Genomic DNA, 188081 nt, shown 5'->3' with positions numbered 1-188081 from the left:
GAGCGGCTGCAGCTGCAGGCCGGCCGGGACCTTGAACTGGGCGCCAGCCAGGCAGCGTCGACACAGGACACCCGGCTGCAGGCCGGCCGTGACCTGACGCTCAGCGCCGGGTACAGCCGGCACACGCTTGACCACTACCGGCAGCAACTGACCAGCGGGGTGTTCCGGGGCGGCAGCATCGGCTTCACTGCCGGGGAGCAGGAACAGCGGCACCGGCAGCGGGAGGAGGGGGAACGTGCCGTGGCCAGCCTGGTCGGTGCCACCGACGGCGGGGTGACCCTGTCCGCCGGCCGTGACTACCGGCAGACCGGCAGCCAGGTGCTGGCGCCTCGCGGCGACATCGGACTCGATGCGCAGCGGATCACGCTGGGCGAAGCCCGCGAGCGCAGCGAACAGCGCGACGACACCACCTTCCGCCAGTCGGGTCTGTCACTGCGGGTCAGCAGCCCGGTGATCACCGCTTACGAAACCGCCCGCCAGCTGCAGCAGGCCTCGGCCGACAGCGACGACCCGCGCCTGAAACTGCTGGCCGGCGCCGGCGGCGCCCTGGCCGGCAAAAACCTGTACGACGCGCTGAAGGCCAATCCGAAGGGAGGAGGCGTCACCGTCAGCCTGACCGTGGGCAACAGCCGCAACGAGCAGCGACAGCAACGGCACGGCGAACAGGCCCGGGGCGCCCAACTGGTGGCCGGCGGCGACGCCAGCCTCCGTGCCCATGGCGCGGGCGAGGACAGCGGAATCCGGCTGCGCGGCAGCGAGATCCGCGCCGGTGGCGACCTGAGCCTGAGCGCGGACGGCGCCCTCACCGTCGAAGCCGCCCGGCAATGGCAGCAACAGCGCCGCCGGCAGCACGGCAGCCAGGGCGGATTCGGCCTCGCCGCCAGCTACGGCGGGGGCCAGGGCAAGGGAGCGGCGGTCGGCTTCCATCTCCGCGGCGGTCTCTCGCAGGGTCGAAGCGAGGGCGACGACGTGGAACAGCTGCCCGGCCGGCTGGCGGCCGGCGGGACGCTGACGCTGAACGCCGGTGGCGACATCACGCTGCGCGGCGCCGAAGGGCGCGGTCGGCGGATCGAACTCCGGACCGGGGGCGGCCTGAGCCTGGAAAGCCTGCAGGACCGGCATGACTTCAGCCAGCGAGACATGTCGCTGAACGCCAGCGGGACCTACGGCTATGGCTACTCGGTCAGCGCTGACGCCAGCCTGCAGCAGATCAACAGCGACTACCTCAGCGTGCGCGAACAGACGGCACTGCGCGCCGGTGACGGCGGCTTCGACCTTGACGTGGCCGGGACGACCACGCTGAAGGGCGCGGTGATCGACAGCACGGCGGCCGCGACGCAGAACCAGCTGCGGACCGGCTCGCTGAACCACAGCGCCCTGATCAACCGTGCGGCCTACCGTGCCAGCAGCTTCAGTGCCGGCGGCGGCTACAGCGGAGGCGGGGGAGGGACGGGGACCCCGCAACAGGACACCCCGCAGGGCGACGCCCCTGCCAGCGACAAGCAGACCGGCGACCCCCAAACCCGCAGCCCGCTGCAGGGCGGCGGAGTCAGTATCGCCCCGCCGGGCGCGATGGCGGCCAGCGACAGCGCGAGCAGCGTGACGCGCAGCGCGATGGCGCCCGGCACGCTGGAAGTGGCCGACAGCAGCCCGGCCCAGACTGCTGCCCTGGCCAGCCTGAGCCGGGATACCCGCGCCACCGGCAACGCCCTGAAACCGATCTTCGACCAGAAGCAGATCGAAGCCGGCTTCGCCATCGTTGGCGCACTGCAGCGGGAGGCCGGGACCTTCCTGGGCAACCGGGCGCAGGAAGCGGATGCACTGAAAGCGCAACTGGACGACGAGACCGACCCGGCGCGCCGCCTGACCCTGGCACAGCAGTACCGGGAAGCGGCCAGGTGGGGGCCGGGCGGCGACTACCGGCGGGTGGTCACGGCACTGACGGCCGCTGCCGGGGGCAACGTCAGTGGGGGGGCCGCGCAGATGCTGCAGGGGGCGACGGTCAACTACCTGCAGGGACTGGCGGCGGAGAAGGTCAGGGATCTGGCCGACAAGCTGGACAGCGAAACGGCCCGGACGGCCCTGCAGGCGATCGTCGGCTGCGCGGGAGCGGTGGCGCAGGGCGCGGACTGCGGCAGCGCGGCGCTGGGTGCGGGCGCCAGCGTGGTGATCAGCAACCTGCTGTATGGCGCGAACAGCGGGACGGCACTGAGCGGAGAAGAAAAGGAAAAGCGCGAACGGTTGATCAGCAGCCTGGTTGCGGGGGCGAGCGTAGCGGCGGGAGGGCAGGCTGCGGTAGCGATGTCGGCGGCGCAGATCGAGGCGGAAAACAATTACCTGAGTGCGACGGAAGCCATGGCACTGGATCAGGCATTACAGGGATGCCAGAAAAAGGGCAACTGCACTGCGGTCTGGGAAAAATTCAAGGAAATAAATGAAAAGAACCGGGCAGAACTGGATGCGACATGCCAGAAAACGCCCTTGGTTTGCGCCGACCTTGTAAAACAGATTGTTGCCGGAGGTATTGAAGCAACACAACGGCCGGCCTGGCTGTTCAACTCGATGGACACAGAAGAAGCCAGGGCCTTTGTACTGCGTGAGAATGAAAAAGACCTCGCAAGGATAGATGCCACAACCCCGGGCTGGATGAGTTTCGTCGCCTTTGTTGGGGACCCGGAAAACCAGTTGGCGCTGGCGTCGCTGGGCAATGCGGGGAAAGAGCTTGTAAAGCTGGCAAGAAGCGCTTTGGAGGGCGTGGCGAGGAAAGGGACAAGTGCCCCGCTGGGGCATGCGTTGGCCAGGTCGCCGCCGGGGATACACAGCGGAGGGGGGCTGGGGAATGACGTGGGCAGGACTGTCGTTCCCAAGAGCGCAGGGGTTGTAAATGAAATTCCACAGATTACCCTGAATCGCCAAAGCGGTATCGAGTTCGAGCGTCAGGTCATTGAAGCATTGGGCCATGTAGGGGCCAGGAAAAATACAACTTTATTGACTACGCGGCTTCCTAATGGCGCGCAGGCCACAACGATTCCTGACTTGTGGGGAAAAAACGTCGGCGGTATGCTGGAAGTTAAAAATGTACAGAGGCTTTCCATGTCTAATCAGTTGCGAACTCAGATTCAAATTGCACGTGATACTGGGCAACCTTTAAATATTGTTGTAAGTCCAAGGACTATTAATGTTTCTGGAGAAATCATAGAGGGAGTGAGAAAAACTGGTGGGGGTGTTTACAGATATAATCCAAAAAGCGGTAATTTAACGAAATTCTGAAAAATCATGAAGCCATATGTGAGATTTACAATAAATACCAGGGCTGAAACCATTGGATGGAGTGTTGGCGAGCGGCTTATTGACTCATTGGCTATAAATGATGGAGCGCTCATGCCAGAGTATGTGTCACATAACGCCGATAAGGTTACTGATCCGTTTGTAAATAAATCTAAGGCCGAAAATCTTTGGGCTGAGAAAGCAACCATACGTTTCAATGGGGCGCTTTCCGAGTTCTATCAGGATTTTGCGTGGCGGAGGAGAAAAAACACCAAGTACACAGGGAGGGTTTGCCATACATTTCGCGATTTTTATGGGAAAACTGTTCCTGGCTCTATTTGTTTGACTTCGGCTTGTAATGAAAACATTGACTGGTATCTTCTTTTTAAAACATGGTGCGAAATTTTTCCGCCGCAACTTGGAATGCTTCACCTGTTTAGCAAGCCAGAGCTTGGTTCGGATAAAAAATACGATAGCTTCCAACTTGGGATATTTAATGAGGCACTCAATCCGGATGTGCCGAATATTGGCTGGGCCATGTTTTATGGTGATGAATTTGCTGAGGCGGTAGATTCTGAACGAATATCGGCAGCAGGGTTTCCTGTTGAAAAAATGGGCAATGGCTATTTGGTCAGGGTGACTGAAAATATTCAAGACATCGTGAGCGATTTTTCGGTTTTTTCAAAGCGTCGCGCTGAACTAAAAAGCCTGTTCCCGGCAGGATTTTTCCTCATTGAGGATGAGCCGCTTGGTTAAACAGGCCTGCGCGGAAGCAGGTCAAGCCCCGGCAGGCTGGTCGCGACGTGTGCCTGTCGGTGGATGGGAAAATCTGGATTGACCAGGAGCCGGCCCGATTGCCATCTGCCTGGCACTACCAGCAGGCCAGTAACCTGAGTCAGTCGCTACCGATGGTGGTGATCGCAGCAGGTCCGGAAGTACTGGCCGGGCTGACGGTCAGGAAAATGACCATCAGCGCGATGCTGGGAGGCGGATTTGATACTGCCGGGCAGCTGTTCAGGGGGCAGCCTTACCGCGGTGGGCAGGCGGCGGTGGCGGCCTTGACCGGTGCTGTGGCCTATCCATTCAGTGGGGTGTCGCTGTGGCGTGATGCCGCGATAGGGGCGGATCAATATTTTATCGATGTGAAGTTTTTGATGTGACTGAAATATTGGTCAATATGCAAAAAGCGGACCTTTATCTGGTGCCAGGCCGCAGATCGTTGTACGGCTCAGTTCAGAACAGTGACATCCACAGTACTCCCAACGTCTTGCAACCGATCTTCAACCCGCTGCAGATCGAAGCTGGCTTCGCCATCGCTTATCTCGATTTCTGCATTGATAGCCATTTTTTCGCATTTCCGCCCCGCCGGGCCCCCGGTTATCGTGGCTGCGCATCCCGAAGCGTGAGTCGGGTCCGTTCATCAAGAAAAGCGAAGGGCTTCCATGTCTGTTTCCCTGACCAGGCCCGCCCGGGCGCTGGGGCGTCATGCATTGCCGTGGCTGGTACCGGCGCTGCTGATCGCGATCTGGCAACTGGCGTCCGGGCTGGGCTGGATCAATCACCGGGTACTGCCGGCGCCGCTGGACGTACTCAAGGCCGGCATCGAGCTGACGCTCAGCGGCGATATCTGGGCACACCTGAAAATCAGCTTCTGGCGGGTCAGCGTCGGTTTTGCCATTGGCGGCAGCCTCGGGCTGGTGCTGGGGCTGGTATCCGGCCTGTCGCGGCTGGGCGAGGGGCTGTTCGATACCTCGCTGCAGATGCTGCGCAATATTCCGCCGCTGGCGCTGATTCCGCTGGTCATCCTGTGGTTCGGTATCGATGAATCGGCCAAGGTGTTTCTGGTGACTTTCGGTGTGCTGTTCCCGATCTATCTGAATACCTTCCACGGTATCCGCACCATCGATCCGGCGCTGCTGGAAATGGCGCGCAGCTATGGGCTGAAGGGCTTTGCGCTGTTCCGCCATGTGCTGCTGCCGGGGGCCTTGCCGTCCATTCTGGTCGGCGTGCGCTACGCGCTGGGCATTGCCTGGATCATCCTGATCGTGGCGGAAACCATCTCGGCAAGCAGCGGCATCGGCTATCTGGCGATGAATGCCCGCGAATTCCTGCAGACCGATGTCGTGGTGCTGGCGATCCTGCTGTATGCCCTGCTGGGCAAGGCAGTGGACATGCTGGCGCGTGCGATCGAACGCTACAGCCTGCGCTGGCATCCGTCCTACCAGACCGCGCAGTAAGGAATCTGAAATGAGTGTACGAGAAAACCTGAATGGCGCCGCGCTGGACATGCGCGCGGTCGGCAAGCGCTTTGGTCCGCGCACGGTGCTGGACGGGCTGAACCTGCATGTGCCGGTCGGCCAGTTCATTGCGGTCGTCGGTCGTTCCGGCTGCGGCAAGAGCACGCTGCTGCGGCTGGTGGCCGGGCTGGACAAGCTCGATGACGGTGAACTGAATCGCCATGATGCCGGCCAGGTGCGGGTGATGTTCCAGGATGCGCGGCTGCTGCCGTGGAAGACCGTACTCGACAATGTCGGTCTCGGGCTGGACGGTGACGACAGGCAGGACCGCGCGCGCCAGGCACTCGACGAGGTGGGGCTGGCCGATCGCGGCCATGAGTGGCCGGTACGGCTGTCCGGCGGTCAGCGTCAGCGCGTGGCACTGGCGCGGGCGCTGGTGCACCGGCCGCGCCTGCTGTTGCTGGATGAACCGCTGGGCGCGCTCGATGCCCTGACCCGCATCGACATGCAGCAACTGATCGAGCGCCTGTGGCGGCAATATCGCTGCACGACCCTGCTGGTCACCCATGATGTCGGCGAGGCGGTCGCCCTGGCCGATCGTGTGGTGCTGATCGAAAACGGTCGGGTCGGACTGGATCTGCCGGTCGATCTGCCGCGCCCGCGCGACCGTGCGGACCCGCGCTTCGTGGCGCTGGAAAGCCGGGTGCTGGCCCGGGTGCTGGGGCAGGATACCGGGGCATCGTGATGCCGGTTCCGCGCGTGGCCGGGGCTGCCCCGGCCACACGGGACTATTCCGGTGCTCGCGACAGCTGCAGCGCCTGGCGCACGGTCTGCTCGTCGAGGCTGGACGAGCACAGCTCGATAAAGCGATAGGCGTAGCTGCGCAGATAATGGCCGCGGCGGATGGCCAGCCGGGTGGTCTGGCTGCCGAACAGCGGGGGGCCCTTCAGCTCGGTGATGCCGTGGTCACGGGACGGGTCCACGGCCATCGACGCGACAATGCCCAGCCCCAGCCCCAGTTCGACATAGGTCTTGATGACATCGGCGTCCAGCGCCGTCATGACGATGTCCGGCGTCAGGCCGGCCTCGGCAAAGCCACGGTCGATCTGGGCCCGGCCGGTGAAGCCATGGTGATAGGTGACGATCGGGTATTCGCTGATCGCTTCCTTGCTCAGGGTCTGCGCCTGCTGCAGCGGGTGATCGACCGGGGCGATCACCGAGTGATGCCAGCTGTAGAACGGGAACGACGCCAGTTCCGGCACGTCGGCGATGGCTTCGGTGGCGATGCCGATATCGGCCTGACCATCCAGCAGCAGACGGACCAGCTCGTCAGGACTGGCCTGATGCAGCACCAGATGGACCCTGGGAAAAGCCGCCTTGAACGCGGTAATGACCCGCGGCAGCGCGTAGCGCGCCTGGGTGTGGGTGGTGGCGACGGTCAGCTGGCCCTGGTCACGCTGGCTGAACTGCTCGGCCAGACGCTTGATATTGCCGGCGTCGAGCAGCATGCGCTCGACAATGACCAGCAGCTCCTTGCCCGGGTCGGTCAGACCGAGAAAGCGCTTGCCCTTGCGGACAAACAGCTCCACGTTCAACTCGTCTTCCAGATCCTTGATGTGCTTGCTGACGCCGGACTGCGACGTGAACAGGGCATTGGCGACCTCGGTCAGATTGAAATGCTGCCGGACCGTCTCCCTGATGATGCGTAATTGCTGGAAATTCATGCCAAACCTGCCATATCGGTTGGAGGCCACGCACCGGTCTGGCCGGCCCGGCCTGATTGCTAATAACCGGATGCATGATATTGGCGTGTTTTATATTTCAAAAATAACTATTGATTTGCTGCTTAGCACCGCGGATGCGGTAGAAACGGCAACGGCCCGGTTTCTGACCGGGCCGTCGGGGCAGGGCGGGCTCGCGCCTATTTCGGTGCCTGCCAGACGATGTCCCTGACCACCAGCTTCTTCGGGATCAGCTTCAACTGGTAGAAGGTGTCGGCAATGCGCTGCTGGCCGGCGATGATCTTGCCGTCCAGCGGCTTGACGCCATACGACGCGCGATTGGCCGCCAGCTGCACGATCGACTTGTCGAGGCCGATCTGTGCCGACAGCACATCGGCGACCTCGTCGAGGTGGGTCTTGCTCCAGGCATCGAGTCTGGCCAGTTCCTCGATCACGGCCTTGATCACGGCCGGGTTCTTCTTCGCATAGCTGCCGGACGACAGATAGAACTGGTTGTTGTCGACCACGCCGCCGCGGCCGTCGGCGATCCGTCTGGCGCCGGTCTGCTTCTCGGCAGCGGCATAGAACGGGTCCCAGATCGCCCAGGCATCGACACTGCCGCGCTCGAACGCGGCACGGGCATCGGCCGGCGGCAGATAGACCGGGGTGATGTCGCTGTATTTCAGGCCGGCTTTCTCCAGTGCCCTGACCAGCAGGTAATGCACGTTCGAGCCCTTGTTCAGCGCCACCTTCTTGCCCTTCAGTTCCTTCACGCTGTGAATGGCCGAATCCCTCGGCACGACAATGCCCTCACCGGCCGGGGCCGGCGGTTCGGTGGCGATATACAGCAGGTCGGCGCCGGCCGCCTGGGCGAAGATCGGCGGGGTTTCGCCGGTGGTACCGAAGTCGACGCTGCCGACATTCAGCCCTTCCAGCAGTTGCGGACCAGCCGGGAACTCGGCCCACTTGACCTCGATGCCCAGCGGCGCCAGGCGCTTTTCCAGTGTGCCACGGGCTTTCAGCAGCACCAGCGTGCCGTATTTCTGGTAACCGATGCGCAGCGGATCGGGTTTGTCGGCGGCGGAGGCCAGGCCCGGCAGGGCGATGGACAGGCCGATGGCGGCCAGCAGTCCGATCAGGGTGCGGCGGCGGGGAGTAAACGGTGTCATCAGGAGCCTTTGTCTGAATCAGGGCCGCGACAGGCGGCCGGGGAGAGGGGAAGAAAGCGTCAGTGCCGCAGCCCGAGCAGGCGTTCGGCATTGCCGTGCAGCACCTTGTCCAGCACCGATTCCCTGAAGCCGAGCGCGATGAAATCGTCGATCGACTGCGAGATCGGGCGGAACGGATACGATGACCCGAACAGGAACTGGTCGGCCATGAAGCCGTTGGCCGCGTCGACATAGCGCTGGCTGCCGGGCACGAACAGGTACATGTCCGGGATGACGTGGATGTTCTCGTGGCGGAAGGCGAGGCCGACGACCTGATCCACGTTCGGCCAGAAGCCGTGGTAGCAGACGATGGGCAGCTGCGGAAAATCGCGCGCAACCCGTGCCACCGGCGCCGGGTCGTTGAACGCCGGGTCGGGGGTGGTCGGCCCGGTCATCAGGCACACCGGCACGCCGAGTCGGGCGCAGGTCTCGTAGACCGGGTAGAACACCCGGTCGTCGGCCCGTCGTGCCGGCTCGCCAAAGCCGGGCTCGATATCGATGGCGGCCAGCCCCAGCTGTCCGATGGCCCGTTCGGCCTCGTCGACGGTAGCCAGTCCGTCGCTGGCCGGGTCGACGCCGGCGATGCCGATCAGCACCTCGTGCTGGTGGACGATGTCGTGGATCAGGTCGTTGGACAGCCGCTGCGACGGAATCTGCCGGCCGACCACCACCGCGCGGGACAGGCCGGCCTGGCGCACCACGTCGAGAAAGCCGTCGCGGGTCAGCGAGGCGGTGAAATGGCTGTCGTCATGCGAACCGACACGGCGGTTCAGCCAGCGTGCCGTCTCGAAGGCGGCCGTGCCCGGCGTGGCGCCGAAGAAATCATGCAGAAAGGCCGGCCGGCAACGCATGTCGATCACGGGCGTCGTCATGCGGCCACTTTCGCGCGGACGGTGCTGGCGTCGAACGGCCCGCCGGTGATGACCTGGGCGCCGGACACGGTGTGTTCCTTGCCCGGCAGCAGCGGAAACACCAGCTCGGCGAAGCGGAAGGCTTCTTCCAGATGCGGATAGCCGGACAGCACGAAGGTGTCGACGCCGAGGTCGGCATATTCCTTCAGCCGGGCGGCAACGGTCTGCGGATCACCGACCAGCGCGGTGCCGGCGCCGCCGCGCACCAGACCGACGCCGGCCCACAGGTTCGGGCTGACTTCGAGCCGGTCGCGCCGGCCGCCGTGCAGTGCGGCCATGCGCCGCTGTCCTTCCGAATCCATGCTGGCGTAGCGCTGCTGGACTTTGGCAATCGTCTCGTCGTCGAGGTGGCTGATCAGCCGTTCGGCGGCGGCCCAGGCCTCGTCACTGGTCTCGCGGACGATGACGTGCAGACGCACACCAAAGCGGACGCTGCGGCCATGACGGGCCGCGCGTTCGCGGACGTCGGCGATTTTCTCCGCCACGGCCGCCGGCGGTTCGCCCCAGCTCAGGTAGGCATCGACCTGTTCCGCCGCCAGCTCGTGCGCCGCCGGCGACGAGCCGCCGAAGTACACGCCGGGATACGGTTTCTGCACCGGCGGGAAGTAGTTCTTCCCGTCGCGAATCTGGTGGTACTTGCCGTCGAAGTTGACCGTCTCGCCGGCCAGCAGCTGGCGCCAGATGGTCAGAAACTCGCCGGCTTCCGCATAACGGGCATCGTGGTCGAGGAAGATGCCGTCCGCCGCCAGTTCGGCCGCATCGCCGCCGGCGACGACATTGATCAGCAGGCGGCCGTGCAGCGCCTGGTCCAGCGTGGCGGCCATCCGCGCTGCGGCGGCCGGACGGGTCAGCGCAGTCCGCACCGCGACCAGCAGCTTCAGCTTCCGCGTCACCGGTGCAATCGACGCGGCGGTCACCCACGGGTCGACGCAACCACTGCCGGTCGGAATCAGGATGCCGTCGTAGCCGAGGGTATCGGCCGCCACCGCCACCTGACGCAGATACTCGTTGGTCACGCTGCGGCCGGAGGCCGATTCCCCGAGATAGCGCGTATCGCCGGAAGTGGGCAGGAACCAGAAAATGTCGAGACTCATCGTTCATTCCTTGTGGCCGGTTCCGGAACGGAAGCGGCGGATAACAACAAAAGGGATGAACGATTGTAGAAAGTGCCCCGGAGCCGGAGAACTGATTAAAACTGCATAGTTAATCTGCCAGATGCATAACCGGCACGAGGTTCCCGTGCCGGGATTGATTCCGGCTTCCGTCATGGCTAGGGTGAAGGCCGGCAGCGGCCATTCCCGTGTCAGACAAGGAGTCAGAAATGCATATCGAACTTTCCGGCAGGACCGCCATCGTCACTGGCTCTACCGCCGGCATCGGCCTGGCGACCGCGCGCGGGCTGGCGGCGGCCGGCGCCACGGTCGTGGTCAACGGCCGGACCCGCGAGGCAGTCGACCGCGCACTGCAGGAGATCATGGCCGCGGTGCCGGCGGCAAAGGTGTACGGGGTGGCGGCCGATCTCGGCCAGGCCGAGGGCTGCGAGACGCTGCTGGCGGCGCAGCCGGCGTGCGACATTCTGGTCAACAATGTCGGCATCTTCGGCCCGCAGGATTTTTTCGATATTCCCGACAGCGAATGGACCCGCTTCTTCGATGTCAACGTGATGTCCGGGGTGCGGCTGTCACGCGCCTATCTGCCAGGCATGGCCCGGCAGCAGTGGGGGCGGGTGGTGTTCCTGTCCTCGGAATCGGCGCTGAACATCCCGGCCGACATGATCCATTACGGCATGACCAAGACCGCGCTGCTGTCGGTGTCGCGCGGGCTGGCCAAGCGCATGAGCGGCACCGGCGTCACCGTCAATGCGGTGCTGCCCGGTCCGACCCTGTCCGAAGGTGTCGCCGCAATGCTGAAGGCAGATGCCGAGGCGGCCGGCCAGACCATTGCCCAGGCCGGTACGGCCTTCGTCAAGGCCCACCGCCCATCGTCGATCCTGCAGCGGCTGGCTACGGTCGACGAAGTCGCCAATCTGATCGTCTATGCGTGCTCGCCACAGGCCTCGGCCACGACCGGCGCGGCGCTGCGGGTCGATGGCGGAGTGGTCGACACCATCGCCTGATCGCGCTCAGTCGGCGGCCGGGCTGCTCCACGGTGCATCCCGGAACGCATCGACCAGAAAATCGACCAGCCGGCGCACCTTTGGCGGCAGATGCTTGCGGCTCGGATAGACGGCATGGACGCCGAGCGTGGCCGCGCGGTAGTCGGGCATCAGCTCGACCAGGTCGCCGCGGCGCAGGTCGTCGTCGACCAGGAAGCTCGGCTGCAGCATGATGCCGCCGCCGCGCAGCGCGATGGCGCGGCAGGTATCGCCATTGTTCGAGTCGACGCAGGAGTGCGGGTGGATCGAGACCCGGCCGTCCGGTCCGTCGAAGTGCCATTCGTCGCGGTCGGCCCAGTTGGTGTAGGCGAGCACGCGATGATCGGCCAGCTGCTGCGGGTGCGTCGGTGTGCCGTGCGCAGCCAGGTAGGCCGGTGACGCGCACAACTGCATGCGGGTGGTCGCCAGCTGGCGGCTGATCAGGGTCGAATTCGGCAGCGAACTGATGCGCACCGCCAGGTCGTAGCCCTCGTCGACCATGTCGACCAGCCGGTCGTTCAGCGTCACGTCCAGCGACACCCGCGGGTAGCGTTCCAGGAAGGCTGCCCAGCATGGCGCCAGGTGCAGGATGCCGAACGTGACCGGCACATTGATGCGGATGGTTCCACCGGGCTCGGCGGCACGCGAGCTGACCTCCGATTCCGCCTCGTCCAGCGCCGCCAGCAGCTCGCGGGCGCGCAGGTAGAACAGTCGCCCTTCCTCGGTCAGCGACAGCCGCCGGGTAGTGCGCTGCAACAGGCGCACGCCCAGGCGCTTCTCCAGCGCGTCGACATGGCGCGACACCGCAGCTTTCGACATGCGCAGCGGCTCGACCGCACCGACAAAACTGCCGGCATCGACCACGGCAGTAAATACGGTCATTTCCAGAGCGCGATCCATATTGTTCCATTTTTCGGGATGGTAAGTCTTTATTCTACGTGTTTATCAGCAAGGTCCGGGTCAATAAACTGGGGGCTCCTGATCAAGCAACGCATAGAGGCAACAGCATGAACATCACCGTTATCGGTACCGGCAACATGGGTTCGGCCTTCGTCAAGCAACTCACCCGGGTCGGCCATGTCGTCCGCGTCACCGGCCGCGATCTGGCCAGGGCGCAGGCACTGGCCGCCACCTATCCGGGCGCCACCGCCGCGCCGGCTGCAGAAGCGCTTGGCGACAGCGAGGTGATCGTGCTGGCGACCGGCTTTGACGATGCGGTGCCGGCGCTGCGTGCGCTCGGCCAGCTGGACGGCAAGGTGGTCATCGACATCACCAATCCGCTGACCGCCGACTACATGGGCCTGACCCTTGGCCATGACACCTCGGCGGCCGAGGAAATCGCCCGCGCCGTGCCCGGCATCGAACTGGTCAAGGCGTTCAACACCCTGTTCGCGCCGGTGCTGGCTGATGGCCCGCAATTTGCCGACGGACAGGTCGCGCCGGTGTTCTTTGCCAGCGACAGCGAGCGTGCCAGACAGACGGTGAAGGCGCTGATCGACAGCCTCGGCTTCAGGGCCGTCGATGCCGGTCCGCTGAAAAACGCCCGCTACCTGGAGCCGCTGGCCGGTCTGAACATTTACTTCGGTTATGGCGCCGGCCTCGGCACCGCCATCGCCCCGACCTGGATCGCCAAGGCCGCCTGATCCGGCCCTCGACACTGGAGACACCGCCATGCCGCTCCCCGTTCTGTTCGTTTCCCACGGTGCACCGACCTTTGCACTCGAACCCGGCCGGGCCGGGGCGCTGCTGGCGGACATCGGTCGCCGGTTGCCGCCGGTCAGCGCCGTGCTGGTGCTGTCGCCGCACTGGATGAGCGCCGGCGGCGTGCGGGTCGGCCATGCGGCCGAGCCGGAAACCCTTCACGACTTTGGCGGCTTTCCTCATGCGCTGTATGCGCTGCGCTATCCGGCCCCCGGGCACCCGGCGCTGGCCGCGCGGACGCTGACACTGCTGCGCCAGGCGGGCATTCCCGCCGAAGCCGACCCGGTGCGCGGCCTCGATCACGGTGCCTGGGTGCCGCTGATGCATCTGCTGCCGCAGGCCACCGTGCCGGTGTTCCAGGTGTCGCTGCCGCATCCGCTCGATCCGGCCGGCGCACTGCGGCTGGGGCAAGTGCTGGCGCCGCTGCGGGACGAGGGCGTGTTGATCGTCGCCTCCGGCGGCATGACCCACAACCTGTTCGAGTTTCGCCGTCACGGTGACGATGCCGGCTATGTCGGGGACTTCACCCGCTGGGTCCGCACCGCGGTGCTGGCCGGGGATGTACCGGGCCTGCTCGACTATCGCCGGCTGGCACCGCAGGCCGCGCGCGCCCATCCGAGCGAAGAACATTTTCTGCCACTGCTGGTGGCGCTGGGGGCCGGCGGCAGCGACGCCCCGGTCACGGTGATCGACGGCGGCATTACCGATGGCGTGCTGTCGATGGAATCGTACCTGATCGGCCATGGTGCCGAACCCGCCATTCCCCAGCTGTAAAGGAGACCCACATGAATACCCGTCCTGACAGCGGCTTCGGTCCGCTGCAACAAGACCCCGGATCGGGGCTGCATTACCGGCTGCGCGAGCAGGGCAGGCCGGGCCCGGTGTCGGCGCGGCTGTTGCTGCTGCACGGCGTCGGCGGCAATGAAACCAATCTGGCCATGCTGGCCGCCGCCATCGATCCGCGCGTGCAGGTCGTGCTGGTGCGGGCGCCGCTGGCGCTCGGTCCGGAGCAGTTCGCCTGGTTCCAGGTCCGCTTCGGCGCTGGTGGCCCGGTCATCGATCCAGTGCAGGCCGAGCGCAGCCGCCAGCAATTGCTGACGCTGGTGCGCGGGCTGCAAACGCAGGACGGCGGGACGCCGGCCCGTACCGTGGTTGCCGGTTTCAGCCAGGGCGGCATTCTCAGCGCCAGCGTCGGTCTGAGCGCGCCGCTCGACGTCGCCGGCTTTGCCGTGCTCAGCGGACGCATCCTGCCCGAGCTCGAACCGTACCTTGCGCCGCGCACCGAACTGGCCGGCAGCAACGGCTTTATTGCCCATGGGCGCTTCGACGACAAATTGCCGGTCGCCTGGGCCGAACGGGCCGACAAGTGGCTCGACGCGCTCGGCGTGCCGCATCGCACGCAGCTGTACCCGATTGGCCACGAACTGAGCCTGACCGTGGTCGACGACTTCAAACACTGGCTCGCCGAGCCGCTTTCCCTGATCTGACCCCTTACCCCGGAGATACCGTCATGACCGATTCCCGCACCACCCCGTATGCCGCCCTGCTGCTTCGCCTGGCACTGGGCATCATGTTTCTCGCCCACGGCCTGACCAAGCTGCTGGTGTTCACCCCGGCCGGCACCGCCGGTTTCTTCGCCTCGGTCGGCTTCCCCGGCTGGCTGGCCTATCCGGTGATCGCCTTCGAGATCGGCGCCGGCGTGCTGCTGGTCCTCGGCGTATTCACACGCTGGGTCGCCCTGCTGGCCGTGGTGCAGCTGTTTGCCGCCTCGACCGTCCACTTCGGCAACGGCTGGAGCTTTGCCAACCCGAACGGTGGCTGGGAATACCCGATCTTCCTGACTGTGGCCGCCGCAGCGCTGGCACTGATCGGCGATGGCGCGCATGCGCTGAAGCCGTCGAAAGCCCGGTCGGCCTGAGCCACCGCCGGTCACCGGTCTTGGACTTGGTGACGCGAGCCCTTAAACTGGCGCCTTTCCGGGGTTCTGCCCCCGGGATGGCGCCAGTTTTCGTGCGCTTTCCCGTCATTTCAAGGCTTCTTCATGTCATTTTCTGCCCTGGGACTGTGTCCCGCCCTGCTGAGCGCCGTCGACGAACAGGGTTATGCCACCCCGACCGCGATCCAGGTCGAGGCCATCCCGGCCATCCTGCGCGGCAATGACGTGCTGGCCTCGGCGCCGACCGGTTCCGGCAAGACGGCGGCGTTCGCGCTGCCGCTGCTGCAATACTGGCTGGAAGGGCGCCGCGACCAGCGTCCGCGTCCGGTCAGCGCCCTGATTCTGGTGCCGACGCGCGAACTGGCGACGCAGGTCGGCGACACGCTGCAGGCGCTGGCGCAGACTCTGCCGGCGGCGGTAAAAGTCGCCGCACTGTTCGGCGGCGTGTCGATCAATCCGCAGATGCAGGCACTGCGCGGCGGCGCCGATTTCGTGGTGGCCACGCCAGGGCGGCTGCTGGACCTGATCGACCACAATGCCATCGATATCGGCGGGACGACAACGCTGGTGCTGGACGAGGCCGACCGCCTGCTCGACATGGGATTTGCCGATGAAATCGGCCGCCTTCTCGACTTGCTGCCGGTCCGGCGGCAGAACCTGTTCTTCTCGGCGACCTTCCCGCATGCGGTCCGGACGCTGGCCGGGCAGTTGCTGTACGACCCGCTGCGCATCGACGTGCCGGCCACGGCCACCGACGAGCCGGCCATCCGCCAGCGGGCGATCGAGGTCGATGCCGGCCGTCGTACCCTGCTGCTGCGTCATCTGCTGCGCGAAAACGGCTGGGAGCGGGTGCTGGTGTTCGTCGCCAGCAAGCTGGCCGCCGACCGGGTCGCCACCAAGCTGTACCGGGCCGGCATCGACGCCGCGCCGTTCCACGGCGAATGCAGCCAGGGCATGCGCAGCCAGGTGCTGGCCGACTTCAAGGCCTCGCGCCTGCAGGTGCTGGTCGCCACCGATGTGGCGGCACGCGGCATCGACATTTCACAACTGCCGGTGGTGCTGAATTACGACCTGCCGCGCTCGCCGGTCGACTACACCCACCGTATCGGCCGCACCGGCCGCGCCGGCGAAACCGGTCTGGCCATCAGCTTTGTCAGCGCGGATACCGACGCGCATTTCCGCCTGATCGAGAAACGCCAGCACTGCCGCGTGCCGCGCGAACGCATTCCCGGTTTCGAGCCGGTAGAGACCGCGACCGCGCCGGCCGATGCGCCGTCCAATGGCGGCATCAAGGGCAAGCGGCCGAGCAAGAAGGACAAGCTGCGCCAGCTGGCGGCGCGCGGGGAGTAAGCAGGGGGGGGCTGCCATCTGTAAAACAGATGAAATACTACTATTTCATATATTGGACGAATGAAAATCGCCGGTCGATACTCGCGGCATGAGTACCGACACTGCAGTCCTCCTTTCTCCCGCCTGTTCCGATCCGGCATTGTCACCGGCCGCCGCGCCGGCGAGCTGGGCCGAAGCGGGCACCAGCGCCTATCGGCGCATCAGTCTGGCGCTGTTTCTGGCCGGCTTTGCCACCTTCTCGCTGCTGTACTGCGTGCAGCCGTTGCTGCCGCTGTTCGCGGCCGATTTTCATATTGGTGCCGCCACCAGTGCGATGGCGCTGTCGCTGTCCACCGGCTGTCTGGCATTTGCCATTCTGGTGGCCGGGGCCCTGTCCGAGAATCTTGGCCGGCGCTCGCTGATGTTCGCATCGATGGCGCTGGCCGCCGGGCTGAACCTGGCGGCATCGATGACGCCGGACTGGCACGGGCTGCTGGTCGCCCGCGCGCTGGAAGGGCTGGTGCTGGGCGGGGTGCCGGCGGTGGCGATGGCCTATCTGGCCGAGGAAATCCACCCGGCCGGCCTCGGACGGGCCATGGGGCTGTATGTCGGCGGTACGGCTTTTGGCGGCATGATCGGTCGTGTCGGCATGAGCATGCTGACCGACCTGTATTCATGGCGCACCGCGCTGGCCGTGGTCAGCGTGGTGGACCTGCTGGCCGCGATTGGCTTCCTGCTGCTGTTGCCGCCGTCACGGCACTTCGTGCGTCGCCGCCAGTTCCGGCTGGCCGGGCATTTCCGCACCTGGGGCCAGCAGCTCCGCCATCGCGGGCTGCCGTGGCTGTTCGCCATCGGCTTTCTGGTGATGGGGATGTTCGTCACCGTCTACAACTATGCCGGCTTCCGGCTGATGCAGGCGCCGTTCAACCTGAGCCAGACCGCGATCGGGCTGATTTTCAGCGCCTATCTGTTCGGTATCGTCGCCTCGTCCACCGCCGGCATCCATGCCGACCGTCATGGCCGGGCGCCGGTACTGCTGACCGGCATTGCGCTGGCGGCGCTCGGTGTGCTGCTGACGCTGTCGGCATCGGTGGTGCTGGTCATTGGCGGCGTGGTGCTGCTGACCATCGGCTTCTTCGTTGCCCACTCGGTGGCCAGCAGCTGGGTCGGCCGGCTTGGCGGGCAGTCCAAGGGGCATGCGGCATCACTGTATCTGCTGGCCTATTATCTTGGCTCCAGCGTGCTCGGCGCCTCGGGCGGCTGGTTCTGGGAGCATGCCGGCTGGCCGGCGGTGGCGGCCTTCGCCCTGCTGTTGCTGGCGCTGGCACTGGTGGCGGCGCTGGTCCTGCGGCGCCGCGGCGAATAAGTACCGGCACTTTTTTCATCAGGGATGCGCAATCATGCAGATCAACCGGCTTGACCATCTGGTCCTGACCGTGGCCGATATCGAGCGCAGCTGCCAGTTCTACCGGCAGGTGCTGGGCTTCGAGGTCGTGACCTTCCGCGGCGACCGCAAGGCGCTGGTGTTCGGCCGGCAGAAAATCAATCTGCACCAGACCGGGCGCGAGTTCGAACCGAAGGCGCTGTTGCCGACCGCCGGTTCGGCCGATCTGTGCTTTATTGCCGACACGCCGCTGGAACAGGTAATCGACGAACTGCACGGGCAGGGCATCACGATCGAGGAAGGCCCGGTCGAGCGGACCGGGGCCAACGGGCCGATCCGTTCGGTCTACCTGCGCGATCCGGACCAGAATCTGATCGAGATCTCGAACTATTCCGGCTGAGCCGTGCGCTCAGCCGACCGCGTGGCGGATGAAGTTACGCACCACGCCCGAGCTGTCCGAACGACGGCAGGCCAGCGACAGCCTGGCAACGGGTCCGTCGCCGTCGATTTCGCGGTAGACCACGCCAGCCAGCTGCAACTGGCGCATCGAGGCCGGCACGACGGAGACGCCGAGTCCGGCGGCCACCAGACTGACCACCGAGCTGATCTGCGGCGCGACCTGACCGAGTGTCGGCTCGAAGCCGGCATCGCGGCAGGCGGCGATCACGGTATCGAACAGGGTCGGCCCGACCGGGCGCGGGGTGAGGATAAACGCCTCGTCGCGCAGCGCCTCCAGTCGCAACCGCGACGAGGCGGCGGCCGGATGATGCTCGGGCAGCACGGCGATCATCGGCGCGGCCGACACCTGGCGCAGTTGCAGCGCTTCGCTCTCGGCCGAGGTCGCGCGCAGGAACACCGCATCGAGCTCGCCGGCACTGAGACCGGCGACCAGCCGGGTCGTGTTCGCTTCTTCCAGTGTCAGTTCCACCTCGGGATAGTCACCGCGAAACGAACGGATCGCGGCCTGCACCACCGGATCGAAGGCGGCCGTGCCGGTAAAACCGACGCGCAGCACGCCGGTTTCGCCACGGGCGGCCCGCCGTGCGGCATGGATGGCGCGCGCCGCCTGGGCCGGGAAGCCCTGCACGATATCGTGGAATGCGCGGCCGGCATCGGTCAGCTCGGCACCATGCGGCACGCGATGGAACAGGGCGGTGCCCACTTCCGCCTCCAGATCGCGGATCTGCTGGCTGAGCGGCGGCTGGCCGATGCCGATCCGGGTGGCGGCGCGGGTGAAGTTCCGTTCGTCGGCCACGGCCAGGAAATAACGGATATGCCGCAGTTCCATCTGGTATCTCCAAAATGTATTGAAGTTAACGTTATCATATATTGGACATATTTCGAGTCGGGAACTAAAGTCGGGCCACTTCCAGTCCGAATGCCTGCATGTCCACCGATCCGCACCCCGCTTCCCGTCCGCAACTGATCCTGATCCCCGGCCTGCTGAACGATGCCGGACTGTGGCGCGATCAACTGGCCGGCCTCGCGGCACTGGCCGACTGCCGGGTGGCCGACATTACGCGCGGCGAGTCGATGCAGGCGCTGGCCGACAGCGTGCTTGCCGATGCCGCTCCGACCTTTGCCCTGGCCGGCTTTTCGCTCGGCGGCTATGTGGCACAGGAAATCGCCCGGCGCGCACCGCAGCGCATCGAACGACTGGCCCTGCTCGATACCGCCATCCGGCCCGATACGCCGGCACGCGCCGCACTGCGCCGCTCGCACGAGCAGCTGGTGCGCCTGCAGGGTACCTTCAATGCCTTTGGCGACCGCATGCTCGACACCTATCTGGCGCCGGCGCATCGGCATGACGAAGCGCTGATCGGCCGCATCCGCGCCATGACTTCGCGGCTTGGCAGCGAGGTGTTCCTGCGCCAGAGCGGGCTGGTCCGCGAGGATGGTGCCGCCGTGCTGCAGTCGCTGGACTGCCCGCTGCTGATCGCCTGCGGCGAACAGGATCTGCTGACGCCGCTGGCGGCACACCGGGAGATGGCGGCACTGAATCCGCGTGCGCGACTGGTGGTCATTCCCGACAGCGGTCATCTGGCGCCGATGGAGAATCCGTCTGCGGTGACGCAGGCGCTGGCTGACTGGCTGCATGAACCGGGCGAGCCATGCCGGCCAGGCGTGTCGCACGCCCGGCAGACACCAGCCTGACCTGGCGCCGGCCAAGCCAGCCAGGCAGCATGAGGACGCCGACCGACAGCGCCAGCAACAGCAGCATGGCAGCCTGATAGCCGGCCAGAAAGCTGTGCCCGATCAGCGCTTCGGCCCTGGCCGGCGAAAGGAACGGACCGGCCAGCCGGACGGCGCCCATGGCCGGGTCCGCGACCAGCGCCTGTGCCGAGGCCGGGCAGCAGGAGTGCCTGCCCTGAGTGCCGCTCAGGCGGCGCGCGGCGTCCAGTCGTACTGCATCTGTCTTGCCGTGGCGCTGGCCAGCTCGGTGCCGAGCACGCGGCCGACCAGATGCAGGCTCATGCCGATGCCGGCCGAAATGCCGGCCGACGTGACGATCTGCCCTTCATCGACGAACGGCACGTCCTCCACCACCCGCACATCCGGGAAGGCGGCGCGCAGATCGGGAATGTCCTCCCAGTGGGTCGTGGCCTCCAGACCGTCCAGCAGACCGAGCCGGGCCAGTACGAAGGCACCGGTGCAGACCGAGGCGGTCAGCGTTGCCGCACGGGCGGCCGCGGCAACCCAGTCCAGCGTCGCCGGATCTGCCAGCGGCTGGGTCATCACCCCGCCGGGCACGATCAGCAGGTCGAAGGCCGGCGCATCGGCAAAATCATGATCCGGCTCGACCCGCAGCCCATGCCGTGCGACGACCGTTTCCCGCTGTGCCGCCACGGTGGACACCCGGAACGGCACCGTGGCCAGCGCGCCATTGCGGCGGGCGACGCGGGATGCGACCGAGAACACTTCGAACGGACCGGCAAAATCGAGAATCTCCACATCGGGAAACAACAGGATGCCGACTTCGATCGGACGTCCGCTGGCGACGATGGCGGTCAGCGCTTCAGGCCGTACATGCATTGAATGGATCTCCGCAAACTGGGGTTATGACGCCATGATTTGCCGGTTTGGATGGCGCTGGCAAGAGAAAGCATCAACACCGCTCGCTCCGGAGCGCGGCATCAGGCTCCCGTGGCGGGCGCCGGCAGGGTGACGCCCCTTTGCACCGCCGGCCTGGCGGCGATGCGCTGATTCCAGGCACTCAGGTGAGGGAGGGCGCTGAAATCGAACCGGATAATCTGCGCAATATGGGTCCAGCCGAAATGGGCGATGTCGGCGATCGAGTAGTCATCGCCGGCAAAATACGGCCGGCTTGCCAGATGCGAATCCAGCACCGAGAAGGCATCGTCGGTCAGGCGGCGGTAGCGTTCGATTGCCGCAGGATGGCGCTCTGCCGCTAACAGCTCGAAGTGAACGCGCTGGCCGACAAGCGGTCCCACGCTGGCTGCATGTACGGTCAGCCATTTGATGGCCTCCCAGCGCGCCTTTTCCTCCGTCGGCAGCAGACGGCCGGTTTTCTCGGCCAGATAGAGCAGAATGGCTGCCGACTCGAACAGGGCAATGCCGCTGCCGTCATCGACCAGCACCGGAATGCGGCCGAAGGGATTGAGGCGCAGAAATTCAGGGCGCCGGTTCTCGCCCTTATCGATATCGACGTGATGCAGCACATAGGGCAGGCCCAGTTCCTCCAGTGCAATGGTGATCTTGAAACCATTGGGGGAACTGTCGGTGTACAGCTGGATCATGGCACGCTCCGGTTGCTTTGGTTTTTGTGACTCATGACAATGAGTCATTGCACGCGCATGGTGGCCTTCCGGCTGTCAAAGCGGAAACGATGCTTTTGCCATCAAGGTTTAGAAAAACTGAATGCCATGACCAAACCCCTGCCACTGCTTGCGTTGCGCGCTTTCGTCGAGGTGGGCCAGCGCGGCAGCATCAAGGCCGCTGCCCTGGCGCTGCATGTCACCTCCGGTGCCGTCAGCCAGCAGATCCGGCTGCTGGAAGAGCGGACCGGCACGACACTGTTCATCCGCGAGCGCCATGGCCTGCGTCTGACCGAGGCCGGCGCCAGTGTCCATCCGGACCTGCTCGAAGCTTTCGGGCAGATGGAACGCGCGGTTGACCGGCTGGTCGAAACCGGCGCCCGGCAGACGCTGACCGTCAGTACCGTCGCCAGCTTTGCCGCATCGTGGCTGGTGCCGCGACTGGGCCGCTTCACCCGGCGTCACCCCGGTATCGAGGTCCGGGTCGAGACCACCTCCGCGCTGGTGGACCTGTGGCGCGACCGGGTCGATGTGGCGCTGCGCCACGGGCTGGGCCATTACCCCGGGCTGCACACCACCCGGCTGATGGCCCCGGTGCTGGTGCCGGTGGCCAGTCCCGAACGGGTTCCGCGCTTGTCCGGTCCGAAGGACTGCCTGGACTATCCGCTGCTGCACGGCAGCGATCGCGCTGACTGGCCGTTGTGGCTGGCCGCGCATGGCGTGGCGGACGATCCGCGTGCCGAGCGCGGATCGAGCTTCGACGACGACTACCTGCTGATCCGCGCGGCCGCCTCCGGGCAGGGGCTGGCGCTGGTTCCCCGGATTCATGCGCAGGAAGAGATTGCCGCCGGGCATCTGGTACAGGTGCTCGACAAACCGTGGCCGGCCCGGTTTGCCTATTACTTCGTGACCCGGCCCGATGCGGCCGAGCTGCCGGCGGTCCGGGCGTTCAGGGAGTGGGTGATGGAGGAAGCGGGGGAGTGACCAAGGGATGGCCCGGCGCACCCCGCCCGGATGAGACGAACGGGCCATCAGTGATCTCCAGCATCAGGAGGGTTTTACGGGGGTGTCAGATGACAACTTTCGAGTGTCGTTTCTGACTGCCGTGTTCCTCACCACGGCTCCAGTCGCCATCCCTGTCCGGTCGCCACCAGGCGATGCGTCAAACCCAGCCTGTCCATGAAGGCATCGTCGTGCGAGACCACGACCAGCGCGCCCTGATAGCTGCGCAGCATGGTCTCCAGCGCCTGCAGCGAAGGCAGATCCAGATGGTTGCCGGGTTCATCCAGCAACAGCAACTGCGCTGGCGGGTCGGCATAGAGCACGCATGCCAGCGCCGCTTTCAGGCGCTCGCCACCGCTGAGTGAATCGCTGGGCACGACGATTTTCCGGGCATCCAGCCCGAGCTGGGCCAGGCGCATGCGCAGCGCGCTTTCCGTGGCCGTGCGATTGGCGTCACGCATCTGTTCCAGCACGGAGCGCTGCGGTGCCAGGCTGGCCAGCCGCTGATCCAGATGGATGCCCTTAACCGGCGTTCTGCATGTCCCGGCCAGAGGCTGGAGCTGGCCGGCGAGGACTTTGAGCAAGGTCGACTTGCCGCAGCCGTTGGGCCCGACCAGCCCCACACGCTGCTGTCCGCCCAACGTCAGGCTGACATGGCGCGTGGCTGCCAGCACCACCGCTTCGAGCTCGGCGACACGTCGCTGTGAAGACGGGGCGACCGGCAGCGCGTGCAGCACGATGGCCATGTCGTCCTCGACCTGCCGGGCGGCCTCGTGCACGCGCCGGGCCAGTTGTTCGCGGACCGCCGCATGCTGCTGGTGCAGCTTGCCCGCCGAAGTTTCGCTGCGCGCTTTCTGACGGTCGAGCAGAATTCTGGCCTGATTGGCTTCGTGCCCGTGCCGGTTGCCGCGGGCCTGCCGCTGCTGCTGGCGCTCGTGCTGCTCGCGCAGGGACTGTTCTTCGCGCTGGCGTTCGTGCTTGCACTGCTCAAGCTGCCGGACGGCGTTCTGCCGCTCCTGCACCTTGCACTGGGCGTAAAAGGAGTAATTGCCGCCGTAGCTGCGCAGTCCCAGCGAAGACAGCTCCACGATGCGCGCCATCGTCTCCAGCAACTGGCGGTCGTGGCTGACGACCAGCAGTCCGCGCGACCAGCACTGCAGCTGCGCAATCAGCGCCTGGCGGCCCGGCCGGTCGAGGTGGTTGCTGGGCTCGTCCAGAATCAGGAAATCGGCATCCGACAACCAGGCACCGATCAGCGACACGCGCATGGCTTCGCCGCCGCTGAGCGTGCAGGCTGGCGTCGCCGCATCGAGATAGCCCAGACCATGGCGCTCCAGCTCGTGCTGCAATCGCTGGTGCATATCCCAGCGGTCGCCCACGGCATCGAAATCTTCGGGCGCCGTACTGCCCGCCTCGATGCGTTCCAGCGCATCGAGCGTGGCCTGCACACCGGCCAGACCGGCAACGGTCGGGATTGCCGGAAGCGATACCTGCTGTGCCAGGTAATACACGCTGCCAGAGCGCATGCAACGCCCGGTCGTCGGCGGAACCTGTCCGGCCAGCATGCGTGCCAGCACGGTCTTGCCGATGCCATTGCGCCCGACCAGACCGGTGCGGCGCAGATCAAACTGTTCGTTGAGGCCGGTGAAAAGCGTTCTGCCGTCCGGCAGAACATGGGATACGCCTTCCAGCGTGAGACCGGGACACGTCATGCGTCACTCCAGGGATGCCAGGAACTCCCCCTGCTTGTGGGGGTAGGTGGAGACTGGCCGTCATGAAGACGGCGGCATCAATGGCGCATGACGATAACCCCGGTGATGTGTGGTTCTTCTGCAATCTTAAGGGTATCGGCGGTCAAGGGCAAAGCCGTGCCGCTCACCCGTTCGGGGCGCCCCGTCGCGCAGGCAGTCAGCCATCCTTCAACCGTGCGGGCTGGTGCGCTGCCGTTTCAGGGCACCGGCAGCCGCAGCCTTGAGCAGGCGCTGAAAGGTCGGACACGCGGCATGACTGGCGGCGGGACATGCGGCCGCATGCCGCAATCCGCGGCTCATGGCCTGAAGCTGCTTGATCGTCGCATCGATCTCATCAGCCCTGGCCACCAGCATCGCCCTGTCGACGCGCGCCTCTCCACTCGGGGAAAGCATGGTGCGTATTTCATCCAGCGAAAGACCACCGGCCTGACCCAGCGCGATCAGGGCCAGCTGATCGAGCACGGACGGTGCAAACTGGCGGCGCACTCCACGCGGGCCGACCGACGAGATCAGCCCCTTTTTCTCATAAAAACGCAGCGTGTGAGCAGGAACCCCCGTTCGCCTGGCGACTTCCGCGATATCCATGCATCGACCCATTGACTTGAAGTTGACTTCAACTTCTATCATCCATCCGTCAATCCGGGCAGTCAATAAAGGGGAGGCGGGCATGGCATTACTGGAAGCGGCAACACGGGTTGTCCTGATGGGCATTGGCGCCACGGTCATCATGGATCTCTGGCTGATGCTCATGAGGGCGCTTGGCGTTCCCACGCTCAACTTCGCCCTGGTCGGGCGCTGGGTGGGACACCTGTGCCATGGCCGGTTTTCACACACCCGCATCGGCCAGGCCCGTCCGGTGCACAGGGAAGCAGCGCTGGGCTGGATCGTGCACTACGCCACCGGCATTGCCTTCGCCGTTCTCCTGGCCTGCATTCAGGGCCTGGCCTGGCTGCAGGCGCCGACCCCGGCGCCCGCCATCATCGTGGGTGCCGCGACCGTGGTTGCGCCGCTGTTCCTGATACAGCCAGCCATGGGGGCGGAATTCGCGTCTTCCAGAACCCCGGCGCCCGGCAGGAACTGCCTGCGCAGCGTGATGACGCACACTGCCTTCGGACTGGGCCTTTACTTGTCGGCAGTCCTGATCGCTTTCGTGTCTTGACCGGCGTGACCGGGAAAGCCGGTACGATCGCGGATCATGGTAAAATTAAATCCAGTATATTGTGGCTAAAGTACTATTATTTAATACAAGACACAAAATACAGGAATTATGATGCTTGATCGGCGCTTTGGCTGATTCTGCAATTTCGGATGCCAACAAGCAGGACTCGACAGGAATGCACGCCATGCTGGATTTAAGCTTCAGCAAGCCGGATGAGGTCGTCAAACGGCTTTGCGAGCGTCTGCGCACGGAGCGTCTGGCGCTGCAGATGACGCAAGCCGACGTGGCCGGTCGCGCCGGCATCGGCGCCAATACCGTGTCCAACCTCGAGGCCGGGCGCAATGTCGGGTTCGAGAACGTGGTCCGCGTGGCAATGGTCCTTGGCCGGGCCCGGGAGCTCGAAGACCTGTTCCTGCCAAAACTGGACAGCCTCGAAGACATTCGGCGCTACGAAAACAGCGCCAGTCGTCACCGTGCCAGGAGGAAGTCCGGCAATGCTTGAGCAAGTAAACGTGTACTACGAGGGCTGGGGTGAGCGATGGCTATGGGGCACGCTGATCTCCACCACCGCCCTGACCGGTCGCCCCCAGATCGTGTTTGAGTACAGCAATGAGGCCAGGCAAAAAGGCCTGGAGCTGTCGTCCTACACCCTGCCGCTGGCGGGGCCCCCGCTGCGCCGGGGTTTCCCGTCCCACCAGTTGGGATTGCCAGGACCCGTCTATGACGCGTTGCCTGACGGCTGGGGCATGCTGTTGATGGACCGTTTGTTCCGGCGCCGTGGTCTTGCCACTGCGCGTATCGGCCCCCTGGAGCGACTGGCATACATTGGCAGCAATGCGATGGGCGCCATATCGTTCGAGCCAGTGGTGCCCGAGGGCCAGGGATCCCGAGTGCATCTCTCGCTCGATCGGCTTGCCGCCGAAGTGCAGGAAGTGCTCCGTGGTGACGGTGGAGAATTCCTGCAGAGACTGCTGCTGGTAGGGGGCTCGCCCCAAGGTGCCAGACCAAAGGCGCTGGTTTATCGCGATCCTCAAACCGGTGCATTTACCACTGCCGTGACGCCGGGCTTCGAAGCCTGGCTGGTCAAGTTCCCGGCCAAAGACGAGCATGCAGAAGTGTGCACTATCGAAATGGTCTATGCCGCGTGTTTGCGCATGTGCGGTATCCAGACCCCGGACACGCAGTATTTCAGTCTGCCCGATGGACTGGCGGCGTTCGCCAGCAAACGCTTTGATCGTCAGGACGGTCAGCGCATTCCCATGCAAAGCCTCGCCGCTTTTACCGGGGGCGACTACAAGAGCCCCGGGGTCCTGGACTACGTCAACTTCTTGCGCGCGACCCAGATGTGCACCAACGACGTGCGAGAGAAGGCATTCGCCTTCGAGCGTGCCGTCTTCAATGTGGCGTTCAACAACCGGGACGACCACCCCAAGAACTTCGCCTACCTTATGTCGCCAACTGGCGAGTGGAAGCTGGCGCCGGCTTACGACGTGACCTTCTGCGAGGGGCCCGGCGGGTATCACCAGATGGACGTGATGGGGGAGGCACTGGAGATTGATCGCACCGCGATGCTCCGACTGGCCGAGGAGGCCGAGGTTTCCGAGGAGACAGCCGGCCGCATCGTTGACCGCATCTGCGACGTGGCCAGCCAGTTTGCCGTCATCGCCGACAAGCAGTATCCGCAGCTCATCACCCACGACACCCTGCACATGATCCAGAGCCGCATCGACCAGAATGTTGATCTGCTGCGTCAGGTGGCTCGGGCGGGGGGCTGAGGTGATTATCGTCTTCGGCACGGTGCCTGCCGGGTGGTAGCAAAGGATTTGCAGGTGCAATCGGCTTGCGGAGGTGGCTGTGGCGGCATGAGCCGACCTCCATCAATAGCGGTCGACCGTAGAAACAAAGAAACCCCTGAAAATTCAGGGGTTTCATCGTTGTTCACGATAGTGGCCAAAGGCTGAAAACTATCGCCGGATCATTCCCACTCAATCGTCGCCGGCGGCTTGCCGCTCACGTCATACACCACCCGGTTGATGCCGCGCACCTCATTGATGATGCGGTTCGACACCCGGCCGAGCAGGCTGTACGGCAGTTCGGCCCAGTGGGCGGTCATGAAGTCGCTGGTGACCACGGCGCGCAGGGCGACCACGTAGTCGTAGGTGCGGCCGTCGCCCATCACGCCGACCGACTTGACCGGCAGGAACACGGCAAAGGCCTGGCTGGTCAGGTCATACCAGGTCTTGCCGCTGGCCGGGTCGATGGTGTTGCGCAGTTCTTCGATAAAGATCGCGTCAGCGCGGCGCAGCAGGTCGGCGAATTCCATTTTGACTTCGCCGAGGATGCGCACGCCAAGGCCCGGGCCCGGGAACGGGTGGCGGTAGACCATGTCGTGCGGCAGGCCGAGCTCGATGCCGAGCTGGCGGACTTCATCCTTGAACAGTTCGCGCAGCGGTTCCAGCAGCTTGAGGTTCAGCGTTTCCGGCAGGCCACCGACGTTGTGGTGGCTCTTGATGGTGTGCGCCTTCTTGGTCTTGGCGCCGGCCGATTCGATCACGTCCGGGTAGATGGTGCCCTGGGCGAGCCAGCGGGCGTTGGTCAGCTTCTTCGACTCGTCCTGGAACACTTCGACGAATTCGGCGCCGATGATCTTGCGTTTCTTCTCCGGGTCGGTTTCGCCTGCGAGCTTGCCCATGAAGGCGGTGCTGGCGTCGACCTGGATCACCTTCACGCCGAGGTTCTTCGCGAACATGTCCATCACCATCTGGCCTTCGTTCAGGCGCAGCAGGCCGTGGTCGACGAACACGCAGGTCAGCTGGTCGCCGATGGCGCGGTGGATCAGCGCGGCGGCCACCGAGCTGTCGACGCCGCCGGACAGGCCGAGGATGACTTCCTCGCTGCCGACCTGGGCGCGGATCTTCTTCACCGCTTCGTCGATGTAGTTCGGCATGGTCCACGACGGTTGCGCGCCGGCAATGTGCAGCACGAAGCGGTGGATCATCTCGGTGCCGCGCCGGGTGTGGGTGACTTCCGGGTGGAACTGCACGCCGTAGAAGTGGCGGGCCTCGTCGGCCATGCCGGCGATCGGGCAGGACGGGGTTTCGGCGATGACCTTGAAGCCGTCCGGCAGTGCGACGACCTTGTCGCCATGGCTCATCCACACGTCGAGCAGGCCGTGGCCGGCGTCGTTGGCGCGGTCCTGCAGGCCTTCCAGCAGTTTGGAGTGGCCGCGGGCGCGGATTTCGGCGTAGCCGAATTCACGCATGTGGCCGGCGTCGACCTTGCCGCCCAGCGACTGGGCCATCCACTGCATGCCGTAGCAGATGCCGAGCACCGGCACGCCGAGATCGAACAGCGCCGGATCGGCGAGGTATTCGGATTCGTACACCGAGTTCGGGCCGCCGGACAGGATGATGGCCTTCGGCGCGAACGCGCGGATGTCGGCGATCGGCATGTCGTACGGGTGCAGTTCGCAGTAGACGTGGGCTTCGCGCACGCGGCGGGCGATCAGTTGGGCGACTTGCGAGCCGAAGTCGAGGATGAGGATCTTGTCCATGGCGTTCCCTGGCTGTCTTAATGGCAAAGGCCGCGCACGGCGCGGCCGGAATATTCGGATTGTGGGCAGTGGCGCGGCACGGGGCGCGTCACTTGCGGTTTTCTTTCATATAGCGCTGCTTCTCGCGTTCCGCTTCCCGTTCCTTGGTGCTCTCGCGCTTGTCGTGCTGCTTCTTGCCCTTGGCCAGGCCGATTTCCAGCTTGATCCAGCCCTGCTTGTAGTGCAGGTTCAGCGGCGCAATGGTGTAGCCGGCGCGTTCGACCTTGCCGATCAGCTTGTCGGTCTCGCGGCGGGACAGCAGCAGCTTGCGGCGGCGTACCGGGTCGGGAGTGATGTGGGTACTGGCGGTAGGCAGGGCGGAGATGTGCGCGCCGATCAGCCAGAATGCGCCGTTGATCAGTACGACATAGCCTTCCTTGATCTGCGCGCGACCGGCGCGGATCGACTTGACTTCCCATCCCTCAAGCACGAGGCCGGCCTCGAAGCGTTCTTCGATGAAGTAGTCGTGCAACGCCTTTCTGTTTTCGATGATGCTCATAGCGGGCTCCGTGAAGCCGGCTATTGTAGCAAAATCCGGCCCCGGGCCGAAATCCGCCTTGATTCAACAGCTTGATCCTGGTCCGCGCGGGGCGTGCCGGCCGGTTTATAATGCGCGACTGTCCACACCGGCCCCTTCTTCCTCTTACATGCCCGTCATCGAAAAAACCGTCCTGGTGGCGCACTCGCCGGCCCAAATGTTCAATCTGGTCAACGACGTGCCACGCTATCCGAAATTCCTGCCCTGGTGCTCGCATGCCGAGGTCGTCGAGTCCGGCAATGGCGAGATGGTGGCCAGCCTGCATATCGACTATCTGCGCATCCGGCAGCATTTCACCACCCGCAACCGGCTGGTCGACAACGAGCGCATCGACATGGATCTGGTCGATGGCCCGTTCAAGCACCTGTCGGGGGGCTGGCGCTTCCAGCCGCTGGGCGATATCGGCTGCAAGATCGTGTTCGAGCTCAGCTATGATTTTTCCAGCAAGCTGCTGGAGAAGGTGATCGGGCCGGTGTTCAGCCGCATCATGACGTCGCTGGTCGACGCCTTTATCCGGGAAGCGGACAAGCTGTATGGCGACGACTGAATCCTTCGACGTCGAGGTCGCCTATGCGCGGCCGGAGCGGCAGATGATCATCCGGCTGAAGGTCGCCGCCGGCACCACGGCCGGGCAGGCGGTGCGCCAGTCCGGCATCCTCGGGCAGTTCGACGATATCGACCCGGCGCAGATGGCGCTTGGCATCTTCTCCAGAGCGATCAGCGAAGAGACCGTGCTGCGCGAACATGACCGGGTCGAGATCTATCGCCCGCTGATTGCCGACCCGAAGGCGGTGCGTCGCGCACGCGCCGAGGCCGGCAAGAGCATGAAAAAGGGCGGGAGCGGCGAGTAGTCCCGCCGCCCGCCGGTCACACCCGGTACTGGGCGACGATGGCCAGCAGTGCAGTGCCATCCTGGTTCAGGCTGGTGCTGACATTGGCCGTTTCCATGGCGCCGGCGTGGCTTTCCTCCGCCAGACTGGCGATTCTTTCGACTTCGATGGCGATGCCGTTGCTGGCAATGTGCTGTTCGCGCATCGCTTCGGAAATCTCGCTGATCCGGTCGACCACCGTGCTGGCGCCAGCCAGGATCTTTCCGATCGCTTCATCGGCCGACCGGGCGTGAGCCACTCCGGCGATGACTTCTTCCTCCGTGCGCTGAATGGCCGCCACCGTCTCGACCGCCTCGCCCTGGACATGGGTGATGGTGGCCGAAATCTGCTGGGTCGATTCTGCTGTCCGTTCGGCCAGTTTCCTGATCTCGTCCGCCACGACGGCAAACCCCCGTCCCCGCTCGCCGGCACGGGCGGCTTCAATCGCCGCATTCAGCGCCAGCAGATTGGTCTGGTCGGCGATGTCCTTGATGATGGTGACGATGGCGCTGACATCGGACAGCTGCGCGGACAGGGTCGCCACCTGGGTCGAGCTGCGGGCCGCCTGGTCGGCAATGCAGTGGACTTTGTTTATGGTGTCGGCAATTGCCGTGCTGCCACTCTCTGCCAGCTCCCTTGATGTCTGCGCCGCGCGCAGCGCGTCGCCGGACTGCTCGGCGACATGGGCAATGCTCACCGTCATCTGCTCGATCGCTGCCGCCATCTCCACCGTGGAGCGGGTCACCCGGTCCGATGTTGCCGACAGCGCACAGGCGCGGCTGTCGAGTGTCTCCGAGCCATGGCCGACGCGGTTGCCGATCGTGACCAGCCGGCCCAGACTGTGCTGGAGACTGGCAAGCAGATCATTCAGTGCCAGTGCCGTCTTGCCGGTTTCATCCCGCCGTTCGCTCTCGAAGCGATGGGTGAAATCGTAGTGGTCACTGACATGGACGCTGTCACGCTGCAGCCGGAGCAGGGGGCGGACAATGCTGCGTGACAGCAGAACGCAGGCCAGGGTCAGCAACAGACCACTGCCGAGGCTGATGACCAGGGTGCCGGTTGTCATCAGCGACAGGGTGTTCTCCGTCAGGGCATTCTGGCGTCGCGCTTCCCCGTTGTTGAATTCAGTCAGGGCATCGATGGCCTGATACACATTGCTGGCTGCCTGCGACGGGCGACTGGCGCCGGCAAGGTAGGCATGAAGCCGGGTTTCATCGCTGCTGTCCAGCAGTTTTCCGGTCGAATCGAGCCAGAGACCCAGTCTGGTTTTCAGCTCCTGAAACAGGCGCTGGTCTTCTTCCAGAATTTCAGCCGGATCCAGTTTGAGGGCTTCTTCATAACCGGCAAGCGCGGTGTCGATTTCACTGCGCTTGTTGATGAATTGCTGGCGCAGATCCGCTCGTGCGGCCGGATCGGAGGCGGCATATAAAACCAGACTGCGGCGCGCCTCGGAAAATTCCATCTGGATTGCCGGTACCCGGGACAGGGTCGGGATCACATTACCGGTAATGTTTTCCACGCTGATTCTCGCCCGGGACATCAAATACAGGGAGACCGATATCTGAATGGCGAAAACGGCAATAATGGATAGACTCAGAATAACGAGCTTGTGCGCTATTTTCACGATTTGCTCCAGGCTCTCACGGGGATGCCAGTTAACGGCGCATGGTATCTGGACCCAAGTGCTAGTATCCGGAGCAAAAGATGTTGTCGGCGGTGCGGCGACGAACGAAAAAACGGCAGCGTTTCCGCTGCCGTTTTTTCTGATCCTGGTGGAGGTAAGCGGGATCGAACCGCTGACCTCTTGCATGCCATGCAAGCGCTCTCCCAGCTGAGCTATACCCCCGTTTCTTCGGCGACAATCGGCGGACTGCGCTGAAGAGGACGCAACTTTGCCATAGTGATTCGTACTGCGCAAGCCCCCTGTCACAAGAAATCTGGCTGCCATGGCCGGCAAAGCGGATAAGGGAATGAAACAGAAAGGGTTTTTCCTTTGGCCCTGATGCAACTATTCGGCGGGTTTTCCCCGCAGACGCTTCACCTCTGCGCGCTTGCCTTTCGATTCCAGCCGTCGTTTCACCGAACCATGGGTCGGTCGGGTCGCCTTGCGCGCCTTGACCGGCACGCACACGCTGGCGATCAGCTGGCGCAGGCGCTCCAGTGTATCGGCGCGATTCTTGTCCTGGCTGCGATAGCGCTGCCCCTTGATGACGATCACGCCATCCTTGGCGATGCGCTGGTCGTGCAGGGCCAGCAGTGCTTCCTTGACCGCATCCGGCAGTGAAGACGCGCGGATATCGAAGCGCAGGTGGACCGCGCTCGACACCTTGTTCACATTCTGGCCGCCGGCGCCCTGCGCACGGATGGCGCTGAATTCGACTTCGAGTTCGTTCAGCGTGACCGGCATGGTGCGGACTTTCCCGGTTGCTGGCGCAGGAATTCGCCGACCCGGGCCTTTGGCACGCGCTGCAGCGCGCACAGCAGCGAATGGGTCGGTGCCGCGACGCGATGGCGGGTCTGCAACTGGTCAAGCAGATAGGTGGTCAGATTGGCTGCCATTTCCGCATCGGCCAGTGCCCGGTGCGCCTGTCCGGTGACGGGCAGTTGCGCCCAGGCGGTCAGGTTGCCGAGCTTGTGGTTCGGCGCGTCCGGTAGCAGCCGGCGCGACAGCAGCATCGAACAGGCGAATGCCTGCCGGCGGGCCAGGCCGATGCGTGCCAGTTCGGCATCCCAGAATTTCTGGTCGAAGGCGGCATTGTGGGCAACCAGCGGCGTGTCGCCGACAAAGGCGGCGACCTCGCGCATCACCTGCGCCGCCGGCGGTGCTTCGCGCAGCATGCGGGTGGAGATGCCGGTCAGCGCCTCGATAAACGGCGGCACGCTGACGCCGGCGTTCATCAGGCTCTGGTAGCGGGCAACGATGTGGCCATCTTCGACCAGCACGGCGGCGATTTCGGTCGCGCGTCCCTGCTGGCCGGGAGAGATACCGGTGGTTTCGAAGTCGATGACGGCAATGGGTTCCAACGGAAAGACCTGCTGATAGGGTGGAATCGGGAAAGACACGCAGTGTAAGGCCTGGCGCCGCAGGCTGCAGGACACGGGCGGAAAAAAGCCGCCCGGCAAGGGGCGGCCCGGACTGTCCGTCAACGCCACCCACGAAGAATGGACGAGCGCAGCGGGGGGCGGAAGAGGCAGGCTTCAGTCCGGCGGACTGCCGTGCCCCCGACTGACAGCAGTCTGCCGTCAGATTTTGAAAATGCTGACGCTGTCGTCCAGTGTCTTCGACAGCGTGGCAATGGCCGCACTGTGTTCGGTCATGCTTTCCATGGCCGCCGTGGTCTGTTCGGTCATGGCCACCATCTGTTCCATGTGGCGCTCGATCTCGCCGCTGGCGACTTTCTGCTCCTGTGCCTGATTGGCGATATGGTCGATATCGGCATTGGCATGTTCGGCACTGCTGGCACTGGCGCGGAACAGGGTGGCGACGTGTTCCATCTTTTCCACGCTGGCCTGCAGGGCATCCAGCCCCTGACGCACGACCTCGCTGAGGGCGGCGGACTTGTCGCCGAGTTGCCGGTTGACCGCATCGATCTCCGAGGCCGACGTGGCGGACTTCTCCGCCAGCAGCCGGACCTCGTCGGCGACCACGGCAAAACCGCGCCCGGCCTCGCCGGCGCGCGCCGCCTCGATGGCGGCATTCAGCGCCAGCAGATTGGTCTGGTCGGCAATGTCGCGCACATCGCCGGTCATCTGGGTGATGGAAGCCGAGCTGTTGACGAAGTCGTCGACCGCCGTGGCCAGATTGCGGATCAGCGACTGCATCGACACCATCGCCTGCTCAAGCTGGCCCATCTGCATGACGCCCTGGCGGCTGTCGTCGAGATTGGCGGTGGCATTCTGGCGCAGGGCGGCCACGGCATCGCTGACCAGACTGATGCTGACCGACAGCTGTTCCACCGCGGCGGCGGAGGCGCTGGCCGAGCCCGACTGCGACTTGCAGGCCTCGTGGACCTGCTGTGCCGCCGTGGCCAGTTCCTCGCTCATGGTGCTGGCATCATCGACGCCCTGACGGACGCTGCCGACGGTCTGGCGCAACTGGATGATCATGCGCTGCATCGCAGCCTGCAGGCGGCCGAGCTCGCCGCCATGGGTGATGTCGACCTGATGGTCGAGCCGGCCGGCGGCCACGGCGTCGGCAGCATCGACGGCCTGGCCCAGCGGCAGGGTGATGGAACGGGTCAGTACCCAGGCCAGCAGGATGCCGAGGCTGAGCGTGATCAGGGTCACGACCAGCAGAATCATGTGATTGGTCTGCATCAGCGCCAGAATCTGTTCGCTGTCTTCGGTATTGGAATCGAACTCGATATTCAGCAGCGCATTGACGGCCGCTTGCAGACGTTCATGACTGGCGCTCATCGGCCCGTCCTGTTGCTGCTGGGTGGCGGCGGCATCCCTGGCTGCAATCAGGCGCAGGGTCTTGTCGGCTTCGGTATTGAAGTCGTTGTACGCGGAAAGCATCTTGCTTAATGCTTCGCGTTCGCTCGGCATGCTGTTGGCACTGTCGATATTGGCTCGCAGACGGGACAGATTCTGCTGGATCTGCTGACGCTGTTCTGCCACGGTATTGCCGATGACACTGGCGTCCATTCTCTGCTCGGCCTGATTGATGGCGCGCAGAATATCGTTGCCGTGTTGCTGCAGGGAATTCAATTCATGAATGTTCAGGCCGGAGATTTCCACGATGGATGTGACTTCGGCCTGCATCGCGCGCTGTTGTTGCCAGATACTGAAAGAGAGCAAGAGCTGAAACAGTAAAACCAGTGCAAAGCCCAATATCAGGCGGGTCCGAATACTCGTCATCCGGAAAAATTGCAACATGAGGAAGCTCCTGCATTATAGGTATATAGAAAAGTGAGGACGTAGGGCTCGCTCTATTTGTTCTTGTTTTGTCAGCGTGAAAGCTGCTGCCGGGATGATAGGTTATATGAGCATTCGGCCATATCGAAATGGGGTCCGATTTTTATATGACCGGATCGACATGCCTGCGAGTGTTAATCCAGTCTTATCCGACGGGAAAATAAATGATGAATCAGAGACCTGATTTTATGGATTGCAGACGCCGGGTCGTGCCGGGGCAGGGGGGGGCGAAAACGACAGGCAAAGAAAAAGCGGCTGCTTGATGGCAAGCAGCCGCTTTTTCCTGATGCTGGCGTCCCCACGGGGAGTCGAACCCCGGTCGTCGCCGTGAAAGGGCGGTGTCCTAGGCCTCTAGACGATGGGGACATCTTCCGGATCGTCGCAACACTGAACCGTTGCGATACCGCGAAACCGTTGGTGGAGGTAAGCGGGATCGAACCGCTGACCTCTTGCATGCCATGCAAGCGCTCTCCCAGCTGAGCTATACCCCCACGAATCCGACACAATCTGCAGCGCGGTTGGGCCGGCGCTGCGTCGAAGTGGGGCGCATATTATTGATCGGCTTTCAGCCTGTCAACACTTTTCCGTCGTTCCCGTCTTGGGCCGGGCTGGCTGGGCTATACTTTGCGGCTTTGAGACCAGACGGGACGGGACAGTGGGCGTCGGACATTACGAGAATTTTCCGGTAGGTTCCATTCTGTTGCCGCGCCGGATCCGCCGTGCCGTGCACGCCATTTACCGCTTTGCGCGCAGTGCCGACGACATTGCCGACGAAGGGGATGCCAGTGCCGGCGAGCGGCTGGTCGCGCTGGCGGTCTGCCGGGCCCGGCTGCACGAGATCGAGGCCGGCCAGACGCCCGGCGACGCGCTGTATGCCGAACTGGCGCGGGAAATCCGCCGGCACGCGCTGCCGATGCAACCGTTCCATGACCTGCTGGACGCATTCGAACAGGACGTGACGGTCACCCGCTACGAGACGTTTGGCGATCTGGTGTCGTACTGCCGCAAGTCGGCCAATCCGGTCGGCCGGCTGATACTGCAGCTGATGGGCGAGCACGATGCGCGCCGGGTGGCGATGAGCGACGGCATCTGTACTGCGCTGCAACTGATCAACTTCCTGCAGGACGTGGCGCTGGACTGGAAAAAGGGCCGGGTCTACCTGCCGCAGGACGCCCTGCGGCGCTACCGCATCGACGAGGCACAGATCGGCCGCGCCGACACCGGCGGCCTGTGGGGTGCCATGATGCGCGATCAGATCCAGCGCGCGCGCGGCATGCTGGCAGCCGGGGCGCCGCTGGCGCAGCAGATGAGAGGCCGCTTCGGCTTCGAACTGCGGATGATCGTCATGGGTGGCGAACGCATCCTGTACAAGATTCATCAGGTTGACGGCGATGTCTTCCGTCAGCGGCCGGTGCTGGATAGTCGCGACTGGGCCTATATGGTCTGGCGGGCACTGAGAAAAAAATAAGACAGCCGCAGTCGGCAATGAACACATTCAGGGGGAGGGCGGCGTGACGCCGGACCAGTATTGCGAAGACAAGGCCGCGAAAAGCGGTTCCAGTTTCTACTACAGCTTCCGCTTCCTGTCCGATGACAGGCGGCGGGCGATTACCGCCCTGTACGCGTTTTGTCGCGAGGTCGACGATGTGGTCGACGAAACCCGCGAAGAACAGGTGGCGCGGATGACGCTGAACTGGTGGCGCGGCGAACTGGCCGCGCTGTACGCCGGGGCGCCGACGCATCCGGTGACCCGGGCGCTGCAGCCACACGTGCAGGCCATGGATCTGCCGCAGGGGCTGTTCGGCGAGATTATCGACGGCATGGAAATGGATCTGGACCAGGCGCGCTACGCAACCTTTGCCGATCTGCAGCGCTACTGCCACCGCGTGGCCGGCGTGGTCGGGCAGTTGTCGGCGCGGATTTTCGGCCATACCGATCCGCGCACGCTCGACTATGCACATGATCTCGGCATCGCTTTCCAGCTGACCAATATCGTCCGCGACGTGGGCGAGGATGCCCGGCGCGGCCGCATCTACCTGCCGGTCGACGAACTGCAGCGCTTCGGGGTGCCGGCGGCCGATGTGCTCGCCTATCGCGAAAGCGAGGCATTCGGCCGGCTGATGACCTTTCAGATCGAGCGGGCCGAGCAGTGGTACGTACAGGCGCTGGCACAGCTGCCGGCTGCCGACCGCAAGTCGCAGCGGGTCGGGCTGGCGATGGCGGCCATCTACCGGGCGACACTGGACGAAATCCGTCGTGACGGCCCGGCCAGGGTCCTGAACCAGCACCTGTCGCTGACCCCGCTGCGCAAGCTGTGGCTGGCCTGGAAAACATGGACCTTCGGCTGAAGCCGGCGCAGGTCGCCGTGATCGGCGCCGGCTATGCCGGCATTGCCGCTGCTGTCGAACTGGCGCGACGGGATCACCGGGTCACGCTGTTCGAGGCCGGCCGGGTGGCCGGTGGCCGTGCGCGGCGGCTGGGGCAGGCACCGCGCGGGCTGGACAATGGCCAGCACCTGCTGCTCGGCGCCTACCGCGAGACACTGGCGCTGATGCGGTCGGTCGGCGCCGATCCGGACCGGCTGCTGCTGCGGCATCCGCTGGCGCTGGACGTGGCCGGCGGTGTCGGCCTGCGCCTGCCGGCGTGGCCGGCGCCGCTGCACGTGCTGGCCGGGCTGGCGACCGCGACCGGGCTCGACCGGTCGGCGCGCGCGCGTCTGCTGGCTGCCATGCTGCGGCTGCAGCTGGCGCGCTTTCGCGTGCCGGCCGGCATGACCGTCGCCGCCTGGCTGGCGGCGACCGGGCAGGGGCCGGCGCTGGTCGACGGCTTCTGGACCCCGCTGGTGCTGGCCGCCATGAACACGCCGCCGGCAAAGGCCGACATGCAGATTCTGGCCAACGTGCTGCGCGACAGCCTTGCCGCCGGCCGCGCCGCCAGCGACCTGCTGATTCCGCGTACCGACCTGTCCGCGCTGCTGCCGGAACCGGCCATCGCCTGGCTGGGCGCACGCGGGCATGCATACCAGCCCGGCTGCCGGGTGCAGCGCATCGTGCCGGTCGACGCGGGAGTCGATGTCGACGGCCAGCATTTCGATGGTTGCGTGCTGGCCACGGCGCCACAGCATCTGTCTGCGCTGCTGCCGGCCGACCGGTCATTCGACGATCTGCGATCCAGGGTCAATTCCATCGCTTTTCAGCCGATATACACCGTGTACTTGCGTGCACGGACCGGTGCCCGTTTGCCGCTCCCGATGATGGGGCTGGCTGGCGGCATTGCCCAGTGGGTGTTTGATCGCGGACAATTCAGCGATCAGGAAGACCTGTTTGCGGTCGTCATCAGTGGCCCCGGCGCTCACGAAGCGTGGGATCATGCTGAAATCGGCCAGCGGGTCGCCGCAGAACTGGCGCAGCAATGGCCGCAGCTTGACGGGGTGGAAGTGTTGAAAGTGATTGCCGAGAGGCGGGCGACTTTCAGTTGCGAGGCCGGCATGCAGCGGCTTCGGACCGACACGCCGCACGCGCGCCTGCGGCTTGCCGGCGACGGTGTACAAAATGAATATCCGGCCACGATCGAGGGTGCGGTTCGCAGCGGATTGACCGCCGCGCGCGCGCTGGACGCGGGCCTCAAACAAGAAAACCGGACATGAACGACTACCTTCCCCAAGCCGACGAACTCAAAGACCGCGTCATTCTGGTCACCGGGGCGACCCAGGGCATAGGCCGGGCCGTGGCGATGGACTTCGCCAGCCGTGGCGCGACCATCGTGCTGCTGGCGCGCGGCGCGCGTCGACTCGAGGCGGTCTATGACGAAATCGTCGCCGCCGGCTACCCGGAACCGGCTGCCATCCCGCTCGACCTGCTGACGACCACCGATGAGCAGTTCGAGCAACTGGCGCTGCAGATCTACAAGACCGTCGGCCGGCTCGACGGCATCGTCCATTGCGCGGCGCACATGTATGCGCTGTCGCCGCTGAAGGACCAGCGCATCGAGGAATGGGTGAACCAGTTCCGCATCAATACCGTGGCGCCGTTTGCCCTGACGCGCGCCTGCCTGCCCCTGCTGACCCGTTCGCCGGATGCGGCGGTGGTCTTTGTCGGCGAAACCCACGGCCTGAAAGCATCGCCGTACTGGGGCGCGTTCTCGGTGTCCAAGAGCGGGCTGTCGCATCTGACCCGCATTGCCGCCGACGAGTGGGACATGCATCCGAACCTGCGCGTGAACCTGCTGGTGCCGGGCCCGGTCAACTCGCCGCAGCGCGTGCGGACCCATCCGGGGCAGGCAAAGAGCGAACTGCCGAATATTGAAACGCTGCTGCCGGCGTTCTGCTACTGGAGCGGTCCGGCCAGTCAGGGACGCAGCGGCGAAGTCGTCGAACTCAATTCTTGAACGGACCCCAACTCATGCGCGCTCTCATTGTGCTTGCCCTGACCCTGGCAACGACCGGCTGCAACTGGATTGGCAATGTCAGTGGTCTGAACCGTGATGCCAACAAGGCGATCGGTGCCGGCTGCCGGCAGACTGGCCGCTCGCTGGAAGAATGCTATCAGCGCAATACGGACGCGGACCGTGCGCAGGTGTACGCGGGCTGGAAGGAAATGAACGAGTACATGGCCAAGAACCAGCTGCCGACCCTGACGCCGCCGCCCCCGCCGGTACCGGCGGCCGACAAGGCCGGAGCCGGCAAGAAGCCGGAAACGCTGAAGCCGGCCCGGAGCGAGCCGCTGGACCCGGAAGTGGAAAAGCTGATGAAGGTGATCGAGGCGACCAATGCGTCCGATCACATGCCGACCCGGCGCCAGAATGTGGCTGACGCGTCCGAGCGACTGATTCCGACCCTGCGCAAGACGGCCGACGAAGAAGCCCGCCGCTCGTCGCCGGTACCGCCGGCCGCCCACTGAGCATGGCCCGCGCAAAAGCGGCCTATGTCTGCGGTGACTGCGGTGCGACTTCGCCGAAATGGCAGGGACAGTGCCCGGGCTGCGGCGCCTGGAACTCGCTGACCGAAACCGTGATCGAGCCGGCGAAGCCGGGCGGTCGCTACGAAGCGCTGTCGGTCACGTCCTCGGTGCAGACCCTGGCCGACGTGCAGGCGGAGGAAGCGCCGCGCACGCCAACCGGCATCGAGGAACTCGACCGGGTGCTCGGCGGCGGGCTGGTACATGGTGCGGTGGTGCTGATCGGCGGCGATCCGGGCATCGGCAAGTCTACCCTGCTGCTGCAGGCGCTGGCCACGATCGGACTCAGTCGCAAGGTCCTGTACGTGACCGGCGAGGAATCCGCCGCCCAGGTGGCGCTGCGCGCGTCGCGGCTGGCGGTCGATGCATCGGCGGTGCGCCTGCTGGCGGAAATCCGCCTCGACCAGATCATTGCCACGCTGAAGCATGAAGCACCGGATGTGGCGGTCATCGACTCGATCCAGACCGTCTACGCCGATGCGCTGAATTCGGCGCCGGGCTCGGTCGCCCAGGTGCGCGAGTGTGCGGCCCAGCTGACCCGCGTAGCCAAGCAGACCGGCATCACCATCGTCATGGTAGGACACGTGACCAAGGAAGGCGCGCTGGCCGGGCCCCGCGTGCTGGAGCATATCGTCGACTCGGTGCTGTATTTCGAGGGCGACACCCATTCCAGCTTCCGCATGATCCGCGCGATCAAGAACCGCTTTGGCGCCGTCAACGAGCTGGGCGTGTTCGCAATGACCGATCGCGGCCTGCGCGGAGTCAGCAATCCGTCGGCGATTTTCCTGTCCAGCCGCCGTGATGACGTGCCGGGCTCCTGCGTGCTGGTGACCCAGGAAGGGACCCGACCGCTGCTGGTCGAGATACAGGCACTGGTCGACGACACCCACGCACCGCAGCCGCGCCGGCTGACGGTGGGGCTGGAGCAGAACCGGCTGGCGATGCTGCTGGCGGTACTGCACCGGCATGCCGGCATTGCCTGCTTTGACCAGGATGTGTTCGTCAATGCGGTGGGCGGTGTCAAGATTGCCGAGCCGGCGGCCGACCTGGCCGTGCTGCTCGCCATCGTGTCGTCTTTGCGCAACAAGCCGTTGCCGGACAAGCTGGTGGTGTTCGGCGAGGTGGGGCTGGGGGGCGAGGTCCGGCCGGTGCAGCGCGGGCAGGAGCGGCTCAGGGAAGCGGCGAAACTGGGCTTCGAGCGGGCGATCGTGCCACTGGCCAACCGGCCGAAGCAGCCGGTGGAAGGCATGGAGATCATCGCCGTGGAACGCCTGGAGCAGGCGGTGGACGCCTGCCGCTGACCGCGTTGCTCAAACGCGCTTCAGCGGGCGGACGCTGCCGCAGGGGGTGTCGCAGCCGCTGCAGGTCTGCAGGCCCACGGCCGACAGCGCCTGCTTCAGCGCGCAGGTTGAGCGGCGACAAGCCACGAAGCGGACGTCGCGGCTGGCGGCCAGCGAGCGGAAGTGCTTCATCACGTTGTGCCCCAGAAAATCGGTGAACAGGATCAGCAGGTCGGTGTCTGCCGGCAGCGTGTTGGACTTGCGCTGGTGGGCGCTGTTGCGGCCACTGACATGACGGTGAATGGAAATGCCGAATTCGTTCAGGACGTTCGGAATGTTGCCCAGGGTATCGGCACCAACCAGCATCGCGTTCATGGTCTGTCTCCTGTTCAGGGGATAGCGTGGGTTAATCTGGATAATTGAGAATTATTATCAGCTATACCGGACCGGGTCTGTCAAGCTGTAAATGAGAACTGTTTTCAACATTGACACGGGCACGTGCCAAGAATCCGTTAAGAATCGACAAGTAAGGTGAGTTTCATTCTCACTTCCCCGATCGACTGAAGGATTCATGATGAAAAAATTCGCCCTGGCCGCGGTGGCTCTGTCCACCCTGACTGCGCTGGCGCACGCCGAGGCCGTGACCGTGTACACCGCCCGCAACGAGCAGCTCATCAAGCCCCTGTTCGATGCCTACACCAGGGAGACCGGGGTCGAGGTCAGGTTCGTCACCGACAAGGAAGGTCCGCTGATGGAGCGGCTGAAGGCCGAGGGCAAAAACACGCCGGCCGACATGCTGATGACGGTCGATGCCGGCAACCTGTGGCAGGCCGCGCATGAAGGCCTGCTGAAGCCGGTCGCATCGAAGACGCTGGACGCCAATGTGCCGGCCCACCTGCGTGATCCGAAGGGGCAGTGGTACGGGCTGTCGGTGCGCGCCCGCACCATGTTCTACAACACGCAGAAGGTGAAGCCGGCCGACCTGTCGACCTACGAGAACCTGGCCGATCCGAAGTGGAAGGGCCGGCTGTGCCTGCGCACGTCGAAGAAGGTCTACAACCAGTCGCTGGTGGCGACGATGATCGCCGAACACGGTGCGGCCAGGACCGAGAAGATCGTCAGGGGCTGGGTGGCCAACCTGGCCACGGCGCCGTTCCCGGACGACACCAGGATGCTGGAGGCGATTGCGGCCGGCCAGTGTGATGTCGGCATTGCCAACACCTACTACTACGGCCGTCTGATGGAGAAGCAGCCCAGGCTGCCGCTGGGCCTCTTCTGGGCCAACCAGAAGACCTCCGGCACCCACGTGAACGTGTCCGGCGCCGGCGTGACTGCACATGCGAAAAACGAGAAGGGTGCGCTGAAGCTGCTCGAATGGCTGTCCGGCCCGCAGGCGCAGAACCTGTACGCCGACAAGAACATGGAATACCCGGTCAACCCGAAGGTGAAGCCGGACCCGGCCGTGGCCGCCTGGGGCGATTTCAAGCACAACTACGTGAATGTGTCCAAGGCCGGTGAGCTGCAGGCCGAGGCGGTCAAGCTGATGGATCGTGCCGGGTATCGCTGATTCATTTTCTGCCTGATTCCCGAAACCGCCCCCGGGCGGTTTTTCCCGTTCCCGCTTGTCTGAATCGATCCGATGCCGTTCTCCTTTTCCGTCCGGCGCTGGCAGTGGCTGGCCGGGCTGCTGTCGCTGGTCACGCTGCTGCCCCTCGCCGTGATCCTGTCGTCGTTTACCACCATCGACCGGGACATCTGGTCGCACCTCGGTGAGTTCGTGCTGCCGCGCCTGCTGGGCAATACCGCGATCCTGCTCGGCGGCGTCGGTGCCGGGGTGCTGCTGCTTGGCGTGCCGCTGGCATGGCTGGTGGCGGTGCACGATTTCCCCGGCCGGCGCTTCTTTGCCTGGGCGCTGATGCTGCCGATGGCGATGCCGGCCTATGTGCTGGCCTTCGCGATGGTCGGCCTGCTGGACTTTACCGGCCCGCTGCAGACGCAGCTGCGCGAGCTGGCCGGCGGTCCGGTCCGGTTTCCGCCGATCCGTTCCATCGGCGGCGTGGTGCTGGTCATGAGCCTGGCGCTGTACCCGTATGTGTACCTGCTGGCCCGCAATGCGTTCGCGACCCAGGGCCGGCGCGCGCTCGAGGCCGCCGCTTCGCTGGGACTGGACCGCCGGCGCGGTTTCCGGCGCGTGGCGCTGCCGATGGCGCGGCCGTGGATCATTGGCGGGCTGTCGCTGGCGCTGATGGAAACGCTGGCCGATTTCGGCACCGTGGCAGTGTTCAACGTCGATACCTTTACCACCGCCATCTACAAGGCGTGGTTTTCGCTGTTCTCGCTGTCGTCCGCCGCGCAACTGGCATCACTGCTGATTCTGGCGGTGTTTCTGCTGGTCTGGCTCGAACAGCATGCACGCGGCCGGCGCGCCTATGCCGCGCGCGCGGCGACACCGCTGCGCCGCCTCCGGCTGGGCGGTGCACGCGGCTGGGGGGCGGCGCTGTGGGCCGGCACGGTACTGGGCGTCGCCTTTGTCGTGCCGTTCGTGCAATTGCTGCTGTGGGCGTACGAGGTCGCCGCCGCTGACCTCGATGCCCGTTACTGGCAGTTCACGCTGAATTCAGTCGTGCTGGCCGGGCTCGGCGCGACCATGGTGCTGCTGCTGGCCCTGCTGCTCGGTTATGCGCAGCGTCGCGACCGCAGCTGGCCGACCCGGTTGCTGGTGCGGCTGGCCACGCTCGGTTATGCGGTGCCGGGCACGGTGCTCGCGGTCGGCGTGTTCGTGCCGGTTGCCTGGCTGGACAATGTGCTGATCGATCACGTCCCGGCGCTGGCCGGGCAGACGGCCGTGTTCAAGGGCACGCTGGTGGTGATGCTGCTGGCACTGGCGGCACGCTTTTGCGCGGTCGGCTTCTCGCCGGTGGAAAGCGCGTTCCAGCGCGTGCCGCCCAGCCAGGAAGAGTCTGCCCGCCTGCTTGGCGTGCGCGGGATGGCGCTGTTCCGGCGGCTGTATCTGCCGCAATTGTCCGGCGGCGTACTGGTTGCGCTGCTGATGGTGTTCGTCGACATCATGAAGGAAATGCCGATCACGCTGATGACGAGGCCATTTGGCTGGGACACGCTGGCGGTGCGGGTATTCGAGATGACCAGTGAAGGGGAATGGGAGCGGGCCGCATTGCCGTCCGTTGCCATTGTGCTGGTGGGGCTGGCGCCGGTGTTGTTGCTGGCCAGGGAACGGCGGCTGCAGGGCAGCCGTCCGGACAAGGGGAATGAATCACATGAATGAGACAGACGCATTGCCGCTGCTCGACGTCGATCGACTCAGCGTGCGCTATGGTGACGCCCCGGTGGTTGACCGGCTGTCGTTTTCGCTGGCTGCCGGCGAGATCGGCTGCCTGCTCGGGGCGTCCGGCTGCGGCAAGACCACGGTGCTGCGCGCCATTGCCGGCTTTGAACCACTGTCGGCCGGCGAGATCCGGGTCGACGGGACGGTTTTTTCCCGGGCCGGCTACCAGATGGCCGCGCACCGGCGCGGCATCGGCATGGTGTTCCAGGACTATGCGCTGTTTCCGCACCTGACCGTGGCCGGCAATGTCGGCTTCGGCCTGGAGGCGCTGGCCGACGGCGCGCGCCGGGAGCGGGTGGCCGGCCTGCTGGAGCTGGTCGGCCTGGCCGGGCGCGACGCGGTCTATCCGCACGAACTGTCCGGTGGACAGCAGCAGCGGGTGGCCCTGGCGCGTGCGCTGGCGCCGCGGCCCCGCCTGCTGCTGCTGGACGAACCGTTTTCCAATCTGGACGTGATGCTGCGCGAAACCCTGGGTCAGGAGGTGCGGCAGATCCTCAAGCGCGAGAACGTGGCTGCGGTGCTGGTCACGCATGACCAGCGCGAGGCTTTTGCCATTGCCGATCGGGTCGGGGTGATGCGCGGCGGCAGGATTGAACAATGGGCCACGCCGTATGCGCTGTACCACGAGCCGGCCACGCGCTTTGTCGCCGATTTCGTCGGCGAGGGCGCACTGCTGGCCGGGGTGATGGCGGCGGATGGCCGGGTTGATGTTGGCGATGGCATCGACTGCCACGGCAGCGAGGCGCTGCCGGCCGGTGCCGCGGTCGATGTGCTGTTGCGTCCGGATGACGTGGTGATTGATCCGGCGGCCGCGCTGCGGGCGGAAGTGGTGTCGCGGGTATTCCGCGGGGCCGAGTTCCTGTACGCGCTGCGCCTGCCTTCCGGACGGGAACTGCTGTCGCTGATGCCGAGCCACGCCCGCCACGAGCCGGGCGAGCAGGTCGGCTTCCGGCTCGATGTCCAGGGTGTGGCCCTGTTTCCGCGCACCGGGGAATGATGTCTCAGTGCTGACACAGCCGCCGTTTCAGCCCGGAACCGATGCCCCCTTGTCGGCGTCGATATCGGCCTCGTCGTCGGGATCGTCGCCGGTGCCGAGCTGGTGCTTGTCCAGCAGCCGGTACAGTGTGGCGCGGGAAATGCCCAGGTTCTGCGCCGCGAGCGAATAGTTGTAACGGCACAGCGTCAGCGTCCGCTGCAGCGCGCCGCGTTCGGCCAGACCCCGGACCTCGTCCAGGGTCTGCCAGGCAATTTCCGGCACGATCTTGTCGTCGATGCCCATGTCCAGCGGCGTGACCTGGCGGCCGGCCGACATGACCGCCCCCTGATAGACCCGGTTCTGCAGCTCGCGCACATTGCCGGGCCAGGTGTAGCGCTGCATCGCCGTCAGTGCTTCGCTGGCAAAGCGCTTGGGCGGCAGTTTCTGCCGGGCAACACAGCTGGTCAGAAAGCGTTCGGCCAGCGGGATGATGTCTTCCTGCCGTTCGCGCAGCGGCGGAATGCGCAGATTGCAGACGTTCAGCCGATAGAACAGGTCGTCGCGGAAGTTGCCGGCGGCAATGGCCAGCGGCAGGTTGACGTGGGTGGCGGAGATGACGCGCACATCGACTTCCTTGCTGACGGCGGAACCGACCCGCTCGATCGTGCCTTCCTGCAGAAAGCGCAACAGGTTGGCCTGCAGGTCGCGCGCCAGGTCACCAATCTCGTCGAGAAACAGCGTGCCGGTATCGGCGGCCTCGATGCGGCCGATCTTGCGCTGGTTGGCGCCGGTAAAGGCGCCGCGCTCATAACCGAACAGCTCGGACTGGATCAGCGTGCCGGGAATGGCTGCGCAGTTGACTGCGACGAACGGGCCGCCCTTGCGCGGTGACATCTCGTGCAGCAGCCGGGCCACCATCTCCTTGCCGGTCCCCGACTCGCCGGTGATCATCGCGCTGATGCCGGTCGAGGCGACTTTGCGGATATCGTCCTTCAGCTTGCGCATATTGGCGCACTGACCGATGAAATCGGCGTATTCGAGCGTCTGCGGCTCGACCTGCTCCCCCCCGTTCTGGTTCAGCAGCGCCCGGCCATAGGCCCGGCCCAGGGTGACCAGCAGGCGTTCGGGATCATAGGGCAGGGTGTGGTAATCGTAGAACCACTCGTACAGCAGCGTCTGCCAGGCCGGCAGGTCGATCAGCCGGCGCGGTACTGCCGCAATCCAGTCGATCTGCGTTTCCGCCAGCGCCGCGCGCAGCGGTGGCGCCAGGTGGTGACCGGTCAGCGTGTCATCCAGGCGGAACAGGCCGACTGCCGGTTTGAACTGCCTGCACACCTGGGCCAGCCGGTCCGGGTGGTTCTCCGTCTGGACTTCCCAGCCGTGCTTTTTCAGCAGGGTGGCGATACGGGTTGTTTCCGCACAAGCATTGGCTATGAGGATGCGTTTTTTCTGCACTTTCTTTTACCCCTGTGTACCGCATGGTGACCTTCTTTCGCGGCCCCCCTCACGGATATAAGGGATAGAAGGCATTCCCGCCTGCAATTTGTCTCGTCATTGAGACAGACGGTCAGGAATGACGAGCGGCAATGGCGCTTTCCGCCTGTCGGTCCGGCACGGCAAACGCGCTGGACATTTGGCGTTTTCTGTACATCCAGAATATGCGAGGGGCAATAAAACCGGGCATGTCGTCAGGTGAGCGGCCGATTGTGCCAACGGCAGGTGAAGGCGGGTGGCGGCCCGCGCGGCGAACTGACTCAGAATCGAGACACTGCCAGTGACGGGCGGTACCGGTTTTTTTTCATGTTTTTCATTTTTAAATTAAAACCGTTAAAAAACAACGCATTAACAGATTTTTACATGTAGGCATGACTCTTGCCATCCTGGTGACGTTCCCGCTTGGGGACGCAATGCAATTCGACTCACCAGGAGAAGGTAATGAAGAAACTCGCTCTCGCCGCCGCCATCGCCATGGCATTTGCCGCCCCGGCCGCCCTGGCCGCCGTTACCGTGGACGGCAATGCGCTGGCCGGTGGCTCTGCCGCAACCGGCGGCAGTACGGCCAATACGGATTCCGGGAATACGATCAATCACAGCAGCGCGTCCAGCAGTTCCGACAGCTCGACCACCACCAGGGTCGGCGCGTCCAAGGGCGGGGTGGCCGCAAACGGCGGCAATGCGACCGCCGATTCGGGCAACACCAGCAACTCCGGCAACACCTCGACCAAGACCAGTACCTATACCGACAGCTCGACCACCACCAGGGTCGGTGCGTCCAAGGGCGGGGTGGCGGCCAACGGTGGCAATGCGACGGCCGATTCGGGCAATACCAGCGATTCGGGCAATACGTCGACCAGGACCAACTCGTCGGTCAACACCTCTGCCTCCAAGGGCGGTGCTGCTGCCAACGGCGGCAATGCGACGGCCGATTCGGGCAATACCAGCGATTCGGGCAATACCTCGACCAGGACCAGCGTCAGCGCGTCCAAGGGCGGGGTGGCGTCCAATGGCGGCAATGCGACGGCGGACTCGAACAACACGTCGACCAGGACCACGGTCAGCGCCAGCAAGGGTGGCAATGCGGCCAATGACGGCAGCAACGCCTATTCCGACTCCAACAACACCAGCAACCTGGCACTGTCGACGACCCGCAATACGACCAAGGACTCGTACAACACGACGACGACGACCGACAGCCACAACAAGACCTACACCAACACCTGGATTGCCACCGACCTGAGCGCGGCGACGTCCAATGTGTCGGTGTCGGGCACCGGCTTCCACAGCACGGGCGTACCTTCCATGTTGACCGGCAACAACAGCATCGACCAGGGCGCGTTCGGCAGCACGGCCGGCATCGCCCAGGTGTCGCTGAACTCCGGCCTCAGTGCCGTGGTGCAGCAGTCGGTGAATGTGCTGGCGCCGGTGACGGCGAAGTGATTGCGCTTGTTCCATGAAGTGAAAAAGGTATCGGGCACCCGTTGCCCGATACCTGCATGCAGAAAGGAACAGGCAATGAACCGAATATTCAAGACGCTTCCGGTTGCGCTCGCCTTGCTCGGGGCGGCGGCCCGGGCCGAACCGCCTGCACCACCACCGGCCGATGCACAGCAGGTGGTGCTGCATGGTGCAACCATGCTTGCGGACCTGGACGGTCAGGCCGGGCAGGCGGCCAACCGGGCAGACATGATCAGCTTTGTCGGCCAGCGTGCCGATCTGGAGGCCAGTGTCGGCAACGGCACCTTCAACGGCGTGAGCACCGGGGTGAACCTGATGGCCGGGGGCGCGCTGTCCGGCCTGAACGGCATCGGCACCGTAGTGCAGAACTCCGGCAACCAGGTGGTGATACAGAACTCCACCATTCTCAACGTCTCCCTGTTCTGAAGGAGCGGTGTGTGAACCTGCATCCGCTTCTGCTGTGCGCCGCCCTGGCGGCGCCTTTTTTCCCGTTGCCGGCGCAGGCCGACGACATGGGGGCGCCGCTGGGCAGCCTTGGCGTGTTCCACGTCAGGGTGGAAAGCCTGAAGGAGCGGGCATTCCGCTCGACCGTGCGGCAGCGCTATGACTTCAGTTGCGGGTCGGCGGCGCTGGCGACGCTGCTGAACTTTCACTACGGCACGCCGACGCGGGAAGAAGACACGTTCGCCGCCATGTACCGCACCGGCGACCAGGCGAAGATCCAGCGCGTCGGCTTTTCCATGGCGGACATGAAACGCTATCTGGATGCGCGCGGTTTTCAGGCCAACGGTTTCAAGGTCGGGCTGGATGACTTTGCCCAGGCCGGCATCCCTGCCATCGTGCTGATCAACAACGGTGGCTACCGGCATTTCGTCGTGGTCAAGGGGATCAGCGCCAGCCGGGTGCTGATCGGTGATCCGGCGCTGGGCACGCGCACCCTGACCCGGCCCGAGTTCGAGGCGAACTGGGGCGGAGTGGTGTTCGTGATCCTGAACCGGAAGGAACAGGGGCAGCGCAGCTTCAACCGCGACCCCGAATGGCGGGTCCGGGAACCGGCGCCGCTGTCGGCCGCGCGCTACGACCCCGCGTTCGCCAATGTGACCTGGCTGCGACCGCCCGCCACGGATTTCTGAATGGAGACGACATGAAACGGATTTTGTGGATGGCGCTGTGCTGTCTGCCGCTGTCCCCGGCACTGGCGGCAGCACCGGCGCCGGCTGACGACACGGTGGTGCTCGCCCGTGGCGAGGCGGTACCGATGCCGGAGCTGGACACCCTGCGCGGCGGCTATGCCGTGCCGGGCGGGACGGTCATGTCGTTCGGCATCAGCCAGGCGGTGTATATCGATGGCCAGCTGGCGAGCCTGCAGAGCCTGAATATTGCCGATGTCGGCAAGGCCGTGTCGCAGGCCGGTGCGGTCAGTGCCGGGCTGACGTCGCTGGCGCTGTCCGGCGGTTCGCTGTCGACCGGCATGACCAATGTGGTGCAGAGCATGCTGCCGACCGTGGTGACGGTGCAGAACAGCGTCGACGGCCGGCTGATCCAGACCCTGACCACACTGAACCTGTCTGCTCCGAGCCTCAGCGCATTCAATGCATTGCAACTGGGGCGGAATCTCCAGCAGGCCACGCTGGGATCGGTGCTGCGCTGAGGCATTGCCGTCATCAGGCTGTCGTCATGTTTGTCTTTTCTTGCCAGGCAGATTGCCGTTTATCGGCAACATCGCATGCCTCGCACCCGGTTAACGCATCCGGCATTGGCTATCGCGCTGTCCTCACCTTTAATGGAATCACCCGCAAACGGTCCCGCTGGCGGCCCAGCCTTCCTGGCCTGCGGTGATTCCGGTCATGAACCGGCGAAAGGGAACTCGTGCCAGCAAAACGGAAAACCCTCTGCCTGGCGATCGCGGGGCTGCTGGTCTCGGCGTCGGCGCAGTCGGCCACCCCCCCGAAAAAGACCGCGAACAGCAGCCTGGAAGCGCGGCTCAACGCCATGCAGAAACAACTCGACGACTGGCAGTCCTATCGTCGCAATACGGAACAGCAACTGGCCGATCAGCGCCAGCGCATTCAGGAGCTGGAGTCCCGGCTCAATGTGCAGCCGTCCGGGGCGGTCGCTGCTGCCGTGCCGGCACCGAATGTCAGCGCCAGTCCGGGCGGTCCGGTGGTTACGCCGGCACCGGATGCGATCGGCGCCACGGTAGCCAGCGCTTCGCCGCCGGCGCCCGATGTGACGGCCAGCCCCGGCGGCGCCGAAGTGACGCCGGCCCGTCCGGCGATCACGTCCACGCCCTCGTCGACCAACCCGGCGACCGAGGCGCGCACCCAGGCCGTTGCCCAGAATCTCGATGTGCCCGGCGTGCTGACGCCGCGCGGCAGCTTCGTGTTCGAGCCGTCGCTGCAGTACACCTACACCAGTTCCGACCGTGTGGCCCTGATCGGCTACACCATCATCCCGGCCATCACCATCGGCCTGATCGATATCCGCCAGGTCAACCGTTCAGCCTTCGTGCTCGGCCTGACCGGCCGTTACGGCATCACCAACCGGCTGGAAATCGAAGGTCGCATACCGTACGTGTACCAGACTGAGGATTCGATCCAGCGCCCGCTGGCGACCGGCAGTTCGCACGACAGCGTGTTCAACACGACCGGCAATGGCATCGGCGACATGGAACTGGCGCTGCGCTACCAGTTGAACCAGCCGGTCGACGGCAGTCCGTATTACATCGGCAGTCTGCGGGTCAAGTCGACGACCGGCAAGGGGCCGTTCGATGTCAGCTATGTGACCGATACCACCAAGGGCATCGACTATCAGACCGAACTGGCAACCGGTTCCGGCTTCTGGAGCTACCAGCTGGGGCTGTCGGCCATCCTGCCGTCCGATCCGGCCGTGTTCTTCGGCTCGGTGAATTACACCTGGAACCAGAAGACCAGCGTCAACCAGAACCGCTGCGTGCGCTACCGCAGCGACGCGAACGACACCTCGGTGTGCAGCGCCACCTATATCAAGGACTTCGACCCGGGCGACGTGATCGGCTTCAATATCGGCATGGGGATCGCCATCAACGACCGCTCGTCGTTCAGCCTTGCCTACGACCACAACGTGGTACTGAAGAGCAAGGTCAACGGCCAGACGCCCGAGGATGCGTACACCGCCCAGATCGGCATGCTGCAGCTCGGCTACGCCTACCGGCTGACCAAGTCGACAGCGGTCAACCTGACGCTTGGCGTGGGGGTGACCCGGGACTCGCCGGATGTCCAGCTGACGCTGCGCGCGCCGATTTCGTTCTAGCGCGGTGCCTGCAGGGCTTCGCGCTGCAGGGTGACGATCTCGCGGATGCCCTGTTCGGCCAGCGCCATCAGCCGGTCCATCTCGGTCCGCGAGAACGGGGCGCCTTCGGCCGTGCCCTGGATTTCGACAAAGCCACCGGCACCGGTCATGACGACATTCATGTCGGTGTCGCAGGCCGAGTCCTCTTCGTAATCGAGGTCGAGCACCGGCGTGCCGTCGACGATGCCGACCGACACGGCGGCGACGGCGTCACGCAGCGGGGAGGCTGTCAGTGCCCCTCTGGTGATCAGGCCGGCAATGGCATCCGCCAGCGCGACATAGGCACCGGAGATGCTGGCGGTACGGGTGCCGCCATCGGCCTGGAGCACATCGCAGTCAATCAGGATCTGCCGTTCGCCGAGCGCGGCGAGATCGACCACGGCGCGCAGGCTGCGACCGATCAGGCGCTGGATTTCCTGGGTGCGGCCCGACTGCTTGCCGGCGGCCGCTTCGCGGCGCATGCGGGAATGGGTCGAACGGGGCAGCATGCCGTACTCGGCCGTGACCCAGCCGCGTCCCTTGCCCTTCAGGAAGCCCGGTACCGATTCCTCGACCGAGGCAGTGCACAGGACCCTGGTATCACCGAACTCGACCAGCACCGAGCCTTCGGCATGGCGGGTGTAGTGGCGGGTAAAGCGGATCGGGCGCAATGCCTCGGCCGTTCGTTGGGAGGGGCGCATGGGGGACATCCTTGGTTCTTTCGACAAGGCGGCATTGTAGCCCGGCGGGCGCATGTCATGCCGTCGTCACGCTCGGCTTATACAGTGCCGGCATTATCAAGAGGCGAGCGGATGGTGACGATGTCAAAGGCTTCCCTGGTGTATTCTCCTGCGGACCGGTTGCCGGACTGGCTGGCGGGGGATGCGCTGTCGGCGGAATTGGGGGCCATTCTGCAGCACCGGCGCCTGACGGCCGTGTATCAACCGATCGTCGAGCTGGCTGACGGGCGGATCTTTGCGCATGAAGGACTGATCCGGGGGCCGGCGACCAGCGTGCTGGCCCAGCCGACCGACCTGTTCGCCGCGGCGGAAACCGGCGGGCGCCTGCTTGAACTCGACCGGCTCTGCCTTGATGTCATGCTGGCCGGCGTGGCGGCCTGCGGCCGGACCGGAAAATGGTTCGTCAATGTCTGTCCGGACAGCATCCTCGCAGGACGCGGCAGGCCGGAAGCCTGCCTGCGCGCGCTGGCGGCCCGCGGCATGCGGCCGGAAGATATTGTCATAGAGTTGACCGAATCGCGCCCGTCCGGTCACTATGATCATTTGCGCAGCCAGTTGCGTCGCTATCGCGACATGGGCTTCGGGCTTGCCCTCGATGACCTCGGCGAGGGCTTTTCCAGCCTGCGCCTGTGGGCTGAATTGCAGCCCGATTTCGTCAAACTGGACAAATTCTTTGTCCGCGGCATTCATCAGGACCCGGTCCGGCAGCGCTTTGCCGCCGCGGTGGCCGACATTGCCGCAGCAACCGGCGCGCGCGTCATTGCCGAGGGCATCGAAACCTTCGACGAGCTGGAACCGCTGTACCGCTACGGTATCGGGCTGGGCCAGGGCTATCTGTTTGGCCGGCCCGAAGCCGTTCCGCTCGGCGCCATCGAACGGGAGACCAGAGACCGTATGACCACCTATGCTCCGATGACCGCTTCGCCCGCGCGGGCCACGGCCGGGGAACTGCTGATCGAAGTCCCGACCCTGCCACCCGCCGCACTGAACGAGCAGGCCTATCAGCTGTTCAACGCCGACAGCGACTGCTTTGCCATTCCGGTGGTCGATGGCGGCCAGCCGGTTGGCCTGCTGCGTCGCCACCATGTGCTGGAGACCTTTGCCAGGCCATTCAGCCGCGAGCTGTACAGCAAGAAATCCTGCATGCAGATGATGGACGCCGACCCGCTGGTGGTCGATCGTCGCATGAGCCTCGAGGCCCTGTCGGCGCGCGTGGTCGCCGCCGACCGGCGCTATCTGGTCGACGGTTTCATCATCACCGACGAAGGCCGCTATCTGGGCATGGGCACCGGCTTCGACCTGATGCGGCGCATGACCGAAATGCAGATCTCGGCCGCACGCTATGCGAACCCGCTGACCGGCCTGCCCGGCAATGTGCCGATCAACGAAACCATCGACCAGTTGCTGGCCGACAATGCCCGCTTCGTCATTGCCTATTGCGATCTCGACCACTTCAAGCCGTTCAACGACCTGTACGGCTATCACAAGGGTGACGAACTGATCCAGCTGGCCGGCAGCACGCTGGTGGAGGCCGCTGATGGCCGCTGCGATTTTGTCGGCCATATCGGCGGCGACGATTTCATCATGCTGATGCGCAGTGTCGACTGGCAGCCCCGGCTGGAACGGGTGCTGGTCGCGTTCGACGACGGTGCCCGGGCCTTTTTCAGGCCGGGCCATCGCGAGGCCGGGGGCTATGTGCTGCCGGGCCGGACCGGCGATGCGGCGTTCTTCCCGCTGACCTGCATGTCGATCGGTGCGGTCAAGGTCGAACCGGGCCAGTATGCGAGCCACCACGAGCTGTCGGCCGCCGCCGCCGATGCCAAGCATATCGCCAAGAAGACCCCCGGACGCAGCCTGTTCGTCGAGCGCCGCGTGCCGGCCTGAATGCACGATGCCGGCTTGCGCCGGCATCGTGGGGGGCGGTGCGCCTGCTGGCGCGAACTATCGCCGGGTGGTCTCGTGGCCGATCACGCCGCCGATGGCGGCACCGCCCAGCGTGCCGACCGTGCTGCCGCCAGTCAGCACCGCGCCGGCCACGCCACCGATCGCTGCCCCTGCCGCCGTATTGCGCTGACGCTTGTTCATGTCGGCGCAGCCGGTACTCAGAATGGCAGCAAGCAGCAAGGTAATCGGAATCAGGGTGCGTTTCATGACAGGGTTCTCCTTGGTATTTCCTAATGGCAATGGCGTTATATTTACCAGCAATCACGACGATTCCCAATGCTGGCCGGCGACAAACCTGTAAACAAGTGTTTTGAACTGTAAATACCCTGCCCGCACGGCATGATTAATGACGTAATCATGACCGTTCGCCGGGAAAATGAAAAAACGGAATCATCTGGCGTTAAAGCATCTGGAATAAAATGTGTCATCTATCGTTTTAATCGAACCGAGGAGAGCTTATGTCGGTCCTGGTCAGAATCTGGGATGTGCCAACCCGTCTGTTCCACTGGTCGCTGGTCGTGCTGTTCTGTGCCATGTGGTTTACCGGTACACAGGGCGGCGAATGGCTGCAGTACCACATCTGGGCCGGCTACGGCATCGCCACCCTGGTGCTGTTCCGGCTGATCTGGGGCCTGCTGGGCAGCCAGACCTCGCGCTTCACATTCTTCATCCGCGGTCCGCGCGCCATCATCGGCTATCTGCGCGGCACGCTGCCCGAAGAGCAGGTGCCGGGCCACAACCCGCTGGGCGCGCTGATGGTGCTGCTGATGCTGGCGCTGCTGGCGACCCAGATCACCCTGGGTTTCTTTGCCGCCGACGTCGACAGCTATTCGTATGACGGCCCGCTGGCCCATCTGATCGACAGCGATCTGGCCGAGAGCATCACCGGCTGGCACAAGCTGCTGTTCAACGTGCTGCTGGGCGCCGTCGGGCTGCACCTGAGCGCAATCGCGTTCTATGCGCTGGCCAGGAAGCGCAACCTGGTCCGGCCGATGCTGACCGGTGACCAGCGCTTCGAGCGTGAAGTCGGCAAGCTGGAATTCATCCCGACCGTGATCGCCATGGTGACGCTGGTGGTGTCGGCCGGTGCGATCTATACGCTGGTGACGCGCTTGTAAGCACTGCCGGAGCGAAGCGGACGACACGGACCACTTATCCCGGTAAGCGGTCCGTTTTTCATGGATAAAACGTGCAAGCCGCCTGATGCAGGCCGGTGCCCGGACCGGCCGGCTGTCGTGTTTTGGCAACAGCAGGCCGGGGCGACCGCAGGGCCGGGAACGGCAAAAAGGCCGGCGCTGTCCAGGTTTTCCACGCGTTTTCAGCGCTTTTTCAGCGGCGGGCGCTTTCCGTCCGCCGGCGTTCATTCTGACCGTCCGTCTGCCGCCTGCCGGGGGCCGGAAAAAAAAACCGGGCACACAAAGCCTTGCGGGGCGGGGCTTTCGCTGCTGCCAATGTCCGACCCCAGAATCTACATCTAGTGTCAAGACTTGAATGCATAGCGACATCTAGTAGAATTCAACGCAAATGACCGAACACGTTGCACCGCCGTCCCCGTCCGGGGAGCACGGCGGTTTTTCATGGCGGGCCGGGCTTGCAGCCCGGGCCCCGCGCGCTACAGATGGGAACCCGATCGTGATCCACGAGAAACTCGCACTCCTGCCCGAGCAAGACATCTCCCGCGAAGTCCTGCTGGAAAAATATGCCAAGGGCGACGAACAGAACGTCGCTGATGTACGCCGCCGCGTGGCCGGCGCGCTGGCCGGCATCGAGAAGAACCCGGCCGAGCATGCCGACCGCTTCTTCTGGGCACTGGAGCAGGGTTTCATCCCCGGCGGGCGCATCAACTCTGCTGCCGGGACCGACCTGGCCGCCACGCTGATCAACTGCTTCGTGCAGCCGGTCGGCGACTCGGTCAGCGAGTTGCGCGACGGCAAGGTCGGCATCTACGAAGCCCTGCTGCAGGCGGCGGAAACCATGCGCCGTGGCGGCGGCGTCGGCTACAACTTCAGCCGCATCCGGCCGAAGGGCGCCCGGGTCAAGGGCACCAACAGCCGCGCGTCCGGCCCGGTGTCGTACATGCGCGTGTTCGACCGCAGCTGCGAGACGGTCGAGTCGGCCGGTGCCCGTCGAGGCGCGCAGATGGGCGTGCTCGACTGCGACCACCCGGATATCGAGGCGTTCATCCACGCCAAGGACCAGGGCGACCTGCGCAATTTCAATATCTCGGTCGGCGTGTCCGATGCGTTCATGGAAGCGGTGGAAGCCGACGGCCAGTGGGAGCTGGTGCACAAGGAAGAGCCCGACCGCCGCGAGTTCGCCGATGCCTATCTGCGCGAGGATGGCCGCTGGGTCTATCGTGCGGTCCGGGCCCGCGACCTGTGGCAGCAGATCATGATGTCGACCTATGACCACGCCGAGCCGGGCGTGCTGTTCATGTCCAAGATCAACCGCGACAACAACCTCAGCTACTGCGAAGTCATCGAGTCGACCAACCCGTGCGGTGAGCAGCCGCTGCCGGACTATGGTTGCTGCGACCTCGGCTCGATCAACCTGACCCGCTTCGTGCGCGAGCCGTTCTCGGGCAAGGCCACCTTTGATTTCGGTCTGTTCGAGCAGGTGGTCGCACAGTCGGTGCGCATGCTCGACAACGTGCTCGACCTGACGGTCTGGCCGCTGCCGGAACAGAAGCGCGAAGCGCAGAACAAGCGCCGCATTGGCCTGGGCTACACCGGCATGGGCGATGCGCTGATCATGCTGACCATGAAGTACAGTTCGGATGCCGGCCGCGCCTTTGCCGCCCGGGTCTCGGAATGCATGCGCAACGCCGCCTACGCCGCATCGGTCGACCTCGCCATCGAGAAGGGTGCCTTCCCGCTGTTCGAGGCCGACAAGTACCTGGCCGAACCGCATTGCGCCAGCCGCCTGCCGAAGGAGCTCAAGGCCCGGATCAAGAAGCACGGCATCCGCAACTCGCACCTGTTGTCGATCGCACCGACCGGTACCATCTCGCTCGCCTTTGCCGACAACGCCAGCAATGGCATCGAGCCGCCGTTCAGCTGGTTCTATACCCGCAAGAAGCGCATGGCCGACGGTTCGCAGCAGGAATACCGGGTCGAGGATCACGCCTATCGCGTCTATCGCGAACTCGGCGGCGATATCGACAACCTGCCGGAGTACTTCGAGTCGGCGCTGTCGATGAGCGCACTCGATCACATGCGCATGGTGGCGTCGATCGCGCCGTATATCGATACCGCGATCTCCAAGACCGTCAACGTGCCGGCCGACTATCCGTTCGCCGACTTTGAAAGCCTGTACCTGGAAGCCTGGCGTGCCGGCCTGAAGGGCATCACCACCTACCGGCCGAACAGCGTGCTGGGTTCGGTGCTGTCGATCGAGCCGACCAATGCGTCGCCGGCCGACATCGTCCAGTCGCCGGATGATCCCGATCGCCGCATCGCGCTGAACGCGGCGCCGCAACCGGCGCTGGCCTCGCTGAAGTGGCCGAACCGGCCGAAGCTCAAGGGCGGCAATCCGGGCTGGACCTATATGGTCGAGCACCCGAGCGGCGACTTTGCCGTGTTTGTCGGCCATATCGAAAACGGCCACACCCAGCCGTTCGAGGTGTGGGTCAATGGCGCGGAACAGCCGCGCGGCCTTGGCGCGGTTGCCAAGACCCTGTCGATGGACATGCGCTCGCTCGATCGCGCCTGGCTGACCACCAAGCTCGACGCGCTGGCCAAGACCTTTGACGACAAGCATTACGCGCTGGAACTCGGCAGCGACACCATTCACGCAACCAGCGCCAGCTCGGTGCTGGCGCAGGTGGTGCGCCATCGCGTCGTCGAGCTGGGCGCGCTGACGGCCGTTGCCGGCGAAGCCACGCCGGTGATGGACGCGCTGTTCGCCAAGAAGGAACCGAAGTCCGGCGTTGACGGCACCATGAGCTGGTCGGTCGATGTGGTCAACCCGGCCACTGATGACGACTTCGTGCTGTTCCTGAAGGAACTGGTGCTGCCGAACGGTCAGCGCCGCCCGTTCTCGGTCTGGCTGGCCGGCAGTTACCCGCGCGAGCTCGACGGCCTGTGCAAGCTGCTGAGCCTGGACATGCGCGTGATCGATCCGGCCTGGATCGGCATGAAGCTGCGCAAGCTGCTGACCTATGCCGAACCGCAGGGCGACTTCTTCGCCCGCCTGCCGGGCAGCGAGAAGTCGCAGAGCTGGCCGTCGACCGTCGCCTATATTGCGCGGCTGATGATCCACCGCTTTGCCATGCTCGGCGTGCTGAACGAGGACGGCTATCCGCTGGAGGAAATGGGCGTGATGGTGCCGGAGCAGGGCGAGCTGTTCGAGTCGCTGTCCACCCACACCACGCCGACCGCCGGGCGCAAGTGCCCGGAATGCGGCAACCACGCCGTGATCAAGAAGGACGGCTGCGAGTTCTGCACCGCCTGCGGCCATATCGGCAGCTGCGGCTGAGAGGAACGGAGACCGCCGCCGCCGTGTTGCATGTGAACGGCACAGGCGGCCACGTGTCTGTGCTGCATTGCTGCTGATAGTCTGACCTGATGCCCCGCGATCCCTGATCGCGGGGCATTTTCATGCCTGCTGCCGGGTGCGGGAGTCCCGCACGACGGGGGGTGAAGCAATTCCTTGTTGCTATTTTCAAGATCATTTCTATGCTTTCTTCATATTTGCAGTGAATACGATGATCCTGACATAACAAGGAGTGACACACCCATGACCGAAAAAATCTCTGCCATCCAGCAGTACATGAACGGGCTTGCCACCGGTGTAAGCCTGCCAAGGATCCAGGGTGAAGAACGCCTGACCGCGGCGGGCAGCCTGACCGACTACACCTTCGAGTACCTCAAGGCCGATCTCAGCTACGGTCCGGCCGAGTACCCGACCAGCGGTGTCTATGGCGGTGTGCTGCCGCCGTGGTTCAACCGCCTCGATACCATCCCTGCCGACTGGCAGTGGACCAGTGCCGATCTGGCTGCCAGCCAGAAGCGGGGCGGGCAGGTGGTCGCCGAGCAGGCCAGTATCGAGGCCAGGGTGCCCGGGCAGAGCTATACCGGGACGGCCGCCGAACAGATCCGGCAGCGCTACACCAAGGGGATCTGGGATGAGGCTACCTTCAGCCAGGGGTATGTGGACCGCCTGACCCAGAACTGGATCGCCGATGACGCCGAGTTCGCCCGCCAGCGTCTGGGCGGTGCCAACCCCAATGTCATTGCCCGTTATGTGGGTACCGCTGCGGCCATCGCCCAGTGGGTGCAGGGCGCCAAGGGCAGCAAGGACGCGCAGGCGCTGACCCGGCAACTCCAGGCGGCGGTCAATGCGAATACGCTGTTTGTCTGTGACTACCAGATTGCTCTGGGCAACGCGGTACGCCAGCAACTGGTACGTTCGGGTCAGTGGCTGACCTCGCCGCTGGTCTATTTTGTGGTCGACGGCGGCAAACTGCTGCCCGTGGCCATCCAGCTGACGCCGGGCGCCTATATCTTTACCCCCGGTGACGATGCCAACAGCTGGCTGCTGGCCAAGCTGTGGGTGGGCAATGCCGATGCCCAGTGGTGGTTCAGTGGCACCCACCTCTACAACACCCACACCGTGGTGATGCAGTTCGGTACCGCGGCCCTCAATCTGCTGGAGCAGGGCCAGCTTCCGGCAACACATCCGATCCTGAAGCTGCTTCAGCCACATCTGAAAAAAGTCTTCAACATCAATAATCTGGTCTACAGCGCCGATGGCTCCGGCCTCTATCAGTCGGGCCAGTTCTGTGACCAGTTCCTGCCCACCGGCCGCATCGGGCTCTACGACATCATCAGCAGCCTGTTCAGCTCCTACAGCCTCGATGATGCCTCGTTCCCCAACCAGCTCAAGCTGCGTGGCATCGATCAGGCGACCCTGCCGGTTTCCTTCCCTTACCGCGACGATGGCCAGGTCTGGTGGGATGCCATCGAGAACTTCGTGAGCGAGGTGGTGGATGCCAGCTATGCCAGCGACGCGGCCGTGGCCCAGGATCAGCCGCTCAATGCCTGGATGAGCAAGGTCTCCGCGGCTTTCAATCAGCCTGGCGGCACGGCCCGGTTTACCTGGCAGCCCACCAGGGCATATCTGAAACAGCTCGCGACGAACCTGTTCTTTATCGGGTCGATACAGCACACGGCAATCAATAACAGCATGCTGCCGGGCCTGGGTTTCCTGCCCAACGCTGCTCTTGCCATGACTGCTCCGCCGCCCGTCGCGCCGGGCGTCAGTGACGAGCAACTGCTGGCTGCGCTGCCCGACCCGAAGGCGGTCACGGACGGCCATGTGGCCTGGCCGATCCAGAACCAGATTGCCTTCGTCATGAACGGCACCTCGGAGGTGGACGATCTGGTGGCGGGCGATGGCAGCGAAGCCTCGCTCCAGGCGACGTACGGCTATCCGGCAGGATCGGCCCAGGCCCAGGCGGTGCACAACTTCCATGCGGCGGTCTGGGGTTCCGGCCCGGCCTCGGTGCAGTCGAACATCCAGTCCCGGCAGAAGGCGCGCGTCAACGCCTACAAGGAGGCCAATCCACAGGCCGCCACCGTGCCGAACAGCGTGGGCTACTTCTATCTCACCGTGTCGGCGCCGTCTGCCCAGTCCGCCGAACTGAATTCGGCGGCCATGAGCTGCATCCAGATCTGAATCGGCCTGGCTGCTGACCCCGTTCCGGGAGGCCGCCGTCAGGCGGCATCCCGTCCCATTTCATAAAAGACTGAACCATGCTCAAAAGCTTTCTGATGTCCGGCGCCAGCCAGAAGCGGGAATTCGACCCCGTGTCCCAGGCTGGCCAACCGCTGCGCTCCCTCCTGGCTGCCGCCACCGGCAGCACGGAAACCATCGCCAGCTATCTCAACAAGCGGCTGGTGGAAATCGGCTGCAAATATGTGCAGGCCATTCCCGGCGACTATATCGCCCCCTGGGTGGAGACCCTCGATGACCCCGGCATCAATGAGGGTCTGGTGCGGGTGCACCCGAACAACGAAATGCTCGCCACCTATGCCGCCGATGGCTATGGCCGCGCACTGAGCGGACAGACGGTGGGCTGTGTGGCCTTCACCTACGGCGTGGGCTCGCTGAACGCCGTGCAGGCCATGGCCGGTGCCTATGTCGAGAACGTGCCGCTGGTAATGATCAACGGCACCCCGTCCCAGGCCCAGTTCAATTCGCAGCGCGACCAGGGGGTGCTGTGGCACCACATGTTCGATGGTGCGCACACCGATCTGCGCGTCCTGCGGGAAGTGACGGCCATGGCGGTGAGCCTCGACAACCCGGCCACGGCGCCCGATCTGATCGATGCCGCGCTCACCACCTGCATTACCGAAAGTCGTCCGGTCTATATCGAGATGGCGGTGGGGCTCCAGGCCTATCCCTGCGTGGCCGTGGACGGCCGCCCGCCGTTGCGTCCCTCGCCGCTGCCGCAAAACGCCGTCTCGCTGCTCAGTGCGGTGAACATGGTGCTGGCCTCGCTCCAGAATGCGAAGAAGCTGGTGGTGATCGGCGGCGTGGAAATCGCGCGCGGCGGGCTGCAGGCGCAGTTTGTCGAGCTGCTGAAAGCCCTGAAAGCCCCCTATCTGTCGGACCTGCTGGGCAAGAGCATCCTCAGCGAATACCGTGAAGACGTGCAGTTCTCGGGCGTCTACAACGGCCGCAACTCACAGCAGAACGTGCAGGACCTGGTGCGCTCGGCGGACATGATTTTCATGCTTGGCGTGCGCGAGACCGACTTCAACTTCTCGGGGGTGGCCTCGGCCGATTACAGTCCCAATTCGGCGGCCGGTCTGCCGCTGCCGCTGATTGGCCAGATCGAGGCCCGTCTGGGCGCCGTGATGATCAACAGTTTCGCCAGCCCGGAGACCGAAGGCGAGCTCTACTGGGGCGATATCCAGCTCGGCCCGTTCATGGAGGCACTGACGGCGGCGGTAAAGGGGCTGCAGCCGGACGGGCAGCTCAATGGCGTGGCCACCTTCCCCCGCCTGCAGGGCAGCCCGTGGGAGATTCCCGCCCCCAATACCTATCCGGCTGGTGACCAGATTACCTGGGACAGCTTCAAGTCCCTGCTTCACCACCAGTTCCTGACGGCGCTGCCGGAAGACCAGGCGCCCATTCTGCTGGCCGATACCGGGCTGACTTTCTATTCGCTGAACAACGTGAAAGTTCCGGAAAGCGGCTATATCGCCCAGCTCGCCTGGGGGGCCATCGGCTATGCGCCGGGGGCCGTGAGCGGCGTCAAGCTGGCGCTGGAGACCAGGGGCATCAAGCGCCGGGTGATTGCCGTGTGCGGTGACGGGGCATTTGCCGAAAGCGCCAACGCCCTCGGCCAGCTGGCCGAGCTGGGGCAGGATTGCGTGGTGTTCGTGATGGCCAACGGGGTGTTCGCCATCGAGCAGTTCCTGGTCAATGTTCAGGCCTACGCCACCCCGCCCACGGTGAAGTTTGTCGACCTTGCCCAGGTGCAGCAAACCTCGCTGTGGGACTGGCCGAGCCTGGCCAGGGGATTTGGCGGCGTGGGTTACGAAGTGGTGAGCAACCAGCAGCTTCAGGACGTACTGGCCACGCTGCGCACCAGCACGCCGCCGCCGGCACTGCCGCACGGACCGTGCACCGGCGGTACTCCGGGCGATGGGTGCCCGCAATTCGAGCACGGCGGGGCCCGGCCACCATCCCCCTCCACCTTCACGCTGGTGGCGGTCCGCAATGTGGGCCGCGACCTGCCTTCCAACACGCGCTGGAAGCTGAAGTAGCAATCCTGCCGCCGGGCCATCTCCGCATTTCTCCGTGGCCTGGCGGTTTCTTTTGCGTGCTCCAAGCAACAGGACGACTTTCCGATGACTGAAAATAGCGTGAAATACACCGTCAGCCTGAACCCCGGCCGGCACGAGATGGCAGTGGAGCTCTCCCTGAGCGGGCCGTGCGCCCGGGGCGATATCCCGCTCAATATCCCCACCTGGGTGCCCGGCGATTACAGCTTTGACACCTACGCCCGCGATCTCTTCGACCTGCGTGCCGTCAATCCGCAAACCGGCGCGGCCCTTGCCGTCGAACGCAATGGCTGGCAGGGCTTCGTGGTGCGGGGCGCCGACGGTGCCGCCACCATCACTTACACGGCCAGCGCCTATTGCACTGATTTTGGCGAGCCCTGCGGCATCCTCGACGACGAGTACGCCATCCTGCTGGGCACCCGCTATCTGTTCACCCCCCTGCATTCGGGGCCTTGCCAGGTCCGCTATCTGCTGCCGGATGGCTGGACCCGCATCCACCATCCGTCCGGGGCCAGGGCGCTGGCGGACAACACCTGGGAATATCCCGACTACGAAATCCTGCTCGATACCCCGGTCGCCCTCGGCAAGTTCGACCTGATCGAGAAGACGGTGCACGGCACACCCATCTACAGCCTGTTTGTCGATCGCGGCATCGGTTTTCCGCAGAAGGCGGAAGCCTTCGCCAGCCAGCTGGCCGAGGTGGCCCGGCAGTGTTTCGCCATTTTCGGCTCTTTCCCCTTCAGCGATTACACCTTCATCATGAGCCTCAACCCCGACGCGGAATGGGGGCTGGAGCATCTGACCAGTACCATGTGCGGACTGGGACCCAGTGTCTTCATTCTGCCGGACCAGACGGCGCATGGCGTGCGGGTCTGCGCCCACGAGATGTTCCATGCCTGGAACGTGCGCCGCCTGCGTCCCGCGCCGCTCAAGGATCTGCAGCACCAGCTTTCCTGCGGCTGCTTCACCGAGGGGCTGTGGGTGGCCGAGGGCTTTACCCGCTATTACGAGTATCTGCTCAGCACCCGCGCCGGCGCCTATACGCCCGGGCAGTTCTTCAGCGCCGTGATGGGCTATTACAACCATCTCACCGTGCAGCCGGCCTATCAGCGGGTCAGCGGGGTGGATTCCTCGCTGGCCACCTATCTGAACCACAGCAAGTATGCGGGTCGGGTCAACAATTCCATCGATTACTACGATAAGGGCATGCTGATTGCCTTCGAGGCCGATGTCGCGCTGCGCCTGCGGGCCGGCAGCTCCCTCGACGAGGCGTTTTCCGCCTTCTATCGGGAGTATGTCGACGGTGGCCCCGGCTATCCGGGCTACACCACCGGGGACGTGATTGCCTTCTTCGAGAGCCGGTTGCCCGGTCTGGGGGCGCAGATGGAGGCGGGGGCGGCCCACCCGGGCGGGCTTGCGGTGCCGCGTTTCCTGGAAAATCTGGGCTTCAGGCTGGAGGCCACGCCCGGCAACTATCTGGGGCTGGTGTTCCTCAATGACCTCGGGCCCACAATCTACAACGTGGCCGATACCAGCCCGGCCGGGCAGAGCGGCATTGCCGCCGGCGATGAAATCACTGCCATTGATGGCTATGCCTTCAGCGGCGACGCCCTGAAATGGGTGGCGGCGCAAACCGCGCCGGTGACGCTGACCGTGCGGCGCGGGCATCGCCTGCTGTCCTTTACCCTTGCCCCGGTCCCGCTGGAGCCCGTCCTGTTTACCTCGATGCGCTGGCAGGGCAGTGCCGGGCAGGCTGCACAGATCGCCAGCTGGCTGGGGCAGGCGTTCGACCCCGGTCAGGGCGAGCTGTTCAGCTTCGACTTCTACGAAAACTTCCACGGCATCGAAACCATGATCTGAGTCCGGGCGCCGGGTTCGTCCCGGCGTGCTCCGGCCTCACCAGGGAGGCACCATGACTGTACAGACAGACTTCATCAAATTCAGCGTTTGCGATCTTCTGAAAAAGGGCATCGGCTCGTCCAGCTCCCACACCCTGGCGCCCTGGCGCTCCGCCATGGCCTGTTACGACGCCCTGGCAACGGGCGGCTGGCTGGCGGATCTGGAGGTGGTTTCCGTCACCCTTTACGGCTCGCTGGCCTTTGTCGGGCGCGGGCACTACACCACCATCGCCATTCCGCTCGGACTGCTGGGCAAGGATGTGATGACCTTCGACGTCAGCTCCCAGCTGAAGGCGACGCTGGGCATTTCCTCCATCACCGATATCGCCCAGCTCTCCAGCCTTGCCTATCCGGGCGGCCCGACCGTGGCCTATCAGCTGATCTTCGATACCCGGGAAGATACGGACAAGGAAAAGATGGTCTTCCGCTTTACCTACCGGGATGGCGCGCCGGCGAGCGGCCGGCCCGATGAACTGACCTACTATTCCTACGGCGGCGGCTCTTATGGCACTGCACCGGTGATGCAGCCGCTCTATCAGGCACTGACCAGCCTGCCGGTGGAATACGTTGATGCCGCCACCCTGGTGGCTGCCGCGCCCGGCGACCTGTGCGAAGCCATCATGCAGAACGAGGAGGCCTTCGCCCAATACCGCAAGGCGCATCCCGACCCGGCCCAGCCCGGCCTGCCGACCGACCGGGCCGGCGTGGTTGCCTATCTGCAGGATATTGGCTTGCAGATGGGCACGCGCTGATCTACGATGGCGTTACCTACGCCGACGACGATGACTGCTACAAGGTGATGTTCGCCACCCCGCGGGCGAAGACGCTCTACCGGAATCTCATTGGCGATCGGGCCGATACCAGTACGCAGGAAGCTTTTTTCCGCAGCCTGCGCCGGCTGTCCAGGGATTTCAGCTTCGAGCAGCAGCTCGATCTGGTGAGCCTGTTCGCACTGGCGGTGTCCGAGCAGAACGGGGCACTCAAGCACGTGGTGACGGCCCCCACCAACGGCTCCTGTGGCACGGTGCCCGCCGTTCTCTACCATTACATCGTCACCCAGGCGGACGAGGACGAGATCGACTGGCTGTTCGGCCGGACTCCGGGCACGGCACTGAACGGCATCCTGCGTTTCCTCATTATCGCCAGTACCGTGGGCGGCATCGTCAAGAGCAATGCCAATATCTCGGGCGGGGTGGGCGGCTGTCAGGCCGAAGTGGGGACGTCGGGCGCCATGGCTGCCGGTGGCCTCGCCCATCTGCTGGGCGGGAACAACAACATCATCACCTTCAATGCGGCCGAGGCTTCGCTCGAGGACCAGCTGGGGTCGACCTGTGACCCCGTGGGCGGGCTGGTGGAACTGCCGTGCATCGACCGCAACCTGAGTGCGGCCATCGTCGCCGTGACCGTGGCCCAGGCGATGGCGAAGCTGGGAACGGCCTTCGTGTCCGACATCCCCTTCGACAAGGCGGTGACGGCCATGCAGCAGATCTCGGAGAACATGAACGACCAGTACAAGGAAACCTCGACCGGCGGCCTTGCCCTGGTGATGCAGGACGAGGTCAAGGCCAGGCGCCCCGATCTGTTCCCGCCGACCCGGGAACTGTGCACGGCCCGTTCACACATGCGGATCTCCCTGTCCCGTACCACCTGCTGAGGGGATTGCCATGTCCTTGACACACAACCTGTCCCTGCGCCACCTGACCGATGTGGAAGAGCGCGTTGCGCACTACCGCAGCGTTGCTGCCCCCTATGCGGTAAACCTGTCGACTGCCGAGAATGTCCTGCTGTTCGATTTCTACCGGGCGCATCTCTTTGACGCAGCCAGACCCTTTACCGCGGGAGATCTGCGCTATCCGCCAAAGTTCTATGGCAGCGATGCCTTTCGCTCCAGCTGGGCCGGTTTTCTCAACCAGGCCTGGGGCCATGGCGATCTGCTGACTGCCCAGGACGTGTTTGCGGTGGGGGGCACGTCGGCGGCGCTGGAATGCCTGGCCTTCATTCTGGGCACGCCGGGCGATGTCGCCATTTCGCCCGCACCGCTCTGGTACGGTTTTCCCTGGAGTTTTGCCCAGCGGCCGCGCGTCAGCTTCGTGCCGTTCGATCTGCTGGAGAAGGGCATCGACAAGTTCGAGCTCACGCTGGAGGACGTGAAGCGGGCCTGTCTCTCGGTGCAGCCGCAGCCGAAGTTCCTGGTGCTGACCAACCCCAGAAACCCGCTGGGTGGCAACTATTCCCCGGAAACGCTGAACGCCATCTACAAGTGGGTCCTGGAAGAAACCCGGATGCACATCATCTCCGACGAGATTTACTTTTTCTCGCAGGTGGGAGGCGGCGAACCTTTCGTGCCGGCCCTTGCCCTCGACGCCGTGCGCGAGGCCGGCGAGGACGGGCGGGAGCGGGTGCACGCCGTCTGGGGGCTGGCCAAGGATTTCGGCATGTCGGGCTTCAAGGTGGGCTTCGTGATCTCGCGCAATCAGAAGGTGCATGCCCTGATGTCGGGCGATGCCTCCTTGCGCACCATGGCCTGGTTCACTCCTTTCGATTCGCTCAAATACCGCACCCTGGCCCCGCTGTTCCTCGACGGGGACGGTCTGCCCGATCCCGCGCTGGCGCAGCAAGCCATGCAGCTCTACGCCGGACCGAAAGCCTCGTCGCTGCTCAGGACCCAGTATGCCGCCACCCGCGAAGCCCTGGCTTCGGCACGGCTGAAATTCCTTGACCACAACAGCAGTGCCATCTTCTTCTGGCTCGATCTGCGGGAATTTCTCGACCGTGTACCGCCACCCGACGGCAGCGAGCACCAGGCGCTGCACAAAGCGCTGCACCCCGACATCGACCCGCGAGAGGAACGCCTGTCGGAATACATCACGGCCAGTTCCGGCGTCTCCCTGATCCCCGGGCAGGAATGCTTCAGCCGCGAGCCCGGCTTCTTCCGCATGTGCTACACCGCGGAACCGAAGGACCGGGTAGTGAAGGGAATCGAGCGCATGGGCCGCTCGCTGCATGCCCTGCTCAAGCCGCTGGCGGTGAATGCCTGAGCAAGGGGCAGGGTCCGTCTGGCCGCCGCGCGAGGTTTCACGCGGCGGTTTTTTTGTCTCTGGTGATGGCGGTCGCCCCGGCTGCGGCTTGATTTGCCGCCATGGCCGGTGCCATGCTTTTCCTGTCCCCTTTTCGCGAGACTGTCCATGGCGCGGGAAATCCGCATCGATACACCGCAAGGCCGTCTTTTTGCCTGCAGCTGGGGCGAGCGCGGCATGCTGCCGCCGATTGTGCTGTTCCACGACTCGCTCGGCTGCGTGGCACTGTGGCGGGACTTTCCGGACCGGCTGTCGCAGGCGAGCGGGCGTCAGGTGATTGCCTATGACCGGCTGGGATTCGGCCGCTCCGATCCGCATCCGGGCCTGCTGGACCGTCATTTCGTGCGGGAGGAGGCCGGGCAGGTGTTTCCGGCCCTGTGCGGGCAGCTGGGCATTGAGCATTTCATCGCATTCGGCCACAGTGTCGGCGGTGCGATGGCGGTCAGCTGTGCGGCGCGCTTTCCGGCACAGTGTCAGGGTGTGGTGACTGAATCGGCCCAGGCTTTCGTCGAAGAACGGACGCTGGCCGGCATCCGCCATGCCCGGCAGACTTTCGCGGACGAGGCGCAGTTCGACCGGCTCCGGAAATACCACGGCGACAAGGCGCAGTGGGTGCTCGACGCCTGGGTCGACACCTGGCTGGCTCCGGATTTTCTGCACTGGAATCTGGATGAGGAACTGTCGCGGGTGCATTGTTCGCTGCTGGCAATTCATGGCGAGCACGATGAATACGGCTCGCTGCGACATCCCGAGCGCATCCGTACGTTGAGCAGCGGCCCTGCCGTGGCCGAAATCGTGCCGGCCTGCGGTCATGTGCCGCATCGCGAGCAGGAAAACGTCGTGATTGATGCAGTCGGGCGCTTCCTCGGTCCGCTGGCCGGTCAGGATGGTAAAGTGGCGGCTATCTGAGCAGGAAGAGCGAAGCGGCAATGGTACGACAGCGCATGAACGGGATCGCCGATGGGGCGGAGTGCCGCCATGGATAGGCTGGTGACGTATGTTGGCGTGATCCACGGCCTGCCGGGCCCGGTCTCGATCGTGGAACAGTCCGTCGCGCGGGAGCGCTGGCTGGATCAGGGCTTCGAGGTGCAGCGGGAGTGCACCGACTACCGTTTCGACAACGGTGTGCACCTCCGCCGCGTGGTGGAACAGGACCAGTTCCCGAGCGAACTGGCCTGTGCCGAATGCTGGATCAGTTACGAAGTGATCGGGCACGCGCCGTGCTGCCAGGTGAGCCCGGCCGGCAAAAGCTTCGACAATGCCTGCCGGGAAGCGTTCTGGCTCAAGTATCACCTGGCCTGAGCCGGCACCGGTCCGTCTAGTCCACTTTTATGTTGACCGCTCTGGGTTTGGCCTGTTCGGACTTGGGCAGCGTGATGTTCAGCATGCCGTCCTTGAATTCGGCCTTTGCCGCCGTGTCGTCGACACCCTGCGGCAGGCGGAAGCTGCGCACGAAGCTGCCGTAGGACCGCTCGATGCGGTGGAACTTCTTGCCGGTTTCTTCCTTTTCCGCCTTGCGCTCGCCCTGGATGGTCAGCACCCCGTCCTCGACCGTGACGCTGACATCTTCCCTGTTCACGCCGGGGATTTCTGCCTTGATCAGATAGGCAGTTTCCGTTTCGCTGATATCGGCGGACGGCGTCCAGTCGACGATCTTCAGCATCTCGCTGCCGGTGGACGCCGGCAGACCGGGGCGCCCGATCAGGCGATTCAGGCGATGCGACATTTCCTCAAGTTCGGTGAATGGATCCCATTTGATCAAACTCATGGTGACGCTCCTTTGGGTACGGTTTGAAAACATGCTGCATGAAAAAAACCATTGGGCCGGTATTTGTCATTGCCAGTGTTCCTGACCCGGGTTGGCGAGAATCCGGAAAGCACGCCCGGTCCTGATTCCCTTGCTGCGCCTGGGCCGGAACGGGTCGGCCATACATCCGGCCGGCCCCGGACCGGGCAATCCCGATGCCGTCTTCAGCATAGCTTCTATAGTGATGAAATGAAGTCGGGGAAGGAATCCGGAACTCGCGCAATTTCAAATATGGGGCAGGGGCATGCAATTCAAGGATTACTACCAGGTATTGGGTGTGGATCGCACCGCGACGGCGGATGAGATCAAGAAAGCCTTCCGGCGCATGGCGCGCAAATACCATCCGGACCTTTCCCGGGAGCCGGAAGCCGAAGAGCGGATGAAGGAAGTCAACGAGGCCTATGCGGTGCTGGCGGATGCCGAAAAACGCGTCGCCTACGACCAGTTGGCACAGGGCTATCAGCCGGGCCAGGATTTCCGTCCCCCGCCGGACTGGGACAGCGGTTTCGAATTTTCCACACATGGCTTCTCGCCGGGCGAGGCGGCGGAGTTCTCCGACTTCTTTGCCGGCCTGTTCGGTCAGACGGGAGGCCGTCCTCACCGGGGCCGCGGTGCCACCGGCCCCGTGCATGGCGACGACCACCGGGCCAAGGTGCTGCTGGATCTGGAGGATGCCTTTACCGGCGCGACGCGGCAGATTTCACTGCGCATTCCGCAACTCGACAGCCAGGGACATGTCGGGGTGGGAACGCGCACGCTGAGCGTGAAAATCCCGAAAGGGGTGTGCGAGGGGCAGATGATCCGGCTGGCCGGCCAGGGGGCCCCGGGGTCGGGCGGGGCGCCGGCTGGCGACCTGCTGCTGGAAGTCCACTTCAAGCCGCACCCGCGTTTTCGTACCGACGGCCGCAACCTGCATCTGGATTTGCCGGTCACGCCGTGGGAAGCGGCGCTGGGTGCCGTCGTGACCGTGGACCTGCCGCCGGGCAGCCTTCGGGTCCGCGTGCCGGAGGGCGCGCAGGGAGGGCGCCGGTTGCGGGTACGCGGACGCGGCATTCCCGGCGAGCCGCCGGGCGATCTGCTGCTGGATATCCGGATAGTGGTGCCGCCTGCCGATACGCCGCGGGCAAGGGAACTGTACGAGACCATGGCGCGGGATCTGGCTTTCGATCCGCGGCAGCAGGGGAGGGAGTGAGCGATGCACGATGAAGACATCCTGATAGGCAGTCTGGTGGAAGACACCTGGCTTACGCTGGAGCAGGTCGCCGGTGCCTGCGCAGTGGAGCCGCAATGGCTGCTGCGCCATATCGAGGAAGGCCTGTTTCCACATGCCGAAAGCGTGGCCGGCGTATGGCGTTTCTCGACCGTTTCCATCCTGCGTGCCCGCCGCATGCGGCAACTGGAACGCGATTTCGACGCGGTGCCGGAGCTGGCGGCGCTGATGGCCGACCTGCTGGAAGAAATGGATGCGCTGCGCATCCGGGCACGGGCCGCCGGGCTGTGCTGAAATCCGGGCCGGTCGGGACTCACCACGGGGTCCGGACCCGCACCGGCTCGCCAGAGTGGAGGTTCCTGAGCGGCTGGCCGCCGGCGACCTGTTCAAGCACCACGCCGATGCGCATGGCCGGAAAAGCCTGCCCGGTCGCCTGTGCCCTGGCAATGCTTTTCACCAGAAAGCAGGCGTCCCTGGGAAACAGCACCACGGACGGGTTTCCCGGTCGGGCATCAACGCCGGGCCATAACGGGACGCCGCTGGTTGCCGACCCGATCCTGCAAAAGACGAGGGCATAGGGCTGCGCCGAGCACGCGTATTCGCCAACGGCCCATTTTGCATAACTGTCATCGGGGGTGGTGCTCATGAAGCACGGGTGGTTCGTTACCAGATCACCGACCTGAATGGCCGTACCCCATGGAATGGCGGCCAGGTCCCGGTACTCGACGACCCGCAGGTACTCGCCGGGTACCGGCGGCAGCCTGCCCAGCGCGGATGACAGGTCCCGCATCATGGACCATTCGCCCGGATCGAGCCGGATACCGTCGGCGAGATGGCTGTTGAGCGTCGCATACAGGCCCGCCTCCACCTGCATGCCCTTGTGGACAGGCTGGAGAACATCAGCGGGCTGTCCGACCATTGCCCACTGTATGGCCTGGCGTTCTTCCTGCCGCAGGCCCTGGAGCCGCTGCCGGAAATGGGCGGGATCGGAGGCGGCCTGGTCCAGGGGGATGCCGCTCTCCGGAAACAGCAGGCCGTGGCTCTGTGGCGTGCCGTCGGTACTGACACTGAAGGTCACTCCGTGATGTGTTGCCTGGAAAGACAGGCCCGATGCCAGGCCCTGCCGGGAGGAGGGAGCTGGCTGGGGGGAAGGAGCGACAAACATGGAGGGCGATTCCGGAAATCTGACCGGAACACGGTAGTCCGTCCCGGCGGGACGGACCATCAGGCCGATACCTGACCCGCGGCGTCAGCGCCGCAGCGCGGCCGATTCGCTGTCGAGTGCGTCCAGATAGCGGTCAAGCATGGCTGGCCCGATATCGCCCATGTGCGGAATGCGGATCAGCAGCCGGCGCGACTGCGCTCCGAGGATGTCGTTCAGCTTCTTGTGGCCGGTGTCGATCAGGTAGCCGCGCTCGCGCATGGTGGCTTTCAGGGCGGCCGGGTCCAGCGCCGGGTCGATGCTGACCGTGGTCAGACTGGGCGAGGCGTCGGCGTCGGCAACGAACAGCTCGAACCGGTCGGGGCGGGCGGTGGCCCAGGCGCGCACGGTGGCCCGCATCGCCCGGTGGCGGGCAAAGCGCTGCAGTACGCCTTCCGCATGGACGATGGTGTCGAGCTGGACCTGCATCTGGTTCAGCAGCGTGGTATCCGGCGTGGTCATGATCTGCCGGTCGCGGCCGAATTCGACGTGCTTCAGCAGGTCGCTGGTATAGCCGCGGTTGCTGACCTGTGCCGCCTTGTCCAGGGCGTCGCAGTGGACGAACAGGATGGCCTGGCCGGCCGGCAGCGCCAGACACTTCTGGGTGGTGGTCGCATAGACCGCCGGCAGGGCGTCGGCGATGCGGCTGTGGTCGCCTCCGAACAGGCTGACGCCGTCGACGATCGGCAGCGCACCATGGGCGCGGATCAGCCGGCAGGCGCCGACGATATCGGACACCACGCCGGTCGAGCTCTCGTTGTGGGTCAGCGTGACCACATTGAAGCGGCCGTTGCGCAGTGTGTGTTCAAGGACGTCCAGATCGATGCTGCAGCCGGGCTCGAAATCGAGCCGTTCGACCTGCTTGCCGTTGCCGATCGCCATCGAATGGAACAGTGCGCCGAAAACGCCGACGGTGACGCACAGCAGGCGGTCGTCGTCGGCGACCAGCGAGCGCAGCGCGCACTCCATGCCGGTGCTGCCACTGCCGTTGACCAGCGCGATATCGTAGTCGTCAGGCAATTCGGCGATGGCGCGCAGATTGTCGAAAATGGAGGACACCACCTCCCGTGCCTGGCTGTCGCGATGGCCGAATTCCGGCAGCAGGGCAGCCTGCCGGGTTTCGGGACGCAGCCAGGTCGGGCCGGGGATGAAAAGTTCGAGTGCTTGTCGGGGCATGATGGACAACCGGGGGCGGGTAGGCAGGAAGCCGACGACGATACACCCGGGCAAAATCGCGCGGCAAGCGCGCGGCGGGAACGGGGACCGTTCCCGCCCCTTTCAGATCCTGAACTTCTCGATGGTGCCGTGCATTTCCTGGGCGACCTGTTTCAGTTCCTCGGCCGAGGCCGTGGTATTGGTCGCGCTGGCGTGGTTCTCTTCCATCATCTGCGCGATGCGTTCGACCTGCTGCGAGATATTGGTGCTGGCCAGCGACTGTTCGCGCATCGAGCCGGAGATCTCCGACACCTGCGAGACCGCGCTGCCGGTGCCGTCGATGATGCGCTGGATCGCCTCGGTGGCCTGCGAGGCCTGCTCCATTCCGTGTTCGACCCGGTTCACGACCTGACGCATGGCCTCGACGGTCTGGCTCGCCTCTTCCTGAATGCTGTGCACGGTGCCGGTGATTTCCTGGGTCGACTGCGCGGTGCGTTCGGCCAGCAGGCGCACTTCATCGGCAACCACGGCAAAGCCGCGGCCGAGCTCGCCGGCGCGCGCGGCTTCGATCGCGGCGTTCAGCGCCAGCAGATTGGTCTGGTCGGCGATATCCTTGATCACGTTGACCACGGTGCCGATATTGGTGGTGTGGGTCTTGAGCCGGGTGATCTGCTCCGCCGTCGCCTGTACGGCGACCATGGTCTGCTGGAAGGTGCCGATGGTGTCGTGGATGACTTCGCCGCCGGTATTCGCTTCGGTGCCGGATTCACGGCAGCGCTGATCGGCTTCCTGGGCGCGGTCGGCGACATGGGTGATGCTGACCGTCATCTGCTCGACCGCGGCCGACATGCTGGACGACGATTCGCTGACATGCTGCGACGCCGAAGTCATCTGCGTCGAGGCCGATGCCACGGCATGCGCCGTCTGATTGACGTTCTGGCTCAGCGAGCGCAACTGGGTGAAGCTGGCCTGCAGCACGCCGAGCAGGGCGTTCAGCGCCTGGAATGCCTCGTTGATTTCGTCCTTTTCCTTGCGTTCGAAGCGGCGGGTAAAGTCGTAATCGCCGGACAGCTGGATCAGCCCGTCGCGCAGGCCGGTCAGCGGCAGCAGAATCTTCTTCAGCGTCCACAGGCTGGCGGCAAGCAGGATCAGCCCGACGACGGCAAACGTGCTGATCAGCATGGTATTGCCATGGGCAATGGCGTCGCCCAGGGCCTGATTGGCTTCAGCAAGCAGTTCCCGGTTGTGTTCCACCGCCTGTTCGAGGATGACCCCGGTCTTCTCGGAGACCGGCGTGACTTTCTGCGCCGACATGGCGCGCGCCTCTTCCTGGCGACCCTGATCGGACAGGGCGAAGACGGCCGGCACTTCCGCATAATAGGTATCGAACTCGCGCTGGACCGCCGTCATGTTCTGGCGGTCCTTGTCATCGGCCACCAGATGGGTATTGTAGTATTCGATGTGTTCGAGGATGTTTTTTCGCGCCTGCTGGAACAGCGCCAGGTATTTGGCCTTGCCTTCCGGTCCCGCCAGTATGTGCTGCAGCACGGCACGCCGGCTGGCGGCGAATTCCGCCTCGATCTGATTGATGCGCTGGACCGAGGGCAGAATCTGAGTCTGCATAATGGCGTTTTCATCGCGGATCGAGGAAAAATCCCGATAAGCAGTGAGGGTCATGATCAGCAGCCCCAGAATGCCAAAGGCGGCAAGACTGTAAAGACGAGTGGAGATTCTCATGGGAAAGGTGCTTTCAAGGATGCGAGTTCCGGTTATGAAAAGTATTGTTAAATACTAATGTTCAAGGCAAAAAAATTCAGGCAAGACCCAGCCCGTTCTGCAGTTGCTGCAGGGGAATGGGACGACCAATGCAATACCCTTGCGCATAGTCGAATCCCAGCTCGGTAATGCAATCAAGAATGGCTTCGTTTTCAACGAACTCAGCGAGGACTTCGCGGCCGAGTGCCCGGCTGATTTCGCAGATATGCTGGACCAGATAGCGGCTGACCGGATCGTTGGCGATATTCTTGATGAAGCTGCCGTCAACCTTGATCAGATCGACCGGCAGGTCGCGCATGCGCGACAGAGTGGCCATGCCACTGCCATAATCGTCGAGTGCAAAGCGATAGCCATGCTGACGCAGGGCCAGAATGGTTTCAATCGCCTGCGGCAGGTCGGTAATCGCGGAGGTCTCGGTAATTTCAAAGAAAATTTCCCGGCTGTCTATCCCGTACAAGCGTTGCTGTTCAAGGACGTAATCCGCCAGGGCAGGCCGGGACAGAATATGGCCGGACAGATTGATCGAGGTCGACAGGCGGCTGACTCCCAGATGCTGCCGATGCCGGCTCAGCCATTCATAGGTGCTCCTGATAACCCAGCGATCGATATCCGGCGTCAGTGACAGTCGCTCCGCCGTTGGCAGAAAATAGCCGGGCGACCAGATCTGGCCCTGGGCATCCATCATCCGCAACAGGATTTCATGCCGGTATTCATCCTGGCGGCGCGGATGCAGGGGCAGGATGCGCTGCGAGAACAGCACGAAGCGGTCGTCGGCGACCGACTGGTGGATGCGCGCAATCCAGTGATGCGGCGAGATGCGCTGGTCATGTTCGTGTGCGCTGACCGCCCGGGCAAAGTGGATGCCGTCAGTGGGCCTGGCCAGCAGGCCATAGGCCAGTGCCTGGTCGATCAGCCGGTCGGCGCAGGCTTCCCGCTCATCGACCGACAAGAGTCCCATCCGGGTCGGGATCGGGAATTCCTCACCATTGAGCGCATAACGCAAACCGGCAATTTGCTCCCGCAGGCATTCGCATGCGCCCTGAAAGGCCGTGCGATCCGGCCCCTGTACCAGGAAAACGAAAATATCGTCGGCAATGCGAAAAAACGGCCACGTTGCTTCAACCTGCTGTTGCAGGGTTTCCGTGATCTGGGCAATCTGCTTTTCTGCTGTTTTGCGGCCGCAACTGGTCAGGGCGGAGCGATAACTTTCCAGCATCAATATGCCAAGACCGAAGGGTTTCCATTCCGGGTCTTTTAATAGCGTTGAAACCGCCACCTCGAGTGTGGCACCGTCAAAAATGCCCGCCAGCGCGCGCCCTTCCGTTCGGTATAAAGGTTCCATATTGGCTATCGCATATCTGGAAGGTTGAGGAAATTCAGGTTGCACCATTATGCATGATGCTCCCGGGATGACACTGAACTCATATGTCTGCCAGTCAGAACAATGGCGTTCATTCTTTTGTGTCGGGACGCGGTAATCTAACAGCCTTTTTTGTGTGGGCTGGCCTGGTGCCCACCAGGAAGGCCAGTGTGATGCACCGTTGGGTAAATGACCGGCCACACTGAATTATTGAAGTTTCCTGCTGCTTATTATAGATGCCGGATGTAACGAATTGCTGTGATGTTTCTCTCGGTCAGCGTTTCTGTCCTTTGTTCATATGCAAATTCCACGCGAATAATTCAATTTGCCTTACTGGGGATGGTATATAGATAGCCCGTTTTTTACTGGTGCCAGGATGGAAAACTATAAAATAGCGCACCCTGAGTGCGTGCTGACATTTGTCGCGCTGGGGGAGAAAGGCTCATTCATCGGCGCGGCCGCTGCCCTGCGCGTGAGCCGTTCGGTTGTCAGTGACCGGATCAAGCGGCTGGAGGCCTATGTCGGTACGCAACTGGTGGTCAGGACAACGCGGCGCATGGTGCTGACACCCGCCGGTGATCAATACTTTCATGAATGCAAAAGGTTGTTTCTCAACTACCGGCAAGTGCTGGAACAGGTCCGGAACGACTACGACACCCCCAGGGGATTGCTGCGCATCTCGGCGCCGGATTATCTGGTATCCAATTTCCTGATCGAGAATGTGGTCAGTTTCACCGACCGCTATCCGGAAGTCTCGATTAACCTGGTCACCACCGATGGCCCGCTGGATCTGGTCACCGAGCGTGTCGATATCGACCTTCGTGTCGGCCAGCCGAAGGATTCCAGCCTGCATGCGATCAAGCTGACCGATTTCAAGCCGTACCTGGTGGCGTCGACGGCCTATCTGGCGCGTGCCGGGCTGCCGAAATCGCCGCAGGACCTGGCCATGCACCGGCTGATTGTCCACGATGACAACCAGGCGACACGCTTCTGGGAGCTGAGCACGGCAGAGCAGCAGACCGAACGGGTCCCGGTGCATGGACAGATCCAGGTCAACTCGCTGCGCATCGTGCGCAAGCTGGTGCTGGCCCATGGCGGCATTGCCATCCTGCCAAGCTTTCTGGTCAATACCGATCTGCGCGCCGGGCGATTGCAGCAGGTATTGACCGGATGGGCTCCGCCGGTCAGCGGCATCTATGCCATTTATCTCAGTCGAAAATATCTTCCGGCGCGGGTGCGATTCTTTATCGACATGCTGCGCAAACAGTTCGCATGACCTTTCCCATGACGATGTTCTTGCCGTGCAATGACCGCGGCGGCCATAACACTCCTGTCGCCCCCGACCGTCGGCAAAGCGACTACGGCATCCCGCGAATCGTGCCAGAATAGTCCGGTCTCTTTACCTATATCGGGCCGCCGACACCGCGGCCCCGCCATCGTGTCCCGTACTGTCATCATTCCTCTGATCGTGGCCTGCGCGCTGTTCATGGAGAACATCGACGCCACGGTCATCGCGACCTCGCTGCCGGCGCTGGCACGCGATCTGGGGCAGGACCCGATCACCCTCAAGCTGGCACTGACTGCCTACGTGGTCGGACTCGGCGTGTTCATCCCGGTCTGCGGCTGGGTGGCCGACCGCTTCGGCTCGCGCACGGTCTTTCGTTCTGCCATCTGCATCTTCATGCTGGGGTCGATCTGCTGCGCCTTCTCCGACTCGCTGCCGGCCTTCGTTGCCGCCCGCTTTCTGCAGGGCGTCGGCGGGGCGATGATGGTGCCGGTTGGCCGCATCGTCATCTTCCGTTCGGTGCCGCGCACCGAACTGGTCAAGGCCATCGGCTACCTGACCATGCCGGCCCTGCTCGGGCCGGTGATCGGACCGCCGCTCGGTGGTTTCATCACGACCTATTTTCACTGGCGCTGGATCTTCTTCATCAATGTGCCGGTCAGCCTGCTCGGCATCTGGCTGGCCGGGCGCTTTATCGACAACCTGCGCGAGGCTGATCCGGGGCCGCTCGACATCCGCGGCTTTCTGCTGTCTGCCGCCGGCGGGGCCTCACTGATGCTGGGGCTGGCCCTGCTCGACAGCGAGCTGGTGCCGGTCTGGGTGTCGCTGCTGATGTGCGCCACAGGTGGCCTGTTGCTGGCGGGCTACTGGAAGCATGCCGGACGCACCGCTTCGCCATTGCTCGATCTGCGCCTGCTGCGGCTGCCGACCTTCCGCGCCAGCGTGGTCGGCGGATCGCTGTTCCGTATTGGCCTGGGCGCCGTGCCGTTCCTGCTGCCGCTGGCACTGCAGGAGGGGCTGGGCATGACGCCATTCCAGTCCGGCGCCATCACCTGCGCGTCGGCCTTTGGTGCGCTGTTCATGAAGACCATCGCGCCGGCGCTGCTGCAGCGTCACGGCTTTCGCAAGGTGCTGCTGGTCAATGCGGTACTGGCCGGGCTGGCGATTGCGTCATACGGCCTGTTTACCCCATCGATGCCGCATCTGCTGATGCTGGCGCTGGTCGCTTTCGGCGGCTTCTTCCCGTCGCTGCAGTTCACCTGTCTGAATTCGATCGTCTATGCCGAGATTGCCAGCGCCGACGCCGGCCGCGCAACCAGCCTGGCCAGCGTGGTGCAGCAGTTGTCGCTCGGGCTCGGGGTCATCGTTGCCGGCATGACGCTGCAGATCTCGCAGCGGGTGCAGGGCCATGCGCAACTGGGCGCGGCCGATTTCTGGCCGGCCTTCGTGGTGGTCGGTCTGTTCTCGATACTGTCGGTGGTCGAGACGCGGCGGTTGCCACCCGGTGCCGGTGCGGCACTGACGCACAGCGAGGCGCCCCGTTAGACGCGGCTGCATTCTGCAGCGGGTGTCCGGGAGGGCTCTCTGCGCTGGCGGGAAAGGGGCAGGTCAGTCGTGGCCGATCTTGCGGTCGCGGCCGGCAGCAAGCCCGGCGATCAGCGCGCCGAGCACGATCAGCGCCAGCAGCGGACCGGTGGCCTGCCAGCTGCCGCTCCACTCGCGGACCATGCCGATGGTCAGCGGACCCAGCGCCGCCAGCGTGTAGCCGAGCCCCTGGGCCATGCCGGACAGCTGCGCGGCGGTGGTGGCATTGCGGGTGCGCAGTACCAGCAGCGACAGCGCCAGGCTGAAATTGCCGCCCTGACCGAGGCCGAGCACCACGGCCCACAGCGGCAGCTGTGTGGCCGGCGCATACAGGCAGCCGAACAGGCCGGCAGCGGTCAGGGTCAGCATCAGTACGATCGGGCCGCGCTGGTCGCGGGCGCGGCGCGCCAGCCATGGCCCGCCGAGCGAGGTGATCAGCTGCATCATGACCGAGACCGACATCCAGCCCCCGGCTGCCAGCGGCGTCAGTCCGCGTGCCTGCAGAATGGACGGCAGCCAGCCGAAGACGATATAGGCCGTCGATGACTGCAGGCCCATGAACAGCGTGACCTGCCAGGCCAGCGGCTCGCGCCACAGCCGGGCCGGGACCTGTGCCTGGCTGTTCAGCGTATGGGCATGGCGCACCTGCGGCAGCCACAGCAGCGCGGCGAGCACGGCCAGCAGCGCCCAGCTGGCGATGGCCGGCCTCCAGCTGCCGAAATACTGCGCCAGTGGCACGGTAAAGCCTGCTGCCAGTGCCGCGCCGGCGCACAGCGCCATGGTGTAGACCCCGGTCATCAGATCGGCCTGGGCCGGAAAGTTGCGCTTGACGATGCCGGGCAGCAACACCCCGGCGATGCCGATGCCGGCCCCGGCGATCACGGTGCCGGCAAACAGGCCGGGGATGCCGAAGCGGGTGCGCAGCAGCATGCCGCCGGCCAGCACGGCCAGCGCGACCAGGATGCCGCGCTCGGGGCCGATGCGGCGGGCCAGCAGCGGAGCCAGCGGCGCGAACAGGCCGAGGCAGAACACCGGGAGCGTGGTCAGCCAGCCAGCCGTGACGGCAGACAGCCCGAGCGTGAGCCGGATGTCTTCCAGTACCGGCGAGATGCTGGACAGGGCCGGTCGCAGGTTCAGACCGACCAGAATAATGCCGGCAAGCAGCAGGGCGTGGCCGTGACGGGCGGGCAAAATATCGGGAACGGCGGACACGGCGGCGCTCGCAGCAAACGGGGGCTGGCACTATTTCATCCGCACCGGCGGGCGTCAACCTGACTGGCGCAAGGGGCTTGCCGTCGCACACGCATAAGGAAAGCGCCAAACGATACAGCGGCGTGCGGACGATGGCGCTAAGATGCCGCATTCAACATTACCGCCTGTCGCTCCGATGTCCCGTCCCGTTTTCAAAACCCTGGAAGATTTCATCGGCAATACGCCGCTGGTCCGGCTCAAGCGTCTGCCCGGGCAGACGACCAATACCCTGTTGCTGAAGCTGGAAGGCAACAACCCGGCCGGTTCGGTCAAGGACAGGCCGGCGATCAACATGATCCGCGCCGCGCAGGCACGGGGCGACATTCATCCCGGCGATACGCTGATCGAGGCCACCAGCGGCAATACCGGTATCGGACTGGCGATGGCCGCCGCGGTGATGGGCTACCGGATGATCCTGGTCATGCCGGACAGCTCCAGCGCCGAACGCGTGGCGACGATGAAAGCCTATGGTGCCGAGGTGGTGCTGACGCCGTCGGCGCTGTCGATGCCGGGCTCGATCGACGAGGCTAACCGGCTGCGTGATGCCGGCACCGGCATCATCCTCGACCAGTTCGCCAACCCGGACAACCCGGCCGCGCACGTGGCGTCGACCGGCCCGGAAATCTGGCGCGATACCGCCGGTACCGTCACCCACTTCGTGTCCAGCATGGGCACCACCGGCACGGTGATGGGGACCGGGCGCTACCTGAAACAGCAGAACCCGGCCATCCGCATCATTGGCGTACAGCCGGAATCCGGCAGCCAGATTCCCGGCATCCGCAAATGGGAAGACCCGTACGTGCCGGCGATCTGCGATTTCGACCAGCTCGACCAGCTCGAGCACGTCAGTCAGGCCGAAGCCGAGGACACCACCCGCCGGCTGGCGCGCGAGGAGGGGATCTTTGCCGGTCCGTCCGGCGGCGGAGCGCTGGCCGTGGCGCTGCGGCTGTCGGCACAGCTCGACAATGCGGTCATCGTGTCGATCCTGCCGGATCGCGGCGACCGCTACATCTCGACCGGGCTGTTCCCGGCGTAAGGGCCGGGCGGAAACGGCGGGCTGATGCCGGCCGTCCCGCCCCCCGGCATCAGCCCGGGAAGAACAGCAGGTTCGGTCCGGCGCGCTCGAAGCCCTTTTCATCCATGGCCAGATCCAGCGTCAGCGTGGCGATGTCATCGGCCAGCACGTCGCCGTTCTGCGCCTTGCCCGGATCGAGCATCTTCAGATATGCATGGCAATCGCCACACCCTTCCGCCCGCATCGGCGGTTGCTGGCGTTCGGTCGGGCGTCCGTCGTCTTCGGTCTCCAGCGACCAGTAGCCAATGTCATGGGTGCCGCCGCACTGGGTGCAGCTCGACCGCACCTTGTGCCATTCGGTTTCGCACAGACTGCAGTGCAGATAGCGCAGGCCGTCGGCGCCGGGGCGGATACGGCTGGCGGTCGGCGCGGCGCCACAGGCCGGACAGCCATGGGCATGCACATACGGGTTGCCGACCTGCAGCGGTGACAGCTGTGCGGCCAGACGATTGAAATACACCTGCAGCGCGGCGGCGACAAAGGGCGCCTCGGCGCGGTCGAGCCCGCTCCAGTCGCCGGACAGCAGCTGTGTCGCGCGCCGTTCGAGCCCGTCTGCGTCACTGGCGGCCAGCCGCTCGAGCACGGTCCGGGTTTCGGCCGGCAGCGCCGGATCGGCAGCCAGCGTGGCGAGCAGATGCGCCAGCAGCGTCCGCCAGACCGGATCGCGCGGCCAGCCTTCGGTGCCGAGCGGCGGCAGGTCGTGCAGCGCGCACTGGTCCCAGTAGCGCTGTTCGCGCACCGGCGCGGCCACGTCGACCTCGCTGGCGGCGGCAGCCTGCGCGTGGCTGATCGCGGCGCACAGGCGCAGATAGGCTTCCAGCGCGTGTCCCGGCGCCAGTTCGTTGAAACGGTTCGCCCGCGCCGCATACGGCGGGGTCGACTCGGGCAGGAAGAACGGCACGATGGTGGTCGACGATTGCGCCAGTTGGTCCTGCGGGAGAATTCTGAGAGACATGGAGGCTCCGGTTGAACGGTCGTACGGCCGGTCGCCATGGGCGGGCCGAATTGACCGTGATTATCCCACATCCGTGCGCGGGCTCCGCCGCCGGCGCCGGAATGAAAAACAGCAGGCCGATGGCCTGCTGTCGGGGACTGACAAAGGGGCTTATTTCCGCGGCTTCGCCTGCATCTCGCGCAGCCACTTCGGATGGTGGACCCGTGCCCAGCTGGTGGTGACCACGCCTTCGACCATGGCCCGGATCGTGCCCTTGACCCAGATTGCCGCATAGACGTGGATGATGATGCCGGCGATCAGGATCAGCGCCGACCAGGCATGGAACAGCAGGGCCAGGCGGATCAGCGGGATCGGGAACATCGGCGCGAAGTACGGTCGCCACATGATGAAGCCGGTGACCAGCATCACCAGCAGGCAGCCGGCCATCAGCCAGAACATGCCCTTCTGGCCGCCGTTGTACTTGCCGGTGTCACCGACCTCGCCGCCCTTCAGCACCGTGCCGACCGCCATCATCCACTTGATGTCCTCGCGGTTGACCAGGTTGTGCTTCCAGTAGCGCAGGAACATGACCGAGAAGCCGGTGAACATCACCACGCCGACGAACGGATGGATGATGCGCGCCAGCTGCGGCGTGCCGAACACGCCGGTCAGCCAGAAGAACGCCGGATAGAACAGCGCCAGACCGGACAGCGCCAGCAGCACGAAGCAGAAGGCGACGATCCAGTGGTTGATCCGCTCGATGGCGCGGTAACGGACAATGAGGTTCTCACGACTCATTTCGGTTGCTCCTCGTCGTTGTCGTCATCGGTGCGGTTCGGGCCCACGGTGATGTAATGGAAGAAGCCGAACAGGCCGGCGGCGGCGATGCCGACGGTGGCCAGCGGCTTCAGCAGGCCCTTCCACAGGCTGACCACCGGGCTGATGGCCGGGTCCTTCGGCAGGCCGTGATACAGCTCCGGCCGGTCGGCGTGGTGCAGCACGTACATGACGTGGGTGCCGCCGACGCCTTGCGGATCGTACAGCCCGGCGTTGTCATAGCCGCGCGATTTCAGGTCCTCGACCCGTTCGCCGGCGAAGGTCTTCATGTCCTCCTTGCTGCCGAAGCGGATCGCGCCGGTCGGACAGGTCTTGACGCAGGCCGGTTCCTGGCCGACCGACACCCGGTCGGAACACAGCGTGCACTTGTACGCCTTGTTGTCGACCGGGTTCAGACGCGGAATGTTGAACGGACAGCCGGATATGCAGTAGCCGCAGCCGATGCAGTTCTCTTCCTGGAAGTCGACGATGCCGTTGCTGTACTGGATGATCGCGCCGGGCGACGGGCAGGCTTTCAGGCAGCCCGGTTCGCTGCAGTGCATGCAGCCGTCCTTGCGGATCAGCCATTCCAGCTTGCCGTTTTCCTCGACCTCGGCATAACGCATCACCGTCCACGACTGGGCGGTGAGGTCGGCCGGGTTGTCGTAGACGCCGACGTTGTCGCCGATCTCGTCGCGCAGGTCGTTCCACTCCGAGCAGGCGACCTGACAGGCCTTGCAGCCGATACAGGCCGACACGTCGATCAGCTTGGCGACTTCCAGCGTGTGCCGGGCCTGTGGCGGGGCGGTCGGGCTCGCGGAGCGGCGGGTGATGTCAAGCGATTGCAGTGCCATGGTCCGCCCTCCTTAGGCTTTTTCCAGATTGACGAGGAATGACTTGAACTCCGGCGTCTGCGTGTTCGCGTCACCGACGAACGGCGTCAGCGTATTGGCGATAAAGCCCTTCTTCGCCACGCCCTCGTAGCCCCAGTGGATCGGGACGCCGATGTGGTGCACGGTCTTGCCGTTGACCGTCAGCGCCTTGATCCGCTTGGTCACCACCGCGCGAGCCTTGATATAGCCGCGCATCGAGCTGACCTTGACCATGTCGCCATGGCTGATGCCTTTTTCCTTTGCCAGCGCCTCGCCGATTTCGACAAACTGCTCCGGCTGCATGATGGCGTTCAGCCGCACGTTCTTGGTCCAGTAGTGGAAGTGCTCGGTCAACCGGTAAGTGGTGCCGACATACGGGAACTTGTCGTGCTCGCCGAGCTGCGCGCGGTCGTCCTTGAACATGCGCACGGCCGGATTGCTGATCACCTTCGGGTGCAGCGGGTTGGTGCCGATCGGCGATTCCATTGGCTCGTAGTGCTCGGGGAACGGACCTTCGGCCATCTTGTCGATGGCGAAGAAGCGCGCGACTCCTTCCGGCTGCATGATGAACGGGTTCATCGGGCTGCCCGGCGGCTCGTCGATCTTGAAGTCGGGCACATCGGCGCCGACCCACTTCTCGCCATTCCACTTGAACAGCGAGCGGGCCGGATCCCATGGCACCCCGTTGCGGTCCATCGATGCACGGTTGTACAGGATGCGGCGGTTGGCCGGCCACGCCCATGCCCAGCCGAGCGTATTGCCGAGGCCGGACGGATCGGCATTGTCGCGCCGCGCCATCTGGTTGCCGGCCTGGGTCCAGGAACCGGCGAAGATCCAGCACCCGCTGGCGGTGCTGCCGTCAGCCTGCAGTACGGCAAAGCCGGGCACCTGCTCGCCCTTTTTCGCCAGGAACTGGCCGGGGTTCTTCGGGTCCGGAATGTCGGCCAGTGCCGTACCGTTGAGTTCCTTTGCCAGTTCTTCCGGCATCGGCGCATGCGGTATGCGGTACTTCCACGACAGGTTCATGATCGGATCGGACGGTGCGCCGCCTTCGGCGCGATACAGCTCGCGCAGCTTCAGGAACAGCCCGGCCATGATCTCGACGTCGGGAATGGCTTCGCCCGGTGCATCGGCACCCTTCCAGTGCCACTGCAGCCAGCGGCCGGAGTTGACGATGGCGCCGTCTTCTTCGGCAAAGCAGGTCGTCGGCAGACGGAACACTTCGGTCTTGATGCTGGCGGTGTCGACGTCGTTCTGCTCGCCGTGGTTCTGCCAGAAAGTCGAAGTGTCGGTCGCCAGCGGATCCATGATGACCAGATACTTCAGCTTCGACAGGGCGGCGATGGTCTTGTTCTTGTTCGGGAACGCGGCCACCGGGTTGAAGCCCTGGCAGAAGTAGCCGTTCATCTTGCCCTGCTTCATCAGCTCGAACACCTGCAGCACGTCGTAGGACTTGTCCCACTTCGGCAGCCAGTCGAAGCCCCAGTTGTTGTCCGCCGTGGCGTTGTCGCCGAACCAGCACTTCATCAGGCTGACGAAGAACTTCGGCGTATTGCCCCAGTAGTTCATCTGGTCCGGACGCGTGGCCTTCGGCGTGGCCTGGGTGATGTAGGTCGCGTAGTCGGTCTGCTTCTCGCTCGGCAGGTTCAGATAGCCGGGCAGGTTGGTCGACAGCAGGCCAAGGTCGGTCAGACCCTGGATGTTCGAGTGGCCGCGCAGGGCGTTGATGCCGCCGCCGGCCATGCCCATATTGCCGAGCATGGTCTGCACCATGGCCATGGTGCGGATGTTCTGCGCGCCGATCGAGTGCTGGGTCCAGCCGAGTGCGTACAGGAAGGTCGCGACCTTGTCGCGCTTCGCGCATTCGCCAAGCATCTCGCACACCTTCAGGAACTGGTCCTTCGGCGTACCGGTGATGCTGCTGACCATGTCGGGGGTATAGCGGCTGTAGTGGTCCTTCATCAGGTTCCACACGCAGCGCGGATCGGTCAGGGTGTCGTCCACGCGGGCCATGCCGTTCTCGTCCAGCTGGTAGTTCCAGCTCGACTTGTCGGCATACTTGCCGTTGCTCGCGTCCCAGCCCGAGAACAGGCCGTCGTCGAACGCGTAATCGTCGCGCACGATGAAGCCTGCGTTGGTGTACGACTTTACGTACTCCCAATTGATCTTGTCGTTGGCAATCAGCCAGTTGATGACACCGCCAAGGAAGGCGATGTCGGTGCCGCTGCGGATCGGCGCGTAGTAATCGGCGACCGAGGCGGAACGGGTGAAGCGCGGGTCGACCACCACGAGCTTGGCGCCGCGGGTCTGTTTGGCTTCGATAACCCAGCGGAAACCGACCGGGTGGGCTTCAGCGGCATTGCCGCCCATGATGATGACCAGATCGGCATTCTTGATGTCGACCCAGTGGTTGGTCATGGCGCCACGACCGAATGTTGGGGCAAGACTTGCCACCGTCGGACCGTGTCAAACGCGCGCCTGGTTGTCGAACGAAAGCATGCCGAGGCTGCGCACGACCTTGTGCGTCAGATGGCCGGCTTCGTTGCTGGAGGCGGATGCGGCGAGGAAGCCGGTAGTCAGCCAGCGATTGACGGTCACGCCGGCGGCGTTCTTCTCGATGAAGTTCGCATCGCGGTCGGCCTTCATCAGTTTGGCGATGCGGGCGAACGCGTCATCCCAGCTGATGCGCTGCCACTTGTCGCTGCCGGGGGCGCGATATTCGGGGTGCTTCAGACGATTGTCGCTGTGCACGAAGTCGAGCAGGCCGGCGCCCTTCGGACAGAGTGCGCCGCGGCTGACCGGGTGATCCGGGTCGCCTTCGATGTGGAAAATCTCCGCCTTGGCATTCTTGGCGCCGTCGCCGAGGCTGTACATCAGCAGGCCACAGCCTACTGAACAGTATGTACAGGTGTTGCGGGTTTCCGTCGCTCGCTGCAGCTTGTAGGCGCGCACGTCGGCAAAAGCCGTCGATGGCAGCACCCCCAGGGCGGCGAGACTCGAACCAGCGACACCGCCTGCGCAGATCTTGAAGAACTGCCGTCGGTTTACCTGCATGGATTGGCCTCCGATGGGTCAGGGTTGTTCTTTTTCATGACATGTCCGCTTTCGGTATAGCAGGGTGGTGGCCCGGCAGGACATGGCGATACCGCCACCATGATAACGGCTGGGTGCGGACAGTGACCAGCACTGTCCGGGGCACGGGCGGGTGACCCGCCATGCCGGCAGCCTGTAAAATCGGCGTTTTACCCAGGTTGCGATATGTCCGACGTCCAGTTCGATACCCCGATTCTTCCGACCCGCCCCTGCCGGGTGCGCCGGGTATCCGCCGATGGCGCCCGCGACCATGAGGATCTGCTGGCGACCGAAGTGCCGGTGGCGCTGGTGTTCAACGGACTGTCGCATGTGGTGATGATGTGTTCGCCGCTCGATCTCGACGATTTTGCCCTCGGCTTCAGCCTGTCCGAGGGCATTGTCGGGCGGCGCGAGGAGATCTTTTCCATCGAGACCGTCGAGCGCGCGGCCGGCATCGAACTGCATCTGGAGCTGGCGTCGGCGCGCTTCAGCGCGCTGAAGGAACGACGGCGGCAACTGACCGGGCGTACCGGCTGCGGACTGTGCGGGGTGGAAAGCCTGCAACAGGCGATCCGGCCGGTCGGCCATGTCGGACAGACGCTGCAGCTGGCCCCCGGCGCGCTTGGCCGCGCGCTGGCGGAACTGGAAACCGGGCAGACGCTGGCCATGGAGACCGGCTGCACCCACGCCGCGGCCTGGTGTGCGCCGGACGGGAGCGTGGTGGCGGTGCGTGAGGACGTGGGCCGGCATGTGGCTTTCGACAAGCTGATCGGCGCCCGTGCCCAGGCCGACTGGGGCGCGGGCTTTGCGCTGCTGAGCAGTCGCGCCAGCTACGAGCTGGTGCACAAGGCGGCGGCGGTCGGCATCGAGCTGCTGGCGGCCATGTCCGCCCCGACCGCGCTGGCGGTCGAACTGGCGCAGGCATCCGGGCTGACGCTGGCCGCCTTTGTCCGCAAACAGCGCTACGGGCTCTACAGTCATCCGGCGCGGGTGCCGGACAGCGCGCCTCAGCACTGAGTTTCGTTCGTTTTTCCGGGCAGGATTGCCACAGGATCGAAAATGCCCTGAAACGGTCGTGATGCGCCGTTTTATTCCACTACACTGGCATTTTCTGCCACGCTTCGCGGCCGGGCTTTTATCTGCCGCATCGCATCGCATTCGTAACCGCGTGCGCGGGGTCCCCGCGCCATGCCGCGCGGCTATCCTTTTCAGGCCCGGTATGGTAAGAATCCTGTCACAAATTTCTTATCACCCACGCAGTTAGCAACATGGCACTCATTGTTCAGAAATACGGCGGCACGTCGGTGGGCTCGGCAGAGCGCATCAAGAACGTGGCCCGCCGCGTCGCCAAGTGGAAGGCGCAAGGGCATGGACTGGTCGTGGTCGTTTCGGCCATGAGCGGGGAAACCAACCGCCTGATCGCACTGGCGAAGGAAATCCAGCCGGATCCCGATCCGCGCGAGCTCGACGTCATCGCCGCCACCGGCGAGCAGGTCACCATCGGCCTGCTGTCGATGGCGCTGAAGGAAATCGGCATCGACGCCGTCAGCTACACCGGCTGGCAAATGCCGATGATCACCGACAGCGCACATACCAAGGCCCGCATCCAGTCGATCTCCGACGAGAAAATGCGCGCAGACCTCGACGCCGGTCGCGTCGTGGTCGTCGCCGGTTTCCAGGGCATCGACGAGACCGGCAGCATCACCACGCTCGGCCGTGGCGGCTCGGATACGTCGGCGGTGGCGATTGCCGCCGCGCTGAAAGCGGACGAGTGCCAGATCTACACCGATGTCGACGGCGTCTACACCACCGATCCGCGCGTGGTGCAGGAAGCCCGTCGCCTGAAGACCATCACCTTCGAAGAAATGATCGAGATGGCATCGCTCGGTTCGAAGGTGCTGCAGATCCGTTCGGTGGAATTCGCCGGCAAGTACAAAGTGCGGCTCCGCGTGCTGTCTTCGTTCGAAGACGAAGGCGAGGGTACGCTGATCACGTTTGAGGAAGATGAGACTATGGAAAAGGCCGTCGTCGCCGGTATCGCGTTCGACCGTAACGAAGCCCGCATCAATGTGAAGGGCGTGCCGGACAAGCCGGGCATCGCCTATCAGATCCTCGGGCCGGTGTCGGATGCGAATATCGAAGTGGACATGATCATCCAGAACGTCGGCGACAACGGCACCACGGACTTCTCGTTCACCGTGCCGCGCGGCGAATACCAGAAGGCGCTGGCCATCCTGCGCGACGTGCAGAGCCACCTCGGCGCGGCCGACGTCAATGGCGATGACAAGATCGCCAAGGTGTCGATCGTCGGCGTCGGCATGCGTTCGCACTGTGGCATTGCCAGCACCATGTTCCGTACCCTGGCCGAAGAGGGCATCAACATCCAGCTGATCTCGACCTCCGAGATCAAGGTGTCGGTGCTGATCGACGAGAAGTACCTGGAACTGGCCGTGCGCGTGCTGCACAAGGCATTCGGCCTCGATCAGGCCTGAAACTTCAGTTTCGACGACTGCTGATAAAGGCGGGCACCGACGGTTGCAGTAGCGTCGGTGCATGCCCGACTGACAGAAGCTGTCGTGAGCATGGCAGTCTGCCTGATTGAATCCTGCCCCTTCCGTCCCCGTCGTCGCGGGGAAACCTCGCTGCGCTCGTCCTGCGCTGCGGGGTTTATGGATAGTCCGAGACCGCCAGCATGGCGGTCTTTTCATTTCCGTTCAGTGACTTGCGTTCGCCAGTCGAATCCAGCCTCGCATAGCTGTTGACGACAGCGCGCCCAGCACGTATATTTCGCATCCTCTTGACGGAGAAATGGCCGAGAGGTCGAAGGCACTCCCCTGCTAAGGGAGCATACGGGCCAAAACCCGTATCGAGGGTTCGAATCCCTCTTTCTCCGCCATACCCAAACACGAAAGCCCTGACTTGTCAGGGCTTTTTTGTTTTTCCGGCCATGTGGTATGCCATTGAGTGTGCCATTCTCGTTGGCTGTGACTGGATGCTGTTGGACATGTGTCCAAGGACGACTCTGGTAGGTACTGAGGGGGGGCATGCTGCTGCGGGCATCAGAATGCTCAAGCTCTGTGCAAAGCAGACATCATTGCGCTTGGCGCAGGGGGTATCCGCCACGATCTGCAACCTGATCTTAGTGGCCTCGTGTTTGACTGCAAGTCGGCCTATGCCGACGATCGGCTGTTCGGAGGGGGGGGGCGAAGTCCGCCAGACAACAGTCATTCAAGGGCGAGCTGAGGTTAACGGCAACTTCACTAATTGGCGAACTGGTGCCCTCGATCCCAAGCCGTTCTTGGAGCTTTGGGGCTACAGGCTTTCAACGTTGAGCGGCCTGCTTAGTTGCGTGGATAGACTGCTGGTTCATATGTCTGCTGGCATAATGCATACAACATACTTACAATGAACGTTGATAGCGCAAAGGGCTACTATGATTGCCTCCTCGAACTTCATAAACTCTTTAAATGATTCAAAGCACCAGGAGGAAGAGTGCCAGCCCAGAAGAGTGCGTGAGGCGTCTCCGAAAATCACCTTGAGTCTGTCCACGCCGACCGAGATCTACTCAGCTATCCTTGGGGAAGTGGAAAATTTGTTCAGCCAGATCACGGGGGGGTATCACGAATCCGAGCAGATCAGCGAAGCCCAGAAGCAATGCCACGAGCTTCTGAGTGCGATCCAGAGCAAGGTCAGCAAGAAGGTTACTGAACTTGAAAGCAATGCGGAGTGGGATGCATTCACGATCGCGTTCTACGGTGAAACCAACGCAGGCAAATCTACCATCATCGAGACCCTACGGATCCATCTGGCCGAGGTGAGCAAGAGGGCTGAGCGGGATGCGTTCATCACAGTGATGGCGAAAGCGGGACTCTCGAAAGCAACCTTCGAAAGCGCACAGCACTCCGTGGAAAGTGCTAACCAACAGCTCATGGCCTTCGAATCCGATTTTGCTGCGCGCACTAGCGGCAATAAAAGTGAACTGGATGTACTGGAACACGCATTAGCCGCCCAGCAGCAACTTGTGATGAGTATTAAGGCCGCAGCCCCCTCTTGGAAAAAACTGTTCTTCCTGATATGGGCACCGAAAGAAGCGCGCGACGCTAAGCAGATGGCCGCTCAGTTGCAATCGAAAAAAGAGGAAACTGTACGTAACTTCGAGTCACTCAAGCAGCAGCATCACTCGCTCAAGGCTGCAAAAGCGGCCGCAGAGCAAGTGCTTGCGGGAATCACGTACAAACTGGATACCTTGGCCCAATTTGCCGACGGCCGCATCATCGGCGACGGCCAGTCCGACTTTACCAGAGAAACACGCGCCTACCGCTTCGAAACCGAACATGGCAAGTTTGTGCTGTTAGATGTCCCCGGCATTGAGGGCAAGGAGCAGGTCGTTATCGACGAGATCCTGGAAGCAGTTCAGAAAGCTCATGCGGTGTTCTACGTCACCAGCAAGGCTGCCCCACCGCAGAAAGGGGAAAAAAGACAAGCCGGTACACTTGAGAAGATCAAGGCTCATCTCAATGACCAGACCGAGGTCTGGACCATCTTCAATAAGCGCATTACCAATCCGATGCAGCTCAACGGCGAGATGGTTTCGGAAGATGAGCAAGCCAGTCTGAATATGCTCGACGCCGAAATGCGCAAGCAACTCGGAAAGAACTATGCAGGAACCATTACTGTCGCGGCTCGACCGGCATTCTTGGCGGTCGCCCAGTGTTTGGTGCCCTTCGGGCAGGATGAGAAGAACAAGGAAAAGTTTGTCACGAGATTCAGTACTGAGAAGCTGATCGAACGCTCCGGTCTCGCTGCGCTCTCGCAGAAGATCGGCGGGGAGATCCTTGCAGGCTTTCCCGCAAAAATCAGGAAAGCCAACTTCACCAAGGCTACAACAGTGCTGAACGAAGCAATCCTTGCGATCAAGGAGGTTCGTGAGAAAGGCATTGATCCGCTGATCGAGAGCCTCCGGAAAACGGAAGCTGCGGCGTCAACCCAGCTCACGGGGGCACTTGAGGAGCTGAATGCGGATTTCATCGCCGAAACTGACAACCAGATCGAAAAATTCAAGAGCTCAGCACGCCAAAAAATTTATCGAAAGATTGATCGCGACATTTCGAACGACGACTTCAAGGATGCGCTTGAGTCAATTCTGGAAACAGAGCTTTCGGACCTTAACACCCGTATTGTCCAAGCAGCAGAGGTGGTTTTCGATAAGTTCAAGAAGTCGGCAAAACGTGCACTTGAAGACTATAAGCGCCAGACTGCTGAACTCCAGAGTATTCACGGCGGATTCGATGGCGGCCGACTGCACTCCAGTTTTAATCTGAACATCAAGATCGACAATGGCATCAATGCAGCGGGGCTCGTCAGTGCGCTGATCGGTGGGGCTTTGCTGTGGTGGAACCCGGGAGGCTGGATCATCGTCGCGGCCGGTGTTGTAACAACCCTGGTGGGGGTTTACAAGGCTGTTCGCTCGCTTTTTAGCTCCGACTACAAGAAGCAGCAGCAGCGCGAGGCTGCTGACAAGAACATCAGCAACGTCGGTTGGGAGGTAGGGTCTTCTGCCTCCTTAACCGCACGCGGAGCTATCGACAAAATCAGGGAGCAGTTGAAGGAAACCCAAGATTCCCTGAAGGAACCGATCCAAACCATGGCAATGGTCAGCGATGCACTGGGAGGCTCAGTCAAGTCGCTAACTGCGCTTTCGAATGCCGTTCAGACTCAAACCGTCGCGTAATGGAAAGACTAGATGAACAACACGCTTAACGCCTTTGAGCTAACCAAACGCGCCTCAATCGAGGTGCTGAAGCAGCTTATCGACTTCCTTTCCGAAGGTGAGATACTTGGTGTCAACATCGACGCAGGTCTGCGAGACAAAATTGAGAAAGCCCTAAAAGAACTCCCCAGCGACAAGTTGAAGGTCGCGCTCATAGGAGGGTTCTCGGAAGGGAAAACCGCGATTGCTGCTGCCTGGCTTGAGAAGCTCGACAAGTCGAGCATGAGCATCAGCCATGCAGAGTCGTCAGATGAGGTGAAGATTTACGACATTGACTCGAAGCTCCAGATCATCGACACCCCGGGGCTCTTCGGCTTCAAGGAAAAGCAAGGCGAAAGCGGCTCGCTCGAGAAGTACAAGGACATCACCAAGAAGTATGTCAGCTCGGCTCACTTAGTGCTGTATGTCATGAACTCGACCAACCCGATCAAGGACAGCCATAAGGACGATCTTGAATGGCTCTACCGGACTCTGAACCTTCTCCCCAGAACGATCTTCGTCCTGAGCAGGTTTGATGAGGTGGCCGACGTTGAGGACGATCAGGACTACCAGAGCAGCTTTCAAGTCAAGAAGGCGAACGTATCTGGGCGTCTTGACGAAATGCTCAAACTCTCGGGCTCCGAGCGAAGCGGGTTGTCGATCGTTGCCGTAGCGGCAAACCCTTTCGATATGGGTACCGAGTACTGGCTAGCAAACCCTGAGAAATTCCGGGCGCTCTCCAGAATCAGTACCCTTCAGAATGCAACGACCGAACGCGTTCAAAAGTGTGGTGGCGCTCAGGCCATTCTTGTGGAGATGCAGAAGAGCATCGTGGCAGATGTGATCTCGAAGGAAATGCTGGTTGCTACCAAAAATTTCACAAGAATTGAAGAAGAGGAACGCCGCCTCAGAGAACTGAACGAGCGTAACTATGAAAAGCTTGGAGACATGAAGCAGCGCATCATATCTTCGCGCTCGTCCCTTTCTGAATTCGTCGCCAACCACTTCGCAGACATCATTCTGCAGGCTAGATCATGTGGACTTGACACGTTCGACAGTTTCTTCCAGAGGGAGATCGGCGCGGATGGTATCGTTTTACAGACTAAGCTACAAGCGGCGTTCGAGAAGCGACTCGGACCAATCGAGCTAGAGGCTAATCGCTCGATCACCAGCATTGACGCCGATGTCGGCGTGTTTAACACGGCAATCGGTGCACTTGGAAAACAAGGTCTGAACTTCGTTATCAGAAATAATGTCATCAATAACGGAACAATTCTGGCAACGCGAGACAGTGTTTTGGCTGCAACCAAAATAGTCGGCCTGGACCTTGCGAAATACCTGAAATTCAAACCCTATGGAGCTATTAATTTGGCAAAGGGCTTGAATGGTGCTCTGGCTTTAGTAGGAGTGGCACTCGAAATTTGGGACAGCTACGAAAAAGCTAAGCGCGAAGAAGAATTCAGGAACGGGATTGACCAGCTCGTCAGAAATTTTGAAGAGCAACGCCAGGAGCTCATCAATTCGTTAAACAACGGTGAATTCGTGGAGAGTTGCTGTTCCAACTTCAAAGTGTTTAAGCAAACGGTAGTGGATATCGACGCTAAGCTTGTTGCCTGTGCTGCGCTGCTCCAGAGATTCCGGACATGGAAGGAGTCAGGAGCCAAGATTGAAGCGCAGCTTGCCGCTCTGTACTGAGAGGAATGCCCAGCATCGATGGTGCAGCACTACTCAGAACCGCAATTGATATGATTCCACGCGACTGGAGCATGTTGTAAGGGCGACAGGATCCGGCACGAGCGCAAGCTGCTCGTGCACTTCGGGGTTTCGAAGTGCACACATGTTGGGTGTTCTCTTTGAGAAAATGGCCGATTGGCCGGCTTTTTCTGATTAACAGATTGTCTGAATCGACTGGGTGGGTGATCCATTAGGCCTGCGGATTCAACCGGTGGATGGTAATCCACCCGACAAGTAAGCGTCGAATGAAAGCTGGTCGATGGACTTTATGCACGACCAATTAGCCGATGGCCGTAGCATCCGGCTCTTCAACGTTATCGACGACTTCAACCGCGAAGGGCTGTGCATCGATGTGGACTTCTCCCTGCCGTCACTACGGGTGATTCGGGCGCTGGAGCAGATCATCGAGTGGCGAGGTCGACCACAGGCGATTCGGTGCGACAACGGCCCTGAATACGTCAGCGGAGCGTTGAAAGACTGGGCCGAAAAGCGCGGGATCAGGCTGCAGTTCATCCAGCCAGGCAGGCCCCAGCAGAACGCCTGTATCGAGCGGTACAACCGAACCGTACGGTATGACTGGCTGCGCATTACCTGTTCGAAACCGTCGCTGAGGTCCAGGACTACGCCACAAATGGCTATGGTCGTACAATCACGAACGCCCGAACATGGCCCTCGGCGGCATTACACCATAACAGCGATTGGCCATCATGGCCTAGCCTCTACTTCTGGCGACCGCTAAAAATGGGGGGAGTACCCTCTGCCGCAGCCAACCGGGCAGGATCAGCGGTGGTCGATGGACTTTGTTGCCGACACGCTGTGGAACGGCCGACGGATCCGGACGCTGACGGTCATTGACACCTGGAGCCGTGAATCACTCTGGATAGAGGTGGACCACTCCCCGTCTGAAGCGCGGTGTCGTCTATGGCGTTCATGACATGTTCCTGCCTGACGACTATCCCGCCGACTGGGAATCGCGGATTTACAACGAACAGTACCTGATGAGCGCCTACCTGCTGGGCGGCCATGGCGGGGACGAAATTTTCCTGCCCAACTGGTACATCCATACCTCTGACAACCAGAATCTGAAAGAGCTGCGTGAACAGATCTTCTCCGATCCCCATTACCAGGGATTGAACAAGGTTGGAACCTGCTTCTGGCTGAAACGGGCCTGAGCTGCCGGTCAGACGATAAAAGCCCCGATATATCCTGTCGGGGCTTTTTTTCGTCCGCCGCTTCGTGATCTGGCAACTGAACGGGCAATACGCATGCCGATCATGCACGGCATCAGCTGATGTCCATCTCCCCATCTTCTTTCCAGACCGCCTGACGGGCGGCACTGGCAAGCCGGTACTCGCCCGGGGTGACGCCATACGCCTGCTTGAACTGCCGGTTCAGATGGCTCTGGTCGGAGAAACCCAGGTGATGCGCGACCCGGAACGGCAGCCAGCCTTTCTTCAGCAATGACCGGGCTTCGGTCAGCCGGTGCTGCATCAGCCAGGCGTGCGGCGGCAGGCCGGTGGCCTGACGAAACACGCGGGCGAAATGGAATGGCGACAGCCCGGCTACCGCCGCCAGTTCTTCCAGCGACGGGGGGCAGGCGATCCGGCTGTCCAGCAGCTCCCTGGCCCTGACCACGGCGCCGGGGGCGGCGCCGGGCTGGCGGGGTTCGGCGACCCGGGCATGGCGCTGGACCAGCAGCAGCACGGCCTCGCGCCAGGCGGTCTGCTGCTCCAGTGCACTGGCGCCGCGTTCTGCCAGTCCGTGCAGCCAGCGAAAGGCCCGAGCCAGTTGCGGGTCGTGCAGCACACTGGACTTGAACAGCGGCAGGCCACTGCGCGGCAATGACAGCTCGTCCAGCACTTCGGTGATGCGTTCCCGCTCCGGGTAGAAGCCCCGGTAGCGCCAGCCCTGTTCGTGGGCCGTGGTGCCGGTATGCCGTTCTTCCGGGTTGATCAGCACCATACTGCCGACCGGCGCCAGATGCTCGCTGCCGCGATGCCAGAAAGTCTGGGCCCCGAACTCGATGATGGTGATCACATAGCTGTCGTGCACATGCGGGGCGAAGCGCTGATGCACGTAGTGGGCGTGCAGCAGTTCAATATTGCCCAGCGCGCTGGCCTGCCAGAAGCGGGTCCGTTCCTGTGGTGCGGTTTTCATGCGCTGCCAGGCCAGTTGCCAAGAACAAAGAAGAAGGTCATGCCTGCCAGCATGCTGAGCAAGGTGTTGCGGGTCAACAGCACCAGCACGATCGTCGCCAGCGCACTCAGCAGGTAAGGGTTGTCCGGGCGCAGGTCCAGTTGTCCGTCGTGCAGGAACACGATCGGCCCGCAGATGGCGGTCAGCATGCCGGGCACGGCGAAGCCGAGGAAGGCCCGGGCCTGCCGGCCCAGACGCAGTGGCAGGCGCGGTTCGAGAAACACATAGCGGTTGGCGAATACCACCAGACCCATGCCGATGATCAGGGCCGTCATCATCATGATTTTCCTTTGAGTTGCTGACAGACATAGCCGGCACTCATGCCGGCCAGCCCGGAAAGCACCAGGGCCGATTCCCAGTGCCAGTCGCTGAACAGCACCGAGCAGCACAGTGAGCACGCGACGCAGACCACCGTCGGCATGTTGCGCACCAGCGGCACGATCAGGGCAATGAAGGTGGCGACAATGGAGAAATCCAGCCCCAGGCGGTTCAGTTGCGGAATGCTGCTGCCCAGCACGATGCCGGCCAGGGTAAACAGGTTCCAGGCCAGATACAGCGTCAGGCCGACGCCCAGCGCGTACCAGCGGTTGAACTGCTGCAGGCCGGCACTGTTGACGGCGAAGAATTCGTCCGTCAGCAGAAAACCCAGCCCCAGGCGCCAGCGTGCCGGCAGACCGGACAGCGCCGGGCGCATCGTCAGGCCGTACAGCAGGTGCTGCGAGGTCAGCAGCAGGGTGGTCAGCAGGATCGAGAACAGCCCCGCGCCACTCTTGAGCATGCCGATGGCCACCAGCTGGGCTGCGCCGGCAAAAACGATGACCGACAGGCCCTGGCCTTCCCAGGGCGTGAGCTTCGCATCGATCGCCAGGGAGCCGGCCAGCATGGCCCATGGCGCAATGGCCAGCGACAGGGGCAGGATGGCGATCGCGCCGTGGACGAAGGCGCGGCGGGCGGGGAGGGGTGTGGACATGGTGGCAATGACGGGAAGGCTCGGAGCGGAAAGCATGCCTGAGCGCCCCCGGTGCTGCCTTGAACGATCTTGCGCTTGCTATGCTTTCGCCGGCACGGTGGCGGGCAGTTCCCGGCACAGCAGATGGTGGCCGTACAGTGCCATGCCCAGCACCACGAGCCCCGCCGCCAGGGCGACACTGAAGCCGGCGCGCGCGCCAAAGGCGTCCACGACCCAGCCCGACACGGCCGCACCGAGGGCAACGCCGATGCCGAGCCCGGTAATCAGCCAGGTCAGGCCTTCGGTCAGCCGGGCGCCCGGCACGATGGTTTCGACCAGGGTCATCGCGACAATCATGGTCGGGGAGAAAAATACGCCGGCGACCAGGACCACCAGCGACAGGCCGAGGATATCGCTGGCAAGCAGCAGCGGCAGGGTGGTGACGGCAGTGGCCAGCCCGGCGAACAGGAACAGGCGCGGCAGGGGAATGGACAGCCTCAGCGTGCCGAAGACCAGTCCGGCCAGACACGAGCTGACGGCGTAGACCGACAGCACGATGCTGGCGGCGGCGGGCTGGCCCTGCTGGGCGGCGAAGGCCACGCTGACCACGTCCACCGTGGCGGCAATGGCGCCCATCGCCATCAGCAGGACCACCAGCGCACGGATGCTGGCGGAACGCATGACCGATTCGCCATCGGTGGCGTGCCGGGCATGGACCGGGGGCTCGGTCGTGCGCTGTGCCACGAAGGCTGTCACGCCGATAGCCAGCAGCAGCAGGGCGACCAGCGGACCGGCCTCCGGAAATACCGCCACGCTCAGCCCGACCGACAATGGCGGGCCGACAATAAAGCACACCTCGTCCAGCACCGATTCCAGCGCATAGGCGGTCCGCAGCTGCGGCTTGCCGCGATAGACCTGGGTCCAGCGCGCGCGGGCCATGGCCGACATGCTGGGCATGCAGCCGGCCAGCGCGGCAAAGACGAACAGCGTCCAGGCGGGCGCCTGCAGCCGGGTACACAGCAGCAGGCCCAGCATCGCCGCTGCGCTGATGGCGGCGGCCACCGGCAGCACGCGCCCCTGGCCGTAACGGTCGACCCGGCGCGACACCTGCGGTGCGAACACGGCCGTGGCCAGGGCGAAGGTCGCGGCCACGGCGCCGGCCAGCCCGTAGCCGCCGCGCAGTTGCGACAGCATGGTGATAAGACCGATGCCGGTCATCGACACCGGCATGCGGGCCAGCAGCCCGGCCAGGGCGAAGCCTGTGGTGCCGGGGGCGTTGAACAGTTCGCGGTAGGAATTTGACATGACAACCAGCCTCTTGTGACCGCGCATGGAGAAAAAGATACGCGGCGTATGCGAATGCAGCGTATTGACGTACACTGCGTATGTCAATGAAAGCCTGATCCGGAAATGCCGATACCCCGCCGCGCCCGCGCCGACATGATTGATGAAACCCGTGCCAAACTGCTTGCCACTGCGCGGCGGGCATTCGGCTCACAGGGCTATGCCAATACGTCGATGGATGATTTCACCGCCGACGCCGGGCTGACCCGGGGCGCGCTCTATCATCACTTCGGTGACAAGAAAGGACTGCTGGCGGCGGTGGTCAGGGAGATGGACGCGGAGATGGATGCCCGGCTGCAGGCGGTGTCGGATGGTGCGGCCGATGCCTGGAGCGGTTTTCGCGATCGCTGCCGCGCCTACCTGCAAATGGCACAGGAACCGGAAATCCAGCGCATCGTGCTGCAGGATGCCTACGCGGTGCTCGGTGCCGCCATGCCGGCGGCGCAGCAGTACTGCATTCAGTCGCTGAACCAGTTGCTGGACGGGCTGATGCAGGCGGGCACGATCGAGCGCACCGATCCGGAGGCGCTGGCACGGCTGATCAATGGCAGCCTGGTGGATGCGGCGCTGTGGATCGCCGGCGGCGAGGCGGACAACGATCGCCTGCCGCGAGCGCTGGACGGGCTGGAATTGCTGCTGCGCGGATTGCGTACTCGCTGACGGTGTTCAGGCGGTCAGTCGTCCACGCCAGAAGCGCTTCAGCGCTTCCAGCACGATGACCAGCCCGACCACCGGAACAACCGCGATGGCGAGGTCGTCGACATGCAGCGGGCCGAAGCGGAACAGGGTGCGTGCCGGCGCCCATGCCAGTGCCAGACCAAGCAGCAGCAGCGCCACCGACCCGACCCACCACAGTGCGCGATTGCCGCCGCGCAATGCCCCGCGCACCGAGCTGTCGAACGAGCGATTGACCAGCACCAGCCCCAGGTTGGCCAGGACCAGCGAGACGAAGGTCAGCGCGCGCACATCGGCCTCCGGCATGCCGCGCCACAGCGCAAGCAGATAGAGGGTGGCAATCACGGCCAAGACCAGCGCGCCCTGCAGCAGGCTCCAGTACACCAGTCCCGACGAGAACAGGTGACTGTCCTCCGCCCGTGGCGGCCGGCGCATGATGTCTTTTTCTTCCCGTTCGGCCTCGAACACGACCGAGCAGACCGGATCGATGATCATCTCGAGGAAGGCGATGTGGATCGGCGAAAAAATGAGGGGCAGGCCGGTCAGCAGCGGCAGCAGCGCGAGGCCGGCGATCGGTACGTGGATGGCGAGGATGTAGCCCATGGCCTTGCGCAGATTGTCATAGATGCGCCGGCCGAGGCGGACCGTCCTGACAATGGAGCCGAAGTCGTCATCCAGCAGCACCAGCGAGGCAGCCTCCCGTGCCACGTCGGTACCGCGCCCGCCCATGGCGATGCCGATGTCGGCGGCCTTCAGCGACGGCGCATCATTGACGCCATCGCCGGTCATGGCCACGATGGCGCCGCCGGCCTTGAGTGCGCGAACGATGCGCAGTTTCTGGTCCGGCATGACCCGGGCGAACACCGGAATCGACGCAACATGGCGGCCGAGGTCGGCATCGCTCATGGCCGCCAGTTCGTCGCCGCTGACGCAGCGGTCGGTGGCAAGGCCGGCCCGGCCGGCGATGGCCAGTGCCGTCGCCGGATAGTCGCCGGTGATCATGACCACCCGGAGCCCGGCCGAACGGCATTCGCGCACGGCCTCCGGCACCGATGCCCGCAGCGGATCGGCGAGTCCGACCAGGCCGAGCAGGGTGAAGACAAAGGCGGTCGGTGATGCCGGCCAGTCATTGCCGTGATGCGTCGCCCCCGCTACGGCCAGCACCCGCATGCCGTCAGCGGCCATCCGGTCGACATCGCGGGCCAGCGCGGCGCGCGCCGCGGCATCCAGCCGGCACAGGGTGGCGATGGCCTCCGGTGCGCCCTTGCTGGCGATGACCACCTCGCTGTCGCCGGGGCCTTGCCACAACTGGGTCACTGCCAGCAGATCCGGCCGCAGCCCGTAGCTGTGGACCCGGGTTGACGACGCTGGCGGCAGCGCGTGGCCGTGCTGTGCCGCCAGTGCATGGAACGCTTTCTCCATCGGATCGAACGGGTCGGGGGCACAGGCCAGCCGTCCGTGATCAATCAGGTGGCGGAACCGGTCCGGCAGTGCCGGCGGCAGGCCGGCGTCGAGGCGCAGGATGTCGCCGTCGATGGCCAGGGCGACCACCGTCATGCGGTTCTCGGTCAGGGTGCCGGTCTTGTCGGTACAGAGCACCGTGGCCGCGCCCAGCGTCTCGATGGCCGAGGCGCGACGGGTCAGCACCCGGATGCGTGAAATCTGCCAGGCGCCCATGACGGTAAACACGGTCAGCACCAGCGGGAACTCTTCGGGCAGCATCGACATGCCGAGTGCGATGCCGGCCAGCAGCGCGTCGAGCCAGGACCCGCGCCACAGGCCATAAAGAATGACGGTCAGGCTGCAGGCGACGAGGCCGAACAGGGCAAAACGCCGGACCAGTTTGCGGGTTTCCAGCGTCAGGCGCGGCGGTGCGCTGTCGATGGCTTCCAGTGCCTGGCCGATCCGGCCGATTTCGCTGCGTGGGCCGGTGGCGGCCACGCGTGCCGTCCCCTGACCACGCACGATCAGCGTGCCGGAAAACACGAAGGGCAGGCCGTCGCCGCCGGGGCGCGGGCCGGGGGACGCGTCGCCGGACGCGACCTTGCCGACCGGGGCCGACTCCCCTGTCAGCAGCGATTCGTCAACCTGCATGTCGATGGCGGTGAGCAACTGCGCGTCTGCCGGTACCCGGTCGCCCTCGCCGAGCACGATCAGGTCGCCGCGCACCACCTCGCGACCCGGAATCCGCTGCCGCTCGCCATCACGAATGACCAGTGCGCGCGGGCTGGTCAGGTCGCGCAGGGCTTCGAGCACACGCTCGCTGCGGCTTTCCTGCACGATGGCGATCATGACCGAAATCGAGGCGAAGGCGAGCAGCAGCAGGGCTTCGGTATGGTCGCCAAGCAGCAGATAGATGAGGCCGGCGCCGATCAGCAGCCCGAACATCGGTTCGCGCACGACTTCAAGCGCAATGCGGGGCAGCGAGCGATGCCCGGTACGTGGCAGTTCGTTGAAGCCTTCCTCGCGGAGCCGGGATTGCGCTTCGCTGCAGGTCAGCCCTTCCGGTGCGTCGGACACGACATCCCTTTCCCGATAGGCCGGCATGGCCGTCCCTACCATAGCACCGAACCGGTGCCGGCGGCACGATGACAGCGGCGCCATGATCTCGGCTAAGATATGTCAATCAGGCTGGCGTTTCATGGCCGGACTGGTGCGACAACAACGAAAACGGGGGGACGGTATGAACTCGCTTGAAATCATGCTGGCGCTGATCTTTGCCGGTTTTGTCCTGCTGCTGACCGGCTATTCGCGACGCGACGACAAATCCGGGATCTTCATGCTTGCCATGGGCATTCTGGTGATGTTCGGGACCGTGGCCTACAAGCTGTATCTCGAACTGGGCTGAGCTGGCGCGGGCAGGGGACAGTCCATACCCGCTGCCAGGTGTTACACCCGGAACCGGGCGATGGTGGTCAGCATGTTCTGTGCCTGTTCGTTCAGGCTGGCCGCGGTGGCCGAGTTGTTCTGCGAGCTGGAATGGCTTTCTTCGGCCATCTGCGCCACGCGTTCGATCTGCTGGGCGATATTGGTGCTGGCCATGGACTGTTCGCGCATCGAGTGCGAGATCTCGGCAATCTGACCGACCGTGCCGCCAGTGCGGTCGAGAATGCGCTGGATGGCCTCGGTCGCCCGGTTGGCCGCTTCCATGCCGGTTTCGACCTGGGTCACCACTGCCTGCATCGACACCACGGTCTGGTTGGCATCGCTCTGCATCGACGACACGGTGCCGGTGATTTCCTGGGTCGACTGTGCGGTGCGTTCGGCCAGCTTGCGCACTTCGTCGGCGACCACGGCAAAACCGCGACCGAGTTCACCGGCGCGGGCCGCTTCGATAGCCGCATTCAGCGCCAGCAGATTGGTCTGTTCGGCGATGTCCTTGATCACGCCGACCACGGTGCCGATCGACGTGGTTTTCTCTTCCAGCTTGCCGATCTGGCTGGCGGCGAGTTTGACGCTGTCCGAAGTGCTGCGAATCATGCCGATGGTGTCGTTGATGATCGAGGCACCCAGCGAGGCCTCTTCCCCGGCTTCGCGGGCGCTCTGGTCGGCCTGGGCCGAGCGGTCGGCCACATGGTTGACGCTGACCGTCATCTGCTCGACGGCAGCCGACATGCTGGAGGTCGATTCGCTGACCTGTTCGACCGCCTGCGACATCTGCACCGACGAACTGGCGACTTCCGATGCGTGTCCGCCGACGGCCTGACCGATATGGGTCAGCTCGGCAAAACTGGCCTGCAGCATCTGCAGCAACTGGTTCAGGCGACCGGCAATCTGCGAAATTTCATCCTTGCCGCTGTCGTCGACGCGCAGGGTCAGGTTGCGTTCACTGGTGATGGCAGCGATCTTCTCGTCCAGATGACCCAGCGTGCGCTTGACGCTCAGCGCGACCCACAGGCTGGCGGCCGTGATGATGGCCAGCAGTGCCAGTCCCAGCGCCATCAGCGACCATTTCGCGCTGCGGCCGGCCTGCACGGCGTCCTTGCCGGACTGGGTGCCCTGAGCCTTGTTGAACTCGACAATCTTGTTGATGGCGCCATAAGTGTTGTCCGCCGTCGGCGCCAGGGTGGTTTTCAGGTATTGCAGGGCCGCGGTGTTGTCCCCGCCCGCATGTTGCTCCGACAGGGTGATCAGGCCGGGAATCAGCGCATGCCATTTGCTTACGGCTGCAATGGCGGCATCGGTATTGGCCCGGTCTTCCTCATTGCTGACCAGGGTGTTCCGGTAATTGTCCAGATCCTTGATCAGGTTTTTGACATTGTCTTCCAGCGCGGCCTGGGCTTCTTTCTTGCTGGCGAGATCCTGATAGGCGATATGAAGGATGGTCTGTCGGCGGGCTTCCAGATACTGGACCCGGGCGTCGCCGGCGACAATGACCGACGGCAGCGAATTTTCCGTGGCATCCACAACCCGCTCTTCCACCACGCCCATTTGCACATAGAGCGTCCACAGCATGGTGGCCAGGCCGATGAGACTGATAACGGCCATACCGTACAGTTTTGTTGAAATCTTCATGTTTTTACCTTTTGTACCGGTATGTTACGAGACGTTGATGAGCACGAGTCCCGGCAGGCTTTGCCGCGACAAGTCTGTTTTGCATCAAGTCATGAGCTGAATTTCATTGCCAGCCGCCAGGTGGAGACGACAGGCAGCGCCGGGATTCCTTTCCTGTACGCGATCTGCTGGAATCCGGGCGGCAAATATAATGAATTACGCATGGCAGGAGAAGAGTGCTGCCTTGAAATAACGGGTTTATCAGAAAAATGAACAGGCAGGCGCTGCGATCGGTTGCTGTTTCAAAAAATGGTTTGAATTGAATAAAAATAAAGCTGTCGTCATATTGGGAAAATCTGCCAGCAGCGGATTTTCGCGGAAAACCGGCAGGATCAATTCAAGCGCAAGGAGCGGAGTGTTGCGGGAACGATCACATGCCACACTGGCCTCAATCAACCCGGGAGATCTGGACCATGAACCCGCCTGCCTTTCCCTCACCCAGGCTGCACTTTCGTCATCAGCCGATAAGCGGCACGCTGCGCCATGCCATGGGCCGCTGCGCGCTGGGGACCGTACTGGTGGCCCGCAGTGATCGCGGACTGTGCGCCATCCTGCTGGATGACCTGCCGGACGCGCTGCCGGTACAGCTGGCCGGGATCTTTCCCGGCACCTGCCTCGAACCGGCGCCGCTGCACGGTGAGCTGGAGCGGGTGACGGCGTTGATCGACACCGGGGTCTGCGACCCGGCGCTCGATCTCGATGTCGGTGGCACGCCGTTCCAGCAGCGGGTCTGGCAGATGCTGTGCACGATTCCGGTCGGGCAGACCGTCACCTATACCGACGTCGCACAGCAGATCGGTGCGCCGGCGGCCGTGCGCGCCGTGGCAAGCGCCTGTGCCGCCAACGTGTTTGCCATCGCCATTCCCTGCCATCGGGTCCTGCGCCGCGATGGCCTGCTGACCGGCTACCGCTGGGGCATCGAGCGCAAGCGCGCCCAGCTGCAGCGGGAACGGGGGGGGCGACTGATTTACTGCGCGCAGCCGGGGGCCGGTGCCGCTCGGGCCGGCGCGGCCGGGCGGCGGGACTGGATGGCATAGCCGAGGGCCGCCAGCGCGACCGTGGCCAGCATGGTCGCGGTCGTCGCCAGCAGCGGACGGGCGACAAAGGACGACACCAGCAGGCTGGTCACGAAACACAGTCCGAACTGCAGGGCATTCTGCAGTGCGGCGGCCTTGCCGGTATTGTCCGGGAACGGCATCAGCGCATTGGCGACGATGATCGGATAGCTGGCGCCATTGGCCAGTGCCATGCAGCAGAACGGCAGCAGCAGCGTCAGCAGCGTCGGTGTGGTCAGGGTCGCCACCAGGAACAGTGCGATCAGACTGAGGCCGTACAGCAGCAGCAACCAGGGCAGCAGGCGATTGCCATCAAGGCGGCGCAGTGCCGTGCGGCAGCCGTATCCGCCGGCCAGAAAGGCCAGGGTCGGAACGGCATAGCTGAGGCCGATCACGTCCGGGCTGTAGCCCATTTCACCCAGAATGAACGGCGAACCGGTCAGCCAGGCGAAAAAACCGGCAGTGCAGGCGGAAAACATCAGCACATTGCCGCTGAACCGTGGTGACTTCAGCAGGTAAAAATAGCTGACCCGTTCGCGCCGCGCCCTGGCGGATGCCTGGCGCCGGGTTTCCTGCAGCAGCAGGGTCGGCACCAGCAGCAGCACGGTGATGACCAGCAGCACGGCGAAGATTGACCGCCAGCCCAGGTGATTCAGCAGCCATGCACCCAGCAGCGGGGCCAGTGCCGGCGACAGGGCCACCAGCGGCATGATGGTTGCGAAGACACGCCGGGCCTGGTCGGCCGGGTAGCGGTCGATCACCAGTGCCTGCCAGACAAGGGCTGCGGCACAGACGCCAACGGCCTGCAGGAAGCGCACCGCCAGCAATGGCACTGCGCCCTGCACCCAGAACATGCCGAGGCAGCCGACGGCAAACAGGCCCATGCCCAGCAACAGCACCGGCTTGCGCCCGAGCCGGTCCGACAACGGTCCCCACAGCAACTGGGCGCAGGCGAAGCCGGCCAGGAACAGGCTCAGGCTGGCGCCGATCACATTGGCGGACAGGCCCAGCTCGTGCTGCATGGCGCCGAAGGCGGGCAGGTACATGTCGGTGGCCAGGTAGCCGAGCATGCTCAGCCCGGAGAGATAACAGGTAAATCCGAACGACAACTTCATGACACTTTTTTCATCCATGGCTTTCAGGGAATTTGCTTCTCAGGAATGACCGCCTCATCCGGTTTTTCAGGCAGCGGTCAGGTCTTTTTTTAATTTATTCGGGTGGATGCCATGACGTGAAGCGCTAATATTTGCCGTGCTGGATGAAAAAAATTGAAGGCAAGGGCATGTGGTCGGAATATTCACTTGATGTGGTCGACGCCGTGGCGCGCACCGGCAGTTTCAGTGCGGCCGCGCAGGAGCTGAACCGGGTGCCGTCAGCCGTCAGCTATACCGTGCGCCAGCTGGAGCAATGGCTGGCGGTGCCGCTGTTCGAGCGGCGGCACCGGGATGTGACACTGACCGAGGCCGGAGCGCTGTTCGTGCGCGAGGCGCGAGCGGTCAGCCGGACGATGCTCGCCACCCGGCGCCAGTGCCAGCAGGTCGCCAACGGCTGGCGCGGGCAACTGAATATCGCGGTGGACAATATCGTCAAACCGCAGCGCAGCCGGCAGATGGTCGTCGATTTCTATCGCCAGTTCCCGGATGTCGAACTTCACGTCCGGCATGAGGTGTTCAATGGCGTCTGGGATGCGCTGGCCGACGGGCGCGCCGACATCGCCATCGGCGCCACGCGTGCCGTGCCGGTGGCCGGCAGCTTTGCCTTTCGCGATATGGGCTTCATGAACTGGCTGTGCGTGGTCAGCCCGCGGCATCCGCTGGCCGCGCTGACCGGGCCGCTGGATGACGACCTGCTGCGCCCCTGTCCGGCACTGTGTCTGGAGGACACCTCGCGCAGCCTGCCGAAGCGGGAGGCCTGGATGCTGGACAACCAGCGCCGGCTGGTGGTGCCGGACTGGGCCTCCGCGCTGGACTGCCTGTGCGACGGCCTGTGCGTCGGCATGGTGCCGGCGCACCGGGCCGTGCCGCTGGTCGCGGCGGGGAAGCTGGTTGCGCTGTCGCTGCAGCGTCCGTACCCCCCCAGCCCCTGCTGCCTGACCTGGGCGCAGAATACCCCGTCGCCGGCGATGGCGTGGCTGCTCGACTATCTGGGCGACAGCACGACGCTGAACCTGGAGTGGTTCAGCGAGACCTGAGCCGGTGACTCAGAAGACATAGCGGGCGGTCAGCATGGCATTGCGCGGATCGCCATAGCTGTCGGTCGGTCCCCAGGTCACATCGGAGCCCACGGCTTTGTAGTAGGTCTTGTCGAACACATTGTTGATGTTCAGCTGCAGGTCCAGATGGCGGTTGACCCGGTAGCCGAGCATCAGGTCTGCCACGGCATAGGCTTTCTGCTCATTGCGGAAGTCCACGCCCTCGTAACTGCCCTCGTTGAAGATGTCGCTCTGCCAGTACAGGGTGCCGCCGACCCGCCACTGGTTCAGGTCGCCGGGCAGGGTGTAGACGGTGGACAGCTTGAACAGGTTCTGTGGCATGTCGGGGTTGAAGCGCTTGCCCTCGTTGGCCGGATCGCTGTCGCGGATATAGTTGGCCCGGGTGTAGGTGTAGCCGGCGCTGAGTTGCCAGCCGGGGGTCAGCGCGCCCTGGATTTCCACATCGATGCCGCGACTGCGCACCAGGCCCGAAGCCTGGTAGCAGGACGTGGCGGGGAAGGTCGGGCACAGGCTCTGGTCGCTGTTCAGCCGCGCCCGGTTCTTCTGCTCGATCTGGAACAGCGCCACGGCGGCATTCAGCGCGCCGCCGAAATACTCGCCCTTGATGCCGATTTCGTAGTTCTCGCCGACGATCGGATCGAGAATCCTGCCGCTGGTGTCCTTCGAGGTCTGCGGCGTGAAAATGTCGGTATAGCTGGCATAGACCGAATGCCGGCGGTCGAGGTCGTAGATCAGGCCGGCATAGCGGGTCAGGTTGCGGGTGACCTTGTAGTCGCTGGCCTCGGACCTGCCCTCATAGTCGTACCAGTCGAGGCGGGCGCCGAGGATCAGCTTCAGCGGGTCGGTCAGGCTCAGGCGCGTGCCCAGATAGATGCCTTCCTGGGTCGTGACCTCGTGCGAGGTGTCGGTATAGACGAAATGGGGCTTCGGCACGCTGTGCGGGTCCCAGCTGAACGGGTCGACATGCTGGCTGATCATGCCGTTGCCACTGTAGTTGTCCGTGGCCAGCCGGGTCTGGCGCCGGCTGATGCCGCCCATCAGCTCATGCGAGCGTCCCAGCAGCGCAAACGGGCCGCTGGCATACAGATCGTAGCTGGACTGGTCCTCGTCGTGGCCGGACTGATAGGCGTTGTGGCCGAGGTCGGTGGGGCTGGAACGGACCAGATAGGTGCCGGAGAACACGGCGTCCTGCCAGGCCTGCATCGCGGCCAGCCGCACGCTCCAGTCATTGTCGAACTGGTGCCTGAACTCGCCGAAGACGGTCGTGATCTTCTGCTCCTTGCGTTCCCAGGCATTGCCGGGGAAGGTCGAACGCGGCAGGTTCATGTGGCCGCCACTCACCGTCAGCGGCAGGCCGCCCCAGAAATTGTTGGTGGAATCCTTCTGGTACGAGGCACCGACCGTCAGCAGGGTCCGTTCGCCGAGATCGGTCTCGCCGACGGCGTAGAACAGACCGTGGTCGTAGGCTTCCACATCGCGGAAGGTATGGGCGTCCTGCCAGGAACCGACCACCCGCGCGCGAACGGTGCCGTTTTCATTCAGGCTGCCGGACGCGTCGATTTCGCCCCGGTAGTTGTCCCAGCTGCCGACGCTGCCGGTCAGGCTGAGCTTCGGTGCCGCCGTCGGGCGCTTGCGTACCAGATTGATGGCGGCCGACGGCGTGCCGCTGCCACTGACCAGACCGGTGGCACCACGCACGATTTCCACCCGGTCGAACATCGCCATATTGGCCTGGGCGCCGACGATCCAGCCCTGGTAGCTGGACGGCAGTCCGTCGTACATCACATTGTCGACACTGAAGCCGCGGGCGCTGAAATCGGGCCGGCCCGGCCCGTTGCTGGTGCTGAGAAACAGGCCCGGGGCATTGCGGACCACATCGGTGATGCTGGTCATCGCCTGATCGTTCAGTTGCTGCCGGGTCATGACCGTGACCGCCTGCGGCGTTTCCCGGATCGACAGCGGCAAGCGGGTGGCGGTGCTCATCGAGCCGGTGGTGTAGGAGCCCTTGCCTTCGGTGACGGCACTGCGGCCGGTACTGGCGGAGACCGTGACTTCCGGCAGGGCGACCTCACCGGCGCGGTCGCCGCTGTGGACCGAAATGCCGGTGCCGGCCGGTGTGGCCAGCAGTCCGCTGCCGGCCAGTGCCTGGCGCAGTGCCTCGCCCAGCGTCATCGTGCCCTGCAGGGCCGGGGCGCGCCGGCCGGCGATCAGTGCGGCGTCGACCGAGATGGCGGTACCGGACTGCCTGGCCAGCGCATTCAGGGTCTGGCCGAGCGGCTGCGCAGGCAACGACAGGGTCTGTCGGCCGGAAAGGGCCGGGGAGGCATCGGCCGCGGCTGCAAACGGTGCAGCCAGGACCGCCAGCGTGACGGCGGCCAGGGAAAATCCACGGGGCATGTCGGAACGTCCTTGTGATGGGGTTGCCGTGAGGACGAACGGGAGCGCCATGACCGGACAATTATTTTGTCACCGGCCCTCAGCGTCGGGCCTGGATCCGGACCGGGCCGTCCGGGCTGCGGACGACCCGCACCGGCAGGATGCGCGGCAGGGCATCCAGAAAGGCCGCCGGGCGGGCGAGCGGGAAACTGCCGGTCAGGCGCAGGCCGGCCAGTGCCGCATCCCGTTCCAGCACCAGCGGCGTGGCCAGATAGTCGTTCCAGCGTTCGACCGCGACCGACAGCGGCTGCGCATCGAATACCAGCCAGCCCTGGCGCCAGGCGCCGACGTCGTCCGGTGAGACATGGCCGCTGCGCAGGCCGGCATGGTCGATATCGGCACTGTCACCTGCCGTCAGCGCGATGTCGGGCGACAGGGCGACGGTGCCTTCCCGGGTGGCGCTGCGTCGCCATACGCCGACCCGCCCGCTGGCGACGGCGACCCGCATGCCGGTCTGGCGAACGGCGACCGAGAACACGGTGCCGAACACCTGCACCCGGCCCCAGTCGGTTACGACAATGAAGGGCCGTTCGGGGTCGGAGCGGACATCGAAACGGATCTCGCCGTGCGCCAGCAGGACTTCGCGCCGGTCCCGGTAGTACAGGACCCGCGCTTCGGTGCGGGCGGACAGCGCCAGCTGGCTGCCATCGGCCAGCAGGCTGCTGCCGATCTGGCCCTGACCGGTTCGCAGGCTCAGTTGCTGCAGCGGCTGGGCCCGGTACCAGTGACCGAGACCCCCGGTTGCCAGGCCCAGTCCAGCCAGACCGAGCACGCTCATCAGCCGGCGGCGGGTCAGGGACTGCGCGCCGGTGCGGACCGGTGGCAGGGCAAGGGCACCGCGCAGGGAACCGGCTTCGGTTGCCTGCCACGCCTGCTGCGCGGCGCGGAACGCGGCCTCGTGGCAGGGGTCGGCCTGCCGCCATTGCTGCTGGGCCTGGCGACAGGCCTCGGCCTGGGCCGGGTCGCCGCCGTGCTGACGGGCGATCAGCAGCAGCGCGTGCTCGAACAGGCGCTGCGCGGTCTGGCGTTCACGGCGGCAATCGGTTTCAGGACGGGGCATGGCGTGGTTCAGGCTGTGCGCAGCGTGGCGAGATCGAACAGATCGCAAACGGCCCGCACGATGTGTTTCTCGATGGCGGCCACGGTGGTGGCAAGGTGGAGGGCGGATTCGGCATGGCTGAAGCCGTAGATGCGAACCAGGATGAACGCTTCCCGCCGCTTGCGCGGCATGACCGCCAGCCGGGCGGCAAGGCGGCGGCATTGCTGGCGGGCATCGGCCTCGCGCTCCGGCGACGGGGCGCTGTCGGCACTGATCAGCCCCAGCGTGTCGAGCATGCGCTGCTCGGCCTGCCGGGCGCGGGCGTCATCGATCACGATGTTCTTGCCGATGCGGTACAGCAGCGCGCGCAGGTCGAGCACTGCCTCCGGCTGGCGCATGGCCAGCACCCGGGAATAGCTTTCCTGAACCACATCCGCCGCCGCATCGCGGTCACGCAGGGAACGGGAGAAGAAATTGACGAGTTCCAGGTAGTGGCGCGCAGTCATGAAGGGGCAGGAGGTCCGTGGCAAAACGTCACAAATGCAAACAAGAATCGTTATTCTTTCAGTTGCATGAATATTTGTCGACCGCCATCGTGCGTGACACCCCGCCCAGTCAGACCACCACTGCAGGCGTTTCGTCGCCGCCGGTCTGTGCCGGGGCGGGAATATGACCAGCAGCTGTGTGTTGATTCTTCAAGTTATTTTCATTTTCTCCCTGCGGGAAAATGAATGTGGGCCGTGATGAAAGGGAATGAAATGCACAGTGTTTCATTAGTGTTTCTTTACTCCCGATTCTCCCGGACTTACCCTGTTCCCGTAGATTGACCGGCTACGCATTGCCGATCCGGAATATCGGGTTTCCCTGGAATCCGGAATGTACACTTGGCGAATGTGTTGTTACCAAGTCATGCGCAGCCCATGGCTTCTCTACGTGATAATGACGCCATGATAAAGATTACCCTCCGCCAGCTGATATTGCTGCTTGCCCTGAGCATGGCGTTATTGACGCTGGGTTATACGCTGTATGCCAGTTACCAGACCCAGCGTGATCTGCTGATGCAGCTGGAGCTGGAAAACAATTATGCGTATGCGACCAAGCTGGCCAGCAGCACGGATAATTTTCTGGCTGCGGCCCAGCAGCAGCTGGCATTCAGCGCCAATCTGCTGCCACCGCTGATGGCGCATCCGGCATCGCTGGTGGCGGAAACCGAGCGCCTGAAGCGGCAGACCAACAGTTTCAATTCGGTCGTGGTCATCCGGCCGGACGGGCGCATCCTGGCGTCTTCACCGGCGGCGCTGCACCTGACCGGCACCCGGCTGGACAGTGCCGGCTTTCGCGAAGCCCTGGCCAAGCGCAAACCACTGATTTCTCCGCCGTATATTGCCAGCACCGGCCGGCTGGTCATTTTCATCTCCCATCCGCTCTTTGCCCGTAACGGACGCTACCTCGGCTATCTGGGAGGGACGATTTATCTGCACGAACAGAATATCCTGCAGTCCCTGCTGGGCGAAAACCATTATCGCGATGGTTCCTATCTGTATGTCGTTGATAATAAAAGGCGGCTGATCTATCACCGCGATACCGCGCGGATCGGAACGGTGGTGAACGGAAATCCGGCCATCGAGGCGGTGATTGCCGGCAGGGCAGGCAGTCAGCGGCTGATCAACTCCCGCCATGTCGACATGCTTGCCGGCTATGCGCCAATGCATCTTACCCAGTGGGGCATTGTTGCCCAGCGCCCCACGGCGGATACCCTGGACGGGCTGAATGCGCTGATGCTGAGCATCATCCGCCATGCGGCGCCGTTCTTCCTGCTGTCGGTGCTCGGGGTGTGGTGGATCTCGCGGGTCATTGCCCAGCCGCTGTCCAGGCTGGCCGCCACTGCCAGGGACTGGGATTCGCCAGCGGCGACCGAGGAAATCAATCAGGTCCGGGCCTGGTATGACGAAGCCGACAAGCTCAAGCGGGCGGTGCTGGCCGGGCTGGGCCGGATCAACCAGAAACTGGGCCGGCTCAATGTGGAGAACGTTACCGATGAACTGACCGGGCTGATCAATCGTCGCGGCATGCAGGCGACGCTGGCGCAATGGCAGGCCGAACTACGGCCGTTTGCGGTGATCGCCATGGATATCGACCACTTCAAGTGGGTCAATGACCGGCATGGGCATGATGTGGGCGATCTGGTGCTGCAGTACCTGGCCCGGCAGATGTGCGAGGGCTCGCGCAGTGATGACCAGGTCTGCCGCAGCGGGGGCGAAGAGTTCTGCATGCTGCTGCCCGGTTGCAGCCTGGACATGGCGATCCAGATCGCCGAGCGCCTGCGCGAACGCATTGCTGCTACCAACTGTCCGACCGGGGAACCGGTCACCCTGTCGCTGGGCGTGGCCCACTGGCCGGGCAGTGCCGGAACCGTGACGGCCGTGTTGAAGGCGGCGGACGAGGCGCTGTATCTGGCCAAGCACAACGGGCGCAACCGGGTGGAAATGGCTGCGACGGAAAAGTGAGCCGGTGAACCGAAGCCAGGGCCGGTCGCTGTTCTTTCGTGGTGGCCGGCATTGTGCGCAAACTCGTCCATCGTGCCGCATCGTCGGGGAATGAATGGCATGCGCCGGCTGGAGAAACCTGGAAACGGATCAATGATTTGGCGGTTTTGCCGTGGTGGCGGTCCTGGCGTCTCCGGCGGCAGCCAATGACGAACGGGTGAATCCTGCCTGTGACGACGGTGGAAAAGTTGCGATCAGGGTGTTGACGCGTTACCGGTTTATGTACATAATTCGCCTCCTTGATCGCCGACGAAGGCAACGGAGACGGACCGGTCAGGAAATTGACAAGCGGCGGGGGCAACCCTGTCATTGCCAAAACAGCGCACCCGTAGCTCAGTTGGATAGAGTATCTGGCTACGAACCAGAGGGTCGGGCGTTCGAATCGCTCCGGGTGCGCCAGATGTCCCCATCGTCTAGAGGCCTAGGACACCGCCCTTTCACGGCGACGACCGGGGTTCGACTCCCCGTGGGGACGCCATAGTATCAAAGTGTGACACACGCACCCGTAGCTCAGTTGGATAGAGTATCTGGCTACGAACCAGAGGGTCGGGCGTTCGAATCGCTCCGGGTGCGCCATGTCCCCATCGTCTAGAGGCCTAGGACACCGCCCTTTCACGGCGACGACCGGGGTTCGACTCCCCGTGGGGACGCCAATTCAGGCGGCCGCTTCTTCTTTCGAGGAAGCGGCCGTTTTCACGTTCCGGCTTGCCCCGCTGCCCGGGCACGATCTGCCGGGAATAAGATAAAGCTGCATTCAATCAAGCTGTTGCTGATGCAGATCACAGCATTTTTACCGGAAAACCCCTGCAGTTTCCGAATTTCACGCTTGCAGAGGGTTAGCCACTATGGCATAGTTTCACCACTCCACGACGAGACGCGGCCATGCCGGTTTCGGGTCCGGCCTGCCGGACTGATCGCTGGAGTCGTCGCTGAAAAAGTGTGACATGCGCACCCGTAGCTCAGTTGGATAGAGTATCTGGCTACGAACCAGAGGGTCGGGCGTTCGAATCGCTCCGGGTGCGCCATCCGTCTCCATCAGTTCCGGATTTGAAAAGGCCGCTTCGTCAGAAGCGGCCTTTTCGCGTCCGCTCACTGGTCCGGGCGGCATGTCTGCGCTACGCTGTGCGCGTATTCCTTTTCTCCGAACGATCACTGTCATGACGACTGTTTCCCTTGCCGGCCGCGAGCACGCGGTGGCCAATATTTTCTGCATCGGTCGCAATTATGCGGCGCACGCGTCCGAGCTCGGCAATGCCGTCGAAACCGACGAGCCGCTGGTGTTTCTGAAGCCGACCTCATCGCTGCTGCGTGAACCCGATCCGGTCCGGTTGCCGGTCTGGTCGGACGATATCCACCACGAATGCGAACTGGTACTGCTGGTCGGCCGCGACGCGCGTGACCTGGCGCCGGCGGAGGCGATGTCGGCGATCGCCGGCTATGGCATCGGGCTCGACCTGACGGCCCGCGACGTGCAGGCGGCGATGAAAGCCAAAGGCCAGCCGTGGACCAAGTCCAAGGGCTTTCCGGGGGCCTCCTGCGTGTCTGCCTTCGTTCCGGCCGGGCAGGTGGCGGCGGAGCGCTTCACCTTCTCGCTGCAGGTCAATGGCGAGACGCGCCAGCATGGCGACACGGCGCTGATGCTGTTTCCGCTACCGGTGATTGTCAGCTATCTGTCGACCCAATACGGGCTGACCGCCGGCGACCTGATCTATACCGGCACGCCGGAAGGCGTGGCACGCATTGCGGCCGGTGATCGCCTCGTGCTGACGCTGGACGGTGTGGTGTCGGCCGGCTTCGGGGTGATCTGATGGCGGATGCGCAAACCGGCCGGATCCGGCTGGACAAATGGCTGTGGGCGAGCCGCTTCTACAAGACGCGGGGGCTGGCGCAGGCGGCCATTGATGCCGGTCACGTCAGCCTGAACGGCGATCGTGCCAAACCGGCCCATGCAGTCAAGGTGGGCGACCGGGTCGGCCTGCGGCTGAATCAGCTCGAATATGCGCTGACCATTCGCGCCGTGTCCGACAAGCGCGGTTCGGCGACCATTGCGCGCGAGCTGTATGAGGAATCGGCGGAAAGCATTGCCCGGCGCGAGGAGCGCCTGCTGCAGTTGAAGGCCGAGCACGCGACTTTCCCGTACAGCGAGGGGCGACCGACCAAGAAGGCGCGTCGCGAGATCGATCGCTACCGGCGCGTCGACTGAGCCACGATACTGCCCGCGGTCTGGCCGTGCAGCCACGCACCGTGACGGGCCGCCTGGCCGGCGCTCAGCCCCTGCGCCAGCAGGGCGGCGATCATGCCGGTCAGCGTATCGCCCTGGCCGGCCTGCGCCAGGCCCGGGTGTCCGGTCGGGTTGACGGTAAAGAAGCCGTCCGGCCCGGCCACCAGCGTGCCGCAGCCCTTCAGCAGCGCGACCGCGTTCAGACGGCTGGCCAGCTGGCGGACGGCGGCGATCCGGTCGGACTGTACCGCTTCGGTGCTGGTGCCCAGCAGTCGCGCCGCTTCGGCCGGGTGCGGGGTGATCACGGTTGCGGCGCCCCGGGTCCGGCACAGGTCGGCCAGGCCGGCATCGGCGGCGATCAGGTTCAGGGCGTCGGCGTCGAGCACCAGCGGTCCGCCGCGCTGCAGCGTGTCCCGCAGCAATTGCGCGGCCGCCGGTGACTGACCGAGCCCGGGGCCGATCGCCACGACCGTGACATCGGTGTGGGCGATGGCGCGGGGGGCGTCGTCGAGCATCAGTTCCGGGTATAGCGGGTCGACCGCCAGTGCCGGCTCCAGCAGCCCGATCCTGACCTTGCCGGCGCCGGTGCGCAGTGCTGCGCGCGCAGCCAGCAGGGCGGCGCCGGTCATGCCGGTCGCGCCGCCAAGCACGGCGACACAGCCGAAGCTGCCCTTGTGGGCATTCTGTTTTCGTGCCAGCCGGTGCGTAATGTCGTCGTCGGGCTGGTAGCAGGCGCCGTCGGCTGCCGGCCACCAGGCGGGCGGGATGTCCAGTGTGGCCAGATGCACGTCGCCGGCCTGGTCCGGGCCGTCATGGGTCAGCAGGCCGGGCTTGTCGGCAAGAAAGGTCAGGGTTTCGGTGGCGGCCACGGCGCAGCCGGTCACCCGGCCGCTCCAGGCGTCGAGTCCGGACGGCACATCGAGGGCCAGCCGGTGGCCGGAGATGCCGTTCAGCCAGTCGATGGCCGCACAGGCGGCCGCGTCGGGCGCGCGGCGCAGACCGATGCCGAACAGGCCGTCCAGTGCCAGCGCCGGTGCGGTGCGTGGCGCGATAACCAGGGTGACGCCGGCGGCCAGAGCCTGGGCATGGGCACGCCGCGCGTCGTCGGTTGCCGGCTCGCCCAGCGGCAGCCAGGCATCGACACGATGGCCGCGTGCGGCCAGCCGGGCGGCGGCCAGCAGGGCATCGCCGCCATTGTTGCCGCGTCCGGCCAGCGCCAGGATCGGCTCACCGCGCACGATCCGCTGCTCGACCCGGTCGGCGATGGCGCCGGCCGCACGATCCATCAGCGGCATGCCGGCCTGCCCGGCGAGGGTTTCGATATGGCGCAGCGTGGCAAGCGTGTGGATCGGGCGGTTCATGTCAGTCTCCGGGGGCAGGCGGTGTTGCGGCAGGATCGGCCTCGCCCCAGCGCGCATGCAGCTGGTGCGGCACGCGCAACTGGTCGAGGATGCGGGCGACCACGAAGTCGACCAGGTCGTCGACCGTCTGCGGATGGGTGTAAAAGCCCGGCGATGGCGGCAGGATGATCGCGCCGGCGCGGGCCAGGCTCAGCATGTTTTCCAGATGGATGACCGAGAACGGCGTTTCGCGCGGCACCAGGATCAGCGGGCGGCGCTCTTTCAGGCTGACATCGGCGGCGCGTTCGATCAGGTTGTCGGACAGCCCGTGGGCGATGGCTGCCAGCGTGCCCATCGAGCACGGGCAGACCACCATCGCATCGGACGGATTCGAGCCGCTGGCGACCGGGGCGAACCATTCGTCGCGACCATAGACCGCCAGCTGGCCGTCTGCGGCGTGAAAGCGGGCGGCAAGGTCGCGCTGGACCCCGGCCGGGCGGGACGGCAGGGTCCAGCCCATTTCCTGCCGGGCGACGATCTGTGCCGCCTGTGAATACAGCAGCCGGACGTGGACGCCAGCCTGCAGCAGGGTGTCGAGCAGGCGCAGCCCGTACGGCAGGCCGGAGGCACCGGTCAGGGCCAGAGTAACAGTGGCGGGAGGGGTCATTGGGGGCGTGAAGCGAGCAGTCGGGTGGTCATGATACCGTTCAGCGTGCCGGTGACGAAGGCGGCGGCGGCAAACAGCGGGACGAAATAGCCGAGGCCGTTGCTCGGAATCAGCCAGAGTCTGGCCAGCAGCAGCTGGCCGCCGATATGGCAGAACGCGGCAATCAGCGACAGGGTGACCGGGCCGAACAGGCGGCGGGGCAGGCGATGGGCGAGCGCCAGCCCGAGCAGGCTGGCCGCCCCCCCGGCCGCGCTGAGGAAGAAGCCCGGGGTGAACAGGCTGCCGAGCAGCAGCGCGGCAGCGAAAATGCGCAGGACGCTGACAGCGATGGCGGCGCGCAGGCCGAGCCGTTCCAGTGCCAGCAGGGTGACAATATTGGCAAAACCGGGCTTGATGCCGGGCAGCGGCGTCGGGATGCCGGCGTCGAACAGCGCCAGCACGATGGCCAGCGCGGCCAGCCGCGCCAGACGACGATCGGCCGGCAGGGCGTGCAGCTCGATGACGCGCTCAGTAGCCAAGGCTGTCGTACTCCTGTTGCCGGCGCAGGACTTCAATGCTGGTCCGGTTCGGCAGGCAGATCGCCATTTCGCCAGGGCGGGACAGCCAGCCGTGGCGCACGCAGTACTGGCGCGGGCTGGGATCGGTGGCGATGCGGGCACGCCCGTTGCGGACTTCGACCACGGTGGTGCCAAGCGGGCCGGGCACTGACAGGGTGCGGTTCAGCCGCAACGGCAGGTCTTCGACCACCCGGCCGTCGGCGCGCACGCGCAGGGTCTCGCCGATGCCGTCACGCCAGAAGTGCAGGGCGCTGGCGACGACCAGCGCCGCGCCGAGCAGCAGCGCAAGCGCGTCGCCGGCGCGGAGTGGAATCATGCTTCGTCGAGTTCGCGATGGCGGACCAGTACCGTCTGCTCGCCCTGGCGCAGGCGGGCGGCGAGGCGTTCGCCGAGATAGACCGAGCGGTGCTGGCCGCCGGTGCAGCCGATGGCGACGGTCAGGTAATTGCGGTTGTCGAGACGGAAGGCCGGCAGCCAGCGTTCGATCAGCCCGGCGATGTCGTCCTCCATCTGGCCGACTTGCGGCTCGGCGGCAAGAAAGGCAGCTACCGGGGCATCGCGGCCGGTCATCGGCCGCAGCTCCGGGTCGTAGTACGGGTTTGGCAGACAGCGGGTATCGAACACGAAATCGGCGTCGAGCGGCACGCCATGCTTGAAGCCGAACGACTGGATGATCAGCACCAGCGAGCCGATGTCGAGCGACACGAAGGTACGCACATAACGGCGCAGCTGGTTGGCGGACAGGTCGCTGGTGTCGATGCGATGGCCGAGCTCGGCGACATCGCCCAGCATCTGCCGCTCCTGGGCCACGGATTCGGGAATGGTCAGCGCGCAGCCGGACAGCGGGTGGCGGCGGCGGGTTTCGGAAAAGCGGCGGATCAGGGTATCGGTCTGCGCGTCGAGGAACAGCACGCGGACGTCGTCACCGCTGGCGCGCAGCGTGTCCAGCGCCGCCGGCAGCGCACCGAGTGCGGCCGCGGAGCGGGTATCGACGCTGATGGCGACATGGTCGTAGCCGAACGGGCGCACCTGCTCGACCACGCTGGTCAGCAGGCTGGCCGGCAGGTTGTCGATGCAATAGAAACCGCTGTCCTCGAGCATGCGCAAGGCGATGCTCTTGCCCGAGCCGGACAGTCCGCTAATCAGGATCAGCTGCATTTTCCTGCTCCCTCAACATGCGCGTCTGCCGTTCGATGAAGTCGCGCGTGCTGTCGATGCCCCTGAGCTGGAGAATGTAATTGCGAACGGCGGTTTCGACCAGCACGCCCAGGTTGCGACCGGCAGCCACCGGAATGGTGACCTTGCGGATTTTGACGTTCAGGACTTCCTGCGTTTCCGACTGGATGGCCAGCCGGTCGATGTCCTGCATGATCTGGTCGGTGGCCTTGACCAGATGGATGATCAGTTTGAGGATCTTTTTCGGCCGGATGGCGGTTTCGCCAAACACCGTGCGGATATTGAGGATGCCGAGGCCGCGCACTTCAAGGAAATCGCGCAGCATGTCCGGGCAGCGTCCTTCCAGGGTTTCCGGGCCGATGCGGAACAGGTCGACCGCGTCGTCGGCCACCAGGCCGTGGCCGCGGGAAATCAGTTCCAGTGCCAGTTCGCTCTTGCCCATCGCGCTGTCGCCGGTAATCAGCACGCCGACCTCGAGCACGTCGAGGAACACGCCGTGCAGCACGGTGGACACCGCCAGGACTCGCGCCAGGTAGATGCGCATCACGTCCATCAGGTACGGCGAGGCCTGGCTCGAGGCGATCAGCGGCACGCGCTGGTGTTCGCAGGCGGCCTTCAGTGCGGCCGGAACCGGCTGGCCGTTGGCGACGATGATGGCCGACATCGGCAGCCGGAACAGCTGCTCCAGCGCTTCGCGGGCCGCGTCCTGTCCCAGCTGGTTCAGGTAGTCGCATTCGGCGACGCCGAGCACCTGCAGGCTGTTCGGGTGGATCAGGTTCAGGTGGCCGACCAGGGCCAGGGTTGGCCGCTGGTCGTCGGTGCCGATCAGGTTGTCGATGCCGGACGAGCCGGCGACCCAGTTCAGATTGAGTTTCTGCCGGTTGTCCTGATAAAGCTTCCTGACCGTGATGCTAGGCATGGCTGTCCTGCTGGGTGGTCAGAAGCTGGAACAGGGTCTGGGCATCCGGTGCGGCGGCCAGCGCTTCGCGCAGCTGGCGGCGGCTGAACATCTGTGCGAGTTCCGACAGTACCTGCAGATGCAGGTCGGTTGCCTGCTCGGGCACCAGCAGCACGAACAGCAGGCTGACCGGCTTGCCATCGGGCGAGTCGAACGGAATCGGGGATTTCAGGCGGATGAAGCAGCCGGCGACGTCCTTGAGCCCCTTGGCGCGACCGTGCGGGATGGCAACCCCGTGACCGAGTCCGGTGGAGCCGAGTTTTTCCCGGGCGAACAGGCTGTCGAAAACGGTGCTGCGGGCAATGCCGTAGGCGTTCTCGAACAGGATGCCGACATGCTCGAACACGCGTTTCTTGCTGCTGACGTCGAGATCGACGAGCAGGTGGTCGGTGCTGGGCAGGATCTTTGCGATCAGACTCATGGTCGTCAACGAGTACGAGTAATCAAAACGGGGCCATTCTAGCCGGTTACGGCGGGAGCGTCTGCCGCATTAGTGGGCACCCCGGCCGGTCTGCACCAGCAAAGGGCGGACCGGCAGCGGAATGCCTGTGCCGGCACCCCTCCGGGCGCGAGGGCCCGCAATCAAACGGGGGGACTGCCGTTTCCGGCAGTCCCCCCCTTTCAGTCAGGCCTGAGCCAGCGGCACGACGACCGCGGGCGCTTGCCCTTGTGAGTCTTCTTCAGGCTCAGGCTTCGGAGCCGGCGGACAGCTCCTGTGCCTTGTGCGCCTTGTCCGAGAAGTGATCCGTACTCTTCTCCTTGTGCTTCAGCACCTGTCTGTCCAGCTTGTCGGCAACCAGGTCAATGGCCGCATACATGTCGGCTGCGACTTCCTCGACGTGGATGTCCTTGCCCTTCAGGTGAACGTCGACCGTCACTTTCTGGTCGAGTTTCTCGACCGAGAGGGCGACGTTGACGGCAATGACGTTATCGACGTGGCGGGTGATGCGGTCGATTTTTTCCGACAGGTAGTCGCGCAGGCTCGGAGTGACTTCGAGATGGACGCCGGTGATGTTCAGGTTCATACCCTAACTCCTTCTGGTGGGCTGGCGTATCCATGTTGCTGGATACGCAGGGGGCGCGCCTTGACGCGCGTTAAATCGTTTTCCGCTGGTTTACCGGTGGTATCAGCAATGCCTCGCGATACTTGGCGACGGTGCGGCGGGCAACCTGGATGCCCTCGTCACCGAGCCGTTCGGCCAGCACGCTGTCCGACAGCGGTTTGTGCGGGTCTTCGTCGGCAATCAGCTTGCGCAACCGCGCCTTGATGGCGGTTGCCGAGCATTCGCCGCCGGAATCGGTGTCCAGCGCCGTGCCGAAGAAGTACTTGAGTTCGAACACGCCACGCGGACAGATCAGATACTTGCTGCTGGTCACGCGGGAGATGGTCGACTCGTGCAATCCCAATTCGTCGGCGACGTCGCGCAGCACCATGGGGCGCATTGCGACTTCACCCTGATCAAAGAACGCCTGCTGTCGCTCGACGATGACCTGCGACACCCTGAGTATAGTGTCGGCCCGCTGTTCGATGTTGCGGATCAGCCACTTGGCTTCCTGCAGCCGGCCGGACAATTGTCCGGCCTCGCCGCGGTGCCGGCTGAGCATCTGCGCGTACAGCTGATTTACTTTCAATTTGGGCTGAGTCGCAGGATTCAAGAGGGGCAGCCAGATTCCGTTGCGATCGCGACGGACCAGCACGTCGGCCATCACGTAGTGGGTGTCGCCGCTGCCGAAACCGGCGGCCGGACGCGGGTTCAGCGAGGCGATCAGCGCCTGGGCCTGCCGGATCGATTCGTCGTCGGCACCGGTGGCGCGGCGCAGCCGGGTGAAGTCGCGGTTGGCGAGCAGCGGCAGGTGGTGGCGGACGATGTCCTGCGCCAGCGGCCTGGCCGGCGACTCGGGCCGGGCCGCCAGTTGCAGCAGCAGCGATTCGGTCAGATCGCGCGAGGCGACACCGGCCGGCTCGAACTGCTGGACCAGGGTCAGCGCCACGGTCAGCTCGTCGGGATCGATCTCCAGTTCCGCCGGCAGATGGACGGCAAGCTCTTCCAGCGGGCAGGGCAGGTAGCCGTCGTCGTCCAGTTCCTCGATGATGACCATCGCCATTGCCCGGTCGCGGACCGACAGCGGCAGCTCGGCCAGCTGCGCCAGCAGATGCTCGCGCAGCGTGGTGGCCCGGGTCAGGTTCTGGTGCGGGTCCCAGTCGTCGTCTTCGTCGCTGCCGTTGCGGCCGTAGCTGGACCAGTCGTTGACCAGGTTCAGGTCGGTGGCGCTGTCGTCGTTGCCGCCGGCCCCGTCCTGCTGCTGCGGTGGCTCGCGCGGCTCGTCATGGCCGTTGATGGCAATCTCGCCGGCATCGCTGACTTCCGCGCCGTTTTCGTCACGGCCCTCGTCGCGCTCCAGCAGCGGATTGTCGGCGATGAACTGTTCCACTTCCTGTTGCAAGTCCAGCGTCGAGAGCTGCAGCAGCCGGATCGACTGTTGCAGTTGGGGCGTAAGGGTCAGTTGCTGACCCAGCTTGAGCTGGAGGCTTTGCTTCATGGCCGCTGTCTAGAGGTGGAAATGCTCGCCCAGGTAGACGCGGCGGACATTTTCGTCCTCGACCAGCGCCTGGGGCTTGCCGGCGGCAAGTACGCTGCCGGCATTGATAATGTAAGCCCGATCGCAGATGCGCAGGGTTTCGCGAACATTGTGATCGGTGATCAGTACGCCGATGCCGCGCTCCTTCAGGTAGGAGATGATCTTCTGGATATCGATGACGGCAATCGGGTCAACGCCGGCAAACGGTTCGTCCAGCAGGATGAAACGCGGGCGCATGGCCAGCGCGCGGGCGATTTCCACCCGGCGGCGCTCGCCGCCGGACAGCGACAGCGCCGGGTTGTCGCGCAGGTGGGCGATGTTCAGATCGTCGAGCAGCAGCTCCAGTTCTTCCTGGATCTTCGCCCCTTTCAGTCCGGTCAGCTCGAGCACGGCGAGAATGTTTTCCTCGACCGTGAGCTTGCGGAAGATCGAGGCTTCCTGCGGCAGATAGCCGATGCCGAGCCGGGCACGCTGGTGGATGGCCAGATGGCTGGCATCGATATCGTCGATATGGATGTCGCCGGCATCGGCCGGCACCAGGCCGACGATCATGTAGAAACTGGTGGTCTTGCCGGCACCATTCGGACCGAGCAGACCGACGACCTCACCGCTGTTGATTTCCAGCGAGACATCCTGGACCACCGTGCGCTTCTTGTAGCGCTTCTGCAGGTGGCGGACGCTGAGGCGACTGGTGGCTTGCGTCATTTATTGGCGCCTTCCTTCTTTTCACGCGGCTGGATCACCACGGTGACACGGCCCTTGCCGCCCTTCATTGCCTGGCCATGGGCATCGCTGCGGGTGCCGGTGGCCTGGAATTGCTGGGTCTTGCCGTCGTAGATGATCACATTGCCGGTGACGACGTCGCCACCGCGCTGAACTCTGCCGTTGTCATAGATTGTAACCAGTTGCTTGGCGTTGTCGTAGTCAATGCGCTGGCCCTTGCCGTTGATCCACTCGACCTTGCCGTCGCTGTCAGGGTCGAGGCGCTGGCGGAAGGTGGCCGGGTTGCCGATGGCGGTGCCGTACTGGTTGCCGGCCTTGTCCTGGTTCACCGTCAGTTTGGCGGCGGTCAGCTTCGATGTGCCCTGGGTCAGGATCACATTGCCTTCGTAGACGGTCACGCCCTTCTGCTGGTCGAGACTGGCCTGGTCGGCTTCGATATTGATCGGTTTGCTGCGGTCGGCCTTTTCGGCATGGGCGGCGAGGGCGCTGCAGACGATCAGGGCACCTGCGGCGAGGCGGAAGGAATTATTCGGATTTCGGCGGAGCATAAGTCATCCTGACGCGCGATTTGAGTTTGTATTGTTGGGTGGCATCGGCGTAGTGGAAACCCACCGAGTCAATGCGGTTGCCGCCTTCGACGTAGATTGCCGGCGCCAGGGTGTCGGCGGTGCGCTTGCGCGTATCGACGGTCAAGCGGGTGGTGTCCAGCGTGGCCGGCAGCGGATGCTGCGCCGAAGGCTCTCGCCGGGCGCGGACCTTGCCGTCGAGGAAGGCGATGCCGGTATCGTTGTTGTACAGGCCGCTGGTGGTAAAGATCGACAGATCCTTCCGTCCCAGGCTGTACTGTTCCAGCGTCGAGTCGGTAAAGAATACCCGCTTGTCTTCCGGATATTGCCACATGGATTTGCCGAAGGCGTGGCGGTCGATGCGGCCATTGGCGTCGAAGCTGGTGCCGACAAAGTCGGACGCCATGTACTCGACCGTACCGCGGTTGACCGGGTCGCGGCCGGCCGGCAGCATCGACAGCAGGTATTCCAGCCACAGCGTCAGCAGGATCAGGATCACGGCCAGCAGCAGCGGGAACAGGCGCGAGGCATTGCGGAGTGCGAACATGGCTCAGTCTTCCAGGTACGGCGCGAGCGCCGCGTCCAGCGTGCCCTGGGCCTGCATGATCAGTTCACAGACTTCGCGCACCGCGCCGTGGCCGCCATGGCGACCGGTCACGTAGTGGGCGTGGCTGCGCACGATATCGGGCGCGGCCGGCACCGCGACAGCGAAGCCGACCTGGCGCATGACCGGCAGGTCGACCACGTCGTCACCGACATAGGCACAGGCGGCCGCGTCGAGCCCGGTTCTGGCCAGCAGATCGGCGAATGCGGCGCGCTTGCCTTCCGACCCCATGTACAGGTGATCAATGCCGAGCGCGCGCGCGCGATGCTCGGTGGCGCCGGAGGCGCGGCCGGTGATGATGGCAAGGGCGACGCCGCTTTTCTGCAGCATCTTCAGGCCGTGGCCGTCGAGGGTGTTGAATGCCTTGATTTCCTCGCCGGCCGGCGTGAAATACAGCTGGCCGTCGGTCAGGACGCCGTCGACGTCGAGGATCAGCAGGCGGACGGGAACTGCGAGTGCATGGACAGTGTGCATAGTCAGTATCGTGTTACACCACACCGGCGCGGAACAGATCGTGCATGTTCAGCGCGCCAGCCAGTTTGCCGTTCGTGTCGAGCACGAGCAGGCCGTTGATCTTGTTGGCCTCCATGACCTTGACCGCTTCGGCCGCGAGCCGGTCGGCAGCAATGGTCTTGGCGGCCGGCTGCATGACCGTGCCGACCGGGGTGGCGAGGAAATCCGCCTGACCGGCATCGATCAGCCGGCGCAGGTCGCCGTCGGTAAAGATGCCGCGCAGCGTGCCGTCCGCGTCGGCGATGGCGGTCATGCCCAGCCCCTTGCGGCTGATTTCCAGCAGCGCATCGCGCAGGCTGGCGTCCGGTGCGACCACGGGCAGCGCATCACCGCCGTGCATCACGTCCGAAACATGGACCAGCAAACGCCGGCCCAGGCTGCCGCCCGGATGCGACAGCGCAAAATCTTCGGCACGGAAATTCCGCGCATCGAGCAGCGTCAGTGCCAGCGCGTCGCCGAGCGCCAGCGCGGCGGTGGTGCTGGCGGTCGGTGCCAGACCGAGCGGTCCGGCCTCGTGTTCGATGGCCGCGTCCAGATGGATGTCCGATTCGCGGGCCAGCGTCGACGTGTCGCGGCCGGTCATGCCGATCAGGGTGACGCCCTTGCGGCGGATGGCCGGCAGCAGGGCGATCAGCTCACCGGATTCGCCCGAATAGGACAGGGCGATCACCACGTCGCCGGCGGCAATCATGCCGAGGTCGCCGTGGGCGGCTTCGGCCGGGTGGACGAAGAATGCCGGCGTGCCGGTCGATGCCAGCGTGGCGGCAATCTTGCGCGCGATATGGCCGGACTTGCCCATGCCGGTCACGATGACCCGGCCACGGCAGGCGAGCACCGCGTCGACGGCGGCAAGAAAGCTGCCGTTCAGGCGTGCGGACACGCCCTCGATGGCTTGAGCTTCGGTGGCGAGAACATCGCGGGCAAGGGCGAGGCGATGGGCGGACAGGGATGCATTCATGTCAGGTCGGGAGGGCGCTGTCACCCTCCGTCAAAAGATGTCGTAGTGGGGGAGTATACCAAGCGTTAAACTCGCGGCGTTTCCGATACTTCATGCCACTGTCGATTTCCTGATGCATTCATTAGCACCTGTCGTTGCCATCCTGTTCGCCGCCGTCGGGGTCATCACCCTGTGCCGGGCGGTCAAAGTCCCCGCCATGCTCGGTTACCTGCTGGTGGGATTCATTGTTGGCCCGGGCGGGTTCGCGCTGATTGCGGGGACTGACCAGTCCCAGTTTCTGGGTGAAATCGGCATTGTTTTCATGATGTTCACCATCGGTCTTGAATTCAGTCTGCCGAAACTGCGGGCGATGCGGCGCATCGTGTTCGGGCTTGGCGCCGGCCAGGTGGTGGTGACCCTGCTGGCAGTCATGGTGCTGTTCATCGCGCTGGGCGGGCGGCCGCTTACCGGCTTTACGCTCGGCGCGGTGGCGGCCCTGTCGTCGACCGCGATCGTGTCCAAGCTGCTGACCGAGCGGCTGGAACTCAATGCGCCGCACGGGCAGATGTCGATCGGCGTGCTGCTGTTCCAGGATCTGGCGGTGGTGCCGATGCTGATTCTGCTGCCGGCGCTGGCCGGCAATGCCGAAACGCTGGCACTGGATCTGGCGATCGCCTTCCTGAAGGTCGTGCTGGTGATGGTGCTGCTGTTCACCGTGGGCCAGAAGCTGCTGCGGCCGTGGTTCCATGTGGTCGCCCGGCAGCGCTCGGGCGAACTGTTCATGATCAATGTGCTGCTGATCACGCTGTCGATTTCGTGGCTGACCGAACTGGCCGGGCTGAGTCTGGCACTGGGGGCTTTCGTCGCCGGCATGTTGATCGCCGAAACCGAATATCGCTACCAGGTCGAGGAAGACATCCGGCCGTTCCGCGACATTCTGCTCGGCTTCTTTTTCATCACCATCGGCATGCGGCTCGATCTCGCCGCGCTGGCCGAGCGTTTCTGGCTGGTATTCGCCTTTGTGGCCGTGCTGGTACCGGGCAAGGCCATCGTCATGTTCGCGGTGGCGCGAACCTTCCGCTATCGGGCCAATGACGCACTGCGAACCGCACTGGCGCTGGCACAGGGGGGCGAGTTCGGCTTCGTGCTGATCGCGCTGGCCGGCAACCTGGGACTGGTGGCGCCGGCGATCGAGCAGGCGGCGATTACCTCGGTGCTGATCTCGATGCTGATGTCGCCATTCCTGATCCAGCAGACGCCGCGGCTGGTACGCCTGCTGATCCGTTCGGACTGGGTCAGCCAGGCGGCCGATCTGCACCAGATCCTGGTGTCGAGCATGATGCGCAACGAGCACGCGATCATCTGCGGCTACGGTCGCAGCGGCCAGGCGCTGGCGCGGCTGCTGGAAAAAGAGGACATGAGCCTGTTCGCGCTCGACCTCGATCCGGAGCGGGTGCGCGAGGCAGCAGCAGCCGGCGATGCAGTGGTATTTGGTGATGCCGGCAAGCGGGAAGTGCTGCTGGCTGCCGGCCTGATGCGGGCCAAGGTGCTGGTGATTACCTTCGCCGATACCCATGCCAGCATGCAGATCCTGCGCGTGGCGCAGACGTTGCGGCCAGACCTGCCGATTATCGTGCGTACCGTCGACGACAGCGATATCGACCTGCTGCGCGAGGGCGGGGCGGACGAAGTGGTGGCCGAGGTCATGGAAGGCAGCCTGATGCTGGCCAGCCATGCGCTGATGGCGATGGGGGTGCCGATGAACCGGGTACTGCGCCGCATCCGCTCGGTGCGCGAGGAGCGCTACAGCCTGTTCCGCGGCTTCTTCCGCGGCATTACCGACGACACGCTGGCACTGGACGACTCCAAGCAGTCACGGCTGGGTACGGTGCTGCTGGCGCCGGGCGCGGCATCGATCGGCCAGTGTCTGGGCGAACTGGACCTCGGTGCACTGCATGTACAGGTGCGGGCGGTCAAGCGCAAGCAGGGTCGGGTGATCGGTCCGGACGATGCCTTCGTGCTGCAGGCCGACGACGTGCTGGTGCTGCTGGGTTCGGCCGAACACCTGGCGGCGGCCGAGCTGCTGCTGCTGGAAGGCGTCTGAGTCGCGGGTATGATTGGACATCATCAGGTCGGCGCCGGTCAGGCGCCGGGGGAGGAAAATCGTCATGAAAAGCATTGCCGACATCCGCAAGGATTACGCCAGCCGCGAGCTGAATGAAACCGACTGTCTGGCCGACCCGGTCAGGCAGTTTGAAATCTGGATGGACGAGGCCATTACCGCCGAACTGGTCGAACCGACGGCAGTACTGGTGTCGACCGTCAGCCCCGAGGGCCGGCCGGCGGCACGGGTGGTGCTGCTGAAGGGGGTCGAGAACGGCCGGTTCGTGTTCTTCACCAACTACCTGTCGCGCAAGGGGCGGCACCTGGAAGCCAACCCGGTCATCGCCCTGACCTTTTTCTGGCCGGGGCTGGAGCGCCAGGTCAATATCGAGGGCGTGGTCGAGCGCCTGCCGTCCGCCGCATCGGACAGCTATTTCGACAGCCGGCCTTACAAGAGCCGGGTCGGCGCCTGGGCCAGCGAGCAGAGCCAGCCGATTGCCGGTCGCCATGTGGTGATGGCGCGGTTTGCGCAGTACGCGGCCAAGTACGCGCTGCATGTTCCGCGTCCGCCGCACTGGGGCGGCTTTGCGGTGATTCCGGAGCGGATCGAGTTCTGGCAGGGGCGTCCGTCCCGCCTGCACGATCGCGTGCTGTACCAGTTGCAGGCCGACGGCAGCTGGAGCCGCGACCGGCTGGCGCCATGATGATGGCGGCGCCAGCGCTGGTCTGATTCATTCACGACGCCATTTTCAGCCCGAGAATGCCGGCCACGATCAGGCCGATGCAGACCAGCCGCGCCGCCGTGGCCGGGTCGTTGAACAGCACGATACCGAGGGCGGCGGTGCCGACGGCGCCGATGCCGGTCCAGACGGCATAGGCGGTGCCGATCGGCAGGTCGCGCAGCGCCAGCCCGAGCAGGACGATGCTGAACAGCATCGAGATGCCGGTCAGCACTGACGGCAGCAACCGGGTGAAGCCCTCGGTGTATTTCAGGCCGATGGCCCAGCCGATTTCAAACAGACCCGCGATAAACAGCATGAGCCAGGCCATGGTCAGTCCTTTCCTTGTGCGGGGAGCGAAGTCTCCCGCGTGAGTGTCAGCAGGCGTTCGATCACCGCTGTCCGCGTGACCGGGTCCAGCGGTTCGATACCGAACGCTTCATTCATCCAGATGCCGTCCACGGCCAGCCGCACGATGTGGGCCAGCAGCGGGTCGGCCACGTCTGCGGCGATCTGCGCCTGCCAGTCGCGCTGGCGGTCGGCATAGCGGGCGACCTGCTCCGGCCGGGTGCCGAGCGCGGCGATCAGCGAGGCTTCGCGCCGGGCAACGGTTTCGCTGTCGAGATCAGGCGGCAGCGCGGCCAGCAGGTAGGCGCGGACGCCAGCGCCGTGGCTGGGGTCAGCCTGCCGGTAGGCGTCCATGCGGGCATCGACCGCCCGGGTCAGCCGGGCGATCAGGGCCGCCACCAGTGCATCCTTGCCGGCATAGTGGTACAGCAGGCCGCCTTTGCTGACGCCGGCCCGTGCCGCCACGCTGTCCAGAGTCAGATTGGCGACGCCGTGTTCCATTACGCAATGTTCGGCCGCATCGAGAATGCGGTTCTGGGTGTCCGTTGTCGTCATGGCACCGAATGTAAACCGTCCGGACGGTACAGTAAAGTGCCGGGCGCGATGGCGGGCGTGCTGCTAGGCTGTGCGCCCCTGCCAGAAACCCGCCTGCCATGTACCGACTGATCGACCGCCAGCCCGACTTCATCATTATCGACAAGGCACCGGGCGTTGCCGTGCATCGCGACCAGGAAGCGCAGGGCCTGCTTGATGTCCTGCGCGCGGATCTGGGGTGCGACAGCCTGCATCTGGTACATCGTCTCGATGCGATCACCTCCGGCCTGATGGTGCTGGCGACGCATCGCGATGCCGCGCGTACGCTGTCGCAGGCGTTTCATGACCACCAGGTCGACAAGTTCTATCTGGCGCTGTCCGATCGCAAGCCGGCGCGCAAGCAGGGCTGGGTGACCGGCGACATGGACCGCGGCCGCCGCGGCAGCTGGCGCCTGTTGCCGACCCGGGTCAATCCGGCCATTACCCGGTTCTTCTCCGTCTCGGTCGAACCCGGCGTGCGCGCCTTTCTGCTGCGGCCGTGTACCGGCCGCACCCATCAGTTGCGCGTGGCACTGAAAAGCCTCGGCAGCCCCCTGCTGGGCGATCCGCTGTATCACGCGGCCGATGCGGCGAATGCGGCGGCCGATCGCGCCTACCTGCATCACTACGCGTTCGCCTTCGAGCTGGGCGGGCGCCGCTGGCGCTATGTCCAGCCGCCGACGACCGGTACGCATTTCCTGGCGGCGCCGTTTGCGGCAGCGCTCGGCCGTTTTGATGATCCCTGGGCGCTGGATTGGCCGGAATCATGTATAACTCGTTGATTTTAAATTTGATTGTTGAGTGGCTGCTGTCTGGCGAGGCCGGGCTTTCCAATGCAAGCCAATGATTTTGTTTGATAAAATGTCGCCGCGCGCTACATTCGATAGCCGAGCGGGGCATTTGCGGCTAGAATCGCGTCTATAGATAGCGATGCAACGGGTTGCCCTGGCCGGCAGCCCGTTTTGCTTGATCGGCCCGCGCAGCGAGCCCGAAGGCATCCGTGGCAGCATGCAGGCGGAGACGCCGGAACGGATACCGAGTCGGGTAGCCGGACCCGGCGTCTGTCGCCGTTGGCGATTTCGCCGGCCTGCGCGGATCGACACGGGCACGCCCGGCACGGGCGAGTTTCCGTCGGAGCACACCATGCAACAGCCTGTCATCACCGTATCCACCCTCGATCTCGACCGATTGGAGGCCCTGCTGGAGAATATCGACAGCAAGGCTTTCCCCGCAGCCGGGCAACTGGCCCGCGAACTCGATCGTGCCGAAGTGGCCGAGCCCGCCGACATGCCTGCCGGCGTTGTGACGATGAATTCGCGCGTGCGTTTTGCCGCCGACAATGGCGAAATCCGCGAATACACACTGGTTTACCCGAAGGACATGAACGGCAACCCGGACCGGCTGTCGGTGCTGGCGCCGGTTGGCGCGGCGCTGCTCGGCCTGTCGGTCGGGCAGACGATCGAATGGCCGATGCCGGACGGCGCGACGCTGCGTCTGACCGTGCATGAAGTGATCTGGCAGCCGGAAGCCGCAGGCGAGTTGCACCGCTGATTCGCGCGAAACCGACGGCCCGCATGAGCACCCTGACCGATCTGAAGTACCTGAAGACCGTGATCGAGACCGCATTGCTGGTCGCGACCGAGCCGCTGTCGGTCCATGACCTGAAGCGGCTGTTCACCGAATCGCTGCAGTCGGGCCTGATCTACGAAATGGTGGAGGAAATCCAGAACGAATGGCGGGGTCGGGGCATCGAACTCGTCAAGCTGGCCAGCGGCTGGCGCTTTCGCGCCCGGGCCGAATTCAAGCCTTACCTGGAACGACTGAGCCCGGAGAAACCGCCGCGCTATTCGCGCGCGGTGATGGAAACCATCGCCATCGTTGCCTACCGGCAGCCGGTGACGCGCGGGGACATCGAGTCCATTCGTGGCGTCTCGGTTTCCAGCCATGTGATGCAGACCCTGTCCGAACGGGGTTGGATCGAAGTCATCGGCCACAAGGACGTGCCGGGACGTCCCGGTCTGTACGCCACGACCCGCAAGTTTCTCGACGATCTCGGCATGAAGTCGCTGAAGGACCTGCCACCGCTCGCCGATATCGGCGCGCTGGTCATACCCGAAATACCGAATGACGACGCGGGCGCAAAAGACGCCGCGTCGGCGCAAGCATTGAACGAAAGCCCAGAAGATGTCGAAACCGAAGCCCAGTAACCAGCGCACTGCCCGCCAGCCGGCCGCGCGAACGCACCGCGACCAGCCGAAGGCGCCGTACTCCGCGCCGCGTGGTGGCAACCAGAAGCCGTTTGGCCGCCCGGAAGGGGAAGCGGGCCGTGGCGCGCCGCGCCAGGGCGGAGATCGCCCGGCCTACGGCGGCTCGCGTGATGACGACCGTCGTCCGTCCGGCCCGCGTGGCGAGGGCGGCTTCAGCCGTGGCCCGAAGCCGTTTGGCGACCGTGCGCCGCGCCAGGGCGGGGATCGTCCGGCCTATGGTGGCCCGCGCCAGGGGGGAGACCGTCCGGCGTTCGGTGGCCCGCGTGACGGCGGTGACCGTCGTCCGTCCGGCCCGCGTGGCGAGGGCGGCTTCAGCCGCGGCCCGAAGCCGTTTGGCGACCGCGCACCGCGTCAGGGCAGTGACCGCCCGGCCTATGGCGGCCCGCGCGGTGATGGTGATTTCAACCGTGGTCCGAAGCCGTATGGCGACCGTCCGCCGCGTCAGGGCGGTGACCGCCCGGCCTATGGTGGCCCGCGTGACGGCGGCGACCGCCGTCCGTCCGGCCCGCGTGGCGACAGTGATTTCAACCGGGGTCCGAAGCCGTATGGCGACCGTCCGCCGCGTCAGGGCGGTGACCGCCCGGCCTATGGTGGTCCGCGTGACGGCGGCGACCGTCGCCCGTCCGGCCCGCGCAGCGACAGCGGCTTCAGCCGTGGCCCGAAGCCGTATGGTGATCGTCCGCCGCGTCAGGGCGGCGACCGTCCGGCGTTCGGTGCTCCGCGTGACGGCGGCGACCGCCGTCCGTCCGGCCCGCGTGGCGACAGTGATTTCAACCGTGGTCCGAAGCCGTATGGCGATCGTCCGCCGCGTCAGGGCGGCGACCGTCCGGCGTTCGGTGCTCCGCGTGACGGCGGCGACCGCCGTCCGTCCGGCCCGCGTGGCGACAGTGATTTCAACCGTGGTCCGAAGCCGTATGGCGATCGTCCGCCGCGTCAGGGCGGCGACCGTCCGGCGTTCGGTGCTCCGCGCGACGGCGGCGACCGCCGTCCGTCCGGCCCGCGTGGCGACAGTGATTTCAGCCGGGGTCCGAAGCCGTATGGCGATCGTCCGCCGCGTCAGGGCGGTGACCGCCCGGCCTATGCTGGTCCGCGTGATGGCGGCGACCGCCGTCCGTCCGGCCCGCGTGGCGACAGCGATTTCAACCGCGGTCCGAAGCCGTATGGCGACCGTCCGCCGCGTCAGGGCGGGGATCGCCCGGCCTATGCTGGCCCGCGTGACGGCGGCGACCGCCGTCCGTCCGGTCCACGTGGCGACAGTGATTTCAACCGCGGTCCGAAGCCGTATGGCGATCGTCCGCCGCGCCAGGGCGGCGACCGCCCGGCCTATGCTGGTCCGCGTGATGGCGGTGACCGCCGTCCGTCCGGCCCGAAGCCGTTCGGTGGCGAAGGCAATGCCTATCGTGGCCCGAAGGCAGGCAATGGCGGACCGGCGGCAAGCCGCCCGGGCAGCTATCTGCCGGTGCTTCGTGCCAAGAAAATGCCGCAGCGCCATCTGTCGGGCAAGCTTGAGCAGAAAATGCTGAAGCTGCGCGAAACACGTATCGACCCGAACAAGGGGCTGCACGAAATGCGCCTGCAGAAGGCGCTGGCACTGATGGGGCTGGGCTCGCGTCGCGACATGGACGAGATGATCACCCAGGGCCGCGTCAGCGTGAATGGCGAAGTGGCCGAACCGGGCACGCGCGTCGTGCCGGGTGACAAGGTGCGCGTCGATGGTCGCCAACTGGCCATCCGCTGGCCGGACCGCCTGCCGCGCGTCATTGTCTACCACAAGCAGGAAGGCGAAATCGTCACCCGTGACGACCCGGAAGGCCGGGTCACGGTGTTCGAGCGTCTGCCGCAGACGCGCTCCAGCAAGTGGGTCGCCGTTGGCCGCCTCGACGTCAACACTTCCGGGCTGCTGATTTTCACCACCTCGGGTGAGCTGGCGAACCGGATGACGCACCCGAGCTTTGAAGTCGATCGTGAATACGCCGTGCGCACACTGGGCGCGCTGACGCCGGATCAGATGAAGGAATCGACCCGGGACATCGAACTCGAGGACGGACCGGCGCGCTTCCAGTTCATCCGCGAGGAAGACGACAAGGAAGAAAGTGCGAACCACTGGTACCGTGTCGGCCTGCGCGAAGGGCGCAATCGTGAAGTCCGTCGTCTGTTCGAACACTTCGGCCTGACCGTCAGCCGCCTGATTCGTGTCCGCTTCGGCATCGTCACGCTGCCGTCGCGGCTCAAGCGCGGGCAGTTCTACGAACTCAATGAACTGGAAGTCGCCAAGCTGGTGCAGTGGGCCGGCCTGACGCTGGCCGGAACCAGCGACGACGCCTGATCGTCTGCAGCGCCGCCGCGAGGGGGCGCTGCGTCTTTATCCCTGGAGGAACAAGCCCATGAACCGGTCCCGATGGATCGTTGCCGTCATGGCCTCGCTGCTTAGCGGTTTGCTGGTCGCCTGCGGTGGCAGTCCCGCGCAGGCGGAACCGGCTGCCGATACGGCGGCACTGCCGGCGCAGATCGCCGATACTGTGGATGTGGATGTGCTGAAGCAGGCGATGGTTGGCCGTTTCCGTGGCGAGTTGCCGTGCGCGGACTGCAGCGGCATCGACACCGACCTGACGCTGAATGCCGACATGAGCTACCAGCTGAGCGAAACCTATCTCGGCAAGGGCAAGCCGTTCGTGTCGACCGGCAAGTGGAATGTGGTCGATGGCACGCGCAAGATCGAGATCGACTACGACAAGCCGGGTCAGGGCCGCTATTTCCAGCTGGCCGGCAAGCACTTGCAGATGCTGGACAGTGACGGCAATCCGGTCGACAGCAAGCTGAATTACACGTTGACGCGACAGTAAGCACTGGCGCGTCCCGCCGCCTGCGTGCCGCTGGCGGCGGTTTTCCGCGTCGCCACGGCACGGGCCTTTCCCCCGGGTTCCGCCATGAACAAAGCCTTTACCCAGGAAGATGACAACGAACAGGACGACGACCTGCCGGTCGAGCGTCAGTTGCCGCGTTCGGGCAAGAATTACATGACGCCAGGTGGCTGGCAGCGCATGAAAGACGAGCTGTACCACCTGGTACATCGGGAACGGCCGGAAGTCACCCAGATCGTCAACTGGGCGGCCGGCAATGGTGACCGTTCGGAGAATGGCGACTACCTGTATGGCAAGCGCCGGCTGCGGGAAATCGACCGTCGCATCCGTTTTCTGACCAAACGGCTGGAAGTGGCCGAGGTGGTCGATCCGGAACGGCGCGAGCCGACCGACCAGATTTTCTTCGGCGCGACCGTCGTCATGCTGCGCGGCAACGGGCAGGAACAGACGGTCAGCATTGTCGGCGTCGACGAGATCGACGTGGCGCGCGGCCATATCAGCTGGGTGTCGCCGATCGCCCGGGCCCTGATCCAGGCGCGCGAGGGAGACGAAATCCTGTTTCGCGGTCCTGACGGCGATGAGCAGATCGAGATCCTGGAAGTGCGCTACCAGCGCGTGGACCCCTGAGTTCATTGCACGTAACCATCGTGCGGCGTCGCGTTCCGAAATGTAGTACCGGGTTTTTGGGTCAATTTTTGTGACATAATTGCGCCCAGTGATGACCGTTGGACGGTCCGCGGACCGGTTCCGCTCCGCCCTGTCCAGATTGCCCCGTGCCTGCCCGTATCCGCTGTGTGCCCTGTCTCGCCCGTCGACGCGTTCCGCGACGGCGGGCTTTCGTGCGCCCGGACCCTGCCGGTCAGGGGCAACTGGCGGTTGTCCAATGACAACCTCAGAGGAAATCGAAAAATGAACTCCAAGTTGCTGCGCATCCACGGCAAGGTCCAGGGGGTGTACTACCGGGACAATGCGGTGGCCCAGGCGGGCGAGCTCGGTGTCACGGGCTGGGTGCGCAATCGGCATGACGGCACGGTCGAAGCGCTGGTTTGCGGCGCGACCGAAGCGGTCGAGGCATTCATCAACTGGGCGCACAGCGGTCCCGCCGACGCCCGGGTCGACAAGATCGAACTGACCGACGGCAGCCAGCACGGCATGCCGCTGGCGTTCGAGCGCTGGCCGACGCGCTGACACGCATTCTTCAGGTATTGCATCCGGTTTGATCTCCTTTTATGACATACGCTTGTGTTGCATCGCTGATGAATATGGATTGGGCGCTTAAGCTTGGCTTGAGAATTCAACAGGGATGCCGAATATTGTGACCGTCCAGGGGATCAGCTGGAATGGCAGTGATGTCACGGTGCCGCACCGGGAACTGCTGCACGGGCTGGAGGGCGGCGATGTGCTGTTCTTTCCCAATCTGGGCTTCGGGCTCGATGACGCCGAGCGCGGCCTGCTCGATCCGGTCCATGCCGATCCGAAACGCAAGAACATCAGCCTGGAACCCGATGGCACCACACTGCGCGGTGTGGTCAGTGACGAAACGCTGACCGCGACCGCCCGCGGTCTGCTGGCGCGCTTCCAGCACAATGCCCGCCAGCTGGTGGATGGCCTGCTGGAGCCGTACCGCGAGCATCTGCGCGCGGCCCCGGCCAGCCTGCGGCTGCACCGGGTCGAGACGCGCCTGACCTCGTGGCGCAAGGACGACAGCCGGCTGCATGTCGATGCCTTTCCGTCCCGGCCGCTGGCCGGACAGCGCATCCTGCGTGTATTCACCAATATCCACCCGGGCGGCGTGCCGCGGGTGTGGCGGGTCGGCGAATCGTTCGACGAGGTGGTCGAGCGTTTCCTGCCGACGATCCGGCCGCCGCTGCCGGGCAGTGCCGCCGTGCTGAAGGCGCTGAAGATCACCAAGCAGTACCGTACTCGTTACGACCACTACATGCTGAAACTGCACGACGCGATGAAGGCCGACATGGCCTATCAGCGCGACTGCCGGCAGCAGACCATTCCGTTCCCGCCCGGCAGCGTCTGGGTGTGCTACAGCGACCAGGCGACCCATGCGGTGATGAGCGGCCAGTTCATGATGGAACAGACCTATTTCCTGCCGCCCGAAGTGATGGTGTTTCCGGCGCAGTCGCCGCAGCAGGTGCTGGAGCGTGCGACAGGTGCGGCTGTCGTCTGACACGGCAGGCAGACCGTCCAGCGCATGGCCCTTGTCTGCGCAGAGAATCAGGCCCACCGGCGGGTTCTCGTCCCCCGCCGCCGCGCAGGGCCTCGGTTTCATGGAACCGGCGGGCATGAGCATCCCTGACCGACAACCTCCGCCGAACGCTGCGCCGCCGTGATCATCCTGCAACAGCTGACCACCCTTCCGGACGGTCTGACACGCCGGATGAGAACATGGTGCACGAGCGGATGCGCCCAGGTCATTGATAAACCTGCCGTATCGAGTGCCGGCACCTCCCGGCGAAATACGGTACGGGAGTCATCGTGAAACAGCAAACCGGCGGCATGACTCCGCCGGTTTGTGTTTTTCCGCAGCAGATCAGGCCGCCGCCATCCCCATGGCCGCCGCAATGCCGAGTCCCGCGAACAGACAGGCCGAGACGATGTGCACGGCGCGGGTCGGCAGGACATTGGCTGCCTTGTGGCCGATCCAGACCGCCGGCGCATTGGCCAGCATCATGCCGACCGTGGTGCCGGCGACGACGGCGAACAGCGCGTCGTACTTGGCGGCCAGCATCACCGTCGCGATCTGGGTCTTGTCACCCATTTCGGCCATGAAGAAGGCGATCACGGTCGCGGTAAACACGCCGGCGCCATCACGGATGCGGATTTCGTCCTCGTCGATCTTGTCGGGAATCAGCATCCAGACGGCCATGCCGACAAACGACGCGACCAGTACCCAGCGCAGGACGTCCGGGGAAACCAGCGTGACCAGCCACGCGCCCAGACTGCCGGCGATGGCGTGATTGACAATGGTGGCGACAAAGATGCCGGCGACGATAGGCAGCGGTTTGCGGAAACGGGCGGCGAGCAGCAAGGCCAGCAACTGGGTCTTGTCACCGATTTCGGCCAGCGCGACGACGCCAGTGGAGATGAAGAATGCGGACATGTGGAGTTCCCGAGGCTCGATACGACACCATGATCGCGCGTCGCCCGAGCCTCGAAAGAGAGCGGACGGCGATCATGGGTCTTGCCGCGAAAAGTCTGTGCTTTCCGTCGCGTGCCACGGCCTGTCGGCCAAGTCTGTTGACACGCGCCCCCGCTGTGCTGCCGCGGGCCGGCTACTCCCCCAGGACTGGGTGCCCGGCAGAACCGGGCGAGAAGAGCGCGCATTCTAGCGGCAGGGTGCGGGCGGCGTAAAGCCCCCGGCCGGCGATGCCGCGCGAAGCTTGCCGGGCGTGGCTGCCGCATGCCTATAATCCCGAGTAAATCAGTCGGAATTCATTGCACAGGAGTTCATGCGTCATGGCCAGATATTCGCTCGACAAAGACAAGATCCGCATCGTCCTGCTCGAAGGCGTGCACCAGAACGCGGTCGACGCGCTGCTGGCGGATGGCTACACCAATATCGTGCGTCATGCCAAGTCGCTGTCCGGTGACGCGCTGGCGGAAGCGGTCGCCGATGCACACATGGTCGGCATCCGTTCGCGTACCCAGCTGACCGACGCCGTTTTCGGTTCGGCGAAAAAGCTGATGGCGGTTGGCTGCTTCTGCATCGGCACCAACCAGGTCGATCTGGACGCCGCCGCCCGGCGTGGTGTCCCGGTGTTCAATGCCCCGTTCTCCAACACCCGCTCGGTGGCGGAACTGGTGATCGCGGAAACCATCATGCTGATGCGCGGCATTCCCGAGCGCAGCGCGCTGGCGCATCGCGGCGGCTGGCTGAAATCGGCCGATGGCAGTTACGAGGTGCGCGGCAAGACGCTGGGCATCATCGGCTACGGCCATATCGGCACCCAGACCGGCATCCTGGCCGAGAGTCTCGGCATGCGGGTGATCTACCATGATGTCGAAACCAAGCTGCCGCTGGGCAATGCGCAGCCGGCCGCATCGCTGGCGGCACTGCTGGCGGCGGCCGACGTGGTCACGCTGCACGTGCCGGAAACCCGCGAAACGCAGAACATGATCGGTGCGGCCGAACTGGCGGCGATGAAGGCCGGCGCCAAGCTGATCAATGCCTCGCGCGGCACGGTAGTCGACATCGATGCGCTGGCGGCGGCACTGAATGCCGGTCACCTGTCCGGTGCGGCGATCGATGTGTTCCCGGCCGAGCCGAAGGGCAATGACGACGAATTCCTCAGTCCGCTGCGCGGACTCGACAACGTGATCCTGACTCCGCATATCGGCGGCAGCACGGTCGAGGCGCAGGCCAATATCGGCGCCGAAGTTGCTGCCAAGCTGATCCGCTACTCGAACAACGGCTCGACGCTGAGCGCGGTGAACTTCCCGGAGGCATCGCTGCCGGCGCATCCGGGCACCGCGCGGCTGCTGCATATCCACGAGAACCAGCCCGGCGTGCTGGCCGCCATCAACGAAACCTTCGGCCGGCTGGGCATCAATATCTCGGCCCAGTACCTGCAGACCACGCCGACGCTCGGTTATGTCGTGATCGACACCGACAGCCCGGCGCCGGAAGCGGCGGTCGAGGCGCTGTCGGCGGTGCCGGGCACCATCCGCTGCCGGGTGGTGTACTGACCGCGTCGTGACCGGTGCATGAACAGACGCCCCCGCTCATCACGGGGGCGTTCTGGACTGACCATCACCCCTTGCCCGCAAAGACCGGACGAGCGAAGCGAGGTCTCCCGGCGGCGGCGGGGACGGAAGGGGCAGGGCTCAATCAGGCAGACTGCCGTGCCCATGACGGATTCTGTCAGTCGGACGTGCACCGACGCCACTGCAACCGTCGGTGCCAACCTTTAATCAGCAGTCAGACCGTCCATAGACCTTGCCCGCAAAGAACGGACGAGCGAAGCGAGGTTTCCCCGCGGCGGCGGGGACGGAAGGGGCAGGGTTCGACCAGGCAGACTGCCGTGCCCATGACTGATTCTGTCAGTCGGGCGTGCACCGACGCCACTGCAACCGTCGGTGCCCACCTTTGCCTGCAGTCTGCTCAGTGCCGGGTCGGGCTGGCCGGCTCGATCGGGTCCTGCGGACCGGCGAACAGCTCGGCGGCATCGTCTTCGTCGAACACGTATTTCTGCTGACAGAATTCGCAGGCGATCTCGACGCTGCCCTGTTCGGACAGGATGCTCTCGACCTCGTCGCGGCCGATCATGCGCAGCATGCCGCCGACGCGCTCGCGACTGCAGCTGCACTGGAAGGCCACGCTTTCGGCGTCGAAGGCGCGGATGACTTCCTGGTGGAACAGGCGATACAGGATGTCATCGGCCGACAGCGTCAGCAGTTCTTCCTGTTTCAGCGTGGCGGCCAGTTCGCGCGCACGCGGCCAGTCATCCTCGTCACCGCTGCTGCCCGGCAGTTTCTGCAGCAGCATGCCGGCGGCGCAATCACCGTCGGCGGCCAGCATGATCAGCGTGTCGAGCTGTTCCGAGCGTTCCATGTAGTGCGTCAGCAGGCTGGCGACGCTGCCGCCTTCCAGTGCGACAATGCCCTGGTAAGGCTCGGCGCCGGCCTGTTTCGGATCGAGGGTGATCACGCACTGCCCCTGGCCGGTCAGGGTGGCGAGGTCGGCATCGGCCGGCAACTCGCCATCCCAGCGTGCGGTCGCGCGCAGGGTGCGCGAGGCCGCATTGACTTCCACCACCAGCAGTCGCAGTGCTCCCTGACCCTGGATCTGCAGGATCAGCTGGCCGTCGAATTTCAGGTTGGCGGCCAGCAGGATGCCGGCGGCGGCCAGTTCGCCCAGGCGGTCGCGCAGCACCGGCGGGTAGTCGTGGCGGGCGTTGATCTCGCGCCAGCTGTCGTCCAGGCGCACCAGTGCGCCCCGGACCGGTGCCTCGTCGAACAGGAAGCGTTGCAGCGTGTCTTTTTTCATGTCGGAATCGTCTCCGTTTCGGTGTCGGTACCGGTGCTCAGCCGGGCGGTATAGAGGGTCATCGGCAGTGCCGAGCCGACGTCGAATTCGCAGCCGGCCCTGACGCCGAGCTGGGCGAGATCGGCGGCACCGCTGGCGCTGTCGAAGCCGGCGTACATGGCGCCGATGGCAAAATCGCGCCCCGAGCCGATGGCCCAGTAGCGGTTGTATTCATAGACTTCACGCATCGAGTAGATGGCGAAGATCCCGTGCGGATTGGCAATCAGCACGGTCATCTGGCTCGACTCGTACGGGTCGTCCTCCTCTTCCTCGGTCTTGAGGAAAAAGTCGTCTTTCAGCTTCGGATGCAGCTTGCGGAAGGTCTCGAAGATCGCCGGGCGGCTGGACAGATCGCGGTGCTTGAGGCGGGCCAGCGCCGACTGGAGCACCAGGTCGTGCGCGGCCGAGCCGGCGATGGCGATATAGCTGTCGTCGAGCTGGAAGATCTTGTTGTAACGGGCATCGTGAACGGCGGACAGGCGGGTGTCGCCGAAGGTGGACTGGCAATCGGCGGCAATTGCCACCTCGTCGCCTTTCTTCACCACCACTATGGTTGTCATGACAGGCTTTCCGGCATCAGCAAAGGCGGTAAGATTGGGTCCGTACACCGAAAACGCAAGCGCGGGCCCGCCTTTGGTCGCCCGCGTCGCTCCAGACCAGGGAATCCACACCGATGTGCCAGCTTCTGGGCATGAACTGCAATACACCGACCGACATCGTCTTTTCATTCGAGGGTTTCCGCCGTCGCGGCGGACTGACCGACCATCATGCGGACGGCTTCGGCATCGCCTTTTTCGAGGGGGCCGGCGCCCGGGTGTTTCTCGATGTCGAACCGTCGGCGCAATCGCAGGTGGCCGATTTCATCCGCGATTATCCGCTGAAGAGCGAAAATGTCATCGCCCACATCCGCAAGGCGACCCAGGGCGGCGTGTCGCTGGCGAATACCCACCCGTTCCAGCGCGAGATGTGGGGGCGCTACTGGGTGTTCGCCCATAACGGCAATCTGGACGGCTTTGCGCCGCCGGAAGGGCGCCACTACCGTCCCGTCGGCTGCACCGACTCCGAACGCGCGTTCTGCTTCCTGCTCGACACGCTGCGCCAGCGCTTCGACCACGAACCGCCGTTCGTCGAGCTGTACCGGCTGGTCAGCGAGACCGTGGCCTGGATCCGCAGCCATGGCACGTTCAACTTCATCCTGTCGAACGGCAAGTTCATGCTCGCGCACTGCTCGACCAGCCTGTACTACATCGTGCGCCAGGCGCCGTTCACGACCGCCCACCTGGTCGACGAGGACGTCAGTGTCGATTTTGCCGATCTGACCACGTCGAACGACCGGGTGGCCGTGATCGCCACCCAGCCGCTGACCGACAACGAGGTCTGGACCCCGTTCGAGGCCAACGAGCTGAAAATCTTCAAGTACGGCGCACCGCTGAAAACGGCACCGGGCATCGGCAAGGTAGCGCCGGTTCCGCCGTCCGGCGCCTGAGTCCGCCGGGCCCCGCCTTGTCGACAGTCAACCGGCGGCGCGGAACGTCTCACTATACTGGTGACGTTGTCGCATTGACGGGGGCTGTATCCATGGGGTGGGGGAAACGCGCATGATCGTCGTGATCGGTGCCGGGTTGTCGGGTCTGTCGTGCGCGTGGCATCTGCGCGAAGCCGGCGTCGAGGTGGTCGTGCTCGAAGCGGGGGACCGCGTCGGCGGCAAGGTCAGGACGGTCGAGGAGGCCGGCTGCCGCCTCGAACTCGGCCCGAACACCCTGTATGCCCATGATGGCCATCGCGCACTGCTTGCCCGCCTCGGACTGGACGGTGACATCGTCCCGGTTGCCGATGTGGCGCGCCATCGTCATGTGCTGCGCGGTGGCGAATACCGCACCTTGCCGGGCGGGCCGCTGGCCTTTCTGTGCGGGCGTGCCTTCAGCGCCCGCAGCAAGTGGCGGCTGCTGACCGAACCGTTCCGCCGCAACCGGCCGCGGCAGACGCCGGAAACGGTAGCGGCATTCTTTCGCCGCCGGCTGGGCCAGGAGATGGTCGAGCGGCTGATCGACCCGTTTATCGGCGGTGTGTTTGCCGGCGATCCCGAACACCTGCTGGCCTCGCTGACCCTGCCCGCGATCTATGACGCCGAGCGCGATGCCGGTTCCATCCTGCTGGGCATGCTCAAGCGCATGCACACCCTGCGTCGCCGCGACAGCTTCACGCTGCGGCACGGGCTGGAAAGCCTGCCGCGCGCGCTGGCCGCCGGGCTGGACGTGCGACTGTCGTGCCCGGCACTCGGGCTGGAACGGGGTGACGACGGCTGGACGGTCGTGACGGCCGCCGGGCCGATCGCGGCCGACGCCGTGGTGCTGGCGCTGCCGGCGCCGGCCGCTGCGGCGCTGGTCGAACCGTGGCTGCCGCGCCAGGCGCAGGATCTGGCCGGCCTTGGCTATGCGCCGATGGCGGCGGTGCACACGGTGTTCCGTCGCACCGACGTTGGCCATGCGCTGAACGGCTTCGGCGCGCTGCATCCGCGTGCCGAGCGGCCGTTCGCCGCCGGTGCCATCTGGTCCGGCTCCCTGTTTCCCGACTGCGTGCCGGCGGAAGAAACCCTGCTGACCAGTTTTGTCGGCGGCATGCAGTTCGTCGACCGCTACGCCGTCGATGACCAGACCCTGCTGGCCGGGGTCAATGATGAGCTGGCGCGCACTTGCCGGACCCGGGCCGCACCGCTGCGGCAGCGGCTGACACGCTGGGCGGAGGCCTTGCCGCAGTACGACGAGCGCGCATTGCCGATCGCCCATGCCGCCAGCGTGCTGGCAGGCGAACGGCTGCACGTCTGCGCGAACTGGCATGACGGCGTGTCGATGGCCGACTGCCTGGAAAAGGGCGAGCGCCTGGCCCGGCGGCTGGCCGGCACCGGGCCGGCGCCTGAAGGCGCGCTTGCCCCGTGCGCGGCGGCGCGGTTAACGGTATAAAGGACATTGCCATGACCCCTGTATCGTTTGCCCATGTCCGTTCCCGTTCTGTCCGCGCTTGAAGCGCGCATTCTCGGTGTGCTGGTGGAAAAACAGCGCACCGTGCCCGATACCTACCCGCTGTCGCTGAATGCGCTGCTTGCCGGCTGCAATCAGAAGACCAGCCGCGACCCGGTGATGAGTGCCGGCGAGTCCGATGTGCTGGCCGCGCTGGATGCGCTGCGCAGCCATTCTTTCGTCATCGAATCTTCCGGCGGACGCGTGATCCGCTACGCACACAACACCGAACGCGTGCTGTCGGTGCCGACCCAGTCGGTCGCCATTCTGTCCACGCTGATGCTGCGCGGTCCGCAGACGGCCGCCGAGCTGCGCGCGAACTGCGAGCGGCTGCACCGTTTTGCCGACGTGTCGGCCGTCGAGGCTTTTCTCGACGAGCTGTCCGAGCGCGGCGACGGCGCGCTGGTCTGCATGCTGCCCAAGGCCCCCGGCAGCCGGGAAAACCGCTGGATGCACCTGCTGTGCGGCGAGCCCGGGCCGGAGCTGCTGGCCCCGTCCGCCGACACGCGACCGGCACCCCGCAGCGATGCGGCGCTGCAGGCGCGGGTCGAACAGCTGGAGGAGGAGGTCGCCGGACTGCGCGAGCGTCTGGACCGGGTGTGCGGCGAGCTGGGCCTGTAGCAAATGGGCTGCCTTTGATTCGACAAGGGCTTAACGAGTAGAATCCACCGCTAATTTATTGCCGGATCCACGCTGTCATGCTGACTTTTCAGGACATCATCCTCAAGCTCCAGACCTACTGGGGTCGCCAGGGCTGTGCGCTGCTCCAGCCGTACGATATGGAAATGGGCGCGGGCACCAGCCATACCGCGACTTTCCTGCGCGCCATCGGCCCGGAACCGTGGCATGCGGCCTATGTGCAACCGTCGCGCCGGCCGAAGGATGGCCGCTATGGCGAAAACCCCAATCGCCTGCAGCACTATTACCAGTTCCAGGTCGTACTGAAGCCAAGCCCGGACAATATCCAGGAACTGTACCTCGGCAGCCTGCGCGAACTGGGGATCGACCCGACCGTGCACGATATCCGCTTCGTCGAGGACGACTGGGAAAACCCGACCCTCGGCGCCTGGGGCCTGGGCTGGGAAATCTGGCTCAACGGCATGGAAGTGACCCAGTTCACCTATTTCCAGCAGGTCGGCGGCCTCGACTGCAAGCCGGTGCTCGGCGAGATCACCTACGGGATCGAGCGGCTGGCGATGTACCTGCAAGGGGTGGAAAACGTCTACGACCTGGTCTGGACCGTGACCCCGGAAGGCCGCACGCTGACCTATGGTGACGTGTACCACCAGAACGAGGTCGAGCAGTCGACCTACAACTTCGAGCATTCGAACGTGCCGTTCCTGTTCGGCCAGTTCAACCAGTTCGAGAGCGAGGCCCGCCGCCTGCTCGATACCGGGCTGGCGATTCCCGGCTACGAAATGATTCTGAAGGCGGCACACGCGTTCAACCTGCTCGATGCACGCGGTGCAATCTCGGTGACCGAGCGCGCCGCCTATATCGGCCGCATCCGCGCGCTGGCGCGGCTGGTGGCCCAGGCCTACCACGACAGTCGCGAAGCCCTGGGCTTCCCGATGTGCCAAACCGGATCGTGAGTCGCTAGATGAGGAAAACCGTCGTTTCCGCCGTCCTGTCCGCCGTCCTGCTGTCGTCGGCGCACGCCGCCCCGGTTTCCGCCCGGGCCCCCACGCCGACGCCGGTGTGGATGACCTACCAGAACGGAACCAAGCTGCAACTGGCCATCGACCGTGCGTCGTTCCGCTGGGTCGACGGCGGGCTGCTGCAGTTCCGTCATCGTGAAACCTTCGCCGACCAGAAGACCGAGCCGACGCTGAAGGTGCACTATTTCGTCCGGACCAATACCGTGGTGGTGGACTGCGCAAACGACCGTTATGCCCTTGTTTCTTCCGATTACCTGGATCGCAACGGGAAGCTCGTCTGGGCGACGACCTTCCCGCTGCCGCCGCACCTGTGGCGTTTCCAAGCAGTGGAGGAGGGTTCGATGGGCGCCAGCATGCTGGATATCGCCTGCCAGACCGTCCGCCACCCTGCCTACAAGACCGAATAAACTGCCATGACCACCCTGCTCGTAGAACTGTTTACCGAAGAGCTGCCGCCGAAGGCGCTCAAAAAGCTGGGCGAGCGTTTTGCCGACACCGTCCGCGCCGAACTCGCGCGCGCCGGTCTGATCGACGATGCCGCCGTCGTCCACCCGTTTGCCAGCCCGCGCCGGCTGGGCGTGACCATCTCCCCGGTGCTGGCCCAGGCGCCGGACCACGATGTCACCGAAAAGATCATGCCGGTCGGCGTGGCGCTGAATGCTGCCGGCGAGCCGAGCCCGGCGCTGGTGAAGAAGCTCGAAGCCCGTTCTATCCCGCTCGACGCGGTGGCGAAGTTCGAGCGTCGCCAGGACGGCAAGAGTGAAACCTTCTTCTACACCTACACCGCCACCGGCGCCCGGCTCGACCAGGTGCTGCCGGCTGCGGTGCAGGAAGCGCTGCGCAAGCTGCCGATCCCGAAACTGATGCACTGGGGCGACAGCGACGTCACCTTCGTGCGTCCGGTGCATGCGCTGATCATGATGCATGGCGATCGCGTGATCGATGGCGAAGTCCTCGGCCTGAAGTCCGGCCGGGTGACCGGTGGTCACCGCTTCCTGTCCGCCGGCGACATTGCCATTCCGTCCGCCGATGCCTACGCGCGTACGCTGTACGAACAGGGCAAAGTGGTGGCGAGCTTCGAAGCCCGCCACGCGCTGATCGACAAGCACCTGGCCGACCGTGCCGCGGCACTCGGCGCCACGCTGGCGGCCGATGACGCGCTGCTGGACGAAGTGACGGCGCTGGTCGAATGGCCGGTGGTGCTGGAAGCCGGTTTCGAGGCCGAGTTCCTCAAGGTGCCGCAGGAATGCCTGATCCTGACCATGCAGCAGAACCAGAAGTACTTTCCGCTGCTGGACGCCGCCGGCAAGCTGATGAACCGCTTCCTGCTGGTGTCCAATCTGGAAACCGCCGATCCGACCCACATCATCCGCGGCAACGAACGCGTGCTGCGCGCACGGCTGTCCGATGCCAAGTTCTTCTATGAACAGGACCAGAAGCAGCCGCTGGAAGCGCGCATTCCGCGTCTGGCCGATGTGGTCTACCACAACAAGCTCGGCAGCCAGCTCGAACGCGTCGAACGCCTCGAACGCCTGTCCGGCGAAGTGGCCGCGCAACTGGGGGCCGACGCCGCGCTGGCGCGCCGCGCCGCCCGGCTGGCCAAGGCCGACCTGCTGACCGACATGGTCGGTGAATTCCCGGAACTGCAGGGCGTGATGGGCACCTATTACGCCCGCCTGGATGGCGAGCCGGCCGAGGTCGCTGCCGCCATCGAAGGCCATTACCACCCGCGCTTTGCCGGTGATTCGCTGCCGGAAGGCGCGATCGCGACCGCCGTCGCCCTGGCCGACAAGCTGGAAATCCTGACCGGCATCTGGGGCATCGGCCTGATCCCGACCGGCGACAAGGATCCGTTCGGCCTGCGCCGGCACGCCCTCGGCGTGCTGCGCATGCTGATGGAACAGCCGCTGGACCTGCGCGCACTGCTGGAACGGGCCGTCGCCGCCTTCCCGGCCGGCACGCTGGCCGACGGCACTGCCGACGCCCTGTACGGCTTCATGCTCGAACGGCTGAAGAACCTGCTGACCGCCGACGCCGACATTCGCGCCGACGAAGTCGACGCCGTGCTGGCGCTGGCGCCGACCCGGCTGGACGAAATCCGCGCCGTGCTGGCAGCGGTGTCCGCGTTCCGCGCGCTGCCGGAAGCCGCCGCACTGGCCGCCGCCAACAAGCGGGTCATGAACATCCTGAAAAAGGTGGACGGCGAGGTGCCGACTGCCATCGACCCGGCACGCTTTGCCGAGGAGGCCGAGCGCGCGCTGGCTGCCGCCATCGACGCCGTACTGCCCGATGTCGATGCCGCCTGCACCGGTCGTGACTACACCGCTGCGCTGTCGCGCCTGGCGGCGCTGAAGGCGCCGGTGGACGCGTTCTTCGACGGCGTGATGGTGATGGCCGACGATGCCGCCGTGCGTCGCAACCGACTCGCCCTGCTCGGCAAACTTGCCGGTCTGTTCAATCGCGTGGCCGACATTTCGCTGCTGGCGGAATGACCCACGCCCGTCACAAGGACGTCCATTGTCCCATCACGGTGCCAGCCCCATGAAACTCGTCATCCTCGACCGGGACGGTGTGATCAACCAGGATCGCGACGATTTCGTCAAGAACAGCCTCGAGTGGGTGCCGATCGACGGTGCACTGGACGGGATTGCCCTGCTGTCCCAGGCCGGTTGGCGCGTGGTTGTGGCGACCAACCAGTCCGGGCTCGGGCGCGGGCTGTTCGACATGCATGCGCTGAACGCCATGCATGACAAGATGCACCACCTGGTCGGCAAGGCCGGCGGCCGCATCGACGCGGTATTCTTCTGTCCGCACAAGCCCGAGGCCCATTGCAGTTGCCGCAAGCCGGCCCCGGGCATGGTGCTGGACATTGCCGAGCGCTTCGGCGTCAAGCCGGAAAGCCTGTGGCTGATCGGCGACAGCCTGCGCGACCTGCAGGCGATCGACACCGCCGGCGGCAAGGCGATCCTGGTCCGCACCGGCAAGGGGCGGCAGACGGAGAAGGCCGGCGATCTGCCGCCGCGCACCGAGGTGTTCGACAACCTGCTTGTCGCCGCCGAATGGCTGATAGCCCACGTTTCCTGAAGACTCATGCTCATATTCCGAAATCTGCTTTACTGGCTGGTGCTGTGCATCAGCATGCCGCCTTACTCGATCATTGGCCTGCTGCTGCTGCCGGCGCCGCGTCGCTTCCGCCAGCGGGTCATTGCCTCGTGGGCGCTGGTGCTGATGTGGGCGCTGGAACACCTGGTCGGTCTCAAGTACAAGGTGATCGGTCGGGAGAACATCCCCGATACGCCGTCGATCATTTCCAGCAAACACCAGTCCGGCTGGGAAACCCTGGCACTGCAATCGATCTTTCCGCATCAGGTGTTCGTCGCCAAGCGTGAACTGCTGTGGATCCCGTTCTTTGGCTGGGGTCTGGCGGCGGCGTGCGCGATCATGATCGATCGCCGCAATCGCATGCAGGCCAACCGGCAACTGATCGAGCAGGGCGAGCAGCGGATTCGCGACGGCTTCTGGATCACCATCTTCCCCGAAGGCACGCGCACCGCGCCGGGCAAGCGCGGCAAGTACAAACTCGGTGGCGCGCGGCTGGCCCGCGACATCGGTGTGCCGCTGGTGCCGGTGGCACTGAACTCCGGCGAATTCTGGCCGCGCAACAGCTTCTTCAAGTACCCGGGCGAGATTACCGTGGTCATCGGCAAGCCGGTGATGGCGGCGGACGCCGGCGGACCGGAAGCGATGATGCGTCAAGTGGAGGAATGGATTGAAGCCCGCCAAGCCGAAATCAGCGGTGTCGGCCCGTGCGCGAGTCCCGAAGACCGCGCCCGTCGTCTGGCACGTCTCGCTGGCTGACCGCGAACCGCTGCAACTGGCAGTCGTGCGCAGCGCGCGGCGGACGCTGGCGCTGCACGTGACCGGGCAGGGGGTCGAGGCGCGTGCGCCGCTGACCCTGCCGCGCGAACGCATTGAAGGCTTCGTGCGCGAAAAGGCCGACTGGATCCGGCGCAAGCAGGCCGAAGTCATGGCCCGCGACGCCGTCAGGCTGGCCACGCCGCACAGTGTGCTGCTGCGTGGCGTCGGGCATGCGCTGCATTTCATTCCCGGCAGCCCGCGCCGCGCGCTGTTTCGCGATGGCCAGTGTGTGGTGATCGGCGTCGCCGACTGGGAAGCGGCACAGCCACTGATTGCCCGCGCGCTGCGCGCCGAAGCCGCCGCCGATTTTCCGGCCCGGCTGCAGGCGTTTTCCGGCCACTGGCTGCGGGCGCCCCGGGCGCTGAAACTGTCGTCGGCGCGCAAGCGCTGGGGCAGCTGCACCTCGCGCGGGACGGTCAATCTCGCCTGGCGGCTGGTCATGGCGCCGGATTACGCCATCGACTACGTGATGGCGCACGAACTGGCCCATCTGCTGGAAATGAACCACTCGCCGCGCTTCTGGGCCGAAGTCGCCCGACTGTATCCGGACTGGCAGCGCGGCCATGTCTGGCTGAAGCGCAACGCCGCGCTGTGCGGCGTCGTGTAAGCGCCACAACATCCCTGACTTTTCTGGAGGAATACCATGCGCCTGCTGCACACCATGCTGCGTGTCGGCAATCTCGACCGTTCGATCGCTTTCTATACCGGGGTGCTCGGCATGCGGCTGCTGCGCCGCAATGACTATCCGGACGGCCGCTTCACCCTGGCTTTCGTCGGCTATGACGACGAGGACAAGGCCTCGGTACTCGAACTGACCCACAACTGGGACACCGACCATTACGACCTCGGCAACGGCTATGGCCACATCGCACTGGAAGTCGCCGATGCCGCTGCCAGCTGTGATGCCGTGCGCCGCCTCGGCGGCAAGGTCACGCGCGAAGCCGGGCCGATGAAACATGGTTCGACCGTCATCGCCTTTGTCGAGGACCCGGACGGCTACAAGATCGAATTCATCCAGGCCGGTACCCAGCACGACTGATCGCAGTGAATGAAAAAAGGACTGACCGTATTTGAATACGGTCAGTCCTTTCTTTTTCCTGTTTTGCAGGCTATATGCGCCTTCCGGCAAAGCCGGCGTGTATTCCCGCATTATAAATGGGGTTATAACGGCGTTGCCGGCCATGCCTAATAAACCCTGATTATGGCAGGGTTAAAATAACCCGAAAAAAGCCGGATTTATGCTTCCGATTCCCCTCCGGTCTGAAAAGCGTTGATACGAATCAATGATGATGTCCTGTGCCGGACCGCACTATCTGCATGCTAATTTATGCACAGGGGAGTGCCATGAGCGGAAGCTTCACCAAGTCAACCGCGCGCAACATCTTTTACGGTGGCGCGGTGTTTTTCTTTCTGCTTTTTCTCGGCCTGACTTTCGATACGGTCAATACCTTGCCCAAGCGTGACAACCGGGCACTGCTGACCGATCAGGCGATGCGCGGCAAGCACATCTGGGAAACGCGCAATTGCATCGGCTGTCACACCATTCTGGGTGAAGGTGCGTACTTCGCGCCCGAGCTCGGCAATGTCTATACCCGGCGCGGACCGGAATTCATCAAGGCGTGGATCAAGGCGCAGCCGACCGGGGCTCCCGGCCGCCGGCAGATGCCGCAGTTTCACCTGAGCGATCAGGAACTTGACGACCTGGTGGCCTTCCTCAAGTACACCAACGGCATCAACACCAACAACTGGCCGCCCAATGTCGAAGGTTGAGCACCATCACGACCGTTTGCGCCATCCACGCGGAGAAAAAAGATGAAATACCAGTCGCAGGCGGAGGCGAAGCCCTATTTCGTCGCCGCGATCGGCCTGTTCATCGGGCAGATCATTTTCGGCCTCATCATGGGCCTGCAGTATGTAATCGGGGACTTCCTGTTTCCCCAGATCCCGTTCAACGTGGCCCGCATGGTCCACACCAACCTGCTGATCGTCTGGCTGCTGTTCGGCTTCATGGGGGCGGCGTATTACCTGATCCCGGAAGAAAGCGAGCGCGAACTCTACAGCCCGAAGCTGGCACGCTGGATGTTCTGGATCTTCCTGGCCGCCGGGGCGCTGACCGTGGTCGGCTACCTGTCCGTGCCGTACGCGACCCTGGCCCGACTGACCGGCAACGATCTGCTGGCGACCATGGGGCGCGAGTTCCTTGAACAGCCGCTGCCGACCAAGGTCGGTATCGTGGTGGTGGCGCTGGTGTTCCTGTTCAACATCTCGATGACGGTGCTGGGCGGACGCAAGACCACCATCAGCCTGGTCATGCTGCTCGGCCTGTGGGGACTGGCGATCTTCTTCCTGTTCTCGTTCTACAACCCGAAAAACCTGGTGCTGGACAAGTACTTCTGGTGGTGGGTCGTGCACCTGTGGGTGGAAGGGGTGTGGGAACTGATTCTTGGCGCCATGCTGGCCTTCGTACTGGTCAAGGTGACCGGGGTCGACCGCGAAGTGGTCGAGAAGTGGCTGTACGTGATCATTGCCATGACGCTGATCTCCGGCATCATCGGCACCGGTCACCACTACTTCTGGATCGGCGCGCCGGAATACTGGCTGTGGATGGGGAGCGTGTTCTCCGCCATCGAGCCGGTGCCATTCTTCATGCTGACGGTGTTCGCCTTCAACATGGTCAAGCGCCGCAAGCGCGACCATCCGAACCGCGCCGCCACGCTGTGGGCGCTCGGTACCGGGGTGATGGCCTTCCTGGGCGCGGGGGTGTGGGGCTTCCTGCACACGCTGGCCCCGGTGAACTTCTACACCCACGGCACGCAGCTGACCGCCGCCCACGGCCACATGGCGTTCTACGGTGCCTACGTGATGGTGGTGCTGACCATGATCTCGTATGCGATGCCGCTGATGCGCGGTCGTGAAGCCAACAGCCAGGCGTCGCAGCGGATGGAAATCGCGTCGTTCTGGATGATGACCCTGGCCATGGTCGCCATCACCCTGTTCCTGACCGCTGCCGGCTTCAAGCAGGTCATGCTGCAACGCCTGACCGACACGCCGATGAACTTCATGGTCGCCCAGGACCAGATCTCGTCGATCTACTGGATGCGTGAAGTGTCCGGGCTGGTGTTCCTGGCCGGTCTGCTGCTGTACGTGGCGTCGTTCTTTGTCGGCGGCAAGTCCGCGCCGGCACGCAGCAACGCCTGAAGGTGCAAGCCCGGGGCCGGGCGGATTTTCCGCCCGGCCCCGGGCTGCTGACAAAGGTGGGTACCGGCGGTCACCGTGGCGCCGGTGCATGCCTGACTGACAGGGGAGATCGTGAGTACGGCTGCCTGCCTGATCTCATCCGGCCCCCGAGGACGTTCCATCATGTCTACCGCTTCTGCCCTTGATCCGCCCCGCTATCCGGGTGACCTGGCCATGTGGCTGTTCATTCTTGCCGAACTGCTGGTGTTCGGCGTCTTCTTTCTGGCCTACGCCTTTGCCCGCCAGCATCACCTGGCGCTGTTCGAGCAGGGACAGGCCGGGCTGAATCCGCTGACCGGCGTCGTGCATACCGTGGCGCTGCTCAGCGGCGGCTATGCCGTCGTGCGTGCGGTCGCGGCCATCCGCCGCGGACAGTCGCAGCGCTGTGCCCGCTGGATGTGGGGGGCGGTCGCCTGCGGCGCCGTGTTCGCCAGCGTCAAGCTGGCCGAGCTCGGTGCTGTCTTCGCTGCCGGCATCTCACTGTCGACCGACCTGTTTTACATGTTCTACCTGTCGCTGAGCGGTTTCCATTTCCTGCATGTGCTGCTTGGCATGGTCATGCTCGGCTATGTGGCCCTCAAGGCCGGCCGTGGCGGCTATGACGCCAGAGCGCACGATGGCGTGGAAACCGTTGCCTCGTACTGGCACATGGTCGACCTGGTGTGGGTGGTGCTGTTTCCGCTGCTCTACCTGCTGCGCTGAGTGGCTGCTGCGGGTCCGGGCTGGTGCCCGGCCACCTGCCGCCCCGTGTTTTTCCGTTCAACCCTGGATGCCGTCATGTCCCGTTCCACTTTCGATTGGCTGTTTCTGCTGTCTCTGACCGCGCTGGGCTTCGTGCTGACCGAGACCGGTCGCGCCGGCCCGGCGCTGCCGCTGCTGCTCGGCGGACTGACCTTGCTGAAGGGACGCTGGATCATCGACCGTTTCATGGGGCTTGCGCACGCGGCCGGCTGGCTGCGTGCCGCCGTGCTCGGCTGGCTGCTGCTGGTACTGGCCGGCCTGGCGTTCGCGTTCCGCCCCACGTTCTAGAAGGATTGCCCCATGCATGCCGACCCCGCCGCCATCCGGCCCCCGTTCTATCAGCCCGTCGCCGACGAGTGCGCCGTGTTCGAACTCGCCTTCCGCCAGCAGCTGCCGCTGCTGATCAAGGGGCCGACCGGTTGTGGCAAGACCCGCTTTGTCGCCCACATGGCAGCCCGACTGGGCGTGCCGCTGATTACCGTGGCCTGCCAGGATGACCTGTCGGCTGCCGACCTGGTCGGCCGCCACCTGCTTGGCGACGGCGAGACGCGCTGGCAGGACGGCCCGCTGACCCGCGCCGTGCGCCAGGGCGCAATCTGCTACCTCGACGAACTGGTCGAAGCGCGCAAGGACACCACCGTGGTGCTGCATCCGCTGACCGACGACCGTCGCATCCTGCCGGTCGAACGCACCGGCGAGGAGCTGGAAGCCCCGCCGTCCTTCATGCTGGTGGCGTCGTACAACCCCGGCTATCAGCACGCGCTGAAAACGCTGAAACCGTCGACCCGCCAGCGCTTTGTCGCGCTGACTTTCGACTACCCGGCCGCCGCGATCGAAACCGGCATCGTGGCCACCGAGGCCGGCGTGAGCCACGACCAGGCGGCCGCGCTGGTTGCGCTGGCGACTGACCTGCGCCGGCTGGCCGCGCATGATCTGGACGAAGCAGTCAGCACCCGGCTGCTGATCCATGCCGCCCGCCTGATGCAGGCCGGTTTGCCGGCCGGCAGTGCCTGCCGGGTGGCGGTGATCGAACCGCTGAGCGATGAACCGGCCACCCGCATGGCGCTGGCCGAGATCATTCGCGCCCATTTCGCCGACTGACCGGGCAGAGCAGAACGATATGGAAGAATGGGTTGGGGGCATATGGGACCGCTGGGTGCGCCGGGCGGCTTATCGCGGCCATCCGGCGGCCCGGGTCAGGCTGGACGAGGTCAGCGGCATGCTGGCGCCGCTGTACCGGGCATTTGGCGGTGCCGGTGCCGCGCAGATCAAGGCATCCGACAAGGAAGCGCATGGCGCGCGCCGGCGCTGGCTGGAACGGGTGGCCGGCATCGGCGAACAGACCTGCCATGGCTGGGCCGACGACGACGCGCTGTACCTGCCGCCCGGGCTGGATGCCATGCCTGAGGCGGCGCTCAATCGCGAACTGTATATCTGGCTGACCGCGCTGGCGGCCCAGGCACCGGTCGGTGGCGAGTGGCTGTCGCGCAGCCGGCGTGCCACCGCCAGTGTGCTGGCCCGCTTGCCCGGGCTGGCGTCGCGCTACTACCGACTGGTCGATGCGCATCTGGGCAGCCGGCCGGACCCGACCCGCTTGCCGGCGGACGAGGCGGCATGGGAGCGGGCGATCCGTGCCGCGCTGCTCAGACCCGAAATCGAACAAGCGCCCCCGCCCCCGGCGCGCTGGCCTCCGCATCCGGTACCGCTGTGGCTGCATCCCGATCCGCCGACGACCGCGGCACTGGCGCCGCGTGCCGACGCGGCCGATGCGGACGGCGACAAGGGCGAACTGATGCGTCAGGACGAGGCCGACCGCGTGCGCCGCAGCGCAGAACGGGTCGAACTGCCGGAGAACAGGAACGGCATGCTGATGGTGTTCCGCGCGGAGAGCATTTTCAGCTGGGCCGAATACCTGGAGGTCAACCGGCCGCTGGACGACGACGAGGACCCCGATCCGCGTGCTGCCGATGACCTGGACAAGCTCAGCATCGCCCGGGGCGGTCGCGCACCGAAAAAGCGGCTGCGCTTCGACCTCGACCTGCCGCCGGAAAGCGATGACGACCGGCCGATCGGCGCCGGCATCCTCTATCCGGAGTGGAACTGGAAAACCGGCGCCTATCTGCCCGACTACTGCCGGATCGAGCCGATGCAGGCCGACGAGGCGCCGCCCTGTGCGCTGCCCGAGTCGCTGGCACCGCTGGCGCGACGGCTGCGGCGCCAGTTCGAGCTGCTGCAGCCGGTCCGGGTGCGGCTGAATGCCCAGCAGGATGGCGACGAACTGGACCTGGATGCGGTCGTGCGCTTTGCCGCCGAACGCGCCACGGGCCATATCGGCGACAGCGGGCTGTACCGGCGCCACAGTGGCGGCGCGCGCAGTCTGGCGACGCTGGTACTGGCCGATCTGTCGCTGTCGACCGATACCTGGGTCGGCAACGAGGCACGGGTCGTCGACGTGATCCGTGACGCGCTGATGGTGTTTGCCGAGGCGCTGGCTGCGAGCCGCGACCGCTTCGGTGTGTACGGCTTCTCGTCGGTGCGGCGCGAACACGTGCGCTTTCACGTGCTGAAGGATTTCGGCGAGGCGTGGAACGAGGCCGCCCGTGGCCGGGTCGCGGCGATCAAGCCCGGCTTCTATACCCGCATGGGCGCCGCCATTCGCCACGCAACCCGCATCCTGGCCGAACAGCCGGCCGAGCGGCGCCTGCTGCTGCTGCTGACCGACGGCAAGCCGAACGACCTCGACCGCTATGAAGGCCGCCACGGCATCGAGGACACCCGGGTTGCAGTCGCCGAGGCGCGTGCGCGCGGGCTGCTGCCGTTCTGCGTCACCATCGACCGCGATGCCGGCGAATACCTGCCCTATCTGTTCGGCAGCCACGGTTTCGTGGTCGCCCGCGACGCCGCCGAGCTGCCGCGACTGCTGCCACGGTTGTATTTGAGACTGGCGGCACCGGCATAGGCGACGGCCAGGCGGGTTCTTGATCCGGGTCGCCTGAGCGGGGGAGGGGCATGGGTATAATCGGCGCTTTTGTCCCGGCCCCTGCCGGGATTTGTCACGCCGGGCGTCCCTGCCGCCCGCAACCTGCCGAGCCATGACCAAACTGCCGATCCTGTTGTTTCTGAGTTGCGCGCCACTGGCGGCGCAAGCCGCCGGCCTGCCCGGTGCCGAGCTGTCGCTGGCCTGGGGGCTGCCGTTCGTCGGCATCCTGCTGTCGATTGCGCTGTGCCCGCTGTTCCTGCCGCATTTCTGGCATCACCATTTCGGCAAGGTCAGCGCCTTCTGGGCGCTGTCCTTCCTGCTGCCGGCCGTGGCGCTGTACGGCACCGGCGTCGCCGGCAGCGTGGTCGCCCATGCGCTGCTGGAAGAGTTCCTGCCATTCATCATCCTGCTGTTCGCACTGTATACGGTGTCGGGCGGCATCCTGATCAGCGGCAACCTGCACGGCTCGCCACGGCTCAATACCGGGCTGCTGGCGCTGGGCACCCTGTGCGCCAGCCTGATGGGCACCACCGGCGCGGCGATGCTGCTGATCCGGCCGCTGCTGCGCGCCAACGACAACCGCAAGCACAACGTGCATGTGGTGGTGTTCTTCATCTTCCTGGTGGCGAATATCGGCGGCGGGCTGACCCCGATCGGTGATCCGCCGCTGTTCCTCGGCTTCCTGAAGGGCATCGACTTCTTCTGGACCCTGCAGCACATGCTGCTGCCGGTTGCCTTTGCCGCCGCCGTGCTGCTGACGCTGTTCTATGCGATCGACAGCTGGCTGTACCGCCAGGAAGGCGTGCGCCGGATCGACCCGACGCCGGATTCGCCGCTGCGGGTGGAAGGCAAGGGCAACTTCGCGCTGCTGGCGGTCATCGTGTTTGCCGTGCTGCTGTCCGGGCTGTGGAAGCCGGGCGTGAGCGTTTCGCTGCTGGGTGTCGATACCGGCCTGCAGGATCTGGTGCGCGACGGGCTGATGCTCGGCTGCGCGGCGCTGTCGCTGTGGATGACGCCGAAGGCAGTGCGCGAACGCAACGAATTCGACTGGGGCCCGATCCTTGAAGTGGCCAAGCTGTTTGCCGGCATTTTCGTCGCCATGGCCCCGGCCATCGCCATCCTGCGTGCCGGCACCGATGGCGCGCTGGCGCCGCTGGTGCGGACCGTGACCGACGGCAACGGGGCGCCGATCGACAGCATGTACTTCTGGCTCAGCGGGGCACTGTCCAGCTTCCTCGACAATGCGCCGACCTATCTGGTGTTCTTCAATCTCGCCCATGGCGACCCGGTACACATGATGGGGCCGATGGCGTCGACGCTGATGGCGATCTCGGCCGGGGCGGTGTTCATGGGCGCCAATACCTACATCGGCAATGCACCGAACTTCATGGTCAAGGCGATCGCCGAGTCGAGAGGGGTTAGAATGCCGGGTTTCTTCGGCTACATGCTGTGGTCGGGCGCCATCCTGATCCCGCTGTTCGTGCTGATGACCCTGTTGTTCTTCTCCCTGTAACACACGCCGGGGCACGGCGGGATGCCGCGCCCGGACAGCCTTGCGAGTCGTCTCCATGCATATTCACATTCTCGGCATCTGCGGTACCTTCATGGGCGGCGTCGCCGCGCTGGCCCGCGCCGCCGGCCACACCGTGACCGGCTGCGACCAGAACGTCTATCCGCCGATGTCGACCCAGCTCGAAGCGCTCGGCATCGACCTGATGACCGGCTTCGACGCCGACCAGCTCGACCGCGTGAACCCGGACATGTTCGTGGTCGGCAATGTGGTCAAGCGCGGCATGCCGCTGATGGAGGCGATCCTCGACCGCGGGTTGCCGTACACGTCCGGTCCGCAGTGGCTGGCCGAGAATGTGCTGCACGGGCTGTGGGTACTGGCGGTGGCCGGCACCCATGGCAAGACCACGACCTCGTCGATGCTGGCCTGGGTGCTGGAAGACTGCGGACTGGCGCCGGGCTTCCTGATCGGCGGCATCCCGGAAAACTTCGGCCTGTCGGCGCGCCTGCCCGGCGAGCCGCCGGCGGAGCCGGGCGGGCGCAGCCCGTTCTTCGTCATCGAGGCCGACGAGTACGACACCGCGTTCTTCGACAAGCGCTCGAAGTTCGTCCACTACCGGCCGCGCACGGCGCTGCTGAACAATCTCGAATTCGACCACGCCGACATCTTTGCCGACCTGGCCGCCATCGAAACCCAGTTCCATCATCTGGTGCGGACCGTGCCGGGCAATGGCCGGCTGGTGGTCAATGGCCGTGAACCGGCGCTGGACCGGGTGCTGGCGCGCGGTGCGTGGACGCCGGTTGAACGCTTCGGTGCCGAGGGCGGCTGGCAGGCCGGCGACGCCAATGCCGACGGCCATTTCGACGTGCTGCTCGACGGCACCGTGGTCGGCCGCGTGTGCTGGACGCTGATGGGCGAGCACAACCGGCTCAATGCCGTGGCCGCCGTGGCCGCTGCCCGCCATGTCGGCGTGCGACCGGCGGACGCCTGCGCGGCGCTCGGCCGTTTCAGCAACGTCAAACGGCGGATGGAAGTGAAGGGCGTGGTCAATGACGTGACCGTCTACGACGACTTTGCCCATCACCCGACGGCGATCGCGACCACCGTGGCCGGCCTGCGTGCCCGGATCGGTGACGACACCCGCATTCTGGCCGTGCTGGAACCCCGTTCCAACACCATGAAGCTCGGCACGATGAAGGCGGAATTGCCGGCCAGCCTGGCACAGGCCGACCGCGTGTTCTGCTATGGCGCCCAGCTGGGCTGGAACCCGGCCGATGCCCTGGCGCCGCTGGGCGGCAAGGCGGAAACCTTTGACGATCTGGATGCGCTGGTGGCCCGCGTCGCCGCCGTCGCCCGGCCCGGCGATCAGGTGCTGGTCATGAGCAATGGCGGTTTCGGCGGCGTGCACGGCAAGCTGCTGCAGGCGCTGGCGGGAAACTGAACGTGCCTGAACAGGATGCGGCCCTTCGGGGCCGATTTTTTTATGGACTGCATCTTCGGATGTATCTGCAAACTCAACGCAAGTTGCGTACATTTCATTTTTAATGAATGCGAACTTTACCGAGTTGCCCGCTATCGTCAGGACTAGCTGGATGACGACGCATTCTGCTGCCTGCACAGTGGCTGCTGAACAAACCCGATGCCGGTGATGTCATCCCGGAAGGACGAGGCGACGGACTTGTCTGCGGAAGGGCGCAAGGGTCTGAAGCAGAGACTTGAGCAGGAAATCAGGATGAGGAATCAATCATGAAACGCAATCTGTTTGCTGAATTGACTGAAGGCGTGGATGCGCTGCGCGCGGAACGAGAGGGCAAGGTGACCTTGCGCAAGCATCAGGTCGAGCGCAAGGCCCCGCCCTGTGTCAGCGCTGAAGAACTGCTGGCCTTGCGTACCCGGCTGCATCTGTCGCGGCCCGTCTTTGCCCGTTATCTGCGTACCAACGAGCGCACGCTGGAAAACTGGGAGCAGGGCCGTGCCAAACCCAATGCCCAGGCCGCAACCCTGATCCGTCTGGTAGAACGCTACCCGGATACCATGGAGCGGCTGGCTTCAATCTGACACGGCCCGGGGGCCTGTTACATATACTCGGCCACTCCGTAGCCGATGATGGTGATCAGGCCGAACACGAACACCACGCCGCCCCAGGTCGAGCGGTAGATCATCAGTCGCGGGACGCGCTTCATCAGCACGACCGGCATCACGTAGCAGTACAGCGCAATGACCGGTGCCGACATCGCGCCGATGATCTTGAGGATCGGCGGATTGAACACGGCCAGCATCCACAGGCCGGCGATCATGCTGATCGTGGTCCAGGTGCGCAGCTTCCTGTGATTGAATGCGGCCTTGCTGTCCTTGTCGGCGTTCCAGGTCGCCAGGCGATAGATCATGCCGTCCAGGCCTTCGCGGGTGCCGATGAAGTGACCGAAGTACGAGGTCACGATGGCGATCAGCGCGACGATCGGAATCAGGTAGCGCAGCCACGGTTCATTCGACTGCAGCGAGATCATGGTCAGCACGTCGACGTTGTTGGCCTTGGCGTCGATCATGCTCTGCGGCGTTTGCGACAGCACGATCGAGAACACGAAGAACATCACGAACACCAGCAGGATCAGGCTGTTCCACCACACCACGCGGTCGGTGCGCTTCACGGCTTCGTCCGGTGTCGCGCTCTTGCCGCGGTACGAACTGGCCAGCGCCGAACAGATCGGCGAGAAGTTCATCGAGAACACCAGTACCGGGAAGGTCAGCAGCAGGTTGCGGACCAGGCTGGCCGGTTCGATCGGCTGCTGGAATACCGACAGGTTCCAGTACGGAATCATGTACAGCGACAGCCCGAACAGGATGGCGATCAGCGGGTAGACCAGGATCGAGGTGACCTTCAGCACGGTATTCTCGCCGGCCACGATCACGCCGGTCAGGCCGACCAGCAGGATGCCGGTCAGCATCGGACGCGAGATGCCGTCGATGCCCATCTGGTTTTCCAGGAACGACGACACGATGTTGGTCACGCCGGTTGCGTAGCCGACACAGATGGTCACGATCGACAGGAAGTACAGCACGCTGATGGCAAAGCCCCAGTTGCGGCCGAGATCGTTTTCGACCACGCCGGTGATGTCGGTTGCCTGTTCACTGGACGCCACCATGCGGGTGACGCCACGGTGCGAAATGTAGGTGAGGGGCAGGATGATCAGAGTGAGGATGATCATCGGCCAGATGCCGCCCAGGCCAGCCTGGATCGGCAGGAACAGAATCCCGGCGCCGATGGCGGTACCGAATAGCGTCAGCACCCATTCCATGTCCTGACGTGTCATGCTCGCGTTCAAGATTGAACCCTTTCTATGAAGCGTGGCCTCGCTGGCCGCGCATGGACGGAAATGATTTCGGATGCCACGGGGGCATCCGTTCGTAAATCATGAAACGATTATAAAATGGAATGCCGTTGCGGCTGGCACTATCGTGCCAAATCTGTCTTTCCATGCCGCAATGTGGCGCCAAGCCCTTGATTACCGGTCGCTTGTCTGGCCGAACTGCATGTTGGATAGTGAATATGAAAAGCGGCCATTTGGCCGCTTTTGGTTGCAAAACGAAAAAATAAAAGTAAATAAAGTTAATACCCGAACGTCAATTATGACTTTCGATCATGCAAACAGCCGGGACAGCCCGTCCAGCCCGACAAAACGCAGCGAGACGTCAGCGTGCTGGCGAACGACCGGTTTCGGGTGCATGCCGACGCCAAGACCGGCGGCGGCAATCATTTTCAGGTCGTTGGCACCGTCGCCCATGGCGATGACCTGTTCCGGTTCCAGTCCCAGTTCACCGCGCAGGCGGACCAGCCAGTCGGCCTTGGCCTGGGCATCGATCAGCGGGCCGGTCATCCGGCCGGTCAGCTTGCCGTCGATGATTTCAAGCTGGTTCGCGATGGCGTAATCCAGGCCGAGCTCTTCTTTCAGCCGATCGGTGAAATAGGTGAAGCCGCCGGAAATCAGCAGGGTACGGATGCCGCTGGCGCGGCAGTCGGCCAGCAGTTCGCGTGCGCCGGGCATCAGCGTCAGCCGCTCGTCGTAGACGCGGGCCAGCGCATCGACCGGCAACCCTTCGAGCAGGGCGACCCGTTCGCGCAGCGAGGCGGCAAAATCCAGCTCGCCGGCCATCGAACGTGCGGTGATGGCGGCGACCTGCGGCTTGACGCCGAACATGTCGGCGATTTCGTCGATGCACTCGATGGTGATCAGGGTCGAGTCCATATCCGAGACCAGCAGGCCGTAGTCGGCCAGGCGGCGGCCGGCCGGCACGAAGGCAAAGTCGATCCGGTGCTGGTCGCAGAAGGCATCGACGGCAGCATGACGTTCCGGATCGGCGCCAGCCAGCCGGTAGGCCAGCCCCGGTGCGACGGTGCTGGTATCGCGGGCGCCGGAAAGCGATGCCAGCGTGTCCAGGTGCGGCGCAGGGTCGACCGGCGCCTGAATGATCAGGTTGTGGGGCATGACGGCTCCAGTAGATGAGTGGCGTCCATTGTACGCAGGCCGCGCGCGGGAGGGGACAGCAGGCCGTGGCCGCGTTGTGCCTCGCGCAGCACGGCGCCGATCGCGCTCGGTGCCGCGCAGTCGTCCAGCTGACTGGCCGGCAGCCGATGCAGGGCGAACGGCCAGTCGGGCGCAGCCGTCGGCGCAAAGCCGGCGTCGGTAACGACGATCAGCACCGGTTCGGGCTGCCGGGGCAGATCGTCGGCCAGATGGCGGCACTCGCTGTCGAACAGCGTGCCTGGCGTGTCGGCGCAGATGACGCGTGACAGCGGCCGGTCCGGGTCGAGGCGCAGAAAACGCAGGCTGTGATCGGCAAAGGCCGGCAGACACAGCACGACGCCATCGTGCCCGGCCGCGATGCGTGCGGCCAGCGCAGCGGTCAGCAGCGTGACCGACTGCACGCTGTGGACCGTGACGCCATGCCGGTACAACGCCGCCAGCCACCGGCCCGGCGCCGCCGGCCTTGCCGGTGCGGAAAACGCCACCCGCCGCTGCGGCAGCCGGTGCAGCCCGCGGCAGGGCGCGTCCGGAAACAGGCGCTCGAGGCGAAAGTGCACCCAGCGCCGGCGATGGTGCAGGGCGACCGGTGGCGTCTGCTCGACATGCAGCGGGTCGGCCGGGTCCTCGATCAGCAGGTGCAGGCCGGCGCTGCCGGCGCATTGTGCGGCCGCCTGCTCGCACTCGGCGTCGGTCCAGCTTGCCAGCCGGCAGGCGCCACGGCGGTCGTGGGTCCAGAGCGTGGCCAGTCCCGGTGTCAGGCACAGGAAGCCGGGCCGATGACCGATGCCGGTCATCGCGTCAGCTCGAGCGTGGCGCTGTGCAATGGCGACAGTACGGCGCTCAGCACCCAGGCCAGGATCAGTCCCAGCAGCACGGTCAGCGACGGTTCGATCAGCCGCTGCAACCGGTCGATGCCGGCGCGGATATCGCGCTGGTAGCCGTGATCGGCGTGGGCCAGCATCCGGCCGAGTGCGCCGGTCTGCTCGCCGAGCCGGATCAGCCGGCGCAGCCGGGGCGGGAACAGGCCGCCGGTCGCCAGCGCATCGGCCAGCGTACTGCCGCCGGCGACCCGGCGCCGGGCATCGGCCAGCGCGGCGGCGACTGCCCGGTTGCCGACCAGCTGCTCGCAGCGTTCCAGTACGGTCAGCAGCGGAATGCCGGCGCTGTACAGCAGGGCGAAACCGGCGGCAAAGCGCGACAGCGCGATCTGGTGCCGGATCGGGCCCAGCAGCGGCAGTGCCAGCCGCCAGCGGTCGGTGTGCAGCAGCAGCGGTGGAAACCGGCGGCAGGCAAGGCGCCAGCTGGCCAGCGTGAGCAGCAGCAGTGCTGCCAGCCACGGCCCGTACCGTTCCGCCGCCGAAGCGGTGCTGATCAGCAGGCGGGTTTGCCATGGCAGCGCGGCGCCGAGGCTGTCGAGAAAGCCGACCAGTTGCGGCAGCAGGTAGAGCAGCAGGAAGACGCAGACTGCCAGCAACACGCCGGCGACGAACAGCGGATACATCAGCAGCCGGATACTGTGCGTGCGCTGCTCGTCGTCCCGGCGCAGCATGTCGCTGAGCCGGGCGCAGATCACCGGCAGTTCGCCGCTCAGTTCCCCGGCTTCCACCAGCGCCACGATGACCGGCCCGAAGGCGCGCGGGTGGGCGCGCATGGCGGCGGACAGCGTACTGCCGCGCTCCAGGTCCTGCGACATGACCGCCAGTACATGGCGCATGGCGGCATCGACGCTGTCGTCGTCCAGTTCGCGCAGGGCATCGAGCAGCGGCAGGCCGGCACCGAGCAGATGTTCCAGCTGCAGGAAAAAATCGATCTGCGTGCGCCGCGACACCCGCCGCGGCGCGGCGCGGGTCAGCAGACCGGCGCGGGTTTCCAGATGGATGACCGTCAGCCCCAGCGCCGCTGCCCGCTGTTCCAGATCGGCCAGATTGGCTGCGTTCAGGCGGTGGCGGCGGACGCGCCCGTCGCGGTCGGCGGCAAGCAATTGATAGTGCATGGATCAGCGCCTCTCCGACAGATCGATGGTCCGGATGATTTCTTCCAGCGAGGTATCGCCGGCCAGCACCCGCGCGCAGCCCTGTTCGGCGAGCTCGCTGAAACCGCGTGCCTTCGCCAGCCGGCGCAGCGAGGCCGGGTCATCGTGCCGGCCGATGGCGGCGTCGATGTCGGCATCGATGCGCAGCAGCTCGGCAACCATGAAGCGGCCGCGGTAACCGCTGCCGAGGCAGGCCTCGCAGCCGCGCGGGCGAAACAGGCAGACCTCGCCGTCGCTGACGCCGAGCAGCCGGCGTTCGCCGGCGTCGGGCCGGTCCGCCTGCCGGCAATGCGGGCACAGGCGGCGCACCAGCCGCTGGCCGAGGATGCCGCTCACATTGCCGACCAGCGTGTCGCGGCATACACCGAGGTCCAGCAGCCGTGGCAGCACGCCGAGCGCGGTCGGCGCATGCAGCGTGGCAAAGACCTGATGGCCGGTCATTGCGGCGCGGAACGCCATGGCCGCGGTGTCGGCATCGCGGATTTCGCCGACCAGAATCGCATCCGGGTCCTGGCGCATCAGGCTGCGGATGCCGCTGGCGAAGTCGAGCTTGACGTTGTCGGTGATTGAAGTCTGGCGGATGCCCGGCATCGGGTACTCGACCGGATCTTCCAGCGTCATGATGTTCAGCGCGGTGCTGTCGAGCAGTGACAGCACCGCGTACAGCGTCGTGGTCTTGCCGGACCCGGTCGGCCCGGTGACCAGCAGGATGCCGGCCGGCCGCGCGCTCAGCGCCCGCAGCAGCGCCTGTTGCGCGTCCGGCAGGCCGAGTCCGTCCAGCGACAGGTACTCGCGCTGGCGATCGAGCAGCCGCAGCACCAGGTTCTCGCCGTGCAGCGTTGGCTGGGTGGCGGCGCGCACATCGAGGCGGCGGCCATCCGGCGACTGCGAGAAGCGACCGTCCTGGGGCGCGCGCGTCTCGGCGATATTCATGCCGGACAGGATTTTCAGCCGGGTCAGCATGGCCGGCCAGTGACGCTTGTCCAGCGTCCGGAACAGCTGCATGACGCCATCGAGCCGATAGCGGATGCGAACGAAGGTCTGCTCCGGCTCCAGGTGGATGTCGCTGGCATCGCGGGCGGCGGCATCGGCAATCAGGCTGTCCACCAGCTGCACCACCGGATTGCCGTCGACCGGCGCTCGCCCGATGACCTCGGCGCTGGCCCCGTCCAGCGCGCGCAGGGCGTCGTCCACTGCCGCCGCATGACCGTAGGCGCGGCCGATGGCCTGGGCAATGTCGGCCGCCGCCGCCTGGTGGGTACGCAACTGGCGGCAACGTGCGCCACCCTGCTGGCGGATATGCGCCAGCGCCACATTGTCGTGCGGACGCGACATGGCCAGGTCCAGCGTGCCACTGTCGGCGTCGAAGGCCAGCGGGAACGCCGCATGGCGGATGGCCAGCTCGCGCGGCAGCAGCGCCAGCAGGCGCGGGTCGGCCACCTGCCGGCGCAGGGCGCCGAGCACCGGCACGGCGGTCGACACCGGTCGTTGCTGCAGGGCGGCGGCACTGACGAAGCCGAGCCGGAGCAACAGCGTATCGAGAGCAACACCGGTAGCCTGTTGTTCGGCCTGCACCACGTGCAGCTGTGCTGGCGTCAGCAGCCCCCGGGCCAGCAGCCATTGGGTGAATTCTGCTTCCGGGGCACTCATCGTTCCTCCTCCAGCGTTGCCAGCCGGCGCAGGGTCGGTGCCCGCGGAAACCGGGCGGGCCGGGCGTCGGCCAGGGCCAGGGCCATCCGGTAGTGGCGGATGGCTTCCTGTCGCTCGCCGCGCTGGTCCAGTGCGACGGCGAGGTTGTACGCATGGTCGGCCTGCGCCGGATCGGCTGCCAGCAGGGCGGCCCAGCCGCTGCGTGCGCGGGCCCAGTCGCCATCGGCGCTGGCCTGGCGGGCCGGCGCCAGCCGCGGGTCGATCGGCGCTGCCGGGCGTGGCGGGTGGACCGGCGTGTCCGCATGTGAAATCAGGCGGCCACCGTCCGGCTGGATGCGCAGCCGCAGTCTGGCGGGCGGCGCGGGAGGGGCGGCATCGGGAACGTCCGCATCCGGATCGTCCGTCCCGTCGGTGGGGCCGGTCCCGGCAGCATCAGGCGTGTCCTGCGGCGGGGGCGGCGGGTCGGCCTCGGCCACGAGGGGGGCATTGAGGGCGGTCATGGGCAGGGTGTCCGCTGCGGGGGCCGCCGCCGCCCGGGGCAGGGCGGGGACGGGGGGCGCCGGCTGCATCGCCCGGACGATATAGCCGGCCAGCCCGAGCTGCGACAGCAGCAGTACGCCCAGCGCGGCAATGCGCCGCCGCCGCTGTCGGGCCTGCTGCCGGCCATATGCCTGCCACAGCGGCAGGGGCGCACCGGCATCCTGATCCGGATCGGCATCGACCGGCACCGGTTCCGGGCTGGCGGTGTCACCGGTTTGCAGTACGCGTCCGTCCCGGGGCCCGGCGGTCATCGGGAGGCCTCCAGCAGGGCGGCCGGATCACCGGCCAGTGTCGGCTTGATGAACACCACCGGTTCGGTCTTGACCGTGCGTTCGTCACGGCTGCCGAACAGCACGCCGAGATACGGAATCCGGGCCAGCCACGGCAGGCCACGATTGTCATGCATCAGCCGGTCCTGGATCAGGCCGCCAAGAATGCCGACCTCGCCGCTCTGCAGCCCGAGCGTCGACTCCAGCTCACGCACCTGGACCTCCGGCACCCGGCTCTCGACCCTGGCCTCCATCATCTGCAGGGCCGGATCAGGCACATAGCCGGTGATATGGGTAATGGTCGGACGCACACTGAGCGAAATGCGGCCACTGGCCCCGATCTGCGGCACCACGCTGAGCACGATGCCTTCCGGCACGGTATGGACCTTGCTTTCGTAGGTGTAACTCGGGGTGGCGCCATCCCGGCTCCGGCTGCCGACATAGTCGCGGGTGACGCGGATGGAAAAGTACGGCACGTCGCGCACCACCTTGAGAATGGCGACCTGATTGTTCAGCGCCATCAGCTTCGGGCTGGACAGCACCCGGGTGCGACCAAAGGTTTCCAGCAGACGCAGTGCGGCGCTGAGGTCGGCCCCTTTCCAGATCAGGCTGGCGCCCGGCGAGCCGGCACCGGACGGAAAGTTGCCGATCAGGCGGAAATGGTCGAACAGGCGGTCCCAGGCAATGCCGGACTGGTAATGATTCGACAGTTCCACTTCGACGATGGTTGCCTCGATCAGCACCTGACGCATCGCCCGGCGGTGGACCCGTTCCAGCAGCGTGCGCACCTGACGGTGCTGGCGGGCGGTGGCGCGGACGGAAATCAGGCCGGTCTCGGGATGAACGGCCAGCTTGCCGCCCTCGCCATCGTCGGGGGGGCGCGACCAGGGGTCGGCCGGCCGGCCGGCCGGGGGGGCGCCCGGCGTGCGCGACATGCCGGGCGGAGCAGGCAGGCGGCTGTCGCCGGCCGCGGCATCGGGGTCTGCCTGCAGCAGCACGGCGAGGTGGCGGGTCAGGCTGTGCCAGAAATCATTGCCGGCATGGCTGCCGATCCGGGTCGACGACCCGTTGTCCTGCGGGTTGCTGCTGGCGGCGACGGGGGCCGCCCCGCCGGAAATATTGGCGTCGACATTCAGCGTGGACTGGAAATGACGGGAAATATTGACGTAGTCGAGCGTGTAGTGGTGCAGGTAAGGCGTATCCGGCTCGACGACCAGCGTGTCGCGGTCGCGTCGCCAGCGCATGTCGGCCTGCTCCGCCAGGCGGTCAAGGATGCGCGGCAGTGGCTGGCGGATCGCATGCAGGCTGACCTGGCCCTGCAGCTGCGGATGAATGTCGATGTCGATGCCGGCATCGCCGGCCAGCCGGGTCAGCAATTCGCGCAAGGGCGCCGGCCGGTCGAGGCTGATGCTGTAGCGTCGGCCGCCATCGGCATCGGCCACGGGCGGGGCCAGCACCGGCGGCGGGATCGGTGCGGGAGGCGGTCTGCCCGGCACCGGGGGCGGCGTGGGCGGGAGGTCGGGAAAGGCTGCGCATCCGCCCTGCAGCAGGGACAGAAAAAGCAACAAGTGGGCAGGGCGGGACACGCGGGTACTTGGCATTCGGAATCCCCGGGGCGTGGCATGGGCGCAACGCGCATACGTCGTATGCGGATATTTCTGATGCTTCCCATTTGGCGAAGACGGCGTGCCGCCTTACAATGCTCGGCCACGTCAATGTGTTGGCGCGGGTGTCGCCGCCGGGTATGCCGGGGCGATAAGAGACAAATATGCTAATAAATTGATAATTTGCTGTATTCAGTAGCTGTTTTTCGGTTTTTGCCGACAAAATCATTTTTAATGCTTTCCGGATATCGTTGCAAGCGCGGGGATAGGGGCTGGTTTGAGTCAAGGCAACTTCATAGAGCTTGAGCACGTCGATTTCAGCTATGGCGACAGGCAGATCCTGCGCGATGTGTCACTGTGCGTGCCGAAAGGCAAGCTGGTCGCCATCATGGGCGGCTCGGGCAGCGGCAAGACCACGCTGCTGAAACTGCTGTCCGGCCAGGTCAGGCCTGACCGTGGCCGGGTGACGGTCGGTGACGCGCGGGTGGACAACATCGATTCCGCCGGCCTGTACCGGCTGCGCCGGCGCATGGGCATGCTGTTCCAGTTCGGTGCGCTGTTCACGGACCTGTCGGTGCTCGACAATGTGGCATTTCCGCTGCGCGAGCAGACTGATCTGCCGGAAAGCATGATTCGCGACCTGGTGCTGATGAAGCTCGAAGCGGTCGGCCTGCGCGGTACGGCCGGGCTGATGCCGGCCGAGCTGTCGGGCGGCATGGCGCGGCGGGTTGCGCTGGCCCGCGCGATTGCACTCGACCCGGAACTGATGCTGTACGACGAGCCGTTCACCGGGCTGGACCCGATTGCGCTCGGCACCATCGCCTTCCTGATCAAGCGGATGAACGCGGCACTCGGCGCCACGGCGGTCATGGTCACCCATGACGTCCACGTGTCGCTGGACGTGGTCGACTACATCTATTTCGTCGCCGATGGCGGCATCGTCGCCCAGGGAACGCCGGACGAGGTGCGGGTGTCGAACGATCCGTTCGTGCGCCAGTTCGTGCACGGCGAGGCCGACGGTGCGGTCAAACTGCAATATCCGGCGCGCGACTACGCGACGGATCTGGGACTGGGGAGGGCCGGACATGCTTGACGGACTGCGCGCCGGCCTGACCGGTATCGGCCACCGCATCGTCGAAGGCGTATGGCGGCTCGGCTTTGCCCTGCGCTTTCTGCTGGCCGTGCTGACGCACTCGGGCACGGCGCTGCTGCGTTTCCAGCTGACCATTCGCGAAGTGTATTTCGCCGGCGTCCTGTCGCTGGTCATCATCATCGTGTCCGGCGCTTTCGTCGGCATGGTGCTGGGGCTGCAGGGCTATACCACGCTGATGCGCTTCGGCTCCGCCGATGCGCTCGGCAGCCTGGTGGCGCTGTCGCTGCTGCGCGAACTGGGCCCGGTGCTGGCGGCATTGCTGTTCGCCAGCCGCTCCGGCTCGGCGATGACGGCTGAAATCGGCCTGATGAAAGCGACCGAGCAACTGGACGCGATGGCGGTCATGGCGGTCAATCCGATCGCCCGCGTGGTCGCCCCGCGCTTCTGGGCCGGCGTGTTTTCGATGCCGCTGCTGGCGGCGCTGTTCAGCCTGATGGGCATCTTCGGCGGCTATTTCATCGGTGTGGTGATGATCGGCCTCGACCATGGTTCGTACTGGTCGCAGATGCAGGCGGCCGTGGACCTGCGCGACGATGTGCTCAACGGCGTGATCAAGAGTCTGGTATTTGGCGTGGCGGTCACCCTGATCGCCGTGTTCGAAGGTTATGACGCCCAGCCGACTGCGGCGGGTGTTTCGGCGGCGACAACGCGCACGGTGGTGACTTCCGCGCTGGTCATTCTGGCACTGGATTTTGTGCTGACCGCCTTCATGTTCTGATACGGATAGCTTTCACTATGAAAAGAGCCACAATTGATCTGTGGGTTGGCATCTTCGCCGTCATCGGCTTTGCTGCCATCCTGTTCCTTGCACTGAAAGTGGCGAACCTGACCACCGCTTCCAGTGCCAGCAGTTACCGGGTGACGGCCGAATTCGACAATATCGGCGGCCTCAAGGTCCGTGCGCCGGTCAAGGCCGCAGGCGTCATCGTTGGCCGGGTCGATGACATCCGCCTCGACAGCAAGACCATGCGGGCCCGGGTGATGCTGGCGCTGGACAGCCGCTACCCGTTTGCCCGCGACGTGGCGGCTTCCATCAATACCTCGGGCCTGCTCGGCGAGCAGTATGTCGCGCTGCTGGACGGCGGCGACAGCGAGCCGCTGCGTGCCGGGGACACCATCAGCATGACCTCGTCCGCGCTGGTGCTGGAAGATCTGATCGGCAAGTTCATGCTGAGCTTTGCCGAAAAGGGGGGTGACGACGGTGCGACCAAGTCGGCCGCCTCGCTCAAATGAACACGCTATCCGCCGCCCGCTGACCGGGTGGCGACGACTGACCGATACATTGTGAGATATCAAAAATGAAACGCATTGCCGCCGTATTTGCCTTCCTTGCCTGTGGCTTCATGCCCGTGGCAGCCTACGCAGACAACCCTGATGCCGTGGTCAGACAGACTGCGCAGCAGGTTCTGGAAACCATCCGCAAGGACACCGGCCGCAATCCTGCCCGTCTGCGCGGCGAGATCGAAGCGCTGGCGACGCCGAAGTTCGACTTCACCCGCATGACGGCACTGGCTGTCGGCCGCGGCTGGCGCCAGGCGACGCCTGAGCAGCAGGCACAGCTGACCGACGCGTTCCAGACGCTCCTGGTCCGGACCTATGCCTCGACGATGATCCGCTTCAAGAATGCCCAGGTGTCGGTCGCCGACAACCCCATCGTCAGCAGCAATGGCCGTGAAGCCACGGTGCGCAGCAGCGTGCAGACCGGCGACGCCAGCAACAAGCCGGTGCAGATCGACTACACGCTGTACCGGACTGCTGCCGGCTGGAAGGTCTACAACGTCACGGTCGAAGGCGCGAGCCTGGTGACTGTCTATCGCAGCAATTTCAACGAAGTGGTCAGCAAGCAGGGTATCGACGGCCTGATCCAGTCGATCCGCGACAAGAATGCGCAGCTGGCCGCCAAGGGCGGTGCCTGACATGAGCGAACGGCTGGCCCTGCCCACCCGCGTGACGCTGGCCGACAGCGCAGCCCTGCTGCACACGCTGACCCCGGCCGTCGCCCGCGATGATTGCGTGCTGGACTGGTCGGCGGTGGAGTCGGCCGACTCCTCGGCGCTGGCGCTGGTCTTCGGCCTGCAGCGCGCGGCGGCTGCCGCCGGCCGCCAACTGACCCTGACGGCCCTGCCGAACGGACTGGCCACACTGGCCCAATTGTACGGAGTGGAACATTTTGTCTCTCAAGCCGACTAGGGCCCTGACGGCGCTCGGTCTCCTGATCGCTCTCGGCGGATGCGCAACGGGTTCCAACCCGTCCGATCCGTATGAAGGCTATAACCGCAAGGTTTACGCTTTCAACAGTGGCTTTGACCGCCACGTCTATCGTCCGGTGGCCGAAGGCTACCAGAAGGTCACGCCGCAACCGGCGCGGACCGGCATCCGCAACTTCTTCGACAACCTGGCCGACATGCTGAGCCTGGCGAACAATATCGTCATGCTGCGTCCGGTGCCGGCGATGAGCGATTTCATGCGCGTCAGCGTCAATACCGTGCTCGGCCTTGGCGGCCTGCTCGATATTGCCACGCCGATGGGCCTGCACAAGGACCAGAAGGGCTTTGGCGACACGCTGGCGCACTATGGCTGGCAGAACAGTGCCTACTTCATGGTCCCGTTCTTCCCGCCGTCGACCATCCGCGACACGCTGGGTCTCGGCGTCGATTACCTGACGGTGCCGACGCGCGAACTGTTCACCACGACCTATACCGACGCCTCGGCGGTGATGGTGAACCTGGTCGACCAGCGCGCGCGCCTGCTGCCGCTGGACCCGGCGCGTGATGCCGCCCTCGACGAGTACACGTTCACCCGCGACGCGTGGATGGCGATCCGTGCCCGCCAGCTCGGCATTGCGCCGCCGCTGGGCAATGGCGACGACAACGAAGAGATCGACATCAACGAACTGGTCCCGGCCAATCACAGCGGTGCCGAGTCCGAGCCGCAGCATGCAATGCCGGCTGCGCCGGTCGAGCCGGAAGAGCACATGGTGCATACCGCCCATGCTGCGCATGCCGCAGCTGCAGAAGCGCCGGAAGCCGGCAAGGAAGCCGTCGTCACGCCGTAGTGCCCGTCTTGCTTTCCGTGCCAGAAACCAGGCCCCTGACCCTCCGGTCAGGGGCTTTCTGCTGTTCCGTCCATCCGGAATGGACCAACGAAGCAGGATCTCCCCGTCGTGGCGGGAACGGAAGGGGCAGGGCCCGGTCAGGCAGACTGCCGCATTCACGATTCTTGCTGTCAGCCGGGCGTGTACCGGCACCACGGCGACCGTTGCAGCCCACTCCTGAGCAGTCAAAAGCCCCTGACCATCCGGTCAGGGGCTTTGGGGCCGGGCCGAAACGGCGTCCTACAGCCAGCGTGCCTCGATCAGATCGCGCAGTCCGGCCGACACGCCGACGCCAAAGCGCTTGGCGATGCGGTCGCTGAGGCCGTCCTTCGGCGTCATGTCGACCGTGTCTTCGGCATGAATCACGTCGCGGGCGACCGAATTGACCGAGCCGTAGCCATCGACCAGTCCGAGCGGAATCGCCTGTTCGCCGATCCAGACCCGGCCGGTGAACAACTCGTCCCCTTTCAGCCGCGCGCCACGGCCGCGCTTGACCGCGGTGATGAACTGGGTGTGGATCGCATCGAGCAGACCCTGACGGATGGCGCGCTGTTCCGGCGTTTCCGGGCTGAACGGATCGCCCATGCCCTTGTCGCGGCCGGCGTGGGCCAGCCGGCGTTCGACGCCGAGCTTGTCCATCAGACCGGTAAAGCCGAAGCCGTCCGACAGCACGCCGATCGAACCGACGATGCTGGCCTTGTCGACAAAGATCTTGTCGGCCGCTGCGGCGATGTAATAGCAGCCACTGGCGCAGACATCCTCGACCACCACGTACAGCGGGATCTTCGGGTGCAGTTTCTTCTGGCGCATGATCTCGTCGTAGACCATGCCGGACAGCACCGGGCTGCCGCCGGGGCTGTTGGCGCGGATGATGATCCCGCGGGTGCCGGAATCCTTGTAGGCGGCTTTCAGCCCGTCGATCATCCGGTTGGCGGTGTCATTGTTGCCGTCAATCGTGCCGCTGAGCTGCAGCACGGCGGTGCGCGTGCCGGCGCCGGGCAGGGCTTCGGTCGAATCGCCGGACATGCTGGCAAACAGCGGCCACAGCACCAGCGCAATGACGATCAGCCAGGTCAGGCGGAAGAAAATGTTCCAGCGACGCGTACGGCGCTGTTCGACGACGGCAGCCAGCAGGGTTTTTTCGACCACCTGGCGTTCCCAGTTTTCACTCATATGCGTATCGATTTCCGGTCAGAAGGGCGAGGGCGAGCTTAACAGAAACCCGGATGCTCAGTCGGCCACCAGCCAGACACTGCCGTCGCGTTCGATGACCGCCACCGGTTCCAGTTTCTGGCCGGGACAGGGACCGAGCACGCACAGGCCATTGTCGGCGCGAAAATGGGCGCCATGGGTGCTGCAGACCAGATGATGGCCGTCGAGGCTGAAGAAGCGGCTGTCGTTCATGTCCAGCGGCATTGGCCGGTGGCGGCAGAGATTCAGGTAAGCGCGCACCTGCGAGCGGTAGCGGACCACGAACGCCTCGCCGCGCGGCGAGGCGAAGCGCACGCCGGGGCCGCCGTCGACCAGTGCCGACGACGGGCAGATCAGCGTGGCAGCGACATCAGCCATGTGTCGAAACCGGCGAAGTCGTCGAACACCGCCAGCGGTGCCACGGCCTCGAGCTGCTGACGCGGATGAGCGCCCTGCGCCAGGCCGCAGCCGGGCACGCGGGCGTTCTTCGCCATCAGCAGATCGTGGGTGGTATCGCCGACCATCAGGCTGGCGCTGCGCTCGACGCCAAAGTAGTCGGTCAACTGATCGAGCATCTCCGGATCGGGCTTGGACGCACACTCGTTGACGGTGCGGGTGGCATCGAACAGGCCGGCCAGCCCGCTGGCTTCCAGCGCGCGGTCGAGCCCGGGGCGGCCCTTGCCGGTGGCCACGGCGAGGAAATAGCCGGCCTGACGGTAGGCCTGCAGCGCCTCGCGCACGCCGGGGAACAGCTCGACCGTCTCTTCGCCGGCCAGGTAGTTGCGCTTGTAGGCTTCAACCATGCCGCCGTAGTCCGACTCGGCCAGACCCGGGCAGGCGACGCGCATGGCGTCACGCAGGCCGAGACCGATCACGTGCGACGCGCGTTCGCGTTCCGGCACCGGCAGACCGAGATCGGCGCAGGCGCGCTGGATCGAGCGGGTGATGTGCGCGGTCGAATCCATCAGCGTACCGTCCCAGTCGAACACCAGCAGGGAGGGAGGAGCAACCATCATGACTTCAGGCTTTCGGCAAAGGCGACCAGTTCGCGCGGCAGCGGGACTTCGAACAGCAGCGGTTCGCCGGTCAGCGGGTGGGGCAGGCTGAGGTGCCAGGCATGCAGGAACAGGCGTTTCAGTCCCTGGCGTGCCAGCATCTTGTTGGTATCGTAGTCGCCATACTTGTCATCGCCGGCGATCGGACAGTCGGCCGACTGCATGTGGACGCGAATCTGGTGGGTACGACCGGTGCGCAGCCGCGCCTCGACCAGGGTAAAGCCCGGCAGGCGCTCGACAATGCGGAAATCGGTCTGCGAGGCCAGCCCGTTCTGCTCGTCGACGCGCACCCGGCGCTCGCCGTCCGGCAGCGTGTACTTGAACAGCGGCTTGCGTACCGACTTGCGCGCCGCCGCCCATTCGCCGACACCCAGTGCCAGATAGCGCTTGTCCGGAATATTGTCGCGCATCATCGCATGCAGCTTGACCAGCGCCGAACGCTTCTTGGCCAGCATCAGCAGGCCGGACGTATCGCGGTCGAGGCGGTGAACCAGTTCGAGGAAGCGGGCCTCGGGCCGCGCGGCGCGCAACTGCTCGATCACGCCGAAGCTGACACCGGACCCGCCGTGGACGGCAACACCGGACGGCTTGTCGATGACCAGCATCGCATCGTCCTCGTAGACGATCGGGAACACCGCCGCCGGCACCGGCCGCGCGGCATTGTCGCGCACGGCGATGCGGATCGGCGGCACGCGCACCAGATCGCCGCCGGCAAGGCGGTAACTGGCGTCGATGCGCCCCTTGTTCACCCGCACTTCCCCTGCGCGGAGAATGCGGTACACATGGCTTTTCGGCACCCCTTTCAGGATCTTCAGCAGCCAGTTGTCTATCCGCTGGCCGGCCTCGTCTTCATCGATGGAATGGAAGGTGACGGAATCTTTGCTCGGAGGGGTCATATTGCTTATACTTCGGTCGCTTTATCGTTGCGACGCGACGCGCGTGGTGGCGGTGAAGCGTAACGCCTTCGACCGGTTGCGAAACGAAAATTTCGCCGCCAGCGGGTCTGGGGCGCACAGCCGGCGACGCAGTTTTTGCGTCGACCTGACGCGGTGAAATGACGGCTGGCGACAAAAAGGTTTGTATCGCTCACCGAAAAGTAGCGATGTTAATGCATTTGAGCGCACGACGCACTTTAGGCAAGTTCCTGTTTCCTGATGCCCTAGCCAGTCAGGAAACCATGCAGCGAAGTTTGACCCGACACGGCCCACACCCCGAAACGGCACCGCCAGACACTGTCGATGCCGTCGCGCCTGACGCGATGTTCCGGGCCGTGCAATACATGAGACGCCGGCTAACGCGATACTCCGTTCCCGATCTTTCCATCGAAGGCGCATCTTTCGGATAGCATCCGCCCGCAAAGCCGGCGGATGGTCAAAAACTGGCTGCAATTCCCGTGCGACGTGCGTGCTGGGAACACCAAACATGAAACGCATGTTGTTCAATGCGACGCAGGCCGAAGAGCTGCGCGTCGCGATCGTCGATGGGCAGAAGCTCATCGATCTCGACATCGAGACGGTCGGCAAGGAACAGCGCAAGGGCAATATCTACAAGGGCGTGATCACCCGCATCGAGCCCTCGCTGGAAGCCTGCTTCGTCGACTACGGCACCGACCGTCACGGCTTCCTGCCGTTCAAGGAAGTCTCCCGCACCTATTTCAACGCCTACGAAGGCGGTCGTCCGAAGATCCAGGACGTGCTGCGCGAAGGCCAGGAACTCATCGTCCAGGTCGAGAAGGACGAACGCGGCAACAAGGGCGCAGCGCTGACCACCTACATCAGCCTCGCCGGTCGCTACCTGGTGCTGATGCCGAACAACCCGCGTGGCGGTGGCGTATCGCGCCGCATCGAGGGCGAAGAACGCAACGAGCTGCGCGAACTGATGAGCCAGCTCGAAACCCCGCAGGGCACCAGCCTGATCGCCCGCACCGCCGGCATCGGCCGTTCGTTCGACGAACTGCAGTGGGACCTGAACTACCTGCTCCAGCTGTGGACCGCCGTTGAATCCGCCGCCGGTGCCCAGGCCGCGCCGTTCCTGATCTTCCAGGAAGGCAGCCTCGTCATCCGCGCGATTCGCGACTACTTCCAGCCGGACATCGGCGAACTGCTGGTCGACACCGAAGAAATCTGGGACCAGGCCCGTCAGTTCATGGGCCACGTGATGCCGGGCAACGTGAACCGCGTCAAGCTGTACAAGGACGACGTTCCGCTGTTCTCGCGCTTCCAGATCGAACACCAGATCGAAACGGCGTTCTCGCGCCAGGTTGCGCTGCCGTCCGGCGGCGCCATCGTCATCGACCATACCGAAGCACTGGTGTCGATCGACGTGAACTCGGCCCGCGCCACCAAGGGCGCGGACATCGAGACCACCGCGCTGAACACCAACGTCGAAGCGGCCGATGAAATCGCCCGCCAGCTGCGCCTGCGTGACCTCGGTGGCCTGATCGTCATCGACTTCATCGACATGGAAAACCCGAAGAACCAGCGCGAAGTCGAAAACCGGCTCAAGGACGCACTGCGTGCCGATCGCGCCCGGGTCCAGATGGGCAAACTGTCGCGCTTCGGCCTGCTCGAACTGTCGCGTCAGCGCCTGCAGCCGAGCCTGGGTGAAACCAGCCACATGCCGTGCCCGCGTTGCCATGGCACCGGCTTCATCCGCGGCATCGAATCGTCGGCACTGCACATCCTGCGCATCCTGACCGAAGAAGCGATGAAGGAAAACACCGGCGCGGTCCACGTCCAGGTACCGGTCGACGTCGCGACCTTCCTGCTGAACGAGAAGCGTGCCGAACTGTTCGGCATCGAAGCCCGCCTGAAGGTCGAAGTGGTGCTGATCCCGAACATCCACTTCGAAACCCCGCACTACAAGATCACCCGTCTGCGCCAGGACGACATGACGGAAATCGTCGAAGACGACGGCCCGAGCTATCGCCTGGCCGAAGCACCGGAAGAAGACGCGATGGAAGCCTACCTGGCCGACCGCGTGAAGCCGGAGCGTCCGCAGGCCGCCGTGCAGGGTATCACCCCGCAGCAACCGGCCCCGGTCCGCGAAGAACCGGCTGCACCGGCTGCCCGCCAGAGCGCTGCCCGTCCGGCCACCGCCGCTGCCGCACCGCAGGGCCTGTTCCAGCGCATCATCGCCTGGTTCCAGGGCGATACCGACAAGAAACCGGCCACCCCGGCTGCCCGCCCGCGTCCGACGCCGGCTGCGCAACAGGCCGGCGGCAGCGATGCCAGCCAGAAGCGCGACCGCAAACAACGTCACGCCAAGACCGAAGAACAGCGCCGCCGCTCGCCGCAACAGGGCGAAGGCACGCCGCGCCGCGAACGTCAGGATCGCAACCAGGAAGGCCGCGATCGCAACGACCGCACGCCGGAAAACCGCGGCGAACGCAACGACAATCGCCAGGAACGCGGTGACAACCGTCAGGAACGTGGCGAACGCAACCCGGAACGCAACACCCACGAACGTCGCGAACGCGGCGATCGCAACCCGGAAAGCCGCGAACGCAATGACGTCCGCGCCGAACGGGCCGAACGTGGCGAGCGTCCGGAACGCCGCCCGGTCGAGCGTCAGGAACGCCAGGAACGTCAGGACGTGCCGGCACCGGAAGTCCGCGCCGAAGCCGCCGAAGGCCGTCAGCCGCGCGAACCGCGCGAACGCCGCCGTAACCCGCGCCGTGAAGAACAGCGTGATGCCCCGGCTGCCGACGAGCTGATCAACAAGCCGGTCACCATCGGTGACCTGCCGCCGGCCGAAGAAGAAGCACCGGAAGCCGAAACCGAACGCGCCGAACGCAGCAACCGTCGTCGTCGCGGTCGTCGTGGCGGAGAACGTCGCCCGGAAGCGGAAGACAACGGCGTCGCCAGCAACGGTGACATGCCGCTTGCCGCCGAGCCGAAACCGGCTGCCGAGCCGCGCGCAGAACGCCAGGAGCGTCAGGAACGGCCGGAGCGCCAGCCGCGTCAGGAACGCCAGCCGCGTCAGGAGCGTCAGGAACGCCCGGCCGTGGCCGAGCAGCCGGCGCAGGAAGTCCGTGCCGACATCGCTGAACCGGCACCGGCAGAAGCCCGCGAAGTGCAGGCCGATGCCCGCGCCACCTGGATCGAAGAGGGCGGTTCGCAGTCCGGCATCGACATGCTGAACACGACGCCGGAAGAAGTGCCGGCCAAACCGGCCCAGATTCTGGCCGAAGCCGAACCGGTGGCTGCAAAGCCGGCCGCGCCGGCAGTGATCGAAACGCCGAAGGTCGAAGCCGAAGCCGTGGCACCGGTGATCGAAGCCGCTCCGGTGGTCGAGAAGGTCGAAGCCAGGGTCGAGGTTGCACCGGTAGTGGAACGCGTCGAAGCGCCCAAACCGGTCGAAATCAAGGCCGAAGCGCCGGTAGCCAGAGCTGCTGAAGTCGCCGCCCCGGTTGCCGACGGGCTGGTCATGGTCAGCACCAGGGCCGTTACCACCCCGGTTGCCGAAACCGAAGTGGTCCCGACCGCCCCGGTCCGCCGTCGCAACCAGCAGCGCCAGCAGCAGCCCGTCGTGGCCGAGCCGGTATCGCTGGTCCAGATCGAGACCGCCGGTCATGACACCCCGGCCGACACGGCCGAGACCCCGGCCGCCGAAGCCCGCCGCCGCGCCGACGTGGCCCAGCCCGCCGCTGCCGGCGACGCTGGCCAGAACGGCCTGTCGCAGGTCGAGACGCGCCACTAAGCGGAAATCCGTCAACCTTCTGCATGCAGGGGGTTGACGGAATCAGCAGGCTTCCGTAGAATCTCTTTTCTCGATTCCCCGATAGCTCAGTTGGTAGAGCGCCGGACTGTTAATCCGTAGGTCCCTGGTTCGAGCCCAGGTCGGGGAGCCAGAATTCAAACGCCGTGAACGCATGTTCACGGCGTTTTCATTTTTGGGTTGCCGGGAGAAACAGGCCGGATGGCCGCCGGTGTGCGAGGCTGCTATCGTACTGGCTGCGGTGTGCATGAGCACCCTTGCCGGGTGCTGAAAATCGGTAGATTTTTGCTGTGGCAAATAATCGTTTTTAATCAGGTGGTTATTTTTAGAGTGTTCCCCGCGTACGCGGGGATGAACCGAGAGACTGACGAGGCGGCAGGTGGGAGGAGGAGTGTTCCCCGCGTACGCGGGGATGAACCGCATGCCCCTTGCCGCAAGCGCAGACCAGCGATGTGTTCCCCGCGTACGCGGGGATGAACCGCCGAAGCCCGCGCCCAGTTGGAGGCAACTCGCGTGTTCCCCGCGTACGCGGGGATGAACCGGTACATCGTCAGGTCGGTCCACCCTGCTGTAAGTGTTCCCCGCGTACGCGGGGATGAACCGGCGGTTCCGTATGAGCGACTACCTGATCGCCCGTGTTCCCCGCGTACGCGGGGATGAACCACAGCATCTTCCGCGAATCTCGGAAGCTCTGACGTGTTCCCCGCGTACGCGGGGATGAACCGCTCCGGCGCCTCCGGCCAGTCAATAATCCACGGTGTTCCCCGCGTACGCGGGGATGAACCGCGCCGCCTCCTCGTCGTCGAATCCTGGATATCGTGTTCCCCGCGTACGCGGGGATGAACCGATGCTGGTTACGCGTCTGGACAACCTGTCGCGGTGTTCCCCGCGTACGCGGGGATGAACCGACAATTGGTCATATTTTTTTTGTCGGTTGTGAGTGTTCCCCGCGTACGCGGGGATGAACCGTCGAACCACCAGTCGCTGGGCATCCCGCCCCACGTGTTCCCCGCGTACGCGGGGATGAACCGCCGCTACCAGCAGCACCAGCCAAACAGCGATCGTGTTCCCCGCGTACGCGGGGATGAACCGGACATCAACGATGCAATTTCCAAGGGCGGGTATGTGTTCCCCGCGTACGCGGGGATGAACCGGTCTTCATCCGCGTGGCGTCGCAGAAATTCTGGTGTTCCCCGCGTACGCGGGGATGAACCGCGGTCGTCATCGCCGCAGGCCAGACATTGCCGGTGTTCCCCGCGTACGCGGGGATGAACCGCCAATCTGGCTGCAGAGCGCGCCCAGCGCGAAGTGTTCCCCGCGTACGCGGGGATGAACCGCAAACCTCGGCTTTTACCCAGCCCGGGGGAATGTGTCCCCCGCGTACGCGGGGATGAACCGTGGGGATCATCAGACGGATCGCCTGCTCTGGCGTGTTCCCCGCGTACGCGGGGATGAACCGGCTCGGCGGATCGAGTTCACGCTGACGCTGAAGTGTTCCCCGCGTACGCGGGGATAAACCGCTTGCGGGCCTTGCCTGCATCAGCGTCAATGGGGGGCCTCGCTCAGGCGAAGAACGGCCGAACGGACCCCCGCCGGGCCTGCCTGCGATCACGCCAGTCGCTTGACCAGCAGCAGCCCGCAGCCAAATGCCTGGGCATGGCCGAGGCTGGCGTTTTTGCCTGGGAGCGGCTGGCCCAGCATTGCCTGGGTCAGACGCTCCGGGTCCTGCACGCGCGCCATGCCCTGATAGTCGACGCTGGAGAAGCGCAGTTCCCGGCCCTTGCTGCGCAGAACGTGCTGGCAATAGCCATCGGCCTGGATCTGGTCCGGGTCGATCTGCAGGCCCCAGCTGGCAGCGCGCTTGTCCAGCCAGGCCAGCGCAGCCTGCCGGATTGCCTGCTGCAGTGACTCACCCTGCAGCCCGGCCTGTCTGGCGAGGGTCTTGGCATGCATGAGGACGTCGTGACGCTTGCCGCGCTGGTCGGGGGCGCTGGCGATGGCCACTGTCGGATTGGCGCGCAGGCTGAAGTCGACCCATTCGCCTGTCTCCAGCCGGGGCTGGAAGGGTTTGCTGTTCACCGTGACCAGCGGATGCCAGGACTGTGGCTGACGTTGCGAGACCAGGTAGTACAGCAGCGTCCCGCTTGCCGCACTGGCGGCGCGAAACAGGAAGTCACGCGGCGCCTTGTCGGGCGAATCAGGGAACAGGCGCCAGATCAGCGTGTGGTCACGATAGGCGTCGCCAGCGTCGAGGCCGCCTTCCTGCGCGGCCAGCGCGCCGCTCTTGATGCTGATGCGGGAGAAGTAGCTCATTGTCTTCCTTCGGCCAGGTATACGTTTTCCTGCCGGGTGTCGAACTGCCAGCGCCGGCGCGACAGCGGCTCGTCATGCCGGGTCTGCCTGAGCGTGACCGGCATGCCGGCACTGTCCATCCTCGCATCCCAGTAATAGCGGGCCAGGCGGTCGGGGCGCAGGCAGGCAGACTGGTGATGGCGGTCCTCCGGGATCAGCGTCTCGTCATCGCGGCTGTCCAGTGCGGCTTTCAGGCTGGGAAACGATTCGAGCCGGGGGTTCAGCGGCAGGGCCAGCGGGCAGGATTTGCGCCCCAGATAGGGTACAAAGACCGGGCGCTCGATGGCCGCACCCAGCGTGGCCAGATCGTATGCCGCATCCGCCGTCGCCTCGATGGCCACGGTGTACAGGCTGTCGCAGCGGTAGTCGCGGCTGGTCAGGATGGTGTTCAACCTGTCCGGGGCGCGCATTTCCTGACGGCGGGTGGCGTAGCTGAATTTCTTCGGCAGGTCCGGCCATTGCACGGTGTGGTAATCGCGCAGTGGCAGTCCGGCCGACAGCAATTTGATGCCGAAGCGATAGCCGGCGCCAAGCGCCTGCTGTCCGGCCTCATCGTCACGGCGGATGCCCAGCGCCGCCCCGAGCAGACCCAGCAGCGCCGAGCGTGACGGATGGGGCGCGCCCGGGCGCTGTTCGCCAACCGCGACCTCGCCCCAACTGGCCATTGGTCCATAGAGACGCAGTACCAGATATGAGTGCATGGCTTACTCCGCCGCGAATGCCAGCAATCCGGCCAGGCTGCCCGAACCGGTCAGGACATTGAACTCGTCACGGGCATCGGCGCAGGCACCGTAAACCTTGTCCATATTGTCACGCAGCGTGGTCAGCGCCTGGATACCCTCGCTGGCGTAATCGTTACCTGCTACCGGCTTGAGGAAGGCCAGCGACAGACTGCGTGGCTGGCGGCTGCCTTTTTCCACTAGCGCATAGTGGGCATAAGCGCGGCTTGCATAGCTGTTCTGCTTGCCGGTCGGGGCGACGGTCAGCGCCGCTTCGATCAATGCCTGCAGCGCGGCGTTCAGCAGGGCCTCGTCGCCGCCCAGATTGCGCTTGAGCAGTTCCCGGTCAATGCACAGGTACTGGTAGAGCACGGCAGCGGCGAACGGGCTTTCACCGATGTGGGCGGCACCGGCGTCCTGCACATTCAGGTCGTCGACGGCGGTGAAGTAGTCGTCTTCCAGCACCGAGGCGTGAATGCCCAGGGCATGCGCCACCTGGACTGCCGCTTCCCCGTTGTATTCGGTCTTGCTGGCCAGCATGCGGCCGAACATGGCGATATCCACTGCGTGCTGGGTGTGCAGCAGGGCGTCCAGTTCAGCCTGCTCCGGTTCGCGCTTCCCGGCGATCAGCGTGGCGATCAGCGCATCGAGCGTGGCCTTTTCTTCCGCTGACACATGGACCAGCTGTTCGATCTCGAACGACTTGTCCTTTTTCAGCGCCCCGTAGACCTGGGCAATCTTGCCGGCGCTGTCGCCGGCCAGTTTTTCATTGAAACCGGCGGCCCGGAAACGCTCGTAAGCGTCTGCGCCCAGGCGCTTGGTCCGCGTACCGAGGCTGCCGTCGCTGCTGCCGACCTGGCTGCCAAGGCGGGCAGCGAACACGTCGGACGTGCGCCATGCGCGCTTCAGACTCTGCGACGACACGCGCAGACGTTCGGCGCCGCCCATCAGCGCCGTTTTCGGTCGGCCGAGATCATCGCGGTTCAGGTTGGACGGCGGGTAGGAAATCAGGGTGTGCAGCTGGATGAAACGGGTCATGGTCGAGGCTCCAGGGTCAAGAGGGTTGCCGGGCTTGTTCGTCGGCGGATTCGGGCAGGGCGGCCTGGTAATAGAGGGTGGCCCAGCGCAGCTTCAGGCGTTGCGCGGGCGGCAGGGCCGGATCAGGCTGGCGGTATTCATGCACCCAGTTCAGCAGATCGTTGGCCAGCCGGCCGACGTCAGTCGTGCCGCCGAGCAGGTCGACGGCACGGCGCGCCTGACGGAAAAAGGCGACCTCGTCACGGCAGGTCTGCAGTTGCTGAAAGCGCAACTCGCTCATGCATGGCCGGTCGGTGCCGTTCTTGCTGCCCAGCGCACGGGCAAAATCCTTGCCGGGAATGTGGTCGGTGACATGCGACAGCACCCCGGCGGCCAGCGCCAGCGCAGACAGCGGCACGGCCGGGCCATCGGCCTTTTGCAAGGCCTGCGCCAGCCGGTGCAGTGACGACAGCAGCAGCACGTCGTCGGGCAGGGCGCAGCGGCGCAGCTGTGCCCGGTCGCCGTGGGTCAGCATGGCGAACGGACCCGCCGGCCTTCCGTTCTCGTTCTGCAGACCGTTCCACCACAGGACGACGAGCGCTTGCTGCGGCTCACTGAGAAACTGCTTCATGGGCTTCTCCGGAAAATTGCTTGATCATCTGTTCCATCTGCTTGTGCGGTTTGGCACGCCACAGGCCGCGCCGCAGTTCGTCCCGGGCCTTGATGACCCGCTTCATGTTCATTTCCTCGACCGGGGCATTCAATATCCAGCGGTCGAACAGATTCAGGGTCTGGCTGCGCACGGCTTTCAGCCACTGGGTAAAAGCGGGGACACAGTGCTCGTCTTCCAGCTGCGGCAGTGATGCCAGTTGCTGCACGGCGGCGTAGAAGGACGTTTCCGTGTGCTGCCAGAAACTCTGTTCGACTGCCGGTTCCTTCTTGCTGCTGCCGCAGGCCAGCTTGACCTGCTCGCCGAGCAGGGATGCGCTCTGTTCGGCAACGCCAAGCACCTGGCGAACCGCCTGGGCAAAACGGCGCTCATCGTGGCTGACGGGCTGGTACAGCGGCAGCGTGCTGTCGTGCCAGGCCCTCGCCTTCATGTTGTCCATCTCGAAGCCGAAGCACCACAGCCGGGCTTCGCCGCGTTCGCACAGGCAGTCCGCCTTGCCATCACGGCGATTGAAGTCGGAGACGACGGCCGCTACCTTCATGCTGTCGTCCTCGCCAAAAGTCAGACTCAGCCAGTGCTGGTAGCTGCCTGCGGCCCGCCCGCCCTTGGCGGGCAGGGCCGGTTTGACGTGTTTGGGGTCGATGGCGTACGGCGTGAGGGGGTGCAGCCAGTTGCCGGTGTAGTTGGTGCCATAGTTGCGGGTGCGGTAGCGGGTGTAGAGCTGCTCATGCGGCTGGCCGCAGATCCCGCATTGCCCGGCCTGTGTCTGTGTCTCATCCAGCCGCAGCCGGCGCGGCATGCTCCAGTAGGCTTGCAGCGGATGGACATCATCGGGGCGGGTTTCCACACCGTTCTTGTCACTGATGCGGGTCGCCGTCAGCCAGGGCAGGCTGGCTGCAAGCGGTGCCGGCTGCCGCCAGGCCTCGTCGCCCGTTTCCAGAGGCAGCACATTCAGCCACAGCTTCTGCCACAGCGTGGCCTCGGCGTTTGCCGGCAAGACCAGCGTGCTGAGCGGACCACCGCCGCGCAGCGAGGTACGGTGACCAACGCCACCGCTCGGCGCATTGATCTGCAGGGTAAACAGCGCCTGGGCCACGCAGGCCGGGCACAGCCCCTGCCAGGAGCCCGGCTTGTTGAAGAACAGATTGGAGTCCGAGCCACGGTCGATCAGCAAGTCGGCCGTGCTGTTATCCTTTGCCTCGGTCAGCGGGTCCAGATCCTGCATGAAGGCGGCGCCATTCCCGTCCAGCTCGAAAGCAGGCTGCAATGGTGCCAGCCATGCCTGCAGGGTTGCCGCATCAGGCGGCTGTCGCCACAGCCGGTGCCAGTCGTCCATGTCGGCGGGCGCATGGGCGGTCTGCAGCAGACCGATCAGCAACTGGTAGAGCGCGCCACGAAAATCGGCCCGCGGGGCCAGCACATCGACCACATCCGGCTGCGACAGCGCATGGACACTGGCCGGCAGCGCGCTGCCGTCAAGGCGGCGCAGGAGGAGCCAGTGGTTGTCTGGATCAAGCAGGTTCATTCGTGGCGTTTCCTTTACGGATTACTCTTTGAAATCAATGCGTACGCTTTTGAGTCTGGCAGCGGTGATCAGGAGGAAAATTAATAGAATAAACGTCCATGACTCCAGGCCATTATTTGTGATGGCCATGGCAAGGCCTGTCAGAAAAGTACGCATACAGCCCCCAAAGTGGTGAAGATGGGAGGTAATGTAGTTCAGTTCTGGGAGTGATGGCAACTTAATGTTAAGTACGGAGTAGCTATAATGATTCCTTCGTTGTTTGGCTGATGGCCACGGTTTTTAGTCAATCTGCTACCATTGGCGCGTTCCCCGATTATTTGGGGATGAACCGTACGGAGTAGCCATAGGCTTCATCTCGGCCATCATGTTCCCTGCATTCGCAGGGTGGACATCCGGGTGGCTCAGGCCCCCGGATGTCATCTCAGAACCCCTCCCTGTTCCAGCCCATACCGCACCGTGACCGGCCTGCCATCCGCATCGCAGCCATGACCAATCCATTGCCCGGCCTGCTCGTCCGGCTGCAGCGGCAGCACCAGATCGAACTCACTCATCCATGGCTGTTC

General features: G+C 64.7%; 176 protein-coding genes, 10 tRNA genes, 1 pseudogene, 1 CRISPR repeat array and 1 riboswitch (1 of these 189 only partly in view). Of the genes and pseudogenes, 108 read left to right on the top strand and 79 right to left on the bottom strand.

Annotated features, from left to right (window positions below; translation table 11 throughout):
- The 5 genes from ACYVG8_RS05815 to ACYVG8_RS05795 all read left to right on the top strand — a co-directional run.
- Positions 1-3270 (top strand): hemagglutinin repeat-containing protein (locus ACYVG8_RS05815; protein WP_460745154.1); only part of this gene is annotated, 3270 nt, incomplete at its 5' end.
- A gap of 6 nt (positions 3271-3276) precedes the next feature.
- Positions 3277-4023 carry a hypothetical protein gene (locus ACYVG8_RS05810; RefSeq protein ID WP_460745153.1) on the top strand — a complete coding sequence of 249 codons (747 nt, stop codon included), beginning with the start codon at positions 3277-3279 and terminating at the stop codon, positions 4021-4023.
- Between the two features lie 47 nt (positions 4024-4070).
- A complete protein-coding gene (locus ACYVG8_RS05805; protein WP_460745152.1) occupies positions 4071-4427 on the top strand; it encodes a hypothetical protein in 357 nt (118 codons plus the stop codon).
- Positions 4428-4709: 282 nt separating this feature from the next.
- A complete protein-coding gene (ssuC, locus tag ACYVG8_RS05800; protein ID WP_036384724.1) occupies positions 4710-5504 on the top strand; it encodes an aliphatic sulfonate ABC transporter permease SsuC in 795 nt (264 codons plus the stop codon).
- A 10-nt stretch (positions 5505-5514) separates the two neighbouring features.
- Positions 5515-6249, top strand: coding sequence for an ATP-binding cassette domain-containing protein (locus tag ACYVG8_RS05795; RefSeq protein ID WP_051528608.1), 735 nt, complete (start codon positions 5515-5517; stop codon positions 6247-6249).
- Positions 6250-6292: 43 nt separating this feature from the next.
- Here the strand turns inward: ACYVG8_RS05795 and ACYVG8_RS05790 are convergent, their stop codons facing one another.
- The 4 genes from ACYVG8_RS05790 to ssuD all read right to left on the bottom strand — a co-directional run bounded on the left by ACYVG8_RS05790 (position 6293) and on the right by ssuD (position 10438).
- A complete protein-coding gene (locus ACYVG8_RS05790) occupies positions 6293-7228 on the bottom strand; it encodes a CysB family HTH-type transcriptional regulator (RefSeq protein ID WP_028497817.1) in 936 nt (311 codons plus the stop codon).
- A 197-nt stretch (positions 7229-7425) separates the two neighbouring features.
- Positions 7426-8394 carry a sulfonate ABC transporter substrate-binding protein gene (locus ACYVG8_RS05785; protein WP_028497818.1) on the bottom strand — a complete coding sequence of 323 codons (969 nt, stop codon included), beginning with the start codon at positions 8392-8394 and terminating at the stop codon, positions 7426-7428.
- Positions 8395-8453: 59 nt separating this feature from the next.
- Positions 8454-9305, bottom strand: coding sequence for an amidohydrolase family protein (locus ACYVG8_RS05780; protein WP_460745151.1), 852 nt, complete (start codon positions 9303-9305; stop codon positions 8454-8456).
- Positions 9302-10438: an FMNH2-dependent alkanesulfonate monooxygenase gene (gene ssuD / locus ACYVG8_RS05775; protein WP_028497820.1), complete on the bottom strand. Its 1137-nt coding sequence runs from the start codon at positions 10436-10438 to the stop codon at positions 9302-9304. Before ssuD ends, ACYVG8_RS05780 begins: the two co-directional genes overlap by 4 nt.
- 227 nt (positions 10439-10665) lie before the next feature.
- On the opposite strand from ssuD, the gene ACYVG8_RS05770 reads away from it, so the two are divergent.
- Positions 10666-11460, top strand: a complete 795-nt coding sequence (locus tag ACYVG8_RS05770; protein ID WP_028497821.1) for an SDR family NAD(P)-dependent oxidoreductase — start codon at positions 10666-10668, stop codon at positions 11458-11460.
- A gap of 6 nt (positions 11461-11466) precedes the next feature.
- On the opposite strand, the gene ACYVG8_RS05765 is transcribed toward ACYVG8_RS05770, so the two are convergent.
- Complete coding sequence (locus ACYVG8_RS05765) at positions 11467-12360, bottom strand: LysR family transcriptional regulator (protein WP_233495184.1); 894 nt, start codon at positions 12358-12360, stop codon at positions 11467-11469.
- A 125-nt stretch (positions 12361-12485) separates the two neighbouring features.
- Between ACYVG8_RS05765 and ACYVG8_RS05760 the strand changes: the two genes are divergently transcribed.
- The 7 genes from ACYVG8_RS05760 (at position 12486) to ACYVG8_RS05730 (ending at position 18228) form a co-directional block, all read left to right on the top strand.
- Entirely contained in the window at positions 12486-13121 is a 636-nt protein-coding gene (locus ACYVG8_RS05760) for an NADPH-dependent F420 reductase (protein ID WP_107889472.1), read from the top strand.
- 28 nt (positions 13122-13149) lie between these two features.
- Positions 13150-13953: a dioxygenase family protein gene (locus ACYVG8_RS05755; protein WP_460745150.1), complete on the top strand. Its 804-nt coding sequence runs from the start codon at positions 13150-13152 to the stop codon at positions 13951-13953.
- Between the two features lie 11 nt (positions 13954-13964).
- Positions 13965-14666, top strand: coding sequence for an alpha/beta hydrolase (locus ACYVG8_RS05750; RefSeq protein ID WP_460745149.1), 702 nt, complete (start codon positions 13965-13967; stop codon positions 14664-14666).
- A gap of 23 nt (positions 14667-14689) precedes the next feature.
- Positions 14690-15097 carry a DoxX family protein gene (locus ACYVG8_RS05745; RefSeq protein WP_028497825.1) on the top strand — a complete coding sequence of 136 codons (408 nt, stop codon included), beginning with the start codon at positions 14690-14692 and terminating at the stop codon, positions 15095-15097.
- 123 nt (positions 15098-15220) lie between these two features.
- On the top strand, positions 15221-16465 hold the full coding sequence (locus ACYVG8_RS05740; protein WP_460745148.1) for a DEAD/DEAH box helicase: 1245 nt from the start codon (positions 15221-15223) through the stop codon (positions 16463-16465).
- 88 nt (positions 16466-16553) lie between these two features.
- The gene (locus ACYVG8_RS05735) at positions 16554-17810 is read left to right on the top strand and encodes an MFS transporter (RefSeq protein WP_460745147.1); all 1257 of its coding nucleotides are present in this window, start codon (positions 16554-16556) and stop codon (positions 17808-17810) included.
- A gap of 34 nt (positions 17811-17844) precedes the next feature.
- Positions 17845-18228, top strand: coding sequence for a VOC family protein (locus ACYVG8_RS05730; RefSeq protein ID WP_460745146.1), 384 nt, complete (start codon positions 17845-17847; stop codon positions 18226-18228).
- 9 nt (positions 18229-18237) lie between these two features.
- Here the strand turns inward: ACYVG8_RS05730 and ACYVG8_RS05725 are convergent, their stop codons facing one another.
- A complete protein-coding gene (locus ACYVG8_RS05725) occupies positions 18238-19116 on the bottom strand; it encodes a LysR family transcriptional regulator (RefSeq protein WP_028497829.1) in 879 nt (292 codons plus the stop codon).
- Positions 19117-19214: 98 nt separating this feature from the next.
- Here ACYVG8_RS05725 and ACYVG8_RS05720 point away from each other — a divergent pair, with 98 nt between their 5' ends.
- Positions 19215-19982: an alpha/beta fold hydrolase gene (locus ACYVG8_RS05720; RefSeq protein WP_460745145.1), complete on the top strand. Its 768-nt coding sequence runs from the start codon at positions 19215-19217 to the stop codon at positions 19980-19982.
- Positions 19983-20207: 225 nt separating this feature from the next.
- On the opposite strand, the gene ACYVG8_RS05715 is transcribed toward ACYVG8_RS05720, so the two are convergent.
- The gene (locus ACYVG8_RS05715) at positions 20208-20861 is read right to left on the bottom strand and encodes a DJ-1/PfpI family protein (protein ID WP_107889477.1); all 654 of its coding nucleotides are present in this window, start codon (positions 20859-20861) and stop codon (positions 20208-20210) included.
- A gap of 101 nt (positions 20862-20962) precedes the next feature.
- Entirely contained in the window at positions 20963-21586 is a 624-nt protein-coding gene (locus ACYVG8_RS05710; protein ID WP_460745144.1) for a glutathione S-transferase family protein, read from the bottom strand.
- Between the two features lie 126 nt (positions 21587-21712).
- Between ACYVG8_RS05710 and ACYVG8_RS05705 the strand changes: the two genes are divergently transcribed.
- Positions 21713-22588 (top strand): LysR substrate-binding domain-containing protein, encoded by an 876-nt coding sequence (locus tag ACYVG8_RS05705; protein ID WP_028497832.1) that lies wholly within the window; start codon positions 21713-21715, stop codon positions 22586-22588.
- Between the two features lie 128 nt (positions 22589-22716).
- On the opposite strand, the gene ACYVG8_RS05700 is transcribed toward ACYVG8_RS05705, so the two are convergent.
- Together ACYVG8_RS05700 and ACYVG8_RS05695 are read right to left on the bottom strand one after the other, a co-directional pair.
- Positions 22717-24318 carry an ABC-F family ATP-binding cassette domain-containing protein gene (locus ACYVG8_RS05700; protein WP_460745143.1) on the bottom strand — a complete coding sequence of 534 codons (1602 nt, stop codon included), beginning with the start codon at positions 24316-24318 and terminating at the stop codon, positions 22717-22719.
- A 207-nt stretch (positions 24319-24525) separates the two neighbouring features.
- A complete protein-coding gene (locus ACYVG8_RS05695; protein ID WP_281661928.1) occupies positions 24526-24984 on the bottom strand; it encodes a helix-turn-helix domain-containing protein in 459 nt (152 codons plus the stop codon).
- A gap of 40 nt (positions 24985-25024) precedes the next feature.
- Here ACYVG8_RS05695 and ACYVG8_RS05690 point away from each other — a divergent pair, with 40 nt between their 5' ends.
- From ACYVG8_RS05690 to ACYVG8_RS05680, 3 genes are all read left to right on the top strand, one after another.
- Complete coding sequence (locus ACYVG8_RS05690; protein WP_460745142.1) at positions 25025-25516, top strand: DUF2938 domain-containing protein; 492 nt, start codon at positions 25025-25027, stop codon at positions 25514-25516.
- Between the two features lie 115 nt (positions 25517-25631).
- Positions 25632-26018, top strand: coding sequence for a helix-turn-helix transcriptional regulator (locus ACYVG8_RS05685; RefSeq protein WP_199489737.1), 387 nt, complete (start codon positions 25632-25634; stop codon positions 26016-26018).
- Positions 26011-27291 carry a type II toxin-antitoxin system HipA family toxin gene (locus ACYVG8_RS05680; RefSeq protein WP_460745141.1) on the top strand — a complete coding sequence of 427 codons (1281 nt, stop codon included), beginning with the start codon at positions 26011-26013 and terminating at the stop codon, positions 27289-27291. Before ACYVG8_RS05685 ends, ACYVG8_RS05680 begins: the two co-directional genes overlap by 8 nt.
- Positions 27292-27491: 200 nt before the next feature.
- On the opposite strand, the gene guaA is transcribed toward ACYVG8_RS05680, so the two are convergent.
- Both guaA and smpB read right to left on the bottom strand, forming a co-directional pair.
- On the bottom strand, positions 27492-29069 hold the full coding sequence (guaA, locus tag ACYVG8_RS05675) for a glutamine-hydrolyzing GMP synthase (RefSeq protein ID WP_107889490.1): 1578 nt from the start codon (positions 29067-29069) through the stop codon (positions 27492-27494).
- 88 nt (positions 29070-29157) lie between these two features.
- Positions 29158-29607: an SsrA-binding protein SmpB gene (smpB, locus tag ACYVG8_RS05670; protein WP_028500042.1), complete on the bottom strand. Its 450-nt coding sequence runs from the start codon at positions 29605-29607 to the stop codon at positions 29158-29160.
- 148 nt (positions 29608-29755) lie between these two features.
- Between smpB and ACYVG8_RS05665 the strand changes: the two genes are divergently transcribed.
- Together ACYVG8_RS05665 and ACYVG8_RS05660 are read left to right on the top strand one after the other, a co-directional pair.
- Positions 29756-30193: a type II toxin-antitoxin system RatA family toxin gene (locus tag ACYVG8_RS05665; RefSeq protein ID WP_028500043.1), complete on the top strand. Its 438-nt coding sequence runs from the start codon at positions 29756-29758 to the stop codon at positions 30191-30193.
- On the top strand, positions 30180-30497 hold the full coding sequence (locus ACYVG8_RS05660) for an RnfH family protein (RefSeq protein WP_112692049.1): 318 nt from the start codon (positions 30180-30182) through the stop codon (positions 30495-30497). The genes ACYVG8_RS05665 and ACYVG8_RS05660 overlap by 14 nt, the downstream gene beginning before the upstream one ends.
- 16 nt (positions 30498-30513) lie before the next feature.
- Here the strand turns inward: ACYVG8_RS05660 and ACYVG8_RS05655 are convergent, their stop codons facing one another.
- From ACYVG8_RS05655 to ACYVG8_RS05625, 7 genes are all read right to left on the bottom strand, one after another.
- Positions 30514-32325, bottom strand: coding sequence for a methyl-accepting chemotaxis protein (locus ACYVG8_RS05655; RefSeq protein WP_460745155.1), 1812 nt, complete (start codon positions 32323-32325; stop codon positions 30514-30516).
- Positions 32286-32361, bottom strand: a tRNA-Ala gene (locus ACYVG8_RS05650). The genes ACYVG8_RS05655 and ACYVG8_RS05650 overlap by 40 nt, the downstream gene beginning before the upstream one ends.
- A 162-nt stretch (positions 32362-32523) precedes the next feature.
- Complete coding sequence (arfB, locus tag ACYVG8_RS05645; protein WP_460745140.1) at positions 32524-32922, bottom strand: alternative ribosome rescue aminoacyl-tRNA hydrolase ArfB; 399 nt, start codon at positions 32920-32922, stop codon at positions 32524-32526.
- Positions 32907-33539: a 3'-5' exonuclease gene (locus tag ACYVG8_RS05640; protein ID WP_107890336.1), complete on the bottom strand. Its 633-nt coding sequence runs from the start codon at positions 33537-33539 to the stop codon at positions 32907-32909. Before ACYVG8_RS05640 ends, arfB begins: the two co-directional genes overlap by 16 nt.
- Positions 33540-33758: 219 nt before the next feature.
- Positions 33759-35375: a methyl-accepting chemotaxis protein gene (locus ACYVG8_RS05635; protein ID WP_460745139.1), complete on the bottom strand. Its 1617-nt coding sequence runs from the start codon at positions 35373-35375 to the stop codon at positions 33759-33761.
- Positions 35376-35722: 347 nt separating this feature from the next.
- A tRNA-Glu gene (locus ACYVG8_RS05630) sits at positions 35723-35798 on the bottom strand.
- A 49-nt stretch (positions 35799-35847) separates the two neighbouring features.
- Positions 35848-35923: transfer RNA gene (locus ACYVG8_RS05625), tRNA-Ala, on the bottom strand.
- A gap of 164 nt (positions 35924-36087) precedes the next feature.
- Between ACYVG8_RS05625 and hpnC the strand changes: the two genes are divergently transcribed.
- The 6 genes from hpnC to radA are packed head-to-tail and all read left to right on the top strand — an operon-like array spanning position 36088 to position 41688.
- Entirely contained in the window at positions 36088-36900 is an 813-nt protein-coding gene (hpnC, locus tag ACYVG8_RS05620) for a squalene synthase HpnC (protein WP_460745138.1), read from the top strand.
- 43 nt (positions 36901-36943) lie between these two features.
- Positions 36944-37780: a presqualene diphosphate synthase HpnD gene (gene hpnD, locus ACYVG8_RS05615; protein WP_460745137.1), complete on the top strand. Its 837-nt coding sequence runs from the start codon at positions 36944-36946 to the stop codon at positions 37778-37780.
- Complete coding sequence (hpnE, locus tag ACYVG8_RS05610) at positions 37765-39078, top strand: hydroxysqualene dehydroxylase HpnE (protein WP_460745136.1); 1314 nt, start codon at positions 37765-37767, stop codon at positions 39076-39078. Before hpnD ends, hpnE begins: the two co-directional genes overlap by 16 nt.
- Entirely contained in the window at positions 39075-39818 is a 744-nt protein-coding gene (locus ACYVG8_RS05605) for an SDR family oxidoreductase (RefSeq protein ID WP_028500051.1), read from the top strand. Before hpnE ends, ACYVG8_RS05605 begins: the two co-directional genes overlap by 4 nt.
- Before the next feature lie 14 nt (positions 39819-39832).
- A complete protein-coding gene (locus ACYVG8_RS05600; protein WP_051529000.1) occupies positions 39833-40330 on the top strand; it encodes a hypothetical protein in 498 nt (165 codons plus the stop codon).
- Between the two features lie 2 nt (positions 40331-40332).
- Positions 40333-41688, top strand: coding sequence for a DNA repair protein RadA (gene radA, locus ACYVG8_RS05595; protein ID WP_107889495.1), 1356 nt, complete (start codon positions 40333-40335; stop codon positions 41686-41688).
- Between the two features lie 9 nt (positions 41689-41697).
- Here radA and ACYVG8_RS05590 read toward each other — a convergent pair whose 3' ends face one another.
- Positions 41698-42042 (bottom strand): DUF2325 domain-containing protein, encoded by a 345-nt coding sequence (locus tag ACYVG8_RS05590; RefSeq protein WP_028500053.1) that lies wholly within the window; start codon positions 42040-42042, stop codon positions 41698-41700.
- Positions 42043-42238: 196 nt separating this feature from the next.
- Between ACYVG8_RS05590 and ACYVG8_RS05585 the strand changes: the two genes are divergently transcribed.
- From ACYVG8_RS05585 to ACYVG8_RS05575, 3 genes are all read left to right on the top strand, one after another.
- On the top strand, positions 42239-43234 hold the full coding sequence (locus ACYVG8_RS05585) for a Fe(3+) ABC transporter substrate-binding protein (RefSeq protein WP_199489736.1): 996 nt from the start codon (positions 42239-42241) through the stop codon (positions 43232-43234).
- Between the two features lie 72 nt (positions 43235-43306).
- Positions 43307-44950: an ABC transporter permease gene (locus tag ACYVG8_RS05580; RefSeq protein ID WP_107889496.1), complete on the top strand. Its 1644-nt coding sequence runs from the start codon at positions 43307-43309 to the stop codon at positions 44948-44950.
- The gene (locus ACYVG8_RS05575) at positions 44943-46007 is read left to right on the top strand and encodes an ABC transporter ATP-binding protein (RefSeq protein ID WP_036386556.1); all 1065 of its coding nucleotides are present in this window, start codon (positions 44943-44945) and stop codon (positions 46005-46007) included. The genes ACYVG8_RS05580 and ACYVG8_RS05575 overlap by 8 nt, the downstream gene beginning before the upstream one ends.
- Before the next feature lie 27 nt (positions 46008-46034).
- Here the strand turns inward: ACYVG8_RS05575 and ACYVG8_RS05570 are convergent, their stop codons facing one another.
- A complete protein-coding gene (locus ACYVG8_RS05570) occupies positions 46035-47441 on the bottom strand; it encodes a sigma-54 dependent transcriptional regulator (RefSeq protein WP_051529002.1) in 1407 nt (468 codons plus the stop codon).
- Between the two features lie 480 nt (positions 47442-47921).
- On the opposite strand from ACYVG8_RS05570, the gene ACYVG8_RS05565 reads away from it, so the two are divergent.
- The 5 genes from ACYVG8_RS05565 (at position 47922) to ACYVG8_RS05545 (ending at position 52232) form a co-directional block, all read left to right on the top strand.
- Positions 47922-48923 carry a hypothetical protein gene (locus ACYVG8_RS05565; RefSeq protein ID WP_028500056.1) on the top strand — a complete coding sequence of 334 codons (1002 nt, stop codon included), beginning with the start codon at positions 47922-47924 and terminating at the stop codon, positions 48921-48923.
- Positions 48924-48998: 75 nt separating this feature from the next.
- Positions 48999-49367, top strand: a complete 369-nt coding sequence (locus ACYVG8_RS05560; RefSeq protein ID WP_460745135.1) for a hypothetical protein — start codon at positions 48999-49001, stop codon at positions 49365-49367.
- 11 nt (positions 49368-49378) lie between these two features.
- On the top strand, positions 49379-50074 hold the full coding sequence (locus ACYVG8_RS05555) for a C39 family peptidase (RefSeq protein ID WP_051529003.1): 696 nt from the start codon (positions 49379-49381) through the stop codon (positions 50072-50074).
- Between the two features lie 11 nt (positions 50075-50085).
- Positions 50086-50592, top strand: a complete 507-nt coding sequence (locus ACYVG8_RS05550; RefSeq protein WP_146745009.1) for a hypothetical protein — start codon at positions 50086-50088, stop codon at positions 50590-50592.
- Positions 50593-50810: 218 nt separating this feature from the next.
- Entirely contained in the window at positions 50811-52232 is a 1422-nt protein-coding gene (locus ACYVG8_RS05545) for a hypothetical protein (protein ID WP_460745134.1), read from the top strand.
- Here the strand turns inward: ACYVG8_RS05545 and rph are convergent.
- Complete coding sequence (rph, locus tag ACYVG8_RS05540; protein WP_460745133.1) at positions 52229-52951, bottom strand: ribonuclease PH; 723 nt, start codon at positions 52949-52951, stop codon at positions 52229-52231. The genes ACYVG8_RS05545 and rph overlap by 4 nt on opposite strands.
- Before the next feature lie 120 nt (positions 52952-53071).
- On the opposite strand from rph, the gene ACYVG8_RS05535 reads away from it, so the two are divergent.
- Complete coding sequence (locus ACYVG8_RS05535) at positions 53072-54874, top strand: GGDEF domain-containing protein (RefSeq protein ID WP_460745132.1); 1803 nt, start codon at positions 53072-53074, stop codon at positions 54872-54874.
- A 57-nt stretch (positions 54875-54931) separates the two neighbouring features.
- On the opposite strand, the gene ACYVG8_RS05530 is transcribed toward ACYVG8_RS05535, so the two are convergent.
- Complete coding sequence (locus ACYVG8_RS05530) at positions 54932-55141, bottom strand: glycine zipper 2TM domain-containing protein (RefSeq protein ID WP_028500061.1); 210 nt, start codon at positions 55139-55141, stop codon at positions 54932-54934.
- A 251-nt stretch (positions 55142-55392) separates the two neighbouring features.
- Here ACYVG8_RS05530 and ACYVG8_RS05525 point away from each other — a divergent pair, with 251 nt between their 5' ends.
- The 10 genes from ACYVG8_RS05525 to ACYVG8_RS05480 all read left to right on the top strand — a co-directional run bounded on the left by ACYVG8_RS05525 (position 55393) and on the right by ACYVG8_RS05480 (position 70006).
- Positions 55393-56052, top strand: a complete 660-nt coding sequence (locus ACYVG8_RS05525) for a cytochrome b/b6 domain-containing protein (protein ID WP_028500062.1) — start codon at positions 55393-55395, stop codon at positions 56050-56052.
- Between the two features lie 514 nt (positions 56053-56566).
- Positions 56567-59410 (top strand): adenosylcobalamin-dependent ribonucleoside-diphosphate reductase, encoded by a 2844-nt coding sequence (locus ACYVG8_RS05520; protein WP_028500063.1) that lies wholly within the window; start codon positions 56567-56569, stop codon positions 59408-59410.
- 261 nt (positions 59411-59671) lie between these two features.
- Positions 59672-61612, top strand: a complete 1941-nt coding sequence (locus ACYVG8_RS05515) for a lipoxygenase family protein (RefSeq protein ID WP_460745131.1) — start codon at positions 59672-59674, stop codon at positions 61610-61612.
- A gap of 77 nt (positions 61613-61689) precedes the next feature.
- Positions 61690-63711, top strand: coding sequence for a thiamine pyrophosphate-binding protein (locus ACYVG8_RS05510; RefSeq protein ID WP_028500065.1), 2022 nt, complete (start codon positions 61690-61692; stop codon positions 63709-63711).
- An 84-nt stretch (positions 63712-63795) separates the two neighbouring features.
- Positions 63796-65589 carry a M61 family metallopeptidase gene (locus tag ACYVG8_RS05505; protein ID WP_107889502.1) on the top strand — a complete coding sequence of 598 codons (1794 nt, stop codon included), beginning with the start codon at positions 63796-63798 and terminating at the stop codon, positions 65587-65589.
- Positions 65590-65641: 52 nt separating this feature from the next.
- Complete coding sequence (locus ACYVG8_RS05500; protein WP_460745130.1) at positions 65642-66379, top strand: serine dehydratase beta chain; 738 nt, start codon at positions 65642-65644, stop codon at positions 66377-66379.
- A 47-nt stretch (positions 66380-66426) separates the two neighbouring features.
- Positions 66427-67281 (top strand): L-serine ammonia-lyase, iron-sulfur-dependent, subunit alpha, encoded by an 855-nt coding sequence (locus ACYVG8_RS05495; RefSeq protein ID WP_460745129.1) that lies wholly within the window; start codon positions 66427-66429, stop codon positions 67279-67281.
- A gap of 10 nt (positions 67282-67291) precedes the next feature.
- Positions 67292-68665, top strand: a complete 1374-nt coding sequence (locus ACYVG8_RS05490) for a pyridoxal phosphate-dependent aminotransferase (protein WP_460745128.1) — start codon at positions 67292-67294, stop codon at positions 68663-68665.
- A gap of 147 nt (positions 68666-68812) precedes the next feature.
- Positions 68813-69613, top strand: a complete 801-nt coding sequence (locus ACYVG8_RS05485; RefSeq protein ID WP_460745127.1) for an alpha/beta fold hydrolase — start codon at positions 68813-68815, stop codon at positions 69611-69613.
- 69 nt (positions 69614-69682) lie between these two features.
- Entirely contained in the window at positions 69683-70006 is a 324-nt protein-coding gene (locus tag ACYVG8_RS05480) for a hypothetical protein (RefSeq protein WP_107889507.1), read from the top strand.
- A gap of 16 nt (positions 70007-70022) precedes the next feature.
- Here ACYVG8_RS05480 and ACYVG8_RS05475 read toward each other — a convergent pair whose 3' ends face one another.
- Positions 70023-70472, bottom strand: a complete 450-nt coding sequence (locus tag ACYVG8_RS05475; protein ID WP_460745126.1) for an Hsp20/alpha crystallin family protein — start codon at positions 70470-70472, stop codon at positions 70023-70025.
- A gap of 283 nt (positions 70473-70755) precedes the next feature.
- On the opposite strand from ACYVG8_RS05475, the gene ACYVG8_RS05470 reads away from it, so the two are divergent.
- Positions 70756-71703, top strand: coding sequence for a DnaJ C-terminal domain-containing protein (locus ACYVG8_RS05470; protein WP_460745125.1), 948 nt, complete (start codon positions 70756-70758; stop codon positions 71701-71703).
- A gap of 3 nt (positions 71704-71706) precedes the next feature.
- A complete protein-coding gene (locus ACYVG8_RS05465; RefSeq protein ID WP_028500072.1) occupies positions 71707-72015 on the top strand; it encodes a chaperone modulator CbpM in 309 nt (102 codons plus the stop codon).
- A gap of 19 nt (positions 72016-72034) precedes the next feature.
- Here the strand turns inward: ACYVG8_RS05465 and ACYVG8_RS05460 are convergent, their stop codons facing one another.
- The 4 genes from ACYVG8_RS05460 to ACYVG8_RS05445 all read right to left on the bottom strand — a co-directional run bounded on the left by ACYVG8_RS05460 (position 72035) and on the right by ACYVG8_RS05445 (position 77414).
- Positions 72035-72886, bottom strand: coding sequence for a hypothetical protein (locus tag ACYVG8_RS05460; protein WP_028500073.1), 852 nt, complete (start codon positions 72884-72886; stop codon positions 72035-72037).
- Between the two features lie 84 nt (positions 72887-72970).
- Positions 72971-74098, bottom strand: coding sequence for a pyridoxal-phosphate-dependent aminotransferase family protein (locus ACYVG8_RS05455; protein ID WP_036386566.1), 1128 nt, complete (start codon positions 74096-74098; stop codon positions 72971-72973).
- 102 nt (positions 74099-74200) lie between these two features.
- Complete coding sequence (locus ACYVG8_RS05450) at positions 74201-75814, bottom strand: methyl-accepting chemotaxis protein (RefSeq protein ID WP_460745124.1); 1614 nt, start codon at positions 75812-75814, stop codon at positions 74201-74203.
- Positions 75815-75890: 76 nt separating this feature from the next.
- Complete coding sequence (locus tag ACYVG8_RS05445) at positions 75891-77414, bottom strand: EAL domain-containing protein (protein WP_460745123.1); 1524 nt, start codon at positions 77412-77414, stop codon at positions 75891-75893.
- A 208-nt stretch (positions 77415-77622) separates the two neighbouring features.
- Here ACYVG8_RS05445 and ACYVG8_RS05440 point away from each other — a divergent pair, with 208 nt between their 5' ends.
- Positions 77623-78489 carry a LysR family transcriptional regulator gene (locus ACYVG8_RS05440; RefSeq protein ID WP_051529006.1) on the top strand — a complete coding sequence of 289 codons (867 nt, stop codon included), beginning with the start codon at positions 77623-77625 and terminating at the stop codon, positions 78487-78489.
- A 30-nt stretch (positions 78490-78519) separates the two neighbouring features.
- Positions 78520-80043, top strand: coding sequence for an MFS transporter (locus ACYVG8_RS05435; protein ID WP_084300259.1), 1524 nt, complete (start codon positions 78520-78522; stop codon positions 80041-80043).
- Positions 80044-80106: 63 nt separating this feature from the next.
- Here the strand turns inward: ACYVG8_RS05435 and ACYVG8_RS05430 are convergent, their stop codons facing one another.
- Complete coding sequence (locus ACYVG8_RS05430; RefSeq protein WP_051529007.1) at positions 80107-81294, bottom strand: CynX/NimT family MFS transporter; 1188 nt, start codon at positions 81292-81294, stop codon at positions 80107-80109.
- Positions 81295-81469: 175 nt separating this feature from the next.
- Here ACYVG8_RS05430 and cysM point away from each other — a divergent pair, with 175 nt between their 5' ends.
- On the top strand, positions 81470-82369 hold the full coding sequence (gene cysM, locus ACYVG8_RS05425; RefSeq protein WP_028500079.1) for a cysteine synthase CysM: 900 nt from the start codon (positions 81470-81472) through the stop codon (positions 82367-82369).
- 49 nt (positions 82370-82418) lie between these two features.
- On the opposite strand, the gene fdhE is transcribed toward cysM, so the two are convergent.
- The 4 genes from fdhE to fdnG all read right to left on the bottom strand — a co-directional run bounded on the left by fdhE (position 82419) and on the right by fdnG (position 88084).
- Positions 82419-83363 (bottom strand): formate dehydrogenase accessory protein FdhE, encoded by a 945-nt coding sequence (gene fdhE / locus ACYVG8_RS05420; protein ID WP_051529008.1) that lies wholly within the window; start codon positions 83361-83363, stop codon positions 82419-82421.
- A 150-nt stretch (positions 83364-83513) separates the two neighbouring features.
- A complete protein-coding gene (locus tag ACYVG8_RS05415; RefSeq protein ID WP_028500080.1) occupies positions 83514-84140 on the bottom strand; it encodes a formate dehydrogenase subunit gamma in 627 nt (208 codons plus the stop codon).
- The gene (gene fdxH / locus ACYVG8_RS05410) at positions 84137-85012 is read right to left on the bottom strand and encodes a formate dehydrogenase subunit beta (protein WP_107889514.1); all 876 of its coding nucleotides are present in this window, start codon (positions 85010-85012) and stop codon (positions 84137-84139) included. The genes ACYVG8_RS05415 and fdxH overlap by 4 nt, the downstream gene beginning before the upstream one ends.
- Before the next feature lie 12 nt (positions 85013-85024).
- Positions 85025-88084 carry a formate dehydrogenase-N subunit alpha gene (gene fdnG, locus ACYVG8_RS05405; protein WP_460745122.1) on the bottom strand — a complete coding sequence of 1020 codons (3060 nt, stop codon included), beginning with the start codon at positions 88082-88084 and terminating at the stop codon, positions 85025-85027.
- Positions 88085-88288: 204 nt separating this feature from the next.
- On the opposite strand from fdnG, the gene fdhD reads away from it, so the two are divergent.
- The 7 genes and pseudogenes from fdhD to ACYVG8_RS05370 all read left to right on the top strand — a co-directional run bounded on the left by fdhD (position 88289) and on the right by ACYVG8_RS05370 (position 96757).
- Positions 88289-89119, top strand: coding sequence for a formate dehydrogenase accessory sulfurtransferase FdhD (gene fdhD / locus ACYVG8_RS05400; RefSeq protein ID WP_107889516.1), 831 nt, complete (start codon positions 88289-88291; stop codon positions 89117-89119).
- Positions 89120-89370: 251 nt separating this feature from the next.
- The gene (locus tag ACYVG8_RS05395; protein ID WP_028500511.1) at positions 89371-90594 is read left to right on the top strand and encodes an aspartate kinase; all 1224 of its coding nucleotides are present in this window, start codon (positions 89371-89373) and stop codon (positions 90592-90594) included.
- Positions 90595-90904: 310 nt separating this feature from the next.
- Positions 90905-90998 (top strand) — tRNA-Ser (locus tag ACYVG8_RS05390).
- A gap of 639 nt (positions 90999-91637) precedes the next feature.
- Positions 91638-93833 (top strand): P-loop NTPase family protein, encoded by a 2196-nt coding sequence (locus ACYVG8_RS05385; RefSeq protein WP_460745121.1) that lies wholly within the window; start codon positions 91638-91640, stop codon positions 93831-93833.
- A 12-nt stretch (positions 93834-93845) separates the two neighbouring features.
- Entirely contained in the window at positions 93846-95546 is a 1701-nt protein-coding gene (locus ACYVG8_RS05380) for a LeoA/HP0731 family dynamin-like GTPase (protein WP_460745120.1), read from the top strand.
- A 283-nt stretch (positions 95547-95829) separates the two neighbouring features.
- Positions 95830-96277 (top strand): annotated as a pseudogene (locus ACYVG8_RS05375) (DDE-type integrase/transposase/recombinase); the annotation flags it as partial.
- A gap of 243 nt (positions 96278-96520) precedes the next feature.
- On the top strand, positions 96521-96757 hold the full coding sequence (locus ACYVG8_RS05370; protein WP_460745119.1) for a hypothetical protein: 237 nt from the start codon (positions 96521-96523) through the stop codon (positions 96755-96757).
- Between the two features lie 112 nt (positions 96758-96869).
- Here the strand turns inward: ACYVG8_RS05370 and ACYVG8_RS05365 are convergent, their stop codons facing one another.
- From ACYVG8_RS05365 to ACYVG8_RS05350, 4 genes are all read right to left on the bottom strand, one after another.
- Positions 96870-97742, bottom strand: coding sequence for an AraC family transcriptional regulator (locus ACYVG8_RS05365; RefSeq protein ID WP_028500512.1), 873 nt, complete (start codon positions 97740-97742; stop codon positions 96870-96872).
- The gene (locus ACYVG8_RS05360) at positions 97739-98062 is read right to left on the bottom strand and encodes an AzlD domain-containing protein (protein WP_036386973.1); all 324 of its coding nucleotides are present in this window, start codon (positions 98060-98062) and stop codon (positions 97739-97741) included. Before ACYVG8_RS05360 ends, ACYVG8_RS05365 begins: the two co-directional genes overlap by 4 nt.
- Positions 98059-98751 carry an AzlC family ABC transporter permease gene (locus ACYVG8_RS05355; protein ID WP_112692295.1) on the bottom strand — a complete coding sequence of 231 codons (693 nt, stop codon included), beginning with the start codon at positions 98749-98751 and terminating at the stop codon, positions 98059-98061. Before ACYVG8_RS05355 ends, ACYVG8_RS05360 begins: the two co-directional genes overlap by 4 nt.
- A 78-nt stretch (positions 98752-98829) precedes the next feature.
- Positions 98830-100035 carry an MFS transporter gene (locus ACYVG8_RS05350; protein ID WP_028500515.1) on the bottom strand — a complete coding sequence of 402 codons (1206 nt, stop codon included), beginning with the start codon at positions 100033-100035 and terminating at the stop codon, positions 98830-98832.
- A gap of 105 nt (positions 100036-100140) precedes the next feature.
- On the opposite strand from ACYVG8_RS05350, the gene ACYVG8_RS05345 reads away from it, so the two are divergent.
- Positions 100141-100734 carry a TetR/AcrR family transcriptional regulator gene (locus ACYVG8_RS05345; RefSeq protein WP_036386974.1) on the top strand — a complete coding sequence of 198 codons (594 nt, stop codon included), beginning with the start codon at positions 100141-100143 and terminating at the stop codon, positions 100732-100734.
- 6 nt (positions 100735-100740) lie between these two features.
- Here the strand turns inward: ACYVG8_RS05345 and ACYVG8_RS05340 are convergent, their stop codons facing one another.
- Complete coding sequence (locus ACYVG8_RS05340; protein WP_460745118.1) at positions 100741-103269, bottom strand: cation-translocating P-type ATPase; 2529 nt, start codon at positions 103267-103269, stop codon at positions 100741-100743.
- Between the two features lie 163 nt (positions 103270-103432).
- On the opposite strand from ACYVG8_RS05340, the gene ACYVG8_RS05335 reads away from it, so the two are divergent.
- Positions 103433-103597, top strand: coding sequence for a hypothetical protein (locus tag ACYVG8_RS05335; RefSeq protein WP_169735668.1), 165 nt, complete (start codon positions 103433-103435; stop codon positions 103595-103597).
- Between the two features lie 41 nt (positions 103598-103638).
- On the opposite strand, the gene ACYVG8_RS05330 is transcribed toward ACYVG8_RS05335, so the two are convergent.
- Positions 103639-105264: a methyl-accepting chemotaxis protein gene (locus ACYVG8_RS05330; protein WP_281659738.1), complete on the bottom strand. Its 1626-nt coding sequence runs from the start codon at positions 105262-105264 to the stop codon at positions 103639-103641.
- Between the two features lie 21 nt (positions 105265-105285).
- Here ACYVG8_RS05330 and ACYVG8_RS05325 point away from each other — a divergent pair, with 21 nt between their 5' ends.
- Together ACYVG8_RS05325 and ACYVG8_RS05320 are read left to right on the top strand one after the other, a co-directional pair.
- Positions 105286-105516, top strand: a complete 231-nt coding sequence (locus ACYVG8_RS05325; protein ID WP_156952610.1) for a hypothetical protein — start codon at positions 105286-105288, stop codon at positions 105514-105516.
- Between the two features lie 200 nt (positions 105517-105716).
- The gene (locus ACYVG8_RS05320) at positions 105717-106340 is read left to right on the top strand and encodes a methylated-DNA--[protein]-cysteine S-methyltransferase (protein WP_460745117.1); all 624 of its coding nucleotides are present in this window, start codon (positions 105717-105719) and stop codon (positions 106338-106340) included.
- Here the strand turns inward: ACYVG8_RS05320 and punC are convergent.
- Positions 106271-107473: a purine nucleoside transporter PunC gene (punC, locus tag ACYVG8_RS05315; RefSeq protein ID WP_460745116.1), complete on the bottom strand. Its 1203-nt coding sequence runs from the start codon at positions 107471-107473 to the stop codon at positions 106271-106273. The genes ACYVG8_RS05320 and punC overlap by 70 nt on opposite strands.
- A 143-nt stretch (positions 107474-107616) precedes the next feature.
- On the opposite strand from punC, the gene punR reads away from it, so the two are divergent.
- Positions 107617-108549 carry a DNA-binding transcriptional activator PunR gene (gene punR / locus ACYVG8_RS05310; RefSeq protein ID WP_460745115.1) on the top strand — a complete coding sequence of 311 codons (933 nt, stop codon included), beginning with the start codon at positions 107617-107619 and terminating at the stop codon, positions 108547-108549.
- Positions 108550-108558: 9 nt separating this feature from the next.
- Here the strand turns inward: punR and ACYVG8_RS05305 are convergent, their stop codons facing one another.
- The 3 genes from ACYVG8_RS05305 to ACYVG8_RS05295 all read right to left on the bottom strand — a co-directional run bounded on the left by ACYVG8_RS05305 (position 108559) and on the right by ACYVG8_RS05295 (position 112551).
- Positions 108559-110967, bottom strand: coding sequence for a TonB-dependent siderophore receptor (locus tag ACYVG8_RS05305; protein ID WP_460745114.1), 2409 nt, complete (start codon positions 110965-110967; stop codon positions 108559-108561).
- A 79-nt stretch (positions 110968-111046) separates the two neighbouring features.
- Positions 111047-112066: a FecR family protein gene (locus ACYVG8_RS05300; protein WP_107889541.1), complete on the bottom strand. Its 1020-nt coding sequence runs from the start codon at positions 112064-112066 to the stop codon at positions 111047-111049.
- 8 nt (positions 112067-112074) lie between these two features.
- The gene (locus ACYVG8_RS05295; RefSeq protein ID WP_028500524.1) at positions 112075-112551 is read right to left on the bottom strand and encodes a sigma factor-like helix-turn-helix DNA-binding protein; all 477 of its coding nucleotides are present in this window, start codon (positions 112549-112551) and stop codon (positions 112075-112077) included.
- Positions 112552-112992: 441 nt separating this feature from the next.
- On the opposite strand from ACYVG8_RS05295, the gene ACYVG8_RS05290 reads away from it, so the two are divergent.
- The 8 genes from ACYVG8_RS05290 to ACYVG8_RS05255 all read left to right on the top strand — a co-directional run bounded on the left by ACYVG8_RS05290 (position 112993) and on the right by ACYVG8_RS05255 (position 116794).
- Positions 112993-114552 carry a sensor domain-containing diguanylate cyclase gene (locus tag ACYVG8_RS05290; protein WP_107889543.1) on the top strand — a complete coding sequence of 520 codons (1560 nt, stop codon included), beginning with the start codon at positions 112993-112995 and terminating at the stop codon, positions 114550-114552.
- A gap of 361 nt (positions 114553-114913) precedes the next feature.
- Positions 114914-114990 (top strand) — tRNA-Arg (locus ACYVG8_RS05285).
- Positions 114991-114993: 3 nt separating this feature from the next.
- Positions 114994-115069: transfer RNA gene (locus tag ACYVG8_RS05280), tRNA-Glu, on the top strand.
- Positions 115070-115090: 21 nt separating this feature from the next.
- Positions 115091-115167: transfer RNA gene (locus tag ACYVG8_RS05275), tRNA-Arg, on the top strand.
- Between the two features lies 1 nt (position 115168).
- Positions 115169-115244 (top strand) — tRNA-Glu (locus ACYVG8_RS05270).
- A 295-nt stretch (positions 115245-115539) separates the two neighbouring features.
- A tRNA-Arg gene (locus ACYVG8_RS05265) sits at positions 115540-115616 on the top strand.
- Positions 115617-115748: 132 nt separating this feature from the next.
- Entirely contained in the window at positions 115749-116399 is a 651-nt protein-coding gene (locus ACYVG8_RS05260) for a fumarylacetoacetate hydrolase family protein (RefSeq protein WP_028500526.1), read from the top strand.
- Positions 116399-116794, top strand: a complete 396-nt coding sequence (locus ACYVG8_RS05255; RefSeq protein WP_028500527.1) for an RNA-binding S4 domain-containing protein — start codon at positions 116399-116401, stop codon at positions 116792-116794. The genes ACYVG8_RS05260 and ACYVG8_RS05255 overlap by 1 nt, the downstream gene beginning before the upstream one ends.
- On the opposite strand, the gene ACYVG8_RS05250 is transcribed toward ACYVG8_RS05255, so the two are convergent.
- The 14 genes from ACYVG8_RS05250 to ACYVG8_RS05185 form a co-directional block, all read right to left on the bottom strand.
- Positions 116776-118173, bottom strand: coding sequence for an NAD(P)H-hydrate dehydratase (locus ACYVG8_RS05250; RefSeq protein WP_460745113.1), 1398 nt, complete (start codon positions 118171-118173; stop codon positions 116776-116778). The two genes, ACYVG8_RS05255 and ACYVG8_RS05250, sit on opposite strands and share 19 nt — an antisense overlap.
- Position 118174: 1 nt before the next feature.
- Entirely contained in the window at positions 118175-118819 is a 645-nt protein-coding gene (locus ACYVG8_RS05245) for a flavin prenyltransferase UbiX (RefSeq protein WP_028500528.1), read from the bottom strand.
- Positions 118816-119337 carry a Gx transporter family protein gene (locus ACYVG8_RS05240; protein WP_036386976.1) on the bottom strand — a complete coding sequence of 174 codons (522 nt, stop codon included), beginning with the start codon at positions 119335-119337 and terminating at the stop codon, positions 118816-118818. Before ACYVG8_RS05240 ends, ACYVG8_RS05245 begins: the two co-directional genes overlap by 4 nt.
- A complete protein-coding gene (locus ACYVG8_RS05235; RefSeq protein ID WP_028500530.1) occupies positions 119327-119692 on the bottom strand; it encodes a NusG domain II-containing protein in 366 nt (121 codons plus the stop codon). Before ACYVG8_RS05235 ends, ACYVG8_RS05240 begins: the two co-directional genes overlap by 11 nt.
- Entirely contained in the window at positions 119689-120534 is an 846-nt protein-coding gene (gene rapZ / locus ACYVG8_RS05230; protein WP_107889547.1) for an RNase adapter RapZ, read from the bottom strand. The genes ACYVG8_RS05235 and rapZ overlap by 4 nt, the downstream gene beginning before the upstream one ends.
- On the bottom strand, positions 120515-121471 hold the full coding sequence (gene hprK, locus ACYVG8_RS05225) for an HPr(Ser) kinase/phosphatase (protein ID WP_028500532.1): 957 nt from the start codon (positions 121469-121471) through the stop codon (positions 120515-120517). The genes rapZ and hprK overlap by 20 nt, the downstream gene beginning before the upstream one ends.
- On the bottom strand, positions 121464-121931 hold the full coding sequence (gene ptsN, locus ACYVG8_RS05220) for a PTS IIA-like nitrogen regulatory protein PtsN (protein ID WP_028500533.1): 468 nt from the start codon (positions 121929-121931) through the stop codon (positions 121464-121466). Before ptsN ends, hprK begins: the two co-directional genes overlap by 8 nt.
- Before the next feature lie 265 nt (positions 121932-122196).
- Positions 122197-122535 carry a ribosome hibernation-promoting factor, HPF/YfiA family gene (hpf, locus tag ACYVG8_RS05215; RefSeq protein ID WP_028500534.1) on the bottom strand — a complete coding sequence of 113 codons (339 nt, stop codon included), beginning with the start codon at positions 122533-122535 and terminating at the stop codon, positions 122197-122199.
- A 70-nt stretch (positions 122536-122605) separates the two neighbouring features.
- A complete protein-coding gene (locus ACYVG8_RS05210) occupies positions 122606-124051 on the bottom strand; it encodes an RNA polymerase factor sigma-54 (RefSeq protein ID WP_028500535.1) in 1446 nt (481 codons plus the stop codon).
- A gap of 9 nt (positions 124052-124060) precedes the next feature.
- Positions 124061-124795 carry an LPS export ABC transporter ATP-binding protein gene (lptB, locus tag ACYVG8_RS05205; protein ID WP_028500536.1) on the bottom strand — a complete coding sequence of 245 codons (735 nt, stop codon included), beginning with the start codon at positions 124793-124795 and terminating at the stop codon, positions 124061-124063.
- Entirely contained in the window at positions 124792-125361 is a 570-nt protein-coding gene (gene lptA / locus ACYVG8_RS05200) for a lipopolysaccharide transport periplasmic protein LptA (RefSeq protein WP_028500537.1), read from the bottom strand. The genes lptB and lptA overlap by 4 nt, the downstream gene beginning before the upstream one ends.
- Positions 125339-125926 carry an LPS export ABC transporter periplasmic protein LptC gene (lptC, locus tag ACYVG8_RS05195; RefSeq protein ID WP_028500538.1) on the bottom strand — a complete coding sequence of 196 codons (588 nt, stop codon included), beginning with the start codon at positions 125924-125926 and terminating at the stop codon, positions 125339-125341. The genes lptA and lptC overlap by 23 nt, the downstream gene beginning before the upstream one ends.
- Before the next feature lie 3 nt (positions 125927-125929).
- Positions 125930-126457 carry a KdsC family phosphatase gene (locus ACYVG8_RS05190; RefSeq protein ID WP_028500539.1) on the bottom strand — a complete coding sequence of 176 codons (528 nt, stop codon included), beginning with the start codon at positions 126455-126457 and terminating at the stop codon, positions 125930-125932.
- 13 nt (positions 126458-126470) lie between these two features.
- Positions 126471-127454, bottom strand: a complete 984-nt coding sequence (locus ACYVG8_RS05185; RefSeq protein WP_028500540.1) for a KpsF/GutQ family sugar-phosphate isomerase — start codon at positions 127452-127454, stop codon at positions 126471-126473.
- Positions 127455-127566: 112 nt separating this feature from the next.
- On the opposite strand from ACYVG8_RS05185, the gene ACYVG8_RS05180 reads away from it, so the two are divergent.
- A complete protein-coding gene (locus tag ACYVG8_RS05180; RefSeq protein WP_028500541.1) occupies positions 127567-129537 on the top strand; it encodes a monovalent cation:proton antiporter family protein in 1971 nt (656 codons plus the stop codon).
- A gap of 64 nt (positions 129538-129601) precedes the next feature.
- The gene (gene pdxH, locus ACYVG8_RS05175) at positions 129602-130240 is read left to right on the top strand and encodes a pyridoxamine 5'-phosphate oxidase (protein ID WP_107889548.1); all 639 of its coding nucleotides are present in this window, start codon (positions 129602-129604) and stop codon (positions 130238-130240) included.
- A 31-nt stretch (positions 130241-130271) separates the two neighbouring features.
- On the opposite strand, the gene sugE is transcribed toward pdxH, so the two are convergent.
- Positions 130272-130586 (bottom strand): quaternary ammonium compound efflux SMR transporter SugE, encoded by a 315-nt coding sequence (sugE, locus tag ACYVG8_RS05170; protein WP_028500543.1) that lies wholly within the window; start codon positions 130584-130586, stop codon positions 130272-130274.
- 2 nt (positions 130587-130588) lie between these two features.
- Positions 130589-131158, bottom strand: a complete 570-nt coding sequence (locus ACYVG8_RS05165) for a TetR/AcrR family transcriptional regulator (protein WP_107889549.1) — start codon at positions 131156-131158, stop codon at positions 130589-130591.
- Between the two features lie 98 nt (positions 131159-131256).
- Here ACYVG8_RS05165 and ACYVG8_RS05160 point away from each other — a divergent pair, with 98 nt between their 5' ends.
- The 8 genes from ACYVG8_RS05160 (at position 131257) to ACYVG8_RS05125 (ending at position 138486) form a co-directional block, all read left to right on the top strand.
- Entirely contained in the window at positions 131257-131958 is a 702-nt protein-coding gene (locus tag ACYVG8_RS05160) for a TIGR01621 family pseudouridine synthase (RefSeq protein ID WP_112692298.1), read from the top strand.
- A gap of 361 nt (positions 131959-132319) precedes the next feature.
- Positions 132320-132727 carry a nucleoside diphosphate kinase regulator gene (gene rnk / locus ACYVG8_RS05155; RefSeq protein ID WP_028500546.1) on the top strand — a complete coding sequence of 136 codons (408 nt, stop codon included), beginning with the start codon at positions 132320-132322 and terminating at the stop codon, positions 132725-132727.
- 23 nt (positions 132728-132750) lie between these two features.
- Positions 132751-133383 carry an SMC-Scp complex subunit ScpB gene (gene scpB / locus ACYVG8_RS05150; protein WP_028500547.1) on the top strand — a complete coding sequence of 211 codons (633 nt, stop codon included), beginning with the start codon at positions 132751-132753 and terminating at the stop codon, positions 133381-133383.
- On the top strand, positions 133361-135769 hold the full coding sequence (locus tag ACYVG8_RS05145; protein WP_460745112.1) for a pseudouridine synthase: 2409 nt from the start codon (positions 133361-133363) through the stop codon (positions 135767-135769). Before scpB ends, ACYVG8_RS05145 begins: the two co-directional genes overlap by 23 nt.
- A gap of 58 nt (positions 135770-135827) precedes the next feature.
- Positions 135828-136286 carry a copper resistance protein NlpE gene (locus ACYVG8_RS05140; RefSeq protein WP_051529080.1) on the top strand — a complete coding sequence of 153 codons (459 nt, stop codon included), beginning with the start codon at positions 135828-135830 and terminating at the stop codon, positions 136284-136286.
- Between the two features lie 84 nt (positions 136287-136370).
- Positions 136371-136931: a transcription elongation factor GreB gene (gene greB, locus ACYVG8_RS05135; RefSeq protein ID WP_028500548.1), complete on the top strand. Its 561-nt coding sequence runs from the start codon at positions 136371-136373 to the stop codon at positions 136929-136931.
- 282 nt (positions 136932-137213) lie between these two features.
- Positions 137214-137492 carry an acylphosphatase gene (locus tag ACYVG8_RS05130; RefSeq protein WP_036386977.1) on the top strand — a complete coding sequence of 93 codons (279 nt, stop codon included), beginning with the start codon at positions 137214-137216 and terminating at the stop codon, positions 137490-137492.
- A gap of 115 nt (positions 137493-137607) precedes the next feature.
- The gene (locus ACYVG8_RS05125) at positions 137608-138486 is read left to right on the top strand and encodes a Kdo hydroxylase family protein (RefSeq protein ID WP_460745111.1); all 879 of its coding nucleotides are present in this window, start codon (positions 137608-137610) and stop codon (positions 138484-138486) included.
- A gap of 363 nt (positions 138487-138849) precedes the next feature.
- Here ACYVG8_RS05125 and ACYVG8_RS05120 read toward each other — a convergent pair whose 3' ends face one another.
- Positions 138850-139419 (bottom strand): TMEM165/GDT1 family protein, encoded by a 570-nt coding sequence (locus ACYVG8_RS05120; protein WP_028500550.1) that lies wholly within the window; start codon positions 139417-139419, stop codon positions 138850-138852.
- A gap of 55 nt (positions 139420-139474) precedes the next feature.
- Positions 139475-139612: riboswitch (yybP-ykoY riboswitch) on the bottom strand.
- 163 nt (positions 139613-139775) lie between these two features.
- Here ACYVG8_RS05120 and serA point away from each other — a divergent pair.
- A complete protein-coding gene (gene serA / locus ACYVG8_RS05115) occupies positions 139776-141005 on the top strand; it encodes a phosphoglycerate dehydrogenase (RefSeq protein WP_107889551.1) in 1230 nt (409 codons plus the stop codon).
- Positions 141006-141420: 415 nt separating this feature from the next.
- Here the strand turns inward: serA and hslO are convergent, their stop codons facing one another.
- Together hslO and ACYVG8_RS05105 are read right to left on the bottom strand one after the other, a co-directional pair.
- A complete protein-coding gene (hslO, locus tag ACYVG8_RS05110; RefSeq protein WP_112692299.1) occupies positions 141421-142305 on the bottom strand; it encodes an Hsp33 family molecular chaperone HslO in 885 nt (294 codons plus the stop codon).
- The gene (locus tag ACYVG8_RS05105; protein WP_036386978.1) at positions 142302-142904 is read right to left on the bottom strand and encodes an Ntn hydrolase family protein; all 603 of its coding nucleotides are present in this window, start codon (positions 142902-142904) and stop codon (positions 142302-142304) included. The genes hslO and ACYVG8_RS05105 overlap by 4 nt, the downstream gene beginning before the upstream one ends.
- A gap of 113 nt (positions 142905-143017) precedes the next feature.
- On the opposite strand from ACYVG8_RS05105, the gene ACYVG8_RS05100 reads away from it, so the two are divergent.
- The 19 genes from ACYVG8_RS05100 (at position 143018) to ACYVG8_RS05010 (ending at position 161463) form a co-directional block, all read left to right on the top strand.
- Positions 143018-143830, top strand: a complete 813-nt coding sequence (locus ACYVG8_RS05100) for a class II glutamine amidotransferase (RefSeq protein WP_051529081.1) — start codon at positions 143018-143020, stop codon at positions 143828-143830.
- A gap of 112 nt (positions 143831-143942) precedes the next feature.
- Positions 143943-145304, top strand: coding sequence for a protoporphyrinogen oxidase (hemG, locus tag ACYVG8_RS05095; protein ID WP_460745110.1), 1362 nt, complete (start codon positions 143943-143945; stop codon positions 145302-145304).
- Between the two features lie 33 nt (positions 145305-145337).
- Positions 145338-145982, top strand: a complete 645-nt coding sequence (locus ACYVG8_RS05090; protein ID WP_028500554.1) for a YceH family protein — start codon at positions 145338-145340, stop codon at positions 145980-145982.
- A gap of 77 nt (positions 145983-146059) precedes the next feature.
- A complete protein-coding gene (glyQ, locus tag ACYVG8_RS05085; protein ID WP_028500555.1) occupies positions 146060-146953 on the top strand; it encodes a glycine--tRNA ligase subunit alpha in 894 nt (297 codons plus the stop codon).
- Between the two features lie 8 nt (positions 146954-146961).
- Positions 146962-147426, top strand: a complete 465-nt coding sequence (locus ACYVG8_RS05080) for a surface-adhesin E family protein (RefSeq protein ID WP_028500556.1) — start codon at positions 146962-146964, stop codon at positions 147424-147426.
- Positions 147427-147432: 6 nt separating this feature from the next.
- Positions 147433-149511 carry a glycine--tRNA ligase subunit beta gene (gene glyS, locus ACYVG8_RS05075; RefSeq protein ID WP_460745109.1) on the top strand — a complete coding sequence of 693 codons (2079 nt, stop codon included), beginning with the start codon at positions 147433-147435 and terminating at the stop codon, positions 149509-149511.
- A gap of 49 nt (positions 149512-149560) precedes the next feature.
- Positions 149561-150103 (top strand): D-glycero-beta-D-manno-heptose 1,7-bisphosphate 7-phosphatase, encoded by a 543-nt coding sequence (gmhB, locus tag ACYVG8_RS05070; RefSeq protein ID WP_028500558.1) that lies wholly within the window; start codon positions 149561-149563, stop codon positions 150101-150103.
- Between the two features lie 6 nt (positions 150104-150109).
- The gene (locus ACYVG8_RS05065; protein WP_028500559.1) at positions 150110-150877 is read left to right on the top strand and encodes a lysophospholipid acyltransferase family protein; all 768 of its coding nucleotides are present in this window, start codon (positions 150110-150112) and stop codon (positions 150875-150877) included.
- Complete coding sequence (locus ACYVG8_RS05060; RefSeq protein ID WP_460745108.1) at positions 150816-151544, top strand: M48 family metallopeptidase; 729 nt, start codon at positions 150816-150818, stop codon at positions 151542-151544. The genes ACYVG8_RS05065 and ACYVG8_RS05060 overlap by 62 nt, the downstream gene beginning before the upstream one ends.
- 36 nt (positions 151545-151580) lie before the next feature.
- A complete protein-coding gene (gene gloA / locus ACYVG8_RS05055) occupies positions 151581-151976 on the top strand; it encodes a lactoylglutathione lyase (RefSeq protein WP_028500560.1) in 396 nt (131 codons plus the stop codon).
- A gap of 305 nt (positions 151977-152281) precedes the next feature.
- Positions 152282-152707 carry a c-type cytochrome gene (locus ACYVG8_RS05050; protein WP_107889554.1) on the top strand — a complete coding sequence of 142 codons (426 nt, stop codon included), beginning with the start codon at positions 152282-152284 and terminating at the stop codon, positions 152705-152707.
- Between the two features lie 42 nt (positions 152708-152749).
- The gene (locus tag ACYVG8_RS05045; protein ID WP_028500562.1) at positions 152750-154135 is read left to right on the top strand and encodes a cbb3-type cytochrome c oxidase subunit I; all 1386 of its coding nucleotides are present in this window, start codon (positions 152750-152752) and stop codon (positions 154133-154135) included.
- Between the two features lie 162 nt (positions 154136-154297).
- Positions 154298-154876 carry a cytochrome c oxidase subunit 3 family protein gene (locus ACYVG8_RS05040; protein WP_036386981.1) on the top strand — a complete coding sequence of 193 codons (579 nt, stop codon included), beginning with the start codon at positions 154298-154300 and terminating at the stop codon, positions 154874-154876.
- Positions 154877-154951: 75 nt separating this feature from the next.
- Entirely contained in the window at positions 154952-155203 is a 252-nt protein-coding gene (locus ACYVG8_RS05035) for a cytochrome C oxidase subunit IV family protein (protein ID WP_036386982.1), read from the top strand.
- Between the two features lie 12 nt (positions 155204-155215).
- Positions 155216-156016, top strand: coding sequence for a CbbQ/NirQ/NorQ/GpvN family protein (locus ACYVG8_RS05030; RefSeq protein ID WP_028500565.1), 801 nt, complete (start codon positions 155216-155218; stop codon positions 156014-156016).
- A gap of 19 nt (positions 156017-156035) precedes the next feature.
- Positions 156036-157874: a nitric oxide reductase activation protein NorD gene (locus tag ACYVG8_RS05025; RefSeq protein ID WP_460745107.1), complete on the top strand. Its 1839-nt coding sequence runs from the start codon at positions 156036-156038 to the stop codon at positions 157872-157874.
- A 133-nt stretch (positions 157875-158007) separates the two neighbouring features.
- The gene (locus ACYVG8_RS05020) at positions 158008-159408 is read left to right on the top strand and encodes a sodium:proton antiporter (RefSeq protein ID WP_028500567.1); all 1401 of its coding nucleotides are present in this window, start codon (positions 158008-158010) and stop codon (positions 159406-159408) included.
- Between the two features lie 55 nt (positions 159409-159463).
- A complete protein-coding gene (mpl, locus tag ACYVG8_RS05015) occupies positions 159464-160846 on the top strand; it encodes a UDP-N-acetylmuramate:L-alanyl-gamma-D-glutamyl-meso-diaminopimelate ligase (RefSeq protein ID WP_028500568.1) in 1383 nt (460 codons plus the stop codon).
- A 305-nt stretch (positions 160847-161151) separates the two neighbouring features.
- Positions 161152-161463 carry a helix-turn-helix domain-containing protein gene (locus ACYVG8_RS05010; RefSeq protein WP_028500569.1) on the top strand — a complete coding sequence of 104 codons (312 nt, stop codon included), beginning with the start codon at positions 161152-161154 and terminating at the stop codon, positions 161461-161463.
- 17 nt (positions 161464-161480) lie between these two features.
- On the opposite strand, the gene ACYVG8_RS05005 is transcribed toward ACYVG8_RS05010, so the two are convergent.
- The 7 genes from ACYVG8_RS05005 to ACYVG8_RS04975 all read right to left on the bottom strand — a co-directional run bounded on the left by ACYVG8_RS05005 (position 161481) and on the right by ACYVG8_RS04975 (position 169876).
- Complete coding sequence (locus tag ACYVG8_RS05005; protein WP_036386983.1) at positions 161481-162716, bottom strand: aromatic amino acid transport family protein; 1236 nt, start codon at positions 162714-162716, stop codon at positions 161481-161483.
- A 327-nt stretch (positions 162717-163043) separates the two neighbouring features.
- Positions 163044-163889 (bottom strand): phosphoserine phosphatase SerB, encoded by an 846-nt coding sequence (gene serB, locus ACYVG8_RS05000; protein WP_028500571.1) that lies wholly within the window; start codon positions 163887-163889, stop codon positions 163044-163046.
- A complete protein-coding gene (locus ACYVG8_RS04995) occupies positions 163874-164722 on the bottom strand; it encodes a hypothetical protein (protein ID WP_028500572.1) in 849 nt (282 codons plus the stop codon). The genes serB and ACYVG8_RS04995 overlap by 16 nt, the downstream gene beginning before the upstream one ends.
- Positions 164719-165921, bottom strand: a complete 1203-nt coding sequence (locus ACYVG8_RS04990; RefSeq protein ID WP_460745106.1) for a type II secretion system F family protein — start codon at positions 165919-165921, stop codon at positions 164719-164721. The genes ACYVG8_RS04995 and ACYVG8_RS04990 overlap by 4 nt, the downstream gene beginning before the upstream one ends.
- A gap of 3 nt (positions 165922-165924) precedes the next feature.
- A complete protein-coding gene (locus tag ACYVG8_RS04985; protein WP_460745105.1) occupies positions 165925-167610 on the bottom strand; it encodes a GspE/PulE family protein in 1686 nt (561 codons plus the stop codon).
- Entirely contained in the window at positions 167607-168401 is a 795-nt protein-coding gene (locus ACYVG8_RS04980) for a hypothetical protein (RefSeq protein WP_460745104.1), read from the bottom strand. Before ACYVG8_RS04980 ends, ACYVG8_RS04985 begins: the two co-directional genes overlap by 4 nt.
- Positions 168398-169876, bottom strand: coding sequence for a type II secretion system protein GspD (locus ACYVG8_RS04975; protein ID WP_460745103.1), 1479 nt, complete (start codon positions 169874-169876; stop codon positions 168398-168400). The genes ACYVG8_RS04980 and ACYVG8_RS04975 overlap by 4 nt, the downstream gene beginning before the upstream one ends.
- Positions 169877-170300: 424 nt before the next feature.
- Here ACYVG8_RS04975 and ACYVG8_RS04970 point away from each other — a divergent pair, with 424 nt between their 5' ends.
- From ACYVG8_RS04970 to ACYVG8_RS04945, 6 genes are all read left to right on the top strand, one after another.
- Positions 170301-171116 carry an ABC transporter ATP-binding protein gene (locus ACYVG8_RS04970; protein ID WP_028500576.1) on the top strand — a complete coding sequence of 272 codons (816 nt, stop codon included), beginning with the start codon at positions 170301-170303 and terminating at the stop codon, positions 171114-171116.
- The gene (gene mlaE, locus ACYVG8_RS04965; RefSeq protein WP_281660001.1) at positions 171109-171894 is read left to right on the top strand and encodes a lipid asymmetry maintenance ABC transporter permease subunit MlaE; all 786 of its coding nucleotides are present in this window, start codon (positions 171109-171111) and stop codon (positions 171892-171894) included. The genes ACYVG8_RS04970 and mlaE overlap by 8 nt, the downstream gene beginning before the upstream one ends.
- Positions 171895-171911: 17 nt before the next feature.
- Positions 171912-172409, top strand: a complete 498-nt coding sequence (mlaD, locus tag ACYVG8_RS04960) for an outer membrane lipid asymmetry maintenance protein MlaD (protein WP_028500578.1) — start codon at positions 171912-171914, stop codon at positions 172407-172409.
- A 65-nt stretch (positions 172410-172474) separates the two neighbouring features.
- The gene (locus ACYVG8_RS04955; RefSeq protein WP_028500579.1) at positions 172475-173092 is read left to right on the top strand and encodes an MlaC/ttg2D family ABC transporter substrate-binding protein; all 618 of its coding nucleotides are present in this window, start codon (positions 172475-172477) and stop codon (positions 173090-173092) included.
- A gap of 1 nt (position 173093) precedes the next feature.
- A complete protein-coding gene (locus ACYVG8_RS04950) occupies positions 173094-173366 on the top strand; it encodes an STAS domain-containing protein (protein ID WP_460745102.1) in 273 nt (90 codons plus the stop codon).
- Entirely contained in the window at positions 173347-174231 is an 885-nt protein-coding gene (locus tag ACYVG8_RS04945) for an MlaA family lipoprotein (RefSeq protein ID WP_159076011.1), read from the top strand. Before ACYVG8_RS04950 ends, ACYVG8_RS04945 begins: the two co-directional genes overlap by 20 nt.
- 279 nt (positions 174232-174510) lie before the next feature.
- Here the strand turns inward: ACYVG8_RS04945 and ACYVG8_RS04940 are convergent, their stop codons facing one another.
- The 4 genes from ACYVG8_RS04940 to ACYVG8_RS04925 are packed head-to-tail and all read right to left on the bottom strand — an operon-like array spanning position 174511 to position 177412.
- Positions 174511-175443 (bottom strand): S49 family peptidase, encoded by a 933-nt coding sequence (locus tag ACYVG8_RS04940; protein ID WP_028500581.1) that lies wholly within the window; start codon positions 175441-175443, stop codon positions 174511-174513.
- A gap of 57 nt (positions 175444-175500) precedes the next feature.
- Complete coding sequence (locus ACYVG8_RS04935; RefSeq protein ID WP_460745101.1) at positions 175501-175839, bottom strand: Rieske (2Fe-2S) protein; 339 nt, start codon at positions 175837-175839, stop codon at positions 175501-175503.
- A complete protein-coding gene (locus ACYVG8_RS04930; protein ID WP_460745100.1) occupies positions 175815-176477 on the bottom strand; it encodes an HAD-IA family hydrolase in 663 nt (220 codons plus the stop codon). Before ACYVG8_RS04930 ends, ACYVG8_RS04935 begins: the two co-directional genes overlap by 25 nt.
- Positions 176474-177412, bottom strand: coding sequence for an RluA family pseudouridine synthase (locus ACYVG8_RS04925; RefSeq protein ID WP_028500584.1), 939 nt, complete (start codon positions 177410-177412; stop codon positions 176474-176476). The genes ACYVG8_RS04930 and ACYVG8_RS04925 overlap by 4 nt, the downstream gene beginning before the upstream one ends.
- Before the next feature lie 526 nt (positions 177413-177938).
- Between ACYVG8_RS04925 and ACYVG8_RS04920 the strand changes: the two genes are divergently transcribed.
- Together ACYVG8_RS04920 and ACYVG8_RS04915 are read left to right on the top strand one after the other, a co-directional pair.
- On the top strand, positions 177939-181217 hold the full coding sequence (locus tag ACYVG8_RS04920) for an Rne/Rng family ribonuclease (RefSeq protein ID WP_460745099.1): 3279 nt from the start codon (positions 177939-177941) through the stop codon (positions 181215-181217).
- Positions 181218-181292: 75 nt separating this feature from the next.
- Positions 181293-181368: transfer RNA gene (locus ACYVG8_RS04915), tRNA-Asn, on the top strand.
- Positions 181369-181565: 197 nt separating this feature from the next.
- A CRISPR array of direct repeats spans positions 181566-182755; the repeat unit is 29 nt; unit sequence GTGTTCCCCGCGTACGCGGGGATGAACCG.
- An 88-nt stretch (positions 182756-182843) separates the two neighbouring features.
- Here ACYVG8_RS04915 and cas6e read toward each other — a convergent pair.
- The 6 genes from cas6e to cas3 all read right to left on the bottom strand — a co-directional run.
- Positions 182844-183548 (bottom strand): type I-E CRISPR-associated protein Cas6/Cse3/CasE, encoded by a 705-nt coding sequence (cas6e, locus tag ACYVG8_RS04910; protein WP_028500586.1) that lies wholly within the window; start codon positions 183546-183548, stop codon positions 182844-182846.
- Complete coding sequence (gene cas5e, locus ACYVG8_RS04905) at positions 183545-184288, bottom strand: type I-E CRISPR-associated protein Cas5/CasD (protein ID WP_028500587.1); 744 nt, start codon at positions 184286-184288, stop codon at positions 183545-183547. The genes cas6e and cas5e overlap by 4 nt, the downstream gene beginning before the upstream one ends.
- A 3-nt stretch (positions 184289-184291) precedes the next feature.
- Complete coding sequence (cas7e, locus tag ACYVG8_RS04900) at positions 184292-185344, bottom strand: type I-E CRISPR-associated protein Cas7/Cse4/CasC (protein WP_112692312.1); 1053 nt, start codon at positions 185342-185344, stop codon at positions 184292-184294.
- Positions 185345-185360: 16 nt separating this feature from the next.
- The gene (gene casB, locus ACYVG8_RS04895) at positions 185361-185954 is read right to left on the bottom strand and encodes a type I-E CRISPR-associated protein Cse2/CasB (protein ID WP_107889572.1); all 594 of its coding nucleotides are present in this window, start codon (positions 185952-185954) and stop codon (positions 185361-185363) included.
- Positions 185935-187518, bottom strand: a complete 1584-nt coding sequence (gene casA / locus ACYVG8_RS04890) for a type I-E CRISPR-associated protein Cse1/CasA (RefSeq protein WP_460745098.1) — start codon at positions 187516-187518, stop codon at positions 185935-185937. The genes casB and casA overlap by 20 nt, the downstream gene beginning before the upstream one ends.
- Positions 187519-187934: 416 nt before the next feature.
- A protein-coding gene (cas3, locus tag ACYVG8_RS04885; RefSeq protein ID WP_460745097.1) for a CRISPR-associated helicase Cas3' crosses the window boundary here: on the bottom strand, positions 187935-188081 show its final stretch. Its footprint extends 2607 nt past the window's final position; 147 of the gene's 2754 nt are visible here — the last part of the coding sequence; its start codon lies beyond the right edge, outside the window; the stop codon is at positions 187935-187937.

It is taken from the genome of Microvirgula curvata (assembly GCF_054781615.1).
The sequence above is the reverse complement of the archived record's forward strand: the minus strand, read 5'-3'. Positions and strand labels throughout refer to the sequence as shown.

Excerpts from the sequence above, each read along its gene's own strand:
- ACYVG8_RS05810 (WP_460745153.1), top strand. The coding sequence starts at position 3,277 with ATGAAGCCATATGTGAGATTTACAATAAATACCAGGGCTGAAACCATT.
- ssuC (WP_036384724.1), top strand. The coding sequence starts at position 4,710 with ATGTCTGTTTCCCTGACCAGGCCCGCCCGGGCGCTGGGGCGTCATGCA.
- ACYVG8_RS05795 (WP_051528608.1), top strand. The coding sequence starts at position 5,515 with ATGAGTGTACGAGAAAACCTGAATGGCGCCGCGCTGGACATGCGCGCG.
- ACYVG8_RS05790 (WP_028497817.1), bottom strand. The coding sequence starts at position 7,228 with ATGAATTTCCAGCAATTACGCATCATCAGGGAGACGGTCCGGCAGCAT.
- ACYVG8_RS05785 (WP_028497818.1), bottom strand. The coding sequence starts at position 8,394 with ATGACACCGTTTACTCCCCGCCGCCGCACCCTGATCGGACTGCTGGCC.
- ACYVG8_RS05780 (WP_460745151.1), bottom strand. The coding sequence starts at position 9,305 with ATGACGACGCCCGTGATCGACATGCGTTGCCGGCCGGCCTTTCTGCAT.
- ssuD (WP_028497820.1), bottom strand. The coding sequence starts at position 10,438 with ATGAGTCTCGACATTTTCTGGTTCCTGCCCACTTCCGGCGATACGCGC.
- ACYVG8_RS05770 (WP_028497821.1), top strand. The coding sequence starts at position 10,666 with ATGCATATCGAACTTTCCGGCAGGACCGCCATCGTCACTGGCTCTACC.
- ACYVG8_RS05765 (WP_233495184.1), bottom strand. The coding sequence starts at position 12,360 with ATGACCGTATTTACTGCCGTGGTCGATGCCGGCAGTTTTGTCGGTGCG.
- ACYVG8_RS05760 (WP_107889472.1), top strand. The coding sequence starts at position 12,486 with ATGAACATCACCGTTATCGGTACCGGCAACATGGGTTCGGCCTTCGTC.
- ACYVG8_RS05755 (WP_460745150.1), top strand. The coding sequence starts at position 13,150 with ATGCCGCTCCCCGTTCTGTTCGTTTCCCACGGTGCACCGACCTTTGCA.
- ACYVG8_RS05750 (WP_460745149.1), top strand. The coding sequence starts at position 13,965 with ATGAATACCCGTCCTGACAGCGGCTTCGGTCCGCTGCAACAAGACCCC.
- ACYVG8_RS05745 (WP_028497825.1), top strand. The coding sequence starts at position 14,690 with ATGACCGATTCCCGCACCACCCCGTATGCCGCCCTGCTGCTTCGCCTG.
- ACYVG8_RS05740 (WP_460745148.1), top strand. The coding sequence starts at position 15,221 with ATGTCATTTTCTGCCCTGGGACTGTGTCCCGCCCTGCTGAGCGCCGTC.
- ACYVG8_RS05735 (WP_460745147.1), top strand. The coding sequence starts at position 16,554 with ATGAGTACCGACACTGCAGTCCTCCTTTCTCCCGCCTGTTCCGATCCG.
- ACYVG8_RS05730 (WP_460745146.1), top strand. The coding sequence starts at position 17,845 with ATGCAGATCAACCGGCTTGACCATCTGGTCCTGACCGTGGCCGATATC.
- ACYVG8_RS05725 (WP_028497829.1), bottom strand. The coding sequence starts at position 19,116 with ATGGAACTGCGGCATATCCGTTATTTCCTGGCCGTGGCCGACGAACGG.
- ACYVG8_RS05720 (WP_460745145.1), top strand. The coding sequence starts at position 19,215 with ATGTCCACCGATCCGCACCCCGCTTCCCGTCCGCAACTGATCCTGATC.
- ACYVG8_RS05715 (WP_107889477.1), bottom strand. The coding sequence starts at position 20,861 with ATGCATGTACGGCCTGAAGCGCTGACCGCCATCGTCGCCAGCGGACGT.
- ACYVG8_RS05710 (WP_460745144.1), bottom strand. The coding sequence starts at position 21,586 with ATGATCCAGCTGTACACCGACAGTTCCCCCAATGGTTTCAAGATCACC.
- ACYVG8_RS05705 (WP_028497832.1), top strand. The coding sequence starts at position 21,713 with ATGACCAAACCCCTGCCACTGCTTGCGTTGCGCGCTTTCGTCGAGGTG.
- ACYVG8_RS05700 (WP_460745143.1), bottom strand. The coding sequence starts at position 24,318 with ATGACGTGTCCCGGTCTCACGCTGGAAGGCGTATCCCATGTTCTGCCG.
- ACYVG8_RS05695 (WP_281661928.1), bottom strand. The coding sequence starts at position 24,984 with ATGATAGAAGTTGAAGTCAACTTCAAGTCAATGGGTCGATGCATGGAT.
- ACYVG8_RS05690 (WP_460745142.1), top strand. The coding sequence starts at position 25,025 with ATGGCATTACTGGAAGCGGCAACACGGGTTGTCCTGATGGGCATTGGC.
- ACYVG8_RS05680 (WP_460745141.1), top strand. The coding sequence starts at position 26,011 with ATGCTTGAGCAAGTAAACGTGTACTACGAGGGCTGGGGTGAGCGATGG.
- guaA (WP_107889490.1), bottom strand. The coding sequence starts at position 29,069 with ATGGACAAGATCCTCATCCTCGACTTCGGCTCGCAAGTCGCCCAACTG.
- smpB (WP_028500042.1), bottom strand. The coding sequence starts at position 29,607 with ATGAGCATCATCGAAAACAGAAAGGCGTTGCACGACTACTTCATCGAA.
- ACYVG8_RS05665 (WP_028500043.1), top strand. The coding sequence starts at position 29,756 with ATGCCCGTCATCGAAAAAACCGTCCTGGTGGCGCACTCGCCGGCCCAA.
- ACYVG8_RS05660 (WP_112692049.1), top strand. The coding sequence starts at position 30,180 with ATGGCGACGACTGAATCCTTCGACGTCGAGGTCGCCTATGCGCGGCCG.
- ACYVG8_RS05655 (WP_460745155.1), bottom strand. The coding sequence starts at position 32,325 with ATGCAAGAGGTCAGCGGTTCGATCCCGCTTACCTCCACCAGGATCAGA.
- arfB (WP_460745140.1), bottom strand. The coding sequence starts at position 32,922 with ATGCCGGTCACGCTGAACGAACTCGAAGTCGAATTCAGCGCCATCCGT.
- ACYVG8_RS05635 (WP_460745139.1), bottom strand. The coding sequence starts at position 35,375 with ATGACGAGTATTCGGACCCGCCTGATATTGGGCTTTGCACTGGTTTTA.
- hpnE (WP_460745136.1), top strand. The coding sequence starts at position 37,765 with ATGGACCTTCGGCTGAAGCCGGCGCAGGTCGCCGTGATCGGCGCCGGC.
- ACYVG8_RS05605 (WP_028500051.1), top strand. The coding sequence starts at position 39,075 with ATGAACGACTACCTTCCCCAAGCCGACGAACTCAAAGACCGCGTCATT.
- ACYVG8_RS05600 (WP_051529000.1), top strand. The coding sequence starts at position 39,833 with ATGCGCGCTCTCATTGTGCTTGCCCTGACCCTGGCAACGACCGGCTGC.
- radA (WP_107889495.1), top strand. The coding sequence starts at position 40,333 with ATGGCCCGCGCAAAAGCGGCCTATGTCTGCGGTGACTGCGGTGCGACT.
- ACYVG8_RS05590 (WP_028500053.1), bottom strand. The coding sequence starts at position 42,042 with ATGAACGCGATGCTGGTTGGTGCCGATACCCTGGGCAACATTCCGAAC.
- ACYVG8_RS05585 (WP_199489736.1), top strand. The coding sequence starts at position 42,239 with ATGATGAAAAAATTCGCCCTGGCCGCGGTGGCTCTGTCCACCCTGACT.
- ACYVG8_RS05580 (WP_107889496.1), top strand. The coding sequence starts at position 43,307 with ATGCCGTTCTCCTTTTCCGTCCGGCGCTGGCAGTGGCTGGCCGGGCTG.
- ACYVG8_RS05575 (WP_036386556.1), top strand. The coding sequence starts at position 44,943 with ATGAATGAGACAGACGCATTGCCGCTGCTCGACGTCGATCGACTCAGC.
- ACYVG8_RS05565 (WP_028500056.1), top strand. The coding sequence starts at position 47,922 with ATGAAGAAACTCGCTCTCGCCGCCGCCATCGCCATGGCATTTGCCGCC.
- ACYVG8_RS05560 (WP_460745135.1), top strand. The coding sequence starts at position 48,999 with ATGAACCGAATATTCAAGACGCTTCCGGTTGCGCTCGCCTTGCTCGGG.
- ACYVG8_RS05550 (WP_146745009.1), top strand. The coding sequence starts at position 50,086 with ATGAAACGGATTTTGTGGATGGCGCTGTGCTGTCTGCCGCTGTCCCCG.
- rph (WP_460745133.1), bottom strand. The coding sequence starts at position 52,951 with ATGCGCCCCTCCCAACGAACGGCCGAGGCATTGCGCCCGATCCGCTTT.
- ACYVG8_RS05535 (WP_460745132.1), top strand. The coding sequence starts at position 53,072 with ATGTCAAAGGCTTCCCTGGTGTATTCTCCTGCGGACCGGTTGCCGGAC.
- ACYVG8_RS05530 (WP_028500061.1), bottom strand. The coding sequence starts at position 55,141 with ATGAAACGCACCCTGATTCCGATTACCTTGCTGCTTGCTGCCATTCTG.
- ACYVG8_RS05525 (WP_028500062.1), top strand. The coding sequence starts at position 55,393 with ATGTCGGTCCTGGTCAGAATCTGGGATGTGCCAACCCGTCTGTTCCAC.
- ACYVG8_RS05515 (WP_460745131.1), top strand. The coding sequence starts at position 59,672 with ATGACCGAAAAAATCTCTGCCATCCAGCAGTACATGAACGGGCTTGCC.
- ACYVG8_RS05510 (WP_028500065.1), top strand. The coding sequence starts at position 61,690 with ATGCTCAAAAGCTTTCTGATGTCCGGCGCCAGCCAGAAGCGGGAATTC.
- ACYVG8_RS05505 (WP_107889502.1), top strand. The coding sequence starts at position 63,796 with ATGACTGAAAATAGCGTGAAATACACCGTCAGCCTGAACCCCGGCCGG.
- ACYVG8_RS05500 (WP_460745130.1), top strand. The coding sequence starts at position 65,642 with ATGACTGTACAGACAGACTTCATCAAATTCAGCGTTTGCGATCTTCTG.
- ACYVG8_RS05495 (WP_460745129.1), top strand. The coding sequence starts at position 66,427 with ATGTTCGCCACCCCGCGGGCGAAGACGCTCTACCGGAATCTCATTGGC.
- ACYVG8_RS05490 (WP_460745128.1), top strand. The coding sequence starts at position 67,292 with ATGTCCTTGACACACAACCTGTCCCTGCGCCACCTGACCGATGTGGAA.
- ACYVG8_RS05485 (WP_460745127.1), top strand. The coding sequence starts at position 68,813 with ATGGCGCGGGAAATCCGCATCGATACACCGCAAGGCCGTCTTTTTGCC.
- ACYVG8_RS05480 (WP_107889507.1), top strand. The coding sequence starts at position 69,683 with ATGGATAGGCTGGTGACGTATGTTGGCGTGATCCACGGCCTGCCGGGC.
- ACYVG8_RS05475 (WP_460745126.1), bottom strand. The coding sequence starts at position 70,472 with ATGAGTTTGATCAAATGGGATCCATTCACCGAACTTGAGGAAATGTCG.
- ACYVG8_RS05470 (WP_460745125.1), top strand. The coding sequence starts at position 70,756 with ATGCAATTCAAGGATTACTACCAGGTATTGGGTGTGGATCGCACCGCG.
- ACYVG8_RS05465 (WP_028500072.1), top strand. The coding sequence starts at position 71,707 with ATGCACGATGAAGACATCCTGATAGGCAGTCTGGTGGAAGACACCTGG.
- ACYVG8_RS05460 (WP_028500073.1), bottom strand. The coding sequence starts at position 72,886 with ATGTTTGTCGCTCCTTCCCCCCAGCCAGCTCCCTCCTCCCGGCAGGGC.
- ACYVG8_RS05455 (WP_036386566.1), bottom strand. The coding sequence starts at position 74,098 with ATGCCCCGACAAGCACTCGAACTTTTCATCCCCGGCCCGACCTGGCTG.
- ACYVG8_RS05450 (WP_460745124.1), bottom strand. The coding sequence starts at position 75,814 with ATGAGAATCTCCACTCGTCTTTACAGTCTTGCCGCCTTTGGCATTCTG.
- ACYVG8_RS05435 (WP_084300259.1), top strand. The coding sequence starts at position 78,520 with ATGACCGCGGCGGCCATAACACTCCTGTCGCCCCCGACCGTCGGCAAA.
- cysM (WP_028500079.1), top strand. The coding sequence starts at position 81,470 with ATGTCCCGTCCCGTTTTCAAAACCCTGGAAGATTTCATCGGCAATACG.
- fdhE (WP_051529008.1), bottom strand. The coding sequence starts at position 83,363 with ATGTCTCTCAGAATTCTCCCGCAGGACCAACTGGCGCAATCGTCGACC.
- ACYVG8_RS05415 (WP_028500080.1), bottom strand. The coding sequence starts at position 84,140 with ATGAGTCGTGAGAACCTCATTGTCCGTTACCGCGCCATCGAGCGGATC.
- fdxH (WP_107889514.1), bottom strand. The coding sequence starts at position 85,012 with ATGGCACTGCAATCGCTTGACATCACCCGCCGCTCCGCGAGCCCGACC.
- fdhD (WP_107889516.1), top strand. The coding sequence starts at position 88,289 with ATGTCCGACGTCCAGTTCGATACCCCGATTCTTCCGACCCGCCCCTGC.
- ACYVG8_RS05395 (WP_028500511.1), top strand. The coding sequence starts at position 89,371 with ATGGCACTCATTGTTCAGAAATACGGCGGCACGTCGGTGGGCTCGGCA.
- ACYVG8_RS05380 (WP_460745120.1), top strand. The coding sequence starts at position 93,846 with ATGAACAACACGCTTAACGCCTTTGAGCTAACCAAACGCGCCTCAATC.
- ACYVG8_RS05370 (WP_460745119.1), top strand. The coding sequence starts at position 96,521 with ATGTTCCTGCCTGACGACTATCCCGCCGACTGGGAATCGCGGATTTAC.
- ACYVG8_RS05365 (WP_028500512.1), bottom strand. The coding sequence starts at position 97,742 with ATGAAAACCGCACCACAGGAACGGACCCGCTTCTGGCAGGCCAGCGCG.
- ACYVG8_RS05360 (WP_036386973.1), bottom strand. The coding sequence starts at position 98,062 with ATGATGATGACGGCCCTGATCATCGGCATGGGTCTGGTGGTATTCGCC.
- ACYVG8_RS05355 (WP_112692295.1), bottom strand. The coding sequence starts at position 98,751 with ATGTCCACACCCCTCCCCGCCCGCCGCGCCTTCGTCCACGGCGCGATC.
- ACYVG8_RS05350 (WP_028500515.1), bottom strand. The coding sequence starts at position 100,035 with ATGTCAAATTCCTACCGCGAACTGTTCAACGCCCCCGGCACCACAGGC.
- ACYVG8_RS05345 (WP_036386974.1), top strand. The coding sequence starts at position 100,141 with ATGCCGATACCCCGCCGCGCCCGCGCCGACATGATTGATGAAACCCGT.
- ACYVG8_RS05335 (WP_169735668.1), top strand. The coding sequence starts at position 103,433 with ATGAACTCGCTTGAAATCATGCTGGCGCTGATCTTTGCCGGTTTTGTC.
- ACYVG8_RS05330 (WP_281659738.1), bottom strand. The coding sequence starts at position 105,264 with ATGAAGATTTCAACAAAACTGTACGGTATGGCCGTTATCAGTCTCATC.
- ACYVG8_RS05325 (WP_156952610.1), top strand. The coding sequence starts at position 105,286 with ATGTTACGAGACGTTGATGAGCACGAGTCCCGGCAGGCTTTGCCGCGA.
- ACYVG8_RS05320 (WP_460745117.1), top strand. The coding sequence starts at position 105,717 with ATGAACCCGCCTGCCTTTCCCTCACCCAGGCTGCACTTTCGTCATCAG.
- punC (WP_460745116.1), bottom strand. The coding sequence starts at position 107,473 with ATGAAGTTGTCGTTCGGATTTACCTGTTATCTCTCCGGGCTGAGCATG.
- punR (WP_460745115.1), top strand. The coding sequence starts at position 107,617 with ATGAAAAAAATTGAAGGCAAGGGCATGTGGTCGGAATATTCACTTGAT.
- ACYVG8_RS05305 (WP_460745114.1), bottom strand. The coding sequence starts at position 110,967 with ATGCCCCGTGGATTTTCCCTGGCCGCCGTCACGCTGGCGGTCCTGGCT.
- ACYVG8_RS05300 (WP_107889541.1), bottom strand. The coding sequence starts at position 112,066 with ATGCCCCGTCCTGAAACCGATTGCCGCCGTGAACGCCAGACCGCGCAG.
- ACYVG8_RS05295 (WP_028500524.1), bottom strand. The coding sequence starts at position 112,551 with ATGACTGCGCGCCACTACCTGGAACTCGTCAATTTCTTCTCCCGTTCC.
- ACYVG8_RS05290 (WP_107889543.1), top strand. The coding sequence starts at position 112,993 with ATGATAAAGATTACCCTCCGCCAGCTGATATTGCTGCTTGCCCTGAGC.
- ACYVG8_RS05260 (WP_028500526.1), top strand. The coding sequence starts at position 115,749 with ATGACGACTGTTTCCCTTGCCGGCCGCGAGCACGCGGTGGCCAATATT.
- ACYVG8_RS05255 (WP_028500527.1), top strand. The coding sequence starts at position 116,399 with ATGGCGGATGCGCAAACCGGCCGGATCCGGCTGGACAAATGGCTGTGG.
- ACYVG8_RS05250 (WP_460745113.1), bottom strand. The coding sequence starts at position 118,173 with ATGAACCGCCCGATCCACACGCTTGCCACGCTGCGCCATATCGAAACC.
- ACYVG8_RS05245 (WP_028500528.1), bottom strand. The coding sequence starts at position 118,819 with ATGACCCCTCCCGCCACTGTTACTCTGGCCCTGACCGGTGCCTCCGGC.
- ACYVG8_RS05235 (WP_028500530.1), bottom strand. The coding sequence starts at position 119,692 with ATGATTCCACTCCGCGCCGGCGACGCGCTTGCGCTGCTGCTCGGCGCG.
- rapZ (WP_107889547.1), bottom strand. The coding sequence starts at position 120,534 with ATGCAGCTGATCCTGATTAGCGGACTGTCCGGCTCGGGCAAGAGCATC.
- hprK (WP_028500532.1), bottom strand. The coding sequence starts at position 121,471 with ATGCCTAGCATCACGGTCAGGAAGCTTTATCAGGACAACCGGCAGAAA.
- ptsN (WP_028500533.1), bottom strand. The coding sequence starts at position 121,931 with ATGAGTCTGATCGCAAAGATCCTGCCCAGCACCGACCACCTGCTCGTC.
- hpf (WP_028500534.1), bottom strand. The coding sequence starts at position 122,535 with ATGAACCTGAACATCACCGGCGTCCATCTCGAAGTCACTCCGAGCCTG.
- ACYVG8_RS05210 (WP_028500535.1), bottom strand. The coding sequence starts at position 124,051 with ATGAAGCAAAGCCTCCAGCTCAAGCTGGGTCAGCAACTGACCCTTACG.
- lptB (WP_028500536.1), bottom strand. The coding sequence starts at position 124,795 with ATGACGCAAGCCACCAGTCGCCTCAGCGTCCGCCACCTGCAGAAGCGC.
- lptA (WP_028500537.1), bottom strand. The coding sequence starts at position 125,361 with ATGCTCCGCCGAAATCCGAATAATTCCTTCCGCCTCGCCGCAGGTGCC.
- lptC (WP_028500538.1), bottom strand. The coding sequence starts at position 125,926 with ATGTTCGCACTCCGCAATGCCTCGCGCCTGTTCCCGCTGCTGCTGGCC.
- ACYVG8_RS05190 (WP_028500539.1), bottom strand. The coding sequence starts at position 126,457 with ATGCACACTGTCCATGCACTCGCAGTTCCCGTCCGCCTGCTGATCCTC.
- ACYVG8_RS05185 (WP_028500540.1), bottom strand. The coding sequence starts at position 127,454 with ATGAATGCATCCCTGTCCGCCCATCGCCTCGCCCTTGCCCGCGATGTT.
- ACYVG8_RS05180 (WP_028500541.1), top strand. The coding sequence starts at position 127,567 with ATGCATTCATTAGCACCTGTCGTTGCCATCCTGTTCGCCGCCGTCGGG.
- pdxH (WP_107889548.1), top strand. The coding sequence starts at position 129,602 with ATGAAAAGCATTGCCGACATCCGCAAGGATTACGCCAGCCGCGAGCTG.
- sugE (WP_028500543.1), bottom strand. The coding sequence starts at position 130,586 with ATGGCCTGGCTCATGCTGTTTATCGCGGGTCTGTTTGAAATCGGCTGG.
- ACYVG8_RS05165 (WP_107889549.1), bottom strand. The coding sequence starts at position 131,158 with ATGACGACAACGGACACCCAGAACCGCATTCTCGATGCGGCCGAACAT.
- ACYVG8_RS05160 (WP_112692298.1), top strand. The coding sequence starts at position 131,257 with ATGTACCGACTGATCGACCGCCAGCCCGACTTCATCATTATCGACAAG.
- rnk (WP_028500546.1), top strand. The coding sequence starts at position 132,320 with ATGCAACAGCCTGTCATCACCGTATCCACCCTCGATCTCGACCGATTG.
- scpB (WP_028500547.1), top strand. The coding sequence starts at position 132,751 with ATGAGCACCCTGACCGATCTGAAGTACCTGAAGACCGTGATCGAGACC.
- ACYVG8_RS05145 (WP_460745112.1), top strand. The coding sequence starts at position 133,361 with ATGTCGAAACCGAAGCCCAGTAACCAGCGCACTGCCCGCCAGCCGGCC.
- ACYVG8_RS05140 (WP_051529080.1), top strand. The coding sequence starts at position 135,828 with ATGAACCGGTCCCGATGGATCGTTGCCGTCATGGCCTCGCTGCTTAGC.
- greB (WP_028500548.1), top strand. The coding sequence starts at position 136,371 with ATGAACAAAGCCTTTACCCAGGAAGATGACAACGAACAGGACGACGAC.
- ACYVG8_RS05130 (WP_036386977.1), top strand. The coding sequence starts at position 137,214 with ATGAACTCCAAGTTGCTGCGCATCCACGGCAAGGTCCAGGGGGTGTAC.
- ACYVG8_RS05125 (WP_460745111.1), top strand. The coding sequence starts at position 137,608 with ATGCCGAATATTGTGACCGTCCAGGGGATCAGCTGGAATGGCAGTGAT.
- ACYVG8_RS05120 (WP_028500550.1), bottom strand. The coding sequence starts at position 139,419 with ATGTCCGCATTCTTCATCTCCACTGGCGTCGTCGCGCTGGCCGAAATC.
- serA (WP_107889551.1), top strand. The coding sequence starts at position 139,776 with ATGGCCAGATATTCGCTCGACAAAGACAAGATCCGCATCGTCCTGCTC.
- hslO (WP_112692299.1), bottom strand. The coding sequence starts at position 142,305 with ATGAAAAAAGACACGCTGCAACGCTTCCTGTTCGACGAGGCACCGGTC.
- ACYVG8_RS05105 (WP_036386978.1), bottom strand. The coding sequence starts at position 142,904 with ATGACAACCATAGTGGTGGTGAAGAAAGGCGACGAGGTGGCAATTGCC.
- ACYVG8_RS05100 (WP_051529081.1), top strand. The coding sequence starts at position 143,018 with ATGTGCCAGCTTCTGGGCATGAACTGCAATACACCGACCGACATCGTC.
- hemG (WP_460745110.1), top strand. The coding sequence starts at position 143,943 with ATGATCGTCGTGATCGGTGCCGGGTTGTCGGGTCTGTCGTGCGCGTGG.
- ACYVG8_RS05090 (WP_028500554.1), top strand. The coding sequence starts at position 145,338 with ATGTCCGTTCCCGTTCTGTCCGCGCTTGAAGCGCGCATTCTCGGTGTG.
- glyQ (WP_028500555.1), top strand. The coding sequence starts at position 146,060 with ATGCTGACTTTTCAGGACATCATCCTCAAGCTCCAGACCTACTGGGGT.
- ACYVG8_RS05080 (WP_028500556.1), top strand. The coding sequence starts at position 146,962 with ATGAGGAAAACCGTCGTTTCCGCCGTCCTGTCCGCCGTCCTGCTGTCG.
- glyS (WP_460745109.1), top strand. The coding sequence starts at position 147,433 with ATGACCACCCTGCTCGTAGAACTGTTTACCGAAGAGCTGCCGCCGAAG.
- gmhB (WP_028500558.1), top strand. The coding sequence starts at position 149,561 with ATGAAACTCGTCATCCTCGACCGGGACGGTGTGATCAACCAGGATCGC.
- ACYVG8_RS05065 (WP_028500559.1), top strand. The coding sequence starts at position 150,110 with ATGCTCATATTCCGAAATCTGCTTTACTGGCTGGTGCTGTGCATCAGC.
- gloA (WP_028500560.1), top strand. The coding sequence starts at position 151,581 with ATGCGCCTGCTGCACACCATGCTGCGTGTCGGCAATCTCGACCGTTCG.
- ACYVG8_RS05050 (WP_107889554.1), top strand. The coding sequence starts at position 152,282 with ATGAGCGGAAGCTTCACCAAGTCAACCGCGCGCAACATCTTTTACGGT.
- ACYVG8_RS05045 (WP_028500562.1), top strand. The coding sequence starts at position 152,750 with ATGAAATACCAGTCGCAGGCGGAGGCGAAGCCCTATTTCGTCGCCGCG.
- ACYVG8_RS05040 (WP_036386981.1), top strand. The coding sequence starts at position 154,298 with ATGTCTACCGCTTCTGCCCTTGATCCGCCCCGCTATCCGGGTGACCTG.
- ACYVG8_RS05035 (WP_036386982.1), top strand. The coding sequence starts at position 154,952 with ATGTCCCGTTCCACTTTCGATTGGCTGTTTCTGCTGTCTCTGACCGCG.
- ACYVG8_RS05030 (WP_028500565.1), top strand. The coding sequence starts at position 155,216 with ATGCATGCCGACCCCGCCGCCATCCGGCCCCCGTTCTATCAGCCCGTC.
- ACYVG8_RS05025 (WP_460745107.1), top strand. The coding sequence starts at position 156,036 with ATGGAAGAATGGGTTGGGGGCATATGGGACCGCTGGGTGCGCCGGGCG.
- ACYVG8_RS05020 (WP_028500567.1), top strand. The coding sequence starts at position 158,008 with ATGACCAAACTGCCGATCCTGTTGTTTCTGAGTTGCGCGCCACTGGCG.
- mpl (WP_028500568.1), top strand. The coding sequence starts at position 159,464 with ATGCATATTCACATTCTCGGCATCTGCGGTACCTTCATGGGCGGCGTC.
- ACYVG8_RS05010 (WP_028500569.1), top strand. The coding sequence starts at position 161,152 with ATGAAACGCAATCTGTTTGCTGAATTGACTGAAGGCGTGGATGCGCTG.
- ACYVG8_RS05005 (WP_036386983.1), bottom strand. The coding sequence starts at position 162,716 with ATGACACGTCAGGACATGGAATGGGTGCTGACGCTATTCGGTACCGCC.
- serB (WP_028500571.1), bottom strand. The coding sequence starts at position 163,889 with ATGCCCCACAACCTGATCATTCAGGCGCCGGTCGACCCTGCGCCGCAC.
- ACYVG8_RS04995 (WP_028500572.1), bottom strand. The coding sequence starts at position 164,722 with ATGACCGGCATCGGTCATCGGCCCGGCTTCCTGTGCCTGACACCGGGA.
- ACYVG8_RS04990 (WP_460745106.1), bottom strand. The coding sequence starts at position 165,921 with ATGCACTATCAATTGCTTGCCGCCGACCGCGACGGGCGCGTCCGCCGC.
- ACYVG8_RS04985 (WP_460745105.1), bottom strand. The coding sequence starts at position 167,610 with ATGAGTGCCCCGGAAGCAGAATTCACCCAATGGCTGCTGGCCCGGGGG.
- ACYVG8_RS04980 (WP_460745104.1), bottom strand. The coding sequence starts at position 168,401 with ATGACCGCCGGGCCCCGGGACGGACGCGTACTGCAAACCGGTGACACC.
- mlaE (WP_281660001.1), top strand. The coding sequence starts at position 171,109 with ATGCTTGACGGACTGCGCGCCGGCCTGACCGGTATCGGCCACCGCATC.
- mlaD (WP_028500578.1), top strand. The coding sequence starts at position 171,912 with ATGAAAAGAGCCACAATTGATCTGTGGGTTGGCATCTTCGCCGTCATC.
- ACYVG8_RS04955 (WP_028500579.1), top strand. The coding sequence starts at position 172,475 with ATGAAACGCATTGCCGCCGTATTTGCCTTCCTTGCCTGTGGCTTCATG.
- ACYVG8_RS04950 (WP_460745102.1), top strand. The coding sequence starts at position 173,094 with ATGAGCGAACGGCTGGCCCTGCCCACCCGCGTGACGCTGGCCGACAGC.
- ACYVG8_RS04940 (WP_028500581.1), bottom strand. The coding sequence starts at position 175,443 with ATGAGTGAAAACTGGGAACGCCAGGTGGTCGAAAAAACCCTGCTGGCT.
- ACYVG8_RS04935 (WP_460745101.1), bottom strand. The coding sequence starts at position 175,839 with ATGGCTGATGTCGCTGCCACGCTGATCTGCCCGTCGTCGGCACTGGTC.
- ACYVG8_RS04930 (WP_460745100.1), bottom strand. The coding sequence starts at position 176,477 with ATGATGGTTGCTCCTCCCTCCCTGCTGGTGTTCGACTGGGACGGTACG.
- ACYVG8_RS04925 (WP_028500584.1), bottom strand. The coding sequence starts at position 177,412 with ATGACCCCTCCGAGCAAAGATTCCGTCACCTTCCATTCCATCGATGAA.
- ACYVG8_RS04920 (WP_460745099.1), top strand. The coding sequence starts at position 177,939 with ATGAAACGCATGTTGTTCAATGCGACGCAGGCCGAAGAGCTGCGCGTC.
- cas6e (WP_028500586.1), bottom strand. The coding sequence starts at position 183,548 with ATGAGCTACTTCTCCCGCATCAGCATCAAGAGCGGCGCGCTGGCCGCG.
- cas5e (WP_028500587.1), bottom strand. The coding sequence starts at position 184,288 with ATGCACTCATATCTGGTACTGCGTCTCTATGGACCAATGGCCAGTTGG.
- cas7e (WP_112692312.1), bottom strand. The coding sequence starts at position 185,344 with ATGACCCGTTTCATCCAGCTGCACACCCTGATTTCCTACCCGCCGTCC.
- casB (WP_107889572.1), bottom strand. The coding sequence starts at position 185,954 with ATGAAGCAGTTTCTCAGTGAGCCGCAGCAAGCGCTCGTCGTCCTGTGG.
- casA (WP_460745098.1), bottom strand. The coding sequence starts at position 187,518 with ATGAACCTGCTTGATCCAGACAACCACTGGCTCCTCCTGCGCCGCCTT.